Here is a 230,686-nt window from a genome sequence, read left to right on the forward strand (position 1 = left end):
GGTGATAGTCATTACAATAAGCCCGACATTCTCTTTCCCGTACTCATTTATTTTTTCTTCAAGTTTTTTAACATCCATGTTTCCCTTAAAAGGACTTTGTACTTGCGGATGTTTTGCTTCTTCTACAACGCAATCAACTGCGCGTGCGCCGGCAAGCTCAACATGCGCTCTCGTTGTGTCAAAAAACATATTGGAGATCGCAATCTTGCCTTTCCCTAAAATAAGCGGAAAGACAACTTTTTCCGCGGCACGCCCCTGATGTACTGGCTGAATAAACTCATACCCGAAAATATCCTTGCCGGCATCAATCAAATGATAATAACTGCGCGCGCCCGCATAAGCCTCATCTCCGTGCATGATCCCCGCCCATTGGTCGGCACTCATTGCGTTTGTTCCGGAATCGGTGAGCAAATCAATGTAAACATCTTCTCCGCGAAGATTAAAAACATTATAAAAAGCCTTTTCAAGCTTCTTTTTCCGCTCCGCCTTGCTGGTCATTTTAATTGTTTCTACCATTTTAATACGAAACGGTTCTGCCACATATTTTTTCATAAAGCCTCCCTTCTCGTTACAAGGTTAAGAAATTGTAACACGGCGATTCCCAGAAGTCAAGAATTTCAACTCGGTAAAATATAGGGTTGAAATTATCACTGATTAAAGACAGTCGCGAAACGGGTTCTGGCAATTTCTCTAAAACTGTGTTAAAATCATTTGTGGATGGTATAAACTACACTTTTACCAAGTTGCAATAATAAGGAGCTCGTTATTTTATGTCAGAGATGCATTGTTTAAATAGTTCTTCCATTCATTCGACCTTGGCATGGGAGTTGCTCTCTCTCTCTCTCTCTCTCTCTCTCATGTAACATATCCTTATTCCAAAACCACTCATAAAAAAAACAATTCGGTTATTTTTTGTCTTAAAAATTATATTACCACTCATAAATTTCTGAATCTCTTAAATTTTAAAGCCGCTCATAATGGTAAAAGCTTGGATATGCTTATCCATGCAATTATTTTGATGCAAGAATCCTTCAAACAACATGTACGTCGAGTGAGTCATATCATGCAAATACTCGATAATGCAAATAAAACCGTCAAGGATGATTTGGCGGCAACTCTATCGAATGGCGATAAATTTTATATGGCCGCAGCCACACACAAAATGAATCTTTTTAAAAAAATAAAAAACCTAAAAATAGATTTGGAGGAAATTTAAAATGGACAAGGTCGAAATGGGTAAATCGGAAATGGAGAAAAGCAAAACAGGCAAACTTAAAATGCGTACAGAAAATATTGCGGACGCAAACTTTGCCGCCCTAAGCCGCATGTTCCCGAATGCCGTTACGGAAACGATTGATGAAAACGGAGAGAAAATCCGTGCTATTGATGCGGACAAACTTGCGCAGGAAATTAACATACGCGTTATATCAGGCATGGAAGAACGCTATCAATTTACTTGGCCCGATAAGCGCAAGAGTGTTGTGCTTGCCAATATGCCTATTGCCGCCGCTCTTCGTCCATGCAGAGAGGAAAGCGTTGATTTTGACAATACCGAAAACCTCTACATCGAGGGCGACAACCTCGATGTGCTTAAACTTTTGCGCGAAACATATTTAAACAGAGTAAAGATGATCTACATTGATCCGCCGTACAACACGGGCAAAGAGTTTGTATATGAAGACGACTTTACCGAATCCGCCGCCGACTATGTCGCCCGTTCCGGCGATTACGACGAACAGGGAAACCGCCTTGTAAAAAATACTGAGGCCAACGGACGCTTCCACACCGATTGGCTCAATATGATTTACCCGCGCCTGCGCCTCGCAAAAGACTTACTCAGTGATGACGGCGTTATTTTTATTAGCATAGACGATAATGAAGTTCACAATTTAAGAAAAGTCTGTGATGAAATTTTTGGTGAGAGGAATTTTGTTGGGTGCTGTATAAGGCGAACTATAAATTCTGGTAAAAATGATGTAAAAACAATATCCGTTTTTCATGAATATCTTTTTATTTATTCTAAGAATATGGATAAAATCAGGTTAAGGCAAAAAGAGAAATCTGAAGAAGAACGCATTAGGTTATATAAAGAAAGTGATGACTACATAGAGAGTAGGGGGCGTTTTTATCTGACGCAACTGAATAAAAATAGTATTCAGTATTCAGACTCTCTAAACTATCCTATACTTGGTCCTGACGGTGTAGAAATATGGCCTGGAGAAGGATTCCATGACAAAAAATGGTGTTGGCGATGGTCATCAAAAAAAGTACAGTGGGGGATTTCTCAAGGCATGATTGTATTTAAAGCGACAAGGTCAGGGAAATATAAAGTATATACAAAATCTTATGAGCTCATGGATAATGATGGAAATACCATAAGTAGACAAAATCCTTATAATTCACTGGAATTTACGGGAAAAGAATATGCCAATTTTAATGCTACCCCTGAACTTTCTGTACTATTTGATGGAGAAAAGATTTTTAACTTTCCGAAATCTGAGACATTTATTCGAGAAATTCTACGTTTAGGAAGTCTTTCATCTAACTCCCTCATCCTCGATTTTTTCTCCGGCTCCGCAACAACAGCTCACGCTGTGATGCAGCTAAATGCCGAAGACGGTGGCAATCGAAAATATATTATGGTACAAATACAGGAACTCACGAATGAAAAAAGCGAGGCGACCAAGGCGGGATATAAAAACATTTGCGAAATCGGTAAGGAGCGTATTCGTCGAGCTGCCGAAAAAATTCGGAAAGAAAACCCTGATGCAAAATTTGATGGAGGCTTCCGCGTCCTAAAACTCGACAGTTCTAATATGAAAGAGGTGTATTATACGCCGGATGAATACACACAACAGGATTTTAATCTTGATGGGCTTACAGATAATATTAAAGAAGACCGCTCGGACGAAGACTTATTGTTTCAGGTTATGCTCGACCTCGGTATTCCGCTTTCGGCAAAAATCACTCGCGATAATAATTTGCTCTGTGTAAATGATAATTATTTAATTGCGTGCTTTGAACGCGTAGATATTGCACTGATAACTAAAATTGCAAAACGCAAACCCCATTATGCGGTTTTCCGAGACGGCAGTTTTACAAACGACGCCGTACTGAGCAACTTTGAACAAGTGTTTAAAACACACTCTCCGAATACTATCAGGAGGATACTGTAATGACAGGCACAAAAAAAAAGGAAATGAAATTTCAATTTAAAACACAGAAATTTCAAACTGAGGCCGTTGAAAGTGTTGTAAGGGTTTTTGCAGGACAGCCCAATTCCGGCATGAGTAAATATCGCTTTGACTTAGGTAAGCGTGAAGGGCAGGGCGTGCACGACTCTCAAAAATATAGACAACCCATCTTGGTGTTTGAAAACGAAGATGAAAGACGCCGGCATCTTACCGAACTATATCATAAAGCCAATTTACAAATCTCCGAAGAGGATATGGAGTTTATCGAAGCCGCTTACCGCAATACCGATATCAAATTGTCTGATGAGGAACTACTGAAAAATATTCAGACCCTGCAAAAAGAAAATAATATTAAATACTCGAATAATCTTGTTAAAGAATTGGGTACCGTCTCCATCGATGTAGAAATGGAAACAGGCACGGGCAAAACCTATTGCTATATTAAAACAATGTTTGAGCTTCATAAAAATTACGGTTGGAGTAAATTCATTGTAGTTGTGCCGAGCATTGCCATCCGCGAGGGTGTAAAAAAATCATTTGAAATAACGCAAGAACATTTTATGGAGCTTTACGGTTTAAAGGCTCGGTTCTTTATCTACGATTCAGACAACCTTCATCAGTTGGAAGAGTTTTCTCAGTCCTCCGGAATTAACGTGATGATTATCAATATGCAAGCCTTTAACACCAAAAAGAACAAGCGTATTATCTATGACAAGCGTGACCGGTTCAACAGCCGCAGACCGATTGATCTCATTAAGGCAAACCGCCCGATTATTATACTCGATGAACCGCAAAAAATGCAGGGAGCGGCTACGCAGGAGGCATTAAAGAAAAACTTCAATCCGTTGTTTTCTATCAATTATTCTGCAACTCACAAGAAAAGTCACAACCTTGTCTACGTGCTTGATGCTCTCGATGCTTTTAAAAAAAAGCTTGTTAAAAAAATTGAAGTAAAGGGCTTTGATGTAAAAAATATTGGTGGCTCAGAGTGCTATCTCTATCTTTCTTCAATTGATATAAGCCCTAAAAAGCCGCCGCGTGCCCGCTTGGAACTTAAAGTAAAACGCGCCAATGAAATAAAACGCGAAACCTATTTTTTTAATGTTGGCGATAGTTTGTATATAAAGTCAAATAATCTTGAACAATATAAAAATATTTCCATTGCGGAGATTAGCCCTATTAGGTCTTTAGTAACATTTAGTAACGGTGAAGAACTTGCTGTGGGCGAAGCAAGCGGAGATATAAGCGAAGACTATATCCGCCGTATTCAAATTCGTGAAACCATCGCCTCTCATTTTGAAAAAGAAGAAGCCTTATTTACGCAAGGCATTAAGTGTCTTTCACTTTTCTTTATCGATAAAGTAGATAAGTATCGCCAATACAATAAAGAAGGAGATGCACTGCTTGGAGACTACGGAAAAATATTTGAAGAAGAGTACGAGGCTGCATTAAAGAACGTGTTGGACGATAAGAATTTAAGTCCCGATTATGCTAAATACTTACGACGGATTAATGTGCAGTCTACGCATTGCGGTTATTTTTCAATTGATAAAAAAACAGGACGCTCAGTCGACAGCAAGATTAAACGCGGTGACAGCTTCTCGAATGATGACTCCGCCTATGATCTTATTCTCAAAAACAAAGAACGCCTTCTCTCATTTGAAGAAGATGCGCGGTTTATTTTTTCGCATTCGGCTTTGCGCGAAGGCTGGGATAATCCTAATGTCTTTCAGATTTGCGCATTAAAACATTCTAATAGCGATACTACAAGACGACAGGAAGTCGGGCGAGGTTTGCGCCTTTGTGTAAACATTGAAGGCGAGCGGCAAGACGCTGAAGTCTTAGGCGAAGCCCTTGTCCATAGTGTAAACAAGCTTACAGTTGTTGCAAACGAAAGTTATAACAAATTTATTGACGGCTTACAAAAAGATATTGAAGAGGCCCTTTATGAACGTCCGCGAACACTAAGTATTGATTATTTTGAGCATAGAAGTTTATATTTACCGGACGGTGAAACTTTTACCTTTGAAGCTGCAGAAGCAAGAGCTGCATATAATTATTTTGTCCGCAACGAGTATATCGATGATAATGGCAAAGTGACGGATGTCTATCGCGATGCAAGCGAAACCGGTAACTTTGCTCCGCTGCCGGAAAAACTCGCTCCTGTTGCCGACAGCATTCATAATCTTGTGCAAGGCATTTACGCTCCTTCAGGTTTGGAAGGGCTTATGTCCAACGGACACTGCGCAAAGGTGAAGGAGAATTCTATCAATAATGATAACTGGGAAAAATTCAAAGAGCTATGGGAGCAAATTAACAAACGCTATGCCTACACTGTAGATTTCGAAAGTGCCGAGCTTATACAAAAATCTATTGAGGCAATTAACAAAGAACTCTTTGTGCCCAAGCCCATGTATAAGCGTACCACAGGCGAGCAGGAAGGTGAGGTGTTCAAAACGCAGGCAACGCAAACAATAATCCTCGATAGGGTGGCGGGCAACTTTGTCGAGTATGATCTTATCGGCAAAATTGCGGAACACACAACGCTCACCCGGAAAACAGTTGCCGCAATATTAAAAGGAATTACAAGAGAAAAATTAAACTTGTTTGCGTACAATCCCGAAATTTTTATTTCTAAAATATCAGACATTATAAACAGTCAAAAAGCTGCTGTTGTCATAGAACATATCTCTTATAAGATAAGCGGTGAAGATCCATACAGCCAAGATATTTTTAACACGAGCCGCTCTTCCGATGAGTTTAAAAAAGCTTTTACTGCAAAGCGTTCTATTCAAAACTATGTGTTTGTTGACGGATCTGTAAAAGACAGTGTTGAAGGAAAATTTGCATCCGCTCTTGATAATGCCGACGAAGTTATTGTTTATGCTAAGTTACCGAAGGGACCGCGCGGGTTTTATATCCCCACGCCTGTTGGAAATTATTCTCCTGACTGGGCGATCTCGTTTAAAAAAGGTACGGTAAAACATATTTTCTTTATCGCCGAAACAAAGGGCTCGATGGACAGTTTACAGCTACGCCCGATAGAGCAAACAAAAATTTTTTGTGCTAAAAAATTATTTAATGAACTTAAACTCGAGGAAAGCAAGGTGCGCTATCACGAGGTGGATAGTTATGATACGTTACTCGAGGTAATGGGAAAGATTAAATAGAAATAAGGTTTTGCGCGAGATGATGGCGAAGATTTAAGCCGAAAATCGGGCAGGCGCGAATGCTTGTTCCACAGCGATGCCCGTTTTGTTTCATCGCTCGCTCATACTCGCCGGCACTATTGTAGCGTTTTGTAATTAACTTCCCTGTTATACAAATCGGGGCATCAACAATAAGTGACTGCGGATTTTAAGCATTCCTATGGTAAATTGCCCACCGGTGCTAAATTCCGAACGATGTTTTAAAGCAAGACTATTTGCAAAGCTTTAAAACTCGCAGGTTTAGTTTTTGACACGGACCAAAATCAGAACCGCCACGGATGGCGGTGGTTCTAAACAGAATTGAGTTTGAAAACTACCACAGCTATATAAACAGGAGTTTTCAAACTCATAGGTTTCATTTTGCCACGGACGGCAAAACTCAGTACTGCCACGGATGGCAGTGGTTCCATGCAGTAGCGACGTTTTAAAAGCACAGCCGCTTTCAAGTGCTTTTAAAACTCGCAGGTTTCATTTTGCCACGGATGGCAAAATGAAACCGTTGTGTCGAACTCTTTTTTATAAAATTTTTTATGTTTTGGGTAAGATGTATTAAAAAACGAATCGACTTATTAAAAAAACGTTATACTATGTACGCATGCTATTGATTTTCCGTAACGCAATTGAATAAGTATTTGCAATTCCTTTGAATATAGTGTAGTATTGTCTTCGGTCATATGCAGTCTCCTTAGTAGGATTTTTGACTTTTTCATATACACAAATAAAGCTGCTATGACCTTTCTTTTTTACACAATTATATGAACTTTATCGTTAAACGCATTGATTACGATTTTTTCGACGAAGAAATTGAATTCTTAGAAAAGAATGCTTTTACCGAAACTCTTGGACCAAAAACTAAAAATAGAATCGAATTTAAAAAGCAAAATATTAAGAGTCAATTGCATATCCCAATTCTTTTGAAATAATATCCGCAGTATGTAAAAGTTTTGCGTAAAGCTCGTCATTGATTTTTTCTTTCATTCTGAAAGTCGGTCCGGTTATCGATATTGCCCCTTTTACTTCTCCGGTTGCTCCGTATATAGCAGTGCCGACACAATATACGCCAAGCTCGTTCTCTTCGTTATCAACGGCGATTCTTGTCTGTCGGATCTTTTCCAACTCTTTGCAAAATACATTAAAATCGGTAATGCGATTTTCGGTAGTCTTTACCTGAGAACTCCTATCCCAAATTTCACGTATTTCATCATATGAACAGTTGGAGAGCATTGCTTTGCCGACCGAAGTACTTACAAGCAAAGCCCTCCTTCCAACCTTTGATTGCAATGTGATTGCATTAGTGGAATCAATTTTATCAATGTATACCGCATAAATATCATCTTGCATCACTAAATGAATCACTTCATTAATGGTTTTAGAAAACTCTTTTAAATGTTTGTGACAGATTGTTATTAAATCCAAGTCCGTTGTTTTATGCCGTGCTAACGTGTACAACTTTAAAGTTAAATTATATTTATTATTTTCATCTTTTTTTACATACCCAAGAACAATCAATGTGCTTAAAAACCTATGAACAGTTGATTTATGTAAATCAACATATTCGCTTAACTCCGTAAGTCCCGCCCCATCTGAAAAATGTTTAAACGCCTCCAGTATTTTAAATACTCTTTCAATAGATTGAATCTTTTCTTCTACCATAATTTTCACCGGTTGGAAGTATATAGTATTTTAAAGAAAAGTACAAATAGCAAAACTCTCTGCGCATGACAAGAGCTGCGAAAACTCTTCTCATGTATAATGGATAATCAGCCGATAAAAGCCTATAAAACATCTTATAAAAAATCACTGTTACTGAAGATTTGGCAGATACCCGCCAACAATGGATCGACGAAAAAACCATAAAAGGAGCTCGACACGGCGCAACGGCGAGTCTTTGGAATTTCTATCTTTGGTTTGTCTACGAGTTTTGCCTGCTTACGCTGGAGTATCAGGCAAAACATCGTTTGGAATCAGCACTCCAAAGGGGCAGGTTACGGGCTGCCGAAGCCCTGCTACATAGCGATCAAGGAACAACGTATACATCACATGCGTACCGAGAAAAACTGACTGAGCTTGGGATGATACAAAGTATGAGCCGGCGTGGAAACTGTTGGGATAATGCCTGCATAGAAAACTTTTTTGGAACCATTAAATGTGAAAGTGGTTATTATGATACATTGAAAAATGGATTACTCACTTATAAACAGATGGAAGAACTTATAGGTAAGTACATTGAATTCTTTAACAATGAAAGAATTCAAAAAAAATTAGGTTGGAAGTCACCTGTTGATTTTAGAACGCAGGTTGCTTAAAAAAAATAACTTTCGTGTCCAAAAAATGGGGGGCAGTACACCCCTCACCACCGAAAAAATAGTTCCGCTCGGACGGCAAATATTCTTTTTCTATTTTCTTATCTTCTCTTTTTTAGGTTTTGCATGCTTACCGTACGCTCCTGTGCTGTTATGGCGTATGGGCTTTTTTGCTGTCTTCTTTTGCGGCGAGGGGAGGTTGCTCCGGAAAAGCAGTTTACGGGTACCCGTGTATCCGGAGGCTTTTTAATATACAAAATTTTAGCAGGAGGAAACATCAATGAAAAAACAATTGATTTTGAGAACAATGCTTCTCGTTGGATTAGCCCTTGCCGGGCTTGGAGTTTTAAGCGGGTGTAAAGTAAACAAAAAAAACATTATTACGGTCACACTTACGGGCGACGATAATACGGTGCTTGGTTATCAAAAAAACATTTCCGCAGTAAAAGGAGATACTTGGGGAAAAATCAAAAATGATGCAATTACCAAAATAAGCTTTAAAGAAGGCTATGAACTTGCCGCTTGGAAGCTGAACGATGCAAACGGAAAAGCTTTAACCGATACCGATGTTTTTACTAAAGACACAATCGTTTTTGTTACGTCACAGTCTAAGTATGTTACGATTAGCCTAAAGGGAGACAGCAATGTAACCTTCTCATCGGCAAGCCTTTCCGCAGACAGGGGAGCTTCATTTAAAACGGTAAAAGAAAAAATAACCGGCGTAACCTTTAAAGAAGGCTATCAACTTGCTGGTTGGAAACTGAACGATGCAAGCGGCAATGACCTAAAGGATACCGACACATTTGAGGCAGACACAACTATTTTTGCCGTGTCGAAAAAAGTGATTACCGTAACTTTAACAGGCGATGGCAAGGTAAATTTTTCGCAGACAAGCATCTCTGTTTTCAAGGGCAGCACGTGGGCGGAAGTAAAGGCAAAAATCTCTGCCATTACAAATTTTGAACCGAGCTATACGCTTGATGTATGGAAACTGAACGATGCAAGCGGCAATGACCTAAAGGATACCGACACATTTGAGGCAGACACAACTATTTTTGCCGTGTCGAAAAAAGTGATTACCGTAACTTTAAGAGGTGATAGCAATGTAATTCTTTCGCAGACAAGCACCTCTGTTTTTGAGGGCAGCACGTGGGCGGAAGTAAAGGCAAAAATAACCGGCGTAACGTTTAAAGACGGCTATCAGCTTGATGTATGGAAGCTGAACGATGAAAGCGGTACCAATTTAAGCGATGACTACATATTTAACGAAAGCGCAACCATCTATGCCGTATCAAGAGAAAAAAAACCAATTGTTATAACCCTCGCAGGGGATAGCAACGTAAATTTTTTGCAGACACGCATCCCTGTTACTGAAGGCAGCACGTGGGCAGATGTGAAGACAAAAATAAGCGGCGTAACGTTTAAAGACGGCTATCAGCTTGATGTATGGAAACTAAATGGTGCAAACGGTGCCGAATTACAGGATACGTCAAAATTTGATGTGGCAACAACTATCTATGCTGTTTCAACGCCCTTTACCGTAACAGATGGTGTGATTATTAGTTGTAATGATGAATCATTGCAAACTATTGTAATTCCGCATAAAATACACGGAAAACCCGTTACTGCCATCGGAGAGAGGGCTTTTGCCGGCTGCAGCGACTTAGCAAAGGTTGATCTTTCAAAATGCATAAACCTCACTTCTATCGGGGGCTTGGCTTTTAAAGAGTGCTGGAATCTAAGAACTGTTGACCTTTCAGCCTGCACCAAACTTAATTCCATTGGTGAGAAGGCTTTTAGTTCCTGCCATAGATTAAAAAGTATTGACCTTTCAAAATGCACCGAACTTAATTCCATTGGTGATGAGGCTTTTAGTTCCTGCCATAGTTTAAAAAGTATTAATCTTTCAAAATGCACTAACCTTGCGTCTATCGGTGAGAAGGCTTTTGACAGATGTAATAGCACAAAGCTCTTTGTAGCAACCGAAGCAATAAAAGAAAAGGCAAAGGGTAAGGGTATTCTCGATGATCGTATTTATTTCTCAATTCATGAGGAGGGCGAGTTTTATTTTACCGACAACACCAAAACCGTTTTAATCGGTATGGTTGACACTAATGCGGAAACCGCTATAGTTCCTGCTTCCGTTACAACGATAGGGAGGGCGGCTTTTGCCGGCTGCAACAACTTAAGAAAGGTTGACCTTTCAAAATGCACCGCCCTTACTTCCATTGGTGAGAAGGCTTTTAGTTACTGCTGCAAATTAAACAGTGTTGACTTTTCAGCCTGCGCTAAGCTTACATCCATTGGAAACTGGGCGTTTTTTGACTGCAATGAGCTAACAAGTGCTGACCTTTCAGCCTGCACTAACCTTGCATCTATCGAAGAGTTCGCTTTTGCCGGCTGCAACAACTTAACAAAGATTGACCTTTCAAAATGCACAAACCTCACTTCTATCGGGGAGTCGGCTTTTGGGGGCTGTACAAAGGCGGTTATCACATTGCCGGCAAGCATCACCGTCATAGGCGGGTGTCAATAACCAGTGAATATTTCACCCCTAACGGGGGTTAATTTTGCAATGAAAATTGCACCCCTTAACACATCGAGTTATCCTGCTTTTGCATCTTTAAGTAAGAATTCATAAATCAAGTCAATAACTACTTGAGGCAGGTCTCCGGTTCGTCCAACCGTATCGGTTCGGTATATATCATCGAGCGGTACAATCGGATAGAATTCATCATGTATTAAAGCGCGTATACCATGCTTTTGGGAAATCAATACATTTACCGTTGTGCCTGCGCCGAATTTATTCTGCTCAATTTTAAACAAATGGTTTTTGATTGAGATGGTGGAACCGCTTGAAAGTTTGCGCGTAATAACCGATGACAACAGTTTATCAAGATCGAGTGTTTTTGGCGTCGGTACAAACATTGAATATGAATCGCAGGCCGAAACACCAAACTGTTTGTTGAAAATACCGATATACTCTTTTAAGAATTGATTTGCTTGCTCTATGGTTGTAATTCCGCGTCGTGCAAATTCAACAGGGAGTCGGCTTTGTAAAGTTTGCCATAATCGCTCAACACGTCCTTTTGCTTGTGATGAATGAGCCGGGAACATATCGATTCCTAAGTACTTGATAATTTTGCCGAATTGTGTTACTTGTTCCTCGGTTCCTTGTAATTGCTCCTCAATGGATAACTGTTTTTTTGCATTAACAAAAAAAACGCTACACTTATCTGGATAAAGAGCGGCAGGGAGTCCGTAATTTTCGAGTGTCTGCCGCAGAACTTCTAAATATCCGAGCAGGCACTCGTTTTTGCATAAATAAAGACCGGTAATCATTCCGCGTGCATCATCAATAAAAGCATGTAATGCGGATTTTTCTTTCCCGCCGAACCAAGGAAACGGGGTTGCGTCCACTTGCAACAGCTCTCCGAAGCAAGCTCTTCTATTGCGCGTTTTATGCACCTTCTTTCGTGTTCGTCTTTTCTTTGGTGAATAAATTCCATGTGATAACAGAATACGGCGCAGAGTCGAATATGACAGCTGCAATTGATATTCTTCAGTTACTATTTCATGAAAATGCAAAAAATTGCTTTTTGACAATGCGGGATCGCTTCGCAGCGCAAGTAATCGCTGCTCAATTTCTTTCGAGGTCTTCTTTGCAGAGGGACGCTGACTGTTGCCATGCAGCATTGCTGCTAAACCCTTTTCTTTGAACGCCTTTTTTAATTGCTGTACGCGTCTTCGTGAAAGGTTTAATCGAAGCGCAGCCTGTTGTACCGTACATCTCCCCTCTAAGCAGTTGGCGATAACATGTCCTCGTGTAATTTGATCAATGCTCATAAATAATTTCATTCCTCCAGTGTAATGTAATAAGTCAATAATTTCACCTCGGTAAAATATAGGGGCGAAATATTCATTGAAAACTTATAGGGGTGAAATTATCACAGATTAAAGACACACCGTCATAGGCGGGGAGGCTTTTGGAGCAGAGTCCATTGAAGACTCGCGCTGTAAGGAGGTAAAGGTTCCGGCGGCTAAAAAAGATTTGGTGACCGGCGAACCCTGTAATTATACGGGGAAGGTAACGGAACTGTAACCGATTTTCCGCGGTTTTAAGTAAACCTCCGTCCGCTTAAGGGCGGGGGTTTCTTTTTTGCGGGTATTCCTGCGGCGGTGTTTTTCGTATTGCTCAAACCATACGGTGTTTTTGCAGAAAACAAAATGGCTAAGATTGAGTTGTAAAAAGCAAGTGTACTGTTTTGTAATTAGCCCTGCATAACGATGTTTAAAAGCATCAATACAAAATTGTAAAATTGAAGCTTTTAAACTCGTTGGCGAAGTTACAGTAAATTTTCAAAACTTCGCCCTATGGTAAGTTTGCTCACCGTTGTCAAGCTCAGAACCGCCACGGACTATTGTGCTTCCCATACGCAGTATTGATGTTTGCCTGCCTTTGTCAAAAATGGCAGGAAAAATTTGGAAATTACATTTTGCCGATGGTAAGTTTACCTACCGTTGCGCCGTGTCGGGCTCCTTTTTATAACAGGGAGTTTTAAAACTCGCAGGTTTGGTTTTGACACGGACGTCAAAAACTAAACCGTTGTGTCGCTCTCTTTTTTATAAAATTTTTTACGATTTATATAAGAAGCATTAAAATCTGATAGAGGTATCAAGGTAAAAAGAACGATTAGTTTGATTTTTCTTTATATGCGCATGTAATACTTCATAAATTCTAATGTAAAACTAGCCCTAAAGTTCGCTTCGTGCTATTATCTTTTTAAACTTACGATTTGGAGGCAGATATGAATGAAGTGATTAAACTTTTGCAAACGCATTCCAGTATTAGAAAATTTGATGCGTCGTATGTTATTCCCGAAAAAGATTTACAAGAAATTATCAAAGCTTCTAAGCAGGCTCCTTCATGGATGAACGGGCAGCCTTATAGTATTATTGTATTTAATGATGCAAAAATAAAAGAAGACTTTGCGGTAAATGTTGTCGGCGCCCATGATAAGGCTGCGAAAAATATGAATAGCATAAAAGCGTGCTCGGTATTTTTGTTGTATTGTATTGATTTTTATAAGTTTACGGTTTGCGGTGATTTTTCGCTTTCGGATTCTGCAGAGCCGTTGATGATTGCAAGCGTAGATATCGGGCTTGCAATGCAAAATGCGGCGGTTGCGGCGGAAAGTTTAAGGCTCGGCTGCGTGTGCATCGGAGGAATTCGCAATCAACAAGCGCATATTATTGAAGCATTGAAATTACCGAAATTTGTGTACCCGCTTGTCGGACTCGCGATTGGAAAACCCGATGAGAACACGCAGGTTAAACCGCGCCTCCCCGACAGCGTGAATGTCTTTTATAATCGCTATGATGCGGCACAGGTGCAGGAAAAAGATTTACAAGCTTACAACCAAACAATGAAAGACTTTGCGGTACAATCAGGCTACACAACAGAAGATTGGATAAATAAATTTTTAGAGTTTTATACAAAACCGCATTACGCAAAAAATACTGATGAAATGCTTGCAAAACATGGACTTATTAAAAAAAACTAAGAAAAAGCAAATTTAACGTAAGCAGTGGAAAATTAATTTTAAAATCGCAAAGGGTGTTAGAATGAATGTGTATTTAGACTGGGCTGCGACCGCAATTCCCGAACAAGAGATTATAGAAGAGGCGGTGCGGGAGGCGGGCAAGTATTTTGCAAATCCTTCGGCACGCCATGCACTTGGAAAAGCTGCCGCTGAACGGCTTGAAACGGCGCGTAAAACGGCTGCGGAATGTTTGCAAGTGCAGCCAGAACAGCTTATTTTTACCTCCGGAGGCACAGAGGCAAATCATATTGTTTTGCTTTCTATGTTAAATCGCTCTGAAAGCTTGAACATTGCAGCCGGCGCAATAGAGCACGCCGCAATCAGTGAACAGGTGAAAATGCTCAAAAAAAACGGACGCAAAGTGCGGGAAATTCCGGTAAACAAACGCGGTTTTATCACGCCTGAGGCAGTGCTGCAAACAATCGACGCAAACACCACCCTCGTTACAGTCATGGCAGTCAATAACGAGACAGGAGCAATTCAGCCGATTCGAGAAATCGGGCAGGCGGTTTCCGAGTTCTGTAAAGGCAAGCGGAAGATTCACTTTCATGTTGATGCGGTGCAGGCATTCGGAAAAATACCCTTTGAACTTGCAAATTTGCCGATAAGTTCCGCCGCGATGAGCGGACATAAAATCGGTGCGCCGCGCGGAATCGGTTTTTTATATCTTGCGCAAACGCTTGAAGCCTTTTTATGTGGCGGCGGGCAGGAAGGCGGCATGCGCGCAGGAACCGAAAATCTTGCAGGGATAATCGCCCTCGCCGGTTGTTTGCAAAAAACGATTCCCGCTGTTGCAAAAACGTATGCACATGTACAAGAACTTTCGGATTATCTTATCCAAAAACTTCTGTGTATTCCTGGAATCTCGATTATTCCAGAAACGCGGATGGAAGATTGTAATAATTTTTCTCCCTATATTATTCAATGCACAAACGAAAATATTCCCGGCGAAGTTTTACAGCGTTGCCTTTCCGATATGGGCGTCTACGTTTCCACGGGCTCCGCTTGCTCATCAAAAAAGCGGAGCCGCCCCATTCTTGAAGCTATGGGCATCGGTGCAAAACAACAGTTGAACACAATCCGCATCTCTCTTGGTAAAAGTACTACAAAAGAAGAGCTAAACCAAGCGCTTTGCTGTCTGCAAACTTGTATCGAAAAACTATAACGTATTTTCATTGCAAGCGGTTTTTAAAATCCGGCAGGAAGTATACAGTAAAATTTGCAAAAGAATCGCAGCGACAAGTTGATTTTACATTTTGATATCCAGATTATAAAAAGAGCCCGACACAACGGTTTCATTTTGCCGTCCGTGTCAAAATGAAACCTATAAGTTTGAAAACTCCTGTTTATATAGCTGTGGTAGTTTTCAAACTCAATTCTGTTTGGAACCACGGGCGTCCGTGCCCGTTCTGATTTTTGCCGTCCGTGGCAAAATGAAACCTGCGAGTTTTAAAGCTTTGCAAATAGTCTTGCTTTAAAACGTCGCTGCTGCGTGGAACCACCGCCATCCGTGGCGGTTCTGAGTTTGACTTCCGGCAAAAAAACTGCCCTACGAGTTTTGCCTGTTTACGCTGAACTATCAGGCAAAATATTGTTTGAAATTGAGCAACGGTGGGTAAGTTTACCATAAGGAAAATGCTTCACAGTAAGGAATTTGTTGCTCTTGTACTTTTTGCCGGAAAGGAAAAGAAATTCCAAACGATGTTTAAACCTGCCACGCTATAATCGGAGTTTTTAAACTTGCACGACCTAATTTTGACAAGGACGTCAAAATTAGGTTAATCTGAAATTTTTCTACTTATTGACTTGAACCCGCTGAAACTTTATTATCTCTCCCATGAAAAGAAAACTTATTACTTCAGCCCTGCCTTATGTTAATAATATTCCTCATTTGGGGAATTTATTGCAGGTTTTGTCGGCGGATGTGTTTGCCCGCTTTTGCCGCTTAAAGGGATATAAAACGCTTTATATTTGCGGAACCGATGAGTATGGCACCGCAACAGAGACAAAGGCCTTACAGGAAGGAAAAACGCCTCAGCAGCTTTGCGATTATTATCATGCAATACACAGTGATATTTATAACTGGTTTAACATTGCCTTTGACTATTTTGGAAGAACTTCAACTCCGCAGCAAACGGAAATTACCCAGCAGATTTTTCTTGATTTGGAGAAAAACGGTTTTATTACCGAGCACGAAATGCAGCAGTTGTATTGCCCGCAGTGTCGCCGATTTTTGGCAGACCGCTATGTACGCGGCACGTGCCCGCATTGCAGTTATGAGGATGCGCGGGGCGATCAGTGCGAGCAATGCGGAAAGCTGTTAGACCCCACCGAATTAAAAAATCCGCAGTGCGCTACTTGCGGTGGCACACCCGAACCGCAGACAACAAAACATTTGTATATCAACTTGCCGGCAATTATTTCTCAATATCAGCCATGGATGGAAGAGGCAAGTAAAAACGGCGAGTGGTCAAATAACGCATTGCAGATGACAAAGAGTTGGATTAGAGACGGTTTGCAGGAGCGTGCCATTACCCGCGATCTGCAATGGGGTATTCCCGTTCCGAAAGCAGGTTACGAAAAAAAGGTTTTTTACGTATGGTTTGATGCGCCGATCGGCTATATTTCCATTACGAAAAGTTTTACGGATATAACCGGCGGAGATTGGAAAAGCTGGTGGCTTGATCAAAAGGATGTGGAACTTTTTCAGTTTATCGGAAAAGATAATATTCCTTTTCACACGGTTATCTTCCCCTGTTCGCTGATAGGGTCGGGGCAAAACTGGACAAAACTTTTTCATATGTCAAGCACCGAGTACCTTAATTATGAATCGGGGAAATTCTCAAAATCAAAAGGAGTCGGGGTGTTCGGCTCCGATGCAAAAGAATCGGGTATCCCTGCGGATATGTGGCGTTTTTATTTGTTTTATAATCGTCCCGAAAAAAACGACACACAGTTTACATGGAAGGATTTTCAGGAGCGGGTGAACAGCGAACTGATCGGAAACTTCTGTAATCTTGTAAACAGAACCTTCAGTTTTATTTCCCGCTATTATAACGGCTGTATCCCCGAAGTTGACGGAACGCAGTCTTCCCGCGCGGATGTTGCCGAGCCTATTAAGCAGCTGCGAAAGGCTGTTGAAAGCTATAAAAAATCCATTACTGATTTGATGGACTGGGCAAATTTACGTGACGGCTTTCATCAGATATTTGAGCTTTCCTCTATTGCGAATAAGGCGTTTCAAGACGGAGAGCCTTGGAAAAATCGAGATGCGGATCCGGAAAAAACCGAAGCGCTTCTTTCCGAGCTTTGCTATTTTATTAAGGACTTGCTCATTCTGATTCACCCCTTTATGCCTGAATACGCAAGTCAGGCAGCCTCTTTTTTAGGCATAAAGATTTGGTCGGGAAATGTTTTTAATGAGCAAAAACCCGATTATACCATTCCGAAGTCTGCGCTTTCGTGGAGCAATATCGGAGAGAGAAAGGGATTAAAAACGGTACAAAATGTAGTTATTATTTATAAAACCCTCGATGATAAAACTATTAACGCATATCGGGAACGATATGCCGGAAATCAACAAGAGCGAAAAAAATCAAAAGAGCCTGCCGCACCGGCAAAAGAAACCTTGCCTGCCGATGCAATTTTTTCTCAAAAAATTGCATTAAAAACCGCAAAGGTTATCCGCGTAGAGCGGCACCCCGAAGCGGACAAACTGTATATAGAAACCCTTGATGACGGTTCGGGTGAAGAGCGGGTTATCCTTTCGGGGCTTGTTCCCTACATGGAGGCTGAGGAAATACTCGGAAAAACAATTATTATTGCGGATAATCTAAAACCGCGAAAAATGCGCGGCATAGAATCGCGCGGTATGCTCCTTGCGGCGGACTACTTTGAAGGAGAGACCCGAAAGGTTGAGCTTTTAGAAGCCCCGTGGGCAGCACCCGGCACGCCTGTGCTTTTGGAAGGAGAAATAGAAAATGCGAACGCTGAAGCGGTTGCGGAACACTATCAAAAAAGGCCCCACAGCATTGACGCTGATGTGTTTTTTTCAGTGCCGATTCAGGTAACCGATTATAGCGTTACCATTGCCGGAAAAAAACTCACTGTTGACGGCAAACCGATTACCACCGCAAAAACACAAAACGGCACAGTCGGATAAGAGCTGCTAAAATGCCGTACGCATGGAAAAGCCCTGTTCTTTGTAAAAAAGGACAGGGCTTTTTTTAACGGAACCAAAACGCGGTACCATCGGGTGATTTTACAGCCGAATATCCGATACGCATATTTGTAACCGTTTCACTCCTACATAGTATAGCATTTTGTAATTAACTTCCTGTTATAAAAATTAGCGTATCAACAATAAGGAACTGCGGATTTAAGCATTACTATGGTAAATTGCTCACCGTTGCGCTGTGTCAAACTCTTTCTATAATAGAAGCTTTAAAACTCGCAGGTTTGGTTTTGACACGGACGTCAAAAACTCAGAACCGCCACGGATGGCGGTGGCTCTAAACAGAATTGAGTTTGAAAACTACCACAGCTATATAAACAGGAGTTTTCAAACTCATAGGTTTCATTTTGACACGGACGTCAAAATGAAACCGTTGTGTCGAACTCTTTTTTATAAAACTTTTTACGTTTTTGCTAAAATGTATTAAAAAAATTTAATCGACTTATTAAAAAAACGCCGTAGTAGTTATGATAAATCGGTTTTGTAAGCAACCCGCCTTGTTTTGCGGTAAGGATTACCCGCCATTACCGCAGCAGGGCACTGTCATTATGCAAAGCTGCTTGCTTGTATTTCCACCTTAACAGAAAAGCCCGACCGAACTCTTTTCGGATCAAAATATTTTCGCTTGCAGTTTTCGGCATTTTTACGATATAATGGGCGCCTATGAATTTTCGTTATTCCGATTATGATGTCATTGTGGTAGGCGGCGGGCATGCGGGGATTGAGGCTGCGCTGGCGGCGGCTCGAATGGGGGAACAGACTCTTTTAATTACGCAAACGATTGACAGTATCGGCAGACTGTCGTGTAACCCGTCAATCGGCGGCATTTCCAAAGGGAATATTGTACGCGAAATTGATGCGCTCGGCGGCGAGATGGGAAAACTTGCCGACGCCTGTATGATTCAATATCGGCTTTTAAACAAGAGCAGAGGCCCTGCGGTGCAGTCGCCGCGCATTCAGGCGGACAAATTCTTATATGCGCAAAAAGCAAAACATGCACTTGAGCTTCAGAAAAACCTGCATATTTATCAGGACACGGTGGTTGACGTGCTCAGCTCGGGCACAAGCGAAACCGGCACGGTGGAATCAGGTGCGGTGCAAGCAATTCTAACCGCGCGCGGCAGAACGATTTCCGCAAAAGCGGTAGTTTTAAGCACCGGCACTTTTATGGAAGGAAAAATTTACATCGGCGAGTATGAGGCGGCGGAAGGACGGCTCGGCGAAAAAGCGGCAATCGGCTTGGGCAGCGCATTGGCGCAAAAAGGCTTCACCCTCGGAAGGCTAAAAACCGGAACTCCGTGCAGGGTGTTGCGAAAATCGGTAGACCTTTCAAAAATGGAAATTCAGGAAGCCGATGCAATTATGCGCCCCTTTTCTTTTGCGGCGGCGGAAGTGCACCGTCCGCAAGCAACCTGCTATATTGCCTATACAAACGAACACACCCATCGGATTATACGCGAAAACTTTCACCGCTCTCCGTTATTTTCGGGGAAAATACAGGCAACGGGCGCGCGCTACTGCCCTTCGGTGGAAGACAAAGTAAAAAAATTCCCCGAACGTAATCGCCACCAAATATATATTGAGCCTGAGGGGTTGGATACTGAAGAGCTGTACATTAACGGGCTCTCCTCGTCCTTGCCAGAAGATGTACAGGACGCAATGATTCGCACAATTGAGGGCTTTGAATCGGTTGTGATTACGCGCCCCGGTTATGCGGTTGATTATGCGTACGTTTCTCCTTTGCAGCTGGGTGCTGATTTACAAACACATCGGATAAAAGGGCTTTTTACCGCAGGACAGACCAACGGCACATCCGGCTACGAGGAAGCAGGCGGGCAAGGCATTATTGCCGGCATTAACGCCGCCCTCTATTCGCGGGCGCAAAAAACGCAAAAGCCTTACGAACCCTTTGTGCTCGGCAGAGACGAGGCATACATCGGCGTCATGATTGACGATCTTATCACGCAGGGAGTTGATGAGCCCTACCGCATGTTTACCGCGCGGGCGGAGTACCGCTTAAAATTGCGCCACGACACTGCAGATGAACGCCTCACCGAAAAAGCGTACGCAATCGGTTTACAAACAGACTCCGCAGTGCACAGAGTACGGGATAAAATAAAAGAACGCAGCGGCATTATCGCTCATTGGCAAACCCTTCGGATAACAAGCACGCAGGCGGAAGCAAATCCTGAATTGCAGAGTCATATCGGCAAAACTTTTGCGCAGACGCTGCAGGACCCGACCGTTCCGCTTTCGCTTATTGTCAACCTCGATGTGCAGGCGGCTGAACACAACGAGGAAATTCTCCACGCAGCCGAACTTGAAATTCGCTACGAACATTATATTATCGCCCAAAACAAACGCATAGAAAAAATGCGCAAAATGGAAAATACTAAAATCCCGCCAAACTTTTCCTATGCAAACATCTCCGGACTTTCCACCGAATCCCGCACCCGTCTGGAAAAAGTCCGCCCCGAAACAATCGGACAAGCCGCCCGCATCCAAGGCATCCGTCCTTCCGACATCATGCTCCTAATGGTGCAGCTTCGATAAAAACCTTTCCGTAATTTTACCGGAATTTTCGGGCACTGCAGTTTGAAACTTCCAGAAAACCGGCTTTACCGTGCGTTTTGCCGGAGCTCAACCTGTTTTTCTGAAAATCTTTTTCACAGTTGACCATCGAGTTTAAAAGCGCTTGGAAAACGCTTTGCGCTTTAAGAAAAGCAAAGGTTACAGCAAAGTTTTGGTATAAAGCATTCACCCTATGGTAAATTGCTCACCGTTGCTCAATTCCAAACGATGTTTTGCCTGATTCTCCTGTGTAAGCAGGCAAAACTCGTAGGCGAACCAAAGGTAGAAATTCCAAGGGTTCGCCCTTGCGCCGTGTCGGGCTCTTTTTATAAAATTGTCTTGATTTTATAAAATGCATTAAGAAAAATAATCGAGTTATCAAAAAAACGTTATATTACTTTATTGAAGTTATTATACAATAAAGTTCACTAAATGAAAAGCAAAAAAGTATTTGTCAAGACTTACACGCTTTGTCAAGCCACTATAAAAATGTCCTCTTTTTATTATGCGGAGCAGGCGGTGCTGTAAATTTTTTATTAATGCGTGGCAAATCCGACTTCGATGCTTACCGCTTCGACGGTTGCGTTTCCATAAGCTTTTCGCAATAAGCAGCCGCCGAAGTGTTGCGCAGTGTATTTTGCGATATCGCTTTAAAACACGTTTGGATTGCCATATGCAATTTATTATTTTAATCCCTTACATAACGGAATTAGGCATAGCAATAAAGCAATACCCACAATTCCTATTATGACACCTAAAACAAAGTAGCTATAAATCATGGTTAAACACATTCCTATTCCTAGTGTTAATACACCTAGAATACCTATAAATACGGTAAAAACGCCTTTTTTAGTAACTTTAATAGGGGGTTTATTTTCCATTTTTCGATAAACTATAACAGCAATTAACAGCACTAAAAGACCAATAATTCCTATTACAATACCTTGTCCGAATAAATGCCATTCCGATAAACAACGTTCCTATTACACTTAATACTAAAGTTATAAAATAACTTTTTTTCATTTTGTCCTCCAAATATAATAATTTATTTTGAATTCTATTTATTCAAAACTCTCATTTTCTTTATGTTCTTTTTCGAGTTTTAAATTTTCTGCTTTTAAGCGTTTTTTAGCATCTTCAATACTTTCTCCATCTTTTGTTAAATATTGGTCTACAAACTTATCCTCAATCTTTTGGTAAGCTCCTACAACCACATCTTTAATTTTTTCATGTGCACCAAATAATTTTTCTTCAATCTTTTTATTCACCTTACTAATCTTTGATTTTGCCATTTCAAATGACCTCCTATATATTTACTCAACACTTGTTGTCTTAATGAATTTATAATATAATTAGACAATTATTGGGTGTCAATCATCAAAATAACGATATGTGTTGAGATAATAGGAAAATATTATGAATATAAAGAATAACAAGAGGAAAAGAGCCTCAATAGAAAAAATTGAAAAAATTTTTGCACAGCTATTGCAAAAAAAAGAAATAAATAAAATTTCAGTTACTGAAATTTGTAAAAAAGCAGGCATAAATCGTACTACATTTTATGCGAACTATTTAGATATATTTGATTTAGCAGAAAAAATAGGCAAAAAAGCAATTGATGATTTTAATGAACTATATGAAGAAGAAGTAAAAAGTCAGTATAACTCCAATGATTTTTTAAAACTATTTTCACATATAAAAGAAAATCAATTACTCTATAAAACATATTTTAAACTGGGAATAGACAGTAATTTTAAAATACGTAGATATGATACAAAACTAGCAGAAAAATATTATAGCAATAAATATATTGATTACCATATAGAATATTTTAGAGCAGGTATTACCGCAATTATTAAAATGTGGTTAAATAATAATTGTGATCTTGAACCTGAGGAAGTTTTTCAAATTATAAAAGAAGAATATAAAAATAAATTTCCATCATAATTATCATGGGAATATTGATATGTACCGTATGGGGACATTTTTACTGTGCTTATAAGGGGTCATTATCATAGGGTTCAACACTATCGTCAAACGATGTTGACAAAAAAAAGAGTGCCTTTATAATTGTATGAATGAAAGAAGATATTATCAACAGTAATGCCGGCGAAGGACTTACTGTTAAAGAAATACAAGAAAAAACCGATCTGTATGAGCCGATGAGTTTTTTGCAAAGCAGGTTTTGGGCTGATTTTAAATCGGAGTACGGCTGGGCGTATAAGCAATTTTCCGTTACCGCCGACTCCAGCAAATTTATTTTAACAGTACTTTTGCGTAATATTCGTCCTTTCGGAAAGCTTGCCTATTTTCCGATGGCGCCTGAAACATTGCTGAGTGAAGATTCGTGCGATTACGAAACAGCAAAAAAGCAAGGCGATTTATTAGTGCGTTTGACGGAGGCTCTCCGTGCGAAACTTCCGAAAGATGTTTTTCTTTTTCGCTTTGATCCGCCTTGGAGCACGCGTATTGATAATGCAAAGGGGACGCTTGAAAACACCGAACCGACAAATGTCTCTGGCGCAAAGATCCCGGCCCGTGCAAAGAATATCGCGCAGGCATTTCCGCTGCTGCCGCAAAGCTCCGGCGGTTATCGGATTATTGATGCGCCCTATGATGTGCAGCCTCCCGATACTGTTTGCCTTGACCTTTCACAAACCGAAGAATTCCTTTCGGAAAATTTAAAATCAAAATGGCGGTACAATATTCGGCTTGCCGAAAAAAAAGGCATTCTTATTGAGCGCAAAGAAGGCGAAGAAGCCGCCGCTGCGGGCATAGATATTTTTTATGCGTTGTATCAGCAAACCGCCGAGCGGGATGCGATTGCAATTCACCGCAAAGAATATTATGCAAAGCTTTGCCGCAAATCTTGCCCCGAAGCGCGTATTTTTGTCTATATTGCGGAATATGAAAAAAAAACGCTGGCAAGTATTATCACGATTTTTACAAAAAAAGAGGCGGTGTATTTATACGGAGCTTCTTCAAATGAAAACAGGAATTTAATGCCTACGTATCTTTTGCAATGGCGCGCTATTCTTGATGCAAAAGAGCATGGTTGCTTGCGGTATGATTTTTACGGGATTCCGCCGACCGACGACCCTTCGCATCCAATGTACGGGCTTTATCGATTTAAAACAGGGTTTGGGGGAAGTATCCTGCACAGGGTTGGCAGCCTTGATGTTCCGGTAAAACCGCTCCGGTACGTATGTTATACCGCTGCGGAAAAATTGCGGGCATTTTGGTTCAAAAAAATAAAGAAAATGCTGCGCAGAGGCGGAGGCTCATAACAAAAGGCTCCTAAAAAAGAATAGCTGTAAAATAAATGTCGTCTTATTGACGATTGCAACGGTGCCGGTTTTTTCCTGTTCAAGTAAAAATGAGCAAAAAAACATACCGGAAAAATCAGGGAGATAAACTTTGTTGCAGCAAAATATTTTATGCAAGCGTTAAAAATGATGGGTAAAAGGTATCTTTGTTATACTAATCGGGGTATCAATAATGATGGCTTACAGTTAGCATTCCTATGGTAAACTGCTACGAATGTCAAACAATGTTTTAAAGCAAAGCAGCTTGCAAAGCTTTAAAACTCGCAAGGTTTGGTTTTGCCACGGACGGCAAAACTCAGAACGGGCACGGACGCCCGTGGTTCCAAACAGAATTGAATTTGAAAACTACCACAGCTATATAAACAGGAGTTTTCAAACTCATAGGTTTCATTTTGCCACGGATGGCAAGATGAAACCGTTGTGTCGGACTCTTTATTAATAAAAGCGGTAAAATAATAAAGAGCTGTTCGCCGCTTTTATTGTGTATTTTTCTTTACTTTTTCACAAAACTCCTTAAGTACATTGCGCACTTTTTTTTGTATCACCTCGTATGGTTGAGAAGACATAAGTTCAATGCCTTCATCAATATCTCCAATTGTCCATATATGAAAAGAGCCGTCTTTTATGGAGTTCAGAATGCGGTCGGGCAGAAAAAGGTTGTTTTTATTGCTTGCGGGGATCATAACACCTTGAGAACCCGTTAAACCGATAATGCAGCAGGTATCATAAAAGCCGATGATTTTTTCGGAAACGCCTCCGATCGGTTGAATCATGCCAAGTTGATTTAGGCTGCCGGTTACGGCAATATCTTGTCGTAAAGGAATTTTTCCGATTGCAGAAAGCAAGGCAAGAAATTCCGCAACGGAGGCGGAATCTCCGTCTACCCAACTATATGATTGTTCAAAACAAACAGCGGCGGAAATTGCGAGCTGAAAATCTTGTGCAAACTTTTCACGCAAAAGCGATGTAATGATTAAGTGCGCTTTATCATAAATTTCGCCTGAAAGACCCGCTTCTCGCTCAATATTGATGACGCCGCTGTTTCCCGGGGAAGCTTGCGCACTAATTGATACCGGCGCGCCGAAGCAATGGTAGCCGCGCTCTTCAACAGCTAGGCCGTTAAGCTTTCCGATTTTCTTACCGCTTACGTCGATAAGGATTTCTTTTTCTCCGATCATTTCCGCAAATTTTTGCTGCGGTAATGAGTATAAATATTTTCTTCTGTTTATTGAATCTTGGACGGTTTCCGCGGTAATAATCGACTGCTCTTTTTTTTGTGCGGTAAAATTTGATTCTGCAATCATATCCGCAATCATGGTAAATTGCGTAGTCAATAAATTACGCGATTCCGCAAGCTCCGATGCATAAGAAAGCATTTGGGCATATCCGGAATCATCAAAGGGTAAGGATTTTTGTTCTTGTATCACTTTATCCATGAGCTTGATAAAAGCTGCAATATTTTCATCCGTACATTGCATAACGGAATCAAATTCTGCAGGAATTTTAAAAAGCTTATAAAAATCCGCATCTTCTTGATACAATATGTCATAGGTATAATCTCCGCCAATAAGCACTACTTTAAATGATGCAGGCAGCGATTCGGGTTTAAAAATACTTTGATTATGATTGCTTGACGGAGGTACCTGTATTTCAATTTTATTTGATTGCAGTACTCTTTTTAAATATATCCACGAATCATCTTCTTCTAAAAGATCCTTTAACCGCAGAATTAAAAATCCGCCAAGCGCTTGATGTACCGATCCGCTTCGAATATGCATGTGTCCGTTAACGACAGATTCTCCGTCGTCGCTTCTGCTTTCTATCGTTCCGAAAAGGTTTGAAAAATTTGGAAGATTTTCCGTAATGATATAGTTTTTATCGCTCCGGTGCTCACAGATAAGATTTATGTCATAACGTTCAAAAAATACTTTTTTTTGTCGAACGGACTTAAAAGGTGTTCCATAAAGAGGTGTTCGTTTTAGCAAATCTTTTTCAATATTTTGTAAGTACGCAAGAATAGACTCGATTTTTTCTTTTTGAATAGTTGTATTTTGAACTTGATAATGTTCCTGTACATAGGCTTGTATTGTTGCAAGCTCTTTTTTGATGATGGGCTCTATTGAATTTTTGTAGAGCTGTTTTATTTTTTCATCAGTTTCTCTTTGTTTATCTTGTAATGCAACAAAGAGGTTTGAAAGCTCATCTAAGGCAGAATAGTACACTTCCTTAATGGTATTCAAAGTCTTCTCTGAAAGTTTCTTGCGAATAGTCATCATCTGCAACTCGTCAAAACTTGTTTCTTTCCCTTTATATAAAGGAATTACGTCTAAGGACGGGTTTTCTTCATCTTTAGTATTTCGAATCGCAAAGCCTTGTTTTAGCATTTTTAACTCAAGCGCACTAATTTGATTGTTTTCTTCATTCTTTGCTTTGCTGATTATCTTTTTTTGCTCGCTAAGAAAGCTCTCACTTTTTATTTTTTGTTGTGTTTTTTTATAAATAGATTCTACCGCTTTTTTTAACAGATTCTTAAAAGTCCTTCCTTCTCCGGCAGGAAAAAATAAGGCTTGGGGCTCTAAGGGTTTCGCAAAATTATACACATAAGCGATATCCTGCAATTGTGAAAGTTCCGGTTTATAATCTTTTAATAAAGACAATAATACCGTTCTTCGCCCGGTACCGGAAGCTCCCATTATAAATATATTGTAACCGCTGCAGGGAATACCTATTCCGAGCTTTATCGCTTCAATTGCACGATCTTGCCCAACAAGATTAGAAGCAACCGGTGTGTTTTTAAGCTTTGCAATTTTTTCTAAAGGAAAATCTATTTTTATTTCTGCAAATGTAAGTTCATGCGCTTTTTTCGCCGGCGCATTATTATTCATGTTTACTCCTCGCATAACAGTAATACCGGCTATTATATCGAGATTTTATAAATCAGGCAATCAAAAAGAGATACATGAGGGCATATGCATGAAAATTTTTGTATTTTTACTGTGAGTTAAACATTAGTGAAAATAGTACAGCGTTTTTTTAATAAGTCGATTCGTTTTTTAATACATCCTTACCAAAACGTAAAAAATTTTATAAAAAAGAGTCCAACGGTTTGGTTTTGCCGTCCGTGGCAAAACCAAACCTATGAGTTTGCAAACTCCTGTTTATATAGCTGTGGTAGTTTTCAAACTCAATTCTGCTTGGAACCACGGGCGTCCGTGGCGGTTCTGAATGTAGCTTTGGCATTCTTGTGTTTACAGGCCTGCGAGTTTTAAAGCTTCAATTTTATAATTTTGTATTGATGCTTCGAGTGGTATAACAGCAATTTAATAGCAGACCGTCATAGCAGACGGTTTTGCAAACAATTACTCGGCGGGTTTTAAGCCTGCAGTGATATATTCGTCGGGGAGTTTTGTCGGCTTTCCTGTAGCCCTGCTTACGCATGCCCAGCCGACTTCCGCTTCTACACAAACGTCTCCGTGTTGATTTTTGATAATCTGTTTAAAAGTGCCTGAGGCTTTTCTCAGTTTTATGGGATAAACCTCAACCGTAAGCGTGTCAAAAAGCCGCGCTGAAAGCTTATATTTAATGTTCACCGAAGTAACATATAGCATATACCCCGCCTCTGCAAACTTTTGATAATCAAAGCCGGTAGCAGTAAGGTATTCCATGCGAGTAAATTCAAGATACGATAAATAAACTGCATTATTTACATGGTTATAAGAGTCAAGCTCATATGAACGGACGGGAAAACTTATTGAAAACATTATGAAAGCCTTCCTTCTTCATTTTTATCATGCATTTGGGCAAGAATGTGCATAACATAATCAACAACATTTTGCTTTCTATCTTCCGCATCGGGATGCCACGTCATTGCATCTTCTCGAAAAGTCGCGGTGTCGAAAACCGTGCTTGCTTCCATAACAATTTTATCTTTGCACACAATATCCCCCATCATGTTGGAGGGATCATCGGAAATCCGTAAGCAGTTTCCGTTAATTGAAATCAGCATCATGACATCCGAGGTGCGGATATAAGAGTCTATTTCTCGTAAACCGCGCTTTGTTTCGGGCTTTCCCGGTCTATATCGAGTGCCAGACGGAAAAACTAACACAACTCTGCCATCATTACGTTCTTTTTCAAGGGCTTTCATAGCCGCCAAGTTAATTTTTCTGCTGCGCAGTGTTTCGTCCGCCAGAATTTTTTCATCGGTAATTGAGTTTAATGTTCTGCTCGGATAAATAACGATTCTGTCATACGCTTCCGCAAGGGCGGAAACATATTTATTATCTTCACTGAGCTTCATTCCCGCAATAGCAATAATCTTTTTTGAAAGCTCTTTACCTTCCGCACTTCCGTTTTCCATCAAGTGGAGCAAACAGGGTAAATCAAAATTGCTGTAATGTTCCGCTAAAATAATACCCTTTTTACCCTCGTTGGTAAGTTTTAAAAATTCCTGAATATGATTTGTGCCTCTCATTTCAGAACCGGGTAATAAAACTTGTGTCATCATCGAATCAATAATTTTTCGAATAGCGGTGTTTTCTGTTTGTAAAACGGTAGTTTCGTCAACGATAGTTGCTTTTCGTGAATATTTCTCTAACAAAGGCAAGACATCTTTGAATTGCTCTTCCAAAGAACGCTTCTCCATAATTTTCCTCCTAGAATAACTGTTACTTATGCGCTTGCGCTTATCTCTTTATCGAAAATCAATTATTTATTGTTTCTAATAATTTCGGTAATTCATATATGGTTTTCAACACCGGTATTGAGTGTTCTTTTGCAAAATCTTCGTACTTATTTTTCTCATCAATCAGGGCGATCCTTCCTCCGATGTTTTTAAATCCAAGCAAGTAGTGCGGGTAATCATCTAAAAAGAGTGTTTCTTCAACCGTTTTATTCACCTGTTTCAAGGTATTATAAAAACAGTCCGGATGAGGTTTGCCGTTTCCGTTATGAAAAGAAATATCAAAAATTCCGAGAAAAATATCATAAATATTAAAAAATTTTAAGACTCGCTCTGCGTGCATCATTGGCGCATTGGTTAAAACAGTCATAGGCATATTTAATGCAAGCAAAAAAGAACGCAGATTCGGATCGGGCTCCAGCTCATTTATTTCATATTCCGGATGCACCGCATTAAAATACGCATCATCATCTTTAAATCCGTATCCAAGTTTCAGCCACTGTAACGTTGTCCCGTATTTTATTTTTTCCGTTTTTCGTAATTCTTTTGCGTGCTCATATGTGGTATTTAAGAAGTCCGCCGCAAATTGAATCATGCGTTTTCCAATAGCCTCGTCAATTTTATTTGTACATGAATAAAGCGTATTATCCATATCAAATAATAAATGTTTAATCACTTGTCATAACCTCTACACAACTATACGCCATATTTTACACAAACTCAAGCTATTGACAAGACGTTCACCTGAAATAAAAACATCGCGGTTCATGTGCCGTAGAGTTTAATTTAGAGAATATCAATTGCATTTTTTGATGAGAAAGGGAAACGACGTCTGATGTTAATTCTAAGGGTTCAATCGGAACAGGCTCGAACGCTGCGGTTCAACCATACGATATTACTATTTTGCCTATGGTAAGTTTACCCACCGTTGTCAAACTCATAGTGTAGTATAACGTTTTTTTAATAAGTCAATTATATTTTTTAATACATCTTACCAAAAACGTAAAAAATTTTATAAAAAAGAGCTCGACACGGCGCAAGGACGAAGCCTTGCTCTTTTTGCTTCGCTTCGCCTACGAGTTTTAAAGCTTCAATTTTACAGTTTTGTGTTGATGCTTTAAAACATCGCTTGGAATTGAGCAACGGCGAGCAATTTACCATAGGAATGCTTAAATTCACAGTCCTTTATTGTTGATACTCCGATTTTTATAACAGGGAGTTGTTCCATGTTTTATACGAATGTCAAAACGGAGCATTCGCTGCAATTCTCTCGCGGGCAATATTTTTGCATATACCGTATATTTTTTTAGTACAAACTGCATCCTTTGTGGTATACTTTGTTTTGTAGTATGCAATCTTTTGCGTACCCGCAAAAGAATTGTAAAAAACATTGTTTGCAATAGTGCAAAAAACTCGCTGTTGCAACAAAGCGCGAATTTTTTAGGAGGTTTTATGAAAAAATTACGCTTTTTATCTGTAGCGGCTGTTGCCGTGATACTGGCGATAAGTTGCGCCGGGGCAAAGCCTCTCGCACAATCGCAATCAGCCGAACCGTCGGCTCCTTTAACCGTGACCATTTTTCATATGAATGATCATCACTCAAATCTTGAACCGCTTAAAGTCGATATGATTATTGACGGGCTCAAGACAAAAACTCTTATCGGCGGATATCCTGAGTTGGTAAATGAATTAAAAATGCGCAAAGCGAACGCAAAAAATCCGATTGTACTGCACGCAGGCGATGCGCTTTCAGGCACCTTGTATTTTACGCTTTTTGAAGGCAAAGCGGATGCTGAAATGATGAATATTACCGGCATAGACTATTTTACACTTGGAAATCATGAATTCGATACCGGCAATGAAGGATTAAAAAAATTCCTTGATCATTTAAAAGTGCCTGTTATTTCCTCAAACGTAAATCCGGAAAAAGGCAGCATTTTGCATGGACTGTGGGAACCTTATGCAATTATGGGAATAGAAGGACAAAAAATCGGTATTATCGGACTGGAAACAGTGGGTAAAACCGTAGAATCTGCAAGCCCTGGAAAAGATATTCAGTTTACCGATGAAATTAAAACATCACAAAAATATGCTGATAAGCTGACAAAAATGGGTATAAACAAGATTATCCTCCTTTCTCATGGCGGAGTTGAGATTAATTCTGAAATTGCAAAAAAAGTTTCCGGAATTGATATTATTATAACCGGAGACACGCATCATTTGTTTGGCAACGAGCAAATGGCTGCCGCCGGATTACCTGTTTACAGTCCATATCCTACAAAATTTACTTCTCCCGCAGGGGAGCCGGTATATCTTGTTGAATGTTGGGAGTATGCAAAAGCCTTGGGCGAGCTTGTTGTAGAGTTTGACGAAAACGGACTGGTAACAAAGGCCACCGGCGAATCGCATATCTTGCTCCACGATACCTGGTTTGAAAGAAGAGACAAGGACGGAAAAAAATACAATCCGAAAGGAAAAGAACTTACGCAACTTCTTGCAAGCTTAAAGGAGATGTCCTTTATTTCTTTTGCAAAACCTGATAAAGAGGCTGAAGCATTACTTGAAAAATACAAGAATGAAAAACAACGGCTTGGCGGTCAAATTGTTGGCTCTATCAGCGGCGCAGTAATGGCCGGCGGATCACAAAACAGAATCCCGTATAAAGATAATCCGCAAGGATCGGTTGCAAGTCGTTTTGTTGCAGAAACCATGCTTTCGGAAATGCAAAATGCCGGTTCCGGCAATATTGATTTTGCAATTCAAAACGCCGGCGGCGTGCGCGAAAACATCAATCCGGGAAGCATAACCTTTAATGATGCCTACACATTCCTCCCCTTTGGAAATACACTTTTTATGGTAGAAGTGTCGGGAGAGGAAACAAAGCAGATTCTTGAAGATGCTATGGATTTTGCACTTGGCGGAACAGGCTCAACCGGCTCATTCCCCTACGGAGCAGCTCTTCGATATGAAGCTAATCAGAATAAAGACAAAAACGGCAAGCGTTTAGTAAAAGTCGAAGTGCAAAACAGGGAAACAAAAAAATGGGAGCCGATTAAGGATTCAAAAATGTATAAGTTGGCAGTAAATTCGTATATTGCAGGCGGTAAAGACGGCTACGTTACACTCGGAAAAATTACCGAATCTCGCGGCGGTGTAGATACGTTCCTTCCCGATGCAGAAACATTTATTAAATTTCTTAAAGCAAATCCGGACTTTAAATCATACGAGGATTCAAATGTCGTATTCCATTTTGAGCCCTAAAACTTCTCACTAACGAGTAAAAAAGAGGACGGCTTTGAGCTGTCCTCTTGCGCTCATCTTGTTCCATACCACAACAAAGCACAAGGGTATTTATCCTTTCGTTTACAAAAAAACAGTCTTTTTCTAACGCATTCCGCAAAAAATTTATGATAGATTGTTTGTGCAAAAATGCCGAACGAATTCAAACTCATTGCCTCCCCCTGATTTTCAGTAATCATATTTCCAGCAGATATGTTTTATCCGGTTGAGAATTGTGAGCGCCCATTTGCAAATACTATTATAACGTTTTTTTTAATAACTCTATCCGTGTTTGATATATTTTATACGAAGTATAAACAATTTTATAAAAAAAGCGCCCGACACAACGGTTTCATTTTGCCATCCGTGGCAAAATGAAACCTGTGAGTTTGAAAACTTCTGTTTATATAGCTATGGTAGTTTTCAAACTCAATTCTGTTTAGAACCACCGCCATCCATGGCGGTTCTGAGTTTGACAACGGTGAGTAAACTTACCATCCGCTCTGCATCTATTGCGTTATAAAAAAATTTTCCGGTGCTCAGAGTAAACTGAACTGATCTCAGCGTTGCATAAAACTAAACCGAAAAAATTAAAGCCGAAAACGGAAAACCCCAACTGATTAACACACACGATCCGATAACTTAAAAATAAACAGGGCTTTTGAGGAAGCACAAACCGTAACATTTTTCACGCATAACGCATTATAAACCCATATTTTTTTCTTTGACAGATGATTGTTTTCAGTTTATAATAGAAAAATAAGATAATTTTAGGAGGCCTTAAATGGCAAAAGTAGAATTAAAGGGAATCGGAAAGATATATGACGGTAATGTCCGCGCAGTTGAAAACGCTAATATCACCATTGAAGACCAGGAATTTGTTGTATTTGTAGGACCATCCGGTTGTGGAAAGTCAACAACATTGCGAATGGTTGCAGGGTTGGAGGAAATTACCGAAGGCAACCTGTATATTGACGGGGAACGCATGAATGATGTGCCGCCAAAAGATAGGAACATTGCAATGGTTTTTCAAAACTATGCGTTGTATCCGCATATGACGGTATATGATAACATGGCATTTGGCTTAAAAATACGAAAGGTTGACAAGCAGGAAATTGAACGACGCGTGCATGAAGCCGCAAGAATTTTGGATATTGAAAAACTTTTGGACAGAAAACCGAAGGCTCTTTCAGGCGGTCAGCGTCAGCGTGTTGCGGTAGGGCGTGCAATTGTGCGAAATCCTAAAGTATTCCTCTTTGATGAGCCGCTTTCAAACCTCGATGCAAAATTGCGTGTACAGATGCGTGCGGAAATTTCAGATTTACACCATCGATTAAAAGCAACAATGATTTATGTTACCCATGACCAGGTTGAAGCTATGACTATGGGAGATAAAATCGTTGTTATGAAGGACGGAAAAGTACACCAAATAGGATCCCCGCTTTATTTATATAACCATCCTATCAATAAATTTGTTGCCGGCTTTATCGGCTCACCGCCTATGAACTTTTTGTCCGTGACAGTTATTGAAGACAATGGTGCGATTAAAGTAGATGAAGGCTCTTTTATTCTTGAACCAACTGAAGAACATCAAAAACATCTTAAACGCTATGTCGGTAAACAGGTTTTCTTTGGTATTCGCCCCGAAGATATGGAGCTTTCACAAAAAGCATCTGAAAAAAACGCAATGCAGCTTAAAATTACGGTAAAAGAACCGCTCGGTGCGGAAACCCACTTATACCTTGCGTCTAAAGGGCAACAGCTTATAGCAAGGACTTTTGAAGCGGTTGAAGGCGGTATAGGCGACACCCTTATTTTTATCCCCAACATGGAAAAAGCTAAATATTTTGATTTTGAAACCGAAAAAACTATTTGCGAAGATGTAAAGTCTGAATAACCTCTCTTTTCTTTTATATAAGGTGGAAGCAGTACCTGCTTCCGCCTTCTTTGTTTATAGCAGGCAGCTTTTTTCCGCGCAGATCTGTTTCGGGCTGTATCTGTTGGAGGAAGTCGAAGCGACTGCACAATATAATGCATACCTGCATTGGTTTTAAGGCGAATTTTTAGTACTCGTGCGGGGCTTTGGGCTGCAGTTTCGCGATGTTGTATTCCGAAATTTATATTCAAACTTTTAAAAGCTGCACACATGACTGCGCGCTGTGAAGTATCGACATGGCATTGTATAAAGCGAGCTTTTCCGATATTTTATATGTAAATATAATTTAACATGAGGTATTATTATGAATAATAAAGCACGGAATTCCGCTCATGCCGCTTGTACGACAGTGCTGGTCGGTAAAAAGGCGAGTATTGACGGAACTGTTATGGTTGCCAGAAATGAAGATTTTCATGAAGCGATAAGTCCAAAAATTTTTGTGCTGGAGAAAGCGGTGCATGAATCGGGTAGAATTTATAAGTCGCTTAATACGGGCGTAAAGATTCCGCTTCCCGAAAAAGCATACCGTTATACATCGGTGCCGCAAGCCTATCCGCACGATAAAGAAAACAACGGAGTTTACGGGGAAGCCGGCATAAATGAAAAAAATATTGCAGTAAGTTCCACTGAAAGCATTTACGGAAACTCGCGGGTTTTGGCGTATGATCCTTTGGTGAAAACAGGTATTGCCGAAGATGCCATAAACGATATTGTACTGCCGTATATAAATTCCGCCCGTGAAGGTGTAGATTTTTTAGGGAAGCTTATTGCGGAGTATGGTTCTGCGGAAGGAAACGGAATTATTTTTGCTGACGTAAATGAAATCTGGTATATGGAAATTCCCTGCGGACATCATTGGGCTGCAGTGCGCATCCCCGATGATTGTTACGCTGTTGCGCCGAATCAAACCTCAATAGAAGCTGTTGATTTTGCCGACACCAATAACTATGCATATTCCGACGGCATCCAAGAGTTTGTTGAAACGCATCATTTAAATCCCGATCGTGCCGGTTTTAATTTTCGGCATATTTTCGGCACTTCAAGCGAACAAGACAGAGTGTATAATACGCCGCGTGCGTGGTTTGCACAAAAATACTTAAATCCCGAAATTGAACAGTCGCCGACCTCAAATGATATTCCGTTTATTCAAAAAGCAAGCCGTCTTATTTCTGTGGAAGATGTTGAGTATATTTTGAGCTCTCATTATAACGAGACGGAATTTGACCCGCTTGGAAACGGCAACACCGAATTTGAAAAAACTCGGTTTAGAGGTATTTCTTTGTCTCGAACGGCGGAATCTCACATTCTCCAGTTGCGTCCGAATGTTCCCGAAGGGGTTGCAGGCATTCAATGGCTGGCGCTCGGGACGACAGCCTTTGTGCCGTATGTACCGTTTTTTACCAATGTGCTTGACACTCCGCTTGCATATAAGCGAATGACAAAGCGGGTTTCCGTTGATAACGCATACTGGCTTTTTAAGCTGGTTGCTCATTTTGTGGAATTACATTATTCAACCTTTAAAAAAGAGAATAATGCATACCTTATCGAAATGCAAAGTTATGGCAGGCGGCGAGTGAAAGAAATTACCGATGCCGCTTCTAAAATGCCGGCAAAAGAAATGAGTGAATTTTTAACCGAAGAAAATAAAAAAAACGCTGAATACGTACTTTCAAAAACAAAAGATTATCTTTCGGACTTAATAAAAGATTCTTTCGGATACTCAAAATTAAGTTTCACAATGGACAAGAATCTTTAATTGTTTGAAGAAAGAGTTTTTTACTTTGCGCTTTATAAAGCCTAAAGAAAAGGTCGTCAAATTTTTTGACGGCCTTTTTTGTTTACTAAGCTAAATGTATAGAAAAGACTCAACATCTTTTTGACAGACAATCAAAATTGCTCCCATAAAGAATCGGATGAGCTTTTTAAGTGCAGTAATCGTAAAAAGCTAAACACCGCGCGCGAGGGATTTGATCCTATTAGGATTGTTTTTTGTTTATCCTTGTAATCAATTTTTCTCTATTCATGCTCTGAAATGAGGGTAATTGCTATAAAACTTCCCTATTGTACATCAAGATGCATTTTTTTTGTCGGAGCAGGGTATTCAGAATCAATTAGTTGTAAATCTTCGTCAGTTAAATGAATTGAATCGGCGGCGGCATTTAAAAGCGTGCGTTCTTTACGGGCACTTTTCGGTATCGCAACCGTTTTGCCGTTTCGAATACTCCACGCCAATAGAATTTGCGAAACATCCGCCTTATATTTTTGCGCAAGCTTTACAATTACGGGATTTGTAAAAAGCCCTTTTCTAAGGTCGCCGCCTTGTGCCAACGGACAGTATGCCATCAAGGCGACTTGGTGTTTTATCATCCATGGCAAAAGACTGAATTCAATTCCTCGTGAACCGAGATGATACAAAACCTGATTTACCATACAATGGTTGCCGTTGCGGCAACTTAGGAGCTCCTCCATGTCATCAATATCAAAATTCGAAACGCCCCAAGCACGAATCTTGCCTTTTTGTACCATTTCTTCCATGCGGTCAACTGTTTCCTGAAGCGGGTATGAGCCTCTCCAATGGTAGAGATACAAATCCAAGTAATCCGTTTTTAAACGGTTGAGGCTGCCGTCCAACGAGCGCTCTAACTTTTGACCTCCGGCATTTTGCGGAAGAACTTTGGAAACAATATACAAGTCCTTTCGATTGATCGCATTGATTGCTTCACCGACGAGTTGCTCTGCTCGGCCGTTGCCGTACATTTCGGCGGTATCAATGAGGGTCATTCCAGAAGCAATCCCTGCTTGAATACTTTCAATTTCATGAGTTCTTGTTTTTTCATTATCTCCGATATGCCAAGTTCCTTGACCAAGAGCGGGTATGCGTGTGCCGTTTGCAAGTGTGATTTTATGTTTCATATTTCTCCTTCACGTATAGCAAAAACTTGCTATTAATTTCACAGTGTTCAGACTCACTGTTTTATATAAAACCCTTTACGAGCTTTCCGCTGTTTCATACTGCGGCGTAAAAAGCATTTAGACTTAAAAATGCTTGATACCCTACGAGTTTTAAAGCTTTGCAAATAATTTTGCCGTCCTTGTCAAGACCAAACCAATGAGTTTAAAAACTCCCTGTTATAAAAAGAGTCAGACCCGACGGTTTAGTTTTTGCCATCCGTGGCAAAAACTAAACCACGAGTTTTAAAAGCACTTGGAAAAAGTTTGTGCTTTTAAAACATCGTTTCTGCGTGGAACCATGGGCGTCCGTGCCCGTTCTGAGTTTGCCGTCCGTGGCAAAATGAACCCTGCGAGTTTTAAAGCTTTGCAAACTGCCTTGCTTTAAAACATTGCTGCAGTTCGGAACTCCAAGCCGTTTGTTAATGCTTTGATTATGGCACGTTAATTACAAAACGCTACACTAATTGCTTCAAGTGCATTCTCTTCCGGCGTAAAAGGTAACCGCAAAACATATTGTCCTACTTGAAGAAAAACTCAAACCGCAACGACCGTATACCGCGCTATCTATAATGAGTTAAAATTGATTCTTTGCTGCGATATAAATGCTGTCTCATTAAATCCCGTGCAAGCTCGCCGTTTTCCGCGATAAGCGCATCAAGGATTTCCTTGTGTTCTTTCATGGACATTTTGGCATACTCCGCATTGGACATGATTTTATTTACGGAAAGCCCGTTCCACAAATCTTTGAGAGTTGTTATCAGCTTATCGTTTTTTGCTAATTTCCATATTTCAAGATGGAAGGCGTAGTTGTAATTTGAGTAATCTGAAAAATTCTTTTTTGCAATCTCCGCTTTTGCGGCTTCGTAAGAGTTGATAAGTTTTTCTAAACTACCCTTGTTTATAACCGTAAGATAACAAGCTTCGCCCTCAAGAATTGCACGCAAATCATAATGGTCGCTGATATACTTTTCGTTTAAGCCAAGCACAACCGCACGTTTATTTTTTTTTGTATTCAATTAATCCGTCTCGCTGTAATACCTGCAACGCCTCGCGAACCGGTGTAACGCTTACTCCAAGAGAAGTGGCAATACTTTCAAGAATAAGTTCCGTTCCTTCGGCTATTTCTCGGGAAAAAATTGCCTTCCTAAGTTGAGAGCAAACTTTTTCTTTTGCGGAAATAATTTCAATAGGCTCAAGGTTAAGCATCCTCAAACCTCTTCCGAATTAAATTTTTGCTCAGCTCGGCATAATACGCTTCATAATTTTTTTTAAAATTATCAAAATCGGTGAGTGTGCGTAAGTTTTTAAACAGCGCTTTATTATTTTTGCATTCAAAGCAGCCGGTTTTAATAAAATATAATAGATTCATATGCATTCGCTTTAAATAATTATTTTTGATTTTTGAATTTAAAAATATATGTATTTCATAAGATTTGTCAACCTTTGCTAACAGCTGCTCAAATTCATTGTGTTCTTCATTGTTAAAATTACGTATGGACTCTAATTCAAAATTGAGCGCTACTTGGAATATCCTTATAATTTCTTCTGCAGAAAAATCAACGGTAAAAAAATGCCGCGTTGCTTTTCTGTACACAAGCCCAAGGCTTTCAAGTGTCATCAATGTTTCCCGAATAGGAATTCGAGAAACCCCAAGCGCTTTTGCAAGCTCTTCTTGTTTTAAATTATATCCGCCGGGAATTTCTCCCGTGATAATTTTTTCAGTTAAAATTTCAGTGATTGTATCTTTTGTTCTTTTATTTATTTCCACAACACTACCTGTGCTGATTATAGGAAATATCAAATTTTTAGTAAAGACAGAGAATTTTTTATTTATTCAGATGTTTCGGTAAATATCGCAAGCATAATTTTCCGGCTTGCATATACTGTACTTAAAAAATGCCGCAATCAGTGCCAAACAGTGCGATACGTATTTTTGATGAGGATTCGTAAGTGCCGGTAAAAGATTGATGTACACCGATATTTCATGTTGAAATATCGGTGTGTGAGGAGTTTTTATGAATGCCGCTTTTAATTAAAAAATCAACGTGGTTTGACAAAGCGTTGTTGATGCATAGAAAAAAGACAGCATCTCCCGTTTTAAATTTAGGTTTTTATAGCCCTAACAGCCCAGCCCGTTCGCTTATGCAACAACAGAAGCTTTTTCGGCAACCTTTGTAATATATCCGGTACGTAAGCAAAGGTCAAACAAGGATTTCTCCATAAATTCTTCGCGCACTTTTTCATAGCCTTCTTTGTCATGACAAATACGCACAAAATAACCGCTTTCATTCTCATTTAAAATTGAAAAATAAGAGATTTCTCCGGGGTTGCTTTTTATTGAATAAAGTTTCATTTGGTTCCTCCGATTAGATTGTTTTCAAATTTAATGCGATTACTGAGATTGCATTAAAAATGCCTATACTTATTTTTCGGTATGCAAGAAAAATGCTTTAGGATATAATGTTTATATGTATAGTGATGCTCATATGCATATTTTCGATTTACAACAGCGGCAAAAAGCACCTTTTTCTCTGCCTGATGATTTAAGAGTCTGTACCTCTGCCCACGAACGGGAAGAATTTCTTTTTCATGAAAAAATAAAACAGATGCAGGAAGCAGTTACGGATGTTCCCGTTCGCAATCGGATTATTCTTTCGTTCGGAATTCATCCGCAGCTTCCGATTCAAAATGAGTTGGATTTTTTGGAAAAGCTCTTAAAAGAAAAAAGAATTGCCGCTATAGGAGAGTGCGGATTTGATTTATTCACTGATGAGTATAAGGATACCATCGAACAGCAAAAAGCGGTATGGAATGCGCAGCTTGAGCTCGCACTCTTTTATCGGACGCCGATTGTTATTCATGTGCGGCGGGCAATGAATCTTTTGTTTGCTGAAACAAACCTGCTCAAAAAATTGCCGGCAGTTATTTTTCACGGTTGGAGCGGTTCCATTGTCGAAGCGGAGTCATTTTTAAAAAAAGGAGTCCCCGCTTTTTTTTCAATCGGCAAAGCCTTATTACGCGGGCAAAAAACCGTGCGTGAAGCAGCCACTCATCTGCCGATTACACACATCCTTACCGAAACGGATTCCCCCTATATGACTTTAAAAGGTGAAGCTTTTTCCACAGTAGACGATATACGGCTTGTGTTTAGCCGCCTTGCAGAACTGCGAGAAATAAAGCTCCAAACCGAACGATTTTTTGAATTGAAAAATATCATTGAAGAAAATTTTTTTAAAGCTTTTGCACTGAAAGCTTAAAACATTTATCCTTGCTTTTGAAAATCGTCACTGATCGCAGCGGTTTTATGCAGAAATAATGCTTTAAAATAAGGAGATTGCTAAAACTTGGTTCCGTATAATAAAAAGTGGACATTGTTATAGCGGCTTGACAATTATTTCCATACCTATTGCAATAATAATTAAAAAAATATATCATCCAGGTTTATTGTACATTTTAAACTGATACGGAAATACCGGAATTTATTAATTATCTTCAGGAGCAATTATGTTCACGATTAAAAAAAATATAAAAAGACAATATTCATCTCTTTTTTTTACTTCAATTGTGGTCCTTTTTGTTTCATTTTTAATCATCGGTATGCTTTGGGTAAAAAAAACATATTCAAATTTAAATATTGAGCAACTTATTTTCTTCCGTAGCGTTCCCACTGCGGGGGCTCCGTCAGATTTTGTTATTTTATCGTATATAAAGGTTTTCGTAATACCCTTTTGTATAACCGTTTTTTATTTTTTTAGTGCACTTTTTTTTAAACAAGCTCTGTTCATCAATTTAAAAAAAAAGCAGATTCAAATTTTCCCTTTTTTTATAAAACCGCGTCCGCGAAATATATTTTTATTTATCACTGTCTGGCTTCTTGTTTTTCTTGGTTTTTGGCAATGTAAAATAAAATTCTTTACTTATGTTTATTATCAATACCAACCGGAAACCGATTTATATTCAAAGTATTATGTTGATCCAAGCAAGGTTGAATTTACTTTTCTGGCGAAAAAAAAGAATTTGATTTTTCTTTATCTGGAATCGGTAGAGGCAAGTATCACCGCAAAAGAATACGGCGGTTTGCTTCCATATGATACTATTCCCGAATTGAGAAAAATAGCCGAAGAAAATCTTTCCTTCAGTCACGGAGAAAAACTCGGCGGAGCTACACAAGTTCTTGGTACAAGTCATTCGCTTGCGTCGCTTGTAAATACATCACTAGGCGTTCCTGAAATGCTCCCTCCGTTTTTTTCGGAAAACCTAAAATCTCATTTTTTTACGGGAGGGTATGGACTTGGCGATATCTTATTTGATAACGGATATACAAATATTTTCATTTCAAGCTCATGCCCTCAGTACGGATATCAAGATGTTTTTGTAAAAAACCATAAAAATTTTTCAATTTTTGATCTTAACCACTATCGCTCAATAGGAAAACTGGATAAAGACTATCAGGTTTGGTGGGGCTTTGAAGACAGTAAACTTTTTCAGTTTGCAAAAGAAGAGTTAGCCGAGCTTTCAGAAAAAGAAGAACCTTTTTTCTTAATGCTTTTTACGGGGAATACTCACACGCCGAAAGGGTATTTAGAAAAAGATGCCGAGAAAAAATTTAAAAATCAAATTCATAATGTGTTTGCCGATTCTTCAAAACAAGTAGGAGAATTTATTCAGTGGCTAAAAAAACAAAGCTTTTACGAAGATTCGGTAATTGTTATTTTAGGCGATCATCAGTATATGGGAGATGATTTATATTCAAAGAATATTAAAGAAAAAGATCGGCATACGTATAATGCGATTATCAATTCTCAGGTACACACAGTACAAACTAAAAACAGAGTATTTGCGACTTTTGATTTTTATCCCACAATAGTGGAAGCGTTGGGTATTCGGTTTCATGCGAAAGGGCTTGGTTTAGGGCGGTCCCTTTTTTCAGGAGAAAAAACACTGCTTGAAGAAATCGGGGTAAATAAATTTAATGAGGAAATTCAGCGGCGTTCTTCTTTTTATCAAAATCATATTATTCAAAAAAAATAAATATCTATGGAGGGCTCTTCCTTAATGAAATCTGAGTTAGAAAATTTTAAAAGAATAAAAAATTTAATACCTGCTTCTTTATTCATTTTTTTATATGCAGCTCTTTTTGCTTCAATTATTTGGGTACACAGTACCTTTCCGAATATCAGCATTGACGAAATAATATTTACGTTAAAAACTCCTCAAGGGGATGCTGACAAGACTATTTTGCTTACGGTTTTTATCTTTCTTATTATCTTTCCCTTGCTCCTGGCAGTATCTTATTTTTTAATTTCTTTTTTCTTGAGCCCTGTTATTATTAAAAGAAAACATAAGAAGAATATTCAGTTTATACCATTTCCAATACGTTTTACTGTTAAAAAAAACATCTTTTTTTTCGGTTGCTTTTTATTTTTACTTCTAGTTTTTTTACAGTATAAAACATGTATTATTAACTATGTGTTTTATCAATTACAAGGTGAAACCGACTTGTACGAAAATTACTATACGGATCCTAAAACGGTTACATATTCCTTCCCTGAAAAAAAGAAAAATCTTATATTTATTTATTTGGAATCTATAGAAATAACTGCTACTGCAAAAAAATATGGGGGCTTGCTTCCGTATGATACTATTCCGGAATTACGAAAGATAGCGGAAGAGCATCTTTCGTTCAGTAATAGTGAAAAACTTGGGGGCTTTACGCAGGTGCTTGGCGCAACGCATACGATCGCTTCAATGGTTTGCAGCAATTTGGGCGTACCGTTGGGGCTGGATCCGCTTGGCTCCAGAAAAAATTTGCGAAAAAATTTTTGTAAGGGTGGATATGGACTTGGAGATATTCTTGCCGATAACGGATATAAAAATATTTTCATTACCGGAGCAAGCGCTACATTCGGATATAAGAATCTTTTATTGAAAAATCACAAAGATTTTGAAATTAAGGATTATCCGTATTATATTGCTACCGGAAAATTACCGCAAAAGTATAAGGTCCGATGGGGCTTTGAAGATGCAAAACTTTTTGAGTTTGCTAAAGAAGAGCTTTCAAATATTTCCGACAAGGGTCCTTTTTTCTTACAAGTTTTTACAACGGACAGCCATACCCCGGGTGGATATTTACCGTCGCAGTATAAACGGGAATTCAAAACAAAAATTCAGGATGTATATCGGAATGCGTCTAAAATGACAGGTGATTTTGTAGCTTGGCTAAAAACACAAAACTTTTATGATAATACGGTTATCGTTATTTTAGGAGATCATCAATATATGGGCGGAGGTTTATATCCTTTCGGGACGAGAAAGGATGAACGGCATGCCTATAATGCAATTATAAATTCCCAGGCAACAACAGCGGCTGATAAAAACAGAACATTTGCCGCTTTTGATTTTTGTCCTACTATACTGGAAGCAATGGGAATTCAGTTTAATGCTGAAAAGCTCGGACTGGGTCGCTCCCTTTTTTCAGGGAAAAAAACATTGCTTGAAGAAATCGGCACCGATCAATTTAATGCCGAAGCTCAACATCGCTCTTCTTTTTTAGCGGAAATAATAGAGCCGCGCTTTAAGTGATTATACGAACTGCAAATTGTTATAAAGTTCTCTAAATTAAGTTGCTGTGTTATACCTCATGGAGCATCAACACAAAACTGTAAAATTGAAGTTTTAAAACTCGTAGGCGAAGTTACAGTAAATTTTCAAAACTTCGCCCTATGGTAAGTTTACCCACCGTTGTGCCGTGTCGAGCTCATTTTTATAATAGGGGGTTTTCAAACTCGGAGGGTTAGTTTTTAATAAAAAAAGCAAGAATACAGCGCAGTAATTTTTGAACTTGTGTTTCCCTCTTTTTTCTTTTATAATGCGCGGAGTATGAATATCATAGATAAGTTTTATAGTGATGCGAAGCGCAGGGCTGCTGCTGTTGAGTTTTCGGAGGGCAGAAAAATAATAGCGGATTTGTTTTGTAAAACGGTTGCCGTTTACGATAAGCAGGCTGTGCAGCTTGCCGAGGATTTTGCCGACTATCGATTGGGAGCCGAGATAAGCGCAATCGATGAAGATATAGAGTGGTTTTATAAAATATTTTCGTTGATTGACGGAAGTTTTGATGATTCGATGAATTTTTCCGAAGAGGATTGGGAAGCGATTACCGTGATAATTGATGCGGCGGCGGATGATTTGGATATGGATTTGCTGAACTCTTTGATGGCTGTTATTGTTGACAGGAAAAAAATACGCGGAAGATGAGCGATTTTTTTTCTGCATATGATTCATGCGCAGTTTGTCCGCGCCGTTGCGGTGTCAATAGAAATGCAGGGCAGCGGGGATTTTGCGGAGAGACAAGCGAGCTGCGTATTGCGTGGGCAGGGTTGCATTTCGGGGAAGAGCCGCCCGTTACCGGTACGGGGGGATCGGGTACTGTTTTTATTTCGGGGTGTAATTTAGGTTGTCCTTTTTGTCAGAATTTTCAGATCTCGCAACAGGGGATGGGGCGGGCGGTTTCGGCGGAAGCGTTTGCTGATATTTGTTTTGCACTGCAAAATGCGGGAGCGGAAAATATCAATATTGTAACCGGCAGTCATGCGGTTCCCGGTATTGCGGCGGGATTGCTGCGGGCAAAAGAAAGAGGTTTAGATATACCGGTAGTTTGGAATTCTTCCGGATACGAAAGTACCGATGCGCTTGATATGTTGGACGGTTTGGTTGATGGCTGGCTGCCCGATTTAAAAACATTGAACACGGATATTGCCCGTGCGGTGTTTAAGGCTGCCGATTATCCGAGCACCGCAAAAAAGGCAATCAAAAAAATGGTGCGGATATCTCCGCTTGTGTTAGATGGTTCAAACCAAAAACGGTATCCGGCGGGCAAGCTTATGTCGGGTGTAATTGTCCGGCACCTCGCTCTGCCGGGAAGAATTGCAGACACGGCGCTGGTGCTTTCATGGTTTGCAAAAACCATGAAGGATTCCGCATTGCTTTCCCTGATGACCCAATACACACCGGTTGAGGCAAATCCGCGTACAAAAGACATGCAGGCTTTTGAGAACCGCCTCTTGACGAGCTCCGAAGATTCCGCCCTGCGCAACCTCTTAAGCGAGTTGGAAATTGATAACGGCTTTTACCAAGAACTTATCGAAGATCCCGATTGGCTTCCCGACTTTACACGCATACAAACATTCTCCTCCAAACTCTCAAAACCGATTTGGCATTGGCGGGAGGGGTGGGTATCGAAAGAGGTTTGAGTTTGTAAGGAGCTGCTCTTGACTTTGATGAGAATCATTATTATGCTGGGCATTGGTGAAATTATTATACAAACAGTGGAAATGTCGTTGTTTTATGCGGCATAAACAAGATAAATTAAAAAAACATCGTCGCAGGTATAAGCAAAATCATAAAAAACGGGTAACAGTCAGAAGTGTAAAAAAGATTTCGGGTAATACGATAGTTTTTACCGAAAGGCTTTTTTTGGAACGTAAAGAAGAGGAAATATTTTTTATTCTTTTTCAAGCAGAAAAAATTAACACTCCGACACTTGATTTTTCAAAAGTAAAGTATATTGATATTGGCAGTGCTATCTATATAAAAGCGTTTGTTGAATTTTTAAGAGAAAATAACAGAGAACCGAAAATATCTTGTTCTCCCAAAAATCAAAAAATGCGGCAAATTTTACAACACCTTGGAATATTTGACTATCAGTTAAAAATTACATATAATGATATTCGGTGTTGGGCTGTCAGAAAATGGCATAAAGACTTTAAGAAATATCCTGGGGTAAACTTTGGGAAAGTTTTATATAAAGAAATTTTGCCTGAAGTGTTAAAAGATAAAATACCATCAACAGAATTTTCGAGGATTGCTTCAAGTCTAAGCGAGCTTTTATCGAACTGTACCGAACATGCTTATACGAAACAGGATGTATTTACTAATTTTTATTTAATTGCAGGAGAATACGAAAATGATATCAAAAAATCAAATACGTTTTCATTTTGTATTCTTGATTATGGGCAAGGTTTTAAGGCAAGTTTAAAGAAAAATACTTTATTTGAATCGGTAATAAATAAATTTAAGGAAGATGCCGATTCGAATTTGCTAAAGGAAGCTGCAAAAGGAAATTTTAATGCCGATAAAGCAAAAAATTCAGGGAGAGGCACAGGCTTACCGGCAGTTACAGAAAGTGTTAAGTTAATTAAAGGTAGTTTGTATCTATATAGTGATAACGGTAGTTATAAAGTTAAGAAAGAAACAGAGGAAGTGCGAGACAGGCGGTATCCGGTAAGAGGTTCAATAATTGAAGTTATTTTACCGATAAATGATGAGGGAAATGATGATATATGAGAGGGTATAATATAATGGAAACTCTAAAAATAGCGGAATGCGGAAATGGTTATCAATATCAAGGCCCGAGATTTGATGACTTAGGCCCTGATTCGGGCGAAGAATTTCGCGATGAATATTTGATCCCATGGTTAAAAAATAATAATAATGCTTCCGAGTTATGTGTTGATTTTGAAGGGACAGTACTGTTTACACCGTCTTTTTTGGAAGAAAGTTTTGGCGGAGCGATACGAAAGGGTTTTGAAATTGTAAGAAAAATACAATTCAAAAATATTCCTCCGGATGTAAAACAACAGCTTGCGAAGTATATCAATAAAGCAAAAAAACAATGACAATCTTTTTATCGTTGGTTTCAGGCTTGGTTGGAGCTATGGTTGGTGCAGGTATTCAAATATTCTACAATAACAAAATTGAAAAACAGCGGTTGTTGCATGACTACAAGAAAATCTGCTTTGCCGAATGGCTGCATCTAAATGAAGAACTTTTAATACTCCTACGAGAACCTCAAAAGGAAAACAACACTGTGTTTCGCCAAGCAATTAAGCAAAAAACAGAATTACTTTCATTTATCGCAGCCGTATCAAAAAAACATGAAAAAGCTGTGTCAAAATTAAAAAAACATATCGTAGATATCGATGAGCGTATTTCTTTAAGTGATTTTGCAGAAGAAGCAGTCAACATCGGAAAAGTGCAAGGAAATAAAACAAAGCTTATCCGAGAAGTTTCAACTTTAATAACCGAAGTATTGGATAAACTTGCTAAACTGTAATTCAAGATTTTATAAAGTTTATAAACTCAAAGATGCTTTGTGCTTAATTTTCTATTCATCAAAACTTTTAAACTTTCCGCAGCCATTCCGCAATAGTTGTTGCGGCTTCTTGCATGCCCCATGGCGGGTTTATGACAAACATGCCGGAGCCTTGTAAGCCGTATTCGCCGGCGGGCGGTGCGGGAGGTGGAGTAACGGGGCGTAAAAAATCGGGGCGGACGGGGTTTTCAACATAGAAGGATTCGCTGCCTTTTAATGCGCTAAGGGCTTTTTTTAATTCAGCAGTTTCGTATTCCCGGCGTTTTAGGATTGGATACCAGATGATAAAACTTGCAGCCCGCCAGCGTTTATGCAGTTTTTGCACAGTAGTTATAACATTCTCATAATCGGAATCAACTTCGTAGCTTGGGTCGATAAGCACAAAACCCCGCCCAGATTTCGGCGGTGTTAATGCGCAAACCGCTTCATAGCCGTTACGGATATGCACATGTATGCGCTTTTCGTTTTTGTACAATGCGCGCAGAGCGGCTCCTTCGGCGGGGTGTAAATCGCAGAGGATAAGTTCATCATCTTGCCTTAAAAAATTTTTTATGATTTCGGGCGAGCCGGCATAGGAACAATCTTTGCGATAATACCGTAGGCTCAAGTTCAGATATGCTTCAAGCGATTCCGGAATAGGCTGCGGCAAAAGTTTTTTTTCAAAGGCGGACACTAGGGGGATAATCCCTTCCGCTGCTTCTCCGGTTTGTAAGGCATACTCGCTTGTAAGCTGATATACACTGCTTCCCGCATGAGTGTCAAAAGCGGTAAAGGGTTTTTGTTTTTTCGTATATAGTTTTAAAAATGCAACAAGCACCGAGTGTTTAAAAACGTCAGCCCGGTTGCCCGCATGAAAGCCGTGTCTATAACTCAACATAGAATTTATTGCGAATCAGTATCGGAATCGGGGGATGCTTCGTCTTCTGGTTCGGGAAGAGCTTCGGTTTTTTCTTCCGCAGGAGTTTCTTGCTGCTCAAAATCGGCCAGTATTGTTTTGGCGCGACGCTGCAGCGAACCGAAATTTGAATCTTCGGCTATCTCACTAACTCGCACCGCCGACTGTGCATATCGGTTTTGCTTAAACATATCAAGCCCGAGCGCAATGGTTTGTGCGTCCTTACTTGTTAAATAGGCAAGCGCAATAGAATCTCCTAACTCCGTTTGCACCTTTGCGAAAATTTTTCCAAGCTCATAGCGAAGTTTCTTTTTTGTTTCATCTTCGGCTACTTCTATCATTATCTGTTCTAAGTCCGCATAAAAGAAATCCAGATTATTGTTCATTAAAGCTTCCGCAGCTTTTACGCGCAGCGTATTGCTTTTTGATTTATCCAAAAAAGTTTCTTTCAGCCAGAGATTCCCTTCTTCGGTATTGTATGCGCCGACGGATTTGATTGCCGCATATTTTACCGCATCAACAGGATCCGTTTTTGCCCGATGCAAAATATACGGAAAGGCTGCTATCGGTTTTTTTTCAGCAGCTGCTTCCAGCGATTGCATTCTGACCTTGTAGTAGGAATCCTTAAAGCCTTGCAGCAAAATTTCCTCGGCTTCCGTCGTAGTAAAAAATCCAAGCCCTTTCACTGCGGCAATGCGTAAAATCGGATCGGAATCTTCATATAAATCAGACAAAATAGACACGGTGGCATCGTCCCCGATTTGAGCCAATCCGATTGCGGCGGAACCGCGGATCACCGCATTTTCACCGGAATCACGCGCAACCTCTTCCAAAAACGCTGCCGTTTCGGGAAGGTGCAGCTGTTCAAGCGCAACCATAAGATTTTGCCGTTTTATCAGCGTTGTCTTTTGGTCATCATCCAACTCGTTTTTAAAATAATCTATCAAAAACAGTGCATCGTCCGCCGAACCGATTTTTCCAAATGCGGAAATACAATCATCGGCATACTCGCTATTGTCTTTCATCAGCTCGCGCACCAACGGAGCTGCCTCTTTTTCTTCTATTGCAACAAGATATTTTATTGAGTTGCGCACCGTTGAGGGTTTGTACTCTACCGGATCTTTTAAAACCTCAAGGGCGAAATCTTTTATCGAATCGTTTTTTTGAGCGGAAAACAAATCAAACAAAGCGTCGCGAACTGCCGTGCTTTTTGTTTTTGCAAAAAGCTCCTGCAAGGCGGCGTTTAAGGTGGTATCCTCGTTTTTTTTCAACTCTTCAATTAAGGTTAGAACCTCACCTTCAAGCCCGTAACGAATAGTGTCCAGCTGTTTTTTGGTTTCAGGGTCTTCTTCTATTTGCTCCTCTGCGCTTGCTTCGGCGGCATCCTCCGATTCGAGGTCGAGTTCGGTATCAGTTGTATCGGCTGTGTCTGTCTGCACCGAATTCGATTTACTGCCGGCAGTTTTTTCTTCCGCCGCTACAAAAAAAAGAGTAAAGAACACCATACAAAAAACGCAAAAAATCTTTTTCATATACATTCCTCAACCGCCGGTATATTCGGCTAAAAAGTTTTTATAATATTCAGCAAAACGGTCTTCCTCAATTGCCTGCCGAATCTCTTGCACCATCGTATATAAAAACGCCAGATTATGATAGGTTCCCAACATAGAATACAGAATTTCCTTGCTTCGGAACAGATGCCGCAAATATGCACGGCTATACGTTCTGCACACCTTGCAATTACATTGAGAATCAATCGGATTAAAATCATACTCAAACTCTTTTTTCTTAATAGAGATAGGCCCCTTTCTGGTAAACAAACTTCCGTTCCGCGCGTTTCGCGAAGGCAGTACACAATCAAAAAGGTCAATCCCGTTTTTTACCGCCTCAAGAATATAGTGCGGAGTCCCAATTCCCATAATATACACCGGCTTATTCTTCGGCAAATGCTCGGCGGTAAAGGCAAGCATTTCCGCATACAACTCTGTCGGCTCGCCCACCGAAAGCCCGCCGATTGCCAAACCGTTCGGATTTAATTCGCAAACAGTCTCAATACTGCGCAGCCGCAAATCTTTATAAAAACCGCCTTGAATAATCGGGAAAAGGCTCCCCTGATACTCAGCGGGCGTTTTCAGCCATTCCGAAAAAGCCCGCTTTACCCATGCGGAGGTAAGCCCCAGCTCCTTTTCGGTTTGCTCCTTCGATATACCGTAATTCGAGCAAATATCTAACTGCATTTGAATATCGCTGTTAAAACCGGTTTGCAGCTGCACCACCAATTCCGGACTTAAAAAAAAGCTGCTTCCGTCTAAATGACTTTGAAACGAAACTCCCTCATCGCTTAACCGGCGCAAATTTGCAAGCGAAAAAACCTGAAAACCTCCCGAATCGGTCAAAAAATTGCGCTTCCACTGTGTAAACCCGTGCAAACCGCCTGCCGCCTTAATCACTTCAACCCCCGGCCGTAAAAACAAATGATAGGTATTCGCAAGAATAATCTCAAACCCGATCTCTTCAAGGTCATCCTTGGTCATACCCTTGACTGTTCCCGCCGTCCCTACCGGCATAAATGCGGGCGTCCGCAAATCTCCATGCGGCAAAGCTATCACCCCCGTCCGCGCGGCGGTATGCGCATCCTTATGACATTCGGTAAAAATCTTTCGTATCTTCATTTTCCATTCCTTAAAAAGCCTCCGCAACGAAGCCTAAAATCCTTAAAACTTTTGTACAACAGTATATCCGAACAAAGCTTGAAAGTATAGCGGAGAAAAACCAAAGAACAAATCCATACCGCACCAAATTTTTAATTCATCGTATAAAAAGAGTCCAGGGTTAGTTTTTGACATCCGTGTCAAAAACTAAACCACGAGTTTTAAAGCTTTGCAAACAGTCTTGCTTTTAAAACATCGTTTCTGCGTGGAAACACCGCCATCCGTGGCGGTTCTGAGTTTTTGCCGTCCGTGTCAAAAACTAAACCACGAGTTTGAAAACTCCCTGTTGTAAAAGGAGCCCCGGTTTAGTTTTGACGTTCATGTCAAAAACTAAACCACGAGTTTTAAAGCTTTACAAACCACTCTGCTTTAAAACATCGTTTCTGTTTGGAACCACGGGCGTCCGTGCCCGTTCTGAAATTTACATTCCTCTGCTGCAGGGGTTAAGGGGTCAGAATCGCGGCGAAGCATAAGCCTGAAAAGCCCTGCACAGCAGCAAGGGCGAAGTGTTGACATTCTGGCTTTCACTTCGCCTGCGAGTCGGTGTAATTTTTCCGTCCATGGCAAAATTACACCTACGAGTTTTAAAGCTTTGTAAACTACTTTGCTTTAAAACATCGTTCCTGCGTGGAACCACGGGCGTCCGTGCCCGTTCTGATTTTGACATCCATGGCAAAACTCGCAGGTTTTCCGGAAACTTCAAACCGCAATGCCCATGACTATATGATTTTTATTCTTCATGCGTACGTCCAGGTTTTTCTATAAAACGGGCTTGCACTAATTTTTAAATTATGTTAATATTTGCATCGGAACATTATTATCCGTAACTATTGCAGGAGTCGTTCAAACGGCTCCTTTTTTGTCTACAGGAGTGTAATATGACGTATGTGAAAAAAACAGACATTCCTTATTTTACCGACTGCGAATCCTTGGTAAACGGTTTAGGCTATCGACTTGTAAATCTGAGTGCAGTAAAACAAAAAGCCGGTTGGCAAATACAAGCAGTTGTTTATTCTGAAAAAGGTGTCGGAATCGATGATTGTTCCAAGGTGCATAGAGCTCTTTTGCCGCGATTGGAAGCTCTGCTTAATTCTCAAGATGTTTCTCTGCAAGTAAGTTCTCCCGGGATAAACAGGAATATCAAAAGCACGATAGAGTTTGCTGCCTTTATCGGCGAAGCTATCGCTGTTTGGAGCGCCGAAATATCTGATTGGCGTGAGGGAACTTTGGCGGATACAACGGAAGAGGCAATAACAATTGAAACAAAAGAGGGAATGGCCGCTATTTCGTATGCCGATATAAAAAAGGCGAAGCTTAATAAAATGTAAGGAGAATCTGATGTTCGGAGTAAGCAATAATGATATCAGGCGATTTGCTCAAGAAAAAGAAATGGACGAAGATCTTGCTTTTAAAATTGTAGAACAAACATTAAAAGCCGCATATAAAACAACTTTCAAAACAGATGAGAACGCTGTAGTTACTTTCGGAGATAATCATGTCTCAATTTATTCAAGAAAAAAAGTTGTAGACGAAGTTGATGATGATGTTACCGAAATCGATTTGGAAGACGCAAAAAAACTCACCGAGAATGCGGAACTTGGCGATGAACTTCTGGTTGAGCTTGACCCTGAAAATTTTAAAAGAGGCTCCGTTCAAGCGGCCGTGCAGCGAATTCATCAGTTAAGCAGAGAGTTGCAAAAAGATTCTCTTTATGCCGAGTATAAAAGCAAAGAAGGTGAAATTATTATCGGGTATTTTCAACGAATGCGGGAAGGGAGCATTTATGTTGATTTAGGAAAAGTTGAGGGTGTCCTCCCGCGGAAGTATCAAATTCCCGGAGAAGAGTTCCATCAAAATGATAGAATTAAAGCGCTTATCAGAGAGGTAAAAAAACACCAATCAAATCTTGTGCAGCTTATTTTATCAAGAACCGATGCCGATTTTGTGCGAGGACTTCTTTCATCGGAAATCCCAGAAATATACGACGGAATTGTAGAAATCCATAAAATTGTGCGGGAGCCCGGCTATCGAACAAAGGTCGCGGTTTTTACCCGACGCGAGGATATAGATCCTGTCGGTGCCTGTGTCGGTCAGCGCGGTGCTCGAATCCAAACCATCATCAAAGAGTTGGATGATGAAAAAATTGATGTGGTTGAATATTCGGATGATCCTGCGGAGTTTATCAGAAATGCCTTATCGCCGGCGGAAGTACTTAATGTCATTATTCTTGATGAAGAAAAACGAAGCGCTCTTGCCGTTGTTTCCGACTCTCAACTTTCGATTGCGATTGGAAAACAAGGTTTAAATGTGCGTCTTGCAAACAGGCTTGCCGATTGGAGCATTGATGTAAAAACGGAAAAACAATTTGCCGAAATGGAAGTTGTTACCGACAGCAGAAAAGCTGTGGAAGAATTATTCAGTGATGATGAAGAGGTTGCTGAATATGATATCCAGGAAGAATTGCCTAATCTTGATCCTGCGATTATTACAATTTTGCATCAGAATGGAATAAAAGAGATTGAAACTTTAGTCAATTTAAGCGAAAATGAAGTGCGGGCATTAGAAGGAATGACTTCTGAATATGTAGAAGAGTTGTTTAAAGAAATTAACGAAAACTTTGAAATAGTTCAGGAAGAACGAATAGATGAACCGGAGCAAACAAACACCGAAGAACAGTTGCCGGAATATGAAGAACAGAGTTTTGAATGTCCCGAATGCGGGGCACGCATAACAACCGATATGACTGAATGTCCTAACTGCGGTATCGGTTTAAGTTTTGAATATGAGGACGAGGACGAAGAATAGGAGAAATATGGCTGAAAAAAACGAAAGCTTACAACCGGATGTAATCCTCAAAAAGAATCGTACGGATGTTCCGAGCGGAGAATTAAAAACCGCTTCGGCAGAGGAAAAACCGAAAAAAAGGCTTGTTAGAAAAAAAGTGCTTCCCAAACAGAAAGAAGAGGGGGTAAAGGTAAAAAAAGTTGTTACCGTTACCGCTACTGCAAAAAAAAGTTCTGAAGAAAAAGAAGAAAGCAAAAAAATTTCTCAACCTGAAGTTGTGGAAACTGTACAAAGCACGGCTCCTGTGCCTTCTCCGGAAGAAAAAAAACAACCAAAAAGCTCTGAAAAAAAGAAAGAAGAAAAACCTGCACCGACAGAGCCTGAAAAAAAAGTAGTTAAAACAGCAAGCTCGAAAGAGAAAGCTCCTTCCGAAGGCGGACAGAAAAAGCAAAAGGTGCCCGGTCTTCGTGTGCTTGATATTACCGCTGAACGGCCGAATCGAAAAGCCGGAAATCTTGCGGGGCAGGGTGGTAATGCCGGCACAAGAAAAGAGCGCTATGGTGGACGACAGGATAACTTCACCGGTGCGCAGGCAAGAGAAAATGCAGGCATGCGTACATCATACGGACGCGGTAAATTTGCCGGAAAAGACGGAAACAGGCAAAACGCCGGACAGGGCGGTGCTAGACAAGGCGGCGGTTTTGGACAACGACAAAATAAGCAGGGTTTCCGTCCCCAAGGCGGCTTTGCGGGAAGACCGCCGGCAGCTCCTATGCCGATGGAAACCAATAAAACTTCTCAAGGCAAAAAAACATTCAAAGGTAAAAAACAAATTTATCAGCGAAAAGAGGAAGAGCTTGATTTTTTTGAAGAAAAGCTGCTGCAACAAAAGAAAAAATCAAAAGAAAAGACTTCTTCCGTTCCTAAACAAATTGAAATCATGGAATCAATTTCCGTAGCGGATCTTGCTAAAAAGATGAACTTGAAAGCTTCAGAGCTTATCGGAAAGCTTATGGGTATGGGAATGATGGTAACTATGAATCAATCGATAGATTCCGATACTGCAACAATCCTTGCTTCTGAATATAACTGCGATGTAAAGCTGGTCAGTTTGTACGATGAAACGCTTATCGAAAGCAACGATGATGAAGGCGGAGAGATGCGTTCACGTCCGCCGATTGTTACCATAATGGGACATGTCGATCACGGTAAAACAAAAACACTTGATGCTATTCGGCGCACGCATGTTTCCGAAGGAGAGTTTGGCGGTATTACTCAACATATCGGTGCGTATACCGTAAGCACTCCGAAGGGGAATATCACTTTCCTTGATACGCCCGGGCACGAAGCTTTTACCATGATGCGTGCGCGCGGTGCTGAAATTACCGACATAGTTGTACTTATTGTAGCTGCCGATGATGGCGTAATGCCGCAGACAATAGAAGCATTAAACCATGCGAAAGATGCAAAAGTTCCGATTATTGTTGCAATCAATAAAATAGATAAACCTGAGGCAAATCCCGATAAGGTTATGACGCGTCTTTCCGAGCTGGGACTTATGCCGGAAGAGTGGGGTGGAGATACCATGTATGTGAAAATCTCCGCTTTACAAAGACTCGGGCTTGATGACCTTCTTGATGCAATTCTACTGCAAGCGGAAATTCTTGAGCTGCAAGCAAATTATAGTTGCAGAGCTGAAGGGAAAATCATAGAATCTCAAATAGATCACGGAAGAGGAATTGTTGCGACCGTTATTGTGCAGCGGGGAATTTTACGCACCGGGGATCCCTATGTTGCGGGTATATACTCAGGGCGAGTTCGAGCAATATTCAACGACCGTGGAGAAAAAATTGAAGAGGCAATACCGAGTATGCCGGTGGAGATTCTCGGACTTGAAGGGATGCCCAATGCGGGAGATCCTTTCCAAGTAACAGAATCCGAAAAGATTGCACGCCAGATATCTTCTAAGCGGCAAGAATTAAAGCGATATGAAGACTCGCGCAACGTCAAAAAGGTTACGCTTGACAACCTGTATGAAACAATCCATGACGGAGAAGTTCTTGAGTTTAAAGTTATCATAAAAGGCGATGTCCAGGGCTCGGTAGAAGCATTAAAACAGTCTTTGGAAAAACTTTCAACAAAAGAAATTCGATTGAGCGTTATTCATGCTTCTGCAGGCGCAATCAATGATTCCGATGTTATGTTGGCGGCGGCTGATGCAAACGCAATTATTATCGGCTTTAATGTTCGCCCGACTCCGCAGGCAAAAATTCTTGCAGAGCAGGAAAAAGTTGATATTCGAAAATACAATGTTATTTATAAAGCAGTGGAAGAGATTGAGCTTGCAATGGAAGGCTTGTTGCGCCCCGATCTAAAAGAAGAAGTGATCGGCTTAGCTGAAGTACGGCAGGTATTCAAAGTTCCTAAAATCGGAAACATTGCCGGTTCTTATATCCTTGAAGGAAGCGTAAAACGAAATTCCCATGTGCATGTAATCCGTGAAGGGATTGTACTCCATTCAGGGAAAATATCTTCGTTGCGCCGCATCAAAGATGACGTAAAAGAGGTGTCGGCAGGGTTTGAATGCGGTATCGGAATTGAAAACTATACCGATTTAAAAGAAGGCGATCAGCTTGAGTTTATTGAGGTAGTAGAAGTTGCGCGTAAACTGAAAGATACCGAAAAATACGAACCGCCGAAAGCTTCAACGGAAGAATAATAGGTATCTCTTTAATATAAAAGTTTATTGCTTTAAATTGAGTTTGCACAAGGTACTTAAGGATATTTAAATTCCTGAGTGCCTTATGCGCTTTATTATGAGTGAGTGTTTTCATGCATAGGAAGTATTTGCGATTAGAATGAGTATACGGTTTTGTAAGTAAGTTGTTATGCCTGGCGGAATAGCAACCGGAGGTTTACGACCTCAGCATCACTATGGTAAATTGCTCACCGTTGCGCCGTGTCGAGCTCTTTTTATAAAGCTTTTTATGGTTTTTGTACGATGTAGTAAAAAAACACTGTGCAGAGAATTAAATAAAAATATTGTTGAACAAAAAATTTTATTTTGATGGAGGGAAATACGTATGAGTGAATTCAGATTAACAAAACTTGGAGAACAAATCCGAGAAGAAATATCAAAAATGATTTCGTCAGGAACAATAAAAGACCCTCGTGTCTCTAACTTTCTTTCAATAAATAGAGTAGACGTTTCCGCAGACCTTGCCTATGCAAAAGTATATGTCTCAAGTTTTATGGACAGCCATAAGACAAAGCAGGGTGTAAGCGGCTTGGAAAATGCCGCAGGATTTATTCGCACTACTCTTGCAAAAAAATTGCATGTTCATAAATTTCCGCAGCTTAGTTTTATTTATGACGAAAGTATAAAAGAAGGTTTTGATATGGTTAAAAAGTTAGATTCGATGGATATTTCCCCCGAAGAAGAACAGGATGAGGAAAATTGAACAGGATTTGATTATTCCGTTTGCAAAACAAGCCGGAATGACCAGCTTTGACTCGCTTTGGCAAGTTAAACATGCACTAAAAACAAAAAAACTTGGACATACCGGAACCTTAGACAGCTTTGCAGACGGTTTGCTTGTTTTGCTTTCAGGAAAACTGACTCGGCTTGCAGGGAGGATTACGGATTTTGATAAAACGTACATAACCCGTATGGAATTCGGAAAACAAACCGATACGCTTGACCCTGAAGGCGAAGTTATCGACATGAAGGAATTACCGCAGGTAGAAGCTTTCTTCTCGGTTTTGGATAGCTTTACCGGAGTAATAACACAAATTCCGCCTTTGTACTCCGCCGTAAAAATAAAGGGGCAGCGCGCTTCCGATAGAATGCGGCAAGGAGAAGCGGTGGTGCTAAAAGAGCGGAGCATTACTATTTATTCGTTACGGGTGGTAAGTTTGGAATCTGACGGAAAAACAGCTGATCCTTCGGCGTTTGCGTCCGGAGCGCTGCTTTCCGCTGCTACACTGGAGGTTTCCTGCTCAAAGGGAACCTATATCCGCTCATTGGTGCGTGATATTGCGGCGGCAGCAGGCTCGTGCGCCTTTGTATCCGCTTTGCGCAGAACCGCTGTCGGCCCTTTTATGCTCGCGGAAGCGGCGGGGTATGATAAGTTGGTTGAATTCGGAAAAACGGAAAGCGAAGTAAATCAGTCCCGTACTCAATTACTATATGAAGAAATCAAAGCCGCTTCCAAAACTCTTGATACAAAAACTGCGAAAAAACTTGGCTTCCCCGTAGTTGAAATCAATCGTGCGTTTGTTAAAAATTTCTTTCATGGACAGAAAATACAAAAAGAATGGTTTAACACAGTGCCTGCATCATCGGGTAGCCGATTAATAGCTGTTTTTTCTTGTGATAATTGTATAGGTTTGATTAAAAACAGCGGCAACTCTTTTAATTATGACACGGTTTTTCAGATAGAGGGGATGTAAAAACACATGGAAATATTTTCTTGGGATGCGCTTGTAAAAGCAAAAGCCCCTTTAATAACGCAGGGAGCGGCGGTTTCTATCGGAGGTTTTGACGGTCCGCATAGAGGACATGTCTTGCTTTTTGAAAAAGTTTTTGAGGCCGCAAAAAAGGAAAATTTAAAAGCAGGATTAATAACTTTTTCGCGCTCTCCCCGTTTTAAAAAAGCGGGAGAAAATTATGTCGGCGATGTCTCAACCTTGCGTTTGCGGTTACAAAAGTTTGAAGAACTGGGGTTTGACTTTATCGTACTGATTGACTTTTCTTGCAGTTTCGCTAGAATAGAAGGGGTTCAATTCTTTGATATCTTATTAAAAACTATTCGCATCCGATATCTTGCCGTTGGCACTGATTTTCGATGCGGATATCGCCTGGATACCGGAGTCCCTGAGCTTATACAGCTGGGCTCCGAGCAGGGTTTTCGCTTTGATTCCATCGGTCAGCTTACTGCTGCGAATAACTTACGTATCAGCTCAAGTGCGGTACGGGTTGCAGTTGAAAAAGCGGACTTCACCCTTGCGAAAGATCTGTTAGGGTATCCATTTTTGCTTGATATTAAAGATGTTTTTACGCCTGATGAACAAAAAGTTTGCTCATATAAGGCTGTAAAACAGATAACACAGATTCTTCCGCCGGACGGAAGATACTCGGTGAAAGTTTTTTTAACTTATAAAACGACTGTAGTTGCTTTGCTGACAATACACGAAGGCTCAATCGTTTTAACCTTTGACTCTATACAAAAAAATATACCTGCCGAGGAAAAAGATTTTGACACAGTAGAATTTATACAGAAGGAGTAAGAAATGGCACTTACAAAAGAACACACCGCTTCGGTGGTCGCAAAGCATGGTTCCAATGAAAAGGATACGGGACATGCCCACGTTCAAATTGCATTGTTAACAGAGCGGATCAAGCAGTTAACCGAGCACTGCAAAACACATCCGAAGGATAAAAGCAGCAATCGCGGTTTGCTTGTTTTAGTCGGACAGCGACGCCGCCTGCTTAAATATTTACAAAGAACTAACTTGGAAGGCTATCGAGCACTTATCAAAGAGTTAGGTTTACGAAAATAATCGGAATGTTACCTGCCTCCTTAACGGCAGGTAACTTTTTTTACGCTTTTGTTTTTAAAAAACATTAAGAAATTTAAGAGAAATACATGAAACATACAGTAAGTTATAAAATCGGTGACAGCGAGCTCATCCTGGAAACAGGACGTTTGGCAAAACAGGCAAACGGCGCGATCTTTGCACAATTCGGCGGAAGTGCCGTGCTCGCAACCGTTTGTGCATCAGACCAAAGTCAGGAAGGCTTGGATTATGTCCCACTAACCGTTGACTATAATGAAAAATATTACGCTGCCGGAAAAATTCCCGGCGGATTTATAAAAAGAGAAGGGCGTCCGAAAGATAAGGAAATTTTGGTTTCCCGTCTGATTGACCGCCCGATGCGTCCGCTTTTTGAAAAAGATTTCGGAAGAGATATTCAGATTATTCCAACCTGCGTTTCTTCCGATATGATAAATCCGCCCGATATTTTGGCGGTTATTGCAAGCTCCGCAGCGGTGGTTATTTCCGACATTCCGTTTAACGGCCCAGTTGCGGCAGCGCGAATTGCCTATGTAAACGGCGAATATGTGATCAATCCCACGTTTAAGCAAATTGACCGTGCGGAGATGGAAATTGTTGTTGCCGGCACAAAAGAAGGCATCACCATGGTGGAAGGCGGGGCTCACGAAGTTTCGGAAGAAGTTATGCTTACCGCCCTTGAAAAAGCACACGAGTTTATCAAAATTATCTGCGATTTGCAGGAGCAGCTACGCAATGCGTGCGGTAAAGAAAAACTGCCGCTTGTGCCGCTCTCTGTTGAGCTTGAAAACAAACAAGCAATCCATGATGAAGCGTATCCGCGTCTTTCGGAAGCCTTGTACGTAAAAGGTAAATTTGAAAGACGGGCAGCCTGCGATGCGGTGAAAGCCGATATTGCGGAAAAATATGCGGAACAGCTTGAAGATGAGGTTCAGACAAAACTTTTCAACGCCCTTTTTGATGATATGGAATATCATATTTTAAGAGAGAATATTTTAGACAAAGGGCTGCGCGTTGACGGAAGAAACACCGAAGAAATTAGACCGATTACCTGCGAAATAGGCGTGCTGCCGCGTCCGCACGGCTCGGCGGTATTTACCCGCGGCGAAACACAGTCGCTTGCGGTTGTAACACTCGGAACTGTTTTTGACGAACAAGTCTATGATGATATCGAAGGAGACCGGCGCGAAAACTTTATTCTGCACTATAACTTTCCGCCTTTTTCGGTCGGCGAGGTAGGTAGAATGGGAACCGGCAGACGGGAAATCGGACACGGATATTTGGCGCACCGCTCTCTTTCGCCGATGATTCCTTCACGGGAAAAATTCCCCTACACAGTCAGAGTGGTTTCCGAAATTCTGGAATCAAACGGCTCATCTTCGATGGCAACGGTTTGCGGCGGAACGCTTTCGCTATTGCATGCGGGAGTTCCGATGAAAAGCCCGGTTGCGGGAATTGCCATGGGACTTATTACCGACGGCGATCGATATGCAATCCTTTCTGATATTCTCGGTGAGGAAGATCACCTCGGCGACATGGACTTCAAAGTTGCGGGAACCGAAAACGGTATTACCGGCTTCCAAATGGATATAAAAATTGCCGGCGTTTCTTCAGAGATTATGAAAAATGCCCTTGCGCAGGCAAAGCGCGGCAGAATGCACATTCTCGGTATTATGAATCAAACTATTTCAAAACCGAATGCAGATATTTCAAAATACGCTCCGAGAATTGAGTGTGTAAAAATTGCGGTAGATAAAATCGGCGCCTTAATCGGCCCCGGCGGGAAAAATATAAAAGCTCTTTCAGAGCAGTATCAGGTTACCATCAATACCGACAATGACGGCACGGTTACTATCTACGGAAAAGATTCTCAATCGGCGTTGGATGCAAAGGCGGCGGTTATCGGTGTTGTTGAAGAGCCGGAAGTAGGAAGAATATACCAGGGAACCGTAAAAAAGATTATGGAGTTCGGCGCCTTTGTGGAAATACTTCCCGGTAAAGAAGGACTTTGCCATATCTCAAAACTTTCCCGCGAAAGAGTCGGAAAAGTCGGCGATGTACTGAAAGAAGAACAGCGGATTCCGGTTAAATTACTAGAAATCGATAAAATGAACCGCCTTAATCTTTCGTATATTGATGCGCTGGAAGAGCTTGAAAAAAAGGCTGAAAAATGATGCAGACCGTTTTTTGCACCTTAAAAGAAGACGCCTCGCTGCCTGTATATCAGACAGCGGGAGCCGCAGGCGCGGATATTCGGGCATATTTGCCCGATGGAAACATTGTTTTGCAGCCCATGGAGCGCAAACTTATTCCTACCGGACTTGCGGTTGAACTTCCCGCAAATACGGAATTGCAAATACGTCCGCGTTCCGGGCTTGCCTTTAAAAACAGTGTTACCGTATTAAACACGCCCGGCACCGTTGACTCGGACTTTCGCGGAGAACTTTGTGTTTTACTCATCAATCTTGGAGAAGAGCCGTTTACCGTAACGCACGGGGACCGTATTGCGCAGGCGGTTATTTCTCCCGTTATTCAGGCAGAGTTTAAACAGGTTGATGAGCTGTCCCGCACAAACCGCGGAGCAAACGGATACGGCTCCACAGGAATCGCCTGATATAAAACACCTATGTCAAAGAGAAGCTCAAAAATTTATCATAAAAAAATTCTATTTCTCTATCTGTCAAAAGAGTTATTGCTCTATTTTTTTGTTTGCTTTCTTTTTTTCTTTTTTATTTTTTTTGTGAATAATATTCTTTTAATGGCTGAGGATATTCTATCCAAGCATGCGCCGTTTAAAGATGTTATGCTTTTAATGTTTTACTCTCTTCCGATGATAATTGCAAACTCTGCTCCCTTTGCAGCTCTTGTCGGCACGCTCATGTGTATCGGGAGATTTTTCAGTGATTTAGAATTTCTTGCGATGAACGCCCTCGGCGTTTCAATGAAGTTTTTGCTGGTTCCTGTTTTAGCGGTAGGGCTTTTCATTTCGATCGTGTCGTTTTTTACCAATGATGTTTTGTTGCCTGCAAGTTTTATTCAATTACGAAAAGTCTACTGGGACATTAGTACCTCTACTCCTGCGCTGGAATTGGAATCATACTCAATTAAAAAAAATCAGAATGCAGTGGTTATTTCCGGTCTGATAAAAGACGGGATTATCGATGAGTTGCTTATTATTGATAAGGGCGAAAATAAGGAAAGCAGAATCTTGGGCGGGAAAAAATCCGAATTAAAAAAATCAACCGACCCTGCTGTTATCATGACACTCGATATGAATGAACCGCAAATGCTTATCATCGATGGAAAAGATGAAAAGAAATATGATTCAATTGTGGGTAAAAAAATAGCGTATAATGTGCTCGCAAAAAATATAAATCCCGTGTATTTCAACGCACTTGGTCCGAGCGATATGACTTCCTATGATTTATATAAAGATATACAGACAAGAAAAAAAAATAATGAAGACAAGAGACTGCTTAATATTTATAACATGGAATTTCATAAAAAATTTTCCATTCCCTTTGGCGCCCTGTTTTTTGTTTTTCTTGCGTTCGGTATCAGTAGCGTGGGCAAAGTGCATAATCAAAGTGTCGGCTTTATTTTAGGACTTTTAATTGCAGTCGCCTATTGGGCGGTTTTAATGGGCGGGCAAGAAATAAGTTTGACTTTTGATGTAAGCGGAGCTTTTATGATGTGGCTGCCGAATATTCTCTTGTTGATAGTAGGAGGCATTTTACTGGGGAGAAGATTGTTTAGATGAAGATTTTGCAGCGTTATCTTTTGCAGATATTTTTTCCGACTGCGCTTGTAGCAATTCTCTTTTTTATTCTCCTTCTGGAAATCGGGGATCTTTTTGCAAATCTTCCAACTTATTTAACAAACGGTGTGGGATTAGCGCCCATTTTGCAAGTTATGTATTTTTATTTTCCAAAATGTATTTCCTTTGCGATGCCGCTTGGGGTTTTGTTTGCGGGTGCGTATACGATGGGCACCCTGTATGCAAGAAACGAACTAACCTCCGTGTTTGCTTCGGGAATGCCGATTTGGACTTTGGTACTACCGCTTGTTATTTTAGGTTTTATATTTTCTGTTGGCATGTTCTTTTTTGAAGATAGAGTTGTTATTCATACTCAATATAAAAAAAACAGACTTACCGCAAAGCTTTTAGAAACTGAAAAAGATTTAAGCACCAATGATATTGTGGTTTTATCTGAAAATAATAAAATTATTTATTCGGCTGAAGTGTATGATGCGGAAACTAAAAATTTACTTAATCTGCAAATTATTGTGCGCACCGATGACGGAGAAATTGAAAAAGTAGTTACAACTGCAGTGGCAATATGGGAGGGTGATGCGTGGGAGCTGACAAAACCGGCGGTGTATATTTTTTCAAAAAACGGGCAGATACAATTTACAGATAAATTAGCCGCAAAAGAATTTACCGAAGCGCCCGAAAACTTTCAAAGAAATATTACTTCAATCGATGAGCTTTCCGTCTCGGAGGCGGCGACATATATTCAAAAATTGAAACGGACGGGAAGACCGTATACCGAAGAACTTGCACAATATTATCGCAGGTTTTCTTTCCCTTTTACAATTTTCTTAGTGCTTTTCTTTTCAGTTTCAGTAGGCGGAAGATTTAGAAAAAATATTCTATTGATGAGTTTGCTGTTTAGCTTACTCATTGCAACGGTATATTATGTAACGGAAATGGTAACTATGCTCCTTGCAAAATGGGAGTATATTAGTCCCCTTGCCGGGGCGCTTTTACCTTTTTTGATTTTTACCTCACTCAGTATATTCCTATTGAGGCATGCAAAAACATAGAGAGATGTCAAAAGGCTTGACAGTTCTCTGTATAATTGTTTTAAAAAGAGTCTATGAGAGAGTTGATTGAATACGCATTTGTCGAGTTAAAAATTAAAAACTCCCGGTTTCTTGCTGAATGTTTTCCGATAAAAACGCAGGCGGAAGTGCGGGAGCTTTTGAAAGCTCAAAAGCAAAAGTACGCTGATTCCACACATGTGGTACATGCCTTTGTCTGCGGCGATTCCGCGGAAATACTCGGGTGTTCCGATGACGGTGAGCCTGCGGGAACTGCCGGTAAGCCCGCACTTGCGGTATTAAAGGGAAGCGGCATAACCAATATTTTTGTTACGATTACACGTTGGTTCGGCGGCACCCTTTTAGGGACGGGCGGACTTGTCAAAGCCTATGGCGATATGACAAAAGCGGTGCTGGAAGTTGCAAAAACCGAAGAAATAATTGAATACAGCTTTTATGAATTTACCTGCTCCTATGCGGATTATGAATTTTTAAAGCGACATTTTGAAAGGTTCCAAACAAGCCCGCAAACCGAATTTGGGCAATCGGTTCGTATGATCGGAAAAATCCCCTCAATACACAAAGAAGCGTTTTCACATTTAAGAACAATGCGGGTAATTCAGGCAGGATACGTATAAGCAGGAATTAGCGCATAACGTTTTTTGATCGGTTAATCATATAGGGCACTTCTTTCGGTTCAGTATAGATGACCTTTTGTAAGATGATGTGCTCTAAAATCCTGCCCCGGCTGAAACCGTACAATTGCGAAATTCATCCGCAACCTGCCCGCTATCCTTTGCGGGATTCGTATACTGCGGAGCCGCCGATAAAGTATTTTGACAAACCGAAAAAAATTAAGAACATCGGAATACTTGCAATGACGGCGGCGGCCATCATTGCTCCTTCGTCCGTGCTGCGTTCCGCGGTAAATGAGGTAATATACTGCGGAATGGTTTTCATTGTCTCCGTTTGCGAAACGAGCAGCGGCCATAGGAGGTTATCCCACTGACCTCTAAAAGAAAGGATGGCAAGCGTCGCAATAACCGGACCGCAATTCGGCAATACAATATGGGAATAGATGGAAAACTCATGCATTCCGTCAACCCGTGCGGCATCCAAAAATTCATTCGGGAAGGTAATAAGATATTGCCGCATCATAAAAATGCCGAATGCGTTGACAATAAACGGCAAGATTAAACCGGTGTAGGTGTTTTGAATATGCAGCTTAGTGGCAATCATATAGAGCGGTATCATAATCGCTTCAAACGGAATCATCATCGTTGCCATAATCATCATAAAAATGATATTTCTGCCTCGAAAATTGAATTTTGCAAGCCCGTAACCGGTAAGCGATGCAAGTAAGACCGTGCTGAACGCAACGCTGCCGGCCACAATAAACGAATTGAGAATATTGCGGATAAAAATATAATTCCCATCGTTCCCTTGCAGAGCAGCTAAAAAGTTTGCAACATGGAAACCGTCCGGAATCCATTTATACGGCATCTGCATAATCTCTTTTCCGGTCATTAACGAAGCCGTCAGCATAAACAGCAGGGGCATAACCGTGAACAGGGCAAGTGCCGTTAAAAGGATAACCGTCAGAGCCGAATACGCGTATGATGTAGGTGATTGTTTCATAGTTATTTTGCCGCTCCTTTTAGTAATCCGTTTCGTCCGCTTTTGAACCGCGGAATTGCAGCCATGTCAGCAACAGCATCATCATAAAGAGGACAATACTCATTGCACTTGCCCGTCCGATACGCTGGAGTTTGATACCGGTTTGGTAAATATTCAAGGTAATAACATTAATCGGCCCGAGCGAGGCACCGTTTTGTGTAAACAAATACTGCGTACTGAAGGTTTTAAGACATTGCAGCATCGACATAATCGAAACCAGCACAACCGTCGGTTTTAGCAAGGGCAAGGTGATAGACCAAAAAACCTGCATACGGTTTGCTCCGTCAATCAAGGCTGCTTCGTACACAACCGGCGGAATGGTTGCCAAGCCGGTAATAAACAGAATAACAAAGTAACCGATATATTTCCAAAAATAGACAATCATCGTTGAAATTTGAATCATCGTGCCGTTTAAAAGCCATTGATGATCCACACCCGGACTGCCGAGCAGCGTATTGAGCCAGTAGTTTCCCAGCCCCCGCGGATCAAAGATTAGCAGCCAGATCGCAGCAGCAACTACAGAGGACAAGATAGCCGGAGTATAGTAAGCAATTTGGAAAAATTTTTTTATACGCGGGCCGTGCAGCGAGCTGATCAATACCGCAAAAAAAAGACTGCATACTACCAGCGGAATAAAGGTTCCTAAACTGAACACCGCCGTTGCACGTAACGAGTTCAAAAAGGACATAGGGTTCCCGTATCTGCCGGGATCAAAAATATAGGTATAATTCTGTAAGCCGACAAACTGCGGCGGTGCATTACTAAGCACCCGTTTATCAAAAAAACTTTCGATAAACGCATTGATAATCGGATAAAAACTGAAAAGCGAAAAAAAGAGCAAGGATGGGAGGACAAACAACATACCCCACCGTGCGGTTTTTTTCTCGATTCCTGCTTTTTTTTGTACTGCTTTCATATATTTCCTTCCTTGCACGGTAATCGGCAAGGTGTACCGCTTCCGTTCCGGCCGGAAAACGCACACCTCACCGGCAGTAAGCCGTTTTACTGATTTTCTTCGTCAAGAATTTCCTGTGCCGTTGCTTTCAGTGTTGCGAGTGCCTTTTCAGGGCTGACACCGGCCAGCATCACAGACTCTACCGCCGAGCGGATTGCCATCTGCAATTCCGCACTGTTTGCTCCGTAGTAAACCATATGCGATCTATGCATATCATTGATAAATACATCGGAATAGGGCATGTTTTTAAGTGTTTCCGATTCGAGCAGAGTCTTAGTCGGCTGCATTAAGCTACCACCCTCCGTTAAATATTCTTGTTCATGGCTTAGCAAAAAGCCTAAGAATTTCCAAGCAGCCTCTTGATTCGCAGCTTCTATGTCGCCGTTTACCATGAGGAATTGTCCGTAATAGCACGAAGCAACATTATTGAGTGCATGTTCAAATACGGGAAACGGTATAACCATCCAGTCGTTGCTGTTATAAAATTCCGGATTATCGGCCTTAATACGAGCTTCCTGATACAAACCGCTGTGGGTCATCGCGATTTCATTATTATCGTTATCGAAAATTTTACGTGCATTTTTATAAGTGGGGGAACCGAGGTTTTTTCCTGAAGGCCCCCATTGCTGCATAAAGGTTAATAATTGCCTCCATGCCGCATCACCGATAATTGCCGTTTTACCGTCATCACTGATCAACTTGCCTCCAAGCTGTTCTACCATTGGTACGACTGCAACTAAATAAAACGGATACCGGAAATCAAATCCTCGGCGCGTAATAATATCCCCGTCTCGAAGTACAATCCGTTCCGACACGTGCATCATATCTTCCCATGTTTTAGGGTAGTCTTTTTCGGGATCTAAACCGGCATCGCGGAAAATCCGTTTATTAATATAGATACACCAGTTTACCACTTCCAGCGGTAAAGCATAAATATTTCCATCTTTAGAAACAGAATCTAAAATATCCAAATCATACGCATCATATACCGCTTGTAAATCTTTATAACCTGCTGCTTGAGGATTCATCGGGGCAACTCGGTTATTCGCAATATACGCGTAACCGTTTTCAATCGGTTGAGTAAAAATATCCGGGCCGCTGTTTGCAGCAAATGCCGTTTGGATTAATTCAATCAGTTTATCGGAACTATGCGTAGTCCGTACAATTTTTATATCCGGATTCTGTGCTTCAAACTCAGTGATAAGCCGTTCCTCAAGTTTATTCCGTGTAGGATCTTCATGCGTCCAATAATTTAACGTAATAGTCTTCTTTTCCGCTGCTTTAGTGCAAGAAGTAAAATATAATCCGGCAGCGGATATAACCGCTAAGACAACTATTGCGTCCCTTATGTTTATCAGTATTTTTTTAGTCACTTGTATGTGCCTCTCTTTACTGATTTTCTTCGTCAAGAATTTCCTGTGCCGTTGCTTTCAGTGTTGCAAGGGCCTTTTCAGGGCTGACACCGGCCAGCATCACAGACTCTACCGCCGAGCGGATTGCCGTCTGCAATTCTGCACTGTTTGCTCCGTAGTAAACCATGTGTGCCTTATTCATGTCGTTGATAAAGACATCGGAATAGGGCATATCCTTTAAGGTTTGAGAATTAATCAAGGCCTTTGTCGGCTGAATGATATTGCCGCCTTCTTTCAGATAGGCTTCGCCGTGCTTGAGTAAATGACCGATGAGCTTCCATGCAGCCTGCTGCTTGGCTTTTGAAATGTCGTTATTAACCATTAAGAAGTGGCCGTAGTAGCAAGCAGGAACTTGCTTAACGGCTTTTTCAAAGGTGGGGAAAGGAACAACCATCCACTCGTTGCTATTAAAAAAGTCGGGATTGTCTTTTCTAATACGCCCCTGCTGATACAGCCCCGTCGTTGCCATAGCAATATCATTATTATCCTTATTAAATAAATTACGGGCGTTTTTATACGTCGGCGAACCGAGATTTTTTCCTGTCGGCCCCCACTGCTGCATAAAGGTTAAAAACTGTATCCATGCCTCATCGCCGACGATAGCGGTTTTTCCGTCATCGCTGATCAATTTTCCGCCGAGCTGTTCTACCATCGGCACAAAAGCCACAAGGTAATACGGATACCGGAAGTCAAAACCGCGCCGTACCAGAATATCTCCTTCCCGTACTACCAATTTTTCCGAAACGTTCACCATTTCTTCCCAGGTTTTAGGATAGTCTTTTTCGGGGTCTAAGCCTGCATCGCGGAAAATTTTCTTGTTGATATAAATACACCAGTTGGTAATTTCGAGCGGTAAGCCGTATAATTTTCCGTCTTTTGTTACCGCATTGAGAATTTCCGGTAAATAACTGTCATAAATGCTCTGTAAATCGGAAAAACCTGCCGCTTGCGGGTCTACCGGTGCCACTCTGCCGTTTGCAATGTATGAATATTCATCTTCAATCGAAAGATTGAAAATATCCGGGCCTTGATTGGCGGCAAAAGCGGTTTGTACCAGCTCAATCATTTTTGCTGCCCCTTGCGTTGTCCTGACAACCTTGATATTCGGGTTATTTTGTTCAAATTCCGCAATCAGTTTTGTTTCAAGCTCAGTACGCGCCGGATCCTCGTGCGTCCAGTAGTTGAGCGTAATTTGTTCCGCTTCCGCTGATTTTTCTTTTGTACACGAAATACAAAAGAGCGTGCACAGTGCGGCAGCAGCAATCAACAGCTTTTTGTTCATATCATACCTCCAAAAGACTATTTAGGCATCTTTGCAATCCGGTTTTATTGGGCACCTCTAAAAACCTATTTTTTAGTGTACCTATTTATTATTTTAGTAGCTTTTTTATAAATTGTCTAGTGTAAAACTTGGATTCTTTATCTTAGTTCTCTTACTTTTCCATTTTATTACCTATATGCTCTCTCATTTTACTTCTTTAGATAGCAATATCGGCATAAGTTGTATGTTAAGTTCATCATTATTATCGAAAATGTTGCACGAGCTAGTCCTATCGTTCTTACATAGATACCTTTCATTGAGTTTGTCATAAAGCCAAATACATGTTCAACTCTTGCCCGTATTTTTGATTTTTTTCTGTTACCGATTTTTTGTTTTTTAGTAAGAGGTTTCCCTCTTGCTCCTCTTTCACAAATTTGTCCTTCTATCCCTTTCGCTTTTAAAATCCCCTCTATTTCTTCTCCTATATAGGCACTATCTGCGTATAATCTTTCATCTTTCCTTTCAACTAAATTTTTTAACTCTCTACTATCATGAACATTGGCTGCTGTTACCGTTGCTTTCAATATAAGCTTACTTTTTTTATCTATTTTTATATGATCTTTATAACCGTAATAATTACGTTTATGCTTCTTTGTCCACCTCGCATCACAGTCTTTTTGCGATAATTTTGCCTTATTTTGTTTTTCTTGCCATTGTTCAGGAATTTTTCCGTTTTTGATTTGTTCATTTTCATCTTTGCTGTTATGCTGTATCGGTGCTTCTACTATTGTCGCATCTATTATCGTTCCCTCTTTTCCTATTAAGTTATTTTTAGCTAATTCTTTTCCAAACTTTTCAAATAATTTTTTTGATACTCTCGCTTCAATGAGTTTTTCTTTAAAAAGCCATATTGTTTTTGCATCGGGTACTTTATCTTTTAATTCCAATCCTAAAAATCTCATAAAGGATAGCCGATCGTTTATTTGATATTCCGTTTGGTCATCACTTATGTTGTATAATTTTTGTAAAATTATTATTTTAAACATCATTACATAATCGTATGCAGGTCTTCCGCCTAAACCTTTTGGCTCTTTAGTTAATGCTTTTTTTAATAGGGGCTTGAATATTTCCCAATTTATTTTTTCGTTTAATTTTTCAAGACTATCTCCTAGCTTACTTAATACTCTTAAACGATCTTCTTCATCAAATAATCCTTTTTGTTTCATACCTCATTTTATCATCTTTTTAATCTTTTTTAAAGGGGGTTTTTAGAGGTGCCCTTAAGATGATACACCGCATTTTTTTTGTTTGTCAAAGAAAAAATATCTTCTGTTAATATTCCATGTCAAAACCAAACCTATGAGTTTAAAAACTTCTATTTATAGAAGTGTGGTAGTTTTTAAACTCACTTTTGTATGGAACCACATAACAGTAAGTTATTTACAGAACCTTATACTGATACTAAAAATCGCTTTTAATGTATCATACGAGTATTCAATATTTTTTAATTCATAAATAAAAAAACTCCACCCTTCAATTGAAGGGTGGAGTTTTTTTTAAGCGAAATTAGTTAATTGGTAAAAATCGCTACTCTCTCGTTACTTTTAAATTTTCTAGTTTAAGGTCTCCATAACCGTATACCTTAAACACAAGTGTAACAGTATTTTCACCTTCATTCAAGGTTTCAGGTTCTTGGGTAATAAAAACTGTATCCATATTTATTTCAACACCGTCATACTTAAGATCATCGACTAAGGCTTGGTCAATCGTTTCTACATCATTAGGAACAGTTATTTCATACTCTGAAGCATTAGAACCGGTTATTGTACCGCTCGCTAGTGTAAATGTAACCTTATCAGCTGCCGGAGCTTCTTTGCTTCTAATAATTTTTACTGTTACCTTTTCACCAGCATCGCAATAAGGAACATTTAACGGTATTTTAACAATCTTCTCAGCTCCGGGAGCGTCAAGCGTTACTTTGTATTTGTCTCCAGTAGGTATGGGCATCGAAATCGGTGTTTTACCTATCAAAGCTCCCGGTTCAACAAAAATGTTTTCGAGTATGTCTGCCAAGGCTACTTGGGTCGTTGCAATTGGAACGTAGATATTCACTTCTTCGTCCAATTTCGCAGCAGTAGTATAAGGAAACTTATCTATGCCATCTTTAGGATTAGGTGTCCAGTTTTTGATGACCGAATTCCTATGCGCTATTATATCTATCGTAAGCGGTTTATATCCGGATCCGGGCTTTGTTAATTTAATTTTGAATTCGTTCGAGTTCGGAGTTGTGACATTAGCCTCTCCAGTATATGCTTCTACTAAGCTCGCTTCCGTTACAGGGTTTCCATTCGAATCAACAATTTCTACCGTAACATTCGAATCCTGATTGCCGGTTGCATCGTAGTATTTAATGATATCGCTTGTAAGTTTCTCAACAGAATTTTTAACAGATCCTTTATACTTACCCTCGCCATATTTTTCAAAAACGGAGCCATCAGAACCTGTTTCAATTTTTAATTCTTTAGGCTCAGGAAGTACTTCAACAGCTTTTCTTGTAATCTTTATTTCTTTTACAAGCTTTACATCACCTTTTGTTAAGGTAACTGTAACAGTTTTGACACCTTCTGTAAGTGCCCCGGAAGGATTATAAGTTACTGTAGCCCCCTTAACGCTTTCAGGAAGCTTTGAGGTATTATCAATATCATTTGTAACTTCAATAGCAAAATCATTGCCTACTTTTGCAACATTCTTATCACCAACTTTTAAATCGGTAACGGAAAAGTTTGCTCTTGTTACGGTTACATCTTTTGTTATGGTTTTACCGTCTTTTGTTACAGCAATTTTAACAGTATTTTCACCGACAGTTAACGATTTCTCACCGCCTTCAATTGCTACTGTTGCACCTTCAGTATGAATAACATCGGTGTTGGCTATGCGCTCTACAGAACCGTCAACCGCTACAACTAATTTACCGTCTTTTTCTACTACAGGCTGTCCGTCAACTGTTAATTTTAAGTGCTCAGCAGATGATTCAGCTGCTTTTCTTGTAATCTTTACTTCTTTTACAAGCTTTACATCACCTTTTGTTAAGGTAACTGTAACAGTATTGACACCTTCTGTAAGTTCGCCGGAAGGATTATAAGTTACTGTTGCACCGTCAACGGTTGTAGGAAGCTTTGAGGTATTATCAATATCATTTGTAACTTCAATAGCAAAATCATTGCCCACTTTTGCAACATTCTTATCACCAACTTTTAAATCGGTAACGGAAAAGTCTGCTCTTGTTACGGTTACTTCTTTTGTTATAACTACGCCATTTTCATCTTTGAGTGCAATTGTAACCTTGTTCGCTCCGCGGTTAAGATTTTCCGGGCTAATAGATACAACTTCTGTAGCACCTTCCGGCAGCGTAATTATATTCTTACTAATAGCATTAACGGAGCCGTCAAGTGTTACAACTAGTTTGTCGGCTTTTTCTGTCAGACTTGTACCGTCAATTTTTGTGGCAAGAAAGTCAAATTTTGCCTTCGATACAATTATATCCTTTGTTACGATTACGGTTTTTGTTTTATCGGTTAATGTTACCGTAACAGTATTCTGCCCGTCTGTTAATTCAGTAACGCCTTCGGGGAATTCAATTGTTACATCCCATTCAGGATCTGTACATTCAATCAAAGCTTTAAGCTTGGTAAGATCGGTAACGTTCTTTTCTACCGATGTATTTAACTGCCCATCTTTTTTCTCAAGCTTGTGCCATCAATTGTTAAATCTGCAAACTTAACAGAAGCTTTTGTTACAGTTATTTCTTTTTCAAGAGCTTTATAATCATTGCCTTTGGTAAGTTTAACTTTAACTGTTGTTTTTCCGTTACTATCAAAGGTTGCCCCTTCAAGAATTTCTACTGTAACATCGGGATCAGGGTTGCCATACTTATCAAAAAATTTAATATTTTCAGGCGAAATACTATCAATGCCACCTTCAACCGTTACAACCACATTTCCTTCAAGAGGCTTTTTCTCTCCACCATCAACAGAAACCTCACCCTTTTTAAAGTCGCCGGTTACGTGCACTATTATTTCTTTTTCAAAAATTGCATTGTTGTCTTTAAATGTGATTTTGACGCTATTATCGCCGGCTTTAAGCTTATCGCCGCCATCAACGCCTATTACTTCAACACCTTCTCCGGCGGTAATCATATCTTTTGTAATTCTTTCAATGGCATCTTTTTCTTCATCAATTTCAACCTTTAAGTTGCCGTTTTTATCTTTTGTTACGCCCGAGCCGCTAATTTTTACATCGGTAAATTTAACCGCACTCTTGGTTACTGTAATGTCTTGTTCAATAGCTTTATAACCCTCTTTTTCAAACTTAATTTTTACTGTGTTTTTACCGGGTTTAAGCGGGTTGTACTGCCCCCCATTTTTTGGACACGAAAGTTATTTTTTTTAAGCAACCTGCGTTCTAAAATCAACAGGTGACTTCCAACCCAATTTTTTTTGAATTCTTTCATTGTTAAAGAATTCAATGTACTTACCTATAAGTTCTTCCATCTGTTTATAAGTGAGTAATCCATTTTCCAATGTATCATAATAACCACTTTCACATTTAATGGTTCCAAAAAAGTTTTCTATGCAGGCGTTATCCCAACAGTTTCCACGCCGGCTCATACTTTGTATCATCCCAAGCTCAGTCAGTTTTTCTCGGTACGCATGTGATGTATACGTTCCTCCTTGATCGCTATGTAGCAGGACTCCTTCAAGACTATATTTTTCGGCTCGGTGCGTAACGGTGTCAACGGCAAGTTTCGCATCCACATGCCGTGAACACGCATAGGCAACTATCTCTCGATTATATAAATCCAATATCGGACTTAAATATAACCAGCCGTCTTTTACTTTAAAATATGATATGTCCGTAACCAGCTTGCTTAAAAATGTTGTTGCGACAAACTCTCGGTTAAGAATATTTGACGGAAGATTTTTTCGTTCTTGTTTTTTCTCATCACATTACTCCTTCTGCAAAATTGCATCCTTACGTTTTTAAGGAAAAATTTTGCAATAAAATCGTTTTGTTATTTTGCCAAAAGGCAAAACCGCTATTCTTAAAGCCATGACGCTTTGTAAGAATCCTTCCATAAAATATAAAAAGCAATGAGCGCTTTTATAAAACTTTTTAAAATTAAAACTTGCAATACTGTTAACTCGAAGATGCATCAATGATAAAAGTCGGTGTTACTATGTTTTGGTAAAAAACCTCTAAAATAATTTTTATACCAAAAAAGATTGTTATGTATATTGCATATATAAGATGCTCAAAAATAATGAAACAGTAAATAGAAAAGTCTTCATGCCCACGACAAGAGCATGAAAATTTTTCTATTGTGCAGCGGGAGATCAGCCGATGAGAAGCCTTCGAAAGAATTTTTAAAAAAAGGGGAGAATAGTGAAAAGCTGCCGAGCTCTTGCCAATATCTCAGCAAATATAAAGAGGAAATAATTAAAGAGCCTGACAAAGCATTACAGACTAATAAAACAATTTTATTACAGCAAACTTAAGTGTTTTTGCGGAGATTCATAATTTTTGTTGCAATAATCCTTTTTAAGGTGTGAAGTTTGACAGAACGGGGATAAGGATTGAGCGGATTCCTTCTATAAACATTTGTACTGAAAGCATCAAAAGGAGCATTCCCATGAGGCGTTCCAATGCAGAGATACCGCGTTCTTTAAGCAGTTTATATAAATAAGGCGCTGATAAAAGTATAGCACAGGAAATAAACCATGCAACCACTAAGGAGATAAAAAGCATAAGGCGGCTAATGCTTCCGGATTCGGTCATAACGACCAGCGTTGCCAAAACGGAAGGACCGGCAGTCAATGGGATTGCAATGGGCACAATAAAAGGTTCCCCGTCTATCGCATATAGCGGCGCATTATGATCGGGAAATATCATTCTAATGCCGATAACAAAAAAAATAACTCCACCGGCTATTCTGATTGCATCGGTTTCCAGATGGAAAAGCATCAAAAAAGCTCTTCCGAAAAAAAGAAAGAGTATCATTAAAATGAGTCCCACAAGCATTTCGCGCAAAATTATTTTGCTATGCCGCTCTCGCGGGGTGCTGCGCAATACCGAAAGCAAGACAGGAATATTCCCTATCGGGTCGATAACAAAAATTAAAATAACCGCCGTTGACCAAATCTGCATCCACACTGTCATAAGCAAAGAGTATAATAAAAAAGAGAAATTTTCAATAAGCGGTTTGACATGTTTTTAGGGTTCACGCAGGAATGGAGGTTGCGCCCCTAAACCCGCCGATTTTTATTTGTTGTCGGCACAGGACGCTTTGACGTGTTTCAGTGTTTCCCATTATATTCGGTTTTATTAAAACCGCATCAAGTTATCAAAAAGTCGCTAGCTTATTTTGATTTCTGAATTATAAAGTCTACTATTTTTTGTAAAATAAGAGCGAATGAATATGTGCAATTTAATGGCATATTTCAGCAAGTCAAAGAGTTTTCCGCTTGAGCTGCATAGTTTTTTCCTGTATACTTCAAAATATGATACAACTGGCAGTAAAATTTTTTGTTGGCATTTTAATAGGCATTGGAAATGTTATACCCGGTGTATCCGGCGGTACCATTGCGGTTATTTTTAATGTATATGCATTGATGGTTGCGTTAACTTCTATTTCGATAAAAGAAATAAAAGCGCAGTGGAGAGAAATGCTTGCGCTTGTACTGGGAATAGGTACCGGTGTTTTAGTTTTTGCAAAAGTCATTGAAGCTTTATATCGATATTATCCCATATACACCAATTTCTTTTTTGTCGGAATAATTTTAGGCAGCATTCCGTTTATTTACATAAAAACAAAAGACGGCGCTCAGAAGGAAAGCCTAACTTTGCAGAAAATACTGTGGATTGCCGTGGGAGCGGGAATCATGCTTGCAATTTTCTTTTTGAAAAATTATGTAGCAGTCGTACGCACTGCGGCGGTAACAAGCCTTTCCGCATCGGTTTTTCTGTGGCTTTTTGCAATGGGCTTTATCGGCGCCTTGGCAATGATTATTCCCGGCATTTCAGGCTCCTTTATTCTTTTAGTTTTGGGCGCGTACCAAACAGTTATTCAAGCGGTTTCGTCTTTTAATATCCCCTTGCTTATTCCGATTGGATTCGGCGTACTTGCGGGGCTTGTCGGAACTTCAAGAGTAATAGATTTTTTACTTAAACGTTTTCCAGTGCAAATGTATTCATTCATACTCGGGTTGGTTGCCGCTTCTATTCTCCCGATATTTCCGCGCATTTGCCAACCCATTTCTCAACGGCTTATTTCCGTTGTGGCTATTTTGGCGGGCTATGCCCTTATCTCAATATTTAGTAGACTTAATAATGAAGAGGATGTCTAATATAGCGTTTTGTAATTAACTTCCCTGTTATACAAATCGGGGTATCAACAATAAGTGACTACGGATTTCAAGCATTCCTATGGTAAATTGCCCACCGTTGTCAAACTCCAAACGATGTTTTAAAGCAAGACTATTTACAAAGCTTTTAAAACTCGCAGGTTTGGTTTTGACAAGGACGTCAAAAATCAGAACCGCCACGGATGGCGGTGGTTCCACGCAGAAATGAGTTTTAAAACTACCTCTTTTTTATGATAGGAGTTTTTAAACTCATAGGTTAGTTTTTGACATGGACGTCAAAAACTAACCGTTGTGTCGTGGTTAATTTTAAAACGGTATTGACAGAACACACAGGATAGACTACTTTTTACTATAATATATCTGTATAATGTAAATGAGCAAAAATCACATGGTTAAAAATTGAGTGATCAATTCGATAGTTTCTGCTATTACAGATAACACCATTGCATGGCTATATTTTGATGAAGGGAGACGAGTATGATACAAAAAAAATCAGAACGGCTTGATATGATACGCCATAGTACTGCCCACGTTATGGCAGCGGCGGTAACAAAGCTTTTTAAGGGAACGAAGGTTGCAATCGGGCCGGCGATTGATTACGGTTTTTATTATGATTTTGAGCTGCCTCGTCCGATTACCGATGAGGATTTGCTGCACATAGAAAAAGAAATGCGTAAGATCGTAAACGGAAATCATGATTTTACAAAAGAGGTGGTCACAAGGGATGCGGCTCTTGCATTGTTTAAAGATCAGCCTTTTAAGACAGAACTTATCAATGAGCTTCCCGCCGATGAGGAAATCAGTATTTATCGATCCGGCGATTTTGTTGACCTCTGCCGCGGGCCTCATGTGCAAAACACAAAAGAAATAAATGCGCAAAGTTTTAAGCTTACCAAAATCGCCGGAGCATATTGGCGCGGCGATGAAAAGCGCCCGATGCTTACCCGCATTTACGGTACCGCATGGGAAAAGCCTGCCGACTTAAAAGAGTATCTTGCTATGCTTGAAGACGCGGAAAAGCGCGACCATCGTAAGCTGGGAAAATCCTTGGGACTCTTTCATCTTGATGAAGAAAATCCGGGGCAGATTTTTTGGCATCCGAACGGGTGGGCTCTGTATTTATTGGTGCAAAACTATGTGCGGGAAAAAATAAAGGCTGACGGCTATCTTGAGGTAAAAACTCCTTTTGTCATGCCGCAAAGTCTTTGGGAGCGCTCGGGACACTGGGCAAAGTATCGAGAAAACATGTTTATCACCGAAAGTGAAAAACGTCTTTTTGCACTGAAGCCGATGAATTGCCCCGGCCATATTGAAATCTTCAAGCAGGGAATTAAAAGTTACCGCGACCTTCCCCTGCGTTTAGCGGAATTCGGTTCATGCACAAGAAATGAGCCTTCGGGTTCTTTGCACGGAATTTTGCGGGTGCGCGGTTTTGTGCAGGACGATGCGCATATCTTTTGTACTGAAGCGCAGATTTCTTCAGAAGTTAAAAAGTTTTGTGCTCTTTTAAAGAATATGTACGCCGACTTCGGTTTTGCCGAAGACAGTATTTTGGTAAAGTTTTCCACGCGGCCTGAGAAACGGGTTGGCGATGATGCGACTTGGGATAGGGCGGAAAAAGCCCTTGCCGATGCGTGTAAAGACGCCGGCTTGGAATACGAGGTTGCCGAAGGAGAAGGCGCATTTTACGGGCCGAAGCTTGAGTTCACCCTGATTGATTCGCTTGGACGAGAGTGGCAGTGCGGCACGATACAGGTTGATTACCAGCTGCCTTCAAAAGAGCGGCTTAATGCGGAGTATATCGGCGAAGATAACCAAAAGCATAATCCGGTTATGCTGCACCGCGCGGCGCTTGGCTCCCTTGAGCGTTTTATCGGCATTCTTATTGAGCATTATGCGGGGGCATTTCCCCCATGGCTTTCTCCGTTGCAGGCGGTGGTTATTCCGGTGGCGCCTACCTTTAACGATTATGCGGAAAAAACGGCAAAAGATTTGGCAGCGCAAGGCCTGCGCGTAAAAGCGGATATTGACACCGACAGAATGAATGCAAAAATCAGAAAATATCAGGAGCAGCGCATTCCGTATCAGCTTATTGTCGGTGAAAAAGAAGCTGCAAACGGAAGCCTTGCCGTGCGTATTCATCACGGCGATCAAAAGACAATGACGACAGAAGCTTTTGTAAACTTTATAAAAGAGAAAATCGCAACACATGCAATAACGGCAATGTAAGCTTTCGTATTAAAGCTTGCAAGAAACGGTAAAAAAAACGGGCGGGTTAAAAATACCCGCCCGTTTTTTTTACAAGGGCTCAGACTCTTTTTGCATGGTTTTTTCAAGAATTGCAAAAGCCGCTTGCCGCGCCTTTTGCAAAAGTGTGTAATCCCGCATCGGGTCTGCAAGATTAAATCCGAGATAGCCGGATTGCTCAATCCCGCCGATGTCACCCGGGCCGCGCAGCTTTAAATCTTCTTCGGCAATTACAAAACCGTCCGTAGTTTCTTTCATAATACTCAAGCGGGTTTTGCCGTCGTTTGTAATATTTTTTCCGTACATTAAAAAACAATAGGCCTGCTCTCCGCCGCGCCCAACCCGCCCGCGCAACTGGTGCAAGGCGGAAAGCCCGAACCGCTCGGAATGTTCAATCACCATGCACGTTGCATTCGGCACATCAACGCCTACCTCAATAACGCTTGTTGCCGCAAGAATATGGATTTTCCCCGCCTTAAACTCTTCCATTATTTCCTTCTGCTCATTTTCCGGTATTTTGGAATGAATGAGGGCAACTTTATGGCGGGGAAAACCTTGCTGCAAATACTGATACATTTGCTCGGCTGATTTTAGCGAAAGGCTTTCCGAATCTTCAATCAACGGGTAGACAAAGTACGCCTGCCTTCCCGCCGCAATTTCTTTGCCGATAAACGTATAAACCTTTTCCGCCTTTGCTTGGGAGGCAACATAGGTGATAACCGGCTTCCGCCCTTCCGGCATTGTTTTAATAACCGAGATATCCAAGTCGCCGAAAACCGAAAGCGCCAATGTTCGCGGAATAGGAGTTGCACTCATCATAAGAAAATGCGGAGGCTTTTTTTCTTTGCTTCCCTCAACACCTTTTTGAATAATTGCGGAACGCTGCAATACGCCGAACCTGTGCTGCTCATCAACAACCGCAAGCCGGAGATTTTTATAGCTCACCCCTGAGGAAAAAAGCGCATGAGTGCCGAGCACTAAGTCAATAGAACCGTCGGCAAGGGCTGCAAGCAAATGGCTTCTTCCCTTTGCCTTTCCGGTTAAAAAAGCAAGACGCACCCCAAGCGGCTCCAGAAGTTTTGCCGCATTTTCCGCATGCTGGCGTGCAAGAAGTTCTGTCGGTGCTAAAAAGGCTGCCTGCCCGCCCTTTTCAATCACATTCAGGCAGGCAAGAAAAGCGGTCAGCGTTTTTCCCGAACCAACATCGCCTTGAATAAGTCGCGCCATCGGCTCGGTTCCCTCAAGGTCTTCATTTACTTCCGCTGTAACGGTACGCTGATCTGCGGTAAGCGCAAACGGAAGCCGTTTCAGCAATTGCTGCTGCAACTGCGTTAAAACCGGCTGACGCGGCTTGGAAGAGGCAAACTCGGATTCCGTCTCTGAAAAATACGGTAGTTTGCCCCGCCGTTGAATAGAGCGTTTCCCAAGCTCTGTTTGAAAAATGAAAAACTCTTCAAAAATAAGTGCGTGGCGGGCTTGTTCCGTTTCCTGTACTGTTTGCGGACTGTGCATAAAAAAAAGAATTTGCTGCTTTGTCGGCAGCCCGTACTTTTCCATCACTTCGGCAGGCAACTCGGAATCGATGCCACGCGCATACTGCCGCAATGCGGTTTGAATAAGCTTCCGCAGTTTTGCTTGCCCCAAGCCATGCGTCAGCGGATATACGGGCAAAATCTTTTGCTCCGCCGATTCCGGTTTTTCAATTTCAAATGCGGAAGATTGCAGCTTCCCGTATTTATAATAAAAACTTCCGTAGACAACAGCCTCTGCGCCGACCGGAAAGGCATTCTCCAAAAAATTACGATTAAAACAGGCAAGCTCCGCAAAACTTCCGCACTCATCCTGAATAATCAGTTTTAAAGTTCGCATTCTTCCGAACCCGAACCACTCCTGTCCGACTACCTTCACGCGAACCTGCAACTTTTGCACCGAATCATAATCGGCAAGAAAATCCACCCTTGTGCGGTCTTCCCAAGTGCGCGGCCATAAAAGCAGAATATCGCCGACTGTTTGCACCCCGAGCCTACTAAGTTGTGTAACCGTAACCGCTCCCGCCCCCGGCAAATGAGAAACGGGAACCTGAATTTCCGCAACACGCATGCGCACACTATATCCTATTTTTTGATAAGATAAAAGACTCCATTTTGCGGCATCAACTTAGAAGGGGGCTTCTTCCCTCGTCTATTCTTTTCCTGTCCGATTTTTCATTAATAAGAGCCCGACACGGCGCAACGGCGAGTAAACTTACTATAGGAATGTTTATACAAGGGCTTTGTCAGTCCTTTAAACCCGACGGTTTATGCGTTGCATTAAGGAGACTTTGCGCTTCCGTAGCCCTGCATTAAGAGGGATGTAAATTTCAGAACTGGCACGGACGCCCGTGGTTCCAAACAGAAGCGACGTTTTAAAGCAAAGTAATTTGCAAAGCTTTAAAACTCGCAAGTTTAGTTTTTGACACGGACGTCAAAATCAGAACAATGTAAAACGATGTTTAAAAACTACCACATTGACATAAATAGGAGTTTTTAAACTCGCAGCACTGATTAATCAAGAATACTAAAAATCAGGGCGTGGCGGTGGTTCCAAGCAGAAACGATGTTTTAAAGCAAAGTAATTTGTAAAGCTTTAAAACTCGCAAGTTTAGTTTTTGACACGGACGTTAAAACTCAGAACCGCCACGGACGGCGGTGGCTCCAAACAGAAGCGACGTTTTAAAGCAAGACTGTTTGCAAAGCTTTAAAACTCGCAGGTTTCATTTTGTCACGGACGGCAAAATCAGAACGGGCACGGACGCCCGTGGTTCCAAGCAGAATTGAGTTTGAAAACTACCACAGCTATATAAACAGGAGTTTTCAAACTCATAGGTTTGGTTTTGCCACGGACGGCAAAACCAAACCGTTGTGTCGGATTGATGCGGTTCGGTACTTTCAGAAAATTTTCACTCAATATACTGCCGATTGGGCGCCTGAAAAAGCAGGGCCATCCCATGCCGAGGTTTTGTAATTCCGCCCCGTCAAATCCTTATGCGGATTAGGCGGGACGGTAATTACCATTTTTAGTGTATGTCTTTAATGTTGATTGATTTTACGTTCGGGGTTCTGCCGTCTTTTGAGCGGGGAATGGTAATTTCGCCTTTCCGTATTTTTTCAAGCACTGCTTCCCGTCCCTCGACCCTATCGTTAAATCCTATCAGCTTCCAGTTATTGTTTACTTTCGGGCTGATGTTTTTCTTTTGCTTTACATGCTGGACAATCAAATCGCGGATACGTCCTGCGTCCTGCATGGTTTCGTACGAGTCAAAATAAACATCTTCCGGTGTTGCAAGTCCGAGTTTTTGCAAAGTGCCGAAGCGATAGTTGTTTACCGCAACCTTGTAGATTTTTTTCGGATCGATCGGAGCTCCGTTTATTTTTGCATCCACGATGCGGCTGCCGGCCGGTTTTGAAATATCAATATTATAGGTAATACCGTCAAACATATCGTAGTTATATGCGCGGATATTTGGGTCAAAGGAGATGGTAACGTCGCCTTCTTTTGTGGTGTTGTAATATCGCGCAGACCATTCCATATACTTCAGCAAATTCTCTCCGCTCATGTTCACACCCATAAGGGTGTTGTTGTACTTATAGATAAAAGCGACATCTTTTTTCTTGAAGCTTCCTTTTTTCAGGTTGATATCGGCACGGAATGCGGCAACCGATGCAACGTCCGCCTTTGCGACTTTCAGCTGCACCTCATTGATAAAATCAATCAATGCGGTATCTTCCAGCTGGATGGTCGGCATGGTGGTTACCTCTTCTTTGCCGGTAATGTAATCAACCCGCTTGATAAAGTCTTCAGTAACATTTCCGATAACCGTGTTCGCATCGGCAAGAGATTCATCATGGACAAACCTGAATTCTTTTTCAAGCTCGGAATCGCTTTCGATTTTTTCGGTTTCTTTGTTTTCCGCTTTTACACTGACAACTTTCCATGTATCGTTTTGTTTTTTCACCGTTATTTCACCGACTGCCAATGCCCAGCCGTAGCATCCGGGCTCAAGCACCCATGTTTTATCGCCGTTTTTGCCGGCAACTTCCGTAACGTAGCGCGCATGCTCGTGCCCGCCGAAAATAAGATCGAATTCGGGAATTGCTTCGGCAATCGAAAAGGCACTGCCTTGCGAGCCGTACTCGGGACTGCGTCCAAGATGGAAGGCTCCGACTAAAACATCGTATTGTCCCTTTAACGAATCCACTGTTTTGCGAACTGCGGTAAGCGGCTCTTCAAAAGAAAGGCCTTTAAAGTGAGAGGGGGAAGATGCTTCCCACATAGGAATATGCGGAGGCACTAAACCGACGACAGCCACACGGACTCCTTCAATATTTAAGAGCTGATACGGAAGGACAAAACTGCTGTTATCAGCGGTGTTATAAATATTTGCGGTAACAACAGCGCCTTTAAAGTTTTTGATATTGCGCACCAAAAATTCTTTTTCAAAATTGAATTCATGGTTTCCAAGCACCCAAATGTCATAGTCCATGTAATTCATTGCCTGAATCATGGGATGGGTTTCAAGGTCATTAAACAATTCCGCACTATTATCCTGCACCGTGTCTCCGACATCCATTAAAACCATGTTCGGATATTTTGCGCGCATTTCTTTCACAATTGTGTAGGTTTTTGAATATCCGGCATCGGGGTCTTCTTCGGTAATCGCATAGTCATAGGGATATAGTCTGCCGTGCACATCGGCAGTTGCCCCGAATACTAAGCGCACTTCATCGGCACCCGCTTCGCCTTTGGTTATGAGCTTATGCTCAAGCTGCACCGTGTCAAATTGCTTGCCTTTTGCACGAGCGGTACGCCCGTCCGGCTGGATACCGGCATTTGACCCAAGACATGCTATAAATAATATAGCGGACAACAATGCTGCAAAAAATGGCAGCTTTTTTCGATGATTCATACTCTGCTCCTTAAAGATAAATTTTTTATTCGGAATTCGCATATTCCGAATAAAAAATCTTTCTGCGCTGCCTCGGTTACGGTTTTACACAGTCTCCGAAGGTAAAATCAGGGTTTTTGAACAGAAGTTTCTTCCGTCAATAAGAAAACCGCAACTGCTGCGGTAAAGGGCGCCGCCGCAATAATTCCGATACTGCCCGCCAGCCCGTGCATAAGCTCAATCACTATGAGCGGAATATTGGTAAACTGGCGGTATGACATTCCATAACCCCAAATCATCATAATAGTCGGCAAAGAGCTTCCGGTAAAGGCAAGAATAAGCGTGTTACTCATAGTTCCGGTAACATCTTTACTCACCGCAAGCCCCGACAAAAAGAGGGCTTTTTTTGATACCGACTTATCCGCCGCATAAATTTCCTGCATTGCCGAGGCAATCGACATACTTACATCCATTACCGCTCCAAGCGATGCAATTAATATAGAAGTAAACAAAAGTCCGTCCAACCGCAGCCGATAATCGCGGGCAATATTTAAAAGCTGCTCTCCGCCGCTCATGTTTATGCCGGAAAGTTGCGCCGCATAACCTGTTACAAGGGAAATAGCACCTGCAAGCCCGATCCCGAAAATAGTCCCGATAATCGCTGCGGTTGTTTTACGGGAAAACCCGCCTATCAGTAAAAAACTAACCGCCGTTATGAGCCCCGCAAGCAAAATCGAGATCGGCACCGGACTAAAACCGGCAAAAAGGCAGGGAATCAGAACAGTAACAATAACAGCGCCGGTAAAAAGAAGTGCAACAATAGAGCGAAATCCTTGCCACCGCCCCAAAAGCAACAGCAACCCGCAAAAAATTCCCGCAAGAATATATAAATATCCGTCCCGTTTTTGATTATACAGCCACACATGCTGCTTTCCGTTTTCGGTACGCACCGTAAACAGCGCCTTCATACCGGCAACAGCACGGGTATGGTGCAAACTGCTGAGCGTATTATACACCTCATGCACCTGTCCCTTATACACGCCGTCAAGCAACCGCACCTCCAGCTGTTGCGTTCCGCGAAATCTATTCTGCAATATCGGGTCGGGCGTTAAATCCTCGGAAAGCACCTTTTCCACCCTGCCCTGCACAAAATCCTGCGTAAAAATTGATGCCGGACGAATAGGCATCCACACACGAGGCATAATCAACAGCAACGCAGCGGAAATAAGAATAACCGCCGGCATAAATATTTTCCTATACATACTCAGCATCTTTTAAAGTATACACCACCTGCTTTTACCTGTCAAATAAAAAATTCGGGCGTGCCGGTTTTGCCTTACAAACCACCCCCGCAAAACTGTCGAGCTTTCCGCAACTCCACTCCGTTCCGACCAAAATTGCGGCTATTTTGGCGCCGCAATTTTGTTACAGTGCCGCTTTTGAACACCAACCTGCAGCGATGTTTTGCCCCGCCTTCCAAAATAAAAGGGCAAAACTCGTCGACTTCGTTTTGCTACGGATGTAAAAAACGAAGTCATTTGCTCCAATCCCTCACGCGGGCGAACAGGGGACTGTTTTACTGTGATAGAAGCTTTTGTATGCAATTATTGATTATAAGTTTTAATGCGCAGGGAAGGTTCCGATAGTAAAAAAAATCAGGCACACAGCCTTCGGTGTGCTTGCACGCTAAAACAAGCCGCAAGCCCATACGTATAAGCTTTCCTATGGTAAGTTTACCCGCCGTTGCGCCGTGTCGGGCTCTTTTTATAACAGGAAGTTTTAAAACTCCTGATTTAGTTTTTGCCACGGACGGAAAACTCAGAACAATGCAAAACGATGTTTAAAAGCATCAATGCAAAATTATAAAATTGAAGCTTTTAAACTCGCAGTACTGATTTAATCAAGAATACTAAAAATCAGTGCGTGTCGGTGGTTCCACACAGACGGTTTGGTTTTGCCACGGACGGCAAAAAATCAGAACGGGCACGGACGCCCGTGGTTCCATGCAGAAACGATGTTTTAAAGCAAAGTAATTTGCAAAGCTTTAAAACTCGCAGGTTTGGTTTTGACATGGACGTCAAAACCAAACCGTTGTGTCGAACTCTTTGTATCAATTTCGTGTCAGATACATTAAAAATCTGTTCGAGATAGTAAAAGAGCGGCTTGTCGGGATAATTTCAGTGTTTGGTTTAAAATTATCCCGTGGAAGCTGCTGTACTGCGGCGCGCCCGAATTGAAGCTCTTAGCCGAGGTCTTTGATGTAGCCAGCGAGTTTTTGGATGCGGCGGGTTGTTTCGGCGAGTTTTGTTTTTTCCGCTTCGATGACGTCGGCGGGGGCGTGGTCGGTGAAGTTTTTGTTGGCGAGTTTTGCCTCAATGCGGGCAAGGTTTGCCGTTTCTTTTTCCGACTCTTTTTGGAAGCGTTGGCGCAGCTGACTGAGGTCGACCGCCTCTCCGGTGATGATGAAAGCTTCAAAGCCGGCTCCAACGGTGCCGATTGAGGATGCCGGTTTTTCCGCAGGCGAGGCGATAAAGCTGATATCGGAAAGGCCTGCAAGCATTTTGATGATATCCGTTTTTTCTTTTGCGGCGGCTGCGGGGCTTTGATCTTCGGTAAAAAGCGCTATGGAAAGTTTGAGTTGCGGATCAATGCCGCACTCGGTGCGCAGGGCGCGTACTTGGCGCACAATGTCCTGCATTGCCTCAAAGCGGCGGGCGGCGGTTTCGTCGATTCTGTCTTCCGTGAATGCGGGATATACGGCGGTCATCAGAATAGCGGCGCGCGGTTTTGCACCGAATGCGCAGTTTTGTGGGAGCCGGCCATATATCTCTTCCGTTACAAAGGGGAGGAAGGGATGCAGCAGCCGCAAGGATTCTTCAAGAACTGCAAGCAGTACGGATGCGGCGCGGTTCATCTCGTTTTCGTCATTTGTTTTGAATGAGAGTTTAGTTGCTTCCACGTACCAATCGCAGAAGTTGTTCCAGAAAAATTCATACAGTACCTGCGCCGCTTCGTTAAATCGATATGCTTCAAGGGCTTTGCGGGAATTGTCGGCTGCTTTATTCAGTGCGTGATAAATCCAGCGGTCAAGCTCGGTTAATTCCGATTTTTTAACGGGGCGGATTTCTCTGCCTTCAAGGTTGCCTAAAATATAGCGGGAAGCATTCCAGATTTTGTTTGCAAACCGGGAGCCCAGCTTGAAGGATTCCATATCAACCAAAACGTCTTGTCCTTGGGCGCACATAAAGGCGAGGGTGAATTTGAGGGCGTCGGCTCCGTAGCTTTTTACCACTTCCAGCGGGTCAATGCCGTTCCCGAGTGATTTACTCATTTTTCTGCCTTGCCGGTCGCGCACAAGCCCGTGAATGTAAATATCTTTAAACGGAACTTCGCCGGTAAATTCAAGCCCTGCCATAATCATACGGGAAACCCAGAAAAAGATAATGTCATAGGCGGTTACCAATGCGGTGGTAGGATAAAAGGCTTTTAAGTCTTCGGTTTTTGACGGCCAGCCCAAGGTAGAAAAAGGCCAAAGCCAGCTTGAAAACCATGTGTCCAAAACATCGGGGTCTTGGTGAATATTTTTTGAACCGCAATGCGTACAAGCTGAAAGGTCTTCGCGCGAAACAGTCATTTGTTTGCAATCATCACAGTACCATGCGGGAATGCGGTGCCCCCACCACAGCTGCCGCGAAATGCACCAATCGCGGATATTTTCCATCCAATGTGCATAAGTGTTCTCCCATTTTTTCGGGTAAAAAGTAATTTCCCCTTTTTGCCATGCGGAGAGTGCTTTTTCAGCAAGCGGTTTCATTTTCACAAACCATTGCTCCGAAAGATAGGGCTCAATAGTGGTATGACAGCGATAACATTCGCCTACCGCATGGGTAATTTTTTCCTCGTTTTTAAAAAGGTCAAGTTCGCGTAAGTCTTCAAGCACCAGACTGCGTGCTTTTTCGCAGGTAAGCCCGCGGTATTTTTGCGGCACCGCATCATTCAGCGTGCCGTCGGGATTTAAGATATTGATTACTTCAAGATTATGGCGTTTTCCTACTTCCCAGTCGTTCGGATCGTGGGCGGGCGTTATCTTTACCATACCGGTGCCGAACTCCTTGTCAACATATGAGTCCGCAATGATCGGAATTTTTCTGCCTGTTAACGGGAGTTCAACCAATTTGCCGACAAGATGTGCGTATCGCTCATCTTCGGGGTGTACCGCAACAGCGGTATCGCCTAACAGCGTTTCGGGGCGGGTTGTTGCAATTTCAATCCTGTCGGAACCGTCGGCAAGCACCTGCCCGTCCGCAAGCTTATAGTAAATATGATACATTGCGCCCTTTTTATCGGTGTACTCAACCTCGTCATCGGCGAGGGCGGTACCGCAGCGCGTGCACCAATTCACTAAATAATTCCCGCGGTACAAAAGCCCGCGCTCGTAAAGCGTAACAAACACTTCGCGGACAGCCGCCGACAACCCCTCATCAAGGGTAAAACGCTCGCGGCTCCAGTCAGCCGATGCGCCTATTTTTTTCAGTTGATTAACAATAATTGCGTGATGAGCATCTTTTACCTGCCACGTACGCTGCAAGAATTCCTCCCGCGTTAAATCGTGGCGGGATTTCCCTTCCTTTTTAAGCTGCCGCTCCACAACATTCTGCGTAGCAATCCCCGCATGGTCGGTACCCGGCACCCAAAGCGTCTCATCACCTTTCATGCGGTGGTAGCGGACAACAATATCCTGCAACGTATTATTCAAACCGTGCCCCATATGCAGCACACCCGTAACATTCGGCGGAGGAATAACAACAACATAGTTTTCTTTTGTATCCGAGCGCTTCACCGGCTTAAAACAGCCCTGCGACTCCCACTGCTCATAAATTCTATCCTCAAAATCCTTCGGATTATACGCTTTCTCAAGCTCAATCTTTTGCAACCGTTCCGCCATAAACAAACTCCAAATAAAAATCAATTATGGGCGTAAGTATACCTGTTCCAATCGTAAGTTTCAAGATAAACCCTGTTGCCTCCTCACTCCGACTATTCTCTTATACTCTGATTTTTAAAAAGAGCCCGACACGGCGCAACGGCGAAGTTTTGAAAATTTACTGTAACTTCGCCAACGAGTTTTAAAGCTTCAATTTTACAGTTTTGTGTTGATGCTTTAAAACATCGTTTGGAATTGAGCAACGGTGAGTAACTTACCATAGCGATGCTGAATTGGCACGAATTATTATCCAATGCTAAAATTGCGCGCGCAATCCTTGTGTTCCGAAATGAGTATGTTTCTTTGTCCATTGAAAATCCTTTTACCGATATGAACTGTGTGCGTCTATAGAAAATAGAAAAAAATCAAATTTGATAAAATTTTTCTTAAATTTTGGCATTTATATTTGCAAAACCCTATAATGATAGGTGAACTTCTGTTGTAGTATTTTTGATATCTTCAATCAGCTTTTCAATTCACCTAATACGAAGCGTAAATAATTTTATAAAAAAGAGCTCGACACGGCGCAACGGTGAGCAATTTACCATAGGAATGCTGCATCCGCAAGCCCCCTGTTAATGCGCTGATTATTATACAGGGTGTTAATTATAAAACGCTATGCTATTTTGCAAATTAAAATACAATCCGGAGAAAAACATGGATAAAAATAAAAAAGCAAAAATAAAAACTGATAATACTTTAGCAAGAGTAAAAGAATCAACAAAAAAATCGGAACAGCAAATATTGCTTGTAAACACGAGCACAATCCGCAGTAAAATTTATATAATCAGAGGAGAAAAAGTAATGCTTGATTATGAATTGGCGGAAATATATGGTTATGAAACCAAAAATTTTAATCGACAGGTTAAAAATAATATTGATAAATTTGACGGTGATGATTTTATGTTTCAGCTTACCAAAGAAGAAATTGAAATCTTGAGGTGCAAAAATTGCACCTCAAGTTTAAGTGAGAACGCTAAAAACTTCACAGAAAAATTTAACATTGAAAACACCGACTTAAAGTCAAAAAACTCGTCCTCAAGTTGGGGCGGTAAACGTTATCTTCCGTATGCGTTTACCGAACAGGGAATTTATCATAAAGTAATCGATAAACTCCGGTTAAACCCTGCCTTAAACCTAGTCTAAAATAACAAACAAATGCATAAATTTATCCGCCAGCCGTTTTTTTCGTAAATTTTATTAAAAAAAGTAGTTTCCCATAGTTGACATTTTTTAATAAAATGATAACACTATTACTAAATAATATCTTTGTTATTAATATCGGTGGGTTTATGAAAAAAAATATTGTCGTTACTGCAGATGAGCTGAACACAAAAGCAAAAATTCTTTTTGTGGCAAAAGGGGAGTTTTTAAAAAAAGGTTTTTCGGGAACGAGTGTGCGAGCGATTGCGGAAAAAGCAGAGCTGACAACCGGAGCACTGTATAACCTTTTTAAAAACAAGGACAGTATTTTTACAGCTCTTGTTGAAAAAGCTTTTGAAGATTTTCTCCGCATTTTAGCACATCACGCTGAACCGGAGTATGATATGAAAACCACAAACCTTGCTGTTATACGGGCGGAGTCAAATAAAAGGTTTTTGAAGTTTGTAGATTTTTTTTATGATAATTGGGATACGATGAAGCTTTTAGTTTGCCATTCAAAGGGAAGTTCGTATGAGCATATTTTTGATAAGGCTATTGACTATATGGAAAAGCAAACCGTCGAGTGGCTTAAAAGAGATAATATCCGCGTTTCAAAACGACAGCGTTTTTTTATTCATGTTATGGTTTCTTCGCACATGGAAAACTTAAAAGAAATTTTTCAGCATGATTTAAAAAAACAGGAAGCCGCTCAGTATGCAATAGATATCAGCGATTACCATTGTGCAGGCTGGAAACAATATTGGGAATTACAAGAGGAAGAATAATTATATATGGGAGGTGGGGTGAACATGCCTCCTAAAATTTGCGTCGCCATGTTCACCGGCGAGTTTTGCTTTCTTATTTGACATGCAAAACATCGCATATTGTATGTGCTTTTTCAGGCTTCGCCTTACAAAAGCACTTAAAAAAATATTTTCGGAATCTGATGATTCCTCAAATTTTTTTTATGGAGGTATGTATGAATACATACAAAAAATTATTAAAGTATACGCCGGAAAAAATGCACTGTGCGTATATCTCGATATTTTTTTCCGCTGTGTCTGTTTTTTTGCAGATTGCAGCCTATTGGTTTTTATGGAAGTTTTTACACGCACTGATTGTAGAAAAAAAAATTCAGGACGGTAAATTCTATGCGATTACGATTGTCGCCTTACTTATTGCAAATTTGCTCATCGGTTTTTTTGCAGTCTGGGCATCCCACATTTTGGGCTTTAGGCTTGAAACAAATTTACGCAAGGCGGCAACCGATCATTTAATGAAGGCGTCGTTTGCATTTTTTGATATGAACCCATCGGGAAAAATCAGAAAACTCATTGATGACAATGCGGCGGAAACCCACATGATTGTCGCTCATCTCATACCGGACAATGTTGCGGCCCTTCTCACGCCAATACTCATGTTTATCCTGGTATTCATGGTAGATGTGCAGCTCGGTATATTGCTTTTGATTGTAGCTCTTATCGGCGGTCTACAAATGAAACTTATGATGGGCGACAAGAGTTTTATGGAACAATACATGCTTGCCCTCGAACGATTAAATGCCGAAGCAGTTGAATACGTACGCGGTATGCAGGTTGTAAAAATATTCCGCGGCACGGTTGAATCATTTAAAGCGTTTTATGAAGCAATTACAGCGTATGCAAAACTTGCACTTAATTACTCAAACAGTTGCAGAACGCCCTATGTTTCTTTTCAAGTACTCTTCAATTTATTCACCCTATTTACCGTGCCCGTTGCCATTGTTTACATTAACAGGGGTGCAGGTATCGAACTCATTTTAGCAAAAATTATTTTTTACGTATGCTTTGCCGGAATCTTATTCGCTTCGTTTATGCGCGTTATGTATGTAGGCATGTATAATTTTCAAGCTGCACAAGTTGTGGACAAGCTTGAAAATCTTTTTACCGAAATGCAAAAAGATAATTTAACACACGGCACTGTTGAAAAGTTTGATAACTTTGATATTGAATTTAAAAACGTTTCCTTTGCATACGGTGAGGAAAATGTGTTAAATAACGTAAGTTTTAAACTCGAAGGCAAAAAAAACTATGCCCTTGTCGGCTCATCAGGCGGAGGTAAATCGACAATTGCAAAATTGATTTCGGGCTTTTATAAAATCAATGACGGAGCAATTTTTATCGGCGGAAAAAACATTAGCGAGTATTCTCAAAAAGCTTTGATGGAAAATATCGCTTTTGTTTTTCAAAATGCAAAACTCTTTAAAACAAGCATTTTTGAAAACGTTAAAATGGGAAACAAAAACGCAAGCGATGCGGAAGTGATGGAAGCTTTAAAACAAGCTCGTTGCGATGACATCTTGGATAAATTTAAAGAGCGAGAGCATACTGTCATAGGATCGCAAGGCGTACATCTTTCAGGTGGCGAAACGCAACGCATTGCAATTGCGCGCGCTATTTTAAAAAATGCAAACATTATTATTTTAGATGAAGCTTCGGCCGCTGCCGACCCCGAAAACGAATACGAAATTCAACAAGCATTTTCAAATTTAATGAAAGATAAAACAGTTATTATGATTGCACATCGCTTAAGCTCAATACGCAATGTTGATGAAATTCTTGTCGTAGATGAAGGCAGTATCGTAGAGCGCGGAAGCGATGCAGAACTTATGGCTCAAGACACTAGATATAAAAAACTGCAAAACTTATTTTTAGAAGCAAACAACTGGAGGGTTTATGATAACTAAAATGCAAAAACTTTTCGGCGTAACCGAAACGGGAGCGCGCGGCTGTATTAGAGCAGCTCTTATGTCGACTCTGGCGAACATTGCATTTATTGCACCCGTTTTTTTAATTATGTTTTTTGTGCAAAGTTTATTGGAAGGGCAAATGCACAGCCCATACTTTTATATTGCAGGCATCCTTATCATCGGGCTTATTATGAGCATTATTATTTTTATAAACTACAACACACTCTATACCGAAACGTATAAAGAAAGTGCGGCACTGCGAATTGAAATTGCAAACACTTTAAAAAACCTGCCGCTTTCGTATTTTTCAAAACACGACGTTTCGGATTTATCGCAAACAGTTATGGCGGATGTTGCGGCAATTGAACATGGGCTAAGTCATGCAATTCCGCAAACAATAGGGCTTACACTATTCCTTATTATTATGGGAATTATGATGATAAGCTTTCATCCCGCTTTGGGTTTATGCGTTTTTGCGCCTATCATTATCAGCATTATATTAATGTTGCTTTCAAAAAAGATACAAGTTTCAGGTACAACAAAGCACTACCATTCAATGCGGGAGCGCTCGGAAGATTTTCAGGAAGCAATTGAGCTTCAGCAAGAAATAAAAAGCTACGGACGCACGGAAGAAACCGCTGCAAATTTATACAAGATTGCAGAAGAAACTGAAAAGATTCACATTAAAGCTGAGTTTATGCAGGCAGCACCTTTGAATGTGGCGCTTTTAATTTTACGCTTTACAATCGGGCTCACCGCATTTTTCGGCTTACAATTTTATTTAGCAGGCACCGTCTCTCTTTTATACTTAATCGGATACATTATCGCCGCCGCGCGAATTACCGATGTGGTTTCAGGAATTGAAGCAAGCATTGCGGAACTCATGTATTTGGATTCCCGCATTAAACGCATAAACGAGCTTCGCTATGAACCCGTGCAAGAAGGTGAAAGCGCAAACCTTTTGTCATTCAATATTGAATTCAAGGATGTTGAATTTTCATACAATAAGGATGCCAAAGTAATTGACGGCATTTCTTTTACGGCAGAGCAAAACAAAGTTACCGCCCTTGTCGGTCCTTCGGGTTGTGGTAAGACTACCGTGTTGAGGCTTGCATCGCGGCTCTACGATTACGATAAGGGGCATATTTTCATTGACGGAAAAGAAATAAATAAAATCGACACCGACAGTCTCTTCGATAAAATTTCAATTGTATTCCAAGATGTTCTGCTCTTTAATGCATCGGTGATGGAAAACATTAGAATCGGAAATAAAAATGCAAGCGACGATGAAGTAAAAGAAGCAGCCCGCCTTGCAAACTGCACCGAATTTATTGAAGCCCTTCCCGAAGGCTACAACACCGCCATTGGCGAAAACGGCAGCAAGCTTTCCGGCGGAGAGCGCCAACGTCTTTCCATCGCCCGCGCCTTTTTAAAAAACGCACCGATAATTATCCTTGACGAAATAAGCGCGTCGCTCGACGTTGAAAACGAAATGAAAATTCAGGAAAGCCTTAACACCTTGATAAAAGACAAAACTGTCATCATCATTTCGCACCGACTCAAGTCAATCGAAAAAGCGGATAAAATCATCGTCATGAACGAAGGCAAAATCGAAGCCGAAGGCACCCACGCTGAACTCCTTAAAACCTCGGCACTCTACCGCGCCATGATTGAAAAATCCGGTTTAACGGAAGCGTATAGCTATTAGGAAAAATATTTAGGAGGGGGAAGTCTCCCCCTCGCCTCCATAAAAGTTCGCTGCAATTGTTTTTTTTGGAGCAAGGATTATCCGCTCTTCGCTCCTAATCTTGCTGCTGCTATATACGAGCAGCGAACTTGTTATTCCGGCTACCCCCTCAGCACCGCCACGGACGCCCGTGGTTCCAAGCAGAAGCAATGTTTTAAAGCAGGACTATTTATAAAGCTTTAAAACTCGCAGGTTTAGTTTTTGACACAGACGGCAAAACTCAGAACAAATTCAAACGATGTTTAAAAGCATCAACAGTAAATTATAAAATTGAAGCTTTTAAACTCGCAGCACTGATTTAATCAAGAATACTAAAAATCAGAGCATGGCGGTGGTTTCAAACAGACGGTTTCATTTTGCCACGGACGGCAAAATCAGAACGGGCACGGACACCCGTGGTTCCACGCAGCAGCGATGTTTTAAAGCAGGACTATTTGTACAGCTTTAAAACTCGCAGGTTTTGGTTTTGACATGGACGTCAAAAACTCAGAACCGCCACGGACGGCGGTGGTTCCACGCAGAAACGATGTTTTAAAAGCACAAACTTTTTCCAAGTGCTTTTAAAACTCGTGGTTTAGTTTTTTGACAAGGACGTCAAAATCAGCACCGCCACGGACGGCGGTGGTTCCACGCAGCAGCGACGTTTTAAAGCAGGACTATTTGTAAAGCTTTAAAACTCGCAGGTTTGGTTTTGACATGGACGTCAAAACCAAACCGTAGTGTCGGACTCTTTTTTATACAATTAATTTGTATCAGGTTTTGCGGTGATTAGAAAAAAGCCTGCATCTCAAGGAGTTTTGAGTGTGCAGGCTTTTTGTCGGACGTTTATTTTTTTAATAAAATTGTTTTTACTTCAAAGGGTTTGAAGCTCAGTTTGATTTTATCGTTGCGGATAGGGATTGCTTTGCCGGGTTTTTCGAGCATGTCCGCCTCAAAGGCTTTGCCGAATGTTTTCGGAATGCTCAAGGTCAGGGATCCGCGGCTGTTTTTATATTCGTAAGCGCGCAGCACAAAGGAATCACCTTTTTCGGAGAGCTTGGTTGTTTCGCAGATAACGCCGTCCGCCTTCATCGGGATAAAGTTTGCCGAAGCTTTGCCCGTCGCTGAGTCGGTTTTGCATATGTAGGCGGGAATGTTCAGCATGTAGGCCTGCTCATGCGTTTTTGCCGCTTGCACCTGTCCCGTATGCGGGAAGAAGGAGTACACAAAGCGGTGCTCTTCAATGTCCGTGTCGGGATTGGGAAGAATACCCGATTTAATGAGTGTCAGCTCCATTTTGCCCTTATGCACCGAATGTCCGTATTTGCAATCGTTCAGCAAGCTTGCGCCGTAATTTCCTTCGGAAAGGTCAATCCATTTATGCGCACAGAATTCAAACCGCGCCACATCCCACGACGTGTTGGTATGCACCGGACGCTGCACATTGCCGAACTGTATATCGCAGGTTGCCGTCAGCGTATTTATATCAACTGGGAATTCAACCTTTAATAAGTGCTGGTGAATCTTCCAGTCAACCCAGGTGTCAAAATCAACCCGAAGGCTGTTCGCATAAAAGTGAATATCCTGCTTGATAATACAGTTTGAAATCTCATACTCAACGTGATAGGTTGCGCGCACCGGACCTTTTTCCGTCCACAATGCTTTGGTGCAATTGCTAAGCTCCCAAGATTTTTCACGATAATAAATTTCTATATCCCAGTTATCATAATCGATGGGTTTGTCTTCGTAGAGCCTGAACACATTTGCCCGTGCCTTAGGCGGCAAAACTTCCCGATGTCCTTTCCTGTCATAAAACGAGGTAATCTGTCCTTCTTTGGAAAGCTTAATATTATACAGTTTTGTTTCGATTCCTTTTTCGGTGATCTTAAACGGATTTGCCTGTTTTGCGGAGGTTGCCGTATTTTCACCGCCGACGGTAATCAGTACGGAACCGCGTGCGGGAATGCTCGGCTGAATCAGGATACTGCCGTTTGCCGCTTTTTGGTGTACAAGCGGAACTCCCTCTTCGTTGCAAGGAAGTTTTGCGCTGAAGAGCTTTGCGGGAATTTCGATAACATCATTGCGTTCAAACGAGAGTGTGTTAAAAACGCGTACACCTTTGCCGCCGATTTTATCCGCAATAAATTCTAAAGCGGTTTGCAAAAGCGCTGTGCAATCTTTTTCGATTTGCTCATACTCTTCTTTGGTAACATCGTAAACTTCTTTGATTGAAGAGCCGGGCAAAATGTCATGGAATTGATTGGTAAGCACGGTTGTCCAATTATCGTAAATTTCCGTTTGCGGGTAACTGCCGCCCAAAGTTTTTGCCCACGAGGCAAAAAACTCCAAGCTTTGCAAAAGGTGCTCGCTTTTTCTGTTTCCGCGTTTATTTCGCGCCATTGACGTATACGTTCCGCGGTGATACTCAAGGTAGAGCTCGCCCGCCCAAAGCGGCAGCTTTTTGTTGTTTTTCACTCGCTTATACAGATCGTCAAAATACTCTCCTACAAAACTTTGGTGCAGTTGCGGCAAGCCGGGTAAGTCATTTACCAACCGTTTTCCGTGCTCAAGCATCTCATGCGTGGGGCCGCCGCCACCGTCTCCGTGCCCATACGAGATAAGCACATCCTGATTTATATCTTTATGCTGATACCGCTCCCAAGCACCGCGCGTCGTTGACGGATCGAGAAAACCATTATAGGTGGTAAAGTGTCCCTCTTTTTGAGACTCGTAATCAATGCCGGTAACAAAATGCGTAAACAATTCGGTGCCGTCAATTCCCTTCCAATTAAAGGTATCGTAGGGCAACTTATTGATTTGGCTCCATGTTATTTTGGTAGTCATAAAATAATCGATACCGCATTTTTTACAGATCTGCGGCAGTGAGGCTGAATACCCGAACACATCCGGCAGCCACAAAATCTTATTGTCAACGCCGAACTCTTCTTTGAAAAACTTCTTTCCGTGGATAAACTGGCGCACAAAAGATTCGCCTGACGGCAAATTACAATCGGCTTCCACCCACATACCGCCTTCGGGTTCCCACCGTTTATTCTTAATCTGCTTTTTAATGCGCTCGAATACTTCGGGATACCGCTTTTTCACCGCATCGTACAAAAAAGGCTGGCTCGACATAAACAAATAGTCAGGATACTCGTCCATTAACTTCAACACGGTGGCAAAAGAGCGGATAGCCTTTTCCCGCGTTTGCGCAACCGTCCACCACCAGGCAATATCAATATGCGTATGTCCGATACAGGCGGCGCGAATATTCTTTTTTCTGCCGGCATTGCTGCGCTCAACCTTATACAAAGTCTTTTTAAAATACTCGCTTGTTTTTTCAACGCTCGTATAAAAATCTTTGGAAAGCGGCTCCCGTAAATCAAGCATATTTACCGCCTGCGTCAAAATATCATGCCAAAGAATTTCGTTATACTCGGAGTCGGACAGAGTTTTTGCCGATTCAATCGCCGTATGAAAATCACAGTATAAATTATAAATGCGTAAGTCTTCAATAAAAAGAGAAACCGCCAGCTGTAAATCGGCAGGCTCGCGCTGTCCGTAAGCCTGAATATCAAGCTTAATCTTCCCCTTTGCGGAAGAAGGCAACACCACTCGTCTATGATTTGTATCGCAGCCCTGCGCAACCGCACCGTTTATAAACACCAGCATCTGCGGATTGATAGCATCCCATCCGTCTTTGTCGGTGCGCACCTCAAGCACTGCCCGCTCGCCGGTTTTGAGTTTTGGCACTTCAAGCTCGGTGCTAAACCAAGCATGTAAATCCTTTTTTCCCCAGCGGTCTTTATCTGAATTAAAATTTTTCCATGCGCCCTTATCCTTCTGCGCTTCCTCCGGATTCAGAAAAAAACCGTCCTTCTGCTTCCACTCTTTAACCCTCTGTTCATCGGATACTGTCAGCTTTTTCAGCTGATCGCGAATCCGCTCCGCTCGTTGCGTTTCGTACATAGCATCTCCTATAAAAAATTTGTGCTTTTACAAGGCTAGCCTGAAAAAGCACTGTTCATACGTGATGTTTCGCCACAAAATACAGGGCGAAATTGATCCGCCAACACAGACAAACACCGTTTCCGGTTTTGCCTATCATCGTTTGCTCCTTAATCACTGTTAAGCAGTGTAGCAAACCCACCCGTTTTTGCCTAGAGATAAAAATAGCATTATACAGATAAAAAATTTTAAAATCGGACTTTCATAAAAAAGAGTTCGACACGGCGCAACGGTGAGTCAACTTACCATAGGAATGCTTGAATCCGCAGTCCCTTATTGTTGATACTCTAATTTTTATAACAGGAAGTTAATTACAAAACGTTACACTAGGCGCTACGAATTTTAAAGCCTTATAAAATTTATTCGCTTATGCTTCGCATCTACCCGAACCGAAAGGCGGCAGTTTTAATAATTCAGAACTACAATGTCGCCTTGGAAACTGAACTCACTGGCGGATTGTTTTTTTTACCCCAAGAAGATATATTTAAAGTATGAAATACTTTGGAACAAAACAATTAGAAACCGAACGTCTTATTGCACGAAAATTTTTACCCGAAGGCTACTATAGCAAATAAGTAAAAAAGCCAAGACTCGGGTATAACCGCAACTTAATAAATCTTTATATTCACTTCCTCTCTTTTCGTTGTATTTTCTATCAATCCTTCTTGCAAAAATAACTTTCAATTTTTATTATAACGATTTAAAATAAAATGACATATGTCATTTTATAAAATGATGCTTGTCACTGTACAGTGGTATTAGCTTGCAGTATGATGAATACATCTACAATAACTGTTGCAATACAGAATAGGAGAAGCTAATGAAATTAAAGCAAAAATTTTCTTTTATGGTATGTTTAGTTTTGTTATTAACAGCTACGGGTTTTGCCCAAGATATCTACAATGAATTTGGGCAGCTTAAAATGGGACTGTATGATTTACCTGAATCGGATAGAATAAAAAAAATAAAAGATTTTCAAGCAAAAGCAGAAAAAGATTTTACATTAAGCGAAGAAGAAAAACTTACGATTTCTAATTTATTGATTTTGGAGTTGGCAAACATTACGAAGGCTGAAAAGGAACGGTATCTTCTTTTCGAAACGCAAAACAAAAAAAACGAATCATATATGGAAGGTAAAAAACTTTCCGCTTTGGGAAAATGGTTTTTGGTCAGTACGGCAGATGTCAAAAGCCGGCGCATTGCCTATCTTTCGGGGACTGTTCAAATAAACGAAGCAGTCGATGTCAAAGAATTGTATCTGCAAGCCTTAAAACAAGACAAGAAATTTTCACAAGGGCATCTTTCATACGGGCTTTGGCTTTATTTTGCGCCTCCTATTGCCGGCGGCGGATATGACAAGGCTTTAGCGGAAATTTCAAAAGCGGTTTCCTATGCCAAAAAAGAGGATGAAAAATTTTTAGCTCTTTGTTTTCGCTCGCAAGTGTATTTTGCACTTGGACAGCATGAAAAAACGGAAGCGGATTTACAAGCTGCACATGCGGCTTTTCCCTCTGAAACGTTTACCGAATTGATCCGAGAGATAAATAAAAATGGAAAAGTGTTTTTTGAATAAACGGTATTTGTTTTGTTTTTTGCTTACCGTATTTTGTCTTTGTGTATGCACAGCCCTTGTTTCTCAAATTGATAGCGGAGTTGAAAATAATACAAGCATTTCTGTTGAATCAGATGAGATTGCAATCAATGAAGGTAGTTTAAAAGACCTGCCGTCCATAGAAGAATCGGAATTATTATTTGCGGAATTTTATAAAACAGGAAAAATCGATACCGAGCCTTTGTTTGTCGGATTAGAAAAACTTGAACAAGAGCTTACAAAAGTACAAAACCTAAAAGGAAAAGAACGAAACATAGAAAAAGAAAACCAATTATTAACACTCTATCTTGAGTATGCAAAGATAGTTTTTACCGCATATCTTTTTGGCTCAATAAATCAGAGCTTTCCGAAAATACACAATATGGAAAAACAAATTGATGTATTTTTAAAGCGCTGCAAACCTAATTCTTCTGTTTGTCTGAAATTTGCGGATTATTTATATGCACGGCTGCCGGAAAACAGAAAGGTTGTTTTTAAATTACCTGTTTTGTACCGCAAGGTATTGCTGCAAGATTCTAAGAACAATGAGGCAAAAGTAAAACTTGCATGCTGGTACACTTTCAGCGCACAAGAAACAACGTCAAACACCAACAGCTTTATTGAAGAAAATGAAGCGCTTATTGAAGAACTTTCTGCGGTAGACAGATTAAACGCGTATATTGTGTATTCGCTGTATTATATGAAAAAGTATAATACTAAAAAAGGTTGGAAGTATTTACAGAAGGCGGAAGAACTCTTTCCTTCATATATATTAACGGAACGTCTTCGAGCAAATTATAAAAAAGGGATATTAAGTTTGTGAGGAATAGATTTTAAAAGGGAAGCTATATGTACGAGTTGACGGTTGATGATGTATGCAAAAGCTATAAAGTAAAGAATAAAAAAATAGAAGTGAATAAACACATTCACTTTAAGGTTGAACCTGCAAATCTTGTTTGGATTTACGGAAATTCCGGTGCGGGGAAGTCAACCTTTTTAAACATTATTACCGGCATCGATGATTCGGATTCGGGAAGTGTCAGCTGGAACGGAAAAGCCATTACTTCAATGAATGCAAATGCGCGGGCTCAATTTAGACTGGAAAACTGCGGGCTTATTTTTCAATTTTTTGAATTGATCAAGTCTCAAACCATTTATAACAATGCCGCCTTGCCGCTTAAAATACAAAAAAAATCAAGCAAAGAAATACAGGCTATTTTGTTTCCGTTGTTTGAACTTTTTGATTTACAATCGCTTGTACATAAAAAACCGAATGAACTTTCCGGCGGAGAGAGGCAGCGGGTTTCGATTGTGCGCGCATTATCTGCTGCTCCGAAATATCTTGTTGCCGATGAAATAACTTCTTCACTTGATATAAAGCGCTCTCATCAAGTATACGAATATTTGCGCGGTTATATCCAAAAGAAAAACGGTGTCGGTATTTTTGTATCGCATGACCCGATTATCAAAAACTATGCGGATAAGGTTTACAAAATGGAAGAAGGCTGTTTAACGGAAGCTGTTTATAAGGAAGAGTGAAAATGTTTTTGATTAAAAGCGCATGGGACAATATTACGTTTAATAAAAAAAGAAACACCTTTTCAATTTTGTTGATTGCCATTGCATCCGCTTCAATCCTTTTGTTTCAAGGGTATGTAGAATACTCCAAACAAGGAATGGCTTTGGGCTTTATCCAAAAAAGCGGAAACATTCAAATTAGGGTAAAAGGACCGCATGATACTTTTCAAAAGGATGCCAACCTTTTAACTGCAAAAGATATTTTGCAATTGCGTGAGTTTTGTGCACAGCTGCCTGAAATAACCGATATCGATGCAGTGCTTGAGTTTAACGGCATAATCGGCACAGAAAAAAACTCAAGTATTTTTTGGGGCGCTGCCTATGATAAACCGCACGCTGTCGGCATTACCGCAGGCACTCCTGTTTTTGCAGATGACAGGGCGGTTGTGTTGGGAGAGCTTTTGTTTGAAGAACTTGAAATGGATTTAGATAATACGGAAAACTTTGTAAATATTATGACAACAACTATTACCGGAGATATTGCAACTGCGTCCTTTGACGTGAACGGGTATCTTGCAACAGGCAATTTTCAAACGGATTCGGGACTGGTAATCACTTCCAGAAAAGCAGTTTTGGATTTATTTGAATTGGAAGACAGCGCAAATTATCTGCGCCTCTTTTTAAAAAATGACAAAGATTTAGAAAAGGTTGAAAAAGGCATACAAGAGTTTTTTATAAAACACAATCTCAATTTTGAAACCGCAAACTGGAAACAATTAAATCCCGAGTGGGAAAAAATTACCGGATTAAATACCGTGCAGTTTTCTGTCGTAAGCGTTATCCTTTGCGTGCTTATCTTTGTTTCGCTCACCCAAAGTTTGTCCGCAAGTTTTATGGAGCGTATAGGCGAGTTCGGCACAATGGAAGCAATCGGCTTAAAAAAATCATCTGTTATTTTACTTTTGCTTGTTGAATCCTGTATGCTTTCATTGTTTGGAATAGCACTCGGCGTTTTGTTATCACAATTCGGTAACGTAATCACCACAGCTTTAAAAATTGAGTTGGTACCGCCCGGCTATACCAAAGCCTATGCCTTAAATTTCTATATCGATTTAACTGCAATAGTTATAACTCAATCTTTTATTTTTATAACCTGCCTTATTGCGGTTGTTTATCCGATATACACGGTGAAAAAGTATAGCAGCATGAATCTTATAAACTATAACGGAGCGTAACATGAGTAAAAATATCAATAAAATATCTATCGGCTTTTTTAGTTTTTTCATTTGCGCAGCTTTTGCAATATCGGAAAACATAACCGCCGATTACGATTCTTTTTTAAAATTGAATACTATCTATGTTGAATCCGAGAACTCGCTTTTAACAAAGGTTAAAGTTAAAAATGAAAAAGAAGACAAGGATATTATTGCTGTGTACTGTCTTTTTCACAAGCAGGGCCAATGCATTCAAATACAATCAAAAAGCGGAACACAGTATTTTTTTAGCTCAAGTCAAGGCTACTGGGTATTTAACAAAAAACTGAAAACGCCGCTTAAAATTTCCGGTTCGTATAAGGCTGAAGAGTTTGAAGTGCAAGATATTTTAAAAACCGATTTTCGTAACGATTATCAAATGAGCGGAGAGGAATCCGAAACGCTGATTCTTGAACGCAAAACAAAAAAGACTACATATCATTTTATTTTGTTTAAAAAAATAGAGGAGTCCTATGAGCTTATCTTTTGCGATTCTAAAAAAAATAAATTGCGTAAAATTACTTATTATCCGGGAAAGGTAAACGGATTTCCGTGTTTTTATAAAATCGATATAGAGAATTTGCTTTTTAAAAAAGACTCGGTTAGCTCATGGATTACCGAAGAAGTAAAAACGGTATCCGTGCCGTCATCATTATTTTCGCTTTCAAATATAAAACAATTAACTCAAAAAATGAGTGCGTTGACGGAATAAAAATTTTGAAAAAAAGGAAAACAGCGTGTATGAAAAAGAGCATTCGATTTGTTATTTTTCTCTTTTTTTTAATTTTACGTCAAGAAGTTTTTGCTTCAAACATTGGCTTTGAGATTAACAGCGGTTTTGTTTTTTTAGAAAAGTCGGATGCTCAATTTATTCCGGATGTTGTTTCCGCATTGAATGCTTCCGTTTTTTACACACTTGATTTTAATTTTACCAATCAAAGTCTTGTATTGCAGCCCGGTGTTTTTATTAACGATAATTCTTTTAAAAATACTACAGTGCTTCCCTTTTTCAGACGGCTGAATTATTCCGCCTTTGCCGAAAACTTTTCTTTTACCGCAGGAAAAGATTTTCTGTATTTTGGTAAAGGCGGCATTGATAATAACTTTTTTATCAACATTCCTGACAAAAAAAACAAGAACTTGCTTTTGTGGCATCTTAAATTTGAAACCTTTGTCAAACAATTTACCTTTACGGCGGGAGCCGCCGTTGATACAAAAAACATTGATTTATTACAGCCGCCCGCATGGTATAACCTCTGGGGAAAAATTGTATACTCTCATCCGGTTGTTCTTATCGGGCTTGAAAGCGATTGGCTTTTTGAACCGACTATACAAAAATACAAACAGGAAAAATCTATTGTTTTTAAAACAGCGGTTGAAACATTTTTTAATTTACCAAAAGGCTTTGAGCTGTATGTAAATGCAAAACTTCCTGTCAATGTCCTCAAAAAGGAACTCGGTGAATGGGCAGTGCTCGCAGGTCTTTCAAAAACGTTTATGTATAAGAATTGCTCATTCATATCAATCGCAGAAGGCTTATACCATTTTAATCTCGGATTTAAATATGCCTTTTTTCAAATTGCGGAATTAGGCGAGTATATGGGATTCTCCATAGGCATATCGGGATTGGAAAATAAAGAATTAAATTTAATAACAGGCGCAAAATTTTTTATCGGAGACTTAAACTTTAAACTGGAATATATAACAAAAAATTTTTTGTTGAACAAAAACACACAGGGCGGAATAGTATCTATAGGAGTTATGTTTAATGAAAAAGTATAAAGCTATTGTATTGGTATGTTTATTTTTTGCCGGACTCGTTTATGCACAGGACAACAACAATAGCATCGAAAATAATAACGGCAAAACTGCGGCGGAGCAAGATATTATTATTTCTAAATTTGAATTGCGACCTCATTATACCGGCTTACCGCTTGGAGTAAAACTCGGTTGGTTTTATCGAAAAAATAATTTCAGTGTTTTTCCGAATATCGGCACTTCTTTTTTTATTGATGACGGTCCTGTTATTGATGTTTCAAGCGGGCTTATTTTACAAAAAGATTTTTTCCGCTGGGATATAAATGCCGCATATAATATTTATCCTTTTACAATGAACAAAACCGCAAGCGAACAAGCGGCATGCGGAACAACCTCGTTTACGTTTAGCGTGGGCAAAGTTAAAATCGGTATTCCCGTATATGCCGGAAGAAAACTCCGCAAGCTTACCGCTGCCAATCCCGGCGGAGAATCGGAAACAAAAAAAACGATGGTAACGGAATTATCTTCCGGATTGAATCTTGATTTTTTTCTTATAGATACGGGCTTTTTTAAAAGCACCGGTAACGCCGGTTTTTTTATTGACTGGATACCGAAAGATTTTTTTGTCGATTATCGACTGAACGCAAATGTTTTAGGAACCTTTTATGTATATCATGCGGACATTGCTCTTATGTATTCAATGTTTAAAACCAATCAGATTCCGATTAAGGGCGTAAATGCAAAAAATAATTATGAGATTGGAAAAACACAAGAAAGTATTACGCGGCGTAATTCATTTAAAAAACTACCGACATATACCGAACTTCATTTTTTCAAAAGCGAAATACGCTATTATCCGGCTCGGATAAAAACACAAAACATCGGCTTTTTCTTATCGGTGTTTGCGGATTTGGGGCTCGGAATCACCAAAGAAAATAAACGCCGTTTTCTGGCTGAGTTTGGAGGCGGAATCGGGTATACTTTGTTTGACAGTGTTCCCTTTACCTTTCAAGCAGGCGTAAACCAAGACATGAACCCCGTGTTTTTTCTCGGCGTTGTTTCATCTTTATCACACAGACCTTAGTGCTTAAAAAATATAATGTTTTGTAATTAACGTGTTTGTTATACTAATCGGAGTATCACCAATAATGGATTACCGGATTTTGTATCTCTTAATTAGTATAATTTTAAACGACCTTTAAAAGCAAGACAGTGTACAAAGTTTTGAAACTCGCAAGACATAATTTTGCCACGGACGGCGGTGGTTCCATGCTTCCTATGGTAAGTTTACTCACCCTTGCGCCGTGTCGGGCTCAATTTGACAATGCAGACTTGCGTAAAAACGAATAAGCCTGCGCCCCTTTCCCAAGCTTGTAAAACGGAAGTAGTTCCGAGTTACAAGCTTACAAAACTTTTTTACTTAACTAAGTTTATTGCAGATTGAGGAAGGAATACTGTTTTTGAGTTAAAGACGGTTAATCCGTCAAAGACAATTTGTTTTTCATCAACAATTACGTAGTTTTTATTTTTTGGGAAGCGGTAGGTTTTGCCGCTTTTTTTTACGATGAGTTCGTGTTTATCGGTGCCTGTTTCTACCCACTCGACTTTTGCGCCTTTTTTCTCAAGGGCGGGCTTTGCTTCAATAAAGAGCTTTTTGGTAAGATCATTGAGGTTCACGCCGAGCACTTCCGCGATGTATTCGCCGATTTGGTGATTGAAGATTGTGCCCTGCAGTTTTCTCACAGCGGGATTTCCGCAATAGAAGTATAGCCCAATATCACCTCCGACATGACCGAGTGTAGTCCACCCGATTCCGGAACGTCCTGAAATAACCCAGCCTATGCCTTGCTGCGTATCTTCAATATCCTTTATCGTTTTAATTTCTTCGGCGGTAAGGTCTGTTATGCCGAAATTCCTTGCCATAACTTCCTTAATATTGCTGCGCTCTTTGTTGAGTTCAAGCCCCGCTCCGAAACTTGTTTTTTTAGCATTTTTAATAAGCTTTGTGTAAAGCTCAAGCGGTTCCTTTGTGTATGTGCCGCTCGTTTTATAGTTTCCCATTGTAATACCGCCCGTGCCATGATCGGCTGCGGAAATTACAACCGTGTTTTTGTTCTTTTTTGCAAAATCAAGGGCGACTTTTACAGCTTTGTCGTATGCCAAAATATCCGTTGCCATACCGACCGGATCGTTCGCATGCCCCGCCCAGTCAATCTCCGAACCTTCAACAATGAGGAAAAATCCGGTTTTATTTTTAGACAGCACTTCAATAGCCTTTTTAGTCATCTCGGCAAGAGAAGGCTCGACATTCGGGTCCCTGTCGATATCGTAGTTCATCGCTTTTGGAGCAAACATTCCCCATAGTTTATCCGAGCTTGAACTCATCATTCCTTTTCTGTCGGTTACATAATTGTAACCAAGTCTTTTTAATTCGGCGATTAAATCCTGCCCGTCCTTTCTGGTTTTAGCATCGAGATAAACGCTTCCCGCACCGAGCACAACGGAAATATTTTGATAAACCATTTGCTCAATGAGTGTATCGTATGCTTTTCTACTCGGAAAATGAGATGCAAAAGCTGCGGGTGTTGCATGGTTTACATTTGACGTAGAGACAACCCCTGTGGAGCGCCCCGACCTGTATGCCGCTTCAAGCACCGTTGCAAGCGGAGTATCCGCTTTTTTGGGATCAAACTCTTTTGCGCCTGCCATCCCCGCAACCGAAGGATAGCAGCCGATATACGGAGCTTCGGATTTATATCCTGTTGACATAGCTGTCGCCGCAGGGGCTGAGTCCGCTTGCGGGACATTCGAGTTGTTAATTCTAACCGAGCCGGTTAAAATTTCATCGAGGGTAAATTTCCACTCAGGCGAAAACCATCGCGCAAAGGTATAACTTTCAATGCTCATTCCGTCGGGGATCATTAAAATAACGTTTTGCACAGTTGACGTTTCCCCGGTCGAAGACTTGCCGGATTGCGCTCCGCTTGATTGCGTTTCTCCCGCGCCGATTGAAAAAATGATGCCCGGTACAAAAATCATAAAGGCAAGCATCATAATAACTAATACTGAAAACTTTTTCATAAAGCCTCCTAATTTTTTTCTAAAAGGGATTTTGCAATCCCTTTTAGAATATTTACAGCCGAAGTATAACTGCGGATTATTAAATAAGTGTTACCGATCTGTTAATTTTAAAAAAAAATTATTTAAAAAGTGCAAAAAAAAGAGAAAAACAGCTTGACTTTTCGGGGGGGGGTACAATAGGTGAGGATTTGCGTGCTTGCCGGTTTTATTTTATGTGTTTTGCCGGCAAAGTATACAGTCTTAAAAACAAGTTGCGCAAGCGATTTTACTTGCGCAGACTTGTTAATCTAATTTTTATTTGCAAGCAGAGAACTTGCAAGAAGGAGCAAAAATGAACAAAAAACATGTTTCGAAAATTGCATTAGCAATAATCCTCACCGCCTTTGTGTTTGCCGGCTGTAACACGGCTATCAAACCGATTAAGGCAACAGGAGCTGCCGACGATTATTTAAAAGGCAAAAGTGCATTTACAGCTGAAATCGGCGATAGCTACCCTCTTACTTTTCAATTTTCTAAAGAAGGAAACTTAGTTGCTCTGGCTATGTATGACACAATGCCGGAATCGCTTAGCGCAACATATACCGTAACAGGGGACGATATCACAATTGATTTTACTGCTGCGCAAAAACAGATGAAAAACCTGAAGGGAAGCGCGCTGCTTAAGGCTTTAAAAGCAGATGCTGAAAAGAACAAGGACACGGATATGATGGCCATGCTTAATAAGGTGTCTAAAGATGACATGAATCTTCAGGCTGAATTATTTAGAAAAATGGCAAAAGCATTAGACGGAAAAACCGTATATAAAGGAAAAATTGATAAGACGAAAGGCACAATTATTTTTGATAAAATTCCGTTCATCAAAGTAACTGGAAGTGAGACTGCTATTTCTGTAAGCGCAGAAGAAAAAGCAAAAGTAACCTATACGATAGTAGAAGGACTAATAAAATAGTGCTAATAACATCTAAGGCACTTTCCATATTTTAATCGATTTTTGAAGGTGCCTGCATTGCACAATCCCGCCTCTTTGTTCAAGAGAGCGGGATTTTTTTTAATGGTTTGTTCTGCGTAAGAAGAACAAAGTTAAGCGATGGTTTAAAGCAAGGTAATTTGCAAAGCTTTAAAACTCGCAGTACTGATTTAATCAAGAATACTAAAAATCAGTGCGTTGGGGTGATTCCATATTCCTATGGTAAATTGCTCACCGTTGCTCAATTCCAAACGATGTTTTGCCTGATACTCCAGCGTAAGCAGGTAAAACTCGTAGGCGAACCAAAGGTAGAAATTCCAAGGGTTCGCCTTTGCGCCGTGTCGAGCTCTTTTTACACATAGTAGTTTTCAAACACTTGAATCATTTGATCCATCGTTACCTGCTTTTCTTCCTGTAAGTCAACACGGAGTAAATCAATTAATTCAGTTTCATTTGTTTTGACATTCAGATACAGGTCAAGAATTGATGAAACCACCGAAAGCCCGCAGGATTCATCATCCGCCTGTTCATGTAAAAAAGAAAAGCGCAAAAAAAGCGTTATTTTTGTCAAGCGGCGATATGCTTTTATTAATTTTAACCGAAACGCTTTAAAAAGAGATTAGCGCTCTGAATTTTCAATGCTTATATAAATACTGAAAATACTCCATGTCGGTGGAAAGAATTTTTTCGGTGTTTACCAGATTCTTTTTATACACTTCAAGGCTTTTCCAAAAGCTGTAAAACTCGGGCGATTTTCCGTAAGCTTGCGCATAAATTGCGGTGGCCTTTGCATCAGCCTCACCTTTCAGAATTTCCGACTCTTTGTAAGCTTTGGAAAGTATGCTGCGTTTTTCGTTATCCAACTTTCCAAGCCATTCGGCTTTTTTGCCTTCACCCATTGAGCGAAACATTTGGGCAATTTGGTTACGATCTTTGATCATTCGGTTAAATACGGAAGTTTGCAACTCGTCGGAATACTTTATACCCTTAAAAATAACATCAACAACCTCAATTCCGAAATCATTCAGTTCGGCATTTGCCCTTTGCAGAATTTCTTTCGCAAGCACATCGCGCCCTTTATGAATAGTCGGATATAAAATCTTTTCAGTAGGAAGCTCATCAAGATTTACCTCGTTGGAATCAATATCAAATTGCTCTTTATGATTGGTTTCGTTTATAACATTTGAGTTTCGCACCACATCATCCAAACTGTTTATCGTAATAATATCGCGCACTGAAGAATCGATAATATCAGAAACCCGAGAATACGCAACTTCGTACGTTACAAGTGATTGATAAAATTTTTTAATATCTGCAATTTTCCAGCGGCTTGTGGTATCCACTTCGATAAACTGTTTTTCCTTGGTAAGAATTTTTTGCGGATCGCCGTCTATTCGCAAAAGTTTTGAAGTATATTTATGTATTGTATGTATAAACGGTGTTTTAAAATGAAGCCCCGCACTTGTTTCTGTTTTTACGATCTCTCCGAACTGCGTTACAATCGAGGTTTCGCCTTCCTGTAAAATATAAAAAGGCTTAGCAAATATAAAAACTAAAAAAACCGCTACAAGAATTAAAATCGTATTTACAACCTTTTTAATTTTCTCCTGTGCCTTCGGATCCATTTCATTTATTTTTATCTTTCCCATTCTTGTTACCGCCTTTGTATCAATTTTTACCTTTTTGCAAATCTTTCAAAGGTAAAAAGTTTTTTATATTTTTATCAATGACCAAAACATTATCCGTATTTTCAAAAATCGAGTCTAATGTTTCTAAATACAATCTGCGCCGTGTAACATCGGGAGCTTTGACATACTCCGCATACACCGCATTAAAGCGCGCAACATCGCCGCTTGCCTTATTTACCCGCTCCGAAGCATACCCCATCGCTTCCTGAATAAGCTTATCGGCATCGCCGCGCGCCTTCGGAATTTCTTTATTGTAAGCTTCTTTCCCCTCATTAATCAGGCGGTTCATATCCTGAATGGCAATATTCACATCCTGAAAAGCTTGCTGCACTTCTTCGGGCGGAATAACATTTTGCAACTGCATGGACGTTACGGAAATGCCTAACCCGATTCGCTTATATTGCTCATTCAGCATATCCTTTGCAAGCTCTTGAATATTTGCCCGCGCCGGCCCCATGATATCAAGGATCGCCCGATCGCCGATCAAACTATTTACCACCGATTTTGAAATATCGCGGATAGTTTTATTACGCTCCACAGACTCAACCTTAAAAAGCCAGGCCTTCGGGTCAACAATACGATACTGCACAACCCATTCAACAAGCACGATATTCAAATCTCCGGTGAGCATCAGCGATTCATGGATAATATCGTTTTGATACTGACTTCTGTTTGCACTTTGAACAGTTCTAAAGCCGAACTCTTCCTTTTGTACCGTTGTAACAGGGACTTTATAGACATAGTCAATATAAGGAATAACAAAATACAACCCCGGTTGAAGCGTGCGGTTATACTTTCCCAATCGTGTAACCACACCGCTATCGGTAGTCGGAATAATCACAAAAGCTTTATAAATCAAAAAGGCCGCCGCAACCACAATGATGACGGCAAGCGGACGTGTTTTCTTTTTCATAGACTCTCCGGTAAAAAAAATTGCAGGCTTTATCGGGCAGGCAAACCCCGCACTCGCATCCCTCTGACCAATACACGTACGATACCATATTTTATTAAAAAGAGTAAAGAGCGAATTTTGTGTAATAAAACCTTTATAGCCGCCTCCATATTCCGCAGGAGCCTTTTTTTTAAATAAAGAGCCCGACACGGCGCAACGGTGAGTAAACTTACCATAGGGCAAAGCGTTAATAATTTGCCTCCGCTTTGCCTACGAGTTTTACAGGGCGAGTAATTTACCATAGGAATGCTGAATCTATAAACCGTTATTTTTAATGCTTCGATTAGTATTACAGTAACTAAATCGCGAAACGGTGTACTTGTCTTCTATATAATGCAACCTTCTCTTTTGCAGCATAAGGCTCTGTGCTATACGTTTTCTCTATCAATAAAACATTGACAGATTTCTAAACCAAGTTGTATACTTATAAAGCACAGACTAACATCTGTACAGAAAAACTTTTTGTAGCTATTTTTTTATGGAGGCTTTTATGAAACAAAAAATCATTCACACGGTGCTGTTGCTGTTTGTGGTAGCGATTGCATTTATCGGATGCAGCAAGGCGGAGACTGCCGGCGAAAAAGAGGCCGGTACGTTGGTGTATTGGTCAATGTGGGAAGCGACGGAACCGCAGGGGCAGGTAATCCAAGAGGCTATCAGTCAATTTACCGCCGACACCGGTATTGCTGTTGACGCACAGTTTAAGGGACGCACCGGTATCCGCGAAGGTTTGCAGCCGGCACTTGATGCGGGAAGCAATATTGATTTATTTGACGAAGACATCGACCGCGTAAACGCTACATGGAAGGCATATTTGTTGGATCTTGAAGATTTCGCAAAAAATGCAAATTATGAAGCAACCGCAAATGCAGGTTTAATTGCCGCATGCCGGAAGGCGGGGGAAGGAAAATTAAAATCTATTCCGTATCAGCCGAATATTTTTGCGGTTTTTTACAACAAGGCTATTTTTGACCAGGCAGGCGTTACCGCAGTGCCAAAAACTTGGGAAGAGTTGGATGCGGCATGCCAAAAAATTAAGAATGCGGGGTTTGTTCCGATAACCAATGACGATGCGTATATTACCTGTTTGTTCGGCTATCATATGTCACGAATAAACGGCTACGAAAAAACCGAAGCAATCGTGAAAGGAAATCAGTGGGATGATCCGTCTGTGGCTGAAACCGCAAAAGCATATGCCGATTTTGCGAAAAAAGGTTATTTTTCACCGAACATCGGAGCGAATGTCTGGCCTGCAGGACAAAATCAGGAACTTGCGATGGGAACCGCCGCAATGTATCTGAACGGCTCATGGTTACCGAATGAGGTAATCAGCATGACCGGCGATGATTTTGAATGGGGCTGTTTTAGTTATCCCGCAGTGGCAAACGGGCATGACGGTGTTGAAGCATCAAACTTCGGGGCACAGGTATTTGCAATCAATAAAAACTCAAAAAATGCGGAAGCCGCTTTCAAGCTTATTACCTATATTACCAAGGGACGCTTTGATAAAGAGCTTTCAGCCCGTTCTTTAGGCATTCCTGCCGATTCTACTAATACCGATTGGCCGAAGCAGCTGAAGAATGTGCGCCCTGTTATGGAAAGCCTCAAAACACGGTATCCTTGGGCAGCAGGGGCGGAAGCAAATCCTGATATGACTCCTATTATTAAGGAAAATATGATGAAGCTTTGCGCCGGCACCATTACTGCGGAACAGTTTACGGCTAATTTAAAGGCTGCAAGTAAATAATATTATAACTTCCAGCAATGCGAACTTCATGGTCGCATTGCCGTTAATTTTTATGATTTTGGAGGAGTACTATGAGAAAAAATAAAGGAGTGATTGCGGTGTTTATTTTGCCCGCTGCGAGTATGTTTATCATAGTATTCCTTTATCCTATCCTCAGAACGATTGTAATGAGCTTCTTTAAAATTGAAGGCATTACCGATTCTGTCAGTCGGTGGTCATTCGTCGGGTTTGCAAATTACGCCAAGCTGATGAAGACCGGACTCTTTCATATCTCATTATGGAATTTGGCGCGCATTTGGTTTATCGGCGGTATTATTGTAATGTCGCTCGCACTTTTGTTTGCGGTTATTCTGACAAGCGGGATTAAGTTCAAACGCTTTTTTCGTGCAGTCATTTATTTACCGAATATTGTCAGTGCGGTTGCCCTTGCCACCATGTGGCTGCAATATGTGTACAGCCCCAAATTCGGATTATTAAAAAGCTTTTTTACCTCGATCGGTTGGGAGCGGCTTGCACAAGTGCAATGGCTGGATAATGAGCATAAGTTTATGGCTTTGCTGCTTGCCTATTGTTTCGGCATGGTTGGCTATCATATGCTGATATTTTTAAGCGGCATTGAGCGAATCGGTACCGAGTATTTTGAGGCGGCAACCTTAGACGGAGCAAATAAGCCGGAACAGTTTTGGTATATAACACTGCCGCTTTTAAAGGGTGTATTCCGCATCAACATTACCATGTGGACGGTAACCTCAGTGGGCTTCTTTGTCTGGTCGCAGTTTTTTTCCACCGTTACTGCCGACACGCAAACCATCACACCGATGGTGTATTTGTATCTGCAAATTTTCGGTGCCGGCAACAGCATAACCGAAAGAAATTCGGGCGTGGGTGCTGCGGTGGGTGTTTTATTGTGTATCTGTGTGGTAACGGTTTTCAGCTTATGCAATCATCTTTTAAAAGATAAGGATTTGGAATTTTAGGAGCGGCAAATGTCAAAGTTATTTCAAGGCGGAATGGAAAGCGGTACAAACCGTTTTCAGATAAAAAAAGAGCTCAGGCTGCTGCCTGGCTATACAATTATTACTATCTGGGTGCTTTTTACCTTTGTGTTAATCGGCTGGGTGGTGCTTGCAAGCCTTTCCACCACAAAAGAGATTTTTTCCAACACCTTTTTATCAAGCGGACTCCATTTTGAAAATTATACAAAGGCATGGAAACATTCCAATGTATCGGTTATATTTTCAAACTCGCTCTTTTACTCTATTTTTTCCTGCGTGCTGCTTATTCTGATTTGCGCCCCCGCTGCTTATGCACTTTCTCGTTTTAAGTTTATTGCAAATAAGCTTATTCAAACAAGCTTTGCCGCAGCGATGGGTGTGCCGATTGTTATGATTGTGCTGCCCCTGTTTGCGATGGTTGCAGGACTCAACATATTAAATAACGTTGCCTTAAACAAGGCTACCTTGATTTTTCTGTATGTGGGAATTAACGTACCGTATACCACGATTTTTTTAACCACCTTTTTTGCAAACCTTTCCACCGCCTTTGAAGAAGCAGCCGCGATTGACGGATGTAATCCGGTAAAGACATTCTGGCTTATTATGTTCCCGATGGCGCAACCCGGCATTATTACTGTCAGCATTTTTAACTTTATCAATATTTGGAACGAATACTTTATCTCCTTAATTTTCGGAAACTCAAATCAGGTGCGCTCGGTTGCAGTCGGATTGTACTCAATGATTAACTCCATGAAATACACGGGAGACTGGGCAGGCATGTTCGCCGCAGTTATCATCGTATTTTTGCCAACCTTAATTTTGTACATCTTCCTTTCCGAAAAAATCATCGCCGGCGTTACCGGCGGCGGCGTAAAAGGCTAAGCCGATCCGTAACCGAGTGTGTTTATTACCTTCAGCGGATTTCTGCTTGGACGTGATCTTTTCGCGGTGTCTTTAGTTTTCCTCAATAATAAATCCGTCAAAACTCATCATTCGGGATTGAACATGGATGGCAAAATCTAATTTCCAACGATGTTTTAAAGCAAAGTAATTTGCAAAGCTTTAAAACTCGCAGGTTTGGTTTTGACAAGGACGTCAAAATCAGAACGGGCACGGACGCCCGTGGTTCCACGCAGCAGCGATGTTTTAAAATAAAAGTATTTGCAAAGTTACACCGGATCCAGCATCACTATGGTAAATTGCCCACCGTTGCGCCGTGTCGGACTCTTTTTTATAACAGGGAGTTTTTAAACTCGTGGTTTAGTTTTTGACACGGATGTCAAAAACTAACCTGAGCTTTTTTTTATAAAATTGTTTATGATGTATATACGATGTGTTAAAAAAATAATTGAGTTATTAAAAAAACCGCTACATTAGTTCTGTCGATGGTTTGTAGATGCCTCGCTGCAACTTCAAACCGCAACGCCCATAAGTGTACGATCGGTATCCTTTGTGCATACACTCGGCGATAGCCAAAAAAGTACTTGTGCAGAAACTCGACATCTGTTATACTCGGCATATGGCTCATTGTATCGTTCCCGAAGCGGAAGCAATTTTAGACAAAGAATTTAAGGTGTTGGACAAAGGGTTTGTTCGATTGGTGGATTATCTTGGCGGAGATGCTCGCATTGTGCAAGCGGCACGGGTTTCGTACGGTGAAGGAACTAAAACGGTGCGTGAAGACGGTGCGCTTATTGATTATCTTCTGCGGCACCAGCATACCTCTCCTTTTGAACAAGTAACGCTTACCTTTCATGCAAAGATGCCCATTTTTGTCGCTCGTCAATGGGTTCGGCACCGAACGGCCCGGATTAACGAAATATCCGGCCGCTATTCAATTATGCAAAATGAATTTTACATTCCGGAAGCCGAAGATATAGCCTTTCAAAGTAGGGATAACAAGCAGGGCAGGAGCACTGAAGCGCTTTCGCCGGCTTTGCAAAAAGAAATTACCGAAGAACTGACAAGCCAGCAAGAGGCGGCATACCAAAGTTATCAAAAGCTTATCGACAAAAACATTGCTCGCGAGCTTGCCAGAATTAATCTTCCGCTTTCCACATATACCGAATGGTATTGGCAAATAGACTTGCATAATCTTTTTCACTTTTTACATCTGCGCTGCGATCCGCATGCACAAATGGAAATACGCGCATATGCCGAAGTCATGCTTGATATCTGCCGAAAAGTAGCACCGTTAGCAACCAAGTCCTTTGAGCAGCATCAAAAGGGTGGAGTCCGTTTTTCCGAAGCCGAAATGCAGGCGCTGCGAAATGTTCTTGTGGGAAAAGATTCCGGGTTGACCGGCAAAGCGCTTGAGCGGTTTGAAGAAAAAATTAAAACCGGTAAACAACTGTAATTTTATTGTAAAAGGATGCAGTAAGAGTTTTCTACTGGTCGTCTGTTGCGTTTAAAGAAAGGGCTTCATAAAAAATTGGTGTAATGTTTTATAAGTAAGTTGCTGTTATGCTAATTGGAATGTTAACCATAACAGCTTAAAGATTCAGTATCACTATGGTAAGTTTACTCACCGTTGCGAAATTCAATACTCGTGTAGCGTTTTGTAATTAATTTCCTGTTATGCAAATCGGAGTATCAACAATGAGGGACTGCAGATTTAGCACTACTATGGTAAATTGCCCACCGTTGCGCCGTGTCGAACTCTTTTTTATAAAACTTTTTACGTTTTGAGTAAGATGTATTAAAAACAAATCGACTTATTAAAAAAATTTTATACTAATGTCTAACTCACAATAAAAACACAAAAATTTTCATGCGTATGGCCTCATCACGGCAATAATCGTATTGATAGGCTTTTTATTATCGGGTATTATGCTTTGCTATGTTTCGAAAAAAATGTATACAAATTGTATTGCTCTGTGTTTCCTGTTTGTTTTTTGCATGTACTCAAAAAAATGAGGAGCCGCTGAAAAGTGTTGAGCATGAAAAAATAAAACGCGTGTTGCAAAAACGGCTTCTTTTTGTACTTGGGCAGGATTATGGCGAGCGTCCGGCAATTCTGCAATTTTTACAAACAGAGTATGAAACAGCGGACGGGCAGGTGCAAATTCTCACTTATGCGGATTTGACAAAGCAGTCAAGGCAGCCGCGGACTAAAATGATCCTTGATGCCATTCGAGAGCAAAAGAGCGAAGTTGTAATCAGTTTGGGGGTCCCCGAAGCAAGTGGAAAGTATCTTTTAGCGGCAAAGAGGGAGGATCCTTCTGTAACGGTTATTTCGCTTTTGGCGGCGGAAGAAATTTTGCCTATTCAGGCGGCGAGTGATTTGGTTATCGATTTTCAACTTTCCGAAAATTCTTTAGAACATGAACAAGAGGTTTCTGTAAGCGATTCAGAATTGGCGCAGCTTTTGATGGCGGCTCTTGTTTTTGCGGAAGAGAAAAAAGACGGCTCGTCACTGCAAAGTCCTTTGCTGCAATTTGCCGATTCGCTTGCAACTGTTTCCGCATTATTAAATGAAAAGGGTAAAAACACCACTTTGTACCGGCTTGTTAATTATATTGATCCCGACACCGGGCTTACCGCACGCAACCATGTTCTTTTAGATGAAGAGCAAATTGCCGAAGAACAACCGAAAGACATGTTGATGGAAAAAGCAATCAATGAGGCGGAGAAAGAGCCGTGAATATGCTGCAAGCTGTTGCTCCCGGTATTATCGGCAACGAAGAAGCAAAAAATGCTTTTGAAGCAACTCGTTCGGCAAAACTTTTACTTGTCTCCGATACACACGGAAGCAGCCTTGCGCTTGCTTCTCTTATATTAGAGTTTGGGCGGCATGTAGACGCATTGCTTTTTGCAGGAGACGGGGCCGATGATATTTTACGGTATTGTGTGGAGGCCTGTTATACGGATGTATTGAAGCAGGCATTGCCGCCGCTCGTATTCTTGGTATCCGGCAATTGTGATTTCGGACAATATTCATTACCGGGGATAAGTCCTTCGTTCATTGTTCCAAAAAATCAAAAAATAACTGTTTCAGGCACTTCAATATTTCTTACGCATGGAGATAAGTATTCGGTTGATTTTGGAACCCTACTTTTAACCGAAGCAGGCAAAAACATGCAATGCTCGGTTGCGGTACACGGGCATACACATGTTCAACGAAAAATAGATGAGAATAATTTTTTGATTGTTAATCCGGGCAGCTTGGAGCGCCCGCGCGGAAGATCAAAGGCAGGCTTTGCAATTATGGATGTATACCAAGGTTTATCTCCAAGCGTTAGTTTTTATGCGGCTCAAAAAGGAGTGGGGAACAAGTCGCAGTATATACAAATTAATCTTTAGTGGATTTTAGTTCATTACTTTTGCTAAGAAAGATTTAGTGCGCTCTTCTTTCGGTGCGGTGAATATTTGCTGCGACGTTCCTTCTTCAAGAATTTTTCCTTCGTCTATAAAAAGAATACGGTCTGCGACATCTTTTGCAAAGCTCATTTCATGGGTAACAATTGCCATAGTCATGCCTTTTTCCGCAAGATTTTTCATTACCGCCAAAACCTCGCCTACCATTTCAGGATCTAAAGCGCTTGTAGGTTCGTCAAAGAGCAACATTTTAGGTTCCATTGCAAGGGCTCGCACAATTGCAATACGCTGCTTTTGTCCGCCTGAAAGTTGGTTCGGGTATACATTTTCTTTATCAGCCAAACCTATTTGCGAAAGAAGTTCCAGTGCCTGCGCGCGTGCTTTTTCTTCGGGTGTTTTATTTACCGTCATCGGACTGAGGATAATATTTTCCATTACCGTCATATGAGGGAAAAGGTTAAAATGCTGGAAAACCATTCCCACTTCTTTTCGATATAAATCAAGCCCGCCTTTCCGCCAATTTTGTGGGTCGGTAACATCTTTTCCCTCAAAGTATATTTTCCCTGCATCGGGGACTTCCAAAAGATTCAAGCAACGCAAAAAAGTGCTCTTCCCTGAGCCTGAAGCCCCGATAATAACCACAACCTCACCCTGGCTTATTTCAGTATCTATACCGCAAAGCACGGAAAGCTTGCCAAAACTTTTTTTTAAACCTTCGACCTTAAGCATACTTCATCCTTTTTTCAATATATCCGAGCAATTTTGAAAGCGGATATGTAAGCAAGAAGTAACAAAGAGCCGCAATTAAAAGCGGTTCAAAAGGTAAAAAAGTATTACCGCGTATAACGTTTGCCTTATACATGAGATCCGCAATGCCGATTACCGAAACAATAGAAGATTCTTTTATCACCGCAATAAACTCATTTCCAAGCGTCGGCAAAGCGGTTTTAAATGCCTGCGGAAAAATAATCAATCTAAGTGTTTGTCTATAAGAGAGTCCGAGCGAGCGAGCTGCTTCGGTTTGTCCAATCTCTATTGCTTGGATACCGGAGCGAAAAATTTCGCATATATACGCGCCGGAATTAATCGCAAGGGTTATAACACCCGGTATAAAATCAGAAAAGGGCATTCCGATTATGGAAGATAGCAATTTATTATTCGGAAATTTGATCCCCAAAGCCGGCAGCCCATAATAGATGATAAAAAGCTGCACCAGCAATGGAGTCCCGCGAATAAACTCAACATAAGCTGTTGAGATAAAACGCAGCCATTTTTGCTTGCTTATTCTGCCGAGTACTAAAACAATTCCGATTAGTACGCCGAATGCAACAGTGAATAAGGCAAGCAAAACAGTATTTTTGATGCCGATAAGATAGTATAACCAATACTTGGCTAAGAATGAGAAGTTCATACAATTTTATTACTCAACCAGTTCGTTTGCCGCAGTAACAAATTCAAATATTTTCCCTTGTGATTTTAATCTGATAATCGTTTTATTGATTACATCCAGTAATTCATTTTCGCCTTTTTTCACAGCGATTGCCGATCCGCCTGATTCATCCTTAAAAGTATATGCGGCAAGGGTTAAATCCGAATGTGCCTGTTGATAGCTTTCAGCAACGGGCAACTCCATAATAACCGCATCCACTTTTTTGTTTTTTAATTCCATTACGATATCGGGAATCTTTGCAAGTTCTTTTATTTGAGCATGCGGATCTTCAAGGTCTTTTTCAGCAACGCCTTTTATCTCTTTTTTAGCAATTTCAACCTGAACAGTTCCGCGTTGTGCGCCAAGCATTTTGTCTTTTAAACTTTCGGAAGAGGAGCCGTAAAGCGCTGCATCAGCCGAGCGAATAAGAACTCCCTGTTCGGCAATATAGTAAATATTCGAAAAATCAACATTTTGCTCACGCTCCGGGGTCGGTGTCATACCTGCAAGCACCATATCAACAGTACCTGTAGCAAGAGCTGCAAGCAATCCGTCAAAATCCATATCTTTAATTACCAACTCAACACCTAAATCTTTTGCGATTTCTTTTGCAATTGAGATATCAAAACCGACAATTTCATCCTTACCGTCTTTTTGTAAATGAAATTCATACGGCGGGTAATCAGCGGATGTACCTAAAACAATCTTGCCTTCCTCTTTAATAGAGGTGTATTTACTCTTTTTTTCACCGCCTCCGCAAGCAACCGGTATAAAGAAAAGAGCAAAAAGAGCGATTCCTTGAATAATTTTTTTCATAATTTTTCTCCATGTGTTTTGTTATAAAATAAGCATATGGAAATTATCTGCAGCATTATTCTTATAACAGTATAATAAGTGTTTTAAAATTAAAACGCTATCAGTATACAAAACAACTCTTTTTTATTCAATATCTATAAAAATGATTTGCAGTTACATGCATAAAAATTTTTGCATTGCTATTATGTGTAAACCTTGGGTAAAAAATAATTCGTTTAATAAAAGATTCGTGCATATAGTACAGCATTTTCTAATTAACTTCCTGTTATAAAAATCGGGGTATCAACAATAAGGAACTGCGGATTTAAGCATTCCTATGGTAAGTTTGCTCACCGTTGCGCCGTGTCGAACTCTTTTTTATAAAATTTTTTACGTTTTGTATAAAATTATATATATGGGCGCTGCAATTTAAACGTTGCAGAAAACCGGCTTGTTTTTAAGCATCGTTTTTATTTAGAAAGAGTAACGTGCTGCACGGTCGAAACTTCTTCAAGTTATTTTCGGCTCTTGCAAAAGTATCGGAATTATTTGATAATATCAACATGATGCTTATTTTTAAGCGCATACAAATAAAAATAAAATCTTTTAACATAATTTAGGAGCTTATATATATTTATGGAAAAAAACTATGCACTATTAATTGACGGAGACAATATTTCTCCGCGGTATCTTGAAGCGATTGTAAATGAAGTTTCAAAAGAAGGAGAGATCCAAATCAAGCGTATTTACGGTGACTGGACAACTGTTAATATGAATGGCTGGAAGAGTTTGCTTGCAAAAATACCGGTGCGACCTGTGCAGCAATTCCGCTATGGGGATAACGCAACCGACAACACAATAATAATGGAAGCAATTGAGCTTGCCAATAATAATAAAAATATTAATGCGATTTGTATTGTCTCAACCGATGCGGATTATTATAGTCTCGCGCTTAAACTGCGGGAATACGGATTATATGTGCTTGGAATCGGCAGAAGTAATGCAAAAGATATTTGGGTAAGTTCATGTAATGAGTTTAAGTATTTGGAAAATCTTGACGATGACGATAATGACGGGTCTGCGGAATCTTCGGAAGAAATAGATTCGTTGGAAAAACTTTTGCAGCATGCGTATAAAAACTCCCGCATGACGGAAGAAGGGTGGGTAAGCCTTTCGGATTTAGGGAAGTCAATTCGCAACAGCATGCCGGAATTTGATCCGCGTACGTATAATCACAGCACATTGCGGGAAATAGTTGAAGCTCTCTCTGACAATTTTGACATGAAATCGGATGAGCTTGTTCCGCCAAACTATTGGATTAAAGCAAAAACCGTCGCAGAGCCTGCAAAACGTTTAAACGGCGCTATAAAACGCTTTAAGGAAAAAGATCATTGGGGGGTCATTGAAAACAAAGAATATGGTTTGTTTCAGTTTTCGTATACCAATCTTTGCAAAGATTCTCGGCGAAATTCTTTGGCGGAAGGCACGCCGGTTACCTTTTCCGTGTTCAGAATGCCGAATCCTAAAGCGGAAACCCTAGAGAAGCGGAACGGAAGGGCTTCTAATGTTAAGGTTGTTAAACCGGAAAAACCGAACGTAAAAACATAAACGGTTTGTTTACGCGAGGAATCGGTGCTTTCTCACCGATTCCGGTCAACGCCTTACAACAACTTCAGCATCTCCAACACAATTAAAGCAGAAATTTTTGCAGCCTCTTTTGAAAATTCATCGTAAGCAATTTTTGCTGAAGCGTGTTTTCCCGCATTATCTGAAATGCAGCGTAAAATAATAAAGGGCACGTTATTCACCGCAGCTGTTTGTGCAATCGCCGCGCCTTCCATCTCTACACAAAGAGGTTCAAACTCTTTGATGATTTTTTCCCGCAATTTCGCATCCGCAACAAATATATCGCCTGAGGCAATACGACCTTCCACTGCTTGCTCGCAATTTTTCATTTCATCTGCATACTGCTCTTTGCAAAGCGCAAACGCTTTCATCGCAACATTCCGCAAGTTTTCATCTGCCCGCCAAAATGCAGAATCCATATTCGGTACCAAACCTCGCGGGCAGCCAAAGGCGGTCGCATCAACATCATGCTGTACCGTATCGGTTGAGATTACCATATCAAAGACTTCAATGTTATCCGCCGTTCCGCCTCCCGCTCCGGTGTTTATTAAGGCATCAACCTTGAATTCAGAAATTAAGATTTGTGTGCATAGCGCCGCATTCACCTTTCCTACACCGCCGCAAACCAACACTATTTCGTGATTGTGTAGTTTCCCCTCATAAAAAATTAAATTCGCTTTCTGTATGGAACTGCCTTGCAGCTGTTCCTGAATAAGAGCTACTTCCTGTTGAACAGCTCCGAAAATACCTATTCTCATATCCGCACCTCCGTCATGTAAGTATATACTTATTCCCCGATTTCCGCAACAAGCAATTTTGCCGATTTTGAGGATGTCTGCTCGAGCGGTATTTTTAATTATAGAAATCACTTCAACATATAAAACAAAAACATTTCGATGTAATGTAATAAGTCAATAATTGCACTCGGTAAAATTTAGGATAAAATATTCATTAAAAACTTAAGGGATGATATACAAGTCAGGACAAGAGCATGAAAAACTTATTTTTGTAATTTAGGCACTGATTCAATCCAATTTAGAATAGTTTGCAGCGGTTTTCGACATGATTGTTTTTAAAATTTATCGCAATGTAGAAAAATCTAAGTAAGATATTTACCAAATTTAGATTTTATGCGCTTTATTGCAATTTATGAGGCATTAGTATCGGAATAAATATATCCACACTTTAGAATATTCTTCATGCTCTTGTCGTGCTTTATCCCTCTTCCCTATTTCCGTGCTTAAAGATAGAATGCTTTATATGAGCATTTTACAAAAGCAAACAACTGCCGAACGCCGTGAGTTAATTTTACATAGTGCTCCGGTAAAAACTTTAATTATTCTTTCGCTTCCTACATTGATGACAAGTATGGTGCAAGCCCTTGTTCCGCTCACCGACAATCTTTTTATCAATAATTTAACCAATGTTATCACGGCAAGTGCGGTCAGTTTTTCTCAACCGATTATCTTAATGGTTACCGCCCTTTCGATGGGGCTTGGCGTTGCCGCAACCGCTATTATCGGACAATTAAACGGCAGAGGAGAAATAGAAACCGCCCGAAAAATTTCCACGCAAATATTTATCTTTTCCTGTGCCTTAGGGCTTGCTGCTGCGCCGGTGCTGCTTGTTTTAAGTAAAATTGTGGAAAAATCTTTAGTCAGCGATATTGCACACAGTGTTTTTTTGTACTTGTCTCTTTATAGCATTGTCCTTCCATTTGCCTTTCTTGAAGCTATATACAATGGAATAAAAAATGCAAACGGAAAACCGGAAGCACCTTTTATCCGTATGGTTATTTTGCTCATCTTAAAAATCATCGGAAACTTTATCTTCTTATACGAATTACGGCTTGATATAGTCGGTTGTGTGCTTGCCTCACTCTTGGCAAACGGTATTATTACCTTGTGGATGTTCTTTGAGCTGTTTTTTGCAAACGGCCCCGACACTCTTACGCTAAAAGGCTTTCACTTTGAATGGCATGTAATTAAACAACTGATAAAAGTAGGCTTTCCCGCAATGCTTAATTTTGCCTTTTTATATTTCGGGTTCTTTCTTATTAATAAAGAGGTTGAGCGATACGGCCCGGTGGTATTAAATGGGCAAAACATTGCCTCCGCAATTACTACGATTTGTTTTAACCTGCCTGCAGCGTTTAGCGCCGCCGTTACTACGATGGTAAGCATGTACATCGGAGCGGAAAACAAAAAAAAGGCTCAACGCTCCTGCCTGCTCGGCTGCATCGCAAGTGCCATTACCGCCGTTGCGCTTATTGCAATCATTGTGCCGCTTTCCCCACATCTAACAATTCTGTTTAGAAGAGAGCCCGATATTTTAGAGGTTGCAAACAATGCACTCCACATTTATACCTATTCGATTGTCGGCTTCGGTGTGTGCATGACTATTCAAGGAGCCTTCATCGGCTTGGGAAAAACAAAAATTCCTTTGGTGCTCGGCATACTTCGGATTTGGCTTTTGCGCTATGTATTTATTTTGTTCACGGTAAAAACACTTTCGTATTATGCGGTATTTTGGGGAAACCTTTTTTCAAATTACTGCGCCGCCCTTATTGCCATTATTCTTATTCTAAACACCAAATGGAAATCGGATATAAACTTAAATCCGGGAGAATCTTTAACGACAAGTCAATAATAAATTTTTAAAAGAGTCCGACACAACGCAACGGCGAAGTTTTGAAAATTTACTGTAACTTCGCCAACGAGTTTTAAAGCTTCAATTTTACGGTTTTGTGTTGATGCTTTAAAACATCGTTTGGAGTTTCGCAACGGTGAGTAAACTTACCATACTAATGTTTAAATCAAGGGCTTGGGGCAGCCCTTAGACCCCTGCTTTTTAGTTAATGCTACGCATGGAAAGTTTTTTTGCAACACTAAAGAAAGAACTTTTATATAGAATAGATACAACAAAGATGATGCGGGAACAAGTGAAAACGCTTGTATGGCAATACACCATGGTCTATTACAACCGGAAAAGAATCAGTACGGTTAATGAGGATGGCTTACCGCCGACATTGTATCGGCTGAAAGTCACAAAGAAAAAGAATGGAGTGGCTTGAACATACATTTAGGGGATAAAAATACTGAACTGATATTGACATTTCCAATGTGTATTGTGGAAGTTTTCACCGGCTGCTGCGCAGAGTTTTTCTCGCTTATGCTTCGCCACGATCCTGTCCCCTTACCCGCTGCATTAGGAGAAATGTAAATTTCAGAACGGGCACGGACGGCAGTGGTTCCAAACAGAAGCGACGTTTTAAAGCAAGCCTATTTGCAAAGCTTTAAAACTCGCAGATTAGATTTTGACATGGATGTCAAAATCTAATCCATTGTTTATGCGTAAGCTCCGCAATAAGGAAAAAAGCTTGTTGCTTAAATTTATACTATAGGGTATTATGGTAACAATTTTTTAAAAAGGAGTTTTCTATATGGAACATTTTGGAATTTGGGGGATTATTCCTCCCGTACTTACCATTATTTTAGCCTTGGTTACAAAAGATGTTATTATTTCTCTTTTTTTAGGTGTATTTTCCGGAGTTCTTATTGTTGCTGGAGGAAACCCGCTTGTCGCTTTGATTAATGCAACGGATTTATTAGCTGAATCTCTAAATGACGGCTGGAATATTCGAATCTTTTTATTTTGTGCGATGCTCGGCGGTTTGGTTGGCTTGCTTTCAAAAACGGGGGCAGCCGTTGCGCTGGGACATTGGACAGCAACAAAAATAAAGGGCAGAAAAAGCTCCCTGCTTACTGCGTGGTTTTTAGGTTTAATTGTTTTTATCGATGATTATTTCAATTCTTTGGCGGTCGGTACAATTATGCGTCCGATTACGGATAAGCAAAGAATTTCCCGCGCAAAACTTTCGTATATTCTCGATTCCACCGCTGCGCCCGTTTGTATTCTTGCACCGGTTTCAAGCTGGGTTGTTACCGTTATGTCGGTTGTGAAAGCTTCCGACGGATTTACTCATTTGGGCATTTCGGAATTTGAATTCTTTTTGCGCTCAATTCCGTATAATATCTACGCCATCTTAACCCTTTTGATGGTTGTGGTGCTTAGTGTAACCTATCGTGATTTCGGCCCGATGAAAGAAAGTGAGCGCCTGGCGATGGAGAAAAATATACTTTTTAATGAAGAGCTATACGGAGCAGCCGGCGGCGACGTTCCCGCAGAAACTAATCCTCGGGCAAAAGCGGTTGATATGATTTTACCCATTGTTGTACTGATTATCTCCGCTGTTTTCTTCTTTCCGTTTACAACATGGATGCGTGCGATTGACGGAGAAAAAATTTATTCTGTGTCGGAAGCAATGGCAAGCATGAGCTTGAGTACCGCCTTTGTTGAAACAGATGCATCGGTAGCCTTGTTCTATGCTTCTATTTTTACCGTTGTATTTACCTATATTTACTTTATCGCTCGAAGACTCTTAAATCTTCATACAGCTTCTGCTGCCCTTAAAGACGGTATCGCTTCGATGGTGCCCGCCTTGATTATTTTAACAATGGCATGGACAATCGGTACGGTTATTCGAGCAACCCCGGATGAGGGCGGATTAGGTTTGGCAAAATATCTTGCACAGATAGTAACTGAAGGGCATTTTCCATTCTGGTTATTACCGGCGGTGATGTTTATTGTTTCAGCATTAATTGGATTCTCTACAGGAAGCAGTTGGGGTACGTTTACCATTATGATACCGATTACCATACCGATTGCTATTGCTTTAGCTGAAATACATGGATTACAAATGTCTTCTCTTCTGAATGCAACCATGATAAGTGTTGCGGCTGTTTTAAGCGGAGCGGTATTTGGCGACCACGCTTCTCCCATTTCAGATACGACAATTTTGTCTTCAACAGGAGCAGGTTGTCCGCATCTTGAACACGTAACCACACAGTTACCCTATGCCACCTTTGTCAGCGCCTGTGCTTTTGTCGGCTTCCTTGTAGGGGGCATAACCCTTAATCCGCTTATCGGCTGGGTAGCTACGCTCATTGTGTTTACAATAGGAATGATCTTCTTGCCGAATATTTTGTCGGGAAAACTTAAGGTCAAAAAATGAACCTCAATACAAGCCCTTTTAAACCTCCCAGGTTTTGCTTAAATGGTGCTTGCGAAAAGACTTGAAAAACGATATACTCATATAAAAAGCAGACGAAAGTCTGCTTTTTATTATTGAGGATGGTAACATGAATACAAAATTTATTTTTATTACAGGCGGTGTTGTTTCTTCCTTGGGAAAAGGAATTACAGCAGCTTCGATCGGACTCTTGTTAAAAAGCCGCGGGCTTTCCGTTGTAAACCAAAAATGCGATCCCTATCTTAATATCGATCCCGGAACGATGAACCCGTATCAGCATGGGGAAGTTTTTGTTACCGAAGACGGAGGCGAAACCGACCTTGACCTTGGCCACTACGAACGCTTTACCGATGTTGCCGTCCGTAAATTTAACAGCACTACCGCAGGGAAAGTTTATCTTGCAATTTTGGATCGAGAACGAAACGGAGAATATGACGGCGGCACCGTACAAGTTGTCCCGCATGTAACCGATGAAATTCAATCACGGATCATGAGAGCGGCGGAGCAAACAAATCCCGATATTGTGATTACCGAAATCGGCGGTACCGTTGGCGATATTGAATCCTTGCCGTTTATCGAGGCAATCCGCCAAATCCGATATGCGGTCGGAAAAGACCGGTCGGTTTTTATTCACTTAGGACTTTTGCCTTATTTAAAAGAGTGCGGAGAAATTAAAACAAAACCGATGCAACACAGTGTAAAGGAATTGCTTGGCTTCGGTATTCAGCCGGATATTATTATGTGCCGCAGCGAGAAAAAGCTTACGCAATCGGTGCGCGAAAAGCTCAGTCTTTTTTGCAATGTTGATCAGGATGCGATTATCGAAAATCTTACCGCAAAATCAATTTACGAAGTTCCGCTCATGCTTGAAAAGGCGGGCTTGGGAAAAACAATTTGTAAACTTTTTCATATTGAGGATACCAAACCCGAACTTACCGACTGGGAAAAAATGTTGTATACCTTTTATCATCCCGAAAAAGAAATAACCGTTGCGCTTGTCGGAAAATACATTGAACTTCCCGATGCTTACTTAAGCGTGAGTGAAGCGCTGACTGCGGCGGGGATTTATCATAAAACAAATGTAAAACAAATTTGGATTGATGCGGAGAAAATAACATCGCGCGAAGAAGCGGAAAAACAACTTAAAGACGTTGCGGCAATTATTGTTCCGGGCGGCTTCGGAGATCGCGGCGTTGAAGGTATGGTCTTTACAGCCGAATACGCGCGCACAAAGAAAATTCCTTATTTCGGGATTTGCCTCGGTATGCAGGTTGCGGTTATTGAATTTGCACGGCATGTGCTGCACTTGGAAAATGCGTCTTCAACCGAATTTCAAAAACACTGCGAACATCCGGTTATTGATTTAATGCCCGACCAGCAGGGAGTAAACCTTGGCGGCACTTTGCGGCTTGGACTTTGCACTTGTTCAATTAACCAGAATACGCTTACCGAACAAATTTACAAACAGCATGAAATACGCGAGCGCCACCGCCACCGCTATGAATTCAATAATATCTATCGCACACAATTTGAAGAATCCGAAATGACCCTTGCGGGAATTAACCCCGAGCGGAACTTAGTGGAAATTATTGAACTGAAAAATCATCCGTGGTATGTCGCCGTGCAGTTCCACCCTGAGTTTGCATCCCGCCCGAACCGCCCGCATCCGCTTTTCCGTGAATTTATCGGTGCAGCAATTAAGCAGGCGGGTGTGTAAAAATAGTCAGGCAGCCTTTATTGCTGCCGACTGTTTCAAAGCTTCAAACTTTTATTTTGAATGTTCGCGAAGTTTTCGGGATGATGTAAAAGCTCGACAAGCTCGTTCTGAGGAATACACGTGCCCGAACGTTCAAGCATTATAATAGTCACATGCGGATAATTTTTATATACGATAAGGTCGACTCTTTCGGTTTTTCCATTGTCTCCCTGAAGCGTTAGTATATAATGATACTGTACTTTTAAATGAGTAAGAGTAGCCGCGCTAGTATAACGTTTTTTGTCTGTTATTTCAAAGAGTTTATTCTCATCATAGTCATAGACAGCAATTTTTGCTGCCACATTTTCAGCAACGCCCGCCGCAAGTGCAAACAGCGCAAAAAATAACACAAGAAAAAGTTTTTTAGTTTTCATGCACTCCCTCCAAGGAGTGTGCGATTTTGAGCGGATGCGAAAGGCATGCGGAGGGCTGCGAAGCACTTTTTCAAAAGTGCGAAGCAGGATCGTTTTTGCGCGCTCAAAATAGCGCAAAAACAGCCGCAGCGAAGCCCGCAGCTCGCCGACCCGAAGTAAGGCGGGAGCTCCGAACGGAGGGGTTCGCCCAGAATCGGGGATTACGCATGAACAAGGGACTGCCGCCCCTTGAACCTCGCTTTTGAGTGGCTGCGCACCACAAAGTTCGAGGTCTTGTAAAATTTATTCGCTTATGCTTCGCATGCAGGGCGTTACGGCACCCCTGCACCCCGCCGCTAGAGGGAAGAAGGGACACTTGTTCAGAGCAAGTTTCCCTTCTTCCCTTTAGGACTCCCATCATCCTTTCAACACTGCTTAGGGCTCTGCCCTAAGAACCCGTGTTGTAACCAATGAAATCAGTATTTACAAAAAGCGAGCTACTTCCAGTAATGATTTACAAGCAAAAAGGATAGTGCATCTGCTTTTCATTATACAATTTAATTACAGGCAATGCTTGTATCCAATAAAGATTTTAGATTCGCCCTGAATCGGGAAAATGATATCAGATTGAAAATAAAGCGTCAAGTTCTTCGTCACTCATTTTTGCAATCCATGTTTCGCCGGTGCCGAGTGTTTTGTCGGAGACGGCACGTTTGCGCTGAATCATTTCATCGATTTTTTCTTCAAAGGTGCCGGCGCAAATAAAGCGGTGAACAAAGACGTGTTTTTGTTGTCCGATTCTAAATGCGCGGTCGGTTGCCTGATCTTCAACGGCGGGATTGTACCAAAGGTCAAAATGAATAACGCGGCTTGCGGCGGTGAGATTGAGTCCGGTGCCGCCCGCCTTAAGCGAAATTAAAAAGATGCGTTTGTCTGGCTCGGTTTGAAAGGCGGTTACGTTTTGTTGCCGTTTGCGAGCCGGCATTTGTCCGTGCAGTAAAAGGCAGTCTTCATCGAGCTCCGCTTTGATAATTTCTTTGAGCAAAAAAAGTGTTTCGGTGTATTGACTGAAAATCAAAGTTTTTTCTCCGGCGGTCAGGATTTCTTTAAGCAAGATGATAAGGCTGAGCATTTTGCCCGAAAGGTTTATGTCGGGCGGGCTGATTTTATCGTAGGTTCTCGGGTGATTGCACACCTGTTTCAGTGCGGTCAAAAGCTTAACGATAAATGCGCTGCGCTGAATGCTGTCCTTTGCATTCAGCGCGGTTTTCAGCTGTTGTCGAATAAGGCTTTCATATATTGCAACTTGCTGCGGCGTGAGCGTGCAATACTGCGGACTGATAATTTTTTCGGGCAAGTCGGAGATAACTTTTGGATCGGTTTTAAGACGGCGCAATAAAAACGGTGACGTAATTTTTTTTAAGTTTTCGGCAGTGTCGATGTCGTTATGCAGCTCAATCGGAATGCGCCACTTTTTTTTAAATGCCTCCGCCGAGCCGAGGTACCCCGGTAATAAAAAGTCAAAGATGGAGCGCATATCTTCCAAACTGTTTTCAATGGGTGTACCGGTCAAGGCGATTTTTGCTTTTGCATTCAAACTGCGTAATGCTTTTGCATTTTTTGTGTTTGCATTTTTTATCGCCTGTGCCTCATCAATAATAAGACAATCAAATGTTTTATCGGTAATTTTTTTTGAATCGCGCTGCAGCGTTTGATACGTAGTGATATGAATATCCGTGCCGGCTGTAAAGCTGCGGTCTTTACCGTGCAGGATTTTAACCGACAACTGCGGCGCAAATTTTTTTATCTCATGCTGCCAGTTTGTCAATAAACTTGCCGGCGCCACGATGAGGATCCCTTCGGGCAAACCGCTTTCTTCTTTCAGTTTTGCACAAAGGCAAATAACTTGCAGGGTTTTTCCCAGTCCCATGTCATCGCCAAGTAAACAGCCGAATCCGTTTTGCAAATTGGAGTACAGCCAGCGGTATCCTTTTAACTGATACGGACGAAGCGTTGCCTGTATTCCCTCGGGAAGCAGAATATCGGTTTCTTTTTTAAGTTCATTAAAAAAAGGAATCTCATCGGAAAAAATACTTTCGCCGGTAAACGTTCCCTGCAAAACTTCGCTTAACGAAGGTTTTTCTTTTTTAATAGAGCTGAGCATCAGCGCAACCTGCTCCGGATCAATTAGCACAAATCTGTCTTTAAATTTTACAAGGCTTGAACTCTGCTTCATCAGCGCAAGAAAATCCGGAATGCTGATTACCGTATCGCCCAGCATAATTGCTCGGTCGTATTGAATAACCGCCTCAATGCCAAGGTAAGACTGCACGGGACCGGCGCCTTTTATTTTTTCTACCTTAATAACGGGACGAGGCACCAGCGCTTTTTGCAATTCTTTCGGAAGGACAACCTCAACGCCGAAGCGGGTTAAAAGCTTTGCCGCATTTTTTAAAAAACTTGCGGTTTCATCTTTGGTAAGCACAACGGATTTTTTTCTTGCCAGCTCCGCAAGCTGCGGCAGATACGCGCTCAGCATTGCGGGGAAATGAAAAATCTCATCGGGATTTTCCGCTATTGCATAGGCCTTGTATAAATCCACATACCGCGGTACTTTTTTCCCTTTCAGTAAAACAAGGGCTTGCAGTGTGAAGTTTTCATCTTTGCTGTTTTCGCGCAACACAAGCCGGTAACTTAAATCGGGGTTTGCATAATGCAATACCGAAAGCCAATTTTCGATAACCGTACCGAGATTCCGTAAGCCCGGTTTTTGAATATTGATTTCAGCCCCCGAGAAAAAAAGCTCAACAATATTTGTATCTATTGTAAAATATGAGCGTGGTGTATAACGTAGGCGCTGCACATACTCGGTTAAAAATACGGTAAGGATAATTTCCGCACTGTATGCCTTTCCCCAAACCTTTACCGGCGCAAAAAAATCTTCGGTTATAATTGAAGCAAAGCCGGCAACCGCTTTTTGTATTTCACTTGATGCGGTAAGCGCTTTCCAAAAAAGACTAATGCGTTTGTTTTCCTGTAAGAGTGCGGGCGCAAAGGCGGAATCATTGATGATCTTTTTTGCCAACTTAAAAAAGAGCATAAGTTCTTTTACGCTTTGCGGAGAATCGGCGGCAGGCTGAACATTCGCAAAAAATAAACTTGCATCATATAAGGTAAACGTGTGTGCGGTTTTTCCTGAAAGGATAACATTCACCGTTAAAAATTTCTTAGTCTTTAACGGAAAATCTTCCGCCGTTTGTATAAGTTCCTTATCGTTAATACGAACCTGCGCATAGGATATTCTTCGAAGAGTGTTTTCATTTTCGCTGCCGCCGAAAAGCGCGGTGTTTTGCAAATAAAAATCCCGTTGCAGCGTTTTAATACTGGTATGATAAAAATCCGTAAAAGCCGCAATAAGATTCCCCGAATAAAAACTTGTCTCTTTTGGCAACATCGAAGTAATAAGCGTAAGATATGATTCCCCCGAAGAAAATAAATTCTGCTCATTGCTTAACAATTCATCGAGTGTTTTTATTTGCCCTTCTTGCGCAGTTAAATCGGTTTGATCATCAGCGGAACCGTCATGAACTTGCAGCTGCTCAGGCTTGCGCAGCGACAGCGGCACCGGATGTTTACTGCGCACTTCCTGTCCGGATGCAAATGCCGACTCCTTTTGCACTGCACGGGACTTTTCCGCCGGCGTATCATTTTCAGAATCTTCCGCATCCGGCGCTTCACCGTATGCAGAGTCCGCTATTTCTATTTTTGATAAATCAACACCCGCAAGCTGAAAAAGAAGCCGCGGGTCGTGGTCGATCTCTTTTGCAAGAATATATAAAACAGCCGCCATATGTTTACACGGATCTCCCGAATCCGGACATGTACAGTCTCGTTCAATGTATCGCCAATACGAAGGAATAAGCCTGATGTTTTTGTCCTTTATTTGCTTTAAAAGATTAGGGCTCATCGTGCCGGCACGCAGTGACACCAAATCGATGGGATTTTTTTTAAACACCACTTCAAGCTTTTTAAAATTGGTGCCGGACAGGGCGGGAAATTTAATACTGATATAATACCACGGTTCATACCGCCCCTCAACGCGGGCACCGACCGAGTTTTCTTTTATGTTCAGCGAATCAACTTTGCCCGTATTCGCATACGTCTTTCCCCGCGTAATTCTGCCCGTGCCGTTATAAGCCTCAAGCATCTCCAAAAACCAAGCCCCCCACGGCGTAACACCGTACTCTTTTTTTGCCATAGTACCCGTATGATACCATAGTTTATAAAAAAAACTACCCCGTGAGTTTAAAAACTTTTGTGATTATAAAAATGAGCGTACTCCGGTGCAGCGGGTAAGGGGACAGGATCGCGGCGAAGCATAAGCGAAAAAGGCTCTGCGCAGCAGCCGGTGAAAACTTCCACAATACACATTCACTATTGCGTGCCAACCACCACTGAAAACCTCCTTACTCGACGGCGAATACTACAAAGCACTCGTTTTCAGGACGGGTTCTTAGGGCAGAGCCCTAAGCAGCGTTGAAAGGGAGATGGAGGTCTTAGGAGGAAGAGGGAAAACTTGCTCTGAACAATGGGTTAGTTTTTGCCGTCCGTGGCAAAAACTAACCCGCGAGTTTTAAAGCTTTGCAATCTGTCCTGCTTTAAAACATCGCTGCTGCCTGGAACCACGGGCGTCCGTGCCCGTTCTGAAATTTACATCTCTCTGGTGCAGGGGTTAAGGGGACGCAGCGCCCCTTAATGCGAAGCATAAAACGGCAGGTCTAAGGGCTGCCCAAGCCCTTAATGCGAAGCATAAAGTTGCCCCTTGCACCTAAAAAGATTCCGTACTAGATTGGACTATATGCGAAGAAACTCTAAAAAAAATCGTATATCAAGATTTCTCTATCGGCATGAGTGTGCTCTTTATGAATTGCGCAAGTTTCTTCTATTATACCCCCCCCCCAATAAAATTGTACTGACAAGTTTAGATATAATTTTAAAAAACCGAATTACAGTCTATACAATATACTTTTTATTTTTGAATCCAACACCTTGCCTATGCATGCGCTTTTTCGTTTTGCATTTGCAAGGTTTTTTTGTTTTACCGCAGATGCGCTATACCGGTCTGCTAAAACACTTTGGATATCTTTGTCGTGGTGTACGCATCGGCAAAGAGTTTTTACCATACAAAAAGCAACCGCTTTTTGTAACCACATTATTTGCAATATAAGGAAATTGCAAGAAGGAGCGCATGATGAAAAACTCATCAATCGTAAAAAAAGGACTTATGCAGATACACAAGTCCTTATTGGTTGCCGTATTGGCAGTTGCGGCATTGGGTATTCTCGGAGGGCTTACCGCTTGTCACGAACAGCCGATTACTCCCTCCGGCGGAAGCAGTGGTTTGACGCCATCTACGCCGTCTAAAATTACCGTAACGGTACAAGGCGATGCGAATGTTAAAGACGTTCCGTTTACACTGACGGCAACGGGTAAAAAGTGGGCTGACATAAAAACGGATGCCAAAGCTAAAATAACGTTTAACGAAGGCTACGAGCTTGCCGAATGGAAGCTGGGCAATGCAAGCGGAAGTAAAATAGAAGACAGTCATGTATTTAACGAAAATACCACAGTCTTCGCCGTTTCAAAGGAAAAAGGCCACAGCGCGCCGAGCGAAGTAGAAAGATTTACGGCAACTGAGGGAGACAGCAACGTTCAACTGAGCTGGACAAATCCGAGTGATGCAGACCTCAAAGAGGTGGTAATCAGTGCGAGCCCCGCAGCAGGCAGTCTTGCAACTGCACAAACCATCGCTGCGGAAAAAGGTAAGCCCGGCAGCTATGAGGTTACCGGTTTAACTAACGGCACCGAATATATCTTCACGGTAAAAACAAAGGATAAGGCGGGGAACATAAGTTCCGGCGTAATCGCGAAAACAACGCCTGCACCGATACTGTTAAACAATTTCATTACCGACGGCAACGGTAAAATTACCGGTTACAACGGAGAGCCGCCTGCAATACTGGAAATACCCGAAAAAATAGACGGAAAACCGGTTGTAGGTATTAGCAAGGACGCATTTACAGAAAAAACAAGCATACAAAAAGTTATCTTCCCCAAAAGCCTTAAAACAATTGAAACCGGAACATGGAACTCCAATTCCAAAAAATTCGAAGGAGCCTTTTCGGATTGTACCAACCTTACCGAACTTAACTTTTCCAAATGTACTGAACTTACCTCCATCGGGGATTTTGCTTTTTCCGGCTGCAGCGGTATAGAAACACTTACGCTGCCTGATTCGCTTACCTCCATCGGGAGTAAGGCTTTTTCCGCCTGCAGCGGTATAACAGCAGTTAAATTTCCTGCAAATCTTAAAACCATCGGGGGGTACGCTTTTTACGGCTGCACGCAGGCAATTATCACATTACCTACAAGCATTACAAGCATAGGGGGGCATGCTTTTGGAGTCCTAGACGGAAATCCTAGTGAAACTCGCTGCAAAGAAGTGCAGGTGCCGAAAAATGCTAAAGTGCCGGGCTCCAATCCGGAAATAACAATAAAGGAGCTGGTAAAAAAGGTGTATGAAGCAGATGCCGATCACAAAATTGTTGAATACGACATCCCTACACCATAAACTTCTATCCATTCCCTTTAGTCCCGTCCCGCCTTTTGTAAGGCGGAACTCTGGACGGAAGGGAAAGGATGATTGAAATAAAGCCCTCCGAAAAAGGGGGCTTTGTAAACAACACTGCTCCGGCACTGCCGGGGCAACTATCAAAAAAGATATCCTTACCGTAATCGCCTAACCATGTGCCCTTCACACCCATAAGATTATTGCTATTGGCAGGAAAACAATAAAAAATATTAAAGCGTATAAACCGTATTATAAAGGATATACAGCGTAACCATTATTCAGGTATTGGCAAATCCGAAGCTTTAAAAGGGAATTTAAACGGATTTTGGAGCCGCCGCATTGATGAAAAACACAGAATTGTTTATAGAGAAAAAGACGGATCCATAATCATTGCCTCATGTAAGGGACATTATGAAGACTCCTAAAAACTTTGAGTTAGCAACAATAATTGCAAACTAAACTCATTAAAGCAAAAGATTTCGGTACTATCTAAAATGATTTCGGTACGTAAAAAAAGAGCCCCCTGCCGTAACCGCAGAGGGCTCTTTTTTTCTTATCATAGAAATATTTTTATTTAAACGGCATCACCCTTTAATGCCAAATATCCCCTGCAAGTCCCCTTAATGCGAAGCATAAGCCAAAAAAGCTCTGCCCAAGCAGCCCCTGCCATCAGGCGGGTTAAGGGCTGCCGAAGCCCTTAATGCGAAGCATAAACCGGCGGGGTCTAAGGACTGCCCCAAACCCTTGATTCAAACATTAGTATGGTAAGTTTACTCACCGTTGGCGAAGTTACAGTAAATTTTCAAAACTTCGCCCTATGGTAAATTGCCCACCGTTGCGCCGTGTCGAGCTCTTTTTTATATAATTCGGGATTTGAATGGCGGTATGTTCCTGCTCGTTTTAATTACTCGGGAGAGGGTTTTGCGGAGCCCGCTTTTTCATCGGCTTCGATTGTTTGATTTTGTTTGGTGAATACGCGTAAGAAATTTACTTTTTTATAAAAATATAAAAAGCAAAATCCTGCCGCGGCAAGGGCTATGATGAAAAGCAGCAATGCTATTTTTCGGCCGGTTTTTTTGTCTGCGAACGGGTCAATCGGAGCCAAGGTTTTATTTTTTGGTAACTCCGCAAGGGCAGTAAGGCTTGCTCCGAAAGGAATGTTTATTCTGGTTTGAGCATTGATAGCCCATCCGTTTGCCTCTAGGATTGATCCGATGCTTCGTTTTCGTAATTTAAGGGCGGCTAAGATCATGGAGGGGCCGGAAATACAAAGCAGTATGCCAAGAAGTCCGAGCGGTATCCAATAGCCTAAGCCAAATAGGACTTGTAGGATTCCGCTCACCAAGGCGGAAACGCCTCCTACCGCGGTACCGATTAATGCAATGGTGCCAAGATCAAGTTTTTTAGGTACAAGCGGGACGTCTTTGTTTTCTTGTTTATCCGCTGTTACCACTTTTTCGGCAGTGAGCGAAAGCTTGCCTGCAGTTTTTTCTTCGGCATCGGCTGCGCGTTTTGCGATTTGTGTTTCTATCATTGTGATGAGTTTTTTGTATGGCATAAAGAACGCTTGCCGCACACTGATGGGGTTGACGGTTATCTTCGTGATAGTCGCATTCCAGTCTTTTCCGTCCCGGTCATAAAAAATTCCGTTTCTGCCGACGACTATGCTATCACTGTCTCCGTTTGTAAATAAGGCGATAATTTTTTTTGTATGCCCTCCCTGTCGACTTAGGTCGCAGTATACTAAAAAAGCGCCCGATAGCGCATCCAAAGAAGCGTGTCGTGCATCTCCGTTTAGTTCAAAGCAGAGGTGTGCGGAACGAGAGTCAAAATATAAGGTTCCCGCTTGAAAAACCGATCCTTTTCCTTCATAAAAATTGGTGAAGCTGATGTAGTTGTTCAGCAGTGTATAAAGATAGCATCGAAACAGTACGAGTTTTTCCAAGTCGTTCAGGTTTGCCCGTTCCGTTTCGGTTATCAGTTCATTTTGAATAAAGGTTTGTATGATGTCCGCATGTGCTCCGGAAAGCAATTCGGTTAAATACTGATAGCTTAAACAAGAAACATCGGAAGCGGGTTTTGCCGCAATCCATTCCCGATAAGGGCTGAGTTTGGATGCAATTGTGTTGAACTCTTCTTCGGTTAGAAATTCTTTGTCGCCTAAAAGCGGTTTTACGGCGTCAGAGTAGAAGGTGCGCATTTTGTTTTTCCATACGGGATTTATTCCCCGTTGTAAGGGTAGCTCTCTTGTTGAAGAAAGAGCGGCAATCGGCAATATGCTGATATCCTCATTGGTGTCGGTGAGTTCTTTGGTTGCGAGCGATTGCAGATTTTCCGCATTTGCGATGAGCACCGAAGAAAGTCCCGGCTGGTATTCAGATAGTTTAGAGCGCAGGTAGTAATCTTGTATTTTATTTTTTACCGCATCAAAAGCGGCAAGAGCTTTTTCGGTTTCTGCAAGTTCTAAAGGTAGTAGAGTGTTTTCAAAAAGAGATGTATGCCATGCAACAAAATCATTTACCTGTGCAAAAAAACTGTCAATAACATTTTGTTTTATGGTTTCGTTGTCTGTAGTGTTTGCGGCAAAGGAAAGAATAAGTTTTCTAAGAAGTTTTGCAAGTTTTTGCTCATCGGGTTCATCGGCGGATACCTCCGTTTTTTTGCTTAGAATATTTTCATCAAAAATTTTTTTTTGAGTGTAGATGTCCTCAAGAGTGATTTCGGTTGCCGATCTTTTGTTAATCTGCTGTAAAAGCCAGTGCGCGCTTAACGAAAGTTTTTCGTTTTTGATAGCATCAAGCGGAACCGCGTCTCCTTCCTCAGTTAAAAGTCCGGGATCTTTTAATTGTGCACAAATCCAATCAATTGCTTCAAGAATTTCAAGGGGGCGAATAAACCCGTCTTTATCACTATCCAGCAATTCCGCTGTTTTTTCATTAAAGAATATACCTTTTATCGGCATCGCCAATACAGTCCATAATTTTTGGTCAAGCTCCCGAAGGTTTGCAATGTCATCACCTTCTGTAAGCATAACCTGCGTAACGCCGCCAAAACGTGCAAACTTCCACTTATGCGATAACGCATCTTTCTTTCTCATAAATAAATACTCCTCGAACAAATACTGCACAAGTGAAAATAAAAAGTCAAGTAACAGTGGATTAGATTTTGACATCCATGTCAAAATCTAATCTGCGAGTTTTAAAGCTTTGCAATCTGTCCTGCTTTAAAACGTCGCTGCTGCGTGGAACCACGAGCGTCCGTGCCCGTTCTGAAATTTACATTTCTCCGGTGCAGCGGGTAAGGGGACAGTACAGATCGCGGTGAAGCATAACCGAAAAACGCCCTGCGCAGCAACACCTGCAATCCGGGGTCTAAGGGGCAGCGCCCCTTAATGCGAAGCATAAAACGGCCGGTCTAAGGGCTGCCCAAGCCCTTAATGCAAAGCATAAGCGGGGTTCAAGGGGCAGTAGTCCCTTGTTCATGCGTAAGCTCTATATCAAGAAGAACAAATCTTGTAAAAACTTCTAAGGTATAGTATAGTGTCTATATGCAGGAAATGAAAAAGATAGTTGTGGATTCCGCTAAAATCGACAAGGCAATAGGGCTCGGTATTCCGATTGCGATTACAACGGATACGCTTCCGAAAGAGATAGAAGCGTATATAAGCGAAGTTATTACCGTTTTTCTAAGTAAAATATATCAATCACAAATAAAAGAATATGTTATCTATATATTAAAAGAACTTACCACAAATGCAAAAAAAGCAAATACTAAAAGAGTGTACTTTAAAGAAAAGGATCTTAATATTTTTTCTCCTGAAGATTATGAGATCGGGATGCAAACCTTTAAAAAGGATACGCTTGAAAATATAGATTATTATTTAGATCTTCAAAAAGACTCAGGGCTTTATATTAAGGTTTCCATTCAATTAAAAAATAATTCAATTATTATTGATGTGGCGAATAATGCCGCAATGGCGCCTGCGGAATTTAAAAGAGTTTTTGATAAGAAGGTGAAGGCGCGACAATATACCGATATCGATGAAGCTTTTATGCAGGTTATTGATGATACGGAAGGTGCGGGGCTTGGGCTTATCATCATGATTTTAATGTTAAAAAAAATGGGCTTGAGCGAAGATTCCTATGATCTTATTACGCAAAAAGATATGACTATTTCCCGGGTCATTATTCCGCGCGATATAGAAATTCAGCAACAAGTAAAGAAATTGACAAAAACAATTGTCAATTTTATTGATGAAGTTCCACAGTTTCCAAGCAAGCTTATGGAAATTCAACGGGCGATAAATAATCCCGATGTAACAATGTCTGAGATTGCCGATCTTATCAGCGGTGATGTTGCTTTGACAACGGATTTATTAAAGCAGGTGAACTCTGCTGCTTTCGGATTAAATAAAGAATGTATGAATATCGCTGAAGCGGTTAAATTGTTGGGTTTGCGGGGTATTCAGAATTTATTGTACTCTATCGGAGTTATTCAAACGCTTCATACCGCAACAGATGAACAGAAAGAACTCTGGGATCATGCGTATCAAACCGCCTTTTTCTCGTATAATTTGTCAAAGTTGACCGGAAAAAGGTCTCTTATGGAAGATGCGTATGTATGCGGACTCTTACATGATTTAGGAAAAATTGTATTCAGCTCTATATATCCGGACACTCTTGTAAAGTTGGATAATTTTAAAGCACAAAAAAATATTCCGGATGTGGCTTTCGATATTGTTATGTCAGGTATGGAGCATTCAGAAATCGGGGCTGCCCTTGCGCAAAAATGGAATTTACCGTTACCGATTATTAATACAATTAGATATCATCATAATGTTGAGGCAAGTCCTCCGGAGTATACTACGCTGGTAGCAACTGTAGCCTTGGCAGATATGATGGCGTATTTTTTACAAGACAGCATCAGCTTAGAGCAAATTCCTAAGAATATTTTATCAATATGTAAGATAACCTCGATAGACGATTTTGTAAAACTTGCTGAAATGTTTAATAGACGGTTTCATAAAGAAAAAGAAGCTTAAATAAAAAGAGTTTATATCTTTTAAATTTTCAGTATATAAGTTCCGGCTTAATTGTTTGAATTTCATCAGCATTTTTGTAATTATGTACCGTTATCTCATTTTTAAAAAGCGGGAATTTTTCTCAGATTGTTTCATAAGGCAATAATTTCACTATATTAAAGAAGAGTGAAATTATCACAGATTAAAAACTTACGATTTTTTATAATCTTGACCTTCTGCTTTCTTTGTGATAGTTTAGTAGAAAATTTATTTAAACATAAGGATCGTATATATGAATTTTATTCCTTTATTACAAGCGGCTCAGGGCGGCTCATGGATTATGATGGTTTCTCTCGGGGCTGTTATTGCTATTTTTTATTTTTTTGTTATCGGCCCGCAAAAGAAAGAGCAGAAAAAAACTCAGGAAATGATTAATGCGCTTCAAAAAGGCGATAAGGTTATTACAATCGGGGGTATACACGGCGTTGTTTCATCTGCAAAAGATAAAACGGTAATTATCAAGGTTGATGATAATTGTAAGCTTGAAGTGAACCGTACGGCTATCGGTACTGTGATAGCTGATGAGAAAAGATTAAAAGAAATGAAGGATGCTGAACAGGCGGCTCCTAAATTCAGTTTGTTCGGAAAGAAAAAAGCGGAACCCAAAGCGGAGGAACCTAAAGAAGAACCAAAATGTCCCGACTTTAGATAGGAGTTAATAATGAAGAAGAGAACAAGATTCATTATTATTCTGGCAATTTTAGGCTTGTGTTTTGTATTTTTGCATCCTACCTTAAAGTGGTATTTTTGGACGGATAAGGCGGAAAAAGCACTCGCACTTGGTTCCAGAGAAAAGATTAAAGATTATGCGGTGAATATGGCCGCAAAAGATGTAAAAGATTTAATTGCATTGGCAAAACAAGGTTCCGAAGATGACTTGTCTGCGCGCTATGCGCCGCTCATAAAAGAAGCGAAGAAAAATCTGAAATTACTTGGGAAAAAGTCCCCTTCCAAGTGGACTGCGGTTGCGATTGTTTCAGCTTTTCCGGTTAAGTCTGAGAAAGATTTGCCGCCTCTTATTGAACCTATTATCGAAAAATACTATCGAGACAGAATCCTTGCGATTAAAGAAAATCAGGCAAATGCGGTAAAACTCGGTTTGGATTTATCGGGCGGTATGAGTATTATCATCAAAGCGGATCTTACTGCCGTCACAAAAGGTTTGAGTATTGCGGAAGTAGGGCAGGCAAAAAAAGATGCAATGAAACTTGCAATAGATACGATATCCGGTCGTATTGATAAATTCGGGTTGTCCGAGCCTGTTATTCGTCAACAGGGAGAAGACAGAATTTATGTTGAGATTCCGGGCGCGGCGGATACTGATCGTATCAACTCAATTATCATGGGACGGGGCTTGCTTGCTTTTCATATTGTCGATGATGAGGCAACTCAGAAATTCTTTGATTATTATACCGCGAATCCCGGTAGCACGTTTGATGCGGATTATAACCTTCTTGATCCTTCTATTATTCCGGAGAATACGGAAGTGCTTGGAGTGTATCATAAAGATGCGTACGGACTTGATACTCGAGACGGTTTTTTGGCGATTAAAAAAGAGCCTGCACTTGCGGGAAAGCATATTAAAAATGTTACGGTCGGAGCAGGCCGAACAAATGAGCCGTTAGTGCTTTTTGAACTGGATACCGAAGGCGGGAATATTTTTTCAGATGTGACTACAAAAAATGTAGGAAAACGGCTCGCCATTGTTTCAGACCAAAAAATAAAATCAGCACCGAATATAAAAGAGCCGATAACTGGCGGAAGCGGGAGCATTAGCGGGTTTAACGCGGATGAAGCAAACAACTTAAAAACAGTATTGCGTACCGCTTGGCTGAATGTGCCTTTGCAGCTTGAAAACCAGCAGGTGATCGGTGCAAATATGGGCGAAGAAGGTATTAATCAGGGAAAGCGGGCTTTAACATGGGGCTTGGTTGCCGTTTTGGCATTTATGCTTTTATGGTATCTTGAGGCGGGGATTAATGCTTGTATTGTGCAAGTGTTGGACCTGTATATCATGTTTAGTGTTCTTTCCGCATTCAATCTTACTTTGACTTTGCCAAGTATTGCCGGTATGATTTTGACTATCGGTATGGCGGTAGATGCGAATGTTATTATTTTTGAAAGAATTAAAGAAGAGCTTGCAATCGGTAAAAGCAGAGAAGCTTCTATTGCTGCTGGCTTTAATCATGCTTTCTGGGCAATTATGGACTCTAACATCACGACCTTTATTGCAGCTCTTTTCCTTTCAGTATTAGGTACAGGACCGATTAAGGGTTTTGCATATAGTTTGGCAATCGGTGTTGTGTCTTCTGTTTTTACGGCGCTGTTTGTTTCCCGCTTGATTTTTGACTTCGGCACGGAAATTCTGCATAAACAAAAAATTCGTATCAGTTGGAGGCAACTAGCATAATGAAAAAGGTAATACAATTCAGCAAACTTTTTCTTCCTCTTGTTATTTTTAGTGTTGTCGTTATTCTTTCGGGTATTATACGATGGGCAACAGCGGGGATTAATTTCGGTATTGACTTTCAGGCAGGTTTTATTGAAAAAGTAAAAATAGCGCCGCCGGCTCTTTCTATCATCTATAACGGAGCGAAAACAATGACTTTCTCGCAAGACGCAAAACAGATTGACATTGTTTCCACTTCCGTAGACTCTGAGAATAAAACACATCGTTTTCCCTATACAGAGTATACTACCGTTAAAGCTTTTGCAGATGCGGTAAATAAGATTGAAGGTTTTTCAGTTGAGTTGAAGGCTCCGGCTGATACACCATTGCAGGAAGTTTTTGCGGACTCACAAGCTTCTCGGCTATCGCCGGCTGCTGTTCTATTGCATTACGTGCCTTCGGGAATGGCTGTTAAGGATGCCGATGAAATCAGACACGCTTTGGCATCGGTGCCGTCTGCTTCGGTGCAGCAAGTTGGACTTCCGACAGATCACACCTTTCAAATACGTTTAGCCGATGACGGCACGCATGAGAATGCGGGAGAAGAGTTGCGGCAAATGATAAACTCCGCTCTTGGGAAAGCCTATGGCGAGGATAATATTGCGGTATTAAGCACGGATTTTGTCGGCTCGAGATTTTCAAATTCTCTTGCGCGTCAAGCGTTTTTATTGGTTATGGGAGCCCTCGTGCTGATCTTTTTGTATGCGGCAATACGTTTCCAATGGAGATTCGCTTTTGGTGCAATTCTTGCGTTAATACATGATGCGCTTATTATGATTACCTTTATTGTATGGACGCAAATGGAATTTAATTCTACAACTATTGCGGCAATTCTTACTATCATCGGGTACTCAATTAACGATACGGTTGTTGTGTTTGATAGAATTAGAGAGAATATTCGAATCAATCCTAAAATTACTACGGTGGATATTTTAAACCTTTCGCAAACAGAGGTTTTATCTCGTACTATTGTTACAACCATTACCACTATGCTTGCAGTGTTGATGCTGTATATTTTCACTTCGGGGAGTATGAGAGATTTTTCTGCAGCTTTGTTGGTAGGTATGCTTAGCGGTGTATATTCAACTGTTTTTATTACAAGTGCGTTTATAGCTTTTACCGGCAAAAATCAGCGTGGTGAAGAGATTTTAAAAACACAGAAAAGTTCAGGTGCGTCCGGAACTGTCATATAAGAAGCGCCCGCAAGTCTTTATAAAAGAAATTGCAGGCTAGTTGATCAGCAAACGGTGCTTAGCATTGTTTGCTGATTTTTTTTATTTAAAAATATTTTTTGTTCGACTGTTTAATCCTTTTCTTTTTTAATTGCTTTTACCGTCTTTTGTCTTTTTTGAGTGGCTGCCGCTGAAGAATCTCTTTTTACAACTTTCTTTGATGAGATCGGTTTTTCTTTTGAACGTCGCTGTTGTTTTGTTTTAAGGCGCTCTTTTCTGTTTTTTTCGATAAATCCAAGCGTTTGTTCAAACCCTTGCAGAAAATTCTGCATTTCATCTTCAAAAATAACGATTGCGTGCCTGTCAAAACCTGCCCCGTCAGTATTTTTGCTTTCTACAATTTGTAAAAAAACATCTCCGAGCCTATTTTCCTTTACATTGAAAAAATAAGTTCTATTTTCTGCTGACACTTCGGTAGTAAAAAGCTCTCCGCGTATTCCCATGGTATCCTTCCTTGTAATGTGATAGTATTCCGTGCATTACGTTTTTATGATTTTGTATAAAAAACCGAGTTATAAAAAGTATTGACTTTGTTTCAGCCGGTTTGATCTGCTTGCAGTACCAAATCCGCTTGCAATTTAAGCAACTCCGCTTCTGTTTCCCTATTTTCTCCCTTTACATCTGCGAGTATTCTAAAAACAGGTTCAGTTCCCGATCCGCGCATCCAAATAAAGGCAATAGGCTCTTTTTTTTCGTTATAAAATTGAATCTTTAAACCGCCTTTTCCCGAAAGGCTGAAATCGCTTACATCCTTTTTTTCTATTGTTCCGTTTGTAATTATAGCGCGGTAGGAATCAATGCCGAAGGTTGTTTTAAAATCCTCTTTTTTTTCTTTCCAGTACTGTTCAAATAATTTTTGGTATCTTTTTTTTAGCAACCCGTGATCATCTGTTTTGATTTTTAATAAGGCGCGTTGCTCATTTGCAGGAGTTGTGCTGTATTCCGGTAAACTTGCAAAAATATCGGCAAGGGCAAAATCCTGTTTATATTGCTTGCCGGCACAGGAACACCAGAACTCAAACAGTCCTTTTTTACCTTCATCTCCACGTAACAAAAGAAGTTTTAGAATTGCAAAAATGGTATTAATCGGATCGCGCACTGCGGCAGGATGCGTAATATTGCCGCCGTTTGATCCTTCACCGAGAATACGTACCGTATAGCCCTTTTCTCTGAGATTTCGAGCAAGGTTTACCGCATTTGCTTCTCCAACCTCGGCACGAAATACTTCGACATGAAAAACAGCGGCAATTTCGTCAATTCGTAAGGAGGTTGGGCCGTTAACCGCAATGGCAAGTTTTGCCGGACTTGCATTTGCTGCGTCTTCAGTCAAGCGAATATGCGCAAGCTCCGCCATTACACAAAGAGCGAAAACAGATTGCGCCTCGGGGATAACCACCTTTTGAGCTTCTTGGTCAAAGTACACGATGTTTCCCCTATCACCGTCGCAATCAGGCATATAACCGAGAATAATATGTTTTTCAGCGGCAGAGCTGCCGGTTTTTATGTATTTTTCCAGCTGTTCAGCACAGGGAATAAGACTTTCTCCTTCAGGGACAATTCTATGCCGAATATCGCCTGCTTTTTCAGCGATACTGAATAATTCAATGCCGATTGCTTCAAAAAAACTGCGATCAATTGAGGCTGCCCGCGCGCTGCCGTTAAAATCCGCCAGCAAGGCAAAAGGCTGCCCTGCGCGGTCTGCATCTTTTGCCGCTCTTTTACAAAGGTGAAAAAAATCATTTTGAATATTTTTGTCAGCCGAGCCTGCGATAACCTCTTTTGAAAAAGCGGTATACTCGGCTAAACTTTCTTGTTTCACCTGTTCGGTATGACTAAAAACTGCTTGCAGTTTTTTTTCATCTATTTTTTGCAAGATATTTCGCGCGGTTTGTACTGCATTATTTGCAGCACAGGCTTGTTTAAATGTTTGTATCATAACCGCGCTTTGTTCTGCGGCGAGTACCCCGCCGGTATTTAAACCGAATTTTAAGCCGTTGTGTCCGATCGGGTTGTGGCTTGCCGAAACATATACAAATGCGTCCTTTGTTCTTGCATAGCTCATAATCTCGGGAGCTGCGGCAATTCCTATGTGAACAACCTCAAAGCCTTCTGCGAGTAATACTGCAACAAAAAGAGCGGCAATAATTTTTCCTGTCGGGCGAGAATCCCTACCGACTACCAGATGTTTTGCGGCAGGCTCATGCTGACGAAGAAACTGCGCAAAACTCATTGCCGCATGTACCGTGATAATGGCATCAGCTGCAGTAATACTTTCTGTTGAATCTTCTTCGTTTCCGGATTGTGCAAATACTTTACGCCATCCCGATGCGGATAAAATAAGCTCGGAAAATGCTTTTTCAAGCTGTTTTTGGAAAACATCTTCAGAAACAAGTTGCTTTATTTGTAAAATTTCCATGAGATCCTTACAATTTAGTTGGTTGATCTAAAAACAAAAAGAAACCCGTCATCGGTAAAACTGAAAGATTGCTTGTCTTTTGAAATATTTGCGATGATCAAAACATTCTCAGACGAAAGAGTAAGTTCCTCTTTTTTTGCTTTATACAAACCCGATGTAGCGGGAAGTTCAGCCTGTATTGCATATTGTATTCGTTCTTGCACCTCAGGAGAAAGTATTGCAAGAGATTCTCCTGAAAGCGCAAAGCTTTTTCTAAAATGAATATTATCACTGAAATAGAAAAAGCAATCTATATAAAGTTTTTCGTAAATTGCTTGCTGTTGCTCAGTCATTGCAGGAGAAGCTTTGACTATTGTCGATAAAGGAATGGATGCTTTCCACGTGTGTCCCTTCAATTTCGGTGCACTTGCACAACTGATACAGACAAGACCAAAAAGAAAAAGACAAGAGATTTGTTTTAAGTGTTTCATTATTGCTCCTCGTAAAGAACGGATAGTATAATTCATTTTAGTTTCAGCCGGCAGTATAACTATTTATCTTCCATAAATCAAGGGGCTGATTGACTTCTTTTGGGCGTACGCAGGAAGGAAAAATCACACATTGATGGGCGTTGCGGTTTGAAGCCTTTCTCTTACCCGACTTATTTTTTTACTTGTCGGAGTTGAATACTTGCAAACCGCCGGCGTACTACGGGCTCCGCTGTCGCTGCGGCTCTTTTTGCGCTATTTTAGGCGCGCAAAAAGGATCCGGCTTCGCGCTTTTGAAAAAGCGCTCGCCGCCCTCCGTATGCCTAACGCGGGTTACTTTTTGACATCCGTGTCAAAAAGTAACCTATGAGTTTTAAAGCTTTACAAATTACTTTGCTTTAAAACATCGTTTCTGCGTGGAACCACGGGTGTCCGTGCCCGTTCTGAAATTTACACTCCCCTAATGCAGGGGTTAAGGGGACGCAAAGTCCCCTTAATGCGAAGCATAAACCGGCGGGGCTTACGGGCTGCCGCTATCCCTTGCATATACGCATTAGTATGGTAAATTGCTCACCGTTGCGCCGTGTCGGGCTCTTTTTTATAAAATTTTTTATGTTTTGGTAAGATGTATTAAAAAACGAATCGACTTATTAAAAAAACACTTTACTAGTTCATGCCTACGTCCTGTCTAAATGTATTTGCCTACTTTTAATTTATCCGGTTTTTCTGTATACTTATGCAATGGTGAAGTTAACAGGTCTTTCAACTTCGGGGGGAATAGGCATTGGAGTGGTTTTTTGTCCTGAAGAAAAGAATCAAATTAGTATTCCTTATTATAAAATTACAAAAGAAGATGTTCCTGCCCAAGTGGATAAGCTAAAGAAGGCTCTTACTCAAGCGCAAAAAGATACTTTTGCTTTATTAGAAAAACTGAAAGCCAAAAAGCCGGACTCTTTTGAATACGAAATTCTTAATACCCATTATATGATGCTTTCAGATGAGAATTTTATTTCAACAGTAATAGAAGAAGCCTCTACAAAAGAAATAAATATTGAATCGGCTTTGCAAAACAAGCTTAAAGAAACAATTAGTTTTTTAACTGAGTCCGAGGATCCTTATTTACAGGCACGAGCGGTTGATATTAAAGATGCTTTCAGTTCTGTTTTTGAGTATCTTATTTTATCGGGGAAAAACCTTGCTTCACCTTTTGACAATATCCCGCAAAATGCAATTATTGTTGCAAAGCTCATAAAACCCTCAGATGCGATCAGAATAAAAAATGCGCATGTTGCCGGTATTGTTATGGAAGAGGGTGGGGCTACCGGGCACATTGCCATTCTTGCACGATCATGGGGAATCCCGATGATTGTCGGAGTGGATCAGTGCACGGAGAAAGCGAGCGGAAAAACAACCGCTATTATTGATGCCGGCGAAGGACTGGTTATTTTTGATCCTTCAAAAGAATTGTTGGCGGAATATACCAAACAAAAAGAAAACATGAAAGCAGATCAGCCCGTTTTCCAAAACAATACGGGTCTCTATGAAACAACTTCAAAAGACGGAGTTACTTTTCATATTGAAGCAAATATTGCCTTGGCTGAAGAAGTGTCGCAGCCGGCAATGCAGTTTGCTGACGGCATCGGTTTGTTTCGCTCCGAATTCCTTATTTTAGATAACGGGAACATTCCTTCGGAAGAAAGCCAATACCAAACCTATCAGTTTTTACTGAAACAATTAAAAGAAAAACCTGTAATTATTAGAACCTTTGACATCGGTGCGGATAAAACAATTGACGGTCAAGCTGCTCTTGCCGAAAAAAATCTCTTGCTTGGCTTGCGCGGTATACGCTACTGCCTTGAACAACGGGAAGTTTTTAAAGTTCAGCTGCGCGCCTTGTTACGGGCAGGCGTTGCGGGAAATCTTTTTATTTTACTTCCCATGATTTCCTCGGTTTCTGAAATTATTGAGGTAAGAAATATTATCAGCGCTATAGAGTCTGAATTTAATCAGCAAAACATTCCATACAAAAAAAACATTCCGGTAGGTATCATGGTAGAGGTACCTTCAGTTGCCGTCGCAATTGACCTCTATGCGCCGCATGTGGATTTTATGTCAATCGGTACGAATGATTTAGTGCAGTATACTTTAGCAGCGGATAGAGAAAATGCTAAGGTTCAAAATCTTGCAGACTATTTTCATCCGTCAGTGCTATACCTGATTGAAAATGTTATTCAAGCGGAAAAAAATATTCGATATAGCAAAGGGTTTGTTTCGATGTGCGGAGATATGGCTTCGCATGAAGAAGCGGTGTTTTTGCTTGCGGGAATGGGATTAAGGAATTTTAGCATGCCAATCGGGCAAATCCCCGCAATTAAAACTTTGCTTTCAAAAATCTCTGTTGCAGAGGCGGAAAAAGTATATCAGGCGTGCAAAACGGTGAATACCCCGCAAGGTGTTCGTGCGATTATTGCCAGAGATTTATGCAGGAGGGACTGTGTCTGTTAAAAGCATTTTTGCAATCGGCATTATTTTTATCGCAACATCAATCGGCTGGATGATTTTAGGCGGTACAAACCTTGCGCGCACCTCCGGATCGTCAAGCAAGTTGCGGAAAAGTATGCGCACCCTGTACGGGGCTGAGCTTGCCGTCAAAGCCCCGAAACTGTGCACCAAAACGGAAAACAAAACCGCATACCGGTCTGAGGAAAAACCGTCTTTTACCTACACGTATTTTTATCCGGCTCAATCCGATGTTGCAATCGACATTAAGCTTGACAGAAGAAAAAAAGGGAATCTCTGGTTTCCGACCTTTAAGGCGCATTTTTCGGGTACCTATACTTTTAAAATAGATTCAATCGACACTGCGCAGCAATACTATTTGCAGGCAAACTTCGGCTCAGCGGATACAATATATAATAATGTAACCGTACGGCTGAACGAAGAGCCCCTGCAAACACTTGCTCCATTGATTGCTCAAAGCGATATCCCTATTTTGCTCAATTCCAACGGCGAGTTTCGCCTGTCTATAGAATATGATACGTCGGGGATGGAAACCGTGTACTATTATATTACGCCCGGCCATGAGGAAATCATAGAACTGAAGGGTTTTACTTGCGTAATTACAACGGATTTTGCCGATTATGATTTTCCGTCAACAATGCTTTCCCCGACCACAAAGGAGCAAAACGGCAAAAATGCCCGGCTTACGTGGAATTTTAACAGCACCATTACCGGAAAAGACATCGGGCTTATTATTCCGAACAAACTAAACCCGGGCGACATCATTCCAAGGGTTTCGTTTTTCGCCCCTGTTTCTTTGCTATTCTTTTTTGTCGTACTTTTGATGCTGAGCGTGGTATACAAACAAAAAATACACCCGATGCACTTTTTCTTTTTGGCGCTTACCTTTTTTTCTTTTCACCTCATGTTCTCGTATTTTTCAGACCAAATAGATATTTACCTCAGCTTTTTTATCGCTTCGGTTGTTTCTCTTATTTTAAGCGTAAGCTATGTGCGGCATTTTTTGGCAAAAAAAATCGCCTATATTATTCTGCCGCTGATACAAACAATTTACCTGATTATTTTCTCGTTTTCGTTTTTCTTTGACGGTAAAACCGGCTTAATCGTTACTATTTGTGCGGTCATAACTCTTTTCATCTTAATGCAAATAACCGCAAAAGAAGATTGGGACGAAGTTTTTGGACGAAAATAACAGCAGAAAAAGACAAAATATTAAGATTTTTTCTTAAATGCCGATACTGGGGATACGATGGAACAGAATAATGCCTATATTGAACAACTGATCGCCGCATTGGGAAAACAAAAGGTATATTTAGATACGATTGTCTTGCCCGAAGTATCAAAACAATACAGTATTCAAATAACGGCCATAAAAGCTATTCGCAGCAACCTCCTTAATCGAGGCGCAATTCACGACGATCCGTATAAATACGACAGTAAAATGACTGAAATTGAACTGCCGCAAACCGATCCTTTTTCCGATAAGGAGCGCTCAATGGTTATCGGCTCTCGTCTTGCGCATTATCAAACAATGTTGGAATTTCTCGGGAACTATTACCAATTTAATTCGGATTTTCTGACTCCGCGCAGAATGGCAAAGGTTGTTGCGCTCAATAAAACATTTATGTGGGAGGAGTTCAGCGCTTCAACGCATCCAAACACAAAGTCTTTGTCGGAAATTATTCAATCGGTTTCCCTGCATTCGGATTCTCTTTCAGCAAGTCTTTTACGTGATTCTTTGCGACAACTTACAAAAACTGCCGGTATTATTACCTCGGGCTTAAAAACATTGGCATACTATCATCGTGAAACATATAAGCTAAAGATTAGGCAACAGGCTTTGGCGGGAATGCAGGTTTCCGAAGCTGATCTTTTAAATCCATCTAAAATAATGGCTGCAATAAAAAAGCGAGTCTCTGAAAAAATGAAGGGTTTTCCTTTTTATACTGAGCTCGTATTGGAAGTATTAAAAGAAGATTTTTCTCAAGATTCCGATCGTCTGCGTCAAGAAGTTCTTAGACGCCTTGAAACCACAAAAAAAGAAAAAGAGGAACAGGTTCAAACAAAAAACATGCGATCGGTGTTGGCTACTGGGTTACGTGTTCTTGGCGGCTCTGCAAATCATATTCTTTTTGCTTTGAGGAAAATTGAGTTTAATCAGGATTTGCTTATTAAATCGCGGACAACACTATTTTCAAAATTTATTACCGCATTAAAAAAAGCTTTTAATATTAAAGAAAAACCGCAAGAAATCCCTATCTTAATCAGGGATCCCGCAAGTCAGGAGCAAAGAAAAGAACGGCTTATTTTTGACAATTTTAAAGCAGAGTTGATAAAGAAAATAGGACTTTTTCAAGGTATGATAGCGCCAAACAGTCCTATTTATGAAAAGCTTTCGGTAATGGCGAATGAACAGCTTTTTGAAATTCTTGCAACAAATATTTCGGAAGTAAATGTAATGCTCCGACGGCTTGACGGGCTTGATGAGTATTATAAAACAATAAAGCCCGAACTCAGATCAAAGATAAAAGGCGTAAAAATAGAAATAACCACTATCACTAACTCTGTGATTAAAGCAAATCAATGTCGCGCCGAATACTCTGCATACATTGACGAAATCAAACATATGAAGCAACTAGGATTGACAAATGTATAAAAAAAAATTCTTTTTTATCTTTTTACTCTGTATCCCCATACTTAGTCTTTTAGCGGAGAAGTCTTCGTCTAAAAATAGGTTACTTGATAAAGCTGCGGAAACTTTCACTGTTCATATTTCAAACGGAATACCGAATTTACACCCGCATACTTCATATAGTGCCGATGAAGCACAGATACTGACTGCTCTTTTTGAAGGTTTGGTTGTATATGATCCCTATACGCTGCAACCCTTGCCTGCCCTTGCGGAAAGCTGGACGGTCAGCTCAAACGGTTTAACGTGGATATTTCATATCAGAAAACATATTTGTTTTCAAAACGGAGATCCCATTACTGCGGAAACTTTTAAGCGTTCGTGGCTCAATCTTTTAAGTCCTGAATTCAATTTGCCCTATGCTTCATTGCTGGACATTGTTGCTGGAGCTAAAGATTATCGAACGGGAGTTGTAAAAGATGAAAACACGGTCGGTATTTCCGTTGAAGGAAGTGATAAGAAAACGCTTGTTGTTACGCTTATCCAACCTGCAAAACATTTTATTAATATCTTATGCCATCACGCATTTTCTGCCGTACATCCGACGGAATTTAAAAAAACAGAAAAGTTTTTTAAACTGAAGGATATTCCCTCTGCGAAAGAAGCCTTAAATCCTATTGCGAGTGGGCCTTTCCAAATAGAAAAATTCAGCGACAACTTACTTACACTGCGTACCAATCCTTATTATTGGGATAGACAGCGCGTAAGTATAAAAAATCTCAATATAATTTTAGAAAACAGTCCGGAAAAAAGCTCGGACGGTTTTAACGCAGGTTCAATTCATTGGCTTGGCGGAACGGTTCCGCTTAAACTGATTGCCGACACTACTACAGTCCGCGTTACCCCGATGTTTGCCACAGAATATTTTTATTTTAAAGTAAATGCTGCTCCCACCGATGCGGAACTTTTACGAAAAGCCCTTCTTTTAGCAATTCCGTACAAAGAACTGCGGGCGGACTATCTCTTACCGGCTCAAACACTTATTTTCCCATTGGCAGGCTATCCTTCCGTCAAAGGCATTGATGAATACAATTTTAGAAAAGCGCAGGATACACTTTCAGCACTGAAACCGAATATTGCAAACATGCCGCCGATAAAAATTCTTATACCGGAAAATGCCTATTATAAGAAACTTGCTGCAATACTCAAAAATGCATGGACAAAATTGCTCCTTCCGGTAGAAATCTGGTCTATTCCCTTTGCGTCATACTACGATGCTCTTAAAACAGGCGATTACAATGTCGGCATCATCTCATGGATCGGAGACTTTGCGGATCCCCTTGCTTTTCTTGAAATGTTTAAAGCTCATTCAAGTTTAAATGATTCCGGCTGGAATAATCAGAAGTTTGAAAAACGTATTGAAGAAGCAAGCGATGAAAATGACTTTCAAAAACGCTATCGCCTTCTTGCCGATGCGGAACAAATTCTTTTGGACAATGCCGTAATACTTCCGCTTTCTCATAGCCCCGCCATAAACGTAATTGACCTTCGGAGCATAGGCGGCTGGTATCCGAACGCAATCAATATTCATCCGTTTAAGTTTATCAAATTTATTATCCCTGCCCCCTTGCCCGGGGTTGTCAGCGCTAAGGATATCGAAACAAACTATCTTACATCCTCAAAATAAAGAATTTCTTTGGGACACTGAGATTCATAAGTACCGCAATTCGGCCGATTAAAATGTTGAGAATCTGCGATTTTTACTCTTTTAGTATAACGTTTTATAATTAACTTCCTGGTATAAAGATCAGAGTATCAACAATAAGGAACTGCGGATTTAAGCATGCCTATGGTAAATTGCTCGCCGTTGCGCCGTGTCGAATTCTTTTTTATAAAATTTTTATGATCTGTATAAGATATGCTAAAAACTTATATCAAAAAATGCTGTACTGATGCGTTTCTCAAGTCAAGTAACAGTATTCGCTTGACTGAAAAGCGTCCTTTTTATATGCTTTTCTTGTGATTTTGTATGAATATTATTTAGTTTTTCCTGATGGTGAGCGCCAGGAAATCCCGTATCCGGTGCAGGTGTATTCTTTGGTTGATATGAACGGCAGAGCGCTCAATATCCCTCTTCCCACAAATAAAATGCTTGCATACCAGGTTTCCGGGAAACGCACGTTTGAAGAGCGTGGAATCGTGCAAACTTTTTATTTGCTTGAACAGCTTGATGCAAATGAATTGATGGAATTTACATGATAAACACCTACAACGAGACAGGCTTGCATAAAGCATTAAAAAACCATTTTACCGATAAAAATGGGCAACAGGAAAGGCCTGTTGAAGGTTTTATTTGTGATATTGTACAAGAAAGCGGCGCAATTTTTGAAATTCAAACTTCCGGATTGGTACGGCTCCGTGCAAAACTTGAAAAGCTTTTGCCGCTGTATCCGGTTACAGTTGTATATCCGATTTCTTTAACAACTTATATCGAAATGTTGAATGCGGACGGAAGTCGGCGATCTTACCGAAAAAGCCCAAAGCACGGATCTTTTTTCCAAATTTACAGAGAAATTGCTCCGTTGTATTATCTTTTTGAACATAAAAACTTTTCTTTAATTATTGCGTATATTACTTCTGAGACAATAAAAATTGATGATAAAAAAGGGAGAAGTAAGTATTATAATCCGCGAATTATCGATAAGAATTTACTGACAATTCACGAGGTTGAGGAAATTCACGGGAAGCAAAGCTTTACACAGCCACTGTTCCAAAAATTACCGGATATTTTTTGCAGTGCCGATATCAAAAAAATCGGAGCAGAAAAACATTATTCATATGTTTTGTGGTTTCTTAAAAAAATTCAAGCTATTGAGTTTTATGAAAAAAAAGGGAGGATGCATTATTACAAAAAAAAGCCGACACCTTAGTGCCGGCTTTTCATTCAGGCTTACTGTTTTACCAGTTATCAGCCATGTCATCGGGATCGCGAGCATCGATTTCATATAGATCGGTTACAGCTCTTAAATCATCAAAATAGATGTAATACTTGCCGTAAGCATCCCAGGGATCACAGTCCACCCTAAAGCCTACGATTTTTAATCCCAAGTGATTTCCGTAATGATAATCTTTTTGCACAATACCGGATCTTCCGTCAGCATGCTGAGGCGGTACCGCAACGGTCATAAGCTTCCATCCGGAGAAGTTTAACTTTCCTACATATAGTTCAAAGCGTTGTCCCCAGTAATCTTCTACAATGAGATTCAAATTGTGCGCATAGCTTCTTCCTACAACCCAAACACTGACTGTTTTAGTAATTCCTTCAACCGGAAGCGCCTTTGCCGCTGTTATCTCAAAACTATTATATCCTCGGCGATAAAAAGAAATCTTCGCACCGAAAACTTTCTCGTCTGCAAGCTCCAAACCCTCTTCTTCAGGGATCGGTTTTTTATTCATCGGATTTCCGTCAAAAAGTCTGCCTTGAATAACGCCCTCGTCAGACGACATTGAAACATTCCAAGTTCCTTCGGTTTCAAATTTATCAACAGAAACTTCTTTTAAACGCTGCTCAGCGGAGAAATTTCCTATTTTTGACGGATCTGCGGCATCAATGGTACTTAAATCCTGTCCCTCACTTGCGCTTTGTTCTTCTTGTGCGAAGCCGGATACCAATACAGCAACCGTAAGCAAACATACAATTATAATCTTCTTCATTTACCGCTTTCTCCTTCATTATTGGAATTTTCTTCTTGGAAATTCGCTTTTTCAAGCTCAAAGCCGTCGTACGAATTGACAAATACATTGGTAAGAGCTTTAAACTGATCAATGAAAATATAGAAGTCATCAACGCGTTCCATTGGACTGGTTCGTATTCTGAACGCAACAAAACTCATGTATTTAACATTGCTAAGATATTTTGATGCTTGAGGGATATTCGTGGGAACTTTTACCGCAAGATTTTTCCAACCTTGATAATTAAGCGGACCAAGCGGCAAGACATGTACGCGCCCGTTACAGTCTCTTACCAACATTTCCATTGAGTACAAATAACCGGCACCCCAAACCCACAAGTCAAACCTGTTGACAATACCTTTTAACGGGATTTCATAATTTTTTCCGTCTTTCATCGGAACAATGTCAACCCAGTTGTCTCCTTGTCGGTTAAACTTAAACTGGACTCCCATAAAGCGATATTCCGCATCGGGATCCGATTGCATAACACGAACGGCATGAGGCATTCCGTCAAAAAACTTAAGGACAGGATATCCTTCAGTAACAAACTTACTGCCTACTGCTTCCCATGTCCACTCTTCAGTGGTATCAAAGGTATCTACCATGTATGTCTGATAATTTACTTCGCTATCGGCTGCAAGAGGCAGCATCGATGCAAAAATCAGAACAAAGCCCGCTAAAATTAAACCGCCTTGTTTCATCTACAAACTCCTTTTTCTTTTCTGATGCGTAAGGTAAATAACAATTTATTATACTGTTAAAAAATAAATTTGTCAAATCTTACTGTTCAAAAAGATGAGGCTTCTAAATCTGTATAGCACCTCGAAGATATTTTATTTTTCGCCTCTTCTCTTGCATGCAAAAGGGAGTCAGCGAAAATAGGCTACTGCCTATAATTCTATTATCGGCAAAAACGGTAAAAACAATAGGGCTTTCTTGACGAAAGTTGATTAAAACTTTACAGTTAGGAAGATAAAAAAAATCTCTATAGAAGAGAGATAAAACACCATATTATGGGAGGTCTTTATGACAAGTTACAAAGAATTAGGTTTGGTAAATACAAAAGAATTATTTGCCAAAGCAATGAAAGGCGGATATGCGATTCCCGCTTATAACTTCAATAACATGGAACAGCTTCAAGCGATTATTCAAGCATGTGTAGAAACAAAATCTCCGGTTATTTTGCAGGTTTCCTCAGGGGCAAGAAAATACGCAAATGCAACTCTTTTACGGAATATGGCCCGCGGCGCGGTAGAATACGCCCATGAGCTCGGATACGACATTCCGATTGTACTGCACCTTGACCACGGCGATACATTTGAACTCTGTGTTGACTGCATCGAAAACGGATTTTCTTCCGTTATGATTGACGGTTCTTCCCTTTCATACAATGATAACGTCGCCTTAACAAAAAAAGTTTGTGAATATGCGCACGCTCAAAAGGATTATGTTACGGTTGAGGGCGAGCTCGGCGTATTAGCCGGAGTTGAAGATGACGTTGTTGCGGAAAAAAGCCATTACACGATGCCTGACGAAGTGGAAGACTTCGTAAGCAAAACCGGTGTAGATTCTTTGGCTATTTCAATCGGCACAAGTCACGGCCGCTCAAAATTTACTCCCGAGCAATGCACAAAGAACGCTGACGGAATTCTTATCCCGCCTCCGCTGCGCTTTGATATTCTTGCGGAAATTGAAAAACGCATTCCGGGCTTTCCGATTGTTCTGCACGGCTCATCTTCCGTTCCTATTGAGTATGTACAGGAAATTGAAAAATACGGCGGACACTTGCCGAACTCAATCGGAATACCTGAAGATCAGCTTAGAAAAGCGGCAAAAAGCGCTGTATGCAAAATCAATATAGACTCCGACGGCCGGCTTGCAATGACTGCCGCAATCCGCAAAGTTTTTGTTACAAAACCCGAAGAGTTTGACCCGCGCAAATATCTCGGCCCTGCTCGTGATGAGCTGAAAAAACTTTATATGCACAAAAACATAGAAGTTCTCGGAAGCGCAAACCAAGCATAAGCAATTAAAAAAGGCGGCAAAATTGTATTTGCCGCCCGCTTTTCAAAACCTCTAAAAAAATCCGAACACACCGCAGTTAACAGCCCTTACACGCTTTTTGCAAATCAACTATCGTGCACAAGCATATCAAGACTTTTACAAACATTTTTATAAAAAAAAGAGTCCCGGGTTAGTTTTTGACGTCCTTGTCAAAAACTAACCCACGAGTTTTAAAGCTTTGCAAACAGTTTTGCTTTAAAACATCGTTTCTGCTTGGAACCACCGCCGTCCATGGCGGTTCTGAGTTTTGACGTCCTTGTCAAAAACTAACTCACGAGTTTTAAAGCTTTACAATCTGCTTGTTTTAAAACATCGTTTCTGCGTGGAAACACGGGCGTCCGTGCCCGTTCTGATTTTGACAACGGTGAGTAAACTTACCATACTAATGCTTATACAAAGGGCTTTGCCGGCCATTAAGCCTGCCGGTTTATGCTTTGCATTAAGGGTCAGCCCCCCCTTTGTTCATGCGTAAGCCCTGATCCAAACTTTTCGGGCGGTTGACAGAAAAAACAAAATTGTGTATTCTGGTTTTCTCTTAAATGATAAGGGCAATTAGCTCAGTTGGTTAGAGTACAAGCATGACACGCTTGGGGTCGCTGGTTCGATTCCAGCATTGCCCAGTTTTATAATCCTTTGCATATAAAAGACTTAACAATCAGACAATTCACTGAAAATCCTAAAAATATGAAACAGCACTATTCCTATGGTAAATTGCCCGCCGTTGCGCCGTGTCGAGCTCTCCTGTGATAAATTTTTTGCGATTGCATTGGATAAATCAAAAAATTAGTTATTAAAAGAACGCCGCCTATGTTTTTATCTTTAATTCTTCATCTTTAGAAAAAAATGTGCTATACTTTAAAAACCGCTTTATTTCTGCATGGACATAAAAAAACCTACCTTTAAAAGGCAGGTTTTTTAACGCACAATGCGAGGTCCCTTGCGGGACGGGCTGTAACAAATGAAAACTATAAGCTTATCCGCTTTAACAGTAAAGACCTCTGGGGCAGCCATTGTTTTGATGACGGAAAAACAGCACTGGAGCGCCGTTTGCATCGCGGTTCAAGGCGAAGGATTGAGCGAAGACGCGATCGGATTGTTTTGCTTCAGGAGTTATTTGCAAAAGAAATTGCGAAAATTGATGAAGGTTTTTTTAGGCGGCTTGATGAAAGTGCTTTTTATTTAGAAGATAAAAGTTTAAAGCAAAAGTATTCTCTTTTTAATGATGATAATTTTACAGACAAGGATTATTATAAAAAATTTCCGACTATTCATCATCTGATAAAAGCATTAATAAATGACGAGGCACATGTTGATATTAGGCTTCTTTATTTGGCTTGCCATACTATTATCAAAAACCGCGGGCATTTTTTATTTGAAGGGAAGGAGTTTAACACGGAGAGCCGTTTTGATGATGCAATAAATGAATTGTTCAGCTATTTGCGGCAGGATATGGAAATTGATTTTGCATTTGAAGATAAAATTGCCGATATAAAAGAAATTCTTGAAAATAAAAAAATCGGCATGCGCGATAAGCAAAATGCTTTAAATAAAAAATTGAGCATTGCTCCAAAAGACAAGCAAAAAAAAGAAATAATAAAGTTGATTGTCGGAGCTTCTTTTAATCTTAAAACTCTTTTTAATGACGAAAAGTATAGCAGTGAAAAAGAATCCTATTCTTTTGCAAAGTCAAATTACGAAGAAAAAGAAGCCGTTCTTGAAAGCTTACTCGGTGATGGCTTTGGCTTGATACTAAGAGCAAAGGCAGTTTACGACAGCTCTGTTCTTTCAGAAATTTTAGGAAACGAAACGTATCTGTCTTTTGCAAAGGTTAAAATTTATGATAAACATAAAGAGGATTTAGCAAAATTAAAAAAGGTAATTAAAACGTATCACGCCGATGAGTTTAAAAAAGTATTTGCAGAAGCAAATATACAAGGTAATTATTGCTCGTATGTCGGCAGTTGTAAGAAGAACGGTAAAAAGGTTCCAATAGAAAAGCGTGCGGACAAAGATGCTTTTTATGATTTTTTAAAAAAGATTTTAAAAGATGAGAAGGCAAAAAATTCCGATGCCGATTATGCTTTTATTTTAAATGAAATAGAGCTAAAAACTTTTTTGCCGAAACAAGTTAGTAAAAAAAATGCAAACATTCCGTATCAGCTGCGGCGAATGGAACTTGAAAAAATTGTAAATAATGCGGAAAAATATTTTTCGTTTTTATCTGAAAAAGATGAGTACGGAACGGTAAAAGAAAAGATAATTCAATTGCTGACATTTAAGCGTCCGTATTATATCGGTATTATACAAGATACCCATAAAGAAAAGTTTCCCGATCGATGCTGGGTTGTAAAAAAAGAGAATGCTAAAAACGAAAAAATTACTCCGTGGAATTTTTATGATCATATTGATGAAGATAAAACTGCGGAAGCTTTTATTACAAGCAGAACCAACAAGTGTACCTATCTTATCGGTGAAGATGTATTACCGCGAAACTCGCTTTTGTATATGGAGTACACTGTTTTAAACGAACTCAATAATTTAAAAGTCAGTGTTGACGGTGTAAATATTTTTGATGTTAAGCTAAAGAAAAAAATATACGAGCAGGTGTTTAAACAAAGAAAAGAGGTGAGTAAAAAAACAATAGCTGATTTTTAAAAAAAAGAGGGAATATGCAAAAAAGAAAATGATGTTGTTATTACCGGTATCGATGAAAAATGTACAACTTCATTAAAACTTTATATTGATATTAAAAAAATTATCGGTAAGCGAATAGAAGAAGAACCGATAAAAACCGCATTGGAAGATATTATTTTGTGGGCATCAATTTATGATGAGGGTGAAGGACGAAAAATACTTGAAGCAAAAATACAGTCGGTATATCCGGATGTCTTCACGCAAGATGAGCTTAATAAAATTTTAAAACTGAAAATTTCCGGATGGGGAAGATTTTCACGAAAGTTTTTAGAATCAATTGTTACCCCTTTCCCGGGATTTACGGATACAATAAATATTATCACCGCTATGCGGGAAACTAATTTTAATTTAATGGAACTTTTAGGGGATGCTTACGGCTTTAGTAAAGGAATTGAAAAGTTCAATTCCAAATTTAACGATGATAAAAAGGTTTTTTCATATGACAAGCTTGTAAAAGATCTTTACTTATCTCCATCGGTTAAACGAATGCTGTGGCGTGCTTTAGTAATAGTAAAAGAAGTTAAGAGCATTATGGGTAAAGACCCTAAAAAATATTTATTGAAATGGCAAGAGGAAAAGAAGCTGAAAAGGGAAGGACTTCCTCCCGCTATGCAAGTATAAAAGCTCTTTACGAGAATTGCAAACAAGATTTAGCTGACTATGACGCGGTTTTAGAGCAATTTAAATCCGAGGAACCCTTGCGCTTAAGAAGCGATAAACTTTATTTGTATTACACTCAACTTGGACGCTGTATGTATACCGGTAGGGTTATTGATATTGATAGGCTTATGTCAGATAACTCTGCATATGATATTGATCATATTTATCCGCGCTCTAAAATTAAAGATGATAGTCTTACAAACAGAGTTTTGGTGGTAAAAGACGCAAACCAAGATAAACGAGATGAGCCCTTATCGCCTCAGATACAAGACAAGCAAAAAGGCTTTTGGGATTTTTTAAAGCGCAATAATTTTATAAGCGTTGAAAAATATGAACGGCTTACCTATCGTGGATATTTTACTGAAGAAATGCTTTCAGGGTTTATAGCGCGCCAGCTTGTAGAAACTCGACAGGGAACAAAAACCGCAGGACAGATTTTAGAACAGCTATATCCCGATTCTACTGTAGTGTACTGCAAGGCAGCAAATACTTCGGAGTTTAGACAGAAATTTAACTTAATAAAATGCCGAGAAATAAATGATTTTCACCATGCCCATGATGCGTATTTGAATATCGCTGTTGGAAATGTATACTATACTAAGTTTACCAGTAATCCTCGCAACTTTATGAAATTAAAAGAACCCTATAACTTACGCGAGCTCTTTGATCGTGATGTTGAAAGAAACAATACTATTGCATGGGTTAAAAATAAAACCATTACAACAATTAAGGATATGTTAAAACGAAACACTCCGCTTTATACACGGTATGCTTATTGTAAAACCGGCGGCTTTTTTGATCAAAACATTATGAAAAAAGGAAAGGGGCAGTTTCCTTTAAAAGAGAATTCTCCGCTATCCGATATTTCAAAATATGGAGGATATAATAAGGTTTCAGGTGCTTATTTTATTCTTGTACAAAAAAAAGAAAAGGATGCTGTTGTCCGTATTTTAGAAACTGTTCCTCTTTATCTTTTGAATAAGCCGGGTAAAGAATCGGAAAATGTCAGAGAGTATTTATCTACTGCTTTAGGGACGAAAGATTTTAAAATTCTTATACCTAAAATAAAGATAAATTCCTTATTTAAAATTAACGGCTTTCTTGTGCATATCACAGGGAAAACCAATGATAGGTTTTTGGTTCGAAGTGCTGTTCAGTTTTTTTGTGATGATAATCTTACACTCTTTTTTAAGCGTATAATAGCTTTTAATGGGTTGAGAAATTTAAATAAGGATAAGAGTATGACTGCCTATGATGATAATACTATGAGGGTCTATGTTCGAGATAACTTGTTTAAAGATAAGAATCAGCTATTTGATAAAAATAAATTCAATGAAATCGTAAAGGGAAAAAATATAAGTGTTTATAAAGACATGGTTAAACGGTATGAAACCAGCATTTATAAATTTCGCCCCAATACGGCGGTTATTCCTATCCTTAAAAGTGGGGAAGATAAATTTATTAACTTACCGATTGAAGAACAATTTAAGATACTTCAAGAAATATTAAAATTATTTGGAGCTATAAATGGAACTGCTAATTTAACATTAATAGGAGGGCGCCCAAGTACCGGTGAAATGAAGATAAGCAATAATATATCAAACTTAAAACAATGTATTTTAATACATCAGTCTCCTACCGGTGTTTTTGAACAACAAATTGATTTGTTAAAGATATGAGTTGGCGAACTGTCGTTGTTAGCAATAGAGCAAAGCTGGACTTGCACTTAAATCATCTTGTTATTCGAGGTGATGAAATAAAAAGAGTGCTTCTCGATGATATTTCCGTTTTAATTATTGAAACAACGGCAGCTTCCACCTCGTCCTTTTCGAAGGGACATACACCGAACCCGGACATCCGATGGAAAAACACTGCATTATTGATAAAGACCTTTGCGAAATCTATTGAATTTTACAAAAAATATGCTATAATACATCTATTCATCAACAATAACGCTGCTTTCAGACTGATTTTTCGCAATTTGAGGTTTGAGAGTAGTGTAATTGATGACTCTCAAACAAATTATTATGCAGCATTCCTTCCCAGACGGTTTGAGAGTAGTGTAATTTAAGATGAGTCTCAAATAAAAAATATTTTGCTTACAATTCCATTAATTATACATGGGAGGTTGCATATGGCAAAAAAGATAATAGACTGGACATTTGATTGGTCAATTCAGGATGGTAAGCTGGCTCCTGATATTGGCAGAATAGTTATGCTGGGGGAGTGTGTAATATATTCAAACGGGCCGGCTCAGGACCATAATGATTTATGTTTTGCATTGGCTGCGAAATTTGGCCTCAGCAACTCAGTCACTCGTTCAAGTGCTTTTCGATTCTATTATAGAAAATTAAAAAGTGATTTATTGCAAATTTCACCGGTAAGAAAAATTGACTATGATTTTGTAAAAAACAATCCTCGACTTTTTGATGCTAATATTCAGTCCTGTTTTTAAAACTCAAAAACCGCCTCATAATCCAATGCCTGAAGCTGCGGCTTATCTGATAATCACGTGGTTAAATTATACGCAAAAAATTGCGTAGTGTAACGTATCATTGATTAACAACATCATAATTATGCTGTATTGATTTTAAAAAGAACATCGTATAATATGCGCTCAATGAATTATATGAAGCAATTTGGAATTATCCTTGCGGTAACTTGTGTTGGTGAGATATTGAGGTACTTATTGCCTTTGCCGATTCCTGTCGGCATTTACGGACTTATGTTACTGCTTGTGCTTTTGGCGGTTAAAGTAATTAAACTTGAGCATGTGGAAAACACCGCAGATTTTTTAATAAAAATTATGCCCTTAATGTTTATTCCGCCGGCTGTCGGGCTTGTGGACTCTTGGGATAAGATTACAGGAATTTTAATTCCGCTTTGTATAATCATTCCTGTTTCTACTTGTGTTGTAATGATTGTAACCGGAAAGGTTGCGGATTTTGTTATCGATGTAAAAGAGAATCGGAGAAAAACGAATGAATAGTTTTTTTCTTTCCTCTGTAACCGCAGGTGTTGTTGTCAGTTTGTTCGGCTATTTTATCGGAGTAGCAATTAAAAATAAATTTAAATTGCCGATATTTAATCCTCTTTTGATTTCTATTATTTTAGTGATAGCGTTTTTGCTTATCTTTAAGGTTGATTACGAACATTATTATTCAAGTGCAAAATATCTCGGGTATCTTTTAACTCCTGCGACAGTCAGCCTTGCAGTGCCGATGTACAGGCAAATTGAACTTTTAAAAAAGAATGCTGCCGCAATATGTATGGCAACTTTGGCGGGAGTTTTGACAAGCCTCAGCTCTATTCTTTTATGTGCAATCATTTTTGGTCTTTCCCATGAGGAGTACGTAACCTTGCTGCCAAAATCCATTACTACTGCAATCGGCATGGGCGTTTCTGAAGAGCACGGCGGTTATGTTGTTATTACAGCCGCGGTTATCATTGTTACAGGCGTTTTCGGGAATATGATTTCGGAAACATTGTGTAAGCTGTTTAAAATTAAAAGCGAAATTGCAAAGGGGCTTGCCATAGGAACTGCAGCCCATGCGGTTGGAACTGTCAAAGCTATGGAGATGGGCGAAATAGAAGGTGCCATGAGCAGCCTCGCCATTGTAACAAGCGGTTTTTGTACGGTTATCGCTGCGGCAATTTTTGCCGGATTTTATTAAATGATCGGAATAGTGCAGCGACGTTTTAAAGCAAAACCGTTTACAAAACTTAGAAACTCGCAAAACCTAATATAACGTTTTTTTAATAACTCGATCCGTTTTTTTTAATACGAACTATAAAAAATTTTGTAAAAAAGAGCCCGGGTTAGTTTTTGACATCCGTGTCAAAAACTGACCCATCTGCGTGGAACCACCGCACGGTATAATTTTGCCATCCATGGCAAAAACTAAACCACGAGTTTTAAAAACCCTCTGTTATAAAAAAGAGCTCGACACGGCGCAAGGGCGAACCCTTGGAATTTCTACCTTTGGTTCGCCTACGAGTTTAAAAGCTTCAATTTTACAAAACAGTGTTGATGCTTTTAAACATCGTTTAGAATTGAGCAACGGTGAGCAAACTTACCACAGGAATGCTTAAACACGGTTTTAACGTCCATGTCAAAAACTAAACCGTCTGCGTGGAGCCACGGGCGTCCGTGCCCGTTCTGATTTTGACAACGGTGAGCAATTTACCATAGGGATGCTTAAATCCGCAGTCCCTTATTGTTGGTGCTCCAATTTGTATAACAGGAAGTTAATTACAAAGCGCTACAGTAATTTTGCCAAAAACGGCAAAATTAGGTCGTTTAGTTCCACGCAAGATGGTTTGGTTATCCGATGATTATGTCCGATGGGGTAAAAAAAAGCGGCAAGCAAAAATCCTTTGCTTGCCGCTTTGTAGCCGTTTTGTGATCATTTTGTGATCGTACGCAAAAACGTACCGCAATAAAATTAAAGCTATTCTTTAATCACCAGCGTAAGATCTCCCGGTTTAAGCAGCCGCATAGCGGAGCTTATGTCCTGTATGATAATACCGCGCTCGCTCACCGTTACTGCGGTAAAGGGGAGTACCTGTATTGCGGATTTTGCCAACAGCTCAAGGTTGTCGTTAAAGCGGCCAAGATAGTATTTACCGTTTTGATTGACCACCGCATAATAATCCCGATCTTTTTGCAGAAGAATACTTTGTGCCGCAATTTGCTCTTTACTTTGCTTTATAATTTCCAAGGTTTTCGTATTTATTTGCACAAGAGAGATAACTCCGTTGCCGCCTGTAGTTCCCGCAATTGCAATAAGCGAATCGCCTTCCTCGTATAAACTTCTGCCGCGCACAGTATTCAACGGAGAAACTTTCAGTTGCTTTTCGGTTTTAAGATCGAGCATAACAATTTCGGAAAGCATTTGTTTTTCATCAATTACTTTTAATCCGTAACCGGGAAGCGTTCCTTCAAGAGCCGCATCTTCGGCTGCTTCTTTATCTTTGCGTTCTTCTTCTATAATTTTTTGCGTATCGGAGGCAACTCCTTTCCGCTCGTCCTGAGCTTCTTCGGCTTTTTTCTCGGCACGCTTTTGTTCTTGTGTCGCTTCTTCCTGTTTTTTCGCTGCAGCTTCCTGCGCTTCTTTTGCTTCTTGCTGTTTTTCTTCAGCCTCTTTTTCGGCGGCTTCCGCTTCTTGCTGCTTTGCCTCGGCTTTTGCTTTTTTTACTTCGGCTTCTTTTTGAGCTTTTTTATCCTCAGGATTTTCCTTAGCTTTTTTCTCTGCCTGCTCCGCTTCCTTTTGAGCCTTCTTTGCCTCCTGCTGCTTTACTTTTGCTTCAGCTTTTTTTGCCTCGGCTTCTTTCTGCTGTTTTTTTGCATCCTTCGTTGCGGCATTTGCTTCTTTTTGCTGTTCTTTTGCGCGCTCTTGAGATTCCGCACTCTCTCTTTCTTTTAAGTCTATCATATCTTTGCGGGTATCAATATTCTTGTCTTTATCTTCCCGCATTTTTTCAACAACTTTTTTATCCGTAATTGTTGTTGTATCGATAGTGCTGAGCGAGCCTGAATATTTTGCATCTGAAAGCGGAATTACAATTTGAGTTTGCCCCGGCCACTGGTCATAGCGCAAAGCAATACCAACCGTATTAGCCGAAAGATGTTTTGTAACAACCTGCTTATACCGATTTTGAAAATTGTTCATATCGTTTCGATACACCGCATTATACACAGTAATGAAATTTGCAAGTGTTGCCGCATCCCGAGCGGAATATCCGTATGCGGTGCTCAAATATGAAGCAATAATCAGCCGGATATTATCAATATGATCAACACGGGCATTTGCCCCGATAATAAAAATATCCGCATCAAAACCTGTCGTCTCTTTTTCATCAACCGCGTGAATGATATAATATCGGGCTGTTTCCCCTACGCTTCCGTATTTTACTGCGGAGCTTAACCCCCTGCCGATTGCTCTGATTGCTTCCGCCGTATCCGTTTCCGCATGCGGGCCTGTGTAATTTATAAATTCAATAACCTTATTTCCGTTCCGTTCCACCTCTGCTTGGTCAACTTCAATTGCAAAGCCGAACCACAAAAAAGACAAAACGCAAAAAAACAAAAGTTTTTTCATACCATATTCCTCCAATTAATAATAATTGTATCATAAATGTTTCATTTTGTCTTCCATGAATAAATAAAATCATCATGTATGGATAAGGATGTTGAATGCCTTTTAAAACGCTATTTGAAGAGTGGTTTTTGATGGCGAAATTTAAGTGTAAAAATAAAAACCTTGCTCATTGTTTATGGGAAATTTCATCACTCACCGGAGTAAAAAGCGCAAAACTTTTCCAAGCGCTTTTAAAACCGGTAGGGGATTTTTTGAAATAGAGGATAAAATTATACTATTACAACGTTTTTTTGATAATTCAATTTTTGCCTGGTATAGCGTTTTTTTAATAAGTCGATTCGTTTTTTAATACATCTTACCCAAAACGTAAAAAATTTTATAAAAAAGAGTTCGACACGGCGCAAGGGCGAAACCTTGGAATTGCTACCTTCGTTTCGCCTACGAGTTTAAAAGCTTCAATTTTACAAAACAGTGCTGATGCTTTTAAACATCGTTTGGAATTGAGCAACGGCAAGCAATTTACCATAGGAATGCTTAAATCCGCAAGTACTGATTGTTGATACTCCGATTTTATAACAGGAACTTAATTACAAAACGCTGTGCTATGTGTGGTTAAATTCTGAATTAGCAAAAACGGAGTTTGCGGCTATGCCTTGTTCCGAATTCGTGAAAAGCCTACGAAGTCTTTTTTAATGATGGCGGGCAAAATAAATGCGGTGAGGGCAGCCAGATAAGGCAAGGCTAAAATCATACTCGGAGAAATAAACTTGAGGGTTTGCAGGATATTTGCGCTGTATTCCGCAGCCGAGAAAAGCAGGGCGGCGGGCACACAAAGGAGCGGATGTTTGTACGAAAGAAAGACAACGGCAAGAGCTGTCCAGCCGCGCCCCGAACTGATGTTCGGGGTGAAGGCGCCAAGCTTCAGCACCAAAGAGGCTCCGGCGCAGGCGGCAAAAAAACCGGCTATCAGCCACGAGCCGATTTTATACGCTGAAGGGGCAGCCCCGCGCGCTTCAAGCACTTTTCCGCCTTCTCCGGAAAAGCGCAAGTTTAAACCGACTTTGGTGCATCGCAAAAAAAGATAAAACAGCAGGGCAAACACTAGGGCGATTGCCGCAGGAACCGAATTGTTTAAAAGCGGAATATGCTTTGAGGAATCAAACTGGGAAAAGGCAATTACGCCGTTCACCCCGAGTCCGCGTGCGGATGCTTGCGTGGTTATTCCCGCCGCAAAAAGATTAAACGATAATCCGGTCAAAAAAGGGTTCGCCTGTTTTTTTTCAGTAAAAAAAGCGAAGGCAAATAAGAGCAATAAAATAGCAAGAAGGCTGCACAAAAAGCCAAGCCAATAATTGCCGAAAAAAACAGTAAAAAGCACAAATAAAAAGGCGGAAAGACTGATAGCGCCTTCCATAAATACCGCCAAAACGCCGGCATATTCGGTAGAAAGTGCGCCCAACGACGCAAAGATGAGCGGGGTAGAAATTTGCACAATGCTGATAATCACGTTCATATGCGGACTCCGGATTCGGGCTTCGGTTCGCGCGGGAATTTTTTACGGGTAAAAAACTCAGCGGAAATAAGCAGAAAGATTGAGGCTTGCAAAAAGATTGCGGTATTAAACTGCATGGTGCCGCTCATCACCGCGGTATCCGATGCGGACTCCACCCATGCGTATAAAAAAGATGCCGGAATAAGGGCGTAAACATTTAAGCGGGCGATGAGAGCGATGGCTAAGGCAGCCCAACCGATCCCCGCGGAAAAACCTAAGTGGCAAAGATGCCAGGTACCGGTAACCGCAAAAAAGCCGACAAGACCGTGAAAAAAGGCGGAGGCAAACATGCCCCAAAGGCTTGGCGCATACACGGAAAACCCCGAAAAAAAAGCAAACTCGGGCGCCTTGCCACCGGTTTGCAATCGATAGCCTGCGCTTGTCCGCGAAAAAAAGATTGCAACGGCAATACACAATACAATCGAAAAAACAAAGGAACCGTTCAAATATGAGGGCGGTAAAAGCTGCGTTAAAAAAAACTCTTTTTCGATAGGAGCGGTCGCCAATAAATTGCCGGAAGTGTCCCGCACGGGGCCGATAATCAAATAATCGATAATGGGCAGGGAAGCGGCTGACAGCAAAAATGAAGAAAGCAATTCACTGATGCCGAACCGTATTTTGAGTAAACCGCAAAACATGCCGAAAACTCCGGCTGCCAATCCCGCAATAAAAAAGACAAGAACAAACTGCGGCAGCGAAAAAGAAAAGCGGCTGCTTTTAAGCAAAACAGCGGTAAGCAGCCCCGCAATATAAATCTGCCCTTCTCCGCCTAAATTAAAATTGCCCGTTTTTAAGGCAAAGATTGCGCCGATGCTTGCACAAAGCAGCAACCCCATCTTGTTCAGCATATTGCCGAAATACCACTGCGAATAAAAAGGCTTTAAAAAAAAGGAGGCAAGAGTCGAAAGCGGATTTTGTGCGGTGCAAAGAATCAAAATAGAAATAACCGCAAGTCCGACAGCAAAGGCAACAACGGAAGTTAAAAACCGCTTCATTCCAAAACCTCGCCGATTATCTGCGCTTTCAGCATACCGCTTTTTAAAAAGAAAACTTCAGAAAAAAGATGTGCAAAAAACTCATTGTCAAATTCTTTTGTCAGCATAATAATTGCCGTCCCGAGAGCGGCCGCTCGTTGCAGCCTTTCCGTTAAAATGCGCGTACCGAGCCTATCAAGCCCCCACGCGGGCTCGGCCAAAATAAGCACCGAAGGATTAGTTGCCAGTTCGCGAGCCAATATAAGCCGCTGCAACTGCCCGCCGGACAAGGTTGAAGCAGGACGAGAAGGGCTTGCATCAATATGCTCGGCAGCTAAAATACTTTTTACAAAGCTTAAAAGTTCTTTCTTTTGCAAGAAAAACCCTTTCGCCCGGTACGGAATAAGTAAATCAAAAATAGAGACAAGCGGATTTGAGCCGCGCATATTTCTGTCTGAGGGCACAAAACCGATGTTATGCGCGTGTAATAAAGCCGGAGTAAGAGACGCCGCCGGCAGCAAAATCTTTGTTCCGTTTGTGTTTATTGTGAGTGCTCCGCTAATGCTATTCCGATTTTGAGCGGAAACCATTCCGGACAAAATATCTTCCAAATGATTTAAGCCGCTGTTCGGCATACCGATGATTCCGGTAATGCTTTTTTGTTTTGCGGAAAACGATATATTTTGAAGAGCTTCCCCGAACTCAAAAGAGGCGGAAAGCTTTTCAACGGAAAATACCGCAGCCGCCTCGTTTTTTTCAGAGACGGGGGCGGGCTCGCAAACGGTGAGCATATCCATATCCTGAAACATTTTTCTTTCTATTATGCTGCGAGCCTCCGCTTCCGAGTGCGGCAGTTCGCTGCGCTGTACCGAATAACACAGCGTCCCCTTATGCAAAACTGAAATGCGGTCAGCCCGGTCAAGCGCCTCTTCCAATTTATGCGTAATCAAAATCACGCCGAAAGAATCTTTTCGCTCCCTGAGTATCTTTTTTAATTTAACAAAAAAAGAGTCACGCTCTTCGTTCGTAAAGGCGGAACCCGGTTCGTCCAAAATCAAAAACAAAGGATTGCGGTACAGCGTTGCAAGCAGGGCGGCATAAAATTTTTTATCAGAACTTAAATGCCGTATCTTGGAGGAAAGGCTTAAACCCATGTTCCATTCGGCGATAAGGCTTTCCGCCCTTGCTTTAATCTCTTTTCGGTGAATAAAACCGAAGCGCGTTTTTACCGCATTTCCGATAATAATGTTTTCAAACACGGTGGCGTCTTCGATCAGCAGGGGGTGCTGATGCACAATGCCAATTCCGGAATCAAGGGCTTCCGCCGATGAGGTAAACGACACCGCTTTTTCGCCTAAAAAGATATCACCTTCGGTGGGCTCGCAAAGTCCTGAAAGAATATGCACTAAGGTAGATTTGCCTGCCCCGTTTTCGCCGAGCAGCGCATGTAACTCACCGATAAAAAACGAAACATTGGCTCCGTTTAATGCGGTTTTTGCAGTCGAAAGCGCACCGTCCTGAGCATTTTCGTAAATTTTATAAATGTTTTTTACCGATAGCGAACGGGGACTCACCGTGCCGTATCCGATAAATCAAGCGCTCCGGATTGTATACGCTCAATCATTGCCGCCTGTTTTTCCCGTATTTCGGCGGGCACTGTTGAGGTGTACAACTCATCATCGGAAACAAAGCGTACATAGCCTTCTTTGATGCCGAAGGTTTCAGCTTTTCCCATTTCGAGCGAGCCTTGTATAAATGCTAATGTTTTTTCGTAACTCAGTTTTTCCTGTTCCATCGCTGAGCTTGACACCACATAACCGGGCGCCTTTGCGTATCCGTTATCATCAAACCAAGAGATATAAAAGCCGTTATTTTTTGCCGAAGCGATAACCCCCTGATTGGCTCCGCCCGAAATCGGCATGATCACATCGACTCCGTTTTTATACATAAGATCGGCAAGTTCAGCCGCCTTTGACGCATCGTACCAGTTGCCGACAATTCTAAAATCAACCTCAAACTCCGGATCAACAGTCTTTGCGCCCTCCAAATAGCCGGGCAAAATTATGTTCAGCATTGCCGGATATTCCTGCCCCGCAATAAGACCGATCTTTTTTTCCGTGTTTGCGTATTGCATAGAGCTTTTACTGACCATTGCCGCAAGATAACCCGCAATATAGGCTTGTTCACGCTGATTATATCGGAATGTGGTAAGCATGGAATTGCCTTCCGCATAGGCATCAAAAACCAAAAACTTTTGATTGGGAAATTGTTTTGATATCGGCGCAATGATTTCAGGCAGCGAGGGATTAGACGAGATAATCAGGTCATACTTTTGCTCCGCTGCAAGACCGGTTAATTTTGTGCTCCACTCCGCCTGATTGGTGCCGGCTTCCAAAATATGCAGCTCTACGGCCTTGTCTTTTCGGGCAAGCTCAACCGCCTTTTCCACCCCGTTGCTGAGCATGGCATAAATAGGGCTTTCGCTTCTGATTCCAGGAACAAAAACCGCAATGCTCATTTTTTCGGTATTTGTGTTTTCTTTGGCACAGCCTGCAATAAAAAGTACGCTTAAGCATACTGCTACTAATCGAATTGTTTTCATGGTATTCCTCCATATTCTGATAACTATTATGATATAATTTAAGGAAAATTTATGTTGTTCGTCTATATAGTTTTTAAATACGCAGCGTAATAAATAAAATTACTATCGATATTGTTTATCCGAGCGTATTTAATATTTTATTTAATCTCTTTTTATCGTATAAGTCTACGGGACGCCCTTCTCCAAAGCGGCCAGCTTCTTCCGTAAATGTACCGGCTGTCATGCAAATCCCTTTTCCCGCTTTTAGTTCTTTAATCCGTCCGTAAAAATCTCTTAAAATAAGCTCCCCGACAGCTCCTTGCGATCTGAAAAACCTAAAAATAACAAGATCCGCCCATTTCGGCGTATCAATTTCGGCAACAATATCGGTATGCGTAACCAAGACGGAGATGTCAAGAATTTTTACCTTTGCATAAGGAAAAAATTTTGAAACAATCTTTCGGCAAAGTCCGACAAACTCACTTTGCCCTGCCATCATATAAATATGCAGATTTTTGTTTTGATTTAATTCCTGATATCGCATGATAAGAGAAGCAACATCTTTATATCCGGGGCTTACGTGCTGAATCTCTTTTAACGACGCAAGCGCCCTTCCAAGATCTTGTGTTTTTATTAATACTTGGGCTAACCGGTATCGCAGTTCATTGACGATTTCGAGATTAATGTTTTCATGTTTTAATCCAATTTCAAAATCCATCACCGCCTTATCAATTTGATTAAGCTTTGTTCTGATAATCCCTGAGTATAAGGCTGCCTGAGGTCCCAGCACAGGGTCAAGTCGCAAATGATTAAAAATCTTTAAAGCCCGTTCATTTGCGCCCGCTTCATAAAAACATTCTCCCATTGCAAACAAGGCTTCTTTATCATCGGGCTGCACATCAAGCACTTTTTTGAGATACGGTAAGGCTTCCTGATATTTATGTATTTTTTGAAAACTATAGCCAAGATATTTTGCAGCCAAAATATTATTTGGCTGGGCAATAAGCGCTTTGCGTAAAAAAGGAACTGACTGGTCATAGTTGTTTTCAAAATAATGGATATAACCGAGATTGTAATTTACATCAAAATGCTGGGGGTTAATATTTTTTGCAAGAAGAAAGCCTTTTTTTGCATCATTCATTCTGCCTGTTTTTATCGCGCAAATTCCATACCGAAGCATAACGGTGAACTGCTCCGAAATAGGCAAATTATTGCAATGATCTAAAAAAACCGAATATGTTGAAAACGCTTTTTCCCAATCTTGATCTTGAAAATAAAGATCTCCCATAAGCGAAAGACCTTGAGGATCGCGGGGGTTTTGTGCGAGTCTTCTTGTCGCTTCTTTCATCAATAAAGGTTTGCTCTTTTTTTTAGTAAAACCACCGTTTCCCCGCTTTTGTATAAGCAGAACTACAATCATTATAACGGCGAATCCCATAACTATTATTGAAAAAGAAATAATAACCGCACTCATTGGAGTATTATGGATACAAAGTTTAAAACTGTCAATAGAAAGAAGGTATCAAATTTTCAGGGCAAGATTATAAAAACCCGATAATCGCTTTTGTTTTTTAAACACAAGGAATTAAACTTTAGGCGGATTTTAGCAAGTTGCAATTTACGAAGAATTTCAAAATTCCGATTTTATAATTCCAATACGGCTATTTTTTTTATTTTGACTATATATTGATATGAAAACATGCTATACTTTTGGTGTTGAAAGATTTTCAATAGAATATTAAAGGAGTTTTCTATGTATTCTCAATTTCAAACTATTTTGTTTTTAGCATCATGTATACCGTTTTTTGCTGTTGCGATTATTCATCTTGTCCAATGCATAAAAGAAGCGGACGGCTATGCGGATTTGTCTAAATTTGCCCTCATGCCCTTACTCCTGCTTATGTACATTGTTTACTCCGTGTTTGCAGGGCATGCACTTTCCATTTTTATTATTATCGCCCTGTTTATGGCATGGTTCGGAGATATTCTGCTGGTATTTGATTTTGAGCCTCGTAACTTTTTTTTGGGTGTTATCTCTTTCGGTGTAGCTCAGATTGCCTATGCAATATACGCAATATTAAAACTTACACAAACCGAACTTGATCACAACGCAATAGTAATTGTTATCGTACTGAGTTTCATATTTTTAATATACGGCATACTATCGTTTTTATTTATGCATAAAGCAATGAAAAACATGAAAGCAACCATCCCTTTTTATATGCTTGTGATCTCGGTGATGGCGATAAGTTTTATTGCATACGGAGTTGCAATGCCTTCGGCAGGCAGTATCATTGCTGCAATCGGTGCGTGTTTTTTTGTTATTTCAGATTCAATTCTTGCAAATACTTTATTTATAAACTCTTTTAAAAAATCCCGTTTTTTTATCATGCTTACCTATACGCTTGCACAATTTTTTATTGTATTCGGAGCACTCGGAATGGACGCCGTTTCTTTGTAAAATAAAGCATTTTTACTGAAAATCGAAAATAAAACAGCCTCAAAAGTCAACACTTTTGAGGCTGTTTAACGTAAAGGACAGCGCCTGAATATACATTACACTTTTTTTGTAACATATCCGCTTTTCAAGCAACGAGTACACATTTTAACCGTAAGGGTTCTTCCGCCAACCTCTGTTTTTACTTCAACGAGATTAGGCTTCCAAACTCTTTTTGTATGGTTCATTGATTTACTGACATTATGCCCCGCTACGGTGCCCTTACCGCAAATCTCACATTTCCGTGCCATAATTTTCACCTACCCTTGTATTAAAAATACCGAAAATCACTTATTACTATAGTTGAACCTCTATAAAGACGCAACTAAATAAAGTCGAGTGGGTATTATAATACAATAGACTCTTTATGTAAAGCAATTTACTTAAAACTCTTTGATAATTTTATACAGTATTAGATTTTAATCAAAAAACAGAAATACAAAGGCTTCATGTATATTTTTCTAAAATATCCCTCAATTCAGTGATCATATGCTGGTGTTCGCTGTTACCGGTAAACGTATTCTGAGGCGCATCATCGGAAAGAAAAAGCTCATGGGGATACGCCTGTAAACTTTTTGCCAATTTTGAAAGAGTGGAGGGAGAAACCCATCGCTGTTGATTTTCAATACTGTTTATAAATGTCGTTGAAAGGTTTGCCCTCAGAGCAAGTTCCATCTGTGAAATATTCTCTCTTCGCCGCAGTCGCTTCAAATTTTTAGCAAGTATTTCTGAGAAATTATAGAATTCATCGCTCATAAAATTATTTAACTATGCTGCATAAAGCATTGCAAGCATCTGACAGGCTAATAATACATACTAATAGATTATATAATAATAGCTATCCGAAATAATTACATAAAATCTCTATAGCAAAAATAGAAATTCGGGCGTTGCGGCACAAAGTTTTCATAAAAGTGCCGAGCCAAAACAAACCGGCACAATAGAACAGCGCCGCCGCGTCACTCCGGGCTCCGCGTACGCTGCGGCTCTTTTTGCGCTAATTTAGGCGCGCAAAAAGGATCCGACTTCGCGATTTTGAAAAATCGCTCGTCGCCCTCCAAGCCGCTAACGCATGTGAAGCATTGTACATCCGTGTACAATGCTTCACAATGAGTTTTGCCCTTTTACATTTTTATATTGAAGCTTTAAAACTCGTAGGCGAAGCGAAGGTAGCAATTCCAAGGGTTCGCCGTTGCGTCGTGTCGAACTCTTTTTTATACAATTTTTTACGTTTTGGGTAAGTTGTAGTAAAAATATAATTGAATTATCAAAAAAACGTTATACTGCTCTGCTAAACCGGAGAATGTAGTTTTTAGTATTCTTAATTCATGCCGCTGATTTTCCTATTCTCATGTTTTTCTGCAGCTGATTCAGGAGTTCAGGAAAAAAGATGCTGCAAAAACTTAGCTGTAAATGAAGCCCGTAATTTTGTCTCTATTCAAGGTTTTGTTTCTTTGTTATACTTTTTATCATGATACAGTTTAGACAGCTTCCCGTGTATGAGCAAAAAGACAGAATACTTTCAGCATTGGAAGTAAATCAAGTAATCGTTGTTGAAAGTCCGACCGGTTCGGGAAAAACAACGCAGTTGCCGATTATTTTACATGAGGCAGGGTATACACAGGGCGGTATTGTCGGAGTAACGCAGCCGCGCCGGATTGCCGCTGTTTCGGTGAGCGAGTTTATCGCAAAGCAGTTCGGTTGTGCGGTTTCCGAGCTTGTCGGGTATAAGATGCGCTTTGAGGATAAAACAAGTCCCGAAACACAGATAAAAATTATGACCGACGGAATTCTTTTGCAGGAAATGAAACTTGACCCCTGGCTGAGTAAATATTCCGTTATCATGGTTGATGAAGCGCATGAGCGCAGTTTAAATATTGACTTTATTCTGGGATTGCTTAAACGAATTTTGCAAGAACGGAAGGATTTTAAGGTTATCATTTCATCGGCAACGATTAACACGGATATGTTTTCACTGTATTTTGATTCTTGTCCGGTAATTAAAATTGATGCAATCACTTACCCTGTAACAACTATTTTCGACCCACCAGCTATTCCTGCTTCCACCGAAACCCAAAATGCCGAAGCAGCGATGCTTGATAAAATTGCATCTATTGTTGAGCGAATCCTCGATGACGGAAGAAGCGGCGCAATACTGGTGTTTTTACCGGGAGAGCGGGCAATTAAAAACTGTATTGATCGATTAACGCGTGAAAGCAAGTTTAGAAAATTGTATCCTTTGCCGCTTTACGGAAGGTTAAGTAAAGAAGAGCAGGAATCGGTGTTTGATCCGCCGCCTTTCGGAAAGAAAAAAATAGTTGTTGCAACAAATATTGCGGAGACCTCTATCACAATCAATGATATTACAACGGTTATTGATTCAGGGCTTGCAAAACTGAATTTTTATAATCCGCTTTCGTATACCTCAAGCTTGGATGAAACACAAGTTTCAAAATCCTCATGCAATCAGCGAAGGGGTAGGGCGGGTAGAACGCAAAAGGGTACTTGCTATCGGTTGTATTCTCGGAAGGGCTTTGAAAATCGGCAGCTTTACACATTAGAAGAGATTTATCGTACCGATTTATCCGAAGTGGTGATGCGTATGGCGGAACTGGGAATCTTTGATTTTGAGAATTTTGATTTTATCTCTCCGCCGGGAAAGCGCGGCATTATCGGTGCGGTAGAAACGCTGAATATGCTCGGCGCGCTGGAAAAAGACAGAAGCCTGAGCAGTATCGGGGAAATGATGTGTAAATTTCCGCTGGCACCGCGTCAATCCCGTATGATTGTAGAGGCAATTATTCATTATCCGGAATCGGTTGATGATGTAATTGTGGCAACCGCTTTTCTTTCTGCACGCAGTCCTTTTATCTTTCCTGATGGAAAAGAGCTGCACGCAAGAAGAGCGCACGCAAGCTTTGATGAGCCGATGGGTGATTTTGCATCCTTTTTAAAAATATATCGGCTTTATGTGCAGGCAAAGGATAAAAAACGCTTTTGCGAGATTAGTTATCTTGATGAGCGGGTTATGGCGGAGATTGCCAATATTAAAGAACAGCTTGAGCTTATTGTATCGGATATGGGAGTGCCTATTTTATCGGGTGGTAAAATTGAAGATTATCTTGCTTCTATTGCGCAGGGCATGATTCAGTTTGTGTGCGTGCAGCACGGCAAGGATTCATACCGCAGTTTGACGGCTGAAAAAATCTCCATTCATCCCGGCTCTTGTATGTATAAAAATAGACCAAGATTTATTGTTGCCGGTGAAATTGTTCGTACATCACGGATGTATGCAATGTCTGTTTCTCCTTTATCAAAAAAACTTGTTGCGCAAGTTGCGCCCGCCCTTTTGGAAAAGCGGGCAACAAAAGAGACGCGCGGCACGCAGAAAAGCGCCAAAGACGCTAAAAATAAAGAAGAATTTGCAAAAAGAGACGATGAAGAGCGGGCGGTTATTGCAGGTTCGTCCTATGCAATAAAGAAAATAAAAGGTAAAAAGCATCTGGTTTTGCCTTGGGAATTATTTTCGGAAACAGTAAAAAAGCTGAATGCAGATGTGGATTCAGTTGATGACGGCAGTTTGCAGCAGCTAAAAGGGTTGCGCTGCATCATTGAGATGAATAATTATCAGTTATTTACCGGAGAAAAGCTTGAGCTTGTATTAAAGGCGGTTTCTCTTTTTGATATTAGGCAGACCGATGACAGCCGAGTGCGAAACAAAAATTTTACACTTCCCGAAGACTTGCCTGAAATTATCAGCGCCCTTGACCTTTTGTTTAAAACAACCGTTGCAAAGCAAAAAAGCAAGCAGCTTGGATTTATTACCCTTTTTTCTGACGGCAAGGGAATTTTCTGGCTTAAAACTTCACGCGGCTTTCACACGTCGTTGCATGAAAATCTTGTGTCGGTGCAAAATCTTATCGACCTTGCCGGCGAAGCTATGAATGAACAGCAGCAAGCAGTTACACAACGTTTATATAAAGCAATGAAAAGTTTTTTTGCTTAAGCTCATGTTTTATTAAAATATTCCCGTATACTGTTTTGTAATTAGCTCTCGTGATGCTGTTCGGAGTATCAACAATGATGGCTTGCGGTTCAGCATTACTGTGGTAAATTGCCCGCCGTTGCTAAATTCCAAACGATGTTTTGCCTGTATTCCAGCGTAACCAGACAAAACTCGTAGGCGAACCAACGGTAGAAATTCCAAGAGTTCGCCGTTGCGCCGTGTCGGACTCTTTTTGATTATTATGTTTTTTGCAAAGCTTAGCAAAACCTCCTGAGTTATTTTTAATTTTTATTTCAATAAATTTTGATTTTTTTTGTCAATAACCAGTGAATATTTCACCCCTAACGGGGGTTAATTTTGCAATGAAAATTGCACCCCTTAACACATCGAGTTATCCTGCTTTTGCATCTTTAAGTAAGAATTCATAAATCAAGTCAATAACTACTTGAGGCAGGTCTCCGGTTCGTCCAACCGTATCAGTTCGGTATATATCATCGAGCGGTACAATCGGATAGAATTCATCATGTATTAAAGCGCGTATACCATGTTTTTGTGAAATCAATACATTTACCGTTGTGCCTGCTGCGAATTTATTCTGCTCAATTTTAAACAAATGGTTTTTGATTGAGATGGTGGAACCGCTTGAAAGTTTGCGCGTAATAACCGATGACAACAGTTTATCAAGATCGAGTGTTTTTGGTGTCGGTACAAACATTGAATATGAATCGCAGGCAGGAACACCAAACTGTTTGTTGAAAATACCGATATACTCTTTTAAGAATTGATTTGCTTGCTCTATGGTTGTGATGTGGCGTCGTGCAAATTCAACAGGGAGTCGGCTTTGTAAAGTTTGCCATAATCGCTCAACACGTCCTTTTGCTTGTGATGAATGAGCCGGGAACATATCGATTCCTAAGTACTTGATAATTTTGCCGAATTGTGTTACTTGTTCCTTGGTTCCTTGTAATTGCTCCTCAATGGATAACTGTTTTTTTGCATTAACAAAAAAAACGCTACACTTATCCGGATAAAGAGCGGCGGGGAGTCCGTAATTTTCGAGTGTCTGCCGCAGAACTTCTAAATATCCGAGCAGGCACTCGTTTTTGCATAAATAAAGACCGGTAATCATTCCGCGTGCATCATCAATAAAAGCATGTAATGCGGATTTTTCTTTCCCGCCGAACCAAGGAAACGGGGTTGCGTCCACTTGCAACAGCTCTCCGAAGCAAGCTCTTCTATTGCGCGTTTTATGCACCTTCTTTCGTGTTCGTCTTTTCTTTGGTGAACAAATTCCATGTGATAACAGAATACGGCGCAGAGTCGAATATGACAGCTGCAATTGATATTCTTCAGTTACTATTTCATGAAAATGCAAAAAATTGCTTTTTGACAATGCGGGATCGCTTCGCAGCGCAAGTAATCGCTGCTCAATTTCTTTCGAGGTCTTCTTTGCAGAGGGACGCTGACTGTTGCCATGCAGCATTGCTGCTAAACCCTTTTCTTTGAACGCCTTTTTTAATTGCTGTACGCGTCTTCGTGAAAGGTTTAATCGAAGCGCAGCTTGTTGTACCGTACATCGCCCCTCTAAGCAGTTGGCGATAACATGTCCTCGTGTAATTTGATCAATGCTCATAAATAATTTCATTCCTCCAGTGTAATGTAATAAGTCAATAATTTCACCTCGGTAAAATATAGGGGCGAAATATTCATTGAAAACTTATAGGGGTGAAATTATCACAGATTAAAGACAATTTTGATTTTTTTTATTGACAACGTAAAATTTTCATGTGATAATGGTGTAATGGTGCCGATGGTATTTTTTCATGTTCGGGAAGTAAGGTTGTGGTGAACTTTGCCCTGAATATGCGCTTAATTCCCGGCACGAATAGGAGGTTTTTAGGTGAAAATTATTTTTTATGGGGTTAGAGATGTCGAAAAACCTATTTTTGAAGCGGTTAATAAGAAATTTGGTTACGACCTGACACTTATTCCTGACTATTTAACCGATGAGGCAACAACAAAAAAAGCAGCGGGACATGAGGTTGTTGTTCTGCGCGGAAATTGTTTTGCAACAAAAGAACGGTTGGATATGTATAAGGAGATGGGCGTTAAATATGTGATGACCAGAACAGTTGGCGTTAATCATATTGATATTTCCCATGCAAAAGAGCTTGGGTTTAAAATGGCATATGTTCCGTTTTATTCCCCGAATGCTATTGCGGAGCTTGCGTTGACCTTAGCGATGACTTTGTTACGCAATGTTACCTATACTGGCAATAAAACAAAGGACAAAAATTTTATTGTAGACAAACAAATGTTTTCACGCGAAGTCAGAAATTGCACGGTAGGTGTTATCGGTTTAGGCAGAATCGGAATGACTGCCGCAAAATTGTTTAAGGGGCTGGGCGCAAATGTAATCGGTTTTGATCTTTTTCCGAAAACAGGCGTAGAGGATATTGTAACGCAGGTGCCTATTGATGAGGTGTTTGCAAAATCCGATATTATTACGCTCCATGCACCGTATATTAAAGAAAATGGAAAAATAATTACCAAAGAAACTTTTGCAAAAATGAAAGAGGGTGTGATCCTTATCAATACGGGAAGAGGAGAACTCGTTGATACCGATGCCTTAGTAGAAGCCTTGGAGAGCGGAAAAGTATACGGGGCAGGAATTGATACCTTGGATAATGAAATCGCTATTTTTGGTAAAGATTTTTCGGGAAAGGAATTGCCGGTTCCCGCTTTTGAAAAATTAGTAAACATGTATCCGAAGGTTATCATTACCCCTCATGTCGGTTCTTCCACTGATGAAGCTGCCTTGAACATGATAGAAACTTCTTTTGAAAATCTTAAAGAGTACCTTGATACAGGCGACTGCAAAAACAAAATACAGTAGCATCTGCTAAATTGTATTACGCATAAGGAGATTAATAAATGAAATTTGAATTTAATATGTACCTTACATTAGGCTTGGCAATTGTATTATATTTGTTTGGAGACTGGATTAAATCAAAGGTGAGCTTTTTCCGCAAATATTATATTCCTGCACCGGTTATCGGCGGAGTTTTGTTTTCTATCTGTATGCTTATAGGGCATAATACTGGGGCTTTTGAATTCACCTTTAATACGGTTTTGAAAGACTTTTTCATGGTTGTGTTCTTTACCAGTGTCGGATTTTTGGCAAGCTTGAATGCTTTAAAAAAAGGTGGAATTGCGGTTGTCTTATTCTTGATAGCTGCTCTTGTGCTTGTTCTTATTCAGAACGGAGTTGGAGTGGCCTTGGCAAAAATCTTCGGATTAAATCCCGGTATCGGACTGGCTGCGGGTTCAATTCCGTTGACCGGCGGACACGGAACTTCGGGAGCATTCGGCCCGTATTTGGAAGAAAGAGGAGTAGCAGGGGCTACTGTTGTTGCCTTTGCTTCTGCAACCTACGGTTTGGTTATGGGATGTATGATTGGCGGGCCTATTGCTAAACAGCTTATGAAAAGGAATAATTTAGTTTGTACCGAAACAGGTGTACAGCAGCAAGACGAGAAAATCGGTGAAAAAGCAACCATGACCGAAGCCTCGTTTTTTAAAGCCGCCTGTATGGTCGGTATTGCTATGGGTATCGGCGCCATCATTACTCCGCTTGTTAAAAACCTGGGGTTGTCCTTGCCGGTATATCTTGTTCCTATGCTTGTTGCGGCTATCATACGTAATATCATTGATGCTACCCCTAACAAAACTCCCGTTGAAGAAATCGGTATTATCGGCAATGTATGTCTTGCCTTCTTCTTGGCTATCGCTTTAATGACCATGAAACTCTGGGAGTTGGCAGGGTTAGCAGTGCCGCTGGTTGTTATTCTGCTTGTGCAAACGGTTATCATGGCTCTGTATGCGTACTTTGTTACCTTCAATATAATGGGTAGAGACTATGATGCCGCCGTTATGGCTACCGGACACTGCGGTTTCGGAATGGGCGCAACGCCGAATGCTATTGCAAACATGCGCGCTTTTACAGAAGTAAATGGTTTTTCGACAAAGGCTTTCTTGGCGGTGCCGTTGGTAGGCTCACTATTTATTGATCCCTGTAATGCAATTATTATTCAAACCTTTACAAGCTGGTTTGTCGGGTAATTCGTGTGTTTTTATTATTCTAAAAATGTTTTACTGTTTTTGTGAAACACTGTATCCTTGTTCCGTGTTTTATAATGCGGAATAAGGATTTTAATTTAATAAATGTTTTTAAAATATTTTATGAATACGAGGAGGTTTAAGTGGGGGCACCAGAATATATGAGCTTTATGGAAAGTTTAGTGACAACTGTAATCGGTATGTCTATTGTATTTTTGGCGCTTATTTTTTTGGCGGTTTTTGTCATGGTTGTTTCCAAAGTTGTTTCGACATTGGAAGCAAAACTGGGGAGGGGTGCTCCTTCGGGGGCGACACTGACAGAGACAAAGCCAGTTCCAAAATCAGAAGCGGTAAAAGTTGCGGTGATTGCGGCGGCAATCAGCGAAGAAAGAAAAGAACCTTTGGATAGTTTTGTAATAACAAAAATTCAAAAAATTTAAATATCACAACATAGGAAGGAGTGTTAGAATTATGAAGTATGTGGTAACAGTTAACGGCGAACGGTATGAAGTTGAAGTGGAAAGAGCTGGCGGTGGGTCGACATCATTGTCGCGACAGCCGATAGAGAGAGGTGCGAGGTCTCAGCCGATGTCTGCTCCCGCCGCTGCACCGGTTGCTGCTCAACCTGTGGTATCAAGCCCGACTCCGGTAAGCTCGGGAGGATTAAAAACCGTGGTAAGTCCGATGCCGGGAACTGTTTTGGATATCAAAGTGAAAGAAGGAGATGTGGTAGCTGTCGGGGATGTTATGATCATCTTGGAAGCTATGAAAATGGAAACCGAGATTGTTACTGAGCATGCAGGAACCGTATCTGCAATTAAGGCAAAAAAAGGAGATGCTGTAGAAACCGATACAGTATTAGTAGAGATCAGATAAGGGGTACAGTAGATGGAATTTTTAAAAACCTTAAGCGTTATGATGGCAGAATCCGGCTTTGCCGCTTTGACATGGCAAAGTTTGGTGATGTTTATCATATCATTTATTTTAATCTATCTCGCTATCGTTAAACAATTTGAGCCCCTATTGTTACTACCTATTGCCTTCGGAATTTTCTTGACGAATCTCCCGCTGGCAGGTCTTATGGACGAGGCGGATCCTTGGTATGCATCAGGTGTTTTACGTATCATATATAATGGTATAAAAACTAATTTATTTCCCTGTCTGATTTTTATGGGAATAGGAGCTATGACCGATTTCGGGCCGTTAATTGCAAATCCCATAAGTTTGCTTTTGGGGGCTGCCGCTCAATTTGGTATTTATATTACATTTACGTTTGCAAATGCGTTACCGTTTTTTAGTCCGAAACAAGCTGCCGCTATCGGAATTATCGGAGGAGCTGACGGCCCTACGGCAATTTATCTTGCAAACAACTTGGCGCCCGAATTGTTAGCACCTATAGCGGTTGCTGCTTACTCTTATATGGCTCTAATTCCGTTAATTCAGCCGCCCATCATGAAAATGCTTACCACAAAAAAAGAGCGCTCAGTTAAAATGAAGCAGTTGAGAAAAGTAAGTAAAGCGGAAAAAATTGTCTTCCCGATTGGAACGGTTTTATTTACCGCCTTATTGCTTCCTTCCGTAACGCCCTTATTGGGAATGCTCATGTTGGGAAATATTTTTAGAGAGTCAGGCGTTGTGCAGCGTTTATCCGATACGGCTCAAAATGCCTTAATCAACATTATTACGATTATGCTCGGTGTTACCGTTGGTGCTACCGCAAACGGAGACTTGTTCTTACGTTTGGAAACGCTTGCAATTATTTTTATGGGATTATTTGCATTTTGTATGTCTACTGTTGGAGGAGTTTTGCTTGGCAAGCTTCTATATCTTATAACCGGAGGCAAAATCAATCCGTTGATAGGCTCGGCAGGAGTATCGGCGGTACCGATGGCTGCACGTGTTTCTCAAGTTGTAGGAGCAGCTGAAGATAAAACAAACTTCTTGCTTATGCATGCAATGGGGCCTAATGTTGCGGGTGTTATCGGCTCTGCCGTTGCGGCAGGATTCTTTATGCTTATTTTAGGCAAATAGAGGGAGAAAAGAAACTTAGCGTTTGCTAAGATTAAACAAAATTAATAGGAGATTTATTGTGAGTAAAGTAATGTCATTGCATGATGCAATCAAAACGTATGTGAAATCAGGTGATCACCTTTGTTTTGGCGGGTTTACGACAAACAGAAAACCCTATGCCGCCGTGTACGAAATTTTACGGCAAGGTTTGGGCGATTTTATAGGATATTCAGGCCCTGCCGGCGGAGACTGGGATATGTTGATTGGAGAAGGCAGAGTCCATGCCTTTATTAACTGTTATATTGCAAACTCCGGATATACAAATGTATGTCGAAGATTTCGCCACGAAATTGAAAAAAATAAAAAAATGCTTTTGGAAGACTATTCCCAAGACGTGCTCATGCTTATGCTACATGCTTCCGCATTAGGGCTTCCGTATTTGCCGGTTAAACTGATGCAGGGTTCCGACCTTGTAAACAAATGGGGAATCAGCAAAGAGGTGCGTGCAAAAGACTTAAGACTTCCGAATAATAAACTGGTGGAAGTAGAGAACCCCTTTAATCCTGGAGAAAAAGTTGTTGCGGTACCGGTTCCGCGCTTAGATGTTGCAATAATCCATGTGCAAAAAGCGGCAGTTGATGGAACCTGCTCTATTGAAGGCGATGAGTTCCATGACATTGATATCGCTATTGCGGCAAAACGATGTATTGTAACCTGCGAAGAATTGGTAGACGAAAAAGAAATCAGAAGGGATCCGAGCAAGAACTCAATTCCTCAATTTTGTGTTGATGCGGTTGTGCATGCTCCTCACGGCGCACATCCTGCACAGTGCTACAACTATTACGACTACGATGCGAATTTCTTTAAAATGTATGATTCGGTAACCAAAACCGAAGAAGATTTTAAAAATTTCTTGCAGGAATGGGTATACGGAGTTAAAAACCATGAAGAATATCTTGACAAACTGGGAGCGACCAGATTGCTCAAGTTAAAAGTGGTACCCGGATTTGGCTATGCGGCAAAATTAGTGAAGGAGGGGAAATAAGATGACAAATTACAAAAATTATACCAACAAAGAGATGCAGGCAATTACGATTGCAAAAACAATTCAAGACGGACAAATCGTTATTGTCGGAACGGGGCTCCCCCTGATCGGCGCTTCGTTGGCAAAAAGAATTTTTGCGCCGAATTGTAAATTAATTGTAGAGAGCGGTCTTATGGACTGTAATCCTATTGAAGTTCCCCGAAGTGTCGGTGATACAAGATTTATGGCTCACTGCGGTGTGCAATGGCCGAATGTTCGCTTCATCGGTTTTGAAACAAACGAGTGGCTCAATGATAAAGATCGAATGATCGCCTTTATCGGTGGCGCCCAAATCGACCCATATGGAAACGTAAACTCAACTTGTATCGGTGATTATCATAATCCCATAACACGCTTTACCGGATCAGGCGGGGCTAACGGGATTGCCACCTACTCCAACACGGTTATCATGATGCAGCACGAAAAAAGAAGATTTATCGACAAAATCGACTACGTTACCAGTGTTGGTTGGGGCGATGGTGTCGGCGGCAGAGAAAAGCTTGGACTTCCCGGAAACAGGGGGCCGATTGCAGTAGTGACAGATCGCGGCATTTTAAAATTTGATGACAAAACAAAGAGAATGTATTTGGCAGGATATTATCCGACCTCTTCTCCTGAAGATGTGCTTGAAAATACCGGTTTTGAACTGGATGTGTCCAAAGCGGTGCGCTTGGATGCTCCGGATGAAGCAGTCATCAAAATGATTCGGGAAGAGATCGACCCGGGACAAGCCTTTATCAAAGTTCCGGTCGAAGAAAAATAAGCGATAAGAGGTAAGCAGGCTGTCTGAAATAGCGCCTGCTTATGTAATTTTTTTGATAACTTGATTAAATTTTAATGCGACTTATACAAATCGTAAAAAATTTTATAAAAAAGAGCTTGACACAGCGGTTTAGTTTTTGCCGTCCATGGCAAAAACTAAACCTGCGAGTTTTAAAGCTTTACAAATTACTTTGCTTTAAAACATCGTTTCTGTTTGGAACCACCGCCACGCACTGATTTTTAGTATTCTTGATTAAATCAGTGCTGCGAGTTTTAAAGCTTCAATTTTATAATTTTGTATTGATGCTTTAAAACATCGTTTGAATTTGTTCTGAGTTTGACAACGGTGGGCAATTTACCACAGGAATGTTTAAATCCGCAAGCACCTGTCGATGCTCCGATTAGTACAGGACGTTATACGTGTTTATTTGGCAAACTTTTCCCTGTATTTTACAGGCACAGTATTGCTGATTGAATGTACTTTTGTAAGACTGTTAAAAAAGTTTGTCTTACAAAAGTACGGGCTAAAAACTTTTTTCGGAATTTGACAATTCCTCAAAAACTTTTTATAGGAGAATATTATGGGAAACTATTCAATGCCGGGTTATTTTCAGAACATGGAACAGATCGGCTCCGCGTTATCGAAGATTGATGAAGATAATGAGCAGCAGGTAAAACAGGTTGAAGAAGAGATTCGAAAGTTAATAGACGAGGTTCATGAGGCGGGCACTCCCACGGAAACGCTTAATGAAAAAGGGCAATGGACAGCGCTTCAAAGAATTGCCGAGTTAGTTGACGAAGGTACATGGTGCCCGCTAAACAGCTTGTACAATCCCGAAGATTTTGAAACCGCAACCGGAATTGTAAAAGGCTTAGGAAGAATCAACGGAAAATGGGCAGTCGTTGTTGCTTCCGATAATAAGAAAATTGCCGGAGCTTGGGTTCCGGGGCAATCCGAAAACTTATTGCGAGCATCCGATACTGCAAAATGCTTACGAATTCCTTTAGTCTATGTTTTAAACTGCAGCGGCGTTAAATTAGATGAACAGGAAAAAGTATATCCGAACCGCAGAGGCGGCGGAACTCCTTTCTATCGCAATGTTGAATTGGAACAATTAGGCGTACCGGTTATCGTCGGAATTTTCGGCACAAACCCCGCAGGCGGCGGCTACCACAGTATCAGCCCCACCATTCTTATTGCGCACGAAAAAGCAAACATGGCGGTTGGCGGAACCGGAATTGTAAGCGGGATGAATCCGAAAGGCTATATCGATCAGGAGGGCGCCGAGCAAATTATTGATGCGGTTTCCAATGCAAAACCTACTGAAGTTCCCGGCACTGTTTCTATTCACTATGATCAAACAGGATTTTTCCGTGAAGTGTACTCCGAAGAAATCGGTGTCTTGGACGGAATTAGAAAATACATGGATTGTCTGCCCGCCTATGACTTGGAGTTTTTCCGTGTAGACGAGCCAACCGAGCCCCTATTCGATCCGAATGATCTTTACTCGCTTTTACCGATGAACCAAAAACGGGTGTACAATATCTATGATATTATCGCACGCTTGGTAGATAATAGCGAATTCAGCGAATACAAAAAAGGATACGGCCCCGAAATGGTAACCGGACTTGCAAAAGTTGACGGACTTTTGGTTGGCATAGTTGCAAACGTACAAGGCTTATTGCTCAAATACCCCGAATATAAAGAAAATGCCGTCGGGATTGGCGGCAAGCTCTACCGGCAAGGCTTAGTCAAAATGAATGAATTTGTTACGCTTTGCGCGCGGGACAGAATTCCGATTGTCTGGCTGCAGGACACAACGGGAATTGATGTAGGAAATGACGCCGAAAAAGCCGAGCTGCTCGGGTTGGGACAATCGTTAATTTACTCTATCCAGAATTCAAATATACCGCAAATGGAAGTTACTTTGCGAAAAGGCACCGCCGCCGCTCATTATGTTCTCGGCGGCCCGCAAGGAAACGATACCAACGCATTCTCTTTAGGAACCGCCGCAACCGAAATCAACGTAATGAACGGCGAAACCGCTGCGACTGCAATGTATTCACGGCGATTGGTAAAAGACAGAAATGCAGGAAAAGATATAACACCGATCATTGAAAAAATGAACAAACTTATCAATGAATACAAAGATAAATCTGTTCCTTCATTCTGTGCAAAAGCGGGAATGGTAGATGAAATTGTACATCTCTATGATATACGAGCATACATGATCGCATTTGCGAATTCGGTATATCAGAATCCGAAGTCAATTTGTCCTTTCCATCAAATGCTTTTACCGCGGATGATTAGGGAATACAACACTTTTGTAAAAAAATAATTACTCTTAGGGACTTTGACTAATTTTAGGAACAGTCAAAGTCCCTTTTGGGGAAATGTATAATCCGATACGTACGCTTGTAAGAACGAAAAAGAAGGTGTACTATAAATTATTGAAATACGAGTATGCAAAAACTGAAGCTTTTAAAAGCATTTTATCCGGGATGAGAATTTCTGAAGAACTTTTTACATCAAAATAAAATTGCATAAGGCTATGCATGCTCGAGGGAGTTTTATGGAGCGAATAGTTTTAAAATTAGGCATGTTTGAAACGCTTATGATTGCAGTTATTGCAATTTACTTTGGAGAGTTTTTACGAAAAAAAATCCCTCTGCTAAAAAAATACTGTTTACCGGCAGCTGTTGTCGGCGGAACAATCTTTTCAATTATTTCATTATGCTTATATTCTGCTAATGTATTTGAATTGCAATTTGATTATAAGACGATAAATCAATTATTTTATTGCATCTTTTTTGCGGCAAGCGGAGCGGCAGCCAGTTTATCCTTGTTAAAAAAAGGCGGAAAGCTGGTTATTATTTTTGCAATACTTGCAGCCCTTCTTGCGGCTTTACAAAACGCTTTAGCGCTTGCGATCGGAAAAGCTTTTGCAATCAATCCCCTTATTGCTTTGATGACCGGAAGTATTCCAATGACCGGCGGGCACGGAAACGCCGCTTCTTTTGCTCCGCTTGCAGTTGATGCCGGAGCGTCCGCAGCCCTTGAGGTGGCACTTGCCTCTGCAACATTCGGGCTTATTTCAGGTTGTATACTCGGCGGTCCTTTCGGTAATTTCTTGATACAAAGATTTCATTTGCAAGATTCTGCGCTGGACGGCAAACAGAATGCTTCCGATGCGGATATCGCCGCCTCAAAAACGCTCGTTGATAAATCGAATGTTTTGCAAGCGGTATTTTTAATGTGCCTTGCTTGCGGTATCGGACAGATACTCTTCCTTATTCTTAAATATTTTCATATTAAATTTCCGATCCATGTATGCTGTATGTTTGGCGGTATTGTGATGCGTCTCATGTTGGACGGACAGCGCAGTAAAAATTATGATGTACTTTACGAGTCTATCGATATTGTCGGAGAATTTTCTTTAGCCCTATTTGTTTCCATGTCAATTGTTTCGATGAGATTGTGGGAACTTTCAGGTTTGGGACTTTCTCTTGTTGTGCTGCTGATGGCGCAGGTTATGCTCATTAGTATTTTCTGCTACTTCTTGACATTCAGGTTGTTGGGTAAAAACTATGATGCGGCTGTTATGGCGGTAGGACATATAGGATTTGGTTTAGGGGCGGTTCCGGTTTCTATGACCACGATGCAAACTGTGTGTCAAAAATATCGATATTCCCGACTGGCATTCTTTGTTGTACCGGTAATAGGCGGATTTCTCAGTAATATTACGAATGCGATAATTATCACCACATTCTTGGATATTGCAAAAAACATGATTTAAAAGAGAGATTTTGAATGAGAAATAGAAAGAGGTATCAAGGGTGAGTAAGTTTACTATGGGGGTTGATGTCGGTTCGACAGCATCTAAGTGTGTAATATTAAAAGACGGAAAAGACATTGTTGCGACTTCGGTGGTTAATGTCGGTACCGGTACAAGCGGTCCTGCGCGAGTAATACAGCAAGCATTAGACAGCGCGGGCTTTGCCGATGTTTTAGAACTTGACGGGGCAGTTGCTACGGGATACGGCAGAGCTACATTGGAAAAAGTGCCGCATCAAATGTCTGAATTGTCCTGCCATGCAAAGGGCGCTTATTTTTTATTTCCAAAAGTTAAGACGATTATTGATATCGGCGGGCAAGATTCAAAAGCATTAAAAATCGGAGATAACGGAATGCTGGAAAATTTTGTTATGAACGATAAATGCGCCGCAGGAACCGGCAGGTTTTTAGATGTTATCGCAAAAGTTTTGGATGTGAGCTTGGATGATCTGGAAAAACTGGATGAACAGTCAACCGAGGCTCTGACTATTAGCTCTACGTGCACTGTTTTTGCCGAATCGGAAGTAATTTCTCAGCTGGCAAGCGGCGCAAAAATTCAGGATATTGTGCGGGGAATCCATACCGCTATTGCAAGCCGTGTGGGAAGCCTTGCAAAAAGAGTAGGAATAAGGGATGATGTAGTAATGACAGGCGGTGTTGCGCTTAATAAAGGAATGATCCGTGCTATGGAAAGAAGTATAGGATTTAAGATTTATACGAGCGAATATTGCCAATTAAACGGTGCCCTTGGTGCTGCATTATTTGCCTATCAAAAATGCATGCAATCGAATAAATAATACCAAACAGCACATGGTGGGTTGTGCTGCAAAAAATAAACTCTGCTGAATTTATGAGGATTTTATCAGCAGGGTTTAGTACTATCCATATTATTAGGAGGCTTAAGATGGCAAAAATGGAAAAATTACCAAACAAAAAACCGCGACCGGTAGACGGACACAAACCTGCGGTTGTTGTTCTTCGGGATGTAGTGGACAAGGTTTATTCAAATGCCTGGGAAGCAAAAAAACGAGGAGAATTAGTAGGTTGGAGCTCTTCCAAATTCCCTATTGAGTTGGCAAAAGCCTTTGACTTAAATGTTGTGTATCCTGAAAACCACGCTGCCACAACCGCAGCAAAAAAAGATGGCTTGCGGCTTTGTCAAGCGGCAGAGGATATGGGATATGACAATGATATTTGCGGTTATGCAAGAATCAGCTTGGCGTATGCGGCAGGAGAGCCGACCGATGCGCGGCGCATGCCTCAGCCTGACTTTTTACTTTGCTGCAATAATATTTGCAACATGATGACAAAATGGTACGAAAACATTGCGCGAATGCACAATATCCCGCTTATTATGATAGATATTCCTTTTTCCAATACAGTGGATGTCCCTGAAGAAAAAGTTGATTATTTACTTGACCAATTTGATTACGCTATTAAACAGCTTGAAAAATTAACCGGCAAAAAGTTTGACGAAAAAAAATTTGAAGACGCTTGCGCACGGGCAAACAGAACAGCAGCCGCATGGCTTAAATCATGCTCGTATATGTCGGCAAAACCGTCTCCGTTAAGCGGCTTTGATTTGTTTAATCATATGGCTGATATTGTTGCGGCTCGCTGCGAAGAAGAGGCTGCATACGGCTTTGAATTATTAGCCCAAGAGTTTGAGCAGTCAATCAAAGAAGGAACTTCAACATGGGAATATCCGGAAGAGCATAGAATATTATTTGAAGGAATTCCCTGCTGGCCGGGTTTGCGTGCATTATTTGAACCCTTAAAAGACAGCGGCGTAAACGTAACCGCTGTTGTGTATGCACCCGCATTTGGCTTCCGTTACTCAAATATCAGAGAAATGGCCGCAGCCTATTCCAAGGCACCGTGCTCTGTTTGTATCGAAACCGGAGTGGAATGGCGTGCAACGATGGCAAAAGAAAACGGTATCAGCGGCGCGCTGGTTAATTACAACCGCAGCTGCAAACCGTGGAGCGGTGCAATGCCTGAAATGGAACGAAGATGGAAAGAAGACCTGGGTATTCCTGTTGTACACTTTGACGGTGATCAAGCGGATGAAAGAAACTTCTCAACGGAACAATACAAAACCAGAGTGCAAGGTTTGGTAGAAATCATGGAAGAAAGAAAGGCGGATCGGTTAGCAAAAGGTAAAGAAGTATACACCAACTTTGAAAATACAAAAGAAACCGATTGGTCAAAATCAACATTGGAATAGGAGATTAAAATGGATAAGATTAATGAATTGCTGGGTCAATTTAAATATTATGCAAATAGTCCAAGAAAGCAATTAGATAAATATCTTGCTGAAGGAAAAAAAGCAATCGGTGTATTTCCGTATTATGCACCGGAAGAAATCGCCTATGCCGCAGGAGTAGTGCCTTTCGGTGTATGGGGAGGAGTCGGGCCGATCGAACGGGCAAAAGAGTATTTCCCTACATTCTATTACTCGCTTGTGTTACGATGTTTGGAAATGGCATTGGACGGCACACTGGACGGATTATCCGCTTCTATGATAACAACCCTTGATGATACCCTCAGACCCTTTTCACAAAACTATAAGGTTGGGGCAGGAGATAAAATTCCGATGATTTTCTTAAATCACGGTCAGCATAGAAAAGAAGATTTCGGAAAAAAATACAATGCCAGAATTTTTAAAAAAGCTAAAGAAGAGCTGGAAAAAATTTGCGGTGTTACCGTTACCGATGAAAACCTAAAAAAAGCTTTTAAGGTTTACAACGAAAACAGAAGCGAAAAACGGAAATTTATTAAACTGGCAGCCACGCATCCGCAGACAATTAAAGCGTCTGACAGATGCTATGTATTAAAAAGTTCATACTTTATGCTCAAGGATGAGCACACCGCCTTATTAAAAGAGCTGAATGAAAAACTGCACGCTTTGCCGGAAGAAGACTGGGACGGCGTTCGCGTTGTAACAAGCGGAATCATCACGGATAATCCGGGACTGTTAAAAGTATTTGATGATTACAAGGTTTGCATTGTTGCCGATGATGTTGCGCATGAGTCAAGAGGTTTAAAAGTAGACATTGATTTGTCCATTGATGATCCTATGTTGGCACTTGCAGACCAATTCGCCCGAATGGACGAAGACCCCATTCTGTATGATCCGGATATTTATAAGCGTCCGAAATATGTAGTTGATTTGGCAAAACAAAACAACGCAGACGGCTGCCTATTATTTATGATGAATTTTAATGATACGGAAGAAATGGAATATCCTTCATTAAAGCAGGCATTTGATGAAGCAAAAATTCCGCTCATCAAAATAGGCTATGATCAGCAGATGGTTGACTTCGGGCAGGTTAAAACACAGCTTGAAACGTTCAATGAAATTGTACAGCTCAACAGGGCATAAGGAGGTGAAGTAATGAGTCAAAACGTATGGGAAAATGATGATTTTATTTTTAAAGATGACGAAATAAAAGGCATGACGCAAAAAGGAAAAGACAAGGTAAAATTGCAAGGCTTCACCGACATGATTGTTCCGGCTACCACTCCGGAGGGTGTTCCTATTAAACGAATAGGCGACAATGCTTTTTACCGCCGCGGTTTAACTTCGGTTGTAATTCCTGATACTGTTGAAAGTATTGGTTATGATGCCTTTGGTGTATGCAAGTTAACAGAAGTAAAACTGCCGCCCGCTTTAACCCGCATCGAAGGTTTTGCGTTTTACAATAATAAACTGAAAACAGTTGCTTTCGGCGGCAAGGAAAAAATCATTGAGCCAAGTGCCTTTGCGCTTAATGAGTTGGAAAAACTGGATTTGCCTAAGTCGTTGGAGTTGATCGACACTTCATCTTTTTACAAAAATGCCTTAACGGAAGTTACTATTCCTTCATCGGTAAAAAAGATAAACATGTATGCATTCCGCAAAAATAATATTGCGCAAGTGACAATTCCAAAAACCGTTGACTTTGTGCATCAAAATGCGTTTGAGCAAAATACGGAAATTAAATAACTATTAAAAAAGGGTATGCAAGTCATACCCTTTTTTTATAAGATAGCGGGCACAACATTCTGTAATTAATTTAAGGTTACACCCTGCGGAGGAACAACAATATCGGTTTACCGAATCCGCACCACTATGGTAAATTGCCCACCGTTGCGTTGTGTCGGACTCTTTTTATAAAACTATGAACGAATTTAATTTTATCTGTTGAATTCTTAATTTGTATAATCTGGGTGCAAATGGTGCAAAGTGTATTGAGGTTTGGTGAGATTTCCGTATATTTAAAAAAATCATTTGCGAAAACTCATATTATGCGGTATGCTATTTAATAGATGAAAGGCGAAAAGATAGGCATTCAGGCAAAACAAGCAGTACATTCACAAAGACTCTTAAAGCAAATATGGAAGCATCGCTTATTGTATGTGATGTTTGTTCCTGCTATCGTTTATTTTATACTATTGTCGTATGTGCCGATGGCAGGGATTGTTTTAGCATTTAAAAAGTACTCGGTTACGAAAGGGATTTTTAGAAGTCCATGGATAGGGTTTGCGTATTTTCGTACTTTTTTTACCAGTTATGATGCCGGCAGGCTTTTAAAAAATACTTTGACTGTCGGCTTTATGAAAACAATTTTGGAATTTCCGTTTGCAATCATATTGGCGCTTTTGCTGAATGAGCTTAAAAATCCGCTGTTTAAAAAAACAACGCAAACAATTACGTATCTTCCGCATTTTTTGTCTTCGGTTATTGTGATTACAATGGTGCAGCGGATTTTGGCACCACATAACGGAGTTATAAATCAAATTATTGCAGCTTTCGGCGGGGACGGGTCTACGTTTTTTTTAATGGAAGCAAAGTATTTTTTACCGATTTTGTTTATTCTTGATATATGGAAGAATATCGGGTGGGATTCAATTATTTACCTTGCGGCGATAAGCGGTGTTGATCCGAACTTGTATGAGGCGGCTGAAATGGAGGGCTGCGGAAGGCTGAGACAGATGTGGCATATTACGCTTCCGTGCATACGCAGTACAATCGGCGTGCTGTTTATTTTAGGGATCGGCTCTTTATTTTCATCGGGGTTTGATCAAATTTATCTTTTGCGCACGCCGGGGAATATGGCTATCGCTGACACCCTCGATACCTTTGTGGTGCGTGTCGGTTTGGCAAATGGTGAGTTCGGTTATGCAACGGCAATCGGATTGTTGCAAGGTGTTATCGGTTTGATTCTTGTGTTGGTCAGTAATAAAATATCAAAGAGGCTGACTGACGTCGGAATATTTTAAATACATTTTCGCTTTTATAAAAACGAAAATGAATGGAGGTTTTATATGAAGAAAATGAGACAGGTGCTGATGATTGTGGCAGCTGCAGGTATTCTGATAAGCGGGATAAGCTGTGGCAAACAGGAGGGCGAAAAAAGCGGTTCGGAGGATAAGCCGAAAACATGGATTGCCAATCGGGTTGTTCAGGTGCAAGCGTATGTTGATGATATAGGCTACCAGCTTCCGAAGGATCAGTTGAATACTCCTGTTATGAAAGAGTTGGAGCGCAGAACGGGTATGAAAATTGAATTTTTATATACCCCCGGTGAAAAGGATCGCTATGTTATGGCAGCTCAAATCGCGGCAGGGAATTTACCCGATATGATTTGCAGTTACCTGAATAACTCAACACGTCCGGAATTTCGTGTGTTATATCCGGCCGCCGTTGAAGGAGTGTTTGCCGATCTCGCTCCGTATATAAAAGACTCAAAGGTATACTCGCGATATTTTGATAAGGATTTTTTATCGCCGGATAGTTATGCAAACATTGTATGGCGTAACGACTTTGGCGGCAAGGCATATTTTATGCATGTACAAGTAGCCGCTGAGGATGAGTCGACCATATGGAAACCCTATGAAGAGTATTTGGGCGGCATGTACATTCAAAAGGCAATCGCAGAAGATCTCGGCGTTGATGTGCGCAGCATAGACTCTTCTGAAAAGTTATATCAGTTGCTTAAAAAAATAAAAGCAAAAAACTATAAAGACAAAAACGGCAATACGGTTGTTCCGCTTGGTCCGAAATACTGGGGCGGCTCTCCTGATGCTATTGATTACATTGTGCATGATTTGCAATGGGGTGTTTCGGGAAAGTATAATCGAACAAAAGAAGGTAAAATTCTGCATGAGGCTGAAACGGATTATGTTTTTAAACAAATCAATTATTTCCGCAAGTTATTAAAAGAAGGCTTAATTCATAAAGAGTTCTTTACCATCGACGAAACCCGTGCAAATGAATTGTGCACAAACAGCAGTGTCGCTGTTATCGGTGATGTTCACAATTACGTACCCGTTATTTACGAATCCGATACATGGATTCCGCTTGGTCCGATTGCGGATTATCATGGGAACACTGAAAAAATAACAAGCGGGAAAAGCGGATACGGCGTATGGGCAATTCCGGCAACAACAAAGAATCCCGAAGAGATTGTAAAGCTTATGGATTATATTTGCTCAAAAGAAGGGCAGCTGCTGATGCTTTACGGCGTTGAGGGTGTAAGCTATGATATGGTTGACGGCAAGCCTGTTTTAAAGCCGGAAGTAAAAAAAGCGATGGAGCAAGGAGATTCCGAAACGCTTATCAATACGTACGGAGCGGCTTTTGACGGCAGCGGACATTACGGCCTGGCATTTTTACTGACCAATATTCAAAATACTACGTATTTCGGTGAAGCCCGCCCAGGTTCCGGAACGACGGCAACCTTTAAAAGAGCGGTAGAGCTTGCAATGGACTATCCGCGTGTGTATAAAAAAATACCGGGCTTGCCTGCAAGTGCGTACTTACCCGAATTGGAAAAAGTAAACGCCTCTATGTCACTGCTTGATTATAACGAAATGATTATACAAGCCTGTTATGCGTCGTCAGATTCGGAAGTGAAGAAAATTGTTGATGGGTTTAGAGCACAACTGAAAGAAGCGGGAATAGATGAGTTCCGCGCTCTTGTTGAAAAAAAATATACAGAAAATCCTGACACGGTTTTGTTTTATTAAAATAAAATTAAAAAGCACGGCACTTGTTGCCGTGCGTGATTTTCCGAATCGAGAGGGAGAAATATGAAAGCGCAATTACCTAATACAAAAAAGAGATACAAGATCAGAAAAAAGCTACGGCGCGCAGAGGATGCATTATTGCAAATATTTATTGTAGCAATTGTTTTATTCTTATGCGCTTCAATTATTTTGCCTTGCCTGAATATTATTGCGCTTGCCTTTAATGACGGTGCCGATGCTGCAAGGGGCGGTGTTTATTTTTTTCCGCGTGTGTTCACGTTGGATAATTTTAAAGAAGTGTTCAAAGACGGTCAGATAATAAGAGCATACGGAATTACTATTGCACGAACGGTAATCGGCACCGTGTTGAGTATCTGGCTTATTACTATGACCGCTTTTGTCCTTAAAATAAGAACATTGCCGGGAAGAACGTTTTTTACAATGGCTATTGCCCTCACAATGCTTTTTTCCGGCGGCTTAATTCCAACCTATATTCAATATAAAAACCTTGGGCTTTTAAACAGCTTTTGGGTGTATATTATTCCCGGCGTTATCAGTGCATACTATTTATTTATGGTGCGAACCTTTTTTGAAACCATTCCTTATAGCTTGGAAGAGTCTGCAATGATAGACGGCTGCAATTACGTAGGTATTTATACAAGAATTATCTTGCCATTGAGTAAACCGGTTATTGCCGTCATCGGATTATATACCGCGGTCGGGCATTGGAATGATTGGTTTGCTGGTGCATTTTATATGAACAGCAGCAGATTATGGCCGGTGCAAACAGTGCTACAACAAATGCTCAGAAAAGCAATGGCGGCAAGCAAAGAAGGAGCGACAATCTCGCAGCTTATTGCGGCGCAAGCCCGAGCGGCAACCTCGGACTCGTTAAAAATGGCGGCGGTTGTTATCACCATGCTTCCGATACTCTGTGTTTACCCGTTTATACAAAAGTATTTTGCAAAAGGCGTGATGATAGGGAGTGTGAAAGGCTAAAACTTTCACAAAATTTTATCCGTAATCATTCTGAAAAAATTTGTAAAAGAATGAGCGCTGCTTCATAATACAAACGATGATATCAATCACTTTAAAACAACCGAATTAACATAAGGACTCAGTATGAACGAACGTATCTATTTACTACCCCGTGAGGGCGAATGGTATAAAGCAAATATGCACTGCCACTCAGTATTTTCCGATGGACATTTTGCTCCGGCAGAGCTCAAAGAGCTGTACATGCGCAAGGGTTATTCAATCGTTGCGTTTACCGATCACTGCATTTACAAAAATCACGCGGAACTGACGGACTCAAATTTTCTTGCACTTGTCGGACTCGAAGTTGAAACAAGTGAGCCCGACACAACGGGTGGCGGGTTTGACCGCGTTAAAACATATCACTTTAATATAATCGACACGGATCCTGAATATAAAAAAGATGAGAAACAGGATGTAATTCAGCCGAATGATTGGTATTACGGAATTGATGAAATAAACGACTATATTGAAAAAATCGCCAAACTCGGATTTTTAACGGCGTACAATCATCCGTATTGGTCTTTGCAAAACTATGACGATTACAAGGATCTTAAAAATCTTTGGGCTATGGAGATTTTTAATTTCGGTTGCGAAAAAGAAGGCGGGTACGGATATGCGCCGCAAAGCTATGACGAAATGCTCCGCTTGCCCGATAACAAAAAACTGTTCTGTGTTGCGGGAGATGATAACCATAATGCCGCACCGGTAGGGAGTCCCGAATGCGATTCTTTCGGCGGCTTTACTATGATAAGAGCTGAAAGCCTTACGTATTCTGCTGTTGCAAATGCGTTAAAGCTCGGTCATTTTTATGCATCAATGGGCCCGCAAATAAAAGAATTGTACATTGAAAACGGCATGGTGCATATTCATACTTCCGCAGTAAAAAAAATATCGCTTATAACGGAAGGCCGGCGCGTGTATGTAAAAAATGCCCCCGAAGATGAATACATAACCGAAGCGGTGTTCAGCCTCGACGGAAAAGAAGGATACATCCGCGTTGACTGTATTGACGAGCGGGGGCTGCATGCGAACAGTAATGCCTACCGCATTCCCACAATCCGAATTTGTCAGGTAAGCTCACTTGAAAAAATATTCAAAGAAACGCCGCTTTTAAAAAAGCAAAGAAACGCTGCACGAGTTTTACGCGGGGAACGTTTTTCGTATCAGGTTGCACTCAAGCTGGAAAACGATGCGGACACAACAGAAACGGAAATACGGATTGAATCAGCAGGTATCCCTTGCCGTGTGTTTAGGGTCGGTATGATCCCCGCGCGTCTTACCGCACGCAAGGAAAGATGCGACGCCAATTATATCACAACCGATGAGGGTTTGTTTCCCGATGTTTTGTATCCTATCAAAATTGAAAACAATCTTTTGCAAGAACAGTTTATTTTATCAAGTGAATATAACGAGTGCGTATGGATTGAAGCTGATATCCCCGAAAACATTCAAAGCGGCGTGTACACAATCACGCTGACCGCAAAAGCTAAAAATCGAAACTTGCAATCGCAGGCGGTGTTTACCCTGCATGTTGCCGATGAGGTTTTGGAAAAAGACGATTTTAAATTTACGCAATGGTTTCATCTTGATTGCCTTGCAGATTATTACGGCGATGCGGTTTTTTCCGAGCAACACTGGAATCGTATAGCGCAATTTATGGAGATGGCGGCTTCTCACGGAGTGTCAATGATTTTAACGCCTGTTTTTACGCCGCCGCTTGATGTAGATGATTCAAGCGAACGAAAAAATGTTCAGCTTGTTGACATTGAAGAAAACAACGGTGTGTATTCTTTTTCGTTTGAGCGATTCCATCGGTATGCGGCGCTTGCAAAAAAATGCGGCATACGCTATTTGGAAATATCGCATCTTTTTACGCAATGGGGCGCAAAGCATCCGCCGCAAATTTTCGGCAGTAAAAATGGTACGCAAACTCTTTTGTTCGGCAAGCAAACCGATTTAAAAGATAACTCCTATGCGGAATTTTTGTCGGTGTTTTTACCCGCACTCATTCTTGAAATAGAAAAAGCGGGTTTTAAAAACCGCGCATTTTTTCATATTTCGGATGAGCCTTCGCTCGCAGACAAGGTAAATTACACATATGCGAAATCAATGGTAAAAAAACATCTCGGCGATTATCCGATTATTGATGCGCTTTCTCATTATGAATTTATGGAAGACGGCGCTGCGGAAATTCCGGTTGCCGCCATCGATTCGATTGCGCCGTTTATTGCAAAAAACGTAAAACCGCTTTGGGCCTATTATTGCTCCGCTCAAGCAGTTCACGTATCAAATCGTTTTTTTGCAATGCCGTCATGGAGGAATAGAATCTTAGGCATGCTTTTGTATAAATTCGACATTGACGGTTTTTTGCATTGGGGTTACAATTTTTACTATACGCAATATTCGCGAAAACTGATTGACCCGTTTACGGTAACTGATGCGGGCGGAGCTTTTCCCGCAGGGGATTCGTTCAGTGTGTATCCGGGGAAGGATGAGCCGCTGCCGTCAATCCGCTTAAAGGTTTTTTACGAAGCATTGCAGGATAGGGTGTTTTTAAAACAAATGGAAAAAAAATTCGGTAAAGCCGGCGTGATTGAACGGCTTGAAAAATATTCCGGCGTCTGTGCGGATTTTATGCAGTATCCGACAGGCGATAAATTTCTTTTATCGTTGAGGGATTTATTTTTATCATGAAAACAATATATACGGCTGCCGGTGAGGTAAACAAAGGATTTATCGGGCAAATTGCATACACGGTTTGCCTTGATAAAACTTATACGGAATTGGATGTGCATTTACAATTTGATAAACAACGCATAAAAACTCCGAGTCCGGAATGCGAGTCGGAAATACAAATGCTGATGCGGGAAAAATACGGTGAGCAAATTGACAAGGTTGAAGCAGCCGAAATTGCAAAAAGCATGAAAACGGAAATACAGCTTATTGTGCAAATGAATGACACTTTTATTGGCGGTATTCACCGTCAAATGAAAGACAGGCATTTATACATTTCTCCGTCGTATGCAACCGAAGGGGCAATTCCGCAAACTGCGATAGAAGGTGTTATACGGATTGTCGTTATTTTTTTTAATGTGCTCTGCGATAACACAGGGTATACGGTTTCGCTTTCGGCAGGATAGGGGTGCGTATGTACAAACGTTTTGAATTACACAATCACACAAATGAATCCGACGGTTCGCTAACGGTAGAAGAATTGATAGATTTCATGGTTGCGGATACAGTTGACGCATTTGCTTTAACCGACCATAACACAATCTCCGGACATAAAAAAGCGCAATCAATTTTGCAAACAAAAAATCCGCCGATCGAATGTGTGTACGGTATGGAGTACACAACATACTACGGTCATATTTTATGTTTGAATTTGTACTCTTATATTCCGTGGGAAAATATTAATCCGCTGCAGCCTGAAAAACTATTTACTCCTTTACGTCAAACGGGAGCGCTTATCGGTGTTGCGCATCCGTTTTCATACGGTGCGCCTATTGCGCAAGGCTGCAAATGGGAAATGCAAATCAATGATTACACCGCAATTGATTTTATCGAAATTATAAATAATCCCGAACCGCAGCACATAAATGAAAAGGGGATAGACTGGTGGGAGCAGTTATGTTTGCAAGGCTTCCGCATTGCAATGACTGCCGGTATGGATTTGCACGGGCGCTCTGATTTTGCCGGACAGTTTGCCGTGTATGTTGATACCGAGAAAAGCGAACCTGCCGATAAGGCTTTACAGCGTGCAATAAAAACGCAGAAAACGTATATAACAAAGGGACCGGTGTTTACGTCGGAAGTTTCTTCCGATGGAAAAAACATACAGAACAGTATTACCGATTGTGTAAAGCCCGGCTTCAACATGCAAGCGGTTCCGCATTGGACTGTCGAATACACAAGCCCCGCAGAAAAACTTGTAAAGCGTTTAAACCCTCAGGATACAAAAATTGAAGCGGAGATTTCTTGCTTTACCGATTCTTCCGTTATCATTGCAAAGCTCTATGCGGGAGAACCGACCTTTGACAGCCTTGTTGCAATCGCTCCGGTTATATACCGTTAGCAGCAATGCTTTTCAAAAACCTATTGCCTCTTCTACGCTTGTTGCCGACGCCAAGCATACAGAACTAAACCGAATAGTTTTAGCAAGTTCCATTGGCGTTTTAGTATTGTACATGGCGTCAAAAACCAATTGTCAACAATGTTTTAAAGCAAAGTAGTTTGCAAAGCTTTAAAACTCGAAGGTCAAAATGTTTTTGCAACAGTTTCCAAGCAAAAACATTTTGACCCGTGTTAGGCGGACGGAGGGCGGCGAGTACTTTTTAAAAAGTACGAAGCCGGATCATTTGGCGGCAGCAATTTCTGCCGCCAAATAGCCGTAGGCGATAGCCGAAGCCCGTAGTACGCCGGCGGTTTGCAACTGTCTAAGTTCCGGCAAGCTTAAAACTAAAGCCGGTTTTGCTGCAAAGCTCAAACCGCAACACCCGGTATTATTTTAATCCGATAGCATCAATTTTGAATAGTTCCAAGACTAATTGCCGCTAAAGATAAATTATGCTATACTCGCTCATCGCTTAAAATCTTTTTGAGATTTTAGGCTCGTTTATCTTTTAAGGAGCATGTCTCATGGAAAAAATCTTTAAATTGAAAGAGCATAACACCTCGGTGCAGACAGAGGTGCTTGCCGGCATTACAACCTTTTTAGCAATGGCGTATATTCTTGCGGTAAACCCGGCCATACTCAGTGAAGCGGGGCTTGATAAAAATGCGGTGTTTACCGCAACGGCATTGTCAGCCGCAATTGCAACTATGGCGATGGCGTTTTTAGCAAACCTTCCGGTAGCGCTTGCATCGGGTATGGGCTTAAACGCATTTTTTACATACAGCGTTGTAATCGGGTACGGATTTTCACCCGCTTCGGCTCTTACCGCAGTGTTTTTAGAAGGTATTCTTTTTATTTTGCTATCGTTAATAAATGTGCGGGAAGCAATAATAAATTCCATTCCGACAAATCTAAAAAAAGCGGTTGCTGCCGGTATCGGCATTTTTATCACTTTTATTGCTTTGCAAAATTCCGGAATCATTGTTAAGAATGAAGCAACCTTAGTCGGCTTAGGAAGCTTCGCGGGAAATTCTTCGGCGGTTTTAGCGCTGATAGGTTTGGTTATTACCTGTACGCTTTTTATTTTAAAAGTTCCCGGTGCAATATTGCTGGGAATTCTTGCAACAACAATTATCGGAATTCCGATGAAAATAACCGCACCGTTTGGAGGTTGGCAGGGATGGATGCCGATCAGTATTCCTGCGGCACCGCAATTATTTCATTTTGATTTTTCAAATGTGTTATCACTGAAATTTTTTACGGTGTTCTTTTCATTTTTATTTGTTGATATTTTTGATACGGTAGGAACGCTCCTTGGAGTTTCGGAGCAAGCGGGGTTGACGGATAAGGATGGTAAAATTCCTAAAGTAAAAGAAGCCTTGCTTGCCGATGCAATCGGTACAGCAATCGGAGCAGCAATGGGAACTTCAACCGTAACAAGTTATGTTGAAAGTACCTCCGGTGTTGCAGCGGGCGGAAAGACCGGTCTTACCGCTTTTACAACTGCCGTCATGTTTATTCTTGCGCTTTTATTTTCTCCGGTGTTTTTGTTAATACCGGCAGCGGCAACCGCTCCCGCATTGATTATTGTCGGGTTTTTAATGATGTCGCAGGCAGGTAATATTAATTATAAAGATCCGACCGAAGGTATCCCCGCATTTTTAACAATGATTATGATGCCCTTTGCATACAGTGTTGCCGAAGGAATTGTATACGGTATTCTGTCGTATGTAATTTTAAAAGTTTTAACCGGCAAATTCAAAGATGTTCATGTTGTTACCTTTGTTTTATTCATTATTTTTGCAATAAGATTTTTTGTAAATATGCTGTAAATAAAAAGCGAAGATGTTTTTGTCCCTATTATAAAATAAATAAAATTTTATGATAGGGCTTTTTATTTTAAGGATTTAAAATTATTATGAAAGAGATTGATTTTGATCAAATAGCGGCGCAAACGATTGCGGCTGTTAAAGAAGCTGTTAAACACTCCGAGCTTGAAAGCGGAGATATTTTTTTAATAGGCGGAAGTACAAGCGAAGTTTGCGGAGGTCATATCGGAAAAAAATCAAATGCCGACGCGCTCAATCAAATACTCAATCCATTCTTTTCTTTTTTCTGAACTTTCTTTTTGCTTGCCGAACAAAAGCGGAAACTCAATGTTTTCGTACACATTTAAAACCGGCACAAGATTAAAGGACTGAAAAATAAATCCTAAATACTCATGCCGTAATCCGGTCATCCGTCTGTCAAGTCGGGCGGGGATTTTTGCCTTTTTGTTTTTTTTCATATACTTATCCAAAAGGGCAAAATCCTTTTCAGAATAAATCGGCTGTTCATTGATAATAAGTTCCCCGGCGGTCGGCGTATCAATTAAGCCTATCATGTTTAAGATGGTTGACTTGCCCGATCCCGAAGGCCCTGAGATAGAAACAAATGCCCCCTGTTCTATTTCAAAGTCAATGCCCTTTACCGCTTCGACAAAAACCTTGCCCAAGGGGTAAATTTTTTTTAAGTTTTTAACTTGTACAATATGCATGGTACCCTCCGAATATATTTTTTACTGCATATAAACAATTTGTTTGTTTAAGCAGGTTTGTAATAAGCATATAGATAGATATAAAACTGTATAACATTTATGTCAAGCATTTTACTTCAAAAAAGAAGAAATTTCTTTTCCGGTTTTTACACTTTCTCGGCACAGCAATGAAAATCTCTTTTCATAGAATTTCGTAAGCGTTTAATAATAACGGCTTTTGCATTCCTATGGTAAACTTGCTCACCGTAGCGAAATTCCAAACGATGTTTTAAAGCATCAACAGTAAATTATAAAATTGAAGCTTTAAAACTCGTAGGCGAAGTTAAAGTAAATTTTCACAACTTCGCCCTTGAGCCGTGTCGGGCTCTTTTTAAATATGTATTATGTTTTATATAACCCCGTATAATATTAAGTCAAGTAAAATTTACTCGGTTTCTTTTTAGTCGGTTTCATCGATATTTTTTTGGATGTCTTTTTTACTCGTCACGTTCGATGAAACATATTTTCCGCTTTTCTTTCGTTCATTTACGCAGAGCGTGAGCAGATATTCAATTTGTCCGTTTACGGAACGAAAATCGTCTTCCGCCCACGCCGCTATTTGATTGTAGAGTTTTGCGGATAATCGTAATGGTATTTGTTTTTTTTCGTCTTTGGCCATTAATATAAACTGCCCGAATTGACAACCGGCTGCGCATCTTTATTTCCGCATAATACCACCAGCAGGTTTGAAACCATCGCAGCTTTTCGCTCTTCATCAAGAATAACTTTGCCGCTTTCATTGAGTTTATCCAAAGCCATTTCAACCATGCCGACCGCTCCGTCAACAATCATTTTGCGCGCATCAATGATTGCCGAAGCTTGTTGACGCTGAAGCATTGTTGCCGCAATTTCCTGTGAGTATGCGAGGTATGTAATTCGTGCTTCAATAATTTCAATGCCCGCCGTATGCACCTTGGATTGAATTTCTTCTTTAATTCTTTTTGCAACAATTTCCGACGAACCGCGCAGAGAGCCTTCATCGGGGATGCCGTCGCCGGTGGTATCAATATTTTCCGCAACATCATAGGGATAAATTTTTACAATGTTTCTTAGTGCAATATCGCATTGCAGTGAAAGATATTCTTTGTAATTGTCAACTGTAAAAACAGCTTGCGCGGTATCGACAATTTTCCAAATAACCGCAATGCCGATTTCGATCGGATTTCCAAGCCGGTCATTTATTTTTTGTCTATTATTGTTTAAGGTCATTTGCTTGAGCGAAATTTTTTTGTTTACCAGCGACATAGTTGATAAGCGAAAACCGTTTATAGAAATATCAGCCTCTCCGTCTTTATTTACATCGCCGCTTTGTCTGAGTGTTGTTTTTGCCGCAGGGTTTACCGCAACGCAAAAAGGATTGACAAAATAAATACCTTCTTTTTTTAAGGTGCCGATATATTTTCCGAAGAGCGTAAGTACAAGTGCTTCCTGCGGTTTTATAACTTTAATCCCTATAAAGGAAATGCCGGTTATTGTTATTATGATAATCAGCAGTGGAAGTATTGTTCCGAAAATGCCCGGAGAAATAATTTCCAGCGACAAGGCCTGTGCGGAAACTACTATGGCGATAATACAAAATAATTCCACAAGCAGTAAAACCGCAATCATTACAAATCCGTTTTTTGCTTTTAACTCAATCTCTTTCATAAAAGACCTCCGTATCAATATGATATCAAAGTGATATCAGTTTTAAAAAAACCTGTCAAGCCGTTATTCCATGATTTTAACACGAAAATACAGAAAAACGTTTGTCGAAGCCTTGCACGTTAGGCATGCGATTAACTTATCATACCGCAAGCTTGTAACGCCCCACAGTGCTAAACGTCATTTTTTTTAATGACATTGGTCACTTTTTTTTGCAAACGTATTTGTAAAGATAAATTTTAATAAAGAGGAGTCCGACACGGCGCAACGGTGAGCAATTTACCATAGTAATGCTTAAATCCGGTTTTAACGTCCGTGGCGGTTCTGTTCACAGTTTGCTGTGAGTTCAAAAGTTGTAACGTATGGGCGAATGGGATGTTGCGGCTGACAGATTTTTATAAATACTTTTTCGGTTCATCATCGCCTGATTTTGCGTAAAGTGAAATATACGGTTTTGCGGGACTCATATTTATTTTTCCCATAAGTACTTCTTCAATTTGAAAAAAGCCTACATCGCCGCTCATCTCTACATCAATACGCACCGGCTTTTCTTCGCCTTTTGTAATTCGAATTGATTCTATTGAGTTTGCCGAATACTTGTGGATGTCGCCAATACGTGCCTCCGTATTTAATTCCATCGGAATGCGCGCTCTGCCCTTTTTCATGTCGCAGCCGTCAGCTACCAGCACAATGCCCGCCTCGATTGAGTTGATAGGACGGGTTGCCATATGCCCGATAATACATTCGCATGCGGTTGTTTTTATCACTGCGCGCCGTTCGTATGAGGTTATGCCGAGTTTATCCAAGCTTCGCTCAATAATCGGCAAAGCAAGCATCATTGAAAAAAGCTCGTGGTCTTTGCGCGTAAGTGCCATACCGATATCATGCAAATAGGCGGCAAGCGTAACCGCACAATAGCTATCTTCGATTGTACCGGTTTCTTCGGCTTCGATACTTGTTTTAATATTTGCCGCCGAAAGAAGTTTTAATATCTTAAGCGCATTAGCGGTAACCAATTTCATATGTACCGGCCCGTGGTCATTGAAACCTAACCGCACGATGGAAACAGAGTTTGCGCATTCTTGCAAAGCTTCAATTTCAGGGTCATCAATAAGAATCCCTAAGAGCTTACTGACAATGGGGTTATCTTTTACCGATTCCAATAAACGGTTTTCGGTGATAATTTCTTTTTTTGATTTCATAGTGTTCCTCCAAGTTTTTTATAAATTATAGGCAGCTGTGCATTCAGGTGTTTATAAAAGAAAATAAAATGTGTTTATAGGATATAGTGTATTGATTTTTAAAACTACCGTATGTAAATTTAGTTTATATTTAAAACAATAAAAATAATTTTTAAATCTTCGATCTGTGCATTTCTATTTGTATCATTTATAAACCATATTAACCTTGAAAGATTACATTTGAAATAATTTTTTGTTAACATAGTGTTAATTTTACTATCGGCGATATTCTTGACAGTGTAATTATATCATACTATAATTGATTAAGAAATACATGATTTAAAGGAGATTTGTTAAAATGGATAATTACCCCCCCCCCCCCCCCCCCCGGTCAGAAAAATATAAATTCAGAAATTGAAGAGCTAAAAAGAAAAACGCTTATAAAGATTTTTATAGGGTTTTTGAGTATTCAGCTTTTTACCACAGTGCGAGGCGGTATTTTCTTAAATAAACACAACCCCTTCATGGGCAGAAGTTTTGAAGGGGTTGTTTTGCAAAGAAATATTTATATCGCGGTGGTAGTTTGCATTGTAGTAGGCATTTCATGTTATTTGGTTTTTATGAAAATTTTATCTCCTTTATGGGAAATGCTTTCTACAGAAAAAGAGGAAAAGAAGAACATTGACATAGAGTATATTTTTAAGCGTCTTCAGTTCTTCTATACCTTTTCCGCAATGTTCTCTCTTTTGCTTTGGGTAATTTTTTCCCTTTTGTTAGTTGTAGCAAAAATATCTACAACACCTGCACATACTGTGGTTTTAGTGCGGTATACCGAATCATTTTTAATTGCTTTTTTAACCACAGTATTGCTTGATATATTAATGCAGCCGGTTAAAAAACTTTTAGGCATCACAGATATCGTGAATCAAAAACATGATATTTTTTCTTTGAAAAATGTTCTTTTCCCGATTGCTGTTTTGGTTTTTAGTATAGCGCATACTTTTGTTATTCAATGGTATTATATGCAGCCGAAGGTAATTGCAGAAGGACGTTCCGACTACGTTTCTTCTTATGTTACCTTAGGCATATATATTCTGGTTGTTATCATTGTCTTTACTTTGCTTTCAAAACGGCAAGACAGTATACAAACAAATTCATTAAAAAACCAACTGCTATTGCTTTTAGGTGACAATGATGTGGAAATATCACGCAGAATCGCAATACGAAATTTTAATGAGATGGGTGAAGTTACCAGTTATTTTAACCGGTATCTGGATCGCTTACAGCAAATGATAAAGGTACTTAAGAATAAAAGTTTTGAAATAAAAGAAACCGAAGAAGTGTTGTCAGAAAATATGAGCGAATCAGCCGGCGCAGTAAATCAAATCAGCACGAATATTAATGAAGTGAAGCAACAAACCTTTATACAAGCTGAAAGTGTAACGGAAGCAAGCGAGGCTATTGACAGCATAATGCTTCTTATAGAACAGCTTAACGCAAGCATTGATCGGCAGGCTGCAAACGTTGCCGAATCATCCTCGGTTATTGAAGAAATGGTTGCAAATATAGGTTCAATTACTCAAGCAGTGGAAAGTTCTGATATAACCGTGCAGTCCCTTGTTACGGCAACGGATGAGGGAAGAACAAATATGGATACTGCAAATACAATTATGCAAAAAATTGCAGAAGAATCGGGAACCTTATTAGAAGCAAGTAATGTTATTCAGCATATTGCAAGTCAAACAAACCTACTTGCGATGAATGCGGCAATTGAAGCAGCTCATGCAGGTGATGCGGGAAAAGGTTTTGCGGTTGTTGCCGATGAGATCAGAAAGCTTGCCGAAGAATCAAGTACACAGGGAAGATCAATAACAGTAACTTTAAAACAGTTTGGCGGGGAGCTTGAAACATTGGCATCTTCAACTAAAAGAACAATGGAAAACTTTAATGCAATTTATTCGTTATCCGAAGAAGTCAAATCGATTAGTTTACGGTTAGTTTCTGCACTGAAAGAGCAAGGTCACGGAAGCTCTGAAGTGTTGACGGCAATACGAGACATTAATGAGGTAACAATTGATGTGCAAAATGATTCCGATAAAATGCTTTCCGGCGGAAAAAACATTGTGACGGAGATGAGAAAGTTAACAGAGCTTACACAGATTATTACAAACAGCATGGATGAAATGGCTGCGGGAGCGGTACAAATAAATAATTCCATTCAAGACGTAGAACAAATAACCCAAAAAAACAAAAAAAGTATAGAGGAGCTTGCAATAGAAATAAACAGATTTAAAGAATAAAAACCGGTAGGTAATACATAAACTGCAACCTTCATAGTATAATGTTCTGTAATGAAGTTGCTGTTATGCTAATCGGGACATCAACAGGTGGCTTGCGGATTTAGCATTCCTATGGTAAATTGCTCACCGTTGCGAAATTCCAAACGATGTTTTAAAGCATCAACAGTAAATTGTAAAATTGAAGCTTTAAAACTCGTAGGCGAAGTTAAAGTAAATTTTCAAAACTTCGCCGTTGCGCCGTGTCGGGCTCTTTTATAAAATTATCTGATTTGTATTAGATGAATTAAAAAACTAATTGAAGGCATCAAAAAAAGCTACAATACTATTCGGTGAAATCTAAAACGGTAAAAGTTTTTGATAAAGATTAAAGCAATCGATTCTTGTCTTTTACGTGCTATACGATTATACTTGCTGCTATAGAAAAGGAACTGCTTTGAATAAATCATATACCGGATTTTTATTGCTTGTGCTTTTAGTTTTTAGTGGACTCTTGTTTTGCTGCGTAAAAAAACAGCACTATCGAAATAATGAAAATAAACAGGAAGAGACCGATTTTGCAAACACCGATAATGTTATACAGCTGAATTTTGCAAAAAGCGGCGTTTCGTTTACCGCAACGCTTGGAATAGCACAGGGGCAGCGGGTGGAGGTAGGCGGGGCGGAACATGTGCAGATGCAGGAAAACGGAATGGTAACGATTACTTTAAGCGGTGAAACATGTTCGCTGGTAGGGAATGTTAAATCAATTTCAATTATTAAAAACGATGAGCTCTCGCAGCTGCGTATTAAATCTACCAGTCTTATTAACGCTCATTTTTCATTTCTTCCGGCTTTACAATCTCTTAAGCTTATTTGTCCGGAATTGCAAAAGCTCTCTTGCGCATATACTTCGCTGCAATCTTTGCACTTAAATCAAAGTCCAAAACTTCTAAGTCTGTCATGCGAACATTCAAAACTGAATGAGCTGCATATTAATCGCTGTACACTGTTACGAACAGTGGTTTGCAACGATAACTATTTAACAGAATTAAACCTTAAATACTGTACCGATTTGCAAACCCTGCATTGCCAAAACAATAGACTTTCCAATCTGGTTATTTCTCCGCTTAACAGATTGCGGAAATTAAATTATGAAAACAATTTTTTACCTGCGGAGAATGTTAAAACGATTATTGAAAGCTTAGCGAAAAAATTCGGTACGTCGAAATCTTAGCCTTTCGGTTCCTCTAGCCGCAATAGAGCCATTAGGAATTGCATGTGTCAATGTTGAACATTGGCGTTAAACAAAATCGGCAATTCCCTATAATCGAAAAATTTTACTCGGTAAACTTGAGATACACCGATCCAATTCCATTCTCTATTTTGAGTGTATTGTTTTCGTCTTGAATAGAGCTTTGAGAATATTGCGTTCCAAGTGTTTTTCCTACTCGTTGCGAATCAACATATATCTCCCCAATACCCTGAGAAGTGCTTATGCTATAGCTTTTTTTTTTGCCTCAATTTCAAAATGCACTTCGCCAATGCCGGATTTGATTTCGGAGTTGCCTGATAATTTTCCGCTGAAGGTTGTTTCGCCGACACCGGAAGAAAGATACATATCGGTAAAATCGCAGCGGGTAAAATTAGATTCACCGACGCCGGTTTTGATTATGGTTTTTGCGGCAGTGATGCCGGTAACTTCGGCTTCGCCGACGCCTGTTTTCAGGTGTAAAGAATAGGTGGAAAGCCCTTGTAATACACATGCTCCAATGTCTTGTCGAATCGCAATGCTGTCATAAAGAATACTGTAGGGTATATAGAGCGTAAGATTAGGATAGGTTTTTTCCGTATTTACACCAACCAAGTTCAAAAAATTCCAAGAACGTTTATCCACATTATCGTCTATTCTAAGAGTATCGCCTTGAAGTTCCACAAGGACTTTTATTTTTTCATCATTGGTTATTTGATATGTGATTTCGTTATGCTCACTGCCTTTAATTATGATATTTGCATATGAAAGATTTATATCAAGGTTTTTGATTTCTGGTTTATCAATTACTGTAAAACCGGAATCATTAACGGGGAAGTTGTCATTTCGCAGTTGTTTATGATTACTATTTTTCTTCTGCGATGAGCCGAAAATTTTTCCTAAAAAAGGCGAGCCCCACGTGTTTTGTTTTAGTCTGCCTCCAAGTAAGTAGCCGCCGGCAATAAACGCTATGCCGAGTAGAATGATAAAAAGCGCTTTAAATATTTTCTTTCCCATATTTGTTTTCCTTTACTATAAAATAATCAATTATGAACGGTGGCTTCTGCATGCCTATGGTAAACTGCTCACCGTTGCTCAACTCAAAACGATGTTTTGTCTGAGCGTCTCAGGTAACAGACAAAACCCGAAGCTCTTTTTTGTAAAATTTTTTACCTCTCATATTACCTGCATTAAAAATCTATTTAAGATGATAGAGGAATGTTGGCATATGTTATAATATCAAATAGAAGAACATCGGTACTGCAATAAAAATAAGAAAAAGCAGCGCAATAATGCTGAACACTATTTTAAATGCTAATCTTATTACGCCGAAAATAATGCCAAAGACTAAACCGCCTACGCCGAAACAACTGCATAAAATCAAAAAAATTAATACTTTAATCATTGTATGGCTCCTTGTAAAATTTCTTTATACAATTTCCGTAAATTTTTTTTAAGAGATTTCCGGAAATTGCCTTGGTTAAGCTTGATCGTCATTATGCGGTTCATATTTATGCGTGTACTCATAGTGAATGGGCTCATCTTTTTGAATCGGCATAATTGCAGCAGCTATGATATAGAGGACGAGTCCTGTGCCGCATGAGAGGAAGGTTAGTAAGACCCAGCCAAGCCGCACAATCGTGGAATCAATATCAAAGTATTCCGCAATACCGCCGCATACACCGAAAAGTTTTTTGTCATCATTGCTTCTGTATAATTTTTTTGTTGCCATTATGGACTCCTCTTAAATAATGTGGTTATATCGTTATTATGTTTGTATTTTTAATTTTTATGTTTTATTTTGAACGACGGTTTATTAGTTTTGCAATACCGGTTATCAGCATTCCGGTAATATAAAAAACCAACATTGCCGCTCCTGCTAATACGAGTGCAACTCCTACAAAAATCAAAGCGGAAACCGAGCCTCCGACGAGTAGCAATACGCCTTTTAAAAAGACTGCTCCGGCACTAACTGCTAAGGCAAATATGAGGGCGATTCCCGTGACGGCAAGCGAAACGATAACTGCGACCGCCGCAATAATAATCGGTACCGCTACCGGCGCTGCGCAAATTGCCAAAATGGTAAACCAAAAAGCCCGCCAGCCGCTCTTTGTCGAGGAACGCACAACCTTTGCTTCTTTTATTGCATAGTCTGCCAGAATTTTTGATGCAATATGTGCAGGGCTTTTTAACTCTGCAATTACATCCTGCTCGCGCTCTTTTCCTGCTTCATCAAAATATTCTTCGTAATAATCCAAGGCAATAGCAAGGTCTTCTTTTGGCAATTGCTTTAGTCTTTCCTGTAGCTCTCTCATAAATTCTTTACGCGTCATGTTTTTCCCCTCCATCAAAAATATGGTCAATGAGCTTTTTGTAGTCCTCCCATTCCTGACGATATAATTCTTGCTGTCGTTTACCTGCCATAGTAATTCTGTAATACTTTCTATTACGGCTGTCAATTGAAACATCATAGGTTTGCAAAAATCCTGCAACCTGCAACCGCCGCAATACCGGATATAATGTGGATTCTGAAATAGATATCAGTTCCTTCACATCTTGTGTAAGCTTATATCCGTAGGTATCTTCCCGGCTGAGTAGGGCTAAAACACAGGCTTCCAATAACCCTGAGTTTATCGAAAAAAGCACTCTCTGATACCTCCATCTTTAAAAATACTTATCTTGACTTAATATTATATGTTGTATAATATTAAGTCAAGTAGAATGTGTAATTTTTTTAAGAAAATTGAGTATAGCGTAAAGGGTTACGATTTATTTTATGTAATTGTATGACAAACACCGCTCTATTTTCTTTACTGTAAAAATAGAACATGATACAATACCGGAAACTGGAGGATATTAGTATGGTTGATATTGTACTGGTTGTCAGCGTTTTTATACTATTGCTTGCTCTTGGAATTATTCTTACAGTTCGCCCTCCAACACGAAAAGCGGGTAAAATAATTCTGACTGCTTTAACGTGGATTACGGCAACGGGTGTAATGTTTGTTGAGCTCGTAATGCTAACGCTGATGAACGCTCCGGTATCCGGATATATTGCGGACTGGGGAATTGCCATTGTCGTTGCTGTTACCATAACCGGATTAATTTGGAAGCTCTTTAAAAAGAAGATTTTTAGGATTTGTTTTTTTAGTTTTATTGCAATCGGATTTTTAAGTTTTGCAGGATTTCTTTGGCATCATCTCTATTTAACCCGCATAACCGTGAGTATGAGCCCGTATGAATTATTGGAATCTTATTCACCGTATGCAGAAAATTCCAAGGTAAAACTTTTAGATGGAGAGTCGACCTTGAAGCTCTCTGATAATCTTCCGAGAATGAACGGAGCAATTGCGCTGTATCCGATTTATTCCGCTTATGCCCGTGCGGTTTATCCGGCAGAAAAATTACAAGATGCTCCTAATAGCAAATTATTGTATGGCGGCTCGACACCGCAAGCATACGACTCAATTTTAAAAGGAGAGTCGGATATTATTTTTATGGCAAGTCCTTCAAAAGAGCAAGAGGAAGAGGCAAAAGCTAAGGGTGTTCATTTAAACTATACAGCGATTGGGCGGGAAGCATTTATATTTTTCGTTAATGCAAACAATCCGATTGAAAACCTTACAATTGAAGAAATAAAGAAAATATATTCAGGAGAGATTCAAGACTGGAGTTATTTTGATCCGAGTTCGGCTCGAAAGCTGGGCAAAATAAAAGCTTTCCAAAGAGATGAAAACAGCGGCAGTCAAACCGCCTTGCAAAAACTGATGGGCGACACGCCGTTGATGAAGCCTACCGAAACAGACAGAATAAATTCGATGGGCGCAATTGTTGAGAAGGCGGCAGACTTTAAAAATTTCAAAAACTCAATAGGCTTTTCGTTCTGGTTTTATTCAACCGAGATGATGAAAGATCACGACATAAAGCTTTTAAAATTAAACGGAGTTGCGCCCACAGTGGAAAATATCAAAAACGGAACCTATCCGATTATCGGAGATTTTTATGCCGTTACGCGTGACGATGCAAGCGAAAACACGCTTAAACTTTTGGAATGGATAAAAGGCAAACAAGGCATGGAGCTGCTTAAAAAAACCGGCTATACTCCGATAGATAATTTATAAATTATTTAAGAAAAGAAAACTCGATCTGCTTTTAATTCATTTAAGAAGCATAAAGAGTTTTATAAAAAGGAGCTCCGGTTTAGTTTTTGCCGTCCGTGGCAAAAACTAAACCTGCGAGTTTAAAAACTCCCTATTATAAAAAAAGCCCGACACGGCGCAACGGCGAGTAATTTACCATAGGAATGCCTTTGGTACCTTGCAATCAGAACAGTATAAAATCGCAAGAGACTTTTTTTTACACGGATAATACAATCAGAGAAGAAGAACGGGCACGGATGTCAAAATTATATCGTACGATGTTTTAACGCAAGGTAGTTTGTAAAGCTTTAAAACTCACAGGAAACTTTTTTTACACGGATAATACAATCAGAACGGGCACGGACGCCCGTGGTTCCAAACAGAAGCGATGTTTACAAACAAAAACCAAAAATAGCAAAGTTTTGTTTGTAAACTCGTAGATATAATTTTGACACGGATGTCAAAATTATATCGTGCGATGTTTTAAAGCAAGGTAGTTTGTAAAGCTTTAAAACTCGTAGGGGACTTTTTGACACGGATGTCAAAAAGTCCCCCGTGTTAGCTGCCGGAAAGGAACAGCGCAATTATTTCAATAATTGCGCTGTTGTACACAAAGCCGCGCCAATTTCAGCGGCTTTGTACCGGAGCCGATAGGCGGAGCCTTGGAGAGCAGCGACGGCGCCCCGTATTCTAAGCGCCGGAACACCCGTATACAAAAACTGTCTATGCGGGATTTGTGCATTGTAGATTTTTAGTTGTTTTTTGATTTTTTTTAGTGTAAAATAAAACTATGAGTATTAAGATGTATTCGCTGGGAGCGGCTCAAGAGGTTACCGGTTCCAAGCATATGTTGGAAGTTGATGATGAGCTGTATTTGATTGACTGCGGGGCTTTTCAGGGCAGGCGTGCGGAGGCTGATAAAAAGAATCGGGATTTTAATGTGCCGGCGGATAAGTTGACTGCCGTCATTTTAACGCACGGGCATTATGACCACTGCGGGTTATTGCCGCTTTTATCAATACACGGATTTAAGGGAAATATTTATGCAACGCCTGCAACAAGGGATATTGCGAATCTTATTTTGATGGATTCGGCGCGTATTCAGGCACGCGATGCCGAGTTTTTATCTAAACAGGCAAAAAAGAAGGGGGAGCGTTTTGATTGGCAGCCGCTTTTTGACGAAGAGGATGTGGTCAATACGGTTAATCAATTTGTGACGGTTTCGTATCATCGAGCTACTTGGTTAAGCTCAAAGGTATTGCTTGAATTTTATGATGCCGGACATATTTTAGGCTCCGCAATGGCGTTGCTGACGGTGCGGGATTCTTCGGGCAAAGAAGTGAAAATTGCCTATACCGGCGACCTCGGCAGAAAAAACAAACCGATTATACGCGACCCCGATACTATTCCTCCGGTGGATTATATTGTACTGGAAAGCACGTACGGGAATCGCCGGCATGAGGATTTGGACAATGCCCTGCATATTCTTGCAAGAACCGCAAAAGAGTTGGTGCGCTCATGCGGCAAGATGATTATTCCGGCGTTCGCGGTTGAGCGGACACAGGAGCTTGTGTATTATTTTCATCTTTTGGTGGATAAGCAGATTATCCCCGAGATTCCCATTTATGTGGATTCTCCGATGGCGGTAAATGCAACCAGTATTTTTCAAGTACATCCGGAATGTTATGATAAAGAAACACAAGAAGCTTTTGTTAAGCATCATAAAAATCCGTTCGGATTTAATGCGCTGAAGTTTATTACCAGTGTCGGTGAATCAAAAGAATTAAATACCATTGACGGCCCGATGATTATCATCAGTGCGGACGGCATGTGCGAATTCGGGCGGGTTACTCACCATCTTTCAAATAATATTGAAAACCCGACAACAAAAATTTTGCTTGTCGGTTTTATGGCGGAAAATACGCTTGGGCGGCGTTTACAAAACAGAGAGACCGAAGTAAAGATTTTCGGAGAATGGCATCAGGTACGGGCGGAAATTGTTCAGATTAACGCCTTCAGCGCACATGCGGACTATGCGGAATCAACCGAATGGCTTCAGTCGCTTGACACCTCTCGTCTTCAAAAAATTTATTTGGTGCACGGAGAGCCCGATGCGCAAAAGTTTTTGCAAGACTATCTTGCGGAGCGGGATTTTTCCGCTCATATTGTAAAATACGGAGAGGTGTTTGATTTATAAGCTATGATAATTATAAGCGGTTTTCACAGTATTGAAGAAAGATTGCGGGCAAGTACCGCGGAAGAGCGGAGCGGGATTACCCTGTATTATGCAAAATCGGGGCCGCGTGTAAAAAAGATTATTGCGCAAGCGGGGCAATTAGGCGTGCGGTGCATTCAGTCAAGCGATGCGCAGCTTGATTCAATGGCAAGCTCCTTGCCCGAAAGTCTGCGCGCTCATCGCGGCATTTTACTTACCGCAGAAAAAAAAGAATCGGCAAAGGGGTCTGTCTCTTCTATTTCTATAGAAGAAATTTTTGCAGCGGTGAGAAAAAAAGAATCCGCCCTCATTCTTATGGCGGATTCAATTACCGATCCGCATAATATCGGGGCAATTGTCAGAAGTGCCGACCAGTTCGGCGTAGATGCGGTTATTGTGCCGCAGCGGCATTCCGCAGGAGATTCCGAAATTATTGCAAAAATAAGCGCCGGAGCTACTGCATGGGTGCCACTTATCGAAGTGCCGAACCTTGTGCGAACCGCCGAGCAATGCAAAAAAGAAGGCTTTTGGGTATATGGCGCCGATGCAAGCGGAGAGCCGATCGGAAAGCTCTCGTTTCCGCAAAAAATACTTTTGATTTTGGGCAGCGAGGGCTCGGGGATTGCCCGCCTTCTGAAAAACTGCTGCGATTCGCTTATTGCCATTCCCACGCGGGGAAAACTCGACAGCCTCAACGTATCCGTCGCTGCCGGAATTCTCCTGTATGAAATACGAAGGAGTTTGGGCGTTTAAACAAAGAGCGCATGTGATTGGGAGGGGATTCATAATTTCCTCAGATACTTTTTTTAAACCTTTTAGGCATGGCGGTTTTATTTCACAGGGGTACCACCAGGTATAACGTTCTGTAATTAAATAGCTGTTTTACCAATCGCAGTAGTAATAATAACGGTTTGTAAATTCAGCATCACTATGGTAAATTACTCACCGTTGTCAAACTCAGCACGGGCACGGACGCCCGTGGTTCAAAACAGAACTGAGTTTGAAAACTACCACAGCGTACTCGGAGTTTTCAAACTCATAGGTTTCATTTTGACATGGAAGTCAAAATGAAACCGTTGTGTCAAACTCTTTTTTATAAATTTTTTCGTTTCGTATAAAATGTATTGAACCGGATTAGGTATCAAAAAACACTATACAGGGTCGCTCCTATGCTAAAATTTTGATATTTCAAAATAATTTTATTATCGCTTTTTACTCTATTTTTGATGAGATAAAATTAAGGCATCATAAAAATAAATACTGACAGGTGTAAAAAATTATGATACAATTATAGTGTAAATATTTCTTGTAGTAATTTGATATCATTTTTTTGAAAAAATTACTCGGTATGATTTTTTGGGGGTTAGTATGAATTTTAACGAACGGATGAGAGCAACGGCAAAAGAGTACAAGAATAAGCTTGTACTGCCTGAAGCATGTGAAGAGCGGACATTAAAAGCGGCGCGGTTAATTGTTGATGAAAAAATGGTTTCCGCCCTGTATCTTATAGGGGAAGAAGCGGCGGTTAATGAAGCCGCAAAAAAAACCGGCGTGAGTCTTGACGGTATTACCGTTGTAAATCCCAAAACATCCGAATGGCTTGATGGGTTTGCTTCGGCATTTTATGAAAAGCGGAAGCACAAGGGAATTACGCTTGAACAGGCAAAAACAGATATCAAAGATCCCTTACGTTTTGCAGCAATGATGTTGGTACAAAATAAGGCGGATGCAATGGTTGCCGGAGCGCAGAATTCTACTGCAAATGTATTGCGCGCGGGGCTCACCGTTATCGGAACCTTGCCCGGAATGAAAACCGCTTCATCGTGTTTTGTTATCGATACTAAAAAACCGAAACAGGGAGCAAACGGCGTGTTTATTTTCTCCGACTGTGCGGTTATTCCCAATCCTTCGGCTGAACAGCTTGCGGATATTGCTGTTTCCGCCGCTCAAAGCTGCAAGACTTTTACCGGAGAGTCGGCGGTTGCCGCTCTTTTATCATATTCCACAAAAGGCTCTGGCGGCAATAAAGATGAAAGCATTTTAAAAGTGCAAGAGGCTGTTTCTTTGTTAAAAGAGCGAAAGCCCGATTTTCTCTTTGATGGAGAGATTCAGCTTGATGCGGCGCTTGTGCCTTCTATTACCGAAAAAAAAGCTCCGGGAAGTCCTATAACCGGCAAGGTAAACACTCTTGTATTCCCTAATCTTGATGCGGGTAATATCGGGTATAAATTGGTACAACGCTTAGCGGAAGCCGATGCATACGGTCCTTTTTTACAAGGTTTTGCAAAGCCCTTATCGGATCTTTCACGCGGTTGCTCTGTAGAAGATATTGTAGTTGTCTCTGCGGTAACACTTGTGCAAGCCGGTAAAAAATAATGTCTACCACAGCAGCACGTATTGCAGAAGCGGTAGAAGCCGGAAAAGCACGTAATTATCCGCAAGCAATTAAAATTTTGGAAGACCTTGCAGCGCAAGGAATTGCGGATTCGAAAGAAGGCGTTTTTAGTACTACAAATAAAAATCATCCGGAAATCTATCTGTATTTATCTCGTGCATGGCATGCGGAAAAAAATTATGCGCGTGCTGTTGTGTACGGAAATGCTTATACTCGGCGGAAACCGCAAGACCCCGCCGGCTGGTTCTTTTTAGGGCGAACCTTTCTTTCCTTACAAAACTATGAAAAAGCTATTTATGCGCTTACAAAAAGCTTAGCAATAAACGAGGCCTCACTGGAAGCAAAAGCACTGCTGGGGCTTGCGTACCTTCGTGCAAAAAAAGCATCTCAGGCGCGGGCAGTGTTTGAAGAAGCTTTGCAAAAAGCGCCAAAAAACACTCGGCTGAACACCGGTTATCTGAATGCGCTTTTTATTGAAGCGGTGCAAATATTGCGCAAAGGCGATGCGGATACCGCGCGGCAAATGCTTACCTTTGTAATCAATAATAATATTGACGGTGTTGCGCCGCGCTTATATCTTGCACATGCGTTCCGCGCGTTAAAAGCTTTTCCCGAAGCACTGACGCAGTATAAAGCGGCATTGGCGTTTGCGCCCGACGATCCCGCATTGCAGTGGTATCCCGCTGCAATGCTTGCACAAATGGGCGATATTGAAGGCGCAAGTGAAATCCTTTCCAAGGCGGGCATCAATGTAAAAGGCGATGAGCTTTCCGATCAATTTTTAGCAATCGGAACGGTGCGTAAACATTTGGAAGAAGGTTTGTGGGCACGAGCCGCAGGCGCCGCGCGCGTGTATATCAAAAACTTTGGCAGTTCTGCGGAAGTACATCTTTTGATGGCGGAGGCTCAGCGCAATATGGGGCGATTTTCCGCCGCGCTGAATCATTGCGCTCGAGCTGCAAAGCTGGAACCTGATAATCCCTTTGTGCATTACTGCATTATGCTTTGTCTGCAGCAAGCAGGCAGGTGGGAAGAACTTGCGCAGGAAATTCCCCGTGCGGAAGCTGCCGGCTGCGATTCCGATGATATGTATTATTATCGGGTTGTTACTGCGGCGCATATTGACAACCCGCCCGAGCAAGTGCTGCCGCATTTACAGGCATTGGCACAGCAAGGCAAGGCGGATACTCTTTTATTTACCGCGCTTGGCAGAACCTATGTTCGTCTCGATATGGCTGAACTGGCAATTCCCTGGTATCAAAAAACATTGGAAATTGACCCTGATAATGAAGAGGCGAAAATAGGACTTATTGCCTGTTATGAAGCTCTTTGTCAAAACGAGGAAATCCATACCAGTTACCAAGACTATTTCTCACGGTGGGCTGATAATACCGTATTGCGCAAAGATTTTATTGAATTTTTGCAAAAGCAAGAGCGCTGGGAAGAAGCCGCCGATAATATCGAAATTCTTGCATCTCAAATTTCAGGAGCAAATTTTGCGCCCCAACTCGCCCTCAATCGGCGAAAAGCGGGACAGTATCGAAAAGCCGCCATTCTATATCGATCTTTGCTTCGCCAAAAACCTGAAGAAAAAATTTTACTGCATAATCTTGTATACTGTCTTGATAAAATGGGACAAACCAAAAGCGCCCTCAACCTTCTTGTCGCGGCACGAAAAACCTTTGGAGAAAATCCGGACACCATGCTTATTGAAGGTATTTTTTATTTGCGGGATAAAAAAGCCGAAGACGCAATAAAAACCTTTCAATATATTTTAGAAAAAAACCCGCAAAATGAACGAGCGGCAGAGTTTTTAAAAAAAGCATATGCAGGGTTAAAAAGGAAATAAAAATGACTCTTTTTGATAATAAAGTTAAAGACTATCTTTCGCATTCAAGTTTTGCTTGTATGATAGTAACTGCGAACGGTATTCCACTCGCCTGGAATCGTGCAGCGGAAAATTTACTTCCACAATACTTTGGAACAGGGAATGCTAAACAAAAATCTATCTTTGATTTTTTTAATGAATGCGGTATTACAAACATCTTTCAAAAATTAACGGAAAGTACGGACGTTCCGATAGTTATTGAATGGATGAGTCCTTCCAATAAAGATTTTAAAGCTACATTGGAAAAGCAGCAAGATAATAACTATTTTATTATACTCAATGATATTACGCAGCAAAAACAACATGACAAACTTGTACAATCTGAAAAAGAAGAAACGATAAAATCTAAAAAAATACATAAACAATTTTTAGCAAATGTCAGTCATGATATTAGAACTCCGATTCAAACAATGATCGGGATGATGGAGTTATTACGTACAACAAAACTTGATCAGGAACAAAAAGAGTATATACGACAAATAAATTTCAGCGCAGAGATTCTTTTAGAGTTGGTAAACGATATTTTAGATTTTTCAAAACTCGAAGTAGGAAGCATGCAGTTTGAAAATATTCCCTTTGATCTTGTAAGCTTGATGGAATCATCCATTGATTTTATTGCAATAGAAGGGCATAAAAAGGGACTTGAAATTTTGCTGAACATGAGTCCGGCGCTTAATCCTTATTTTATCGGTGATCCCGGTCGTTTAAAACAGATTCTTTTGAATTTAATGAAAAATGCGGTAAAATTTACCGAGAAAGGTTCGGTTACTGTTGACGTATTTGAAGCGGAACTTCCCGATAAAGACGGAAAGGCAATGCCTGCTCTTTATTTTGAAATTGCGGATACCGGCATTGGTATCACCGATGAACAAAAAGAAAAACTTTTTACTGTTTTTTATCAGACAGAAGCTTCTGTCAGCAGAAGATTCGGAGGCACAGGCCTCGGGCTTGCAATTTCAAAAAATATTATAAAAATGCTTAATGGAGAAATCGGCGTAAAAGATAATAAGCCGCATGGCTCTATCTTTTGGTTTAAACTGCCAATGACGCAAGCAAAAAAACAAGAATGTAACCATACTATTCTATTAAAAAACACTACTAAGATCTTAATTGTTGACGACAACTTAAATGTGCACAAGTATTTATCAAAGTTGGCTGATTATATCCGATTTTCGAATGTTTTTTTTGCAAAGTCCGGCAAAGAAGCTTTAAAACTTTTACGCGAATCCGCAAAAAGCGATCCGTTTCAAATTTGTTTTATTGACATGATAATGCCTCGTATGGATGGATGGAGGCTTGGTGCAGAAATTCATAATGATCCGGAAATAAGCAGTTGCCTGCTTTTTTTGATGATCCCCGAGGGTGTGTTGCGGGCGGATGCAAAAATGAAATTATTAACATGGTTTTCAGGGTATTTATACAAGCCGCTCAAAAAAGAAACACTGTTGCGAAGTTTAAATACTGCAGCCGCATTGCTTTCAGACACTGCGACTGAACCGCTTGAAGAGCTTGAATCTGTTGAAGATTATGAAGAAGATACTTCAGTATATTTTTTCGGACTGAAAATATTGGTTGTAGAAGATCATCCGGTAAACAGGCAGCTGATAAAAGCACTTCTTGAAAAAAGCGGATGTATTGTAACCGCAGTAGAAGATGGCAAAAAGGCGGTAGAAATTGCATGCACAAAACCATTTGATCTTATCTTTATGGACATCCAACTACCTTTTCTTAACGGATATGAAGCTACCGCAAAGATAAGAGAACTGGGGATAAAAACAGTGATCATAGCCTGCACCGCAAGCGCTCAGGAAAATGAAGAAGATTCCTACCTTGCATGCGGTATGAATGATGTTCTTACAAAACCCTTCAATAGAGAAACTTTGATAAAATTATTAAAAAAATACTTTCCTAATATGTAGTTTTTAAATGATAAGGGGGTAACCTTTTTCAGTTTCTTTTCTTTTTTTGCTCCGAAGCACTTTGGCATTCAATGCACATGAGTGCATAGGGAAGTGCTCGCAAGCGATCTTCCGGTATTTCTTTATTGCATTTTATACATTTTCCATATTTTCCTTGTTCGATGCGAGCCAAGGCGGAATCAATTTGTTGCAGCTGCTTTACACCCTTTGCTCCCATAGATTCGAGCATTTTTCTGTCTGTATCATCTGCGGCAATATCACCGAAATCTTTGGGGTCAACACCTTCAATGATTGCATTAAAATCCTCATTATGAGCTGCAAGAGTCTTTAGCAACTCGATTTTGTTGTTTTGTAAAACTTCTTTCATTTCATCAATAAATTCTTTTTTCAATTGTGACTCCTTTAAATTATTTTTGTAGAAATCTCTACTCCCCTTTCTGCCTATTTCCCCTGTTGACAAATAAGAAAATAGGTTTTAGAATTATACCGATGAAACAAAAAAAAGCAATGGTATTTTACGCTTTTTGTGATCTTTGGAGGAAATGTGGCAAAAGAAGAAGCAATTGAAGTAGAAGGTGTTGTGAAGGAGGCGCTTCCTAATACAACTTTTAAGGTAGAATTAAAAAACGGACATGAAATTTTAGCGTATCTGTCCGGAAAAATGCGTAAACATTATATTAGAATTGTGCCAGGCGATACGGTAAAGGTTGCCTTATCTCCGTATGATCTAAATCGCGGCAGAATCATGTTCAGAGAACGCTAAAATATTTATTTAAATAAAAGAGATAATCCTGTTCCTAATGATTTTATTCCCTTTGTAAAAAAAGAAATACTGAGTAATAATCCAAAAAATCCGAATATAATAGTAAATTTTAGACTTAGTACGGCAAGAATTACAAAAAAGATTCCTTGTGCTAAAAAGCTAAAGGCATCTTTTTTTGAATAGGAAGAATCGTTTTTGTTTGATGAATCATTTCGGTATGTATTGGTATAGTGTTTTTCATACCAATACGTACCGAACGGAGAATAATCCCTTTGTGAATGCGCATTTTCGCTCCATTGACTTTCTCCCCATTGATATGAGAAATTTCTTTGAGAATCATAGGCAGCGCGCTTATTTTCGTCTGACAATACGGAGTACGCTTCATTTATTTTTTTGAATTCTTCTTCAGCACGGGGATTATTAGGATTTTTATCGGGATGATATTTTAATGCTTTATTTCTGAAAGCCTTTTTTATTTCATCATCTGAGGCGGTAGCACTGACGCCTAAAATTTTATAATAATCATTCATATTTATCCGATTACTGTTCCTATAAACGGTTCGCCGTTGAGAATTTTTTCTATATTTTCCAAATCACGTCCGGCAGCACAAATAACTTGTATCCCCGATTTTTTTGCCCGTAAGCTTGCAACAGGATCAAATGGTGTGCTTTTTCCGGGAACCCATTCAGTTCCGACAATTTTTATAAAATCATCCCAACTGATTTGATCAATCGGTTTTGCTTCGGGATTTGTTTTCGGGTCATCGGTATATACTTTCGCAATATTTGAAAGATTGATGACTCTCGTAGCGGAAAACCTTTCGGCAAGTAATACCGCGTCATTGTCCGTAGAAAAGCCCGGCTTCCATCCCGCCGCAATAAGAACTTGTCCGGAAAAAATTTCAACAGCTGTCGGGTCGGTTACAACGGAATTAGGGCAAAGCTGTCCAAATACAGCTTTTAATAATTGTGCATTGAGTCTGGTTGCCATAATTCCTATCCAATCTGCATCGGCATCTACCACTTTTTCTTTTACTACATTTTTGTAGGCTTTTTGATATATGCGTGCAGGACCTCCCCCTCCGACAACCATTATTATTTTACGAGAGAAGTCTTCTTTAAGCCAAGTAATAATAGTAGTTGCAAACTTATCTATAAATTCAGAATCAGGTGTTTCGGGGGCAACAATCGAACCTCCGACAGATAATACCGTAACCATTTTTTATCTCCTATAAAAGTTTTGCGGAATTATCAGAGTTTTAGAACTCTGTTCTGCAAAGAATTTGACTGCATCCGTCTGCCGATGCGGGCGAAAATAAAATTCAGAATTTATGTTGTTTTACATAATGAAAAAGCACCGTACTAATACAATGTTTCATGATAAAAACAAACGCTAAACTCGGTCGGATGTATAAGCAGATTGTAATCAACCAGTCTATGCACTATCCTTCAATTTAAATCCAGTTTAATCATTATACGAAAACTATTCAAGTAAAATTTTAAAGAACTATCTTCGAGAAAATAGAAATTCAAATGTATCCGCTTGGCTAAAGTCTGTTTTAATAAACTGCAATAACCTTCGGCGTGCGCCACAAAGAAGTATACGCTGAAATACTCGGGGTCGTTTCTTCCCAAATTGTGCGAAGAGCATAGCTCCTTTTGCCCGAAACAATTCTTCCGTTTGAAATCATCGGAGTTTGTCTTTGTATTCCTCTTGAAAAGGCAATATGAAATGCATCAATGTTGCCAAAATACCAATTTTTTTTATCCTGAACTCCGGAATCAAAAGGCATGTTACAAGCTAGCCCTAAATCAACCGGAATCCAGCCAAACCCTTCCAGATAAAATTCAGCCCACCAGTGCAAATATGTATTTTTATTTGAATCAATAACAATTCCTGCGGTTGGTACCGAGGGGATCCCCGCCGCTCGGGTAAGAGCGCAAAAAAGCAGACTCATATCATAAGCATCTGCAAGTTTTGATTCTAAGGCAGCAATAATAGGTTTTCCGGCATCTTCAGGATTCCCCTGTTTAGGTTTTATATTGTTTAATAAAAAAGTATATATTTTTTTTGCTTTTAAATACGGATTTCTTTCATTTTTAACAATTGATTGAGATTGCTTTTGAATAACTTCATCATTTGCGGGAATAAAAGTATCGGAAGCGGTGTATGCGGCATAAAGTGGTTCATTCATTTTTGCATTAATTCTAACCGCTGCTGGATTTATTTTTGTTTCAACTTTATAGCGATCAAGCATATACTCCTGTCGAATTCTGATGTTGGTACCTTCTTCAAGATCGCTAAAGCGGTGTAAAGTAGAATCTTGGAAATTTTCCACAAAGGGCTTCGGTTTGATTGAAAGAATTGAAATATTATTTTGCACTCCTGTTATCGGAGGGATTGGCATGCGTATAAAAAACGTATTCGGTTTTGACGCAACAATATTTGAAATCTCAATTTCTTCCACAACCTGATAGCTGCGTTTATCGGTATAAATTTTAGAGCCGACCCTGTTTTTAAGCTTAAAAGGATAGGGATTGCTTGTCCCTTGATCTGTAATGATAAAAATATTCCCCGAACTCGCTCCATCGGGAACCCGAATTCGCAACTCTCGGTCGCTCCAATAATCATAATCAAAGTTAACGGGTGAACAAATAGCACCGTTTATTGACGGATGATCCGAAAGTTTTACTGTTTTATTAAGAATTTCATTTGCAGCAGTAAAAACAACGAGAGCGCCGTTTCTTGCGGTTCCGAAATTTTTACCGTATAAAGAGATTATTTTTCCTATTTCAGCGGCATCGGTATTGCTGCTCTCGATTTGAGGCTGCAAAAAAACATTTTTTTTATGGTGATAGGCAGGCAACATATCCGTGTCCGCCAAAAATTTCAGATTGCTTGATTTTCCGTTTACATGTACCGATAAAAGTTTTTCATGACTTGCCTCGGGAACGGTAAAACTGATAGAAGAATTATTCCATTGTCGGCACGTTGCGGAAGCTAATTTCTGGTCGCCGATTTTAATCCATGTAAAATCGGAGGGTTCCCCGAAATGTTCTCCGTAAATAGTAATTTCTTGTCCGCGAGTAAAAAGCTCCGGTTTTATTTCCGTTATGACAGGTTTTTTTTTAATTAAAGAGATAAAAAAAGAAAAACCTCCTCCAATTACCGCAAGAGTAAAAATAAGCATGAAAAACCGAAAAAGAGGAGATTTCCTAAAAAGACGAGAAAAATTACTACTCATTTGCTATTCGCTATTTACCAAAAGAATAATTTGTAACAAGCGTTTGAGTATTATCCTCGTTGTTAAAATGATTTAAAGATCGTAACTTTGTAATCGGTAGCCTGATAATCACCATTTGATCATCATTAAAATTCTTATTATTTATTCCGTAAAGCTTGGCAAAATCGCCTACCGTAAATGCGACAGTCTGATTTGAAGCCGCCTGTTTTGTAATTGAGTTTAACGGTAAATCTCGGCTGTATAATGATTTTTTTACCGCAAGTTCATGAATTGGTAAACTATTTGAGTTACCGTAAAAAAAGGCGCTGGGAACAATCGGTTTGAAATCCGATTCTACAGCAATAAACTCATCCGGCACATTTTTTTTAGCAAAAAACAAAAGCGGAGAGCATACTGCCAATAATAAGGCAGCGGCTGCTATCGTTGGTAAAGGTATCTTGACAGAACGGTGAAGCCACGAATCTTCATAGGAAAATTTAGAAGAATATCGTGCAAGTAAAACATCTTGCCGCTTGATACTCAATTTTTCAAAAGAAGCTGTAAGGTCTATAGCAGGAGTTTCTCCTGCTTGTTGCATGACATCATGGAGTTTTTGATATGCTGAAAAAGTTTTTGAGCAGTCTGAACACCGCCCAATATGATCTTCCAGTTTTTCTTTCCATGGAGAGGGGACTTCTCCGTCACTGTATGCGGAAAATAATTCTTTGTCAGGGCATATAGACATCTGTTTCTCCTATATATTTTGCTAATTGTTCTCGCGCTCTGAACACGCGAACTTTTACATTTCCTTCAGTAATACCTAAAATTCTGCCTATCTCTTTGTAATTAAGATCGCCGTATTCTTTTAATTGTAATACAATCCTTAACTTTATCGGCAGCTTCTCTAATGCAAGTTGAACGGTATTTACTGTTTCTTCTTTTAATACAGTAATTTCACCGGATTCCGACTTGCGGACATCTTCTTTCAAAGCTTTTTCATATGCTTTACGTTCGCGCGTTCTACGGTTTGCATAATTTAACGAAGCATTTTTGACAACCCGAATAAGCCAATATTTTGAATCATTAATAGACGGGAATTCCATGTTTTTTTCCATCATCTTTATTAATGCATCGTGGCAAATATCCTCTGCCGCATCTTCTTCCCGTACAATATTGTATACAACCTTATATAATACCGGCATAACGGAATCATAGATTAATCTAAAATCATTTTCATCCGCTGCCCTCAGCGTCTTCTCTGAACCAAACAAATTACCCTCCAAAATGTTACATCACAAAAGTGAGTATAGCTTCCCTG

General features: G+C 40.6%; 176 protein-coding genes, 1 tRNA gene and 3 pseudogenes (1 of these 180 running past the window's edge). 109 read left to right on the top strand and 71 right to left on the bottom strand.

Going from position 1 to position 230,686, the window contains the following annotated elements; genetic code table 11:
- On the bottom strand, window positions 1–552 hold the start of the coding sequence (locus FUT79_RS01040) for a tryptophanase (RefSeq protein WP_044634428.1). Its footprint begins 828 nt before the window's first position; only the first 552 of its 1,380 coding nucleotides appear in the window; it begins with the start codon at window positions 550–552; its stop codon lies off the left edge, out of view.
- A gap of 268 nt (window positions 553–820) precedes the next feature.
- On the opposite strand from FUT79_RS01040, the gene FUT79_RS01045 reads away from it, so the two are divergent.
- From FUT79_RS01045 to FUT79_RS01055, 3 genes are read left to right on the top strand one after another with little or no spacing between them, the layout of a single operon-like run.
- A complete protein-coding gene (locus tag FUT79_RS01045) occupies window positions 821–1,216 on the top strand; it encodes a phospholipase D-like domain-containing protein (protein ID WP_148889200.1) in 396 nt (131 codons plus the stop codon).
- 1 nt (window position 1,217) lies between these two features.
- On the top strand, window positions 1,218–3,176 hold the full coding sequence (locus FUT79_RS01050) for a site-specific DNA-methyltransferase (protein ID WP_187426455.1): 1,959 nt from the start codon (window positions 1,218–1,220) through the stop codon (window positions 3,174–3,176).
- The gene (locus tag FUT79_RS01055) at window positions 3,176–6,364 is read left to right on the top strand and encodes a type III restriction-modification system endonuclease (RefSeq protein WP_215905271.1); all 3,189 of its coding nucleotides are present in this window, start codon (window positions 3,176–3,178) and stop codon (window positions 6,362–6,364) included. Before FUT79_RS01050 ends, FUT79_RS01055 begins: the two co-directional genes overlap by 1 nt.
- A 924-nt stretch (window positions 6,365–7,288) precedes the next feature.
- Here the strand turns inward: FUT79_RS01055 and FUT79_RS01060 are convergent.
- Window positions 7,289–8,056: an IclR family transcriptional regulator gene (locus tag FUT79_RS01060; protein WP_024751837.1), complete on the bottom strand. Its 768-nt coding sequence runs from the start codon at window positions 8,054–8,056 to the stop codon at window positions 7,289–7,291.
- A 161-nt stretch (window positions 8,057–8,217) separates the two neighbouring features.
- Between FUT79_RS01060 and FUT79_RS01065 the strand changes: the two genes are divergently transcribed.
- Together FUT79_RS01065 and FUT79_RS01070 are read left to right on the top strand one after the other, a co-directional pair.
- Window positions 8,218–8,709: an IS3 family transposase gene (locus tag FUT79_RS01065; RefSeq protein ID WP_148878686.1), complete on the top strand. Its 492-nt coding sequence runs from the start codon at window positions 8,218–8,220 to the stop codon at window positions 8,707–8,709.
- 277 nt (window positions 8,710–8,986) lie between these two features.
- Window positions 8,987–11,242 (top strand): leucine-rich repeat domain-containing protein, encoded by a 2,256-nt coding sequence (locus FUT79_RS01070; protein ID WP_148889201.1) that lies wholly within the window; start codon window positions 8,987–8,989, stop codon window positions 11,240–11,242.
- A gap of 68 nt (window positions 11,243–11,310) precedes the next feature.
- On the opposite strand, the gene FUT79_RS01075 is transcribed toward FUT79_RS01070, so the two are convergent.
- Window positions 11,311–12,564 carry an ISNCY family transposase gene (locus FUT79_RS01075; protein WP_148889202.1) on the bottom strand — a complete coding sequence of 418 codons (1,254 nt, stop codon included), beginning with the start codon at window positions 12,562–12,564 and terminating at the stop codon, window positions 11,311–11,313.
- 950 nt (window positions 12,565–13,514) lie between these two features.
- Between FUT79_RS01075 and FUT79_RS01080 the strand changes: the two genes are divergently transcribed.
- The 4 genes from FUT79_RS01080 to mnmG all read left to right on the top strand — a co-directional run bounded on the left by FUT79_RS01080 (window position 13,515) and on the right by mnmG (window position 21,096).
- Window positions 13,515–14,270, top strand: a complete 756-nt coding sequence (locus tag FUT79_RS01080) for a nitroreductase family protein (protein WP_044634921.1) — start codon at window positions 13,515–13,517, stop codon at window positions 14,268–14,270.
- A gap of 61 nt (window positions 14,271–14,331) precedes the next feature.
- Window positions 14,332–15,474 (top strand): cysteine desulfurase family protein, encoded by a 1,143-nt coding sequence (locus FUT79_RS01085; RefSeq protein WP_024751842.1) that lies wholly within the window; start codon window positions 14,332–14,334, stop codon window positions 15,472–15,474.
- Between the two features lie 672 nt (window positions 15,475–16,146).
- Window positions 16,147–18,471 carry a methionine--tRNA ligase gene (gene metG, locus FUT79_RS01100; RefSeq protein ID WP_024751843.1) on the top strand — a complete coding sequence of 775 codons (2,325 nt, stop codon included), beginning with the start codon at window positions 16,147–16,149 and terminating at the stop codon, window positions 18,469–18,471.
- A 735-nt stretch (window positions 18,472–19,206) separates the two neighbouring features.
- Window positions 19,207–21,096 (top strand): tRNA uridine-5-carboxymethylaminomethyl(34) synthesis enzyme MnmG, encoded by a 1,890-nt coding sequence (gene mnmG, locus FUT79_RS01105; protein WP_002700233.1) that lies wholly within the window; start codon window positions 19,207–19,209, stop codon window positions 21,094–21,096.
- Between the two features lie 1,079 nt (window positions 21,097–22,175).
- Here mnmG and FUT79_RS01115 read toward each other — a convergent pair.
- Entirely contained in the window at window positions 22,176–22,406 is a 231-nt protein-coding gene (locus FUT79_RS01115; RefSeq protein ID WP_002700226.1) for a hypothetical protein, read from the bottom strand.
- A 124-nt stretch (window positions 22,407–22,530) separates the two neighbouring features.
- On the opposite strand from FUT79_RS01115, the gene FUT79_RS01120 reads away from it, so the two are divergent.
- Both FUT79_RS01120 and FUT79_RS01125 read left to right on the top strand, forming a co-directional pair.
- Window positions 22,531–23,061: a TetR/AcrR family transcriptional regulator gene (locus FUT79_RS01120; protein ID WP_044634924.1), complete on the top strand. Its 531-nt coding sequence runs from the start codon at window positions 22,531–22,533 to the stop codon at window positions 23,059–23,061.
- A gap of 131 nt (window positions 23,062–23,192) precedes the next feature.
- Complete coding sequence (locus FUT79_RS01125; RefSeq protein WP_024751846.1) at window positions 23,193–24,401, top strand: lipid II:glycine glycyltransferase FemX; 1,209 nt, start codon at window positions 23,193–23,195, stop codon at window positions 24,399–24,401.
- A 515-nt stretch (window positions 24,402–24,916) separates the two neighbouring features.
- Here the strand turns inward: FUT79_RS01125 and FUT79_RS01135 are convergent.
- The 4 genes from FUT79_RS01135 to FUT79_RS01150 form a co-directional block, all read right to left on the bottom strand.
- Complete coding sequence (locus tag FUT79_RS01135) at window positions 24,917–27,325, bottom strand: Lon protease family protein (protein WP_024751847.1); 2,409 nt, start codon at window positions 27,323–27,325, stop codon at window positions 24,917–24,919.
- A gap of 474 nt (window positions 27,326–27,799) precedes the next feature.
- A complete protein-coding gene (locus tag FUT79_RS01140) occupies window positions 27,800–28,201 on the bottom strand; it encodes an acyl-CoA thioesterase (protein WP_002700216.1) in 402 nt (133 codons plus the stop codon).
- Window positions 28,201–29,085 (bottom strand): 1-acyl-sn-glycerol-3-phosphate acyltransferase, encoded by an 885-nt coding sequence (locus tag FUT79_RS01145; RefSeq protein WP_024751849.1) that lies wholly within the window; start codon window positions 29,083–29,085, stop codon window positions 28,201–28,203. The genes FUT79_RS01140 and FUT79_RS01145 overlap by 1 nt, the downstream gene beginning before the upstream one ends.
- A gap of 58 nt (window positions 29,086–29,143) precedes the next feature.
- On the bottom strand, window positions 29,144–29,797 hold the full coding sequence (locus FUT79_RS01150; protein ID WP_024751850.1) for an HAD-IA family hydrolase: 654 nt from the start codon (window positions 29,795–29,797) through the stop codon (window positions 29,144–29,146).
- 776 nt (window positions 29,798–30,573) lie between these two features.
- Between FUT79_RS01150 and nadN the strand changes: the two genes are divergently transcribed.
- The 3 genes from nadN to FUT79_RS01170 all read left to right on the top strand — a co-directional run bounded on the left by nadN (window position 30,574) and on the right by FUT79_RS01170 (window position 36,092).
- On the top strand, window positions 30,574–32,382 hold the full coding sequence (gene nadN / locus FUT79_RS01160; protein WP_024751852.1) for an NAD nucleotidase: 1,809 nt from the start codon (window positions 30,574–30,576) through the stop codon (window positions 32,380–32,382).
- An 802-nt stretch (window positions 32,383–33,184) separates the two neighbouring features.
- Window positions 33,185–34,297: an ABC transporter ATP-binding protein gene (locus FUT79_RS01165; protein WP_024751853.1), complete on the top strand. Its 1,113-nt coding sequence runs from the start codon at window positions 33,185–33,187 to the stop codon at window positions 34,295–34,297.
- Between the two features lie 343 nt (window positions 34,298–34,640).
- A complete protein-coding gene (locus tag FUT79_RS01170) occupies window positions 34,641–36,092 on the top strand; it encodes a C69 family dipeptidase (protein WP_024751854.1) in 1,452 nt (483 codons plus the stop codon).
- A 302-nt stretch (window positions 36,093–36,394) separates the two neighbouring features.
- Here FUT79_RS01170 and FUT79_RS01175 read toward each other — a convergent pair whose 3' ends face one another.
- The 5 genes from FUT79_RS01175 to FUT79_RS01200 form a co-directional block, all read right to left on the bottom strand.
- Window positions 36,395–37,249: an aldo/keto reductase gene (locus FUT79_RS01175; protein ID WP_002700197.1), complete on the bottom strand. Its 855-nt coding sequence runs from the start codon at window positions 37,247–37,249 to the stop codon at window positions 36,395–36,397.
- A gap of 599 nt (window positions 37,250–37,848) precedes the next feature.
- Window positions 37,849–38,304: a GntR family transcriptional regulator gene (locus FUT79_RS01185; RefSeq protein ID WP_052335623.1), complete on the bottom strand. Its 456-nt coding sequence runs from the start codon at window positions 38,302–38,304 to the stop codon at window positions 37,849–37,851.
- Window positions 38,285–38,494, bottom strand: a complete 210-nt coding sequence (locus tag FUT79_RS01190; protein ID WP_052335626.1) for a GntR family transcriptional regulator — start codon at window positions 38,492–38,494, stop codon at window positions 38,285–38,287. The genes FUT79_RS01185 and FUT79_RS01190 overlap by 20 nt, the downstream gene beginning before the upstream one ends.
- Window positions 38,487–39,056 (bottom strand): GntR family transcriptional regulator, encoded by a 570-nt coding sequence (locus FUT79_RS01195; RefSeq protein WP_024751855.1) that lies wholly within the window; start codon window positions 39,054–39,056, stop codon window positions 38,487–38,489. The genes FUT79_RS01190 and FUT79_RS01195 overlap by 8 nt, the downstream gene beginning before the upstream one ends.
- A gap of 372 nt (window positions 39,057–39,428) precedes the next feature.
- The gene (locus FUT79_RS01200) at window positions 39,429–39,641 is read right to left on the bottom strand and encodes a hypothetical protein (protein ID WP_002700190.1); all 213 of its coding nucleotides are present in this window, start codon (window positions 39,639–39,641) and stop codon (window positions 39,429–39,431) included.
- Between the two features lie 115 nt (window positions 39,642–39,756).
- Here FUT79_RS01200 and FUT79_RS01205 point away from each other — a divergent pair, with 115 nt between their 5' ends.
- From FUT79_RS01205 to FUT79_RS01240, 8 genes are all read left to right on the top strand, one after another.
- Window positions 39,757–40,545: a TatD family hydrolase gene (locus tag FUT79_RS01205; RefSeq protein ID WP_024751856.1), complete on the top strand. Its 789-nt coding sequence runs from the start codon at window positions 39,757–39,759 to the stop codon at window positions 40,543–40,545.
- A gap of 247 nt (window positions 40,546–40,792) precedes the next feature.
- Window positions 40,793–42,319 (top strand): LTA synthase family protein, encoded by a 1,527-nt coding sequence (locus FUT79_RS01210; protein WP_024751857.1) that lies wholly within the window; start codon window positions 40,793–40,795, stop codon window positions 42,317–42,319.
- A 24-nt stretch (window positions 42,320–42,343) separates the two neighbouring features.
- A complete protein-coding gene (locus FUT79_RS01215; protein WP_024751858.1) occupies window positions 42,344–43,870 on the top strand; it encodes an LTA synthase family protein in 1,527 nt (508 codons plus the stop codon).
- A 297-nt stretch (window positions 43,871–44,167) separates the two neighbouring features.
- Entirely contained in the window at window positions 44,168–44,545 is a 378-nt protein-coding gene (locus FUT79_RS01220; RefSeq protein ID WP_024751859.1) for a hypothetical protein, read from the top strand.
- Window positions 44,542–45,540, top strand: coding sequence for a radical SAM protein (locus FUT79_RS01225; RefSeq protein ID WP_148889203.1), 999 nt, complete (start codon window positions 44,542–44,544; stop codon window positions 45,538–45,540). Before FUT79_RS01220 ends, FUT79_RS01225 begins: the two co-directional genes overlap by 4 nt.
- Before the next feature lie 223 nt (window positions 45,541–45,763).
- A complete protein-coding gene (locus tag FUT79_RS01230) occupies window positions 45,764–46,633 on the top strand; it encodes a hypothetical protein (RefSeq protein ID WP_148878694.1) in 870 nt (289 codons plus the stop codon).
- Window positions 46,630–46,965 (top strand): STAS-like domain-containing protein, encoded by a 336-nt coding sequence (locus FUT79_RS01235; RefSeq protein WP_002700176.1) that lies wholly within the window; start codon window positions 46,630–46,632, stop codon window positions 46,963–46,965. Before FUT79_RS01230 ends, FUT79_RS01235 begins: the two co-directional genes overlap by 4 nt.
- Window positions 46,962–47,402 carry a hypothetical protein gene (locus FUT79_RS01240; protein ID WP_002700175.1) on the top strand — a complete coding sequence of 147 codons (441 nt, stop codon included), beginning with the start codon at window positions 46,962–46,964 and terminating at the stop codon, window positions 47,400–47,402. The genes FUT79_RS01235 and FUT79_RS01240 overlap by 4 nt, the downstream gene beginning before the upstream one ends.
- 67 nt (window positions 47,403–47,469) lie before the next feature.
- On the opposite strand, the gene FUT79_RS01245 is transcribed toward FUT79_RS01240, so the two are convergent.
- From FUT79_RS01245 to tgt, 3 genes are read right to left on the bottom strand one after another with little or no spacing between them, the layout of a single operon-like run.
- Window positions 47,470–48,318, bottom strand: coding sequence for a 23S rRNA (adenine(2030)-N(6))-methyltransferase RlmJ (locus FUT79_RS01245; protein ID WP_024751864.1), 849 nt, complete (start codon window positions 48,316–48,318; stop codon window positions 47,470–47,472).
- A gap of 5 nt (window positions 48,319–48,323) precedes the next feature.
- On the bottom strand, window positions 48,324–49,868 hold the full coding sequence (locus FUT79_RS01250) for a HEAT repeat domain-containing protein (protein ID WP_002700173.1): 1,545 nt from the start codon (window positions 49,866–49,868) through the stop codon (window positions 48,324–48,326).
- A gap of 9 nt (window positions 49,869–49,877) precedes the next feature.
- Window positions 49,878–51,008: a tRNA guanosine(34) transglycosylase Tgt gene (gene tgt / locus FUT79_RS01255; protein ID WP_024751866.1), complete on the bottom strand. Its 1,131-nt coding sequence runs from the start codon at window positions 51,006–51,008 to the stop codon at window positions 49,878–49,880.
- Between the two features lie 917 nt (window positions 51,009–51,925).
- Here tgt and rimP point away from each other — a divergent pair.
- From rimP to FUT79_RS01325, 12 genes are all read left to right on the top strand, one after another.
- Window positions 51,926–52,375 carry a ribosome maturation factor RimP gene (gene rimP, locus FUT79_RS01265; protein WP_002700166.1) on the top strand — a complete coding sequence of 150 codons (450 nt, stop codon included), beginning with the start codon at window positions 51,926–51,928 and terminating at the stop codon, window positions 52,373–52,375.
- 10 nt (window positions 52,376–52,385) lie between these two features.
- Window positions 52,386–53,852 carry a transcription termination factor NusA gene (gene nusA, locus FUT79_RS01270; protein ID WP_024751867.1) on the top strand — a complete coding sequence of 489 codons (1,467 nt, stop codon included), beginning with the start codon at window positions 52,386–52,388 and terminating at the stop codon, window positions 53,850–53,852.
- 7 nt (window positions 53,853–53,859) lie between these two features.
- Window positions 53,860–56,550: a translation initiation factor IF-2 gene (infB, locus tag FUT79_RS01275; protein ID WP_024751868.1), complete on the top strand. Its 2,691-nt coding sequence runs from the start codon at window positions 53,860–53,862 to the stop codon at window positions 56,548–56,550.
- A gap of 364 nt (window positions 56,551–56,914) precedes the next feature.
- On the top strand, window positions 56,915–57,292 hold the full coding sequence (rbfA, locus tag FUT79_RS01285) for a 30S ribosome-binding factor RbfA (RefSeq protein ID WP_002700161.1): 378 nt from the start codon (window positions 56,915–56,917) through the stop codon (window positions 57,290–57,292).
- On the top strand, window positions 57,279–58,283 hold the full coding sequence (gene truB / locus FUT79_RS01290; protein ID WP_024751870.1) for a tRNA pseudouridine(55) synthase TruB: 1,005 nt from the start codon (window positions 57,279–57,281) through the stop codon (window positions 58,281–58,283). Before rbfA ends, truB begins: the two co-directional genes overlap by 14 nt.
- A 6-nt stretch (window positions 58,284–58,289) precedes the next feature.
- Entirely contained in the window at window positions 58,290–59,120 is an 831-nt protein-coding gene (locus tag FUT79_RS01295) for an FAD synthetase family protein (RefSeq protein ID WP_024751871.1), read from the top strand.
- 3 nt (window positions 59,121–59,123) lie between these two features.
- On the top strand, window positions 59,124–59,393 hold the full coding sequence (gene rpsO / locus FUT79_RS01300) for a 30S ribosomal protein S15 (RefSeq protein WP_002700155.1): 270 nt from the start codon (window positions 59,124–59,126) through the stop codon (window positions 59,391–59,393).
- 86 nt (window positions 59,394–59,479) lie between these two features.
- Window positions 59,480–61,582, top strand: coding sequence for a polyribonucleotide nucleotidyltransferase (gene pnp, locus FUT79_RS01305; protein ID WP_044634930.1), 2,103 nt, complete (start codon window positions 59,480–59,482; stop codon window positions 61,580–61,582).
- Entirely contained in the window at window positions 61,582–62,022 is a 441-nt protein-coding gene (gene dut, locus FUT79_RS01310; protein ID WP_024751873.1) for a dUTP diphosphatase, read from the top strand. Before pnp ends, dut begins: the two co-directional genes overlap by 1 nt.
- Window positions 62,023–62,034: 12 nt before the next feature.
- Window positions 62,035–63,168, top strand: a complete 1,134-nt coding sequence (locus FUT79_RS01315; protein WP_024751874.1) for an LptF/LptG family permease — start codon at window positions 62,035–62,037, stop codon at window positions 63,166–63,168.
- Window positions 63,165–64,235 carry an LptF/LptG family permease gene (locus FUT79_RS01320; protein ID WP_024751875.1) on the top strand — a complete coding sequence of 357 codons (1,071 nt, stop codon included), beginning with the start codon at window positions 63,165–63,167 and terminating at the stop codon, window positions 64,233–64,235. Before FUT79_RS01315 ends, FUT79_RS01320 begins: the two co-directional genes overlap by 4 nt.
- Before the next feature lie 53 nt (window positions 64,236–64,288).
- On the top strand, window positions 64,289–64,870 hold the full coding sequence (locus FUT79_RS01325; protein ID WP_148878725.1) for an IMPACT family protein: 582 nt from the start codon (window positions 64,289–64,291) through the stop codon (window positions 64,868–64,870).
- A 151-nt stretch (window positions 64,871–65,021) separates the two neighbouring features.
- Here FUT79_RS01325 and FUT79_RS01335 read toward each other — a convergent pair whose 3' ends face one another.
- From FUT79_RS01335 to FUT79_RS01375, 9 genes and pseudogenes are all read right to left on the bottom strand, one after another.
- Window positions 65,022–65,870: a carbohydrate ABC transporter permease gene (locus FUT79_RS01335; RefSeq protein ID WP_148878724.1), complete on the bottom strand. Its 849-nt coding sequence runs from the start codon at window positions 65,868–65,870 to the stop codon at window positions 65,022–65,024.
- 19 nt (window positions 65,871–65,889) lie between these two features.
- Complete coding sequence (locus FUT79_RS01340; RefSeq protein ID WP_148878723.1) at window positions 65,890–66,825, bottom strand: carbohydrate ABC transporter permease; 936 nt, start codon at window positions 66,823–66,825, stop codon at window positions 65,890–65,892.
- Between the two features lie 86 nt (window positions 66,826–66,911).
- On the bottom strand, window positions 66,912–68,201 hold the full coding sequence (locus tag FUT79_RS01345) for an ABC transporter substrate-binding protein (protein ID WP_425329148.1): 1,290 nt from the start codon (window positions 68,199–68,201) through the stop codon (window positions 66,912–66,914).
- Window positions 68,202–68,253: 52 nt separating this feature from the next.
- Window positions 68,254–69,558, bottom strand: coding sequence for an ABC transporter substrate-binding protein (locus FUT79_RS01350; RefSeq protein WP_148878722.1), 1,305 nt, complete (start codon window positions 69,556–69,558; stop codon window positions 68,254–68,256).
- Window positions 69,559–69,746: 188 nt separating this feature from the next.
- Entirely contained in the window at window positions 69,747–70,763 is a 1,017-nt protein-coding gene (locus tag FUT79_RS01355) for an IS5 family transposase (RefSeq protein WP_024751992.1), read from the bottom strand.
- Between the two features lie 361 nt (window positions 70,764–71,124).
- The gene (locus tag FUT79_RS01360) at window positions 71,125–73,212 is read right to left on the bottom strand and encodes a hypothetical protein (RefSeq protein ID WP_024752905.1); all 2,088 of its coding nucleotides are present in this window, start codon (window positions 73,210–73,212) and stop codon (window positions 71,125–71,127) included.
- A 47-nt stretch (window positions 73,213–73,259) separates the two neighbouring features.
- Complete coding sequence (locus FUT79_RS01365; RefSeq protein ID WP_024752906.1) at window positions 73,260–73,733, bottom strand: hypothetical protein; 474 nt, start codon at window positions 73,731–73,733, stop codon at window positions 73,260–73,262.
- 249 nt (window positions 73,734–73,982) lie between these two features.
- Window positions 73,983–74,519, bottom strand: a pseudogene (locus tag FUT79_RS01370) (IS3 family transposase); the annotation flags it as partial.
- Between the two features lie 616 nt (window positions 74,520–75,135).
- The gene (locus FUT79_RS01375; RefSeq protein WP_231577636.1) at window positions 75,136–75,741 is read right to left on the bottom strand and encodes a MarC family protein; all 606 of its coding nucleotides are present in this window, start codon (window positions 75,739–75,741) and stop codon (window positions 75,136–75,138) included.
- Window positions 75,742–76,094: 353 nt separating this feature from the next.
- Here FUT79_RS01375 and FUT79_RS01380 point away from each other — a divergent pair, with 353 nt between their 5' ends.
- Window positions 76,095–76,940 carry a DUF368 domain-containing protein gene (locus tag FUT79_RS01380; protein WP_024752909.1) on the top strand — a complete coding sequence of 282 codons (846 nt, stop codon included), beginning with the start codon at window positions 76,095–76,097 and terminating at the stop codon, window positions 76,938–76,940.
- 495 nt (window positions 76,941–77,435) lie between these two features.
- Window positions 77,436–79,187: a threonine--tRNA ligase gene (gene thrS / locus FUT79_RS01385; RefSeq protein ID WP_024752910.1), complete on the top strand. Its 1,752-nt coding sequence runs from the start codon at window positions 77,436–77,438 to the stop codon at window positions 79,185–79,187.
- Between the two features lie 69 nt (window positions 79,188–79,256).
- Here thrS and recG read toward each other — a convergent pair whose 3' ends face one another.
- From recG to FUT79_RS01415, 5 genes are all read right to left on the bottom strand, one after another.
- Window positions 79,257–81,305: an ATP-dependent DNA helicase RecG gene (recG, locus tag FUT79_RS01390; RefSeq protein WP_148889778.1), complete on the bottom strand. Its 2,049-nt coding sequence runs from the start codon at window positions 81,303–81,305 to the stop codon at window positions 79,257–79,259.
- A 955-nt stretch (window positions 81,306–82,260) separates the two neighbouring features.
- Window positions 82,261–84,150 carry a bifunctional metallophosphatase/5'-nucleotidase gene (locus tag FUT79_RS01400; RefSeq protein WP_044634932.1) on the bottom strand — a complete coding sequence of 630 codons (1,890 nt, stop codon included), beginning with the start codon at window positions 84,148–84,150 and terminating at the stop codon, window positions 82,261–82,263.
- Window positions 84,151–84,257: 107 nt separating this feature from the next.
- On the bottom strand, window positions 84,258–85,391 hold the full coding sequence (locus tag FUT79_RS01405) for a YibE/F family protein (RefSeq protein ID WP_187426515.1): 1,134 nt from the start codon (window positions 85,389–85,391) through the stop codon (window positions 84,258–84,260).
- Window positions 85,392–85,705: 314 nt separating this feature from the next.
- Window positions 85,706–85,936 carry a hypothetical protein gene (locus FUT79_RS14950; protein ID WP_024752915.1) on the bottom strand — a complete coding sequence of 77 codons (231 nt, stop codon included), beginning with the start codon at window positions 85,934–85,936 and terminating at the stop codon, window positions 85,706–85,708.
- A gap of 435 nt (window positions 85,937–86,371) precedes the next feature.
- Window positions 86,372–89,074, bottom strand: coding sequence for a valine--tRNA ligase (locus tag FUT79_RS01415; RefSeq protein WP_024752916.1), 2,703 nt, complete (start codon window positions 89,072–89,074; stop codon window positions 86,372–86,374).
- 696 nt (window positions 89,075–89,770) lie between these two features.
- Between FUT79_RS01415 and FUT79_RS01425 the strand changes: the two genes are divergently transcribed.
- From FUT79_RS01425 to FUT79_RS01440, 4 genes are all read left to right on the top strand, one after another.
- Entirely contained in the window at window positions 89,771–90,259 is a 489-nt protein-coding gene (locus tag FUT79_RS01425) for an ORF6N domain-containing protein (protein ID WP_024752918.1), read from the top strand.
- A 146-nt stretch (window positions 90,260–90,405) separates the two neighbouring features.
- A complete protein-coding gene (locus FUT79_RS01430; RefSeq protein WP_024752919.1) occupies window positions 90,406–91,041 on the top strand; it encodes a TetR/AcrR family transcriptional regulator in 636 nt (211 codons plus the stop codon).
- A 194-nt stretch (window positions 91,042–91,235) separates the two neighbouring features.
- Window positions 91,236–92,981, top strand: coding sequence for an ABC transporter ATP-binding protein (locus FUT79_RS01435; protein WP_148878726.1), 1,746 nt, complete (start codon window positions 91,236–91,238; stop codon window positions 92,979–92,981).
- Window positions 92,971–94,692 (top strand): ABC transporter ATP-binding protein, encoded by a 1,722-nt coding sequence (locus FUT79_RS01440; protein ID WP_148889204.1) that lies wholly within the window; start codon window positions 92,971–92,973, stop codon window positions 94,690–94,692. Before FUT79_RS01435 ends, FUT79_RS01440 begins: the two co-directional genes overlap by 11 nt.
- An 864-nt stretch (window positions 94,693–95,556) precedes the next feature.
- Here the strand turns inward: FUT79_RS01440 and FUT79_RS01445 are convergent.
- On the bottom strand, window positions 95,557–98,679 hold the full coding sequence (locus FUT79_RS01445; protein ID WP_148889205.1) for an alpha-mannosidase: 3,123 nt from the start codon (window positions 98,677–98,679) through the stop codon (window positions 95,557–95,559).
- Window positions 98,680–99,538: 859 nt separating this feature from the next.
- Between FUT79_RS01445 and FUT79_RS01450 the strand changes: the two genes are divergently transcribed.
- From FUT79_RS01450 to FUT79_RS01480, 7 genes are read left to right on the top strand one after another with little or no spacing between them, the layout of a single operon-like run.
- Complete coding sequence (locus tag FUT79_RS01450; protein WP_024752923.1) at window positions 99,539–100,291, top strand: tetratricopeptide repeat protein; 753 nt, start codon at window positions 99,539–99,541, stop codon at window positions 100,289–100,291.
- Window positions 100,284–101,132: a hypothetical protein gene (locus FUT79_RS01455; RefSeq protein WP_148879922.1), complete on the top strand. Its 849-nt coding sequence runs from the start codon at window positions 100,284–100,286 to the stop codon at window positions 101,130–101,132. Before FUT79_RS01450 ends, FUT79_RS01455 begins: the two co-directional genes overlap by 8 nt.
- Before the next feature lie 26 nt (window positions 101,133–101,158).
- Complete coding sequence (locus FUT79_RS01460) at window positions 101,159–101,848, top strand: ABC transporter ATP-binding protein (protein ID WP_002700754.1); 690 nt, start codon at window positions 101,159–101,161, stop codon at window positions 101,846–101,848.
- A 2-nt stretch (window positions 101,849–101,850) separates the two neighbouring features.
- Entirely contained in the window at window positions 101,851–103,062 is a 1,212-nt protein-coding gene (locus FUT79_RS01465) for an ABC transporter permease (RefSeq protein ID WP_024752925.1), read from the top strand.
- Window position 103,063: 1 nt separating this feature from the next.
- A complete protein-coding gene (locus FUT79_RS01470; protein ID WP_002700756.1) occupies window positions 103,064–103,792 on the top strand; it encodes a hypothetical protein in 729 nt (242 codons plus the stop codon).
- Between the two features lie 29 nt (window positions 103,793–103,821).
- Window positions 103,822–104,862 carry a hypothetical protein gene (locus FUT79_RS01475; protein WP_044634994.1) on the top strand — a complete coding sequence of 347 codons (1,041 nt, stop codon included), beginning with the start codon at window positions 103,822–103,824 and terminating at the stop codon, window positions 104,860–104,862.
- The gene (locus tag FUT79_RS01480; protein ID WP_024752927.1) at window positions 104,849–105,922 is read left to right on the top strand and encodes a hypothetical protein; all 1,074 of its coding nucleotides are present in this window, start codon (window positions 104,849–104,851) and stop codon (window positions 105,920–105,922) included. The genes FUT79_RS01475 and FUT79_RS01480 overlap by 14 nt, the downstream gene beginning before the upstream one ends.
- Window positions 105,923–106,254: 332 nt before the next feature.
- Here the strand turns inward: FUT79_RS01480 and FUT79_RS01485 are convergent, their stop codons facing one another.
- Window positions 106,255–107,919 (bottom strand): alkaline phosphatase, encoded by a 1,665-nt coding sequence (locus tag FUT79_RS01485; RefSeq protein WP_044634993.1) that lies wholly within the window; start codon window positions 107,917–107,919, stop codon window positions 106,255–106,257.
- Window positions 107,920–108,250: 331 nt separating this feature from the next.
- Here FUT79_RS01485 and FUT79_RS01490 point away from each other — a divergent pair, with 331 nt between their 5' ends.
- A complete protein-coding gene (locus tag FUT79_RS01490; RefSeq protein ID WP_024752929.1) occupies window positions 108,251–108,868 on the top strand; it encodes a hypothetical protein in 618 nt (205 codons plus the stop codon).
- 370 nt (window positions 108,869–109,238) lie between these two features.
- Here the strand turns inward: FUT79_RS01490 and FUT79_RS01500 are convergent, their stop codons facing one another.
- From FUT79_RS01500 to hflK, 3 genes are all read right to left on the bottom strand, one after another.
- Window positions 109,239–109,457 (bottom strand): cysteine peptidase family C39 domain-containing protein, encoded by a 219-nt coding sequence (locus tag FUT79_RS01500; protein WP_002700763.1) that lies wholly within the window; start codon window positions 109,455–109,457, stop codon window positions 109,239–109,241.
- A 64-nt stretch (window positions 109,458–109,521) separates the two neighbouring features.
- On the bottom strand, window positions 109,522–110,535 hold the full coding sequence (gene hflC, locus FUT79_RS01505) for a protease modulator HflC (RefSeq protein WP_047170258.1): 1,014 nt from the start codon (window positions 110,533–110,535) through the stop codon (window positions 109,522–109,524).
- A gap of 19 nt (window positions 110,536–110,554) precedes the next feature.
- The gene (gene hflK, locus FUT79_RS01510; RefSeq protein ID WP_024752931.1) at window positions 110,555–111,487 is read right to left on the bottom strand and encodes an FtsH protease activity modulator HflK; all 933 of its coding nucleotides are present in this window, start codon (window positions 111,485–111,487) and stop codon (window positions 110,555–110,557) included.
- 529 nt (window positions 111,488–112,016) lie between these two features.
- Here hflK and FUT79_RS01515 point away from each other — a divergent pair.
- The 6 genes from FUT79_RS01515 (at window position 112,017) to FUT79_RS01540 (ending at window position 118,570) form a co-directional block, all read left to right on the top strand.
- On the top strand, window positions 112,017–113,273 hold the full coding sequence (locus FUT79_RS01515; protein ID WP_024752932.1) for an ABC transporter substrate-binding protein: 1,257 nt from the start codon (window positions 112,017–112,019) through the stop codon (window positions 113,271–113,273).
- A gap of 71 nt (window positions 113,274–113,344) precedes the next feature.
- Window positions 113,345–114,250, top strand: a complete 906-nt coding sequence (locus FUT79_RS01520) for a carbohydrate ABC transporter permease (protein WP_024752933.1) — start codon at window positions 113,345–113,347, stop codon at window positions 114,248–114,250.
- A gap of 9 nt (window positions 114,251–114,259) precedes the next feature.
- Entirely contained in the window at window positions 114,260–115,150 is an 891-nt protein-coding gene (locus tag FUT79_RS01525; RefSeq protein WP_024752934.1) for a carbohydrate ABC transporter permease, read from the top strand.
- A 637-nt stretch (window positions 115,151–115,787) separates the two neighbouring features.
- Window positions 115,788–116,624, top strand: coding sequence for an FAD-dependent thymidylate synthase (gene thyX / locus FUT79_RS01530; RefSeq protein WP_148889206.1), 837 nt, complete (start codon window positions 115,788–115,790; stop codon window positions 116,622–116,624).
- 483 nt (window positions 116,625–117,107) lie between these two features.
- Window positions 117,108–117,911, top strand: a complete 804-nt coding sequence (locus FUT79_RS01535; RefSeq protein WP_148889207.1) for a hypothetical protein — start codon at window positions 117,108–117,110, stop codon at window positions 117,909–117,911.
- Window positions 117,912–117,913: 2 nt separating this feature from the next.
- Window positions 117,914–118,570, top strand: a complete 657-nt coding sequence (locus FUT79_RS01540) for a YfcE family phosphodiesterase (RefSeq protein ID WP_002700781.1) — start codon at window positions 117,914–117,916, stop codon at window positions 118,568–118,570.
- 6 nt (window positions 118,571–118,576) lie between these two features.
- Here the strand turns inward: FUT79_RS01540 and FUT79_RS01545 are convergent, their stop codons facing one another.
- Genes FUT79_RS01545 through FUT79_RS01555 form a run of 3 tightly spaced genes read right to left on the bottom strand, consistent with a single transcriptional unit; the run spans window position 118,577 to window position 120,830 of the window.
- Window positions 118,577–119,314: an amino acid ABC transporter ATP-binding protein gene (locus tag FUT79_RS01545; RefSeq protein WP_024752937.1), complete on the bottom strand. Its 738-nt coding sequence runs from the start codon at window positions 119,312–119,314 to the stop codon at window positions 118,577–118,579.
- Window positions 119,307–119,996: an amino acid ABC transporter permease gene (locus tag FUT79_RS01550; protein WP_002700784.1), complete on the bottom strand. Its 690-nt coding sequence runs from the start codon at window positions 119,994–119,996 to the stop codon at window positions 119,307–119,309. Before FUT79_RS01550 ends, FUT79_RS01545 begins: the two co-directional genes overlap by 8 nt.
- A gap of 9 nt (window positions 119,997–120,005) precedes the next feature.
- Complete coding sequence (locus FUT79_RS01555) at window positions 120,006–120,830, bottom strand: transporter substrate-binding domain-containing protein (RefSeq protein WP_002700785.1); 825 nt, start codon at window positions 120,828–120,830, stop codon at window positions 120,006–120,008.
- A gap of 615 nt (window positions 120,831–121,445) precedes the next feature.
- Between FUT79_RS01555 and FUT79_RS01560 the strand changes: the two genes are divergently transcribed.
- Window positions 121,446–122,417 carry an NYN domain-containing protein gene (locus tag FUT79_RS01560; protein WP_002700795.1) on the top strand — a complete coding sequence of 324 codons (972 nt, stop codon included), beginning with the start codon at window positions 121,446–121,448 and terminating at the stop codon, window positions 122,415–122,417.
- A gap of 53 nt (window positions 122,418–122,470) precedes the next feature.
- Here the strand turns inward: FUT79_RS01560 and FUT79_RS01565 are convergent, their stop codons facing one another.
- Window positions 122,471–123,193, bottom strand: a complete 723-nt coding sequence (locus FUT79_RS01565) for a 5'-methylthioadenosine/adenosylhomocysteine nucleosidase (protein ID WP_024752939.1) — start codon at window positions 123,191–123,193, stop codon at window positions 122,471–122,473.
- 502 nt (window positions 123,194–123,695) lie between these two features.
- Between FUT79_RS01565 and FUT79_RS01570 the strand changes: the two genes are divergently transcribed.
- The 4 genes from FUT79_RS01570 (at window position 123,696) to FUT79_RS01585 (ending at window position 129,244) form a co-directional block, all read left to right on the top strand.
- The gene (locus FUT79_RS01570; RefSeq protein ID WP_044634990.1) at window positions 123,696–125,084 is read left to right on the top strand and encodes an MATE family efflux transporter; all 1,389 of its coding nucleotides are present in this window, start codon (window positions 123,696–123,698) and stop codon (window positions 125,082–125,084) included.
- A gap of 217 nt (window positions 125,085–125,301) precedes the next feature.
- A complete protein-coding gene (locus FUT79_RS01575; protein WP_024752941.1) occupies window positions 125,302–125,508 on the top strand; it encodes an IS3 family transposase in 207 nt (68 codons plus the stop codon).
- A gap of 369 nt (window positions 125,509–125,877) precedes the next feature.
- On the top strand, window positions 125,878–127,509 hold the full coding sequence (locus FUT79_RS01580; RefSeq protein ID WP_024752942.1) for a Na+/H+ antiporter NhaC family protein: 1,632 nt from the start codon (window positions 125,878–125,880) through the stop codon (window positions 127,507–127,509).
- Between the two features lie 127 nt (window positions 127,510–127,636).
- Window positions 127,637–129,244 (top strand): CTP synthase, encoded by a 1,608-nt coding sequence (locus FUT79_RS01585; RefSeq protein ID WP_024752943.1) that lies wholly within the window; start codon window positions 127,637–127,639, stop codon window positions 129,242–129,244.
- A gap of 35 nt (window positions 129,245–129,279) precedes the next feature.
- Here FUT79_RS01585 and FUT79_RS01590 read toward each other — a convergent pair whose 3' ends face one another.
- Together FUT79_RS01590 and FUT79_RS01595 are read right to left on the bottom strand one after the other, a co-directional pair.
- Window positions 129,280–129,657 (bottom strand): hypothetical protein, encoded by a 378-nt coding sequence (locus tag FUT79_RS01590; RefSeq protein ID WP_024752944.1) that lies wholly within the window; start codon window positions 129,655–129,657, stop codon window positions 129,280–129,282.
- Between the two features lie 601 nt (window positions 129,658–130,258).
- Complete coding sequence (locus FUT79_RS01595) at window positions 130,259–133,894, bottom strand: DEAD/DEAH box helicase (protein ID WP_148889209.1); 3,636 nt, start codon at window positions 133,892–133,894, stop codon at window positions 130,259–130,261.
- Between the two features lie 990 nt (window positions 133,895–134,884).
- On the opposite strand from FUT79_RS01595, the gene FUT79_RS14955 reads away from it, so the two are divergent.
- Together FUT79_RS14955 and FUT79_RS15855 are read left to right on the top strand one after the other, a co-directional pair.
- Window positions 134,885–136,267, top strand: coding sequence for a leucine-rich repeat domain-containing protein (locus FUT79_RS14955; RefSeq protein ID WP_081718776.1), 1,383 nt, complete (start codon window positions 134,885–134,887; stop codon window positions 136,265–136,267).
- A gap of 284 nt (window positions 136,268–136,551) precedes the next feature.
- On the top strand, window positions 136,552–136,692 hold the full coding sequence (locus FUT79_RS15855; RefSeq protein ID WP_425329149.1) for a Txe/YoeB family addiction module toxin: 141 nt from the start codon (window positions 136,552–136,554) through the stop codon (window positions 136,690–136,692).
- A gap of 479 nt (window positions 136,693–137,171) precedes the next feature.
- Here FUT79_RS15855 and FUT79_RS01610 read toward each other — a convergent pair whose 3' ends face one another.
- Window positions 137,172–139,364, bottom strand: coding sequence for a hypothetical protein (locus FUT79_RS01610; RefSeq protein ID WP_244951112.1), 2,193 nt, complete (start codon window positions 139,362–139,364; stop codon window positions 137,172–137,174).
- Window positions 139,365–139,814: 450 nt separating this feature from the next.
- On the opposite strand from FUT79_RS01610, the gene FUT79_RS01615 reads away from it, so the two are divergent.
- The 4 genes from FUT79_RS01615 (at window position 139,815) to secF (ending at window position 144,989) form a co-directional block, all read left to right on the top strand.
- Entirely contained in the window at window positions 139,815–141,308 is a 1,494-nt protein-coding gene (locus FUT79_RS01615) for an HDOD domain-containing protein (RefSeq protein ID WP_148884448.1), read from the top strand.
- Between the two features lie 271 nt (window positions 141,309–141,579).
- On the top strand, window positions 141,580–141,999 hold the full coding sequence (yajC, locus tag FUT79_RS01620; protein ID WP_024752950.1) for a preprotein translocase subunit YajC: 420 nt from the start codon (window positions 141,580–141,582) through the stop codon (window positions 141,997–141,999).
- Window positions 142,000–142,008: 9 nt separating this feature from the next.
- A complete protein-coding gene (secD, locus tag FUT79_RS01625; protein WP_044634850.1) occupies window positions 142,009–143,757 on the top strand; it encodes a protein translocase subunit SecD in 1,749 nt (582 codons plus the stop codon).
- A complete protein-coding gene (gene secF / locus FUT79_RS01630) occupies window positions 143,757–144,989 on the top strand; it encodes a protein translocase subunit SecF (RefSeq protein WP_002697373.1) in 1,233 nt (410 codons plus the stop codon). Before secD ends, secF begins: the two co-directional genes overlap by 1 nt.
- 110 nt (window positions 144,990–145,099) lie before the next feature.
- Here the strand turns inward: secF and FUT79_RS01635 are convergent, their stop codons facing one another.
- The 3 genes from FUT79_RS01635 to FUT79_RS01645 all read right to left on the bottom strand — a co-directional run bounded on the left by FUT79_RS01635 (window position 145,100) and on the right by FUT79_RS01645 (window position 147,914).
- A complete protein-coding gene (locus tag FUT79_RS01635; protein WP_002697371.1) occupies window positions 145,100–145,471 on the bottom strand; it encodes a DUF3276 family protein in 372 nt (123 codons plus the stop codon).
- 92 nt (window positions 145,472–145,563) lie between these two features.
- Window positions 145,564–147,444, bottom strand: coding sequence for a phosphohexomutase domain-containing protein (locus tag FUT79_RS01640; protein ID WP_024752951.1), 1,881 nt, complete (start codon window positions 147,442–147,444; stop codon window positions 145,564–145,566).
- 14 nt (window positions 147,445–147,458) lie between these two features.
- Entirely contained in the window at window positions 147,459–147,914 is a 456-nt protein-coding gene (locus tag FUT79_RS01645; RefSeq protein WP_002697368.1) for a hypothetical protein, read from the bottom strand.
- Window positions 147,915–148,652: 738 nt separating this feature from the next.
- Here FUT79_RS01645 and ptsP point away from each other — a divergent pair.
- The 6 genes from ptsP (at window position 148,653) to FUT79_RS01675 (ending at window position 155,990) form a co-directional block, all read left to right on the top strand.
- The gene (gene ptsP / locus FUT79_RS01650; protein ID WP_024752953.1) at window positions 148,653–150,416 is read left to right on the top strand and encodes a phosphoenolpyruvate--protein phosphotransferase; all 1,764 of its coding nucleotides are present in this window, start codon (window positions 148,653–148,655) and stop codon (window positions 150,414–150,416) included.
- Entirely contained in the window at window positions 150,406–151,623 is a 1,218-nt protein-coding gene (locus FUT79_RS01655; protein WP_024752954.1) for an inner membrane CreD family protein, read from the top strand. Before ptsP ends, FUT79_RS01655 begins: the two co-directional genes overlap by 11 nt.
- 57 nt (window positions 151,624–151,680) lie before the next feature.
- The gene (locus FUT79_RS01660) at window positions 151,681–153,087 is read left to right on the top strand and encodes a TP0584 family protein (RefSeq protein ID WP_044634848.1); all 1,407 of its coding nucleotides are present in this window, start codon (window positions 151,681–151,683) and stop codon (window positions 153,085–153,087) included.
- On the top strand, window positions 153,080–154,747 hold the full coding sequence (locus FUT79_RS01665) for a peptide ABC transporter substrate-binding protein (protein WP_024752956.1): 1,668 nt from the start codon (window positions 153,080–153,082) through the stop codon (window positions 154,745–154,747). The genes FUT79_RS01660 and FUT79_RS01665 overlap by 8 nt, the downstream gene beginning before the upstream one ends.
- Before the next feature lie 332 nt (window positions 154,748–155,079).
- Window positions 155,080–155,319, top strand: a complete 240-nt coding sequence (locus FUT79_RS01670; protein ID WP_148879915.1) for a hypothetical protein — start codon at window positions 155,080–155,082, stop codon at window positions 155,317–155,319.
- Window positions 155,316–155,990 (top strand): DUF8091 domain-containing protein, encoded by a 675-nt coding sequence (locus FUT79_RS01675; protein WP_148879914.1) that lies wholly within the window; start codon window positions 155,316–155,318, stop codon window positions 155,988–155,990. Before FUT79_RS01670 ends, FUT79_RS01675 begins: the two co-directional genes overlap by 4 nt.
- Before the next feature lie 28 nt (window positions 155,991–156,018).
- On the opposite strand, the gene FUT79_RS01680 is transcribed toward FUT79_RS01675, so the two are convergent.
- Together FUT79_RS01680 and FUT79_RS01685 are read right to left on the bottom strand one after the other, a co-directional pair.
- Window positions 156,019–156,774 (bottom strand): flagellar filament outer layer protein FlaA, encoded by a 756-nt coding sequence (locus FUT79_RS01680; RefSeq protein ID WP_002697350.1) that lies wholly within the window; start codon window positions 156,772–156,774, stop codon window positions 156,019–156,021.
- Window positions 156,771–157,493, bottom strand: coding sequence for a flagellar filament outer layer protein FlaA (locus FUT79_RS01685; protein WP_002697349.1), 723 nt, complete (start codon window positions 157,491–157,493; stop codon window positions 156,771–156,773). Before FUT79_RS01685 ends, FUT79_RS01680 begins: the two co-directional genes overlap by 4 nt.
- Window positions 157,494–157,818: 325 nt before the next feature.
- On the opposite strand from FUT79_RS01685, the gene FUT79_RS01690 reads away from it, so the two are divergent.
- The 6 genes and pseudogenes from FUT79_RS01690 (at window position 157,819) to FUT79_RS01730 (ending at window position 165,884) form a co-directional block, all read left to right on the top strand.
- Complete coding sequence (locus FUT79_RS01690) at window positions 157,819–158,817, top strand: class II fructose-bisphosphate aldolase (RefSeq protein ID WP_002697347.1); 999 nt, start codon at window positions 157,819–157,821, stop codon at window positions 158,815–158,817.
- Between the two features lie 585 nt (window positions 158,818–159,402).
- Window positions 159,403–159,476 (top strand) — tRNA-Val (locus tag FUT79_RS01695).
- A 355-nt stretch (window positions 159,477–159,831) separates the two neighbouring features.
- A pseudogene (cas9, locus tag FUT79_RS15800) lies at window positions 159,832–163,889 on the top strand (type II CRISPR RNA-guided endonuclease Cas9).
- A gap of 455 nt (window positions 163,890–164,344) precedes the next feature.
- A complete protein-coding gene (locus tag FUT79_RS01720) occupies window positions 164,345–164,665 on the top strand; it encodes a hypothetical protein (RefSeq protein WP_024752960.1) in 321 nt (106 codons plus the stop codon).
- Window positions 164,666–164,839: 174 nt separating this feature from the next.
- A complete protein-coding gene (locus tag FUT79_RS01725; RefSeq protein WP_231577627.1) occupies window positions 164,840–165,199 on the top strand; it encodes a CidA/LrgA family protein in 360 nt (119 codons plus the stop codon).
- Window positions 165,192–165,884: an LrgB family protein gene (locus FUT79_RS01730; protein WP_024752962.1), complete on the top strand. Its 693-nt coding sequence runs from the start codon at window positions 165,192–165,194 to the stop codon at window positions 165,882–165,884. Before FUT79_RS01725 ends, FUT79_RS01730 begins: the two co-directional genes overlap by 8 nt.
- A gap of 777 nt (window positions 165,885–166,661) precedes the next feature.
- On the opposite strand, the gene FUT79_RS01735 is transcribed toward FUT79_RS01730, so the two are convergent.
- The 6 genes from FUT79_RS01735 to FUT79_RS01760 all read right to left on the bottom strand — a co-directional run bounded on the left by FUT79_RS01735 (window position 166,662) and on the right by FUT79_RS01760 (window position 174,892).
- Complete coding sequence (locus FUT79_RS01735; protein WP_024752964.1) at window positions 166,662–168,311, bottom strand: P83/100 family protein; 1,650 nt, start codon at window positions 168,309–168,311, stop codon at window positions 166,662–166,664.
- A gap of 646 nt (window positions 168,312–168,957) precedes the next feature.
- Entirely contained in the window at window positions 168,958–169,824 is an 867-nt protein-coding gene (locus FUT79_RS01740; protein WP_002697321.1) for an ABC transporter permease, read from the bottom strand.
- Window positions 169,821–170,858, bottom strand: coding sequence for an ABC transporter permease (locus tag FUT79_RS01745; protein ID WP_024752965.1), 1,038 nt, complete (start codon window positions 170,856–170,858; stop codon window positions 169,821–169,823). Before FUT79_RS01745 ends, FUT79_RS01740 begins: the two co-directional genes overlap by 4 nt.
- Window positions 170,855–172,411, bottom strand: a complete 1,557-nt coding sequence (locus FUT79_RS01750) for an ATP-binding cassette domain-containing protein (RefSeq protein WP_024752966.1) — start codon at window positions 172,409–172,411, stop codon at window positions 170,855–170,857. Before FUT79_RS01750 ends, FUT79_RS01745 begins: the two co-directional genes overlap by 4 nt.
- The gene (locus tag FUT79_RS01755; protein ID WP_024752967.1) at window positions 172,408–173,439 is read right to left on the bottom strand and encodes a BMP family ABC transporter substrate-binding protein; all 1,032 of its coding nucleotides are present in this window, start codon (window positions 173,437–173,439) and stop codon (window positions 172,408–172,410) included. The genes FUT79_RS01750 and FUT79_RS01755 overlap by 4 nt, the downstream gene beginning before the upstream one ends.
- 115 nt (window positions 173,440–173,554) lie before the next feature.
- The gene (locus FUT79_RS01760) at window positions 173,555–174,892 is read right to left on the bottom strand and encodes a tetratricopeptide repeat protein (RefSeq protein ID WP_024752968.1); all 1,338 of its coding nucleotides are present in this window, start codon (window positions 174,890–174,892) and stop codon (window positions 173,555–173,557) included.
- Between the two features lie 279 nt (window positions 174,893–175,171).
- Between FUT79_RS01760 and FUT79_RS01765 the strand changes: the two genes are divergently transcribed.
- Window positions 175,172–175,879 carry a lysoplasmalogenase gene (locus FUT79_RS01765; protein WP_002697315.1) on the top strand — a complete coding sequence of 236 codons (708 nt, stop codon included), beginning with the start codon at window positions 175,172–175,174 and terminating at the stop codon, window positions 175,877–175,879.
- Between the two features lie 95 nt (window positions 175,880–175,974).
- On the opposite strand, the gene rpmB is transcribed toward FUT79_RS01765, so the two are convergent.
- Together rpmB and FUT79_RS01775 are read right to left on the bottom strand one after the other, a co-directional pair.
- Window positions 175,975–176,166 carry a 50S ribosomal protein L28 gene (gene rpmB / locus FUT79_RS01770; RefSeq protein ID WP_002697314.1) on the bottom strand — a complete coding sequence of 64 codons (192 nt, stop codon included), beginning with the start codon at window positions 176,164–176,166 and terminating at the stop codon, window positions 175,975–175,977.
- Between the two features lie 196 nt (window positions 176,167–176,362).
- On the bottom strand, window positions 176,363–176,671 hold the full coding sequence (locus tag FUT79_RS01775) for a helix-turn-helix domain-containing protein (protein WP_002697313.1): 309 nt from the start codon (window positions 176,669–176,671) through the stop codon (window positions 176,363–176,365).
- Window positions 176,672–177,386: 715 nt separating this feature from the next.
- On the opposite strand from FUT79_RS01775, the gene FUT79_RS01780 reads away from it, so the two are divergent.
- Window positions 177,387–179,921, top strand: a complete 2,535-nt coding sequence (locus FUT79_RS01780) for a helicase-related protein (protein WP_148878604.1) — start codon at window positions 177,387–177,389, stop codon at window positions 179,919–179,921.
- A 391-nt stretch (window positions 179,922–180,312) separates the two neighbouring features.
- On the opposite strand, the gene FUT79_RS01785 is transcribed toward FUT79_RS01780, so the two are convergent.
- Window positions 180,313–181,566 (bottom strand): ISNCY family transposase, encoded by a 1,254-nt coding sequence (locus tag FUT79_RS01785; protein WP_148889211.1) that lies wholly within the window; start codon window positions 181,564–181,566, stop codon window positions 180,313–180,315.
- A 255-nt stretch (window positions 181,567–181,821) separates the two neighbouring features.
- Here FUT79_RS01785 and FUT79_RS01790 point away from each other — a divergent pair, with 255 nt between their 5' ends.
- The 21 genes from FUT79_RS01790 (at window position 181,822) to FUT79_RS01890 (ending at window position 206,016) form a co-directional block, all read left to right on the top strand.
- On the top strand, window positions 181,822–182,817 hold the full coding sequence (locus FUT79_RS01790; protein WP_002697308.1) for a 2-hydroxyacid dehydrogenase: 996 nt from the start codon (window positions 181,822–181,824) through the stop codon (window positions 182,815–182,817).
- A 38-nt stretch (window positions 182,818–182,855) separates the two neighbouring features.
- On the top strand, window positions 182,856–184,043 hold the full coding sequence (gene gltS, locus FUT79_RS01795) for a sodium/glutamate symporter (RefSeq protein WP_024752971.1): 1,188 nt from the start codon (window positions 182,856–182,858) through the stop codon (window positions 184,041–184,043).
- A 140-nt stretch (window positions 184,044–184,183) separates the two neighbouring features.
- Window positions 184,184–184,480, top strand: coding sequence for an OadG family protein (locus FUT79_RS01800; protein WP_087942673.1), 297 nt, complete (start codon window positions 184,184–184,186; stop codon window positions 184,478–184,480).
- 31 nt (window positions 184,481–184,511) lie between these two features.
- On the top strand, window positions 184,512–184,916 hold the full coding sequence (locus tag FUT79_RS01805; protein ID WP_024752972.1) for a biotin/lipoyl-containing protein: 405 nt from the start codon (window positions 184,512–184,514) through the stop codon (window positions 184,914–184,916).
- A gap of 12 nt (window positions 184,917–184,928) precedes the next feature.
- Window positions 184,929–186,071, top strand: a complete 1,143-nt coding sequence (locus FUT79_RS01810) for a sodium ion-translocating decarboxylase subunit beta (protein WP_002697299.1) — start codon at window positions 184,929–184,931, stop codon at window positions 186,069–186,071.
- 58 nt (window positions 186,072–186,129) lie between these two features.
- Window positions 186,130–187,095 carry a glutaconate CoA-transferase subunit A gene (gene gctA, locus FUT79_RS01815; protein ID WP_024752973.1) on the top strand — a complete coding sequence of 322 codons (966 nt, stop codon included), beginning with the start codon at window positions 186,130–186,132 and terminating at the stop codon, window positions 187,093–187,095.
- Window position 187,096: 1 nt separating this feature from the next.
- On the top strand, window positions 187,097–187,897 hold the full coding sequence (gene gctB / locus FUT79_RS01820; protein WP_024752974.1) for a glutaconate CoA-transferase subunit B: 801 nt from the start codon (window positions 187,097–187,099) through the stop codon (window positions 187,895–187,897).
- 580 nt (window positions 187,898–188,477) lie between these two features.
- Window positions 188,478–190,235 (top strand): acyl-CoA carboxylase subunit beta, encoded by a 1,758-nt coding sequence (locus FUT79_RS01825; RefSeq protein ID WP_148889212.1) that lies wholly within the window; start codon window positions 188,478–188,480, stop codon window positions 190,233–190,235.
- A 234-nt stretch (window positions 190,236–190,469) separates the two neighbouring features.
- Complete coding sequence (locus FUT79_RS01830) at window positions 190,470–191,693, top strand: sodium/glutamate symporter (RefSeq protein ID WP_024752976.1); 1,224 nt, start codon at window positions 190,470–190,472, stop codon at window positions 191,691–191,693.
- Window positions 191,694–191,733: 40 nt separating this feature from the next.
- Window positions 191,734–192,528: an acyl-CoA dehydratase activase gene (locus FUT79_RS01835; protein ID WP_024752977.1), complete on the top strand. Its 795-nt coding sequence runs from the start codon at window positions 191,734–191,736 to the stop codon at window positions 192,526–192,528.
- A gap of 107 nt (window positions 192,529–192,635) precedes the next feature.
- The gene (locus tag FUT79_RS01840; protein ID WP_024752978.1) at window positions 192,636–193,958 is read left to right on the top strand and encodes a 2-hydroxyacyl-CoA dehydratase subunit D; all 1,323 of its coding nucleotides are present in this window, start codon (window positions 192,636–192,638) and stop codon (window positions 193,956–193,958) included.
- Between the two features lie 9 nt (window positions 193,959–193,967).
- Complete coding sequence (locus tag FUT79_RS01845) at window positions 193,968–195,116, top strand: 2-hydroxyacyl-CoA dehydratase subunit D (protein WP_024752979.1); 1,149 nt, start codon at window positions 193,968–193,970, stop codon at window positions 195,114–195,116.
- Between the two features lie 12 nt (window positions 195,117–195,128).
- On the top strand, window positions 195,129–195,719 hold the full coding sequence (locus FUT79_RS01850; protein WP_002697272.1) for a leucine-rich repeat domain-containing protein: 591 nt from the start codon (window positions 195,129–195,131) through the stop codon (window positions 195,717–195,719).
- 323 nt (window positions 195,720–196,042) lie between these two features.
- Window positions 196,043–196,996 carry an ABC transporter permease gene (locus FUT79_RS01855; RefSeq protein ID WP_024752980.1) on the top strand — a complete coding sequence of 318 codons (954 nt, stop codon included), beginning with the start codon at window positions 196,043–196,045 and terminating at the stop codon, window positions 196,994–196,996.
- Window positions 196,997–197,041: 45 nt separating this feature from the next.
- Window positions 197,042–198,745, top strand: coding sequence for an extracellular solute-binding protein (locus tag FUT79_RS01860; protein WP_024752981.1), 1,704 nt, complete (start codon window positions 197,042–197,044; stop codon window positions 198,743–198,745).
- 63 nt (window positions 198,746–198,808) lie between these two features.
- Entirely contained in the window at window positions 198,809–199,744 is a 936-nt protein-coding gene (locus FUT79_RS01865) for a carbohydrate ABC transporter permease (RefSeq protein ID WP_024752982.1), read from the top strand.
- A gap of 123 nt (window positions 199,745–199,867) precedes the next feature.
- A complete protein-coding gene (locus FUT79_RS01870) occupies window positions 199,868–202,477 on the top strand; it encodes a glycoside hydrolase domain-containing protein (protein ID WP_081718780.1) in 2,610 nt (869 codons plus the stop codon).
- Window positions 202,474–202,923: a DUF6669 family protein gene (locus FUT79_RS01875; protein ID WP_039943729.1), complete on the top strand. Its 450-nt coding sequence runs from the start codon at window positions 202,474–202,476 to the stop codon at window positions 202,921–202,923. Before FUT79_RS01870 ends, FUT79_RS01875 begins: the two co-directional genes overlap by 4 nt.
- Window positions 202,924–202,931: 8 nt before the next feature.
- A complete protein-coding gene (locus tag FUT79_RS01880) occupies window positions 202,932–203,858 on the top strand; it encodes a CehA/McbA family metallohydrolase (RefSeq protein WP_024752984.1) in 927 nt (308 codons plus the stop codon).
- Between the two features lie 563 nt (window positions 203,859–204,421).
- Window positions 204,422–205,729, top strand: coding sequence for an NCS2 family permease (locus FUT79_RS01885; RefSeq protein ID WP_002697257.1), 1,308 nt, complete (start codon window positions 204,422–204,424; stop codon window positions 205,727–205,729).
- An 86-nt stretch (window positions 205,730–205,815) separates the two neighbouring features.
- Window positions 205,816–206,016 (top strand): DUF436 family protein, encoded by a 201-nt coding sequence (locus FUT79_RS01890; protein ID WP_148889213.1) that lies wholly within the window; start codon window positions 205,816–205,818, stop codon window positions 206,014–206,016.
- Here the strand turns inward: FUT79_RS01890 and FUT79_RS01895 are convergent.
- From FUT79_RS01895 to FUT79_RS01910, 4 genes and pseudogenes are all read right to left on the bottom strand, one after another.
- Window positions 205,966–206,433 (bottom strand): annotated as a pseudogene (locus FUT79_RS01895) (ABC transporter ATP-binding protein); the annotation flags it as partial. The gene FUT79_RS01890 and the pseudogene FUT79_RS01895 overlap by 51 nt on opposite strands.
- 439 nt (window positions 206,434–206,872) lie before the next feature.
- Window positions 206,873–207,091: a type II toxin-antitoxin system antitoxin gene (locus FUT79_RS01900; RefSeq protein WP_024752986.1), complete on the bottom strand. Its 219-nt coding sequence runs from the start codon at window positions 207,089–207,091 to the stop codon at window positions 206,873–206,875.
- Window positions 207,091–208,119: an SPFH domain-containing protein gene (locus FUT79_RS01905; protein ID WP_002697239.1), complete on the bottom strand. Its 1,029-nt coding sequence runs from the start codon at window positions 208,117–208,119 to the stop codon at window positions 207,091–207,093. Before FUT79_RS01905 ends, FUT79_RS01900 begins: the two co-directional genes overlap by 1 nt.
- A 392-nt stretch (window positions 208,120–208,511) precedes the next feature.
- Window positions 208,512–209,318, bottom strand: a complete 807-nt coding sequence (locus FUT79_RS01910; RefSeq protein ID WP_024752987.1) for a phosphohydrolase — start codon at window positions 209,316–209,318, stop codon at window positions 208,512–208,514.
- A gap of 329 nt (window positions 209,319–209,647) precedes the next feature.
- On the opposite strand from FUT79_RS01910, the gene FUT79_RS01915 reads away from it, so the two are divergent.
- Together FUT79_RS01915 and FUT79_RS01920 are read left to right on the top strand one after the other, a co-directional pair.
- Entirely contained in the window at window positions 209,648–211,597 is a 1,950-nt protein-coding gene (locus FUT79_RS01915) for a methyl-accepting chemotaxis protein (protein ID WP_244951114.1), read from the top strand.
- Window positions 211,598–212,030: 433 nt separating this feature from the next.
- A complete protein-coding gene (locus FUT79_RS01920) occupies window positions 212,031–212,810 on the top strand; it encodes a leucine-rich repeat domain-containing protein (RefSeq protein ID WP_024752989.1) in 780 nt (259 codons plus the stop codon).
- A 258-nt stretch (window positions 212,811–213,068) separates the two neighbouring features.
- Here FUT79_RS01920 and FUT79_RS01925 read toward each other — a convergent pair whose 3' ends face one another.
- From FUT79_RS01925 to FUT79_RS01940, 5 genes are all read right to left on the bottom strand, one after another.
- Window positions 213,069–213,842, bottom strand: coding sequence for a DUF4097 family beta strand repeat-containing protein (locus tag FUT79_RS01925; RefSeq protein WP_148889214.1), 774 nt, complete (start codon window positions 213,840–213,842; stop codon window positions 213,069–213,071).
- Between the two features lie 214 nt (window positions 213,843–214,056).
- Window positions 214,057–214,230 (bottom strand): hypothetical protein, encoded by a 174-nt coding sequence (locus FUT79_RS14960; RefSeq protein ID WP_002697232.1) that lies wholly within the window; start codon window positions 214,228–214,230, stop codon window positions 214,057–214,059.
- Window positions 214,231–214,305: 75 nt separating this feature from the next.
- On the bottom strand, window positions 214,306–214,557 hold the full coding sequence (locus tag FUT79_RS01930; RefSeq protein ID WP_002697230.1) for a PspC domain-containing protein: 252 nt from the start codon (window positions 214,555–214,557) through the stop codon (window positions 214,306–214,308).
- Between the two features lie 64 nt (window positions 214,558–214,621).
- Window positions 214,622–215,158: a DUF1700 domain-containing protein gene (locus FUT79_RS01935; protein ID WP_024752992.1), complete on the bottom strand. Its 537-nt coding sequence runs from the start codon at window positions 215,156–215,158 to the stop codon at window positions 214,622–214,624.
- The gene (locus tag FUT79_RS01940; RefSeq protein WP_024752993.1) at window positions 215,148–215,471 is read right to left on the bottom strand and encodes a PadR family transcriptional regulator; all 324 of its coding nucleotides are present in this window, start codon (window positions 215,469–215,471) and stop codon (window positions 215,148–215,150) included. Before FUT79_RS01940 ends, FUT79_RS01935 begins: the two co-directional genes overlap by 11 nt.
- Window positions 215,472–215,686: 215 nt before the next feature.
- Between FUT79_RS01940 and FUT79_RS01945 the strand changes: the two genes are divergently transcribed.
- The 6 genes from FUT79_RS01945 to FUT79_RS01975 all read left to right on the top strand — a co-directional run bounded on the left by FUT79_RS01945 (window position 215,687) and on the right by FUT79_RS01975 (window position 225,381).
- Entirely contained in the window at window positions 215,687–216,946 is a 1,260-nt protein-coding gene (locus FUT79_RS01945; protein WP_024752994.1) for a PstS family phosphate ABC transporter substrate-binding protein, read from the top strand.
- Between the two features lie 808 nt (window positions 216,947–217,754).
- On the top strand, window positions 217,755–219,161 hold the full coding sequence (locus FUT79_RS01950; RefSeq protein ID WP_024752995.1) for an MBL fold metallo-hydrolase RNA specificity domain-containing protein: 1,407 nt from the start codon (window positions 217,755–217,757) through the stop codon (window positions 219,159–219,161).
- A gap of 3 nt (window positions 219,162–219,164) precedes the next feature.
- Complete coding sequence (gene rlmB / locus FUT79_RS01955) at window positions 219,165–219,932, top strand: 23S rRNA (guanosine(2251)-2'-O)-methyltransferase RlmB (RefSeq protein WP_024752996.1); 768 nt, start codon at window positions 219,165–219,167, stop codon at window positions 219,930–219,932.
- Between the two features lie 615 nt (window positions 219,933–220,547).
- Window positions 220,548–221,555: a phosphate acetyltransferase gene (pta, locus tag FUT79_RS01965; RefSeq protein WP_044634492.1), complete on the top strand. Its 1,008-nt coding sequence runs from the start codon at window positions 220,548–220,550 to the stop codon at window positions 221,553–221,555.
- Window positions 221,555–223,423 carry a tetratricopeptide repeat protein gene (locus FUT79_RS01970; RefSeq protein WP_024752998.1) on the top strand — a complete coding sequence of 623 codons (1,869 nt, stop codon included), beginning with the start codon at window positions 221,555–221,557 and terminating at the stop codon, window positions 223,421–223,423. The genes pta and FUT79_RS01970 overlap by 1 nt, the downstream gene beginning before the upstream one ends.
- Before the next feature lie 2 nt (window positions 223,424–223,425).
- Entirely contained in the window at window positions 223,426–225,381 is a 1,956-nt protein-coding gene (locus FUT79_RS01975) for a response regulator (protein WP_024752999.1), read from the top strand.
- A gap of 28 nt (window positions 225,382–225,409) precedes the next feature.
- On the opposite strand, the gene FUT79_RS01980 is transcribed toward FUT79_RS01975, so the two are convergent.
- The gene (locus FUT79_RS01980) at window positions 225,410–225,772 is read right to left on the bottom strand and encodes a TraR/DksA family transcriptional regulator (protein ID WP_024753000.1); all 363 of its coding nucleotides are present in this window, start codon (window positions 225,770–225,772) and stop codon (window positions 225,410–225,412) included.
- Between the two features lie 153 nt (window positions 225,773–225,925).
- On the opposite strand from FUT79_RS01980, the gene infA reads away from it, so the two are divergent.
- Window positions 225,926–226,144, top strand: coding sequence for a translation initiation factor IF-1 (infA, locus tag FUT79_RS01985; RefSeq protein ID WP_024753001.1), 219 nt, complete (start codon window positions 225,926–225,928; stop codon window positions 226,142–226,144).
- 5 nt (window positions 226,145–226,149) lie between these two features.
- Here infA and FUT79_RS01990 read toward each other — a convergent pair whose 3' ends face one another.
- The 5 genes from FUT79_RS01990 to FUT79_RS02010 form a co-directional block, all read right to left on the bottom strand.
- Window positions 226,150–226,674, bottom strand: coding sequence for a J domain-containing protein (locus tag FUT79_RS01990; RefSeq protein WP_024753002.1), 525 nt, complete (start codon window positions 226,672–226,674; stop codon window positions 226,150–226,152).
- A 2-nt stretch (window positions 226,675–226,676) separates the two neighbouring features.
- A complete protein-coding gene (gene pyrH / locus FUT79_RS01995; protein WP_002695411.1) occupies window positions 226,677–227,363 on the bottom strand; it encodes a UMP kinase in 687 nt (228 codons plus the stop codon).
- A gap of 340 nt (window positions 227,364–227,703) precedes the next feature.
- The gene (locus FUT79_RS02000) at window positions 227,704–229,389 is read right to left on the bottom strand and encodes a transglutaminase domain-containing protein (protein WP_024753003.1); all 1,686 of its coding nucleotides are present in this window, start codon (window positions 229,387–229,389) and stop codon (window positions 227,704–227,706) included.
- A 10-nt stretch (window positions 229,390–229,399) separates the two neighbouring features.
- A complete protein-coding gene (locus FUT79_RS02005; protein WP_024753004.1) occupies window positions 229,400–230,113 on the bottom strand; it encodes an anti-sigma factor family protein in 714 nt (237 codons plus the stop codon).
- Window positions 230,097–230,639: an RNA polymerase sigma factor gene (locus FUT79_RS02010; RefSeq protein ID WP_024753005.1), complete on the bottom strand. Its 543-nt coding sequence runs from the start codon at window positions 230,637–230,639 to the stop codon at window positions 230,097–230,099. The genes FUT79_RS02005 and FUT79_RS02010 overlap by 17 nt, the downstream gene beginning before the upstream one ends.
- Window positions 230,640–230,686: the final 47 nt, after the last annotated feature.

This window comes from Treponema phagedenis, assembly GCF_008153345.1.
Classification (GTDB): domain Bacteria; phylum Spirochaetota; class Spirochaetia; order Treponematales; family Treponemataceae; genus Treponema; species Treponema phagedenis.

Bases quoted from the DNA above. Each gene is read 5' to 3' on its own strand.
- FUT79_RS01055 (WP_215905271.1), top strand. From the start codon at position 3,176: ATGACAGGCACAAAAAAAAAGGAAATGAAATTTCAATTTAAAACACAG.
- FUT79_RS01145 (WP_024751849.1), bottom strand. From the start codon at position 29,085: ATGGAGAAGCGTTCTTTGGAAGAGCAATTCAAAGATGTCTTGCCTTTG.
- FUT79_RS01780 (WP_148878604.1), top strand. From the start codon at position 177,387: ATGATACAGTTTAGACAGCTTCCCGTGTATGAGCAAAAAGACAGAATA.
- FUT79_RS01900 (WP_024752986.1), bottom strand. From the start codon at position 207,091: ATGGCCAAAGACGAAAAAAAACAAATACCATTACGATTATCCGCAAAA.
- gctB (WP_024752974.1), top strand. From the start codon at position 187,097: ATGACAAATTACAAAAATTATACCAACAAAGAGATGCAGGCAATTACG.
- gltS (WP_024752971.1), top strand. From the start codon at position 182,856: ATGAAATTTGAATTTAATATGTACCTTACATTAGGCTTGGCAATTGTA.
- FUT79_RS01570 (WP_044634990.1), top strand. From the start codon at position 123,696: ATGAGCATTTTACAAAAGCAAACAACTGCCGAACGCCGTGAGTTAATT.
- FUT79_RS01240 (WP_002700175.1), top strand. From the start codon at position 46,962: ATGACAATCTTTTTATCGTTGGTTTCAGGCTTGGTTGGAGCTATGGTT.
- FUT79_RS01845 (WP_024752979.1), top strand. From the start codon at position 193,968: ATGGATAAGATTAATGAATTGCTGGGTCAATTTAAATATTATGCAAAT.
- FUT79_RS01555 (WP_002700785.1), bottom strand. From the start codon at position 120,830: ATGAAAAAAATTATTCAAGGAATCGCTCTTTTTGCTCTTTTCTTTATA.
- FUT79_RS01135 (WP_024751847.1), bottom strand. From the start codon at position 27,325: ATGAATAATAATGCGCCGGCGAAAAAAGCGCATGAACTTACATTTGCA.
- FUT79_RS01775 (WP_002697313.1), bottom strand. From the start codon at position 176,671: ATGAGCGATGAATTCTATAATTTCTCAGAAATACTTGCTAAAAATTTG.
- FUT79_RS01080 (WP_044634921.1), top strand. From the start codon at position 13,515: ATGAATGAAGTGATTAAACTTTTGCAAACGCATTCCAGTATTAGAAAA.
- FUT79_RS02005 (WP_024753004.1), bottom strand. From the start codon at position 230,113: ATGTCTATATGCCCTGACAAAGAATTATTTTCCGCATACAGTGACGGA.
- tgt (WP_024751866.1), bottom strand. From the start codon at position 51,008: ATGAAGATACGAAAGATTTTTACCGAATGTCATAAGGATGCGCATACC.
- FUT79_RS01785 (WP_148889211.1), bottom strand. From the start codon at position 181,566: ATGAAATTATTTATGAGCATTGATCAAATTACACGAGGACATGTTATC.
- FUT79_RS01720 (WP_024752960.1), top strand. From the start codon at position 164,345: ATGGCAAAAAAGATAATAGACTGGACATTTGATTGGTCAATTCAGGAT.
- truB (WP_024751870.1), top strand. From the start codon at position 57,279: ATGAGGAAAATTGAACAGGATTTGATTATTCCGTTTGCAAAACAAGCC.
- FUT79_RS01355 (WP_024751992.1), bottom strand. From the start codon at position 70,763: ATGAAACAAAAAGGATTATTTGATGAAGAAGATCGTTTAAGAGTATTA.
- FUT79_RS01975 (WP_024752999.1), top strand. From the start codon at position 223,426: ATGACTCTTTTTGATAATAAAGTTAAAGACTATCTTTCGCATTCAAGT.
- FUT79_RS01810 (WP_002697299.1), top strand. From the start codon at position 184,929: ATGGAATTTTTAAAAACCTTAAGCGTTATGATGGCAGAATCCGGCTTT.
- secF (WP_002697373.1), top strand. From the start codon at position 143,757: ATGAAAAAGGTAATACAATTCAGCAAACTTTTTCTTCCTCTTGTTATT.
- FUT79_RS01740 (WP_002697321.1), bottom strand. From the start codon at position 169,824: ATGAACGTGATTATCAGCATTGTGCAAATTTCTACCCCGCTCATCTTT.
- FUT79_RS01045 (WP_148889200.1), top strand. From the start codon at position 821: ATGGGAGTTGCTCTCTCTCTCTCTCTCTCTCTCTCTCATGTAACATAT.
- FUT79_RS01320 (WP_024751875.1), top strand. From the start codon at position 63,165: ATGAAGATTTTGCAGCGTTATCTTTTGCAGATATTTTTTCCGACTGCG.
- FUT79_RS01830 (WP_024752976.1), top strand. From the start codon at position 190,470: ATGGAGCGAATAGTTTTAAAATTAGGCATGTTTGAAACGCTTATGATT.
- FUT79_RS01890 (WP_148889213.1), top strand. From the start codon at position 205,816: ATGAAAGAGATTGATTTTGATCAAATAGCGGCGCAAACGATTGCGGCT.
- FUT79_RS01685 (WP_002697349.1), bottom strand. From the start codon at position 157,493: ATGAAACAAGGCGGTTTAATTTTAGCGGGCTTTGTTCTGATTTTTGCA.
- FUT79_RS01475 (WP_044634994.1), top strand. From the start codon at position 103,822: ATGAAAAAGAGCATTCGATTTGTTATTTTTCTCTTTTTTTTAATTTTA.
- FUT79_RS01680 (WP_002697350.1), bottom strand. From the start codon at position 156,774: ATGAAGAAGATTATAATTGTATGTTTGCTTACGGTTGCTGTATTGGTA.
- FUT79_RS01465 (WP_024752925.1), top strand. From the start codon at position 101,851: ATGTTTTTGATTAAAAGCGCATGGGACAATATTACGTTTAATAAAAAA.
- FUT79_RS01885 (WP_002697257.1), top strand. From the start codon at position 204,422: ATGGAAAAAATCTTTAAATTGAAAGAGCATAACACCTCGGTGCAGACA.
- FUT79_RS01725 (WP_231577627.1), top strand. From the start codon at position 164,840: ATGAAGCAATTTGGAATTATCCTTGCGGTAACTTGTGTTGGTGAGATA.
- FUT79_RS01590 (WP_024752944.1), bottom strand. From the start codon at position 129,657: ATGAAAACTAAAAAACTTTTTCTTGTGTTATTTTTTGCGCTGTTTGCA.
- FUT79_RS01755 (WP_024752967.1), bottom strand. From the start codon at position 173,439: ATGAAAACAATTCGATTAGTAGCAGTATGCTTAAGCGTACTTTTTATT.
- recG (WP_148889778.1), bottom strand. From the start codon at position 81,305: ATGCGTGTTGCGGAAATTCAGGTTCCCGTTTCTCATTTGCCGGGGGCG.
- FUT79_RS01765 (WP_002697315.1), top strand. From the start codon at position 175,172: ATGTATTCTCAATTTCAAACTATTTTGTTTTTAGCATCATGTATACCG.
- FUT79_RS01215 (WP_024751858.1), top strand. From the start codon at position 42,344: ATGAAATCTGAGTTAGAAAATTTTAAAAGAATAAAAAATTTAATACCT.
- FUT79_RS01435 (WP_148878726.1), top strand. From the start codon at position 91,236: ATGAATACATACAAAAAATTATTAAAGTATACGCCGGAAAAAATGCAC.
- FUT79_RS01690 (WP_002697347.1), top strand. From the start codon at position 157,819: ATGACAAGTTACAAAGAATTAGGTTTGGTAAATACAAAAGAATTATTT.
- FUT79_RS01140 (WP_002700216.1), bottom strand. From the start codon at position 28,201: ATGTTTTCAATAAGTTTTCCCGTCCGTTCATATGAGCTTGACTCTTAT.
- rpsO (WP_002700155.1), top strand. From the start codon at position 59,124: ATGGCACTTACAAAAGAACACACCGCTTCGGTGGTCGCAAAGCATGGT.
- FUT79_RS01400 (WP_044634932.1), bottom strand. From the start codon at position 84,150: ATGAATCATCGAAAAAAGCTGCCATTTTTTGCAGCATTGTTGTCCGCT.
- FUT79_RS01645 (WP_002697368.1), bottom strand. From the start codon at position 147,914: ATGAAACACTTAAAACAAATCTCTTGTCTTTTTCTTTTTGGTCTTGTC.
- FUT79_RS01470 (WP_002700756.1), top strand. From the start codon at position 103,064: ATGAGTAAAAATATCAATAAAATATCTATCGGCTTTTTTAGTTTTTTC.
- dut (WP_024751873.1), top strand. From the start codon at position 61,582: ATGCAGACCGTTTTTTGCACCTTAAAAGAAGACGCCTCGCTGCCTGTA.
- FUT79_RS01935 (WP_024752992.1), bottom strand. From the start codon at position 215,158: ATGACGCGTAAAGAATTTATGAGAGAGCTACAGGAAAGACTAAAGCAA.
- FUT79_RS01200 (WP_002700190.1), bottom strand. From the start codon at position 39,641: ATGAAACTTTATTCAATAAAAAGCAACCCCGGAGAAATCTCTTATTTT.
- FUT79_RS01745 (WP_024752965.1), bottom strand. From the start codon at position 170,858: ATGAAGCGGTTTTTAACTTCCGTTGTTGCCTTTGCTGTCGGACTTGCG.
- FUT79_RS01120 (WP_044634924.1), top strand. From the start codon at position 22,531: ATGAATATAAAGAATAACAAGAGGAAAAGAGCCTCAATAGAAAAAATT.
- FUT79_RS01730 (WP_024752962.1), top strand. From the start codon at position 165,192: ATGAATAGTTTTTTTCTTTCCTCTGTAACCGCAGGTGTTGTTGTCAGT.
- FUT79_RS01425 (WP_024752918.1), top strand. From the start codon at position 89,771: ATGGATAAAAATAAAAAAGCAAAAATAAAAACTGATAATACTTTAGCA.
- FUT79_RS01235 (WP_002700176.1), top strand. From the start codon at position 46,630: ATGAGAGGGTATAATATAATGGAAACTCTAAAAATAGCGGAATGCGGA.
- pnp (WP_044634930.1), top strand. From the start codon at position 59,480: ATGAAACATACAGTAAGTTATAAAATCGGTGACAGCGAGCTCATCCTG.
- FUT79_RS01825 (WP_148889212.1), top strand. From the start codon at position 188,478: ATGGGAAACTATTCAATGCCGGGTTATTTTCAGAACATGGAACAGATC.
- metG (WP_024751843.1), top strand. From the start codon at position 16,147: ATGAAAAGAAAACTTATTACTTCAGCCCTGCCTTATGTTAATAATATT.
- FUT79_RS01170 (WP_024751854.1), top strand. From the start codon at position 34,641: ATGAATAATAAAGCACGGAATTCCGCTCATGCCGCTTGTACGACAGTG.
- FUT79_RS01060 (WP_024751837.1), bottom strand. From the start codon at position 8,056: ATGGTAGAAGAAAAGATTCAATCTATTGAAAGAGTATTTAAAATACTG.
- FUT79_RS01945 (WP_024752994.1), top strand. From the start codon at position 215,687: ATGGTTGATATTGTACTGGTTGTCAGCGTTTTTATACTATTGCTTGCT.
- FUT79_RS01075 (WP_148889202.1), bottom strand. From the start codon at position 12,564: ATGAAATTATTTATGAGCATTGATCAAATTACACGAGGACATGTTATC.
- FUT79_RS01165 (WP_024751853.1), top strand. From the start codon at position 33,185: ATGGCAAAAGTAGAATTAAAGGGAATCGGAAAGATATATGACGGTAAT.
- FUT79_RS01515 (WP_024752932.1), top strand. From the start codon at position 112,017: ATGAAACAAAAAATCATTCACACGGTGCTGTTGCTGTTTGTGGTAGCG.
- pyrH (WP_002695411.1), bottom strand. From the start codon at position 227,363: ATGGTTACGGTATTATCTGTCGGAGGTTCGATTGTTGCCCCCGAAACA.
- FUT79_RS01550 (WP_002700784.1), bottom strand. From the start codon at position 119,996: ATGAACTTCTCATTCTTAGCCAAGTATTGGTTATACTATCTTATCGGC.
- infB (WP_024751868.1), top strand. From the start codon at position 53,860: ATGGCTGAAAAAAACGAAAGCTTACAACCGGATGTAATCCTCAAAAAG.
- FUT79_RS01840 (WP_024752978.1), top strand. From the start codon at position 192,636: ATGGCAAAAATGGAAAAATTACCAAACAAAAAACCGCGACCGGTAGAC.
- FUT79_RS01445 (WP_148889205.1), bottom strand. From the start codon at position 98,679: ATGTACGAAACGCAACGAGCGGAGCGGATTCGCGATCAGCTGAAAAAG.
- FUT79_RS01085 (WP_024751842.1), top strand. From the start codon at position 14,332: ATGAATGTGTATTTAGACTGGGCTGCGACCGCAATTCCCGAACAAGAG.
- FUT79_RS01520 (WP_024752933.1), top strand. From the start codon at position 113,345: ATGAGAAAAAATAAAGGAGTGATTGCGGTGTTTATTTTGCCCGCTGCG.
- FUT79_RS01225 (WP_148889203.1), top strand. From the start codon at position 44,542: ATGAGCGATTTTTTTTCTGCATATGATTCATGCGCAGTTTGTCCGCGC.
- FUT79_RS01210 (WP_024751857.1), top strand. From the start codon at position 40,793: ATGTTCACGATTAAAAAAAATATAAAAAGACAATATTCATCTCTTTTT.
- FUT79_RS01560 (WP_002700795.1), top strand. From the start codon at position 121,446: ATGGAAAAAAACTATGCACTATTAATTGACGGAGACAATATTTCTCCG.
- FUT79_RS01950 (WP_024752995.1), top strand. From the start codon at position 217,755: ATGAGTATTAAGATGTATTCGCTGGGAGCGGCTCAAGAGGTTACCGGT.
- FUT79_RS01860 (WP_024752981.1), top strand. From the start codon at position 197,042: ATGAAGAAAATGAGACAGGTGCTGATGATTGTGGCAGCTGCAGGTATT.
- secD (WP_044634850.1), top strand. From the start codon at position 142,009: ATGAAGAAGAGAACAAGATTCATTATTATTCTGGCAATTTTAGGCTTG.
- FUT79_RS01525 (WP_024752934.1), top strand. From the start codon at position 114,260: ATGTCAAAGTTATTTCAAGGCGGAATGGAAAGCGGTACAAACCGTTTT.
- FUT79_RS01880 (WP_024752984.1), top strand. From the start codon at position 202,932: ATGTACAAACGTTTTGAATTACACAATCACACAAATGAATCCGACGGT.
- FUT79_RS01930 (WP_002697230.1), bottom strand. From the start codon at position 214,557: ATGGCAACAAAAAAATTATACAGAAGCAATGATGACAAAAAACTTTTC.
- FUT79_RS01855 (WP_024752980.1), top strand. From the start codon at position 196,043: ATGAAAGGCGAAAAGATAGGCATTCAGGCAAAACAAGCAGTACATTCA.
- FUT79_RS01380 (WP_024752909.1), top strand. From the start codon at position 76,095: ATGATACAACTGGCAGTAAAATTTTTTGTTGGCATTTTAATAGGCATT.
- FUT79_RS01585 (WP_024752943.1), top strand. From the start codon at position 127,637: ATGAATACAAAATTTATTTTTATTACAGGCGGTGTTGTTTCTTCCTTG.
- FUT79_RS14960 (WP_002697232.1), bottom strand. From the start codon at position 214,230: ATGATTAAAGTATTAATTTTTTTGATTTTATGCAGTTGTTTCGGCGTA.
- FUT79_RS01125 (WP_024751846.1), top strand. From the start codon at position 23,193: ATGAAAGAAGATATTATCAACAGTAATGCCGGCGAAGGACTTACTGTT.
- ptsP (WP_024752953.1), top strand. From the start codon at position 148,653: ATGGTGAAGTTAACAGGTCTTTCAACTTCGGGGGGAATAGGCATTGGA.
- hflC (WP_047170258.1), bottom strand. From the start codon at position 110,535: ATGGGAAAGATAAAAATAAATGAAATGGATCCGAAGGCACAGGAGAAA.
- FUT79_RS01450 (WP_024752923.1), top strand. From the start codon at position 99,539: ATGAAATTAAAGCAAAAATTTTCTTTTATGGTATGTTTAGTTTTGTTA.
- FUT79_RS01545 (WP_024752937.1), bottom strand. From the start codon at position 119,314: ATGCTTAAGGTCGAAGGTTTAAAAAAAAGTTTTGGCAAGCTTTCCGTG.
- FUT79_RS01245 (WP_024751864.1), bottom strand. From the start codon at position 48,318: ATGTTGAGTTATAGACACGGCTTTCATGCGGGCAACCGGGCTGACGTT.
- FUT79_RS01350 (WP_148878722.1), bottom strand. From the start codon at position 69,558: ATGAACAAAAAGCTGTTGATTGCTGCTGCCGCACTGTGCACGCTCTTT.
- yajC (WP_024752950.1), top strand. From the start codon at position 141,580: ATGAATTTTATTCCTTTATTACAAGCGGCTCAGGGCGGCTCATGGATT.
- FUT79_RS01295 (WP_024751871.1), top strand. From the start codon at position 58,290: ATGGAAATATTTTCTTGGGATGCGCTTGTAAAAGCAAAAGCCCCTTTA.
- FUT79_RS01990 (WP_024753002.1), bottom strand. From the start codon at position 226,674: ATGAATGATTATTATAAAATTTTAGGCGTCAGTGCTACCGCCTCAGAT.
- FUT79_RS01115 (WP_002700226.1), bottom strand. From the start codon at position 22,406: ATGGCAAAATCAAAGATTAGTAAGGTGAATAAAAAGATTGAAGAAAAA.
- FUT79_RS01430 (WP_024752919.1), top strand. From the start codon at position 90,406: ATGAAAAAAAATATTGTCGTTACTGCAGATGAGCTGAACACAAAAGCA.
- FUT79_RS02000 (WP_024753003.1), bottom strand. From the start codon at position 229,389: ATGAGTAGTAATTTTTCTCGTCTTTTTAGGAAATCTCCTCTTTTTCGG.
- nusA (WP_024751867.1), top strand. From the start codon at position 52,386: ATGTTCGGAGTAAGCAATAATGATATCAGGCGATTTGCTCAAGAAAAA.
- FUT79_RS01365 (WP_024752906.1), bottom strand. From the start codon at position 73,733: ATGATTACCGCCGGAGAAGGTGTTGAAGTAATAGGCGTTGATGGCGGC.
- mnmG (WP_002700233.1), top strand. From the start codon at position 19,207: ATGAATTTTCGTTATTCCGATTATGATGTCATTGTGGTAGGCGGCGGG.
- FUT79_RS01665 (WP_024752956.1), top strand. From the start codon at position 153,080: ATGTATAAAAAAAAATTCTTTTTTATCTTTTTACTCTGTATCCCCATA.
- FUT79_RS01190 (WP_052335626.1), bottom strand. From the start codon at position 38,494: ATGCTTAACCTTGAGCCTATTGAAATTATTTCCGCAAAAGAAAAAGTT.
- thyX (WP_148889206.1), top strand. From the start codon at position 115,788: ATGGCTCATTGTATCGTTCCCGAAGCGGAAGCAATTTTAGACAAAGAA.
- pta (WP_044634492.1), top strand. From the start codon at position 220,548: ATGAATTTTAACGAACGGATGAGAGCAACGGCAAAAGAGTACAAGAAT.
- FUT79_RS01635 (WP_002697371.1), bottom strand. From the start codon at position 145,471: ATGGGAATACGCGGAGAGCTTTTTACTACCGAAGTGTCAGCAGAAAAT.
- FUT79_RS01905 (WP_002697239.1), bottom strand. From the start codon at position 208,119: ATGAAAGAGATTGAGTTAAAAGCAAAAAACGGATTTGTAATGATTGCG.
- FUT79_RS01595 (WP_148889209.1), bottom strand. From the start codon at position 133,894: ATGGCAAAAAAAGAGTACGGTGTTACGCCGTGGGGGGCTTGGTTTTTG.
- FUT79_RS01970 (WP_024752998.1), top strand. From the start codon at position 221,555: ATGTCTACCACAGCAGCACGTATTGCAGAAGCGGTAGAAGCCGGAAAA.
- nadN (WP_024751852.1), top strand. From the start codon at position 30,574: ATGAAAAAATTACGCTTTTTATCTGTAGCGGCTGTTGCCGTGATACTG.
- FUT79_RS01870 (WP_081718780.1), top strand. From the start codon at position 199,868: ATGAACGAACGTATCTATTTACTACCCCGTGAGGGCGAATGGTATAAA.
- FUT79_RS01405 (WP_187426515.1), bottom strand. From the start codon at position 85,391: ATGTATAGGAAAATATTTATGCCGGCGGTTATTCTTATTTCCGCTGCG.
- FUT79_RS01325 (WP_148878725.1), top strand. From the start codon at position 64,289: ATGAGAGAGTTGATTGAATACGCATTTGTCGAGTTAAAAATTAAAAAC.
- FUT79_RS01535 (WP_148889207.1), top strand. From the start codon at position 117,108: ATGTTTCGAAAAAAATGTATACAAATTGTATTGCTCTGTGTTTCCTGT.
- FUT79_RS01850 (WP_002697272.1), top strand. From the start codon at position 195,129: ATGAGTCAAAACGTATGGGAAAATGATGATTTTATTTTTAAAGATGAC.
- FUT79_RS01615 (WP_148884448.1), top strand. From the start codon at position 139,815: ATGCAGGAAATGAAAAAGATAGTTGTGGATTCCGCTAAAATCGACAAG.
- hflK (WP_024752931.1), bottom strand. From the start codon at position 111,487: ATGAAAAAGAAAACACGTCCGCTTGCCGTCATCATTGTGGTTGCGGCG.
- FUT79_RS01415 (WP_024752916.1), bottom strand. From the start codon at position 89,074: ATGGCGGAACGGTTGCAAAAGATTGAGCTTGAGAAAGCGTATAATCCG.
- FUT79_RS01805 (WP_024752972.1), top strand. From the start codon at position 184,512: ATGAAGTATGTGGTAACAGTTAACGGCGAACGGTATGAAGTTGAAGTG.
- FUT79_RS01565 (WP_024752939.1), bottom strand. From the start codon at position 123,193: ATGAGAATAGGTATTTTCGGAGCTGTTCAACAGGAAGTAGCTCTTATT.
- FUT79_RS01490 (WP_024752929.1), top strand. From the start codon at position 108,251: ATGAACAAAAAACATGTTTCGAAAATTGCATTAGCAATAATCCTCACC.
- FUT79_RS01175 (WP_002700197.1), bottom strand. From the start codon at position 37,249: ATGAAACATAAAATCACACTTGCAAACGGCACACGCATACCCGCTCTT.
- FUT79_RS01340 (WP_148878723.1), bottom strand. From the start codon at position 66,825: ATGAAAGCAGTACAAAAAAAAGCAGGAATCGAGAAAAAAACCGCACGG.
- FUT79_RS01480 (WP_024752927.1), top strand. From the start codon at position 104,849: ATGAAAAAGTATAAAGCTATTGTATTGGTATGTTTATTTTTTGCCGGA.
- FUT79_RS01250 (WP_002700173.1), bottom strand. From the start codon at position 49,868: ATGAAAAAGATTTTTTGCGTTTTTTGTATGGTGTTCTTTACTCTTTTT.
- FUT79_RS01220 (WP_024751859.1), top strand. From the start codon at position 44,168: ATGAATATCATAGATAAGTTTTATAGTGATGCGAAGCGCAGGGCTGCT.
- FUT79_RS01540 (WP_002700781.1), top strand. From the start codon at position 117,914: ATGCTGCAAGCTGTTGCTCCCGGTATTATCGGCAACGAAGAAGCAAAA.
- FUT79_RS01925 (WP_148889214.1), bottom strand. From the start codon at position 213,842: ATGGGAAAGAAAATATTTAAAGCGCTTTTTATCATTCTACTCGGCATA.
- FUT79_RS01660 (WP_044634848.1), top strand. From the start codon at position 151,681: ATGGAACAGAATAATGCCTATATTGAACAACTGATCGCCGCATTGGGA.
- FUT79_RS01460 (WP_002700754.1), top strand. From the start codon at position 101,159: ATGTACGAGTTGACGGTTGATGATGTATGCAAAAGCTATAAAGTAAAG.
- FUT79_RS01610 (WP_244951112.1), bottom strand. From the start codon at position 139,364: ATGAGAAAGAAAGATGCGTTATCGCATAAGTGGAAGTTTGCACGTTTT.
- FUT79_RS01375 (WP_231577636.1), bottom strand. From the start codon at position 75,741: ATGCAGATTTGGTCAACGGCGGTTATTTTAATTTTTGTTATCGACCCG.
- FUT79_RS01485 (WP_044634993.1), bottom strand. From the start codon at position 107,919: ATGAAAAAGTTTTCAGTATTAGTTATTATGATGCTTGCCTTTATGATT.
- FUT79_RS01640 (WP_024752951.1), bottom strand. From the start codon at position 147,444: ATGGAAATTTTACAAATAAAGCAACTTGTTTCTGAAGATGTTTTCCAA.
- FUT79_RS01580 (WP_024752942.1), top strand. From the start codon at position 125,878: ATGGAACATTTTGGAATTTGGGGGATTATTCCTCCCGTACTTACCATT.
- thrS (WP_024752910.1), top strand. From the start codon at position 77,436: ATGATACAAAAAAAATCAGAACGGCTTGATATGATACGCCATAGTACT.
- FUT79_RS14955 (WP_081718776.1), top strand. From the start codon at position 134,885: ATGATGAAAAACTCATCAATCGTAAAAAAAGGACTTATGCAGATACAC.
- rbfA (WP_002700161.1), top strand. From the start codon at position 56,915: ATGAGTGAATTCAGATTAACAAAACTTGGAGAACAAATCCGAGAAGAA.
- rlmB (WP_024752996.1), top strand. From the start codon at position 219,165: ATGATAATTATAAGCGGTTTTCACAGTATTGAAGAAAGATTGCGGGCA.
- FUT79_RS01440 (WP_148889204.1), top strand. From the start codon at position 92,971: ATGATAACTAAAATGCAAAAACTTTTCGGCGTAACCGAAACGGGAGCG.
- FUT79_RS01575 (WP_024752941.1), top strand. From the start codon at position 125,302: ATGGAAAGTTTTTTTGCAACACTAAAGAAAGAACTTTTATATAGAATA.
- rpmB (WP_002697314.1), bottom strand. From the start codon at position 176,166: ATGGCACGGAAATGTGAGATTTGCGGTAAGGGCACCGTAGCGGGGCAT.
- FUT79_RS01910 (WP_024752987.1), bottom strand. From the start codon at position 209,318: ATGAAATCAAAAAAAGAAATTATCACCGAAAACCGTTTATTGGAATCG.
- rimP (WP_002700166.1), top strand. From the start codon at position 51,926: ATGACGTATGTGAAAAAAACAGACATTCCTTATTTTACCGACTGCGAA.
- FUT79_RS01735 (WP_024752964.1), bottom strand. From the start codon at position 168,311: ATGAAAAAACTTTTGTTTTTTTGCGTTTTGTCTTTTTTGTGGTTCGGC.
- FUT79_RS01070 (WP_148889201.1), top strand. From the start codon at position 8,987: ATGAAAAAACAATTGATTTTGAGAACAATGCTTCTCGTTGGATTAGCC.
- FUT79_RS01675 (WP_148879914.1), top strand. From the start codon at position 155,316: ATGATAAACACCTACAACGAGACAGGCTTGCATAAAGCATTAAAAAAC.
- FUT79_RS01875 (WP_039943729.1), top strand. From the start codon at position 202,474: ATGAAAACAATATATACGGCTGCCGGTGAGGTAAACAAAGGATTTATC.
- FUT79_RS01760 (WP_024752968.1), bottom strand. From the start codon at position 174,892: ATGAGTGCGGTTATTATTTCTTTTTCAATAATAGTTATGGGATTCGCC.
- FUT79_RS01335 (WP_148878724.1), bottom strand. From the start codon at position 65,870: ATGAAACAATCACCTACATCATACGCGTATTCGGCTCTGACGGTTATC.
- FUT79_RS01050 (WP_187426455.1), top strand. From the start codon at position 1,218: ATGGACAAGGTCGAAATGGGTAAATCGGAAATGGAGAAAAGCAAAACA.
- FUT79_RS01865 (WP_024752982.1), top strand. From the start codon at position 198,809: ATGAAAGCGCAATTACCTAATACAAAAAAGAGATACAAGATCAGAAAA.
- FUT79_RS01205 (WP_024751856.1), top strand. From the start codon at position 39,757: ATGTATAGTGATGCTCATATGCATATTTTCGATTTACAACAGCGGCAA.
- FUT79_RS01315 (WP_024751874.1), top strand. From the start codon at position 62,035: ATGTCAAAGAGAAGCTCAAAAATTTATCATAAAAAAATTCTATTTCTC.